Genomic DNA, 227739 nt, shown 5'->3' with positions numbered 1-227739 from the left:
TCCAGCCGTATTTTCGCGCGAGCCTGGAGGTCGAGGACAAAGGCGGGCGCCTGTACGATCCGGTGACCGTGGCTGACAAGGCCGCCGAAGACGCCATGCGTGCGCTGATCCAGGCGCGGTATCCGGCGCATGGCATCCTGGGCGAGGAGCAGGGCGTGGCACAGGGCAGCAGCCCGTTGACCTGGGTGCTGGACCCGATCGATGGCACCCGCGCCTTCATCACCGGCCTGCCGCTGTGGGGCACGCTGATTGCCCTGAACGATGGCGAGCAGCCGGTGGTGGGGGTGATGAACCAGCCCTTTACCGGCGAGCGTTTCGTCGGCACGCCCGAGGGCGCCTGGCGTAGCGGTACACCGCTGAAAACCCGCGCCTGTGGGGCGCTCGAGGCGGCCACGCTGATGTGCACCACGCCGGACATGTTCGACACTCCGGCGCGCAAGGCGGCATTCGAGCATGTGGCGGGGCGGGCGCGACTGATGCGTTATGGGGGCGACTGCTACGCCTATTGCATGCTGGCGTCGGGGTTTGTCGATGTGATCGTCGAGGCGAGCCTGCAACCCTACGACGTGCAGGCACTGATGCCGATCATCCAAGGGGCGGGCGGTGTGATCACGGCGTGGGATGGCAGCTCGGCGCAGAACGGTGGCTGCATCGTGGCCTGCGGCGATCCAGCGCTTCATACACAGGTCGTGGAGATGTTGCGCGCAGCGATGTAACGCTCAGTCGCGGTAGAACACCTGCACCAGGTGATAACCGAACTTGGTCTTGATCGGCCCATGCACCACGCGCAGGGCCTTCTTGAAGATCACCTGGTCGATGGCCCCGACCAGCTGGCCAGGACGCACCTCGCCCAGGTCGCCACCGCGCTTGCCCGATGGACAGGTCGAGAACTTCTTCGCCAGCACGTCGAACGCCTCGCCCTTGGCCAGGCGTAGCTTGAGTTGTTCGGCCTCATCGGCGGTCTTGACCAGGATATGGCGCGCTTGTGCTTTCATGGGACACCTGTGCTTCGGGCAAAAAAGGGCGCCATTATGCCTGATCGCGCAGCTCGGCGCGGTCACGGAAATACGCCAGCGCCTCGGGGTTGGCCAGGGCATCGGTGTTCTTCACCGCCAGCCCGTGCACCACGTTGCGCACCGCCAGCTCCACCAGCTTGCCGCTGACGGTGCGCGGGATGTCTGGCACCTGGGCAATCACCGCCGGCACATGGCGCGGTGTGGTGTATTGGCGGATCACCTGGCGGATGCGCTGACACAGGGCGTCGTCCAGTCGCAGGCCCTCACGCAGACGCACGAACAGCACCACACGCACATCGCCTTGCCAGTCCTGGCCGATGGCGATGCTCTCGAGCACCTCCTCGACTTTCTCCACCTGGCGATAGATCTCCGCCGTACCGATGCGCACGCCGCCGGGGTTGAGCACCGCGTCGGAGCGACCGTGGATCACCAGGCCGCCGCTGCTGGTTTCTTCGGCATAGTCACCCTGTGCCCAGACGCCGGGGAACAGGCTGAAGTAAGCCTCGTGATAACGGCTGCCGTCGGTATCGCCCCAGAAACCCAGCGGCATCGACGGAAAATGGCGGGTACAGACCAGCTCGCCTTTCTCGCCCACCACCGCCTGGCGTTGTTCGTTCCACACCTGCACGGCCATGCCCAGGCCCCGGCATTGTATTTCCCCGCGCCGTATTGGCAGGGTCGGGTTACCCAGCACGAAGCATGAGACGATGTCGGTACCGCCGGACATCGACACCAGGCGCACATCGCGCTTGATCTGACGGTAGACGTAGTCGTAGCTGTGCGGCGACAGCGGCGAACCGGTGGACAGCAACAGGCGCAGGCTGTCGAGGCGGTGGCTGCGTATCGGCACCAGGCCTTGCTGTTCCAGCGTGGCCAGGTACTTGGCGCTGGTGCCGAACACCTGGATGCCTTCGGCGTCGATCAGGTCGAGCAGGCGCTCGGGGCCGGGGTGCAGCGGTGAGCCGTCGTACAGCACCAGGGTGGCACCGACCGCCAGGCCGCTGGCCAACCAGTTCCACATCATCCAGCCACAGGTGGTGTAGTAGAACAGCACGTCGTCGGCCTTCAGGTCGTTGTGCAGGCCGTGTTCCTTCAAATGCTGCAGCAGTACGCCTCCTGCTCCGTGGACGATGCACTTGGGCACGCCGGTGGTGCCGCTGGAATAGAGGACGTACAGCGGGTGGTCGAAGGGCAGGGCAGCAAACTCAGGTTCGCCACCGGCCTGAAAGAAGTCCTGCCAGAGGCTGACCCTGGGTGCGACGAACTCATCGGTGCGCGTCTGCTCGCGGGTGTAGGGCACGACCAACAGGTGCTCCAGCGCTGGTAACCGGGCGCAGACCTGATTGATCTTCTCGACCTGGTCGATCACCTTGCCAGCATAGTGATAGCCGGCGCAGACGATCAGCAGTTTCGGCGCGATCTGGCCAAAGCGGTCGATGATGCCGTGCAGCCCGAACTCGGGGGACGAGGTGGACCAGATCGCCCCCAGGCTGGCGCTGGCGAGCATGGCCACCAGGGTTTGCCAGGTGTTGGGCATGACCGCGGCGATACGATCGCCTGGCTGGATGCCGGCGGCCTTGAACGCGCGTTGCAGGCCGGCGACCTCGGCGGCGAGCTGCCGGTGGGTGAGCACCTGACGTGTACCGTCCTCGCGCACGGCGATCAGCGCCGGGTGCGTGTCGCGTCGACGCAACAGGTGTTCGGCATAGTTGAGCGTGCCATCTGCGAACCAGCGCGCGTCCGGCATCTGCGGGCCTTCGCTGAGCACCTGCGACGGCAGATTGTGCCAGCGCACTTCGAAGCACTTGCAGAGCCTCTGCCAGAACGCTTCGCGCTGCTCGATGCTCCAGCGGTGCAGGTCTGCGTAGTTGGCGAGCTGCAGGCCAAGGTCCTGGTTCACCTGTCGGCGGAAGTGGTCCATTCGGCTGGCCTGGACCTGTGCGGGGCTGGGGCGCCACAGTACTTCGCTCATGCGAGCCTCCTCGGTCGGTGGGCAATCGACACGGCCTGCTAGTTGAACTCTAGCCCTTACTGCGCCAACCAGCCGCCGTCCACGTTCCACGCGGCGCCACGTACCTGGCTGCCGGCCTCGCTGCACAGAAACAGTGCCAGCTCGCCCAGGTGCTCGGGGGTGACGAAGGCCAGCGAGGGCTGCTTCTCGGCCAGCAGGTCATGCTGGGCCTGCCGAGGGTCGCCGCCTGCCGCTGCGCGGTCGTCGATCTGCTTCTGCACCAGTGGGGTCAGCACCCACCCGGGGCAGATGGCATTGCAGGTGACGTTGCTGGTCGCGGTTTCCAGCGCCACCACCTTGGTCAACCCGATCACCCCGTGCTTGGCCGCCACGTAGGCAGCCTTGCCGGTGGAGCCTACCAGGCCGTGCACCGAGGCAATGTTGATGATCCGCCCCCAGCCGCGTTCGCGCATCCCCGGCAGGGCCAGGCGAGTGCCGTGGAACACGGCCGAGAGGTTCAAGGCGATGATGTTGTCCCAGCTCTGTACGGGGAAGGCCTCCACCGGCGCGACGTGCTGGATGCCGGCGTTGTTGACGAGGATGTCGACGCCGCCGAACTCGCGCTCGGCCAGGGCGAACAGGGCCTCGATCTGCGTCACCTCGGACAGGTCTGCCGGATGGTGGGCGACCTTCACGCCGTGGCGGGCGATCTCGGCGAGCGCCGGTTGCGGATCGCCGAAGCCGTTGAGCAGGATGTTGGCACCTGCCTTGGCCAGTACCTGGGCGATGCCCAGACCGATGCCGCTGGTGGATCCGGTGATGAGTGCCGTCTTGCCGTCTAGAGTCATGTGCCGCTCCTTACAGGATGCCGATAGCGTTCAAACGATCAGTGTGTCTTTCAGTCGAGGGCCGAATCAGCGCCGCGGGTCGAACGCCTCCCGCAGCGCATCGCCGATGAATACCAGCAGCGACAGGATCACCGCCAGCGCGAAGAATGCGGTGAAGCCCAGCCAGGGGGCTTGCAGGTGCTGCTTGCCCTGGGTGACCAGCTCACCCAACGACGCGGTGCCGGCCGGCATGCCGAAGCCGAGGAAGTCCAGCGCTGTCAGGGTGGTGATGGCACCGGTCAGCATGAACGGAATGTAGGTCAGTGTGGCGTTCATGGCATTGGGCAGGATATGCCGCAGCATCACCTGGGTGTCCGGCAGGCCCAGTGCACGGGCGGCCTTGACGTACTCCAGGTTGCGCCCACGCAGGAATTCGGCGCGCACCACGTCGACCAGGGTGAGCCAGGAGAACAGCGCCATGATCCCCAGCAACCACCAGAAATTCGGCTCGACGAAGCCGGACAGGATGATCAGCAGATACAGCACCGGCAACCCCGACCATACCTCCAGCAGGCGCTGGCCGAGCAGATCGACCCAGCCACCGTGGTAGCCCTGCAGTGCGCCGGCGGCAACACCGATCAGCACACTGACCAGGGTCAGGGCGAAGGCGAACAGCAAGGAAATGCGTGTGCCATACAGCACCCGTGCGAGCACGTCGCGGCCCTGGTCGTCGGTGCCCAGCCAATTGCTGGCACTGGGCGGGCTTGGGGTGGGCACCTGCAGGTCGTAGTTGGGCGTGTCGGCACTGAAGGGGATGGGGGCGAACAGCATCCAGCCGCCCTGGCCTTCGATCAACTGGCGCACATAGGCGCTGCGGTAGTCGGGCTGGAACGGCAGTTCACCGCCGAACTGCTGCTCGGTGTAGCGCTTGAGCGCCGGGGTGTACAGCTCGCCCTTGTACGACAGCAGCAACGGCTTGTCGTTGGCCACCAGCTCTGCGCCCAGGCTCAGCAGCAGGATGGCAGCGAACAGCCATAGCGACACCCAGCCCAGGCGGTTATGGCGAAAACGCTGCAGGCGGCGCCGGGCGATGGGTGAGAGCATCAGTGCGCCCTCGTGTCGAAGTCGATGCGTGGGTCGAGCAAGGTGTACGACAGGTCGCCGATCAGGCGGATCAGCAAGCCTGCCAGGGTGAAGATGAACAGGGTGCCGAACACGACCGGGTAATCCCGCGAGACGGCCGCTTCATAGCTCATGCGCCCCAGGCCGTCGAGCGAGAAGATCACCTCGATCAGCAATGAACCGGCGAAGAATACCGTGATCAACGCCTGCGGCACCCCGGCCACCACCAGCAGCATGGCATTGCGCAACACATGGCCGTACAGCACCCGGCGCTGGCTCAAGCCCTTGGCCCGGGCGGTGACCACATACTGGCGCGAGATTTCATCGAGGAAGGCGTTCTTGGTCAGCAGGGTGAGGGTGGCAAAGCCGCCGATCACCAAGGCACCGACCGGTAGCACCAGGTGCCAGAAATAATCGGCGACCTTGCCCAGCAGGCTCAGCTGGTCGAAGTCCTCCGAGACCAGCCCGCGCACCGGGAACCAGTTCAAGGACGTGCCGCCGGCGAACAGTACGATCAGCAGCAGGGCGAAGAGGAACGAGGGCAGCGCGTAGCCAACCACGATCAGCGCGCTGCTCCAGGCATCGAAACGGCTACCGTGGCGCACAGCCTTGCGGATGCCCAACGGGATCGAGACCAGGTAGGTGATCAGCGTCGCCCAGAAGCCCAGCGACAGGGTAACGGGCAACTTGTCGAGAATCAGGTCGGTAACCTTGGCGCCACGGAAGAAGCTCTGGCCAAAATCGAGCCGGGCGTACTGGCCGAGCATCAGCCAAAGGCGCTCCGGGGCGCTCTTGTCGAAGCCGTACTGGCGCTTGATCTCCTCGATCAGCTTGGGGTCAAGCCCACGACTGGCGCGGGACTCGCCCTGCATCACTTCGACCCGGGCGCCTGGGGCGCCGCCGCCGATGCCTTGCAGGCGCGCCACCGCCTGCTCCACAGGGCCGCCGGGAGCCGCCTGGACGATGGCGAAGTTCACCAGCAGGATCGCCAGCAGGGTCGGAATGATCAGCAGCAGGCGCCGCAGGATATAGGCGGTCATGGTGCAACCTTGGAGCGTTCAGCCATCTGCTGATTGGTCAGCGCCGTTGGGCTGAGTTCCCACCAGGTATCCAGGCCTTCGTCGTAGGCGGCCTGCACCTTGGGCAGGCCGAAGCGGTTCCACCAGACGGTCGAGCTGCCGGGCGGGTAATAGTTTGGAATCCAGTAGTAGTTCCACTGCAGCACGCGGTCCAGGGCGTGGGCGTGGCGCAGCATGTCGGCCTGGGTCGAGGCGCGTACCAGGCCGTCGAGCAGGTGGTCCACCGCCGGGTCCTTGAGCACCATGAGGTTGTTCGAGCCAGGGTCGTTGGCGGCGGCTGAGCCGAAGTAGTTGTACTGCTCCGAGCCGGGTGACAGCGTGACCGGGTAACCGGTGACGACCATGTCGTAGTCGCGCGCCATCAGCCGGTTGATGTATTGGGCCGAGTCGACATTGCGGATGTTCAGCTCGATGCCGATTTGCGCCAGGTTGCGTTTCCAGGGCAAGAGCAAGCGCTCCAGGCCCGATTGCCCGTTGAGGAAAGTGAAGCTCAGCGGCGTGCCTTCGGCGTTTAGCAGGCGATCACCCTCAGGGCGCCAACCGGCGGCCTGGAGCAACTCCAACGCCTGCAGCTGCTGCTTGCGGATGATGCCCGAACCATCGGTCACTGGTGCCGTGAACACCTGGGTGAAGACTTCGTCGGGGATCTGGCCGCGTAGCGGCTCGAGCAGTTTCAGTTCCTCGGCGTCGGGCAGCTCGCGCGCCGCGAGCGGGGTGTTGGAGTACAGGCTTTGCTGGCGGATGTACAGGTTGCGCATCATCTGCCGGTTGCTCCACTCGAAGTCCCAGAGCATCGCCAGCGCCTGGCGCACACGGCGGTCGCGGAACACCGGCTTGTCGAGGTTGAACACGAAGCCCTGGGCGTTCTGTGGCTTGGCAGGGCCCAGGTGGGCGCGCTGCAGGCGGCCGTCGTCGAGCTGGGCGCCGTTGTAGCCCAGGGTGTAGGCGGTGGCGGAGAACTCGCGGTTGTAATCGTATCCGCCGCCCTTGAGTACCTGGCGGGCAACCTCGGTGTCGCCGAAGTACTCGACGCGCAAGCGCTGGAAGTTGAAGCGCCCGCGGTTGACCGGCAGGTCCTTGGCCCACCAGTCGGGGTCGCGCTCGAAGGTGATGCTGCGGCCGTTGTCGATCCGGCTGATGCGGTAGGGGCCACTGCCTACCGGTTTTTCGAACCCGGCGCCGTTGGCGAAGTCGCGTGTCTGCCAGTCGTGCTCCGGCAGTACCGGCAGGCTTGCCAGGTCCAGCGCGAGGGTGCGTCCGTGGGGTTGCTTGAAATCGAAGCGCACGCTGCGCGGGCCTTCCACGGTGACCCCGGCAACCTCGGCGAACTGCGTGCGGTATTTGAGGCTGCCCTTGCTCATCAGCAGCTCGAAAGTGAAGCGCACATCTTCGGCGCGCACCGGCTTGCCGTCGGCGAAGGTGGCACGCGGGTCGATCTCGAAACGCAGCCAGGCGTCGTCCGGGCCACGCTCCATCCGGTGGGCGATCAAGCCATAGACCGTGTACGGCTCATCGAACGAGCGTACCGCCAGCGGGGCATACAACCAGCCATCGACCTCGCTGACACCGGTGCCCTTGTCGATATACGGCAGGATATGGTCGAACTGGCCGATCTCGATGGCCGAGCGCCGCAAGCTGCCGCCCTTGGGGGCGTGCGGGTTGACGTAGTCGAAGTGCGTGAAGTTCGCGGGGTAGCGCGGGGCTTCGCCGTAGACGGTGAGGGCGTGGGAGGGGGCGGCCTGGAGGGTCAATGCCAGGCATGACAGCAAGCATCCCACCAACAGACGGCCCAGCCCCCTGCAAGAGCGAGCTTGCCCCGCGATGAGGCGCGGCGAGACATGGGGGGATACTGAACGGGCCCTGTCGCGGGACAAGCCCGCTCCTACAAGGGCACTGCAGGGGCGGGCGAACAAGACCGAATCAGTCCTGGCGGCTGGTCACTTCCAGCAGGTGGTAGCCGAACTGGGTCTTGACCGGGCCTTGCACAGTGTTGACTGGCGCGCTGAACACCACGGTGTCGAATTCCTTGACCATCTGGCCTGGACCGAAGGAACCCAGGTCACCGCCCTGGCGGCTGGACGGGCAGGTGGAGTTGGACTTGGCGATTTCGCCGAAGTCGGCACCGGCTTCAATCTGAGCCTTGAGTTCGTTGCACTTCTCTTCGCTGCTGACGAGGATGTGGCGGGCGGTGGCACGTGCCATGGGAACTGCTCCTTGATGTGAAACGGCAAGCCTAGCGCAATTGGCTGCGAAATGTCTCGCAAGGCTTGCCGTGAGCCTCCTACAACTTATCTGCCGCCCGGCGCAGCAAGGTGTCGGTCGAATCCCAGCCCAGGCAGCCATCGGTGATCGACACGCCGTATTTCAATGTGCCCTTGCCCAGCGCCTGGCAGCCGTCGAACAGGTGCCCCTCGAGCATTACGCCGACGATCGAGGTGTCACCGGCCAGGCGTTGGCTCAGCACATCCTCGAATACCGCGGGTTGGCGCGCCGGGTCCTTGCCGCTGTTGGCGTGGCTGCAATCGACCATGATCCGCGCCGCAAGCCCGGCCTTGGCCAGCCCCTGGCGGGCCAGGGCGATGCTGTCGGCATCGTAGTTCGGGCCCTTGTGGCCGCCGCGCAGCACCAGGTGGGTATCCGGGTTGCCGAAGGTCTCGATGATCGCCGGGTAGCCTTGCGCATCCATGCCGAAGTGGCGGTGCGGTGCTGCGGCGCTGCGCATGGCATCGGTGGCGATGGCGACGCCGCCGTCGGTGCCGTTCTTGAAGCCGACGGGCAGCTCCAGGCCGCTGACCATCTCGCGGTGAATCTGCGATTCGGTGGTGCGTGCACCGATGGCCGCCCAGCTCAGCAGGTCATCGAAGTAGCCCGCAGCCATCGGCTGGAGCAGTTCGGTGGCGATCGGCAGGCCGCGCTCGAGCATGCCCAGCATCAAGCCCCGGGACAGGGCGATACCGGCGTGCATGTCGTCGCTGCCGTCCAGGTGCGGGTCGTACGCCAGGCCTTTCCAGCCTACGGTGGTGCGCGGCTTTTCCACGTAGGCACGCATCACCAGCAGCAGCTTGTCATCGACTTCACGGCTCAGGGCCGCCAGGCGGTCGGCGTATTCAAGGGCCGAGCGTGGGTCGTGGATCGAGCATGGGCCGACGATCACCAGCAGGCGTGGGTCGCGGCCTTCGAGAATGGCGCGCACGGCCTGGCGATGGGCGTGGACTTGCTGGGCGAGTTCACTGGAAAGCGGCATCTGCTGCTTGAGCAGGTGAGGGCTGGGCAGGCGCTGGCTGACGGAGGTGTTGGCAGCGGCAGGTTGGGTCAGGGGCAGAGCGAGATTCGAAGCTTGCATGGCGTTGTTTCCCTGGGCGGACGGCGGGTGCTTCCCGCGCTGTCGGCCCTATCGAGGTGTTCGACAGGTATTCGGATGATTGCTGTGTGCAGCGTCGCCACCAGTGATGGACCGTACGGAGGCGGCAGGCTGGCCCGAACGGGATTGGCTAAATCGCCAGGCGTAGGTGTCTGCGTAGGGGTAGCTGGTGTAGTTCATGAATCTGTCCTCGGAACGAATGGATGTTTTTCAGGGCCTGGAAACGCAAAACCCCCGGTCGGGGAGCCGACCGGGGGTTTGAGTATTCTCATGTTCGGCGGCCCCTCGAAGGTGGGCGCCGTGTGGGTATCGGCGCCTAGTGGCTAAACCAATACCCAAAATAGGAGCAGGCGACGTTACGACCGGCAACGGCCAGCACAGGGCGCGCGGTGCGACCGGTGGTGTTGGCGTGATTGCAGGTGTGTTTCGACATGTTGCTCTCCACTGAATGGGGTCGAGCTTACTGCACCAGGTACAGGTATTCAATAAAGAAATTCAATCAGCTCGATATCCGCCGGTGTGCAGAGAGAGGCAAGCGTGCTCTGCAGACGACTGGGTAGATAGCCAGAAACGCCTGCGCCACCTGATAAATATGCCAGTTGTGGCGCTTAGGACCTTCAAACTAGTCTTGAAATGCCATTCCGGCCGATCGCTAGAAAGGGAATTTACAATGAACTCATTTTCGCAAGGCACAGGGCTTGATCTGAAAAATGCAGTGATTGACGACTCTGACGGAACAGAACTCACCAAGGCGAATATGGCCGCTTTCGAAAAGCACATGGCCAGCACGTCCGCAAAGCCACCAACCGGGTTATCGTGGCCGTATGTCAACGGCGCCGTCGAGCATTTACCCAATGCGAACTTCGGTATCAGTGATGAACTGATCGATGAGGATCCCAAAGGCGTTATCGTGACAATCAAAGCCTGGGCAGGTATCCAAGAGCGGGATACGCTGCTGCTCTACTGGGACGACTTTTTGGTCGCGAGCCTGCGCATCGATCATGAAAGGCTCAAGAAAACCGAGTTTTCCTTGATTGTTGCTGATGATTACATACCGAGAGGTTTAAAGGTCCTGCGCTATGAGGTGCTATCGAAGGACTGCCGGACACGATCGTTGACGGTGACCACCCTGGTCCGTTTCGGACAGCCGGGCGTCGAAGGTGAAAAAGGCAAGGGGCAGGAACTGGCGGCACCTATCGTCAGCCTGCCTGCATCTGGCGAGATCGGCATGGCGGATGCCGAAGGCAAGATCAAAGTCACTATTCCGCGATACCTGAGTGCCCATGCAGGCGACCGAATCCATCTCTTCTGGGGGCATGATCATTCTGTCGAGCATTTCGTTTCTGCGGACGAAGCCCGTGGCAAGGCCATCGTCATCGAAGTGGATGCAAGTGTCATCAAGCAGGCAGGCGATAGCGACGCCTTGCCGGTTTATTACTATGTATGCGATGAGGTTGGCAATGAGTCGGAATGGTCTGTCAACGCGTGGGCCAAGGTCAATCTGACAGGCTTGGAACTGGCCGCTCCGGTTGTGCTTGATAGCGATGGCGCCGTGATTGAAACGGGGGTGATTGATCCTTTCATATTCGGGAAGGATGCAACGCACCTGGAAGTCAGAGTGTCGGGGGCGTTCCAGAGTGGTGACAGTATCACCCTGCACTGGAATGGCACCACCGAAGCCGGGCAGGCTATTCCGGCGACCTATGGGCCAGAAGTCATCACCCGCGCAACGAAAGAGCACATGTTCAAGGTGCCTTTCGAGGTCTTGGTTGCACTGGCTGGAGGTGGCGCTGACTTGAGCTATACCCTGACCCGGAACGGCTTACGGGCAGTTTCCAAGGTGGCCTTCTTCGATATAGCAGGTGAGGGCGCCGGGCTAGTGGCTCCACTGTTGGATCCGGCGGACGGCTTCTGGGTCGATGCAAACCACCGAGAGGTTCACGTATTGATCCCGGTACAGGCAATGCTTGAAGAAAGAGACCAGGTCACCGTGAATTGGATGGGCACCCCGTGTTCCGGCGATGAGCATCTCAACTTGAACAGCAGGATGTTCCGCGTTTCCTCGCAACGGGTAGGCAAACAAATCCCGATTCGGCTCTCCGGCCCGGATTTTCTCAAGCCACTCGATGGTGGGTGGGTTGATATCTCATACACGGTAGTACGAGGGGGGAAAACGTTCCATTCGGAGGTTGTCAGATACTACATCGGTGACCCTGCCGTGACGCTGCCGGCCCCCTTCCCCGGGCGTGAACTACCCGATGGTATCCTCGATCCGAAATTGCCCGAGTACGCATTCGGTATGCAGATTGATATTCCGCAAGAAGGGGTGGACCCAACGCCATGCACAGTGGCGGTTGTTTGGGAAACCAGCGAGGGCGGATACTACGAGGATGAAGAAGACGTGGAGTCTGGTGGTGAAGTCTCGCCCTTCCTGATTCCCGAACACCTACTGGCGATAGAGAGCGACGAACCCGTTACGGTATGGGTTACTTATTATGTTGATCGGGCGTCAAAGCCGACCCACGCCTCCGAAACGCTCACCTTTAGGATCGCCACAGAGCAGATGTTGGCTAAGACGTTTGCCCTGCTTAACGTGCCTGCCGCCCAGAATGGCAAGCTTGACCTTGGGCAGATTGGACTAAGTGGATTAGTAGTCGAAGTTCCCCAGTATGCAGGTATGGCTGTGGGCGACCGAATTCGTATCAAATTTAGCGGGGCAAGCGTCACAGTGCATACGGTGGAGGTAATTGGCAAACAAAGTGTCAATATTCCGATGAGCGCTTGGCGGGGAGTGAGTAATTCGAAAAGCGTGGTGATGACGTATGAAGTCGAGCGAAATCCATCTGGAAGCAGATTGGAATCACGTTCGGTGACAGTGGATTTGCTTGGGGTATTGGTATCTGCAACCTTCGAGGATTTTGAATCCTGCAAGCCTCAGAACATTCTGGAAGATTTTGTATTGCCTGCCTTGACCGTCCAGCGATTTCATGGGGTTGTGTCTCTGATGAGTGGCGTGACTAGTGCCAGTTACTTGCCGATTAAAAATAATTGCTTGGTTTTGAGCGCGGGTACGGTAAAGATTTTACTTCGTAGTGGGGCGTCAGCAGTAAGTTTTGATACTAGCGGGAGTCATGGTATGGTTCATGAGGTTTGTTTTTATAGTGCCGAAAATAAGTTGATCAAAAATGTGAAGGTGACTGTGGGATCTACTTCCTACGCTACTAAGGTCACCTTCGCTTCGCTGGATGTGCCTATTAAATATTTCACCATGAAGAGGCCAGACACGTGTGGTACGGTCTTAATTGATAACGTTGACTATGAATTAGCGTGATCATGCTGTTGGTCGATTCAGTATAACCAAGCCGAATGCTGCCATAGGTTGCCTGCGGCAGCATTCGTAACCCTCAAAGCATATAATGCCTCAACTCGCGCGCAATCAGCATCCGCTGAATCTCGCTTGAGCCCTCGTAGATCTGGGTAATGCGCGCATCGCGGTAGTACTTCTCCACCGGATAGTCCTCAAGATAGCCATAGCCGCCATGCACCTGGATGGCCATGGAGCACACCCGCTCGGCCATTTCCGAGGCGAACAGCTTGGCCTGCGAGGCTTCCGACAGGCACGGCTTGCCGGCCGTGCGCAGGCGTGCGGCGTGGAGGATCAGCAGGCGTGCGGCATTGACCTGCACCTGCATGTCGGCCAGCAGGTTGGCGATGCTCTGGTGCTCGTTGATCGGTTTGCCGAACTGGATGCGCTCGCGCGAATAGGTCAGCGCTGCTTCGAAGGCTGCGCGGGCGATGCCCAGTGCCTGGGCGGCGATGCCGATGCGCCCGCCTTCGAGGTTGGACAGGGCGATGGCCAGGCCCTTGCCGCGCTCGCCCAGCAGATTGGCGGCGGGGATGCGGCAGTCGTCGAGGGTGACCGCACAGGTGTCCGAGGCGCGGATGCCCATCTTGTGTTCGCTGCGATCGACCTTGAACCCTGGGTTGTCGGTCTCTACCAGAAACGCCGACAGGCCCTTCTTGCCCAGCTCCGGGTCGGTGACGGCAAAGACGATGGCCAGCCCTGCGCGGCGGGCGTTGCTGACGAACTGCTTGGCGCCATTGATCACCCAGTGGCCATCGACCAGCTCGGCGCGGGTACGCAGGTTGTGGGCTTCGGAGCCAGCCTGGGGCTCGGTCAGGCAGAAGCAGCCAATCACTTCGCCACTGGCCAGGCGCGGCAGCCATTGCTGCTGTTGCTCAGCGCTGCCATAGGCCAGCAGCGGGCCGCAGCCGACCGAGTTGTGGATGCTCATCATCGCACCGGTCGCGCCGTCGCCAGCCGAGATCTCTTCTACCGCCAGGGCATAGGCGACGTAGTCGGTGTAGCTGCCACCGAAGGTGTCGGGGACGACCATGCCCAGCAGGCCCAGCTCACCCATGGCGCGGACGACGTCATCGTCGATCCAGCCAGCCCTCTCCCAGGCCTGGGCATGCGGCGCGATCTCGCCACGGGCAAAGTCCCGGGCCATGTCGCGGATCATGATCTGTTCTTCGCTCAGTTCCAGGTCTTGCATGCTGTGTACTCCCGGGCTCACAGGCCTTCGAAGAATTGATCGACCCGCTTGCGCGACAGCGCGGCGAGTGTCGGCGGGTTCCAGCGTGGCTGCTTGTCCTTGTCGACGATCAGCGCACGCACGCCCTCAATGATGTCGCCATGGGCGAACCACTGGCGGTCCAGGTGCAGCTCCATGTCGAAGCAGTCTTTCAGGCCCAGCTGGCGGCCGCGGCGCAACATTTCCAGGGTAACCGCCATCGCCAGCGGCGAGCGGGTTTCCAGCTGATCGGCGGTGGCCAGTGCCCAGGGGCGGCTGTCGCCGATGCTCACGGCGCGCAGTTGCTCGATGATGCTGGTCATGTCGGGCAGGGCGAAGAAGTGATCGATGGCCGGGCGCAGCTTGGCCAGCGGCGCGTCGTCCAGCGTCTGGGAGCCAAGTTTGGCGAGCAGACCTTGCAGATCCTTGAGTGGCTGGTCGCCGAAGTTCAGATGATCCAGGCCTTCGTCCAACGCGGTCAGTTTTGCGCTGTCCACGTACCAGTCCGCCAGCCCACAGTACAGGGCATCGGCGGCCTGGATCTGCGCGCCGCTGACACCCAGGTAGATGCCCAGCTCGCCGGGGATGCGCGACAGGAAGTAGCTACCACCCACATCGGGGAAGTAGCCGATACCGACCTCGGGCATCCCCAGGCGGCTGCGTTCGGTGACGATGCGCAGGTCCGCGCCCTGGGCCAGGCCCATGCCGCCGCCGAGGGTGAAGCCGTCCATCAGCACGAGGATCGGTTTGCGGTAATGATGGATGCACAGGTCGAGGGCGTATTCCTCGACGAAAAAGCGCTCATGCAGGTCGCTGCCGGCCTTGAAGCTGTCATGCAGCGAACGGATGTCGCCCCCTGCGCAGAAGCCCTTGGGGCCTTCGCCGCGCAGGACCACGGCCTTGACTTGTGGGTCTTGCGCCCAGGCGTCGAGGTGGCGCTGCAGGCTGCGCACCATGTCGAGGGTCAAGGCGTTGAGGCCGGCGGGACGGTTGAGGGTCAGGTGGCCGATGTGGTTGCGGGTGTCGGCCAGAACATGATCCGTGGCCGTTGGTTGAGCGTGCGCGGTCATCGCGGTCTCCCTGCTTTGTTATTGATTTTCCACGTTAAGTCTGGAAATACGCTGGAGGATCAACGGATCCTGCCATGCGTATTTGCCTGACACAATTGGTAAATCTGCAGGGGTGGGGTGCATTTTTGTTGCAGATGATCAGGCATCTGCGGTGTGGGTGCTGGCCTTTTCGCGGGCAAGCCCGCTCCTACAGGGAGCGGGCTTGCCCGCGAAAAGAGCGACGCGCACTCGTCTCAGTTACGATCCAGCCACACCGTCTGCACGTTGCAGAATTCGCGCACACCAAAGTGCGACAGCTCACGCCCGAAACCGCTCTTCTTCACGCCACCGAACGCTACGCGGGGGTCGGAGGCGCAGTAGCCGTTGATGAACACTCCGCCGGTGTCCAGTGCCGAGGTCATGCGCTCGGCCCGTGCCAGGTCAGCGGTGTAGATCGTCGCCGCCAGGCCGAATTCGCTGTCGTTGGCCAGTTCTACCGCGTGCTCGGCGTCACGGGCGCTGATGATCGCCGCCACCGGACCGAACAGCTCCTGCTTGAAGGCGGTCATGTCGGGGGTGACGTTGGCGAACACGGTCGGCTCGTAGAAGTTGGCGCTGCCTTCGACCTTCTTGCCGCCCAGCAGCAGCGTGGCGCCTTCGGCGAGAGTCGCCTGGACCTGGCCATCGAGTTCGTCGCGCAGGTCGAAGCGGGCCATCGGGCCGAGGTAGGTGTCATCCTGCAGTGGGTTGCCGATTTTCAGGGCGCGGGTCGCTTCCACGAACTTCTGCGTGAAGGCCTCGACGATGCTGTCTTCCACGATGAAACGCTTGGCCGCGGCGCAGACCTGGCCGGTGTTCTGGTAGCGGCCGATCACTGCAGCTTTGACGGCGGCATCGAGGTCGGCATCAGCCAGCACGATGAACGGATCGGAACCGCCCAGTTCGAGCACGCACTTCTTCAGCGCAGCGCCCGCTTGAGCGCCGATGGCCATGCCTGCACGTACGCTGCCGGTGAGGGTAATGGCGGCGATGCGCGGGTCATTGATCGCGCGGGTGACGCCATCCGGGGTGACATTGACCACCTCGAACACGCCTTGCGGCAAGCCAGCCTGCTTGAACAGCTCGGCCAGCAGGTAGGCGCTGCCCATCACGTTCGGTGCGTGCTTGAGTACGTAGGTGTTGCCAGCCAGCAGGGCGGGGACGGCACCACGCAGCACTTGCCAGATCGGGAAGTTCCACGGCATCACCGCGAGGATCGGGCCGAGCGGGCGGTATTCGATGCGCGCTTTCTCGATCTGGGTGGCCTCGGGGGCGAGCATGGCCGGGCCGTGTTCGGCGTACCACTGGCACAGGCCGATGCACTTGGTCACTTCGCCGCGAGCCTGGGTGATCGGCTTGCCGATCTCGCGGGTGATCATCACCGCGAAGGCTTCATGGTTGGCCTGCAGGGTATTGGCCAGGGCGATCAGGTATTCGCTGCGCTGACCCAGCGACACCTGGCGCCACTGGGCGTAGCCGACCTTGGCGCGTTGCAGGGCAGCGTCCAGTGCGGCATCGGTGTCGTAGGGGTAGGCGCCAATCTGTTCGCCGCTGTACGGGTCGACGGAAATGGCATGGGTCAGGCTGCTGATCTCGCTCATGGCGGGTCCTCTTGTTGTCTTGGCGGTGTCGTATTCGACTGAAGGCCAGACTAGAGGCGTGCAGCTTTAATGAAAACTGAATAATAATGAGCGAAACATTCACGAATGGAGAATGGCTGTGGACCTGGTGCAACTGGAAATGTTCAAGGCGGTGGCCGAGCACGGCAGCATCAGCGCTGCCGCCCAACACATCCATCGGGTGCCGTCGAACCTGACCACCCGTATCAAGCAGCTCGAAGAAGACCTGGGGGTGGAGCTGTTCATCCGCGAAAAGAGCCGCCTGCGCCTGTCTCCTGCGGGCTGGAACTTCCTTGAATACACCCGGCGCATCCTTGAGCTGGTGCAGGAGGCACGCTCGACCGTGGCCGGCGAAGACCCGCAAGGCACCTTTGCCCTCGGCTCGCTGGAGAGTACTGCGGCGGTACGCATTCCGGCAGTGCTGGCAGCCTATAACCAGCGTTATCCGAAGGTCGACCTGGATCTTTCCACCGGCCCTTCGGGGACCATGCTCGAAGGGGTGCTGTCGGGGCGGCTGGTGGCAGCCTTCGTCGATGGCCCGGTGCTGCACCCGACACTGGAAGGCATGCCGGTGTTCGAGGAGGAGATGATGGTCATCGCCCCCTTGAACCACGCTCCGGTCAGCCGCGCCCAGGACGTCAACGGCGAAAGCATCTATGCCTTTCGCGCCAACTGCTCGTACCGGCATCACTTCGAGAGCTGGTTCGTCAAGGACAAGGCCGTCCCGGGCAAGATCCACGAGATGGAGTCGTACCACGGCATGCTCGCCTGTGTCAGCGCCGGTGCAGGCCTGGCCCTGATGCCGCGCAGCATGCTCGACAGCATGCCCGGCGCCAGTACCGTCAGCGCCTGGCCGTTGTCCGAGGATTTTCGTTACCTCAAGACCTGGCTGGTGTGGCGTCGCGGTACGGTGTCACGCAGCCTGAGCATGTTCATCCGCCTGCTGGAGGAGCAGGCCGGCTGAAGGGTTCAAGGCGAAAAAACCGATACCTTGCTAACTTTTTTCCTATTCGATAGTGGCAAATGACTTTCATCTTTTATCGCGGCTGACGATAATCAGAAAAGTATTACTACTTGTGACCCCAGGTGGGATGGCCTGGGGCGCAAGCGAAGAACGAGAGGCCAAGCCTCCACTTGCTGCAGGCACGCCCCACCAGGGCACCTGCCCGTGAAGACCTTCTGGAGTAGTCATTGATGAAAACCCGTCTTGCCACCTCGCTGGCCGCCGCCGTGCTGGCCCTTGCCGGCGCCAACCTGGCCCAGGCCGCGCAAATCTCTGGCGCCGTGGGCGCCACCAGTCAGGGCGACATGACCTATCGCATCGGCCTGTCGTTCGACTGGGACAAGAAGTGGCTGCAGAGCAGCACCGGTCACCTGACCGGTTACTGGGATGGCGCCTACACCTACTGGGAGGGCGGTGACTACAGCGGCGCCCACTCCCTGTCGTTCAGCCCGGTGTTTGTCTATGAGTTCGGCGATTCGGGCTACGTCCCGTTCATCGAGGCCGGTATCGGCCTGGCCGCCTTCTCCAAGACCGACGTCGGTGATCAGAAGCTGGGCTCGTCGGTCAACTTCGAAGACCGCATCGGTTTCGGCCTGAAGCTGCCGGGTCAACAGAAGATCGGCATCCGCGCCACGCATTATTCCAACGCCGGCATCAAGCAGCCGAACGACGGCATCGAGTCGTACGCGCTGTTCTACAGCGCCGGCTTCTAGGCGCTGCCTGTGCACCGTCGGTATCGGGCCGACGGTGCATCACTGGCGGGCGATCAGTACCTGCCTTGCCACCCGATGTTCGAGCAGTTGCTCATCCACCCGTCGATCCACGTCCGTGCATGTCAGGCCTTGCGCCTCAGCAAGAGGATGAAGAACAGGCCGCCGATGGCCGCCGTAGCGATGCCGATTGGCAGATCCTGCGGGGTGATCAGGGTGCGTGCGCCGACATCGACCCAGATCATGAACAGCGCCCCGAGCAAGGCGCAGGCCGGTAGCAGGCGGCGATGCTCGGCGCCCACCAGGCGACGAGCCACGTGGGGCAGCATCAGACCGACGAAACCGATGGCGCCCGACAGCGACACCAGCACACCGGTCAGCAACGCCGTACCGACGAACACCTTGGCCCGCACGCGCCGGGTGTCGAAGCCCAGGCTCACAGCGGTCTGCTCGCCACTCATCAGCGCGTTCAGCGCCCGCGCCAGGCTCATCAACAGTACGAAGCCCGCCAGCACGCAAACGGCCGGCAGCCACAACAGCGACCACTGCGCCAGGCCCAGCCCGCCGAGCATCCAGAACATCACCGAGGCGGCGGCATGCGGGTCGCCGGTGTAGAGCAGCAGGTTGGCGGCGGCCATTACCACGAACGACACCGCCACCCCGGCCAGCAGCAGGCGATCGCTCTCCAGGCGCCCACCGCGGCTGGCCACGCCGAGCACCAGCAACATACTGCCCAACGCGCCGATGAACGCGGCCAGGGGCAGGCTGAAGGCCCCGGCGAACGGGCCGAGAAACAGCACCACCAGCACTGCGCCGAACACCGCCCCGGAGCTGACCCCCAGCAGGTGCGGATCGGCCAGGGGATTGCGGGTCACCGCCTGCAGGGCGCCGCCGACCATTGCCAACCCTGCGCCGACCAGCGCCCCCAGCAACACGCGCGGTGCGCGGATCTGCCAGACGATCTGCGCCTGGCCGCGGCTCCAGTCGCCGCTTGCCCCCAGCCCCACCTGCTGCAGGACAATGCCGACCACTTTGCCCAATGCGACCTGCGCCGAGCCGAACCCCAGCGACAGCAGGCACGACAGCAGCAAGGCCAGCAGCAGCGAAACGATCAGCAGGCGATAGCCCGCAGGGCTGCGAATCGGCATCAGCGGCGGGCCTCGGCGAAGCGCTGCGGATGCAGGGCCGTGGCCAGGGTCTCGATGGCCTGGGCGTTCTCCACCGACGGTGTCACCTCCAGGTACGACAGCACCACGAAGCGCTGCTTGCGGATCGCCTCGACACTGCCCAGCGCCGGGTGGTGCAGGAGGAAGTCGCGTTTGTGCTGCCAACTGGTGGGCCCGTAGTCGACGATCACGATCACCTGCGGATCGCGTTCCACCACGCTCTCCCAGTTCACCTGGGTCCAGCTGGCGGCCACATCGCTCATGACGTTATCACCTCCTGCCGTGCTGATCAGCGCCTGCGGCATCCCCAGGCGCCCGGAAGTGGTGGGGCGGTCTTCACCGCTGTCATAGAGGAATACGCGCGGCCGTTGCTTGATCTCGGCCATCTGCGCCGCAACGCGCTCGACGCGTTGGCGGAACTGGCCAACCAGCGCAGTGGCGCGCTCGCGCACATCGAAGATCCGGCCAAGGTTGTCCAGGTCGCGGTAGAGGTCTTCGAGGCTGGCCTGGCGCTGGGGCATGATCCAGGAGCACGACTCGCTCAGTTCATACACCGGGATGTCGAAGGGCGCGAGGGTCTGTGGGGTGACCGGCCCGCCGATGCGCATGCCGTAGCTCCAGCCGGCGAGGAAGAAGTCGGCGTTGGCATCGAGCAGGTTTTCCACCGACACGTAGCGCGGCGCCAGCTCTGGCAGCCCGTCAAGTGCTTCGCGCAGGCTTGGGTCGAGGGTTTTCCAGCCGCTGATGCCGCTGTAGCCGGCCATGTGGTCGCGCAGCCCGAGGGCCAGGAGCATGCCGGTGAGATTGATGTCATGGCTGACGGCATGCTGCGGCGCATGGGTGAAGGTGACGTCGCGCTCGCAACTGCGCACGGTCAGTGGATAGTTGTCGGCCTCGGCGGCCAGGGGCAGGGCGGCCAGCAGGGCCAGGCTGGTGAGCAGCGATTTCATGCAGGGCTGATCCAGGTAATGCGTGGATGGGAGGCCAGCGGGTGGCGGTCGACCAGGGCCTGTACGCCGAACACCTCGGCCAGGCATTGCTCGGTGAGCACGTGTTCTGGCGTGCCGTGGGCGACGATGCGCCCGGCATCGATCACGTACAGCCGATCGCAGAAGGCGGCGGCCAGGTTCAGATCGTGGAAGCTGGCCAGCAGGCTCAGGCCGGTGCTGCGCAGTTGCTGCAACAGGGCCAGCTGGAAGCGTGGGTCGAGGTGGTTGGTCGGCTCGTCGAGGATCAGCAGCCGAGGTTGCTGGACCAGTGCCCGCGCCAGCAGCACGCGCTGCTTTTCGCCGCCCGACAGGCAGACGAAGGCGTCGAGGGCGCGCGGCAGCAGGTCGAGCCTGGCGAGGGTGTCGTCGATCAGGCTCGGCTCGCCGTCGCCCTCGAACCAGCCCAGATGCGGGGTGCGGCCCATGGCAACGACGTCACGCACGTTCAGGCCGAAGTCTTCGGGGAACTCCTGCAGCATCACCGCGATGCGCTGGGCGACCCAGCGTGGGTTGCGCTGCCAGATATCCTCGCCATCGAGGTGCACCTGACCGGCGCTGGGGCGATTGAAGCGGTAGGCGCAGCGCAGCAGGCTGGTCTTGCCACTGCCGTTGGGGCCGATCAGACCGACGAATTCACCGGCGCCGATCTGCAGGTCGATACCCTCCAGCAGCGGCTGCCCACCGCTGTGCGGCGACCAGTGCAGGCCTTGGATGTGCAGGGTAGGGCATGACATGGATGAACCAACCGTCGCAGGGTGAGTGATACCCGAACGGTGGAGGTGCGCGCAGCTGTCGCGGGCGCGCGGCCGCCGCGAGAACCGGCCTGCGCCCGCCCACCGCGGGAGTTGCCAACTGCTGTGACAGGCCGGTCTCCGGGCTTGCGAGGGGCATGAGGCATTCACCTTCCCATGCCGTTGGCACAGTGGTGTATCGAATGCATCGCTCGCTTACCGTTGCGGGGGCAGCGCCGGACTGCTCGCAGGAGCGAGGCACCGGCTTCCCGTTTAATCCCCGGCTCGGCGGCAGGGGACACCTGAAACAAGGGGCGCATCTGAGCATTTATGGGGTGGGGAGTCAACCGTCCCTGTCGCGGGGCACACCCGCGCCAGGGCCGACACGTCAGGCCGGCAATGATCAGCCGCGCTTGAGCACCAGCGTCAGGATGTCGTAACTGGCCACCAGTTCACCGAGCTGGTTGGTCACCTCCACATCCCAGGCCACCACCCCTTGCGGCTGCCCCAACGGGCTGGTCTTGCCCTGGTCGATCTTGCGCTTGCAGGTCAGGCGCGCCTGGATCGTGTCACCGATGCCCACCGGGTTGATGAAGCGCAGGGTGTCCAGCCCGTAGTTGGCCAGCACCGGCCCTTCACCCGGCGACACGAATAGTCCGGCCGCCGCTGACAGCACGAAGTAGCCATGGGCGATGCGCTTGCCGAACTGCGACTGCTTGGCGGCGATCTCGTCGAAATGCATGTAGAAGTGGTCGCCCGACAGGCAGCCGAAGTTCACCAGGTCCGCCTCGGTGACGGTACGTCGGTGGGTCAGCAGCGACTCGCCGATGCGCAGTTCATCGAAGTAGCGACGGAACGGGTGCACCTCGGTCTCGATCACTTCAGCGCCACGCACGTGCTCGCCAGTGATTGCCGCCAGCATGCTCGGCGAACCCTGGATCGCGGCACGCTGCAGGTAGTGCTTGACCGCCCGCAGGCCGCCGAGCTCTTCGCCGCCCCCCGCACGCCCGGGGCCGCCGTGCTTGAGCTGTGGCAGCGGCGAGCCGTGCCCGGTGGACTCCGGCGCAGCCTCGCGGTCGAGCACCAGCAGACGGCCGTGCCAGGCGGCGGCCGCGGGAATGGCCTTGGCGGCGATGGCGCGGTCGCGGGTCACCAGGGTCGCCACCAGGCTGCCCTTGCCTCGTGCGGCCAGGGCCAGGGCTTCGTCCAGGTCGTCGTAGGCCATCAGGGTGCTGACCGGGCCGAACGCCTCGATATCGTGGGCGCCGCCCTCGGCATGCGGGTCGCGTGCGTGCAGCAGGGTCGGGGCGAAGAACGCACCTTCGGCCACGCCTTCGCCCACCGGCGAAAAACCGTCGCTGGCGCCGAACAGTTGGTCGCAGCTTTGCAGCAGGCTGCGCACGCGCTCGCCGACATCACGCTGCTGGTCGTGGGAGGCCAGCGCGCCCATGCGTACGCCTTCGACCGCCGGATCGCCCACCACCACCTTGGCCAGGCGTTCGCGCAGGCGGGTGGCGACGGCATCCAGGTGCCTGGCCGGCACGATGGCGCGGCGAATGGCCGTGCACTTCTGGCCGGCCTTGGTGGTCATCTCGCGCACCACCTCCTTGATGTACAGGTCGAACTCCTCGTCGTCCGGGGTTACATCCGGCCCGAGGATGGCGCAGTTCAGCGAGTCGGCTTCAGCCGTGAAGGGCACCGAGTTGCGCACCAGGTTCGGCGTCATGCGCAGCTTGGCGGCGGTGTCGGCGGAGCCGGTGAAGGTCACCAGGTCCTGGCCCTGCAGGCGCTCGAGCAAGTCGCCGGTGCTGCCGATCACCAGTTGCAGGCTGCCGGGCGGCAGCAGGCCGGATTCGTCGATCAGGCGCACCACGGCTTCGGTCAGGTAGCTGGTGGACGTCGCGGGCTTGACGATGCACGGCATGCCGGCGAGGAAGGTCGGCGCGAACTTCTCCAGCATGCCCCAGATCGGGAAGTTGAAGGCGTTGATGTGCACCGCCACGCCTGCCCGTGGCACCAGGATATGGCTGCCGGCGAAACGCCCTTGCTTGCCCAGCGGGATGGCCGGGCCTTCGTGCAGCAGGTTGCCCGAGGGCAACTCGCGGGTGCCGATGCCGGAGTAGGAAAACAGCGTGGCATTGCCGCCTTCGATGTCGATCCAGCTGTCGGCCCGGGTCGCGCCGCTGTGGTGGGAGAGGGCGTAGAGCTGTTCCTTGCGCTCGGCCAGGTACAACGCCAGGGCCTTCAGGCGTGCGGCGCGCTGTTGAAAATCCAGGGCCATGAGCCCGGCGAGGCCCTGGCGGCGGCCGAAATCCAGCGCTTCGGCGAAGTCCGGGCGTTCTTCGTGGCTGTAGGCAAGTACTTGCCCGTCGAGGGCGCTGCGCAGGGCCTGGGCGCCGTGCTGGCCGATCCAGCGGCCGGCGATGAAACTCTGAAGGGTGTGGGCGTCAGACATGCTGTTCTCCTTTGAAGGGCGCGGTTACCACAGCGCCAGGGTGTAGCCGATGATCAGGCGGTTCTCGTCCACGGCGTTGGTCAGGCCATTGCCGGAACGGAAGGTGACGTTGCGCCAGCGCAGGCTGACGTCCTTGAACGGGCCGCTCTGGATGACGTAGGTGACGTCGGTGTCGCGCTCGCGCTCGCTGCCATTGCTGAGGGTCGCGGTTTCGGCGTGGCGACCGTCGGTATAGCGGGTCATGAAGCTCAGGCCCGGAATGCCCATCGCGACGAAGTCGTAGTCGTAGCGCACCTGCCAGGAGTCGAGACCTGCGCGGGTGAAGGTGTTGTAGGTGACCAGGTTGACGGTGTAGGGGTCGCCGCCGTTGAGAAACGGAAACGCGCTGTCGCCGGACATCTGCTGCCAGGTGGCGGTGAACTTGTGGGCCTTCACGCCCAGGGTGAACATGGCGTTGAAGTTGCGGTTGTCGATGCGCCCGGCGCGTTCGGCGCCGTCGCCGCGGCTGTCGAAGTAGCGCAGGTCGCTGCGCAGGCTCAAACCCTCGCCCAGTGGCTGGGTGTGCAGCAGGCCCAGGTACTGCTGGCGGTAGATCTCGTCGAGCTTGGCGTAGTAGTAGCTGACGCTGGTCTGCGGGGTGATCGCGTAGCTGCCGCCACCGAAGTCGAAGTGGTCGCTGCTGGCCGCGCCGTAGCCAATGTCGTCGCGCCCGGAGGAGTCGCGCAGGTTGGCCTTGGTCAGGCGTCCGGCGTTGACGGTCAGCCCTTCGAGCTCCTGGCTGGTCAGCAGGCCGCCCTGGAAGGTCGATGACAGCAGGCGGGTGTCGTTGTACACCACCACGGGCAGAATCGGCTGCAGGGTGCCCAGGCGCAAGGTGCTCTTCGATACCCGCAGCTTGCCGGTCAGCCCCAGCTCGCTGTAATCGTCCACCGGCTCCAGGCTGTGCGGGCCGAAGGGCAGCAGGCCAGTGTTGCGCCGGTCGCGGCTGGAGTCGAGCTTGATCCCCAGTTGCCCCATGGCATCCACGCCCAGCCCTACCGGGCCCTCGCTGAAGCCCGATTCGAAGCGTGCGGTGAAACCCTGCGCCCACTCCTCGGCCTTGGCTTGCGGCGCATTGGACTGGCGGAAGTCGCGGTTGATGTAGTGGTTGCGCAGCTCGACGCGGGCGTGGCTGTCAGCGATGAAATCCGCCATGGCGGGCAAGGGCAGGGCGAGGGTGGCCAGCCAGGCGGCCGACTTGAGACGAGTGTGGTTCATTGTTGTTATATCCGACATTCGAGGTTCAAGGGTTCAGTGCTTGCTGGCGCCCGCGGCGCCGATCCCGGTCATGGAGCGAATGAACTGGCCCAGGTAGCGGCCACGTTCTTCGCTGGCCCGTTGCGAGCTGTCGGTGACCGAGAAGGCCCAGGCACCGAGGAAGGCCAGGCTCATGGAGAACAGCGCCGGGTTGCTGTAGGGGAACAGCGCGCGCTCGTTGTGCAGCACGTTGACCCACACCGCCGGGCCCAGCACCACCAGCACGATGGCCGAGACCAGCCCGGCCATGCTGCCGGCTACTGCGCCACGGGTGGTCAGGCCCTTCCAGAACATCGAGAGCAGCAGCACCGGGAAGTTGACCGAGGCGGCGATCGCCAGCACCAGGCCAGAGAGGAAGGCGATGTTTTGCGATTCGAACAGCAACCCCAGCAGCACCGCGAGCAGGCCGATCAGCAGAGTAGCGATGCGCGACATGCGCATTTCTTCCTGCTCGCTGGCCTGGCCCTTGCGCACGACGCAGGCATAGAGGTCGTGGGAGATCGCCGAGGCACCGGACAGCGCCAGGCCTGCGACCACGGCAAGAATCGTGGCGAAGGCCACCGCCGAGATGAAGCCCAGGAACAGGTTGCCACCCACGGCCTGGGCCAGGTGCACGGCGACCATGTTGCCGCCGCCGATGATCGCGCCGCTGGCGTCTCGGTAGGCCGGCTCGGTCCCCACCATGACGATGGCGCCGAAACCGATGACGATCAGCAGCAGGTAGAAGTAGCCGATGAAACCTGTGGCGTAGAACACGCTCTTGCGTGCTTCCTTGGCGTCGCTGACGGTGAAGAAGCGCATGAGGATGTGTGGCAGCCCGGCGGTGCCGAACATCATGCCCAGGCCCAGCGAGATGGCGTCGATGGGGTTGGACAGCAGTGCCCCGGGGGCCATGATCGCCTGGCCCTTGGCATGCACCGCCACGGCGCTGGAGAACATTGCCTCGGTGCTGAAACCGAAATGCTTGAGCACCATGAACGCCATGAAGGTGGTGCCCGACAGCAGCATCACCGCCTTGATGATCTGCACCCAGGTGGTGGCGAGCATGCCGCCGAAGGTCACGTACAGCACCATCAGTACGCCTACCAGGGTGACGGCGTAGAGGTAGCTGATACCGAACAGCAACTCGATCAGCTTGCCGGCACCGACCATCTGCGCCACCAGGTACAACAGCGCGACGGTCAGTGTGCCGAACGCTGCGCTCAGGCGCACCGGGGCCTGGGCCAGACGATAGGAGACCACGTCAGCGAAGGTGTACTTGCCCAGGTTGCGCAGGCGCTCGGCGATCAGGAACAGGATGATCGGCCAGCCGGCGAGTACGCCCAGGGCGTAGAGCAGGCCGTCGTAGCCGTTCATGAACATCATCGCCGAGATGCCGAGGAAGGACGCGGCGCTGATCATGTCGCCCGCGATCGCCAGGCCGTTCTGCATCCCGGTCAGACCGCCGCCTGCCGTGTAGAAATCACTGGTCGAGCGCGTGCGCGCCGCGGCCCAGCGGGTCACCAGCAGGGTGAAGCAGACGAACACCATGAACATCGAGATGGCAGTCCAGTTCATTGCGCGCACTCCTGGCGAACCTTGTCGTTGAGCGGGTCGATGACGCGGTTGGCACGGTGCATGTAGATGCCGGTCAGGGCGAACGACAACAGCACCATCAGCACCCCCACCAGCATGCCGACGCTGGTGACGCCGCCACTGAGCGACTGGCCGAGCAGGCCGGGGGCGAAGGCCACCAGCAGCACGAAGCCGTAGTAGGCGGCGAGCATGGTGAGGGTGAGGCTGCCATTGAGGCGGCGCTTGCGGCGGATCAGTTGCTGGAAGTCGGGGTGCTTGCTGATGGAATCGATGTGCTCGGGTGTCATGGGAAGCGGTCCTCTGTCTTGTAATTGTTTTTTCAGGTCACGCAGGGTGTTGCAGGGTTGCTGGCGGCCTCATCGCGGGACGAGCCCGCTCCCACAGATACAGCAGTGACCATGGATCTTGTGGGAGCAACGGTCTTGCTCAAAATTTGAAGTCCAGCCCAATCCCTGCGGGAGCGGGCTCGTCCCTTTAAAGTCCAGCCCAATCCCTGCGGGAGCAGGCTTGTCCCTTTAAAGTCCAACCCAATCCCTGTGGGGGCGGGCTCGTCCCGCGATGAAGGCGACGCGGTCTCAAAGCTGATCGAAATCCAGCACCACGCGATCGCTCAGCGGATACGTCTGGCACGACAGCACATACCCCGCCGCCACCTCGTAGTCCTCCAGCGCATGGTTGCTGTCCATTTCCACCTCGCCCTCGATGACCCGGCACTTGCAGGTCGAGCACACCCCGGCCTTGCACGAATAGGGCAGTTCGGCACCGATGGCATTGCCGGCATCGAGGATGTTCTGGCTGTTGCGCGGCAGGTCGAAGGCCAGTGCGCGGCCATCGCTGATCACGGTGATATGGCTTAGCGCCGAGTCCAGCTGGCGCGCCGCCTCGCGGGCTTCGCGCCGGGTTTCGCTGCCGGCGGCGGCGAACAGCTCGAAATGGATGCGTTCGCGTGGCATGCCGTTGTCTTCGAGGCTGGCACGCACGGTTTCGGTCATCGCCTGCGGCCCGCAGATAAAGGCGGCATCGAGGGCCTGCACGTCGAGCCAGCGAGAGAACAGCTGGCCGCACTTGTCGGCGTCGATACGGCCGTTGTACAGGTCGACATCCTGCTGTTCGCGGCTGAACACGAAAATCAGGTTCAGGCGGTCCAGATAGCGGTTCTTCAGGTCTTCCAGACGATCGCGAAACAGTGCGCTGTTGCTGGCGCGGTTGCCGTACAGCAGGGTGAAGCGGCTGTTGGGCTCGCAGGCCAGGGTGGTGGCGATGATCGACAGGATCGGGGTGATACCGCTGCCGGCGGCCACTCCCAGGTAATGGCCGTAGCGCTCGGCCTGCAGCGGCACGAAGAAGCTGCCGCTGGGCGGCATCACCTCCAGTTGCTGGCCGGCCGCGAGCACGTCGTTGGCGAATGCCGAGAAGCGCCCGCCCGGCACGCGCTTGACCGCCACGCGCAGCTCGCCGTCCTGCACGGCACTGCAGATCGAGTAGGAACGGCGCACCTCCTCATCGTCGAGAAAGGTACGCATCACCAGGTACTGGCCTTGGGTGAAGCGGAACGCGTCCTGCAGATGGGCGGGGACGTCGAAGGCGATCGACACGGCGTCGCGTGTCTCGTGGCGCACTTGCTTGATGGTCAGGCTGTGAAACTGGCTCATGGTCGTCTCCACGGCTCAAATGCATTTGAAATAGTCGAACGGCTCCATGCACTCGCGGCAGCGATAAAGCGCCTTGCAGGCCGTGGAGCCGAACTGGCTGAGCAGTTCGGTATGGGTGCTGCCGCATTGCGGACAGCACACCTGGGGGGCTTCGCCGAGCAGGCTGCGCTTGCTGGCGCTGCCCTGGGGCGGCGCGATGCCATAGACCCGCAGGCGCTCGCGGCCCTGGTCGCTGATCCAGTCGGTGCTCCAGGCTGGGGTCAGACGGCGTTCCAGCGCAGGCTGGGCAAAACCGGCCTGTTCCAGGGCCTGGCGGATATCGCCCTCGATCACCTCGGTGGCCGGGCAGCCGGAGTAGGTGGGGGTCACCACCAGGTGCAGGTGGCCGGCGCGCCAGTCGAGGTCGCGCACGATCCCCAGATCGACCACGCTGACCACCGGCACCTCCGGGTCCATGACCTGCTCCAGCACCGCCCAGGCCCGCGCCAGGTCGCCCTCGCGCAGGCTGCGGGCGCCACGGTCGCCGGCGATCAGCTCACCAGGTCGCATCGGGGTAGGCTCGTGGCAGGAACTGCATCTCGGCCAGCAGCAGGCCCAGATGTTCGGTGTGCAGTCCCTTGCGACCGCTCAGGTAGAAATGGCTGGCAGGCGTGGGCTGCGGCAGCTCGACCGAGGCGAACACGGCGCTGACCTGGGCAAGCCAGGCTTGACCCACCTGCGCCGGGTCGGCGGCAATACCCGCGGCGGCCAGGCGCGTCTCGCTTTCACTGCCCTGGCTCAGCTCCACGGTGAAGCGCCACAGTGCCGGGATCGCCGCGAGCATGCGGCGACGGCTTTCGTCAGTGCCCCCCCCCAGACGCTGCACCCACTCAGCGGAGCGGCGCAGGTGATAGGTGACCTCCTTGAGCGCTTTGGCCGCGATCCCGGCGATGCGCGGATCGCTGGAGGCGCACAGGCCCTCGAGCATCGCCAGGTGCCAGGCGTCGTAGAGGAACTGCTTGGTCATGGTCACGGCAAAATCGCCGTTCGGTTGCTCGACCAGCAGCAGGTTGTGGAAGGCGCGCTCGTCACGGCGAAACGCCAGGGCGTCGGCATCGCGGCCGTCGTCGAGCAGTTCGGCGGCGTACTCCAGCCAGTTGCGCGCCTGGCCGACCAGGTCGAGGCCGACATTCATCAGCGCCAGCTCTTCTTCCAGTGCCGGGGCGTGGCCACACCATTCGCACAGGCGCTGGCCCTGGATCAGGGCGCTGTCACCGAGCAGCAGCAGGTAGGGGATCAGATCGTCGTTGTGCATGGCGGGCCTCACATGTGTCCGACTTCGTCAGGCAGCTCGTAGAAGCTGGCATGGCGATAGACCTTGTCGTCCGAAGGGGCGAACAGCGGGTCTTTTTCGTCAGGCGAAGAGGCGGTGATCAGCGCCGAAGGCACCACCCACAGGCTCACGCCTTCGCTGCGCCGGGTGTACAACTCACGGGCATTCTCGATGGCCATGGCCGCGTCGGCGGCATGCACACTGCCCACGTGCTTGTGGTTCAGGCCGTGCTTGCTGCGCACGAATACTTCGTAGAGGGTCCAGACAGACATGTTCGATCTCCGCATCGGTCGCCGCTTCAGGCGGCGTTCTTGTTCTGTTGCTTGCGCGCATAGGCCACGGCAGCCTCGCGTACCCAGGCACCGTCTTCGATGGCCTGGCGACGGGTGGCGACCCGCTCCTGGTTGCAGGGGCCGTTGCCCTTGATCACTTCGTAGAATTCGTCCCACTGGATTTCACCGAAGTCGTAGTGGCCGCGTTCGGCGTTCCACTTCAGTTCCGGGTCAGGGGCGGTGCAGCCGAGCAGTTCGAGCTGCGGTACGGTCTGGTCGATGAAGCGCTGGCGCAGGTCGTCGTTGGTCTGGCGCTTGATCTTCCAGGCCATCGACTGGGCGCTGTTGGGGGAGTGTTCGTCGCTGGGGCCGAACATCATCAGCGAGGGCCACCACAGGCGATTGATCGCGTCCTGGACCATGTCCTTCTGCGCCTGGGTGCCGTGGCGCATCATGGTCAGCAGCAGTTCGTAGCCTTGGCGCTGATGGAAGCTCTCTTCCTTGCAGATACGGATCATCGCGCGCGAGTAGGGACCGTAGGAGGTACGTTGCAGTACCACCTGGTTGACGATCGCCGCTCCGTCGACCAGCCAGCCCACCGCGCCCATGTCGGCCCAGCTCAGGGTCGGGTAGTTGAAGATGCTCGAGTACTTGGCCTTGCCGCTGTGCAGCTTGGCGATCTCTTCGTCGCGGTCGGCGCCCAGGGTCTCCATGGCGCTGTACAGGTACAGGCCGTGGCCGGCCTCGTCCTGGATCTTGGCCATCAACTGCAGCTTGCGCTTGAGGCTCGGGGCGCGGGTGACCCAATTGCCCTCGGGGAGCATGCCGACGATTTCCGAATGGGCGTGCTGGGAGATCTGGCGAATCAGGGTCTGGCGATAGGCCTCGGGCATCCAGTTTTTCGGTTCGATCTTGATCTCGGCGTCGATCTTCTCCTGGAAGTGGCGCTCTTCGGGCGACATCTCTTCCAGTGACTTGACACGTTTGACGCCGGTTTCGACTAGCTGTGCGTACATGTTCGGGCTCCCGCCTCAGGGGTGGTTGGGGCATGGAGTTCTTTATAAGCGATACGAGATCTAACATCAAACATAAAATAATGTATCGTATGAAATTGTGTATCACGTTGCGGCCCTATCGCGGGACGAGCCCGCTCCCACAGGCGGCTCGCTGATCCTGGAGTCAGTGGGAGCGGGCTCGTCCCGCGATAGGGCCGGCAAATACGGCGCAAAAAAAAGCCCCGGACGAGGCCGGGGCAGAAAAAGGCAGCCGAATCGAAAGTCAGCTGGCCAACCGTTTGTCGTAGACGTGGCAAGCCTTGCCCTCGGAGCGCTTCAACGTCCCGCAGGGCTGCAGGCGAATCTGCGTGCTGATGCCGATGTAGGTCTTGATCTGCTTGCTCAGCTCACCCACAAGCGCCTTGCGCGTAGCGTCGTCCAGGTACTGGCTGTCGGCACGTAACTCCACGTGCACTTCCACACTATCGAGATTGCCATTGCGATACAGATGAATCTCGTAAAGCTCGGAAAGCTGTTTTATTTTCAGCACCTGCTCTTCGATCTGCGTAGGGAACACATTGACCCCGCGGATGATCAGCATGTCGTCGCTGCGCCCGGTGATCTTGCCGATCCGCCGCATCGGCCGTGCCGTGCCGGGCAGCAGGCGGGTCAGGTCGCGGGTGCGGTAGCGCACCATCGGTAGCGCCTCCTTGCTCAGTGACGTGAACACCAGCTCGCCCAGTTGCCCGTCCGGCAGGACCTCGCCAGACACCGGGTCGATGATCTCGGGATAGAAATGGTCTTCCCAGATGGTCGGGCCGTCCTTGGTCTCGATGCACTCCATGGCCACGCCCGGCCCCATGATTTCCGACAGGCCATAGATGTCCAGGGCATTGATGCCCAGGCGTTGTTCGATGGAGCGGCGCAGCTCGTCGGTCCAGGGTTCGGCACCGAAGATGCCCAGGCGCAGCTTGAGGTCGTTGGGGTCGATGCCCTGGCGTTCGATCTCGTCGGCCAGGTTGAGCATGTAGGACGGCGTGACCATGATGATGTCGGGCTGGAAGTCGCGGATCAGCTGCACCTGCTTCTCGGTCTGGCCGCCGGACATGGGGATCACCGTGCAGCCCAGGCGCTCGGCGCCGTAGTGAGCGCCCAGGCCACCGGTGAACAGGCCGTAGCCATAGGAGACATGCACCTTGTCGCCCTTGCGTCCGCCTGCGGCGCGGATCGAACGGGCGACCACGTTGGCCCAGGTGTCGATGTCGTTCTGGGTGTACCCGACTACCGTGGGTTTGCCCGTGGTGCCGCTGGAGGCGTGCAGGCGTACCACTTCCTCCTGGGGGACGGCGAACATGCCGTAAGGGTAGTTGTCACGCAGGTCGCTCTTGCCGGTGAAGGGGAAGCGCGACAGGTCTTCGAGCGACTTCAGGTCGTCCGGATGGGCGCCGCAGGCGTCGAAACGCTGGCGGTACAGCGGCACCTTGTCGTAGGCGTGGCGCAGGCTCCAGCGCAGGCGTTCGAGCTGGTGCTGGCGCAGGGCGTCGACACTGGCGGTTTCCATGGGGTCAAGCAGGGCGCGTTCGGCATCGTGGTACATGTTCATGGCTTCACTCGAGTTGTTCTTGTACGCCGGCCCGTCGAGGAGCCGTGAGTGTCATGGTGGGCAGCATACTGCCCGTTGCAGCGTGGGTCGCGGTCCGTTGGTCGAGGTGCCTCAAAGGCGCTCGATCACCATGGCGATGCCCTGGCCGACGCCGATGCACATGGTGCACAGGGCGTAGCGCCCGCCGGTCAGCTCCAGTTCGTGCAGGGCAGTGGTGACCAGCCGTGCGCCACTCATGCCCAGCGGATGACCCAGGGCGATGGCGCCACCGTTGGGGTTGACCCGTGGATCGTCGTCGGCAACGCCCAGCTCGCGCAGCACTGCCAGCCCTTGGGCGGCGAAGGCTTCGTTGAGCTCGATCACGTCCATGTCGGCCAGGGCAAGGCCGGTCAGTTCCAGCACTTTGCGCGTCGCTGGCACCGGGCCGATGCCCATGATGCGCGGCTCGACTCCGGCTGCGGCCATGCCGACGATCCGCCCGCGCGCCTTCAGGCCGTGGCGGCTGGCTGCGCTGCTGCTGGCCAGCAGCAGTGCGCAAGCACCGTCGTTGACCCCCGACGCGTTGCCGGCGGTGACGCTGCCACCTTCGCGAAACGGCGTACCAAGGCGCGCCAACTGCTCCAGGGTGGTGTCGCCGCGCGGGTGCTCATCCTGTTCGACCACCTTGGCCGGGCCCTTGCGCTGGGCGATCTCGACCGGGACGATTTCGCGCGCCAGGCGGCCATTGGCCTGGGCGGCGGCAGCCTTGTGCTGGCTGCGCAGGGCAAAGGCGTCCTGGTCGGCGCGCGAGATGCCGAACTGCTCGGCAACGTTCTCGGCGGTCTCGGGCATCGAATCGATGCCGTATTGCGCTTTCATCAGGGTGTTGACGAAGCGCCAGCCGATGGTGGTGTCGAACAGTTCCGCACTGCGGCCGAAGGCCTGTTCGGCCTTGCCCATGACGAAGGGAGCGCGGGACATGGATTCGACGCCGCCGGCCAGCATCAGCCCAGCCTCGCCACAGCGCAGGGCGCGGGCGGCGTTGCCGATGGCGTCCAGGCCCGAGCCGCACAGGCGGTTGAGGGTGGTGCCCGGCACCTCGACAGGCAGCCCGGCCAGCAGCGTCGCCATGTGCGCAACGTTGCGGTTGTCTTCGCCGGCCTGGTTGGCGCAGCCGAGGATCACATCGTCGATGGCGTGCCAGTCCAGCTCTGGATGGCGGGCGATCAATGCCTTGATCGGGATCGCCGCCAGGTCGTCGGCACGCACGCTGCTCAGGGCGCCGCCGTAGCGGCCGATGGGCGTGCGTACGGCGTCGATGATCAGGGCGTCGTTGAGGGTCGGTTCAGTCATCTTGCGTCTCCTGCGTCAGCACGCTGCCGCGCAACTTGTAGGACTTGCCATGGAACAGCGCCACCAGCTCGCCACGCTGGTTTTCCAGGCGCACGTCGTAGAGGCCGGTGCGGCTCTTGCGCACCACTTCGTGGGCGGTGGCGGTCAACTGGTCGCCGAGCAGCGCCGGGGCCACATAATCGATGCTGCAGCACAGGGCCACGGTGGCCTCGTCGTGGCTGTTGCAGGCAAAGGCGAACGCCGAATCGGCCAGGGCGAAGAGAAAACCGCCCTGGCAGGTGCCGTGGCCCTGGATCATGTCGGCGCGCACGGTCATGCGCACCGTGGCGTTGCCGGGGCCGGCCTCGAGCAGTTCGATGCCCATGCCTTGGGTCGCAGGGTCACGGGCGTACATGGCGTTGGCGCAAGCGCGGGCCAGCGCTTCGGGGGTGCGAGGTGTGTCAGTCATGCAGGCGGCCTCCTTCGGCATGGGTGCGGCGCAACAGCAGGGAAGGGCGATAGCGTTCTTCGCCGTAGGCCTGTTGCAGGTGTTCGAGGGTGCGCAACGTGTGGGTAAGGCCCATGCGGTCGGCCCAGGCCAGCGGCCCCAGTGGATAATTGACCCCGGCGCACATGGCCAGGTCGATGTCGGCCGCCGAGGCGACGCCTTGCAGCACGGCATCGGCGGCTTCGTTGGCGAGCATGGCCACCGTGCGCAGCACGGCGAGCCCCGGCAGATCAGCCAGGGCGCTGACGGTGAACCCGGCGCGCTGGAGCAGTGCGACAACCTGATCGCGGGCTTCGATCGTGGTGCTCCTGGCCCAGGTGATGGCGATGCGGGTAGCGCTGCTGTAGTCCAGGGCGAGGTCGATCAGCACCAGATTCTGCAGGCCGTCGTCGCGGGCGCGCTGGCTGGCCAGGCGACCGTCGGACAGGGCCAGGGTGGCGTCGCCAATGCGCAGCAAGCCCTGGCCGGCGCGCTGGGTTAGCTCGATGCCGCTGGCGCTCAGGCGTTGCACCAGCGGCTGCATGACGCCGAGGTCGCCCTCGACCACGCAGCGCGTGACCTCGGCAGCGCTGCGCAATTCTGCAGGCTGCGGGCGTTCGGCGCCCTCGCGGTAGTCATGGAAACCCTGGCCGCTCTTGCGTCCCAGGCGCCCGGCCGCCACCAGTTCCTTCTGTACCTGCGAGGGTTGGAAGCGCAAATCCCCGTAGTAGGCGTCGAACACCGAGCAGGTGACGGCGTAGTTGACGTCGTGGCCGATCAGGTCGGTGAGTTCGAACGCGCCCATGCGGAACCCGCCGGCCTCGCGCAACAGTGCATCGAGGGTCGCGCAGTCGGCTGCGCCTTCCTGCAGCAGGCGCAGGCTCTCGGCGTAGAATGGACGGGCTACGCGATTGACGATGAAACCAGGGGTGGAGCGCGCATGCACCGGCTGCTTGCCCCAGGCCTTGGCGGTGTCGTACAGCGTATCGGCCACGGCCGGTTCGGTCGCAAGCCCCGACACGACCTCGACCAACGCCATCAAGGGTGCGGGATTGAAAAAATGCATGCCGACCACTTGCCCGGGACGAGCAAGCCCCGCTGCCAGGCGGGTAATCGACAACGACGAGGTGTTGCTGGCGAGGATGCAGGTTTCTGCGCAGAGGGCTTCGAGCTGGTGCAGCAGTTGCTGCTTGATCTCGAGGTTTTCCACGATCGCCTCGATCACCAGCGCTGCATCGGCCAAGGCCTCGAGGGACTCGGCAGGTTGCAGGCGGGCAGTGATCAGCTCGCGCTCACAGGGGCTCAGCTTGCCTTTTTCCACCTGGCGCGCCAATTGCCGGGCGATGCCGTCGATGGCCTGCGCTGCAGCGCCCGGGCGATTGTCATAAAGCCGGACTGGATGCCCGGCCTGGGCTGCAACCTGGGCAATGCCGGCACCCATGGCGCCAGCACCGATCACCGCAACCTGAGCTTCAATGTGCAAGGCGCTCATCTCAGCACCCCTTGAACGTCGGCGTACGCTTTTCCATGAAGGCGCTGACGCCTTCGCGGTAGTCGTCGCTGCGCCCCGCCAGGCGTTGCAGGTCGCGCTCGAGCGTCAGTTGCTGGTCGAAACTGTTGTCGAAGCTTGCGTTGAGGCTGCGCTTGATCAGTGCCAGGCCATAGGTGGGCTGAGCGGCCAGGTGCCGCGCCAGGCGCAGTGCTTCGTCGCGCAGCTCGGCATCGTCCACCACGCGGTGAATCAGCCCCCATTGCTCGGCCTGTTCGGCGCTCAGACGCTCACCCAGCATGGCCAGGGCTTTCGCGCGGGCCATGCCGACCAGTCGCGGCAGCAGCCAGGTGCCGCCGGAATCCGGAATCAGGCCGATGCGGCAGAACGCCTGGATGAAGCTGGCCGAGCGGGCGGCCAGCACCAGGTCGCAGGCCAGTGGAATATTGGCGCCGGCGCCGGCGGCCACGCCGTTGACCGCGCAGATCACTGGCATCGGCAAGTCGCGCAGGCTGCGGATCAGCGGGTTGTAGAACTGCTCGATCGAATGACCCAGGTCGGGGCGCTCGGCGCCGGGGGCGACATTGCGATCGGACAGGTCCTGGCCGGCGCAGAAACCCCGGCCCTCGCCGGTCAGCAGCAGCACCCGCGCCTGCGCGCTCTGGCGCACCTGCTTGAGGGCCTCGCGCACCTCGAGGTGCATGTCGGCGTTGAAACTGTTGAGTTGCTCGGGGCGGTTGAGCGAGAGGAGGGCGACGCCGTCCTCGATGGAAAACAGGATGTGCTGGAAGCTCATGGCAAGCGCGCTCCGTCAGTCGGTGGAATCGAGTGGTTCAGCGGCCGATGAAGTTGGCCGGGCGTTTTTCCTGGAAGGCGCGGATGCCTTCGTCGCGGTCGGCAGTGCCGGCCAGCAGGGTGAAGGCATGTCGTTCGAAGCGCAGGCCGCTGGCGAGGTCCGTATCCTGGGCCTTGAGCAGGGCCTCTTTGGCCAGGCGCACGGCCAGGGGCGCCTTTTGCGCGATGCTGCGGGCCACCTGCAGGGCGCGTTCGACGGTCAGTTCGGGCTGGGTCATTTCGCTGATCAACCCGGCCTGCAAGGCATGGCGGGCATCGAGGGTTTCGCCGGTGAGCACCAGTTGCATGGCCAGGGGCTTGCCGACCGCGCGAAGCAGGCGCTGGGTGCCACCCGCGCCGGGGATGATGCCGAGGTTGATCTCTGGTTGGCCGAAGCGAGCGTCGGCCCCGGCGATCACGATATCGGCGCACATCACCAGCTCGCAGCCACCGCCCAGGGCGAAGCCGTTGACGGCGGCGATCAGGGGCTTGGGGAAGGCGGCGATGCGTTGCCAGTGGGCGACGCGGGGATCGTTGAGGATGCCGACCAGATCGCGCTCGGCCATCTCGTTGATATCGGCGCCGGCGGCAAAGGCCTTGCGATTGCCAGTGATGACCACCGCGCGGGTGTGTTCGTCGTGGGCAGCGGCGTCGAGTTCGTTGGCGAGTTCTGCCAGCAGCTCGGTATTCAGGGCGTTGAGGGCTTGCGGGCGGTGCAGGGTGATCAGGCGGACACCGTCCGCCGGGGCCTGCACAACGAGGTTGCTTGGCATGGTGGTACCTCAGGCTGCACGTTTGGCGCCGGTCAGGGCTGGCCAGTTCTTGGAATCGGTTGCAGTGGTGGCGCAAGTATAGGCTCAAAGCGATACGAAATATCAATATTAAAATTAAATTGGTGTATCTGAATATTCGGGGGTGATCGATGGGACTGCTGGATTCCCTTTGCATGCAGGGATTTAGCCTTCGTTTGCGGTGGCTGCGTAGAGCGAATCACAAAGCGATACAGCCATTTCGAAATTGACTGATTCACTTGAAATGATACATGATCATCTAACGTCATGAATCACATTGAGTCACTCTCATGCCCTGCTATCGCCTCGACGGCTTGACCCCCGTGGTCCATTCCACCGCCTATGTCCACCCCAGTGCCGTACTGATCGGCGATGTGATCGTCGGCCCCGGCTGTTATGTCGGGCCTCTCGCTGCGTTGCGGGGCGACTTCGGGCGCATCGTCCTTGAGGAGGGCGCCAATCTGCAGGACACCTGCGTGATGCATGGCTTTCCGGGTGGTGACACGGTCATCGAGCGCAATGGTCATGTTGGCCATGGCGCAGTGCTGCATGGGTGCCGAGTGGGGGCGGATGCGCTGATAGGCATGAATGCGGTGGTGATGGATGGTGCGCATATCGCGCCACGCTGCATCGTTGCGGCCACGGCATTCGTCAAGGCGGGCTTCACCTGCGAGGCGCAGAGCCTGGTGGTGGGCTCGCCGGCCCAGGTCAGGCGTGCACTGAGCGACGAGGAGGTCGCCTGGAAGCAGCGCGGCACTCAGGAGTACCAGGCACTTGCCAGGCGTTGCATGGCATCGATGGTGGAGTGTCCGCCGCTGAGTGCGGCCGAACCCGGGCGCCCGCGCATGGGCGATACGGGGCTGCGGCCGAAGGCGGGGCATGGCGCATGAGCATTGCCGTGTCGCGCCATGGTCAGGCGGGGCGGGGTAAAGGTATAGTCGGGGCTTTCCCCGCGCCCAGTTCCCCCATGAGCAGCCTCGTACCCCTGAATCACCTGATCACCCGCTTCCGGGAGCAGACGCCGATCCGCGCCAGCTCGCTGATCATCACGCTGTATGGCGATGCCGTCGAACCCCATGGTGGCACGGTGTGGCTGGGTAGCCTGATCGGCTTGCTGGAGCCCTTCGGTATCAACGAGCGGTTGATTCGCACCTCGATCTTCCGCCTCACCAAAGAAGGCTGGCTGACCGCTGAAAAGGTCGGTCGCCGCAGCTACTACAGCCTCACCGGCACCGGCCGACGACGCTTCGAGAAGGCATTCAAGCGGGTCTACAGTGCCAGCTTGCCAGCCTGGGACGGCGCCTGGACGCTGGTGCTGCTCTCGCAGTTGGACGTTGCCAGGCGCAAGGCAGTACGTGAAGAGCTGGAGTGGCAAGGCTTCGGAGCCATCGCCCCTAACGTGATGGGATGCCCGCGCGCCGATCGCGCGGACCTCGCGGCGACCCTGCGCGAGCTGGAGGCCGAGGAAGACAGTATCGTCTTCGAGACCCATGCCCAGGAAATTCTCGCCTCCAAGGCCATGCGTGCGCAGGTCAAGGAGAGCTGGGGAATCGACGAACTGGGCCAGCACTACAGTGAGTTCATTCGGCTGTTCCGCCCGCTGTGGCAGGCACTGCGCGAGCAGGAAGCGCTGGAGGCGCAGGATTGCTTCCTGGCGCGCACCTTGTTGATCCACGAATACCGGCGTTTGCTGCTGCGGGATCCGCAGTTGCCTGACGAACTGTTGCCCGGCGATTGGGAAGGTCGCGCAGCGCGCCAGTTGTGCCGCAACCTCTATCGCCTGGTGTCGCCCAAGGCCGAAGCCTGGCTCAATGACACGCTGGAGACGGCGGACGGACCGCTACCGGATGCCAGTGAAAGTTTCTATCGTCGTTTTGGTGGTTTGAGCTGAAACGGTACGTGGTACGTATCACGGTACATCTTAAGATTCGAGGCCGACGTACTGTTTTGGCCAACACCTGAAAGCTGGCGCGCCCTGCGAGGGCGCGGACCAGCCAGAGCGTATTGCTCAACCGCGTTCGACCAACCCCGCCAACACCGTCTGCAGATCGGTACGCGCCTGGCGCGGCGTGCCTTCAAAATCGATCCAGCCTGCATTGAAGCCATCCAGCATTTGCATGCGCGGTAGCGGGTTCTGCATTCCCTGCGCAAGGAACAGTGCCTCCCAGCTATTGTTCCATTTCACCCAGCTGCGATAGCAGGTTGGGGTGGCTGGCCTGCGCGCCAATGGTGGACAGGCACACCACGCGTGACGGTTTGCTGGCCAGCAGTGCTGCGTGCAGATTGGCGAGTATCGCGCGGGTTTCCGGGAAATCAGGGCGAGGGTCGAAGTTCGGCGGCAGCAGCACGAACACGGCAGTGGCGTCTTGATTGGAGGATTGATTGGGGGAGGGGGTTAGCGTAGCGCTGCCCCCTTCACCAATTAATCCATTTTTCCCGGACTCTTTCTCATGACTACATCTAATATTTTTTGCCGCTTCATCATTGCATTATCCTTCTCAGCCTTTCTCTCGCAGGCTAATGCTTCTGAAACTACCCAACCATTGACGTTTGATTTCCAAACTATCCAGGTATCTGCTGCACTTCAGCTTCTTGCAGACTATCGCGGGCTTAATCTAGTCCTGGGAGAAGGCGTTACCGGCTCCATGTCGATGCGTATGAAGGACGTTAGTTGGGACGATGCTATTGAATTCGTCACGGGTCCTCGCGGTCTTCTGTACACGGTCGACGGTAAGTTTCTTCGCGTCAGCGCATATCCGCATACGGATGACGATTCCGGTGGTACCTTAGGGACTTTTACAGGGTCGTCTGGCTCGCTTTCAGATCCAGCTACACCGTCTTATAAGGTCACCGTATTAAAGGTTCGAAACATTCCATCGGCAGATGCCATTAAGGCGTTTCCGCTCGACCAGGGCGAAAGTTTGAACGCTGAAGAAGGCTCGTCAGTTGTTGTTGCACGCATGAGTGACGAACGCTTGGTCGAACTGCGCACATATCTGACAGCCGTTGATTACTCGCGTAAACAGGTGATGATCGAGGCCCGCATAGTCGAGGTTGATCGGTCATACTCGAAGAATCTCGGTGTTCAATGGTCCGGTTCTGTTGGTAGCGGTGCCGGTACTTTGATTGGCAGCGTTCCATTGGGCCTGACACCAGCTGCTATCGCTGGGCTTGGGATTACATCCAGGTCGTTCAATTTGGATGCTGAGCTGAACGCAATGGAGCAAGCGGGCAGGGGGCGTGTAATCTCCAGCCCGCGCGTGTTCACCACTGATCGGCATCAGGCGAAAATCATCAAAGGCTCTCAGGTTCCATACCAACAGTCGGCCGGTGACGGGGCGACATCCGTCTCTTTTAAAGAGGCTGCGCTTTCGCTCGATGTCACTCCGCTTGTGAACGATACCGGCGTGCTCCTGGACGTGATCCTTTCAAAGGATGAACCTGATTATTCGAAGGCAATGAACGGGGTGCCACCGATCAACACCACGTCGCTGACGTCCCGGGTGTTTTCGGGCTTTGGGAAAACTGTGGCGTTGGGAGGCGTGTACTCGGATACGGATAGCACCGTTGTGCGTAGCGTGCCGTTTTTTGGGCAGATCCCAGGGCTCAAATGGCTGTTCAACAGCAGTTCGACCGTGAAGACTGAAACCGAGCTAGTTTTGTTTCTGACGCCGCGCTTGGTAGATGCGCCTATATAACTCAACTAAATGAATATTTAGTCGAGTTATTCCGCGAAAGCATAACGCGAAGGGTAGGGTTATTCCTTTTTTGGGCCCGGTCGATTCCAACTCTTGAAGAGCGTTAAGCGCGTTCTGGGAAGCATCCTCGGACTGCTGGATTTTTTGTATCACCGATCCGACATGCTTTGAAATGTCTTCATCTTTGGCTGAGTTGGGTAGGTCGGCGGTCATCATGACTATTTGCTTCAGGTTGTTCACATGAAAAAACGCGCTAGCCAATTCGTTGTTAATTTTTTCACTGAATATGTCTGCTTTATCTAGAAACTGAGACGGCAGATCAATCGTAATTGACGACACTTTTTCACCTAGCGTCTTTCGAGCATTCTCATCGATCAGTAATCGCTTGATTTGGACGGCTGAAAAATTGTCGCATCGGAACCTTGCAACTTCGACGCGCGTAGCTCCGATTGGTGTTTTCATGATTTGAGCCAAGAGCTTCGCGCTCGCTGAGCGTTCACGTTTTCTTTGCTGGTTATCACGATACCAAACACACACTGCGAAGATTGCTGCGACGGCCGTCGCCACGGCGCTGATTGCATTCCAGTCAATTTTCCAATCTGTACAAAGCCACATTCCGTTTCTCCGGCGCCGAGTGGAAGCAACATCGTTGCTAAAGGCGGGCATTCAAGCATGCGGGGAACGCATCGCCAAGCGGTGCCTGTAGGAGCTGGAGCACAGCGATCAAGGCCAAGAGCTGGCTTCAAATCTGTCCACCCAGAGCCCCGGCAGCTCCATACGAAGGTGCGCATAATGTATATTATGTTAAATCATGTGCTATGTAATAAATGTTCATGAGCCTTGTAAGGCCTTGGCGTTCATGGTGAACCATAGAATTAGGTGGCTGCCGATGAGTCTGATTCAGTGCCGTCTTTCTTCAGGTCAGCGTGTACCGCTGCTCTTGCAGGCTGGTAACGCCGCGCCTAAGGTTCTAAGCACGCCTATGTCACCACCAATGACCGCGAACATGACCCCGCCAACCCGCGTACTGAAGAGCCTGCGCTGAAAACCCACGGACGAACCGTAGGTGTTTCTGCGCAGCTGCATGAGGTCTACGAGCACTACATCCAGAGCGAACGTTCGCCGACCGTTTCTTGGCTTACCTGGTCGAGCAGCATGGAGCGCGCCACGGGCGAACTCCGGCGAGTCTGCGGTTGGACTGAGACCTCGGCGAGGCCACGTCGTTATCTGGCCGAGTCTACGAACCGCCATAACGCACAGCGTGCCTCGGCAGCTTGGGGCCGGCTTGACAGTCAAGAAGGTTCGTCGTGACTCAATCAGCCGATCACGAACAGGCATCACCCTCCTCCCCTCCAGCCTACGTGTTCAAAGGACCGGCTCATGTTGCGATTCGAACCCGCACCAACGACCAACCAAGGTACGCAGATTCTTCTCGCGACGCATCTCAGCCATACGGACTTGGCCGTAGAGCTCCAGATAGCGGTTAAGGAAACTCTGAACAAGTTGCCCATCAGCCGGAAATGGGCGGCTTGGGGACGCCGAAAAGACCGATTTTCAGCCGCAGATTATTGGAAAACCAAGACAACGCACCAGCCCTACCGATGACGTGCATTGTCGAACCAAGCATCTTGAAACGCACGCATTCACCCTGCAAACAATCTTCGCTCCCGAGCCCAGACGATCGCCTCACTACGGCTGTGTACGTCGAGTTTGGAATACACTGTGGCTACATGGTTGCGCACGGTGTTGAGTGCCAGGTTCAACCGCGCTGCGATTTCCTTGTCGGCAAGACCTTCGCAAATGAGTGCCAACACATCACGCTCTCTTCGCGTAAGGTTGGTAAACGACGCATCAGGCAAACGGCCTGTGTTAATGCGCTTGGCATTGGCCAACTTTTCTATCAGGGTTTGGCTAAACCACGATGCATCCTGCATGACTGTCTCGATCGCCTCGACCAGCTCGAGTTCCGAACGTTTGCGCTCGGTGATATCCATCATGACTAGCAGGTAGCATGGAGTGTCCTGCAGGCTTACGGTGTCAGCTTGCAGGACGCAGTGGAGTCGGTCGTCATTTTTTTTACGCAGTTTCAGGTCCAGCCCCTCAATGCGCCCTGTTTTTTCCAATACGTCGAACACCTGAGCTGTAATGCGGCTATCGTCCATGAAATTGATTTCAGCCACCGTTTTGCCTAGCAGTTCCTGCGCGGTGTACCCCAGAGTGTCGAGAAAGGCTTCGTTGGCATCGATCAGTTGCTGCCTGTCAGCGCTGCACAACAAGGTAGGCACGGGGCTCAGGCGAAACGCCTTGGCGAAGCGCTCCTCGCTCTGACGCAGTGCATTTTCCGCCTTGCGCCTGGGCTCAAGGTCGGTGAATGAGAACAACATGCAATCTTCCTCATGCATGTCCAATGGTTGTCCCGCCACGATGACCAGCTTCGTGCCTCCATCCGGCAAGCGCAATTCAGCCTGCATCTGCGGGATAGTTGCCCCCTCTATGAGGCGCTCGATCGCCAACTCCTTGCGCTCGGCGTTTTCCAGCACATCTACCTCATAGACAGACCTGCCGATGACGTTATCCCGCACATGGCCGGTCATTTCCAGAAAGCCTTGATTGACTTTGATAAAACGTAGATCGCTGAGCCGGCAGATAACCGCAGGCGCCGGGTTGGCATTGAAGGTTTTTTCGAAGCGCTGCTCGGCGCTGGCCCATTCAGTGGCATCGGCGATGATCAGCACCAGCGATTCAGCGTCGCCCTTGCTGTCCGCCAGCACCATGCTGCGCACCCTGTGTACCCGGCTGCGCGCCTCCTCCTCGCCAACGGCTGTAACCTCTACCATCACATCGCTGAAGACCTCTCCAGCGGCCACCCGGGCAATAGGGTACTGCTCGGGTTCAAGCGGGTGATTGTTGCGGTAACGCAACGTGAATCGCTCGCGGTAAGCCTCAGCGTTGCTGCCCAGCTGTTCCAGGCTGTCGACGTCATGCATGCGCAGGGCCGCTTCGTTTGCCCAGATTATCGATTGGTCGACTTCCAGCAGGATCACACCATCGGACAAGCCGGCGATGATTTGCTGAAGCTGGCGGCGGTTGGTCTCGCGTGCGAGCACGGCGTCACTCATGGCAGTTCTCCATTGCGCATGTCGGTGTTACCTGGAGCTTAATCGCTGCAACCAGGCCAAGGGTGGTGCCAATGCACTAGTCGATCAGGTGCAGATGCGCCATTACAGCCTTGCATGAGACCTGCAAACTGGCCCTGACGTTGCACCAGAGGTATCAGTTGCTGGTGCTGCCAGTCCAAACTCTCGAGGATGCATAGATGACGGAATCGTATGTGACCACCCCAGCCAACGCTGTCAGCACGCTGAGGGTATCCTGGAGCGCCGTGTTCGCAGGCGGCGCCATCGCCTTGGCCAGCTACCTGATACTCAGTGTGCTGGGAACGGCCATCGGCGCCGGGGCCGTTGACCCTATGGCTGAAGGCAATCCCTTACGCGGCTTTGGTACGGGCGCGGGGGTTTGGTTGTTCATCAGCACGGTGATCTCCGTGGCAGCCGGCGCCTGGGTGGCCGGCCGTACCGCCCCTACCCGAGGAGGCCTGCATGGCCTGTTGAGTTGGACGCTGACCACGCTGATGGCTACCTGGCTGCTGGCTTCTTTGGCGGGTAGCGTGGTCGGCACCGCAGGCAACATTGCCGGCAAAGGCCTGTCGCTTGCAGCCGATGGCGTCGCTGCTGCTGCGCCTGGTGTTGGCCAAGGCATCAAGGAGCAACTGAACAGACAGGGTATCTCGCTTGACTGGGACAGCCTGGAAGCTGAGCTGAACAAAACGCTTGAGCAGTCCGGCAAGGCTGAACTTAACCCCTCGACCTTGGAGCAAAAGACCGATCAGCTTCAAGCCCAAGGTGAGTCTGCGGGTCAAGTCGCAGCCGAAAACCCGACCCTGACGATCGACCAGCTCAAGCAGTGGTTCGAGCGAGTACGCAAAGCCAGTGAGCCTGCTCTGAGTGCGGCAGACAAGGAAGCCTTGGTCAATATCGTCGCTGCGCGCACCGGAAAGAGTCAGCAAGAGGCCGAGCAAGTGGTTGATAACTACGCCCGCGCTTATCAACAGGCGGCTGAACAGGTGAAGGCTCTGAAAGAACAGGCAGAGCAGCAGGCACGCGAAGCTGCTCAAGTCGCTGCTAGCAACGTATCGAAAGCCGCCTGGGGCACCCTGGTAACGCTTCTGATCGGTGCTGCCTTGAGCTTTGCAGTCGGCCGCTTCGCGTTGTTGTCACGCAAGACACGTGTCATCGCTGAATGACATGCAACTCAACCGATGCACGCACGGTTCTTCCAACCCACGGTTCACTGATGATTGTCGCAGGAGAAAAATGATGAGCAGCGCTTCGGACAAAGTTAAAGGCATGGCTAACGAGGCTGTCGGCAAGGTCAAACAAGCCGTAGGCAAGGCCACCGGTAACACGGAACTGGAGTTGAAAGGCAAACTGCAGGAGAAAAAAGGGGAAGCACAGCAAGTAGTCGGTGATGTCAAGGACGCGCTCACCAAGGATTAACCTCCTCAACTGTTGTGAATGAGCGGTCGTCAGCGGACGACCGCTCATTCATTGCGTGCTTTGCTGGCTTGCGCAAGCATGAATGCCAATCAGCGCGTAACCACCGTTACCTAAGCTCCAGGGCATCTGGGGTTCATCGTTTGGAGGAAATGGGGACCCTCGTGTTTTGGTATCACGATGACGCCTATCTTGCTGGTTGCCGGAAAGAAGCACCGTATGCAGTCGCTGGCATGCGCCAAGGTGCCCGGTAGGTTCCGGGCAGCGAGCCAAGCGAACAAGCCGAACAGCGCAACAACCAGCGGCGGCGGGATGCGGTTTTCCATGAGGAATTCCTGAAAGGAACGAACCTGCCAGCATGGGGGTTAAAGGCACTTCAGGGTCAAGTGCTACCAGTGCGGCAGCATGCGCCTGAGGGTGTTGTCCTTGATCAAGTAGTGGTGTGCCAGGCCTGCACACGCATGAAGCCCAATCAGCGCGTAGCCAGCGTTACCGACCAGCTCATGCCAGTCCTTCAGCGTTCTGGCCAAAGCAGGGTCGACAGGAACGGGCGAAGGCAGAACGATGCCCCAGTACGGCAACGGCTTACCAGCAGCGCCCAGCATCAGCCAGGCCAACAATGGCGTAACGATCATCAAACCGTACAAGGCCAGGTGCATGACGCTGGCCGTCGCCGTCTGCCAGGTAGGTGGCGTGGGCAGGATGGCGGGACGTGGGCTAAGCCGCCCAATCAGGCGTACCCATACCAACGCGAATACGGCGATACCCATCAGCGCATGCAGTCCCAGCAATGGGCTCTTTAGTACGCTGCCTCGTGGCAATGCCCCGCGCAGCTCGATGCAGGCATAAATGCCGATGAACAAGATGACCATGCTCCAGTGCATGATGATGGACAAGCGACCGTAGCGGTCGCGAGTTGAATCGCGCTTCATATCCATGGCCTCGAAGAATTAGAGGGAGGTCCGTTACTACTGGGCGCGATGTAGAAGCCTTTCCCAGCAACCGGACAGCGTCAGGTTGCTAACTCAAGCTTAAGGAAGTCTGAAGTGATCGGCGTTGTGTGCCGGCGGCATCGCCGGCAGCGCGTATGTGGGTGGATTCACTCAACGGGGAGCAGCCGCGATGCCCAGGGTGAGTAACGGGTTGACAACCCAGGCTGTGGGTACGATGCCCAATCAACACAGCTCTGATGCATCCATTTGAGTGCTCGGTGACGCACCATCCTACTTTTCAGATACCGCAAAACCTGTAGAATTCGTCGCCGATCAGCCCTCTCCACCATCCGAGCTTTGCCCATGATGCTGGCCCGCCATCAAAAAGCGCACGTTGCCTGGCTCCTGTACTTCAGCATCCTGTTCGGTTCGTTGCTGTGCGCCATGGGCCATGGGCAGATGGCCGGCTTGCGCCTGGCCGGCCTGGATGACGCTGCCTGGTGCTCGGCCGACAGCAGCGGCGTGTTCAAGGGCGACCAAGACACCACCGACCCGGTGCTGTCCGCCGGCGGCGACTGCGTGATCGCCAGCCTGTTCAGCGCCACCCTGCTGGCGGTGTTCTTCGGCCTGCTGGCCCTGCTCGCCCGCGAGTCGAGTAAACCCTTACCCAAACAACCCACGCCACGCCTGCCCAAGCAGCGCTGGCCACTGGTCAATCCCCGCGCGTCCCCCGCTTTGCTTCTCGCGTTCTGACATCGCCACGCCCGAGTGCCGCCCGATCGGCAGCAAGCGTGCGCTCACCGATTTCAGCCAGGAAGCCTTGCATGTTCCGCATGACCACTTTGGCGCTGCTCATTGGCAGCGCAACCTGCGCCTGGGCGCAGGATGACACCCTGACCCTGCCCGCCAGCAACGTCACGGCCACCGCCGACCAACCCAAAGAAGCCACCACTCTGGACCTCGACCGCCCTATCGAAAGCGGCTCGCGGCTCAACCTCAGCGCCCGCGAAAACCCCGCCTCGGTCAGCGTCGCCGACCGCAAGACCATGGAGCGCATCGGCGCGCGCAATTTCCAGGACGCCGCCAACGCCCTGCCCGGGGTCAACGCCTCTGCACCGCCCGGCTGGGGCGGCTACGTGTCGTACCGCGGCTTCAATGGCGCCCAGGTCAGCCAGTTGTTCAACGGCATCAACCTGCAATACGGCGCCACGGCGCGCCCGGTTGGCGCGTGGATCTACGACCGCGTCGAACTGCTCGGCGGCCCCTCGTCGTTCCTCAACGGCAGCGGCGCCGTCGGCGGCAGCCTTAACATGATCACCAAGCTGGCCAACCGCGACGAGGACACCTTCGAAGGCCGCGTCAGCTACGGGCGCTACGACACGATGGAAACCTCGGTCGGCTTCAACAAGGCACTCAACAGCGGCGACGGCCCACGCCACTACGCGCGGCTCGACTACAGCCGCACCAGCAGCAACGGCTACATCGACCGTCAGGAGAACGGTGCCGGCAACCTGGCCTTCTCGCTGCTCAGCGATATCAACGACCAGCTCTCGCACACCCTCGCCATCGAATACCTGGAAGAAAAAGAAGACAGCCCGTACTGGGGCACGCCGGTGTTGCAGCCACTGGTGGGCACCCTGCACATTGACAAGCACAACCGTTTCAACAACTACAACGTCGAGGACGGTCGCTACGAGCAGCGCACCCGCTGGCTGCGCTCGATCACCGACTACCGCTTCGACGACAACACCCAACTGCGCAATACCTTCTACCACTACAACGGCCAGCGCGATTACCGCAACCTCGAGGTGTACCGCTACAACGCCGGCAACACCAGCATCGCCCGCTCCGGCGGCTACCGCCAGCGCCACGACCAGGAGGTCAACGGCGACAAGGTCGAGCTGACCCACCAGGGCCAGCTGTTCGGCCTGGCCAGTGACTGGGCATTCGGCATGGACTACAACACCAACCAGCAGACCAACTACCCGCTGTCCAAGGGCGCGTTCGACACGGTTGACCCGAACGGCTTCGAGCCCGGGCACTTTCTCGATATCCCCGGCATGGACGCACCCATGACCAAGGGCCGCACCACTACCACCGACACCACTTCGGCCTTCATCGAGAACCGCACCCGCCTGACCGACCAGCTGTCATTGATCACTGCGCTGCGCTATGACCATATCGATTTCGACGTGGTCGACCATGTGGCGCGCGCCAAGCTCGACCGGCGCTGGGACGCCATCACCGGGCGCCTGGGCCTGGTCTACGACTTGACCTCCAGCATCAGCCTGTACACCCAGTACAGCACCTCGGCCGAGCCGCCGGGAGGTACCTTGACCAGTGCCTCGATCAGCCAGGTAGGCGACTTCGACCTGAGCACCGGCAGGCAGGTTGAAGTGGGCAGCAAGTTCGACTTCCTCGACGGACGCGGCACGGCTACCGCAGCGGCTTACCGGATCGTGCGCAAGAACATCTCGGTGCCCTCCTCGACCGTGCCAAACACCACCGAGCAGGCTGGCCAGCAGACCTCCACCGGCATCGAGCTGGCGGCCTCGCTCAAGGTCACGCCCAAGCTGCTGGCAGCAGGTAACTTCAGCTGGGTGAATGCCGAGTACGACGAGTTCAATGAGACCATCAGCGGTGTGGTGTATTCGCGCAAAGGCAAGAACCCGGTCAACATCCCGGACCGCGTGGCCAACTTGTGGTTGACCTACGACCTGGCGCCGGGCTGGCAGGTCGGCGCCGACGCCCGCTACGTGTCGTCGGTGTACGCCAACACCGCCAATACCGCGTGGGTACCGTCCTACACCGTCTACGGGCTGTCCATGACCCACGACCTGGACAAGCACGTGCAGGTCAGCGCCCGCCTGCGCAACCTCACCGACGAGGTCTACGCCCGCTTCATCCACCAGACCAACACCCAGTATTACCTGGGTGAACCGCGCAGCCTGGAAGTCGCTGTGCAGTGGCGCTACTGATGGGCCTGAAGCGCCAGTTGTATCTCTGGCACCGCTGGCTGGGCATCGTCGCCTGCCTGTTCATGGCGCTGTGGTTCGTCTCCGGGGTGGTCATGCTGTATGTCGGCTACCCCAAGCTGACCCCGGCTGAGCGCCTGGGCCATCTGCCGGCGTTGCCGGCAGGGTGCTGCGCCGAGTTGCCGGCCAGCTGGGCGCAGCAGCCAATGAAAGCCCTGCGCCTGACCAGCCTGGGCGGGCGACCCTATTACCTGCTTGAACTGGCCGACGGCCGCCGTGTAACCCTCGATGCTGCAAGCGGTGATCAGTTGGCCAGCAGCGACTCTGCCTGGGCGCTGGCCACTGCTCGACAGTATGCCGGTGACGCGGCATTGACTTACCTGGGGACCGTGGATGAGGACATGTGGACACACTCACGCGCCCTGGACAGCGATCGGCCCTTGCACAAGGTGCAGGTAGCAGATGCTGCCGGTACCTGGCTGTACCTGTCCGGACGCACCGGCGAGGTGGTGCGCGACGCCACCGCCCAGGAGCGCGCCTGGAACTGGGTCGGTGCCTGGCTTCACTGGCTGTATCCCTTGCGCGGGGGATTCGGCTTCGACAATGGCTGGCGCACGCTGGTGATTGGTCTCTCCCTGCTCGGTACGCTCATGGCGGTCCTGGGCATGACGGTGGGGGTCCTGCGTCTGCGGTTGCGCAAACGCTATCGCAGCGGGTCATGCAGCCCCTACCCCGGTGGCTGGTTGCGCTGGCATCACATCGGCGGGCTGTTGTTCGGCGTGGTGCTGGTGTTATGGGTGTTCAGTGGGCTGATGTCCATGCGCCCCTGGGGCCTGACCGACAGCCATTCGCGCCTCGACCTGTCGGCCCTGCGCCAAGGGCCATTGCGCCCCGACGATTTCGCCATGCCGCTGCGCCAGGTCATGGCGCGCCTGGCCGAGGAGGATGGATTCGTCCCGGTCGAGCTGCAATGGCAGCGGCTCGCTGGCGTCACGTTCGTGGTCGCACGCGGCGCCAGCGGCGACAGCCGCCTGGTCGAAGCCGGCATGGCACCGAAGCGAGCCTTGTCCAGGCAGCGGCTGCTGGCCGCCGCCCAGGCCATCGCGCCGGGAGGCGCGGTCGAGGATCACTGGCAGACCGCCTACGACTTCCACTACTTTGCCCGTGATCCGCAAAGCATGTACGGCTTGCAGATGCGCCCACTGCCCGTGTTGGGCCTGCACTTCGCTGACCCTGCGCGCACGTGGGTATACCTGGACCCGGCCAGCGGCGAGGTGGTGGTCAGCTTCGACCGCACGCAACGGGTCGGCCGCTGGTTGTTCAACCTGCTGCACAGCTGGGATTGGCAACCTCTGCTGGCCAGGCCGCTGCTGCGAGAGAGCCTGCTCATTACCATGAGCATCGGTGGCCTGGTAATCGCGCTCAGTGGTGTCGTGCTGGGCTGGCGACGTCTGCGCAGGGTGTTCAAGCTGCCGTTACGTTGATTGCACGCTTGGTGAACAGCGCTGTGGTGTTCACACGACAGCGGCTTTATGCCGGAGGCGGGCTCGACTGGCTCACGCCGTTCAGCCTGTTCTGCGGGCTAGGCCTGGTGGTTGCCTACACCCTGCTCGGTTGCACCTGGCTGGTGATGAAGACCGAAGGGCCGCTGCAGCAACGCATGCACGATGTTGCCAGGCCTCTGGCGCTGGTGCTGCTGGTGGTGATCGCCGTGGTCAGCCTGTGGACACCGCTGGCCTACCCGCAAATCGCCGCCCGCAGGTTCAGCATACCCAACCTGCTCTGGTTCATGCCGGTGCCGATCCTGGTACTGGTGACCTTCTACGGGCTGCTGCGTGCCGTGGCACGCAACGCGCACTACACGCCGTTCTTGCTGACCCTGGCGCTGATCTTCCTGGGCTACAGCGGGCTGGGCATCAGCTTGTGGCCAAACATCATCCCGCCGTCGATCAGCATCTGGGAGGTCGCAGCGCCGCCGCAGAGCCAAGGCTTCATGTTGGTGGGCACACTGTTCATTCTGCCTATCATCCTCGGCTACACGTTCTGGAGCTATTACGTGTTCCGCGGCAAGGTGAGCCATGAAGACGGCTATCACCAGGGGCCCAACGTGATGACACCCAGTGTGAAGCAACCGATGTGGCGCCGCGGTGCGCCTGCGACAAAAAAGCGCACCACGGAACTTGTACAGCCCGCAACGGATGCGGCTTAATGCGCGCCACATTCGTTCGGGTGACTCATGCTTTCACGTGCACGTGCACGTGCACATCTTTGTCTGTTCGCCTGCTTCGCCGTGCTGTTCAACCTGCTGGCGATGCCGCTCGACCGTGCCTTGCAAACACCCCGTATCGACAGCCAATCGCTGATCCTCGGCAGCTTTTGCAGCCTGCACGGTGCACAGAGCCTGCCCAAGTCACTGCTGGCCCAGCTCAAGGCCGAGCTGCCGCAACTCGACGATCAGCCGGAAATGAAACACCAGGCTGGCGACTGCTGCTGTGGCCATGCCGGGCATGCCTTGCTGGCCAGCGACTACTATCGTCACCTGCTCCCCCGCTTCTGGCCCGATGCACTCCTGCTCGGTGACAGCCACAGGTTGCCACTGCCACGCGATCAGTGGCCAAAGCTCAACCCCCGAGCCTCTCCCCTGGCCTGACCCGTCGTTACTTGCCCATAGCTGCCCCGTGACCTGCGGTGCGCAGCCCTGCCCGACCGTCTCCAGGAAACACTCATGTCCGCATTCCGCTGCACCGCTCGCGCCGTCCTGCCCGTGCTCGCTTTCTATAGCCTCAGCCCATTGTCATTGGCAGTTGCCGAAACACTGCCCGCTGAAAACTCCACCCTCACCCTTGGCGCGGTCAACGTGACCAGTACCGAAAGCGGCCCGCTGGCCACCAGCAGCGTGCTCAGTTCGGTAGACATCCTGGGCGGCGATATCCTCGAAAAAATGCCGGTGACCTACAGTTGGGAACTGTTCAGCCGTGCACCCGGAGTGATGCTGACCGAGTTCAACCAGGGCACCACCTCGGGCAAACTGTCGTTTCGCGGCTTCAATGGCGAAGGCGAAGTGAACGCGGTCAAGTTGCTGATCGATGGTATCCCCAGCAACACCAACGACGGCAACATGCCCTTCATCGACTCGGTGTTCCCGATGGACATCGACAGCATTGAGGTAGTGCGCGGCACCAGCGACCCCCGCTACGGCCTGAACAACATCGCCGGCAACGTCAATATCAACACCCGTACCGGCGGTAACTACAACAAGGCGCGCGTGCGCTACGGCAGTTTCAACACCCGCGAGGTGCAACTGGCCAAGGGCATCGAGACCAGCAACTGGACGCAGAACTATTTCTTCGGCCGCCAGCAGGTCGACAGCTATCGTGACCATGCCGACACCGAGCGCTACAGCTTCGGCGGCAAGTGGTTCTACACCCCTGACGATGGCAGCTACCGCCTTGGCCTGATCGCCCGCCACTACGAGTCCGAAGCCCAGGAGGCCGGCTACCTGACCGAAGACGATGCCCGCCATCATCCGCGCATGAGCAACGCCTACAACGCCACGGACAAAGGCACGCGGCGCATGAACCAGGTCAGCGTGCACTTCGACACGGACCTGGCCGACAACTTGTCCTGGTCGGCCAAGACCTACCTCAACACCTACGACGACCGTCGCTGGACCCAGTACTGGCGCACCAGCTCACAGCAGGAGCGCGACACCTACGAAGACCAGTACGGCGCCATCACCTCGCTGACCTGGCGACCCCAGGTGGACTGGCTGCACGCTTTTGCGCTGGAAGGTGGCAGCGATGTGCAAAAGCAACAGAACCGCAGCGAGCGCTATCGCGCCGTGGAGCGTGTACGCCAGGCACAGACACGCGATCAGGACTTCGACTTCAACACGGTCGGTGCCTACGTGCAGGCGGAGATCGAGCCATTCGAATCGTTGAAGATCGTACCGGCGTACCGGGTGGACAAGATCAGTGGTGACTTCACCAACAAGATGACCGGGCAAGACTATGACATCAACGACTACGGGCTGATCAAGCAGCCCAAGCTCAGCGTGGTCTACTCGCCGTGGCGCTTCGCCAGTGTCTACGCCAACTGGGGCCGCACCTTCCAGGTCGGTACCGGTGCAGCGGCCTACAAGGTGCCACCGCGTAATGAAGACCTGGCCCCGTCGATCAACGAAGGCTGGGAGACCGGCATCAAATTCACCCCGGCCAGTTGGGTCGATGGCCGCGTAGCCTACTGGCGCCAGGATGCCAGCGGTGAAGTCAGCCGTCGCCTCAACGACCCTAGCGGCGAGTCGGACAACGTCGGCGAAACACGGCGCTGGGGCTACGACCTGCAGGTCAACCTGCACCCAAGCGAACGCACCGAGATGTGGATGTCGTACTCCTGGCAATACTCGAAGATTCTTCAGCCCAGCAGCACGCTGCCTGACAGCAAAGGCAAGGAGATCGACCACGTGCCGCACCACCTGTGGAACACCGGCATCAGCTATCAGGCCACCCCTGCCCTGCAACTGAGCGCCTGGGCGAACGGCCAGACCAACTACTACCTGGAGCGTGAGAACACCCAGAGCACCTACGGCGGCTACGTGCTGATGAACCTGGGCGCGACCTACAAGCTCAGCGAAACCATGAGCGTAGACCTGCAACTGAAGAACCTGACCAACCGCTACTACGAGTACGTCTGGTACGACCCCGATGGCGCCGATGCCTCGCTGCATTCACCGGGTGACGGTCGGGCCCTGTATGCCGGGATGACCTTCGATTTCTAAAGGGGATCTGCGTTCTGCCTGGTGAGTGGCCTGTTACGCCAAAACGCTAGCGTTCTGGCGATCACTTGCATCAGTTGAGCGGGGTGGGAGGGCGTGTACCCAGCAGTGAGACCGCTGCGACTGCCGCCACCCCACAAAACCATTCAACCAGAATGCTGGTGCGCAGTACGTGGATAAAGCTCCATGCACGGCCGGCACCACTTACCTAACGTCCACTTGCAGCCCGGATTTCAAGCGGACACTGGCGCGCACGGGCCCCTTGCTCAGTGCTTCTGCGATGTCTGGGAAGCGCAAGAACTGCGCGATGATATCCGCGCCGGCCTCGGCTTCGATGAGTATGTCGATATCGCCTACCGTATCGCGCAGGCGACGTATGCTTCCTGCGGTTGTCGCCTGCGCACCCCCTGGAATTTGCCGCACATAGCCAAGCACAAGGTTGGCGACGGGTTCAATAATCCCCAGTGGAAAGCGTTCAGGGAGGGTCATGGTGCGACCTCGCTCGCGCGGTGAGCCTGCAGATACAAGGTCCACGGCGCGTCAACCGATCCAGTGAATCTCCGGCGCCTTGCGCTGCACATCAGCTGCCACTGAGCAGGGATAACCTACAATCACCGGCGCGACAGGGGCGCATTCATCGGGCAAGTGCAAAGCCTGCCTGCCAGCCGGCGTGGCGAGATAACGCTGCGCCAGCCCTATCCAGCAACTGCCCAGGACCTCGGCATGCGCCGCGAGCATCAGGTTCTGCGCGGCCAGCGCGCACTCTTCAACGGCCCAGTCACTGGCCGTCTTCGCAGCGATCACGATGAGCGCAGGAGCGTGGTAGAAGATCTGAAAGCGCTCATCATTCAACATCGCTTGCAAAGATTCAGGCAACTGATCGCCACAGTGCTTTGCCAGGTACGCTTTCGCATCGGACGATACCCCTGCTCCAGAAGTGCCTGGTCGCGTACCACGGTGAACACCCAAGGTTGCTGGTTCATCGCGCTCGGTGCCTGTGCCGCGGCTTCGATCAGGCGGACGATCAGATGCTGCTCGACAGGCTCGGCGGTGAACGCACGGGTCGAGCGACGCTCGTGAATCGCCTCATAGATATTCATGGCTCAGCCTCGAAAGTATTCATCCGGACCGTAGCCCGCCTTTGAGCTCCGGAATATCCGGGATCAGCCGGTCACGCTTGAGCTTGTAGAGGTAATACATCAGCAGTTGGGCGCGCCCCACTGCGAATGAGGGAACCAGAATGATGCCATGACGCAGGAGAGTCTGGTTGATGGCTTGGGCCAGAGACTGCTCGGTCAGATCAATGCGCCCTGCCCTTCAACGTGCCGCCCCTGCCACCTCACATCAAGCTTTCGGCGAGCCGACTGAACGTTTATTCAGCCGCCCCGGTCGCACAACAAAGACGCAGCACACTGCGCGTACCCTGACCGTGAGGACCTCACCATGAGCGCGATCTCTTCCAATGGGGCTGAAACGCACCCCATCTGTCTGACCCTCAATGGTCAGCCCCGAACACTGCAGGTGCATCCTTGGGTCACCTTGCTCGACCTGCTTCGTGAGCAGTTGGACCTGGTGGGCACCAAGAAGGGTTGCGACCATGGCCAGTGCGGCGCCTGCACGGTGCTGCGCGATGGCAAGCGCGTCAATGCCTGCCTGACCTTGGCCATCATGTGCGACGGGGCCGACCTGGTGACCATCGAAGGGCTGGCCAGCGGCGACGTTTTGCACCCCATGCAGCGCGCCTTCATCACCCACGATGCATTCCAGTGCGGTTACTGCACCCCGGGGCAGATCTGCTCGGCAGTCGGGTTGGCTCACGAGGGCCGTGCCGACAACCGAGAGGCCATTCGCGAGCAGATGAGCGGCAATCTTTGCCGCTGTGGTGCCTATGGCAACATCGTCGCGGCGGTGGAAGAAGCCCTGCCGTTGATGAGGGATGGGATCGAGCCACAACGAGGGCAGAATCCATGACACCCTTCAGCTACCACAAGCCCAACTCGGTCAGCGAAGCGGTAAACCTGGCTGACGCCTGCTCGCACTTCATCGCTGGTGGTACCAACCTCGTCGACCTGATGAAGGAAAACGTGGTTCGCCCCAAGCGCCTGATCGACATCTCCGGACTCGGGCTGAACGATATCCACCCTACTCCCCGCGGCGGCGTGCTGATCGGTGCGCGGGTGAGCAATGCCGACCTGGCCTGGCACCCGATGATCGAGCAGCATTATCCACTGCTGTCCGACGCGATCCTGGCTGGGGCATCGCCGCAGTTGAGAAATATGGCCAGTACCGGTGGCAACTTGCTGCAACGTACCCGCTGCTACTACTTCTACGACACCGGCACCGCCTGCAACAAGCGCGAACCGGGCAGTGGATGCCCTGCGCGCACAGGCATGAACCGCATCCATGCCATTCTCGGCGCCAGCGATGCCTGTGTCGCGACCCATCCCTCGGACATGTGCGTCGCATTGGCCGCGCTCGAAGCCGTGGTGCACGTACAGGGGCCGTCCGGTGAGCGGCAGATACCCTTCGCGGATTTCCATCGCCTGCCCCAGGACACCCCCGAGCGCGACAATCAACTGGCATTCGATGAACTGGTGACAGGCATCGAGCTGCCGCCCCCAATGTTCGAACACCATTACCGTTACCTGAAAATACGCGACCGCGCCTCCTACGCGTTCGCGCTGGTATCAGTCGCTGCAGCCTTGAGCTTCGATGGCGAAGTGATCCGCCAGGGGCGCCTGGCGTTGGGCGGCGTTGCCCACAAGCCCTGGCGGGACCTGGCTGTCGAGCGCATGTTGGTCGGCCAGGTGCCTTCTGAAGCACTCTTTACCCGCGCTGCGCAAACGTTGCTGCAAGGTGCACAACCTCTGCGCCACAACGGTTTCAAGGTGACGCTCGCTCAGCGAGCAATCGTGCGCGCATTGGATGACGCGGCGCGCGGTGCCGCTGACGGAGGAGCACGACCATGATCAAAAGCACACCAGTAGTCGGCACGCCCCTGGACCGGGTGGAGGGTGTGGCGAAGGTCACCGGGCAGGCCCGCTATGCGGGCGAATATCCCGAGGCGGGCCTGCTACACGGCAGCGTCGTGTCCAGTACCATCGCCCGCGGTCGGGTAGTCGATATCGACAGCACACTGGCTTTGCGCGTACCCGGGGTAATCGCCGTGCTCGACCATGGCCATCGTCCGCATATATCGAGTTATGACGACGACTATAGCGATGCCAACTCTGCCGAGGGCTCGCCGTTTCGGCCCTTGTTCAATGATCGAGTGCTCTATAGCGGGCAACCGGTAGCGCTGGTGGTCGCTCAAACCCTCGAACTGGCCCGGTATGCCGGCTCGCTGCTCAAGATCGAGTATGCCGAGGAGGCTCACCAGACAGACCTGGGCGCATGCCAGCAGTCGCATCCAGCGCCCGCCAAAACACCGGCGCCACGTGGCGACTTCGCCGGGCAGTTTGCCGGTGCGCCGGTGCAGGTGGATGCGACCTACCTGACGGCCAACGAGCACCACAACCCGATGGAGCCCCATGCGTCGACCGTGCACTACAAGGCCGACGGCACGCTGGAAATCCACGACAAGACCCAAGGCACGCAGAACTGCCAGGACTACCTGCACAAGGTGTTCGGCCTGCCCAAGGCCGATATTCGTGTACGCGCGGCGTTCGTCGGCGGAGCCTTTGGCTCGGGCTTGCGCCCGCAGTACCAGTTGCCGCTGGCAGTGATGGCGGCGTTGCACCTGAAGCGCTCGGTGCGCGTGACCCTGACCCGTCAGCAGATGTTCACCTTTGGCTACCGGCCCCGCACCGAGCAACGCTTGCGCCTGGGGGCAGACGCAAACGGGCGCTTGCTGGCAATCGCTCACGATGCGCTTGGCCAGACCTCCCGCTTCGAGGACTTCACCGAGCACTTGGTGGAATGGAGCGGCATGCTCTACCAATGCGACAACGTCGCGCTCAGCTATCGCTTGGCCTCGCTCGATGTGTACACCCCGCTGGACATGCGGGCACCTGGGGCCGGGTCCGGGATGATTGCGCTGGAATGCGCCATGGATGAGCTCGCTTGTACTGCGAAGATCGACCCGGTAGAGCTGCGCCGGCGTAATTTCGCCGCTAACAATGGCAACGAGGGCAAGCCCTACTCCAGCAAGGAATTGCTGGCCTGCTACCAGCAAGGCGCCGAGCGTTTTGGCTGGCATGAGCGCACCCCCCAACCGCGCAGCATGCGCAATGGCAACCAATTGATCGGCTGGGGCATGGCCGGTGGCGTCTGGGAAGCCATGCAGATGAAGGCCAGCGCCAAGGCGCGCATCGATGCCAAGGGCCACCTCACCGTCAGCAGTGCCACCACCGATATCGGGACCGGCACCTATACTGTCATGACACAGATCGCAGCCGACGCTGCCGGCACCAGGGTGGAGGATGTCACCTTCGTGCTGGGTGACTCTTCACTGCCCACCGCACCGCTTCAGGGCGGATCGTTCACGGTGTCGTCGGTGGGCTCGGCCGTGCGCCAGGCCTGTCAGGTACTGCGTGCCAAGGTGCTGGAGCATGCACGCAAAATGCACCCGCAAGTGGCCAACACACCCCGGGAGCAGTTCGTTTTCGCCGATGGCTACCTGCACGCGGACAGCCATCGCATGGCCATGGCGGACATCGTCGCCAGCGCCCCCGACGGTGAGTTTGAAGTGCAGATCGAGGCAGAGCCCGGCGCCAGGCGCCAACCGTTCTCCACCGCCACCCATTCGGCAGTATTCGTGGAAGTCCACGTCGACGAGGACCTTGGCACAATCAAGGTGGTACGTGTGGTCAGCGCCGTGGCGGCTGGGCGTGTGGTCAACCCGAAAACCGCGCGCAGTCAGATCCTCGGAGGCGTGGTGTGGGGGGTGGGCATGGCTCTGCATGAAGCAGCGCTGACCGACCATCGGTTAGGCCGCATCGTCAATCACAACCTGGCGGAGTACCACATTCCGGTGAACGCAGACATCGAGGATATCGATGTGATCTTCGTTGAAGAGCACGACGAGATTGTCAATGAGCTCGGGTCCAAGGGCGTGGGCGAAATTGGCGTCGTCGGGGTGGCCGCTGCGGTGGCCAACGCGGTCTACCATGCCACGGGCAAGCGTGTGAGGGAGTTTCCAATCACGCTCGATAAAGTGCTCTGATCGGGTGGGGCCAGGTCCCCATCCGCCTTGCGCTGTCGGCAGCGTGCCCGGACCTTGTCGGCGAACACCCGCAAGCTTCAGGTGTTATAGGACCACCTCAGCGGCCACATGAGGGGGTGGTTCTACGGATAGCCGAATCAAGGTAATAGGCAAACACCACAATTGCATTCAAGACCCTCCTCCTCATCACTCAAGATTTTTCTTGTTCCCGTCTCCAACCCTTATTCCTAGAATTTGGTGTCGTGTGCTGGTCTTCGGCATCAAAAAAGAAGGCTGGCTGAAAGTGAAGTGGGCTGCCGGTATCTGCTTGCGTCTTATCGACTCCCCCCAGATGAACATGGCCTGCGGTCTGCAGGCTGATCAAGGAGTGAACAGTTGAAGTTTGCGCCACATATCATTTTGACGCTTTTATCCATTGTAGCCAGCGGTACCGCTAACGCAGATAACACGGCCGGTTGCTGGTGGTCGCCACAACCGACAGACCAAAAAAAGGTGTACTTTAGTTTAGCCATGACGCCTAAAACGCTGAATCTGGCCCCCATCGGCCAACGCATGAATTATCAGGCATTCTCCTTGGCATCCGTGAACAGGTTCATTGACTTCAAATGTCCGACAAAAATAAACCCCATTCACTACAGTTATAAAGTGGATGCTCCTTTGGAGGACGGATACGACGATGTCTATCGAACCAATTTATCCGGCGTTGGAATTCGGCTTGTAGATTTTCGATTGAACAGAGCTCTACCTTTTGAAAATAGTTATCAGAATGCTCCAAGAATGATCGGGCGGCTACCAGAGCCTCTGCATGTAGAACTCATACGTACAGCCCGTGGCATCGAGAAAGGCAATCTCAACGTAAACTTCAAGGTACACGCGCAGGTTGAAGACTGGGATGCCGCAGAAATAGAAATTATTGGGCAGGTGGAGCTGACCTCCAGTAACTATTTCTCAGGATGCACGGGTGAAAAACGTCAAGACATCCCACTTGGCAGAGTAGCTATTGCACTTCTCGAAGAACAGACACCACGCACTGTTGGCTTGAGCGTACTGTGCACGGGCCTTCTTCCGGGATCGAATTTACCCGTTAAAGTATATTTTGAAGGTAGTAACGAAGGCTCCGGCATGCTCAACTTGACCCCCGGAGGAGCAGAGGGCATTGGTGTCGCCCTCACGACCCCCACGGGCGTAAAGCTTCCGTTTAGTAAATGGGCCGGGTTAGCGATGCAATGGGTAAAAAGTGAAGAAGATGGCGAGCGCTATACGTTCGAGTTCCAGGCGAAATATACGCGTAAAGGCAGCGCCAAGATTAAACCCGGCAGAGCCGATGCGGTACTGAATTACGTCCTCGATTATAACTGACCGGGTAATGATGCCAGGTCGGTCAGCGATTGTTCGACCTGCCCCTGTGCGATGCTGAGTGCCATCTGCGAAAGGCACAAACGCCACGGCGTCTCAATGCCTTCGACAACCAGATTAGCCAGTACCTGACGGGTTACTACAACTGGATCCGACCTCATCAACTCAGCGATGGACTGGCTGAGGCGAAAGCTGAAAAAATGCGTTCGATATGAGTTGACCACCGCCCTTCAATAACGAGCCGATAGGACCATCCTCCCCGACCTGTTTAGACGTGCGCGGCTGCTCTCGCTTACCAGAGTGTTGGACGCTCTGAGAGCATGGCAAGGCCTGCTTGCCTAGGGATAAATAATATTGACGATTGCGGATGCCTTGAGCGGACCAATCGACACTTTGTTCGGTGCGAAAGGGAAGTAGAACGCCCCCATTGAGGCGGTAAAGCGATCAGGCGTATAGCTACCGGGGGATAAGCTATGTATCGAAGTACCCCTTCCACGTATAATTGACGACCTTGAGAATATCACCGGTGTGGAGGGGTTGTCAGCAGTAACAAGCATGATTCCGACGCCTTGCGCTGCGCCGGGCCGTTGATCGATGAGATAAGTGTCTTGGGTGCCCAGATCATTGCTGGAAAGGAAGATGTCGACAGCGCGGTCCGCAACCCCATTGCCATGAAGGTTTGCGCAGCTAAAATTCAAGTTGAATGGCGTATAGCCAGCCCGCGGAACAGCAGTCACACTTGAAATGCTCACATCTGGAAGAGTGACGGTGAGCCCTGGGTTGTCCAGTTTGCAAGTAGTAGAGGTGGGCGTGTAGATCAACTCCAAGTTTTGAGTGAACATATTTCTTTTCCAATCGGGGGCCCCGGCCACCAGATAGTATGCCGAGCTGAAAATTGAACCAAGCCATTCAAGCCAACTCATGCCGGAGTCATCGAAGACATTTACGAAATTTTTGAGTAGCGCCACGCTACTTTGAAATTTTGTCTCGTCAGGTCCAGACCCATTTTCTAGGGTAAAGCGCATTGTAATGGGTGTGTTCACCTCGGCGCCTTGATGTGAGCCCGATTTCATGGGTATGGATTCCGGCATCGAGATGATTTCCACACGGATCCAATAGGTGCCATTCTGAAACCCGATCAATACCCCGCCAGATTTTTTAAGAGCAGATTGGTACTTCAGATTTTCACCCCCAGAACATTTAAACGATCGACTCGGAAAATTGGTATAGACCGTCGTTATCCACGTGGGAGAAATATCCTTTTTCACGCGCTCCGAAAGATCCAGCACAATATTGGGCCCTCGGGATGTGATGTCGTCATAGCACGTTGCATTGGCGGCACAGTTGAAAATAAGGCTCAATAGCAAAATAGCAAAACACAACTTATTTTTTGACCAAGCAGACATTAGCACATCTCCACTCATCGACACGAAACGGACGCGCGAGTTGCGAGTGCATCCGGCAGGTTCATCGCGCAGGCACTGTCATGCATGCGTACTGTTAATCGCGAAGGGCGTTCTTCGTAATTTATAAATACCGTGCTGGCCTGGCCTACATAACCGATCGAGTTCCCAGCCTGGTCCAGCACCTCGGCGCCGAAGGGCAATGGGGAGCCATTATCATGTACAGCACGGAAGTTAAGCGCCTGGCGCACGTCAGTTTTGAACGTGACCTTCGCCACTGCGTCAGCGAAGGGCACGCTGTGCGCAACGTTGCCGATGACCCGCCCGCCCGAGGTATTCTCGCCTTCGGACAGCACGATCGAATTTGAGCGGTACGGGCTTGCGTAAGGTACAAGCGCGAAACCATCTTCATCGGTGACGACACTGGTATCACCATTGACAACCAAACCCTTTGCCTTCGGCGCCTCGACAACAATCATCGTGTTGCCTATTTCATTGGAGGCCAGAATCTTTCCTGGAATCATGACCACGGTACCGCGTGCGTCCAGACCAAACTGACGGTAATCGGATGCTTCACCGAGTGTCGCTCCGATCGTGGCGTTCTTGGCACGGTAGGAACTACCCACACTGACCGCACGGTTCTCAGGGTCATGGCTCGCAGCTACGCTGTAACTCAGTCGTTGAGATTGCAAAGCACTCCCGCTGACGCTTGTATTACTTTGTGAATAACGTGAGTCGGTAAATGAAACATTGCTGGCGATCGTGGCACGATTGGAAAACATTTCGAATGGAATGGTAAAGCCAATAGACGATCGTGTCTGGTCACGCCCATGTGAATCACGCACCTTGTTGACAGACACGTTGACGGATACTTGGCTGAATGATTTTGAAAACCCAAACTGATACTCCCGGCTCTTTCTATCGGAGCCCCAGTAGTCCCGTTGCACTCCCGAAAAATATACAGATCCCCATTCGCCGGGAAGCCGTTGGCTGACGTTGAGGCTGAGGTTATTACGAGGTCGTGCGCCTGTCAGCGAATCCCAGGTCTTCATGTCGATGACAGCAGCTTCCTCGCTCTGATGTATGTCAAAGCGTTCCTGGTGTTTTTTCCGAGCCTTGCTGAAATTGTTTTCTGTTGCATAAATCGCATCATCAAACGTATAGAAATCCGCGCTTGAGTAACGGAAAGCGCCCAGCGTGAAATTGGTATCCGTGGCATCGAGCAGTTTGCTGTAGGTGATTCGAATACTCTGGCCGGTGAAATCTTGCTGTTTGAGCTTCGTCCGCGCATGCGTCACATCCAGCGAGAGTGCTCCCACCGGTAAATTAAAAGCGCCGCCGACCAAGTAGGCTTGATATTCGCTGCTGACAGTGCTGCCGAGATAGCCCGTTGCGAGGTTGTCAAGACCGCGTTGCCAGGTGGCCTGAAAAAAATCAGGGGTATAGTTCGTATTGGCTTGTACCGCAGAGCCCAACGTCAACGCGTATTTACTGACACCGGCTTTCAGCATGCTAGGCACAGACGAAAAGGGTATTGTGAATGAGGTGATCTCTCCAGTGGCCTCTTGAACAATGGCGGTCAGATCCCCCGCCGAACCGGTATGTGGCAAGGCATCGATCACGAAGGGACCAGGCGGCACGTTTTCCTGATAGATAATGCTGCCGTTCTGCTTCACGATCACCAGTGCATTGGTTCTGGCAGTGCCTCGGACAACGGGAGAAAATGCCTGCATCGATTGGGGGAGCATGTTGATGTCCGAAGACAAGGTGACCCCTTTGGTTTTGACAGAGTCAAATAAGTCTCCGCCAGAATAAAATTCGCCCATTTTTACCACCGACTTCAGCGGCGCAATATTTTTCTGCGCGTAGCGAAGGTTGGACTGATACTGCACCTGCTCGGCGGACCGTTTACGCACCGAGCCAAATTCTCTAATCTGCCAACCACCGATATTCACGCCAACATTCAGGCCCGAATAGATGTTATTGGTCACGGCCTTGGTACGTTGTGTTTGCAACCGGTTATAGACCGCATTGTAGCTGACCAGCAATGCTGGCAGACCTGGGTCCCAGAATTTCGGGTCAATGTAGCTTTCATCAGCACGTCGCACATAGGCTTGAGGGACACTCACGCGCAGACTTTGTGCACTGACATCCAATACAAAGGTTGCACCCTCTGAAATTTGGTTGATCGGAATCCAATCACTAACGCCAACGACGGGTGATGCCAGAGACGTATCCAATCCCAAATCCGAGATTGCCGTAGAGGTGATTTTCACATCCTCACGGGCAGTGCCCAGCAGGACCTTGAAGCGCCCCTTCCATAGTTCATTTACATAAACATCCAATGTATGCTGGCCAGCAGGCAATTCCACATCGTTCAAGAATCGAGAAAGATCTGATTCTTTCGACCTGCCCGCCAGAAGCGAGGTGTCAAAAAACTCCGCGCGCACCTCATGCATCATGATTGAAGAACCCAGCAACACACTGAAAAAAACAGCGGCCTTTGTTTTTTTTGTGTGGGCCATCAAGTTACCGCAACGTGACCACTTCATCTCGGTACGCACCCAGGTCGTCAACATAAGTCAATACATATTGAGCGCCCGGCACAGGTTTATGCTCACCCGGTATATCCAACGAAGCATGAGGTGCAATCATACTTGCACCCGCAAGTTCGACACTCGAGTCTTTGACCGCAATGCGTACAATTGTCAGGTGATAAGCGCTGTCATTGAAAATAGACACACCCGCACCGTGCGCCACTGCCCTGATATTTTTAGTGCTGAAGTCAGGGCTGGATTTCAAGGCATCCGGACGATAGAAGAGCTTGACACGCGTTCTCAGCGCAAGTTGCAATGTATTTTGCTCCTTCAGGTGATCCGGAAGTGCAGGTATCTCCAACACATTCAGATAGAAAATACTTTCGCGATCGCTGGGCAACGCTGCGTCCGTTTTTTCAATCCTGAGTTGTTGCCCGCCATGACCAAGCACTTTGACGATCGGCGGGGATAATAGAAAAGGCACGTGCGCTGTTTCAGGCGTAGAGTTGACATCTCCGTCGTCAATCCAGGCCTGAACCAAGGAGGCGTCTGGCCCTGTGCTGGTCAACTGTACGGATACGAAACCCTTGCGTTCGTGGTAAATAATTCGCGTACCATTCAAGATTATGTTTGCCTGGGCATAGGCCGAGCCCAGGACTAAACACACGCCTATGAGCAACTTATACATTATGTGCCTCAAACCAGGCCTGCGGTCGCGGCCTGGATCTTCGAAGGGCGTATCAGAGATACGAGATGGTGTAAATCAAGCTGGAGCTTACGACCCCTACCCTCGCCGCTGCAGTATTTGTTTTGTAGTAGTAAGCGTCGAACACCAAGGTGTCTGATTCGGGAGACTTCTTTGCGCCAGTAATCCCGGTGTTGAACGGCGTGTTCAATTGCAGCGGCGTCTGCGCTCCAGGCAAACTCAGGGAGAAACCAACGTTTTTCGCTACCGCCGCGTCGCTTTCGTTCACCGAGGTATTCACCAGGTACTTACCATCGGTTGAGATATTGTCCGCTGACGAAAAATACATGATCAGCGGCGTAGTCGGCGCCGCGGGGGTCGTTGCACTACTGCTGGCCGCATTACACCCTGAGAACGTCATAGAGAACGACTTTTTGTTCTTCGCGATCGGACCCACCGTCGTCCCCGCGTCTGCGACTGTGATCGGCGCAAGTGCGACAGTAAAGTCGGCGCTCTTGCCACCATTGATCGTGCAGGTTGTGTCGGTGATCATACCGCTAAAAGAGATTACACCACCTGACACATTGGTGGCTGCTACGGACTGGGCACATACAATAGCGGCGGACACGGCCGCGAGTGTTTTGAGGTAAAATTTCATAAGTTTTCCAATGTTATTTAAAAGCTTCAATGATTCATGTTCGCGGCACGATGATCCCGACGTTTCACATTGACTAACGGGGCGCCACAGAAGCCTGTCTGCTCCCCTAATTCAGAACACGCGAGACCCTACATTAGGGACGGCTCTACCGAACCTACCGCAGTACTCAACGAACATCTCAGAAGGCATTGGGCGGGCAAAGAAGTACCCTTGTGCATAATGCACTCCGATCTGCATCAAATGCTGGCATTGTGCAGCTGTTTCGACGCCCTCGACGACCATTGACATACCCAGCTTTTCCGTAAGTTCAAGTACACAGGAAATAATCGCCTCAGCCTGAAAATCGTCCTGAATCCTTTGGATAAATGCCCGATCGAGTTTCACCTCGGTAAACGGCAATACGATCAGCCTTTCCAGCGTTGAGTACCCTGAGCCAAAATCGTCCAATGACAATCCACATCCTGCGCGCCTCAAATGCCGTGCATTTTCGTAGGCAGCGGAACTGCTGGGGAGCGTCGCAGACTCCAAGATTTCAAACACGATGCTGTTATGAACGACACGACACCTGTCTATTTCTGCAATCAACCTCCCTACCAAGTCATTATTTGCCAGTTGCACCGGATGTAAATTGAAGGAAAGGGGCACCAAAGCCTCTGTGTGCTCCAACCGCTTCTGGAGTGACAGCCCCTGCTCGAACAACGTCCAGAACAGAGAATCGACCAGCCCATGCCGCACCATCACGGGGATGAATTCCCCGGCTGCAAGAACACCCCTGACAGGATGGTTCCAGCGGGCCAGCAGCTCACCGCCCACGACCTGACGATCAAGCAGATGGATCTTGGGCTGTATGAATGCCTTAAATTCCTGCGACTCCAAGCCTCGCTTGATATCAGCGACGAGAGGTAGCTCCAACTCCGTAGAGTCTGATGCAGCCCTGACTCCCAGATCGCTTCTGCCGAATGTTGGGAATTGATGTTCCACAGTATTTCAAATCCCTATAGGAGAGGAGTGAGAGGGGCGCTCAAATCGTTATGGCGGCACTGTAAGCAGGAAAGGCCGGTGCATCTGTAGGAAATTTCCCAAGCGGCGCGAGATGAAAAACGAGTCGGCTTCTTCCGTTTCATGCCGCTCGCGCTGCTGATAAGCCTGCTGGAGCGTAGGCACGCCCTGCGAACGAGCTTGACCGCGCAGCACGAGAATGAACCGGCATACCGTAAGAAATTTCCTACATTTATGTAGCTCAGATCTGACCTATGCTTGGCGTGCTCGTGGCGAGAGCCTGACGCTCTCCGTGGCTTGGTGGCTTGGCAGTGCAGAGGAATAGATGTGAAAGCGATGATTGTGGACGATCACCCTGTTATTCGTGTGGGCGTACGTATGCTCTTGCAGGAAGAGAAATTCGATATAGTCGCTGAAACCGGGGATGGGGCTGAGGCGGTGCAGATGGTGCGCGAGCATGCCCCTCAGCTATTGGTGCTGGACATCGCAATGCCAATGTTAGATGGCTTGGAGGTCCTGACGCGTATAGGCACCTATGGACTGACCACCAAGGTATTGATCTTCACGTCGCAGGAGCCAAGCTTTTTTGCTCGTCGGTGCATGCAGGCCGGCGCCGCCGGTTATGTGTGTAAAACTGGCGATTTTGCGGAACTGCGTAGAGCGGTCAGGGCCATCATGAGTGGCTATCCGTTCTTCCCCGAGCTGCCGACAAGTTCTGTGTGTCGGACGGACACCGAGAAATCCGAACGGTTGATGATCGAGAATCTTTCAAACCGGGAGCTCGCTATTTTACAGCAGCTGGCGCGTGGCTTCAGCAATAAGGAAATCGGTGACGCCATGCTGTTGAGCAACAAGACGGTCAGCACCTATAAAACTCGGCTTGCCGAAAAGCTCGAAGTACGGTCAGTCGTTTACCTTGCTGATTTCGCCAAACGAAATAACTTAATTTAAATGAAGTATCGAACCGCCCTACTGTGCGTCTTGGCGCTGTGGAACTTGGCATGGCATTCATTTGCCGCAAACGACGCCGTCGAGTCGTTACCGCTGAATGGTCAATCGCACATGGTACCCCTTAGACACTTGGACACCGTTGTCAACAAGGCGTGGTTACAGAAAAATAAAACCCTCCGGTTTGGTACCTCCCTGGCGGGAGCTCCGCCTCTAGAGATAAGAACATTAAAGGGTGAGTACGGTGGTATCACGGCCGATTATCTTGAGCTGATCGCCGACGCACTAGGTGTGGAAGTTCGCGTGCAACGATATGTTGATGAAGCGGCGGCTCAGACGGCACTACTTAACGGTGAAGTCGACATGTTGGGGCCTGCGGGACGGCAACGAGAGCCTACAGCGTCCTTTATTGAATCGTCTTCTTACTGGGTGGATCCCAATGTGATCGTGACACGACAGAAAACCATCCCGCCCCTCAGCGCTTCACAACGGACGCTTCATTTGTCTTCCGTCGCGTCATCGACTATGCAGGCCGCCCAGCAAAAGGCATACCCCAACGCGAAAATTATAAGTTATCCCAGCCCACTGGAAGCGATTGCGGCTGTCAAATTCGAGTTGGTGGATGGCTTTGTGGGTAGCGCACTGGATGCCGCGCACGTGATCAACACCAATTTTTTTTCTGGTCTGTATTTGAGCCCGATCGAAGGCGTCTCGAGTACAACACACTTCAGGTTTCGTCGAACCGATCCACATCTGCAGCGCGCTGTTAACCTGGTGTTATCGGCTGTCAACCAAGAGAAACAAGCAGGCATCATACAGCGCTGGACCGGTGCTTCGATCACCTATTCCCCGCCCTCTGAGCTGAATTTGACTCCCGCACAGCGGCGCTGGATTACTGAAAGTTCCCCCGTGAAAATTGGTCTAGTCACCGACTACCCGCCCATCTCCTTTCACGATCGAAACTATGCCTATCGAGGTATCGCTGCCGATGTGTTCGAATACATAAGCGAGGTCACCGGGTTACATTTTACCATCGTAGAGTGCGCATCGGGAAAAGAGGTCAGAACTAAGCTCGCCAAGGGCGAGGTCGATATCGTACTCAATTTATCCGGTATTCGATCCGATATTGGAATCCTGTACACCCGCGCGTTTCTTTCAACCCCGAGAGTTCTGATTTCACGAGCATCGGATACATCGATCACCCAGATTTCTGATCTGGCTGGGCGTCGCGTTGCTTTTAACACTAATAATCTTGAATTCCTGGATTATCTGAGAAAAAAATACCCGGACGTCATACCGGTAGCCTCCGACGATATCTATACCTCTCTTCAGTTACTCAGAGCACAGCAGGTGGATGCCAGTATCGGAAATTTTGCAACGGCCAAGTATGCGCTTGCCAAAGAGCAGAGGAACGATTTTCGCATCGTCAATGTTGTGGATGGCAAATATTCTCACTTCGCGCTGGGGACACGCCCTGAAAGCAAGGTTCTCTATTCCATTCTTGATGCTGCGATTGCATCACTTACTCCGGAACGACTGAGGGCATTGACCAGTCGATGGGGCGGTGATGTGGCTATCGATAGAACCGAGCTGGTCGCTGCGCGCAGTATCTACGTCCGCTGGATAGTGTCGGCTGTTCTTCTTCTCGCGGTCGCCATTGCCTGGATCCTGTACCTTCGGCGACTGATCAACCAGCGCGCCATCGCTGAAAAAGCGCTGCGGTCTCAAATGAAGTTCATGGAGACGCTGATCAATAGTCTCCCGCACTCTATCTATGTCAGGGATCGATCTGCACGTCTGCTTACCTGCAATCAACGTTACCTGGCTGAAACAGGGCAATCATCGAGCGATGTCACGGGTACGCTCCTGACCGACTATTCGTTCATACCGCCGGAGTACGCCAGCGCCTTTCAGAATCGATACCTGCATGTGATGGCGGAAGGCGAACACTATTCGGAGGACATGAAAATGTACCTCCCGGGGGGGCGCTCGATTACCGCGTTCCATTGGATTGTGCCCTACCAGGATGATGATGGCGTGATCAAGGGGGTTATTGGTGGATGGATCGATGTCACAGAGCGTGAAGCGTTACTTTTGAAACTCATCGAAGCCAAGCACGAGGCCGATAGTGCCAGCCAAGCTAAAACGAAATTTGTGGCGACTGTGAGCCATGAGATCAGGACACCGATGAATGCGGTCGTCGGCATGTTGGAACTTGCCATGATCAAAGCCCGGCAAGGAGTGCTTGATCGACTGGCGATCGAGGTCGCCTACGATTCCTCGAAGAGCCTGGTAGGTATCATCGGGAATACATTGGACATCATACGCGTCGAGTCGGGCCATCTGACGCTCGCACCTGAGCGCGTGGTGCTGAAGGATCTGATCATTTCGACCACGCGCGTTTTTGACGGCCTCGCTCGGCAGAAAGGTCTCAGTGTGGAGGTCAAGGTGGATACGTTGGCCGAATGCGAGGTGTTTATAGATCCCTTGCGATTCAAACAGATCCTTTCCAATTTGTTGAGCAATGCGATCAAGTTCACTGCACAGGGCGGTGTCACCGTCGAGGCCAATGCGCATCGGTGGAGCACCAGTCAATTGTCATTGAGCGTCTATGTTCGTGATACCGGCGTAGGTATCGCGGCCGAAGATATACCAAAGCTGTTTACACCTTTTAGCCAGGTCGGTGCTGATAGCGCGTCACTTTCAGCGGGCTCAGGATTGGGGTTGAATATCAGCAAGGCACTGTGTTCGATGATGGGGGGCAGCTTGAATCTTCGAAGTGTTTTTGGACAAGGTACGGAGGTTGAACTTACGCTGAATGTGGAAGCTGCACCTTCCGAAGTACGTAATGCGATCAGCATCCTAGAGATGCCTATGAGTCGCGAACTGAAGATCCTTGTCGTGGATGATCATCCGGCCAATCGCTTGTTGCTCACCCAACAACTCATCTACCTAGGCCATCAGGTAGCCGATGAAGTTGATGGTGTCAGTGGTTTTCGTGCCTGGAGCACGGGCGGTTACGACGTCGTGTTCACAGACTGCAATATGCCCATCCTGAACGGCTACGACCTGGCCAAAAAAATCCGTCACGTGGAGAAAGCATCAAACAGCCCCCCTTGCCTGATCCTAGGGTTTACCGCAAATGCGCAGGCGCGCGAAGTGGAGATGTGCAAGGCAGCAGGAATGGATGACTGTCTGTTCAAACCAGTCAGCCTGGATGACTTGGCAAAACGCCTACAACACCTGGCAACGCCGTTCGATGCACGCGACTCAGAGCACGATTTTCCGCAAGATCAGACAAGCTTTGACATTACCAACCTGACGCAACTCGCCAGTCACGATGCCGGTCTCATGAATAAGTTACTGCATGACATCATCAGCGAGAGCGAGGAAGACTTACGACATATTCTCAGGTTGTTCGCCTTGGACGACCATATCGGCTTATATGACTTGGCCCATCGCGTGAAGGGTGTAGCACGAATCATAATGGCCAAGCGCGTGATCACCGCCTGTGATCAATTGCAAGTTGCTTGTTCAGGACCTGACAATACAGCGTTTGCGAAAGTCGTCGATGAACTGTATCAGTCCGTCGAGGCGCTTCTCAGTGATCTGAATGACTTCCTCCAGGCCTCGACGAATTCGTGAATTCCAGACTACCGACTGCTTGACCCCGTCAGCACCTGTCCACCCTATTTATTTCATTCGGAGAATGGCATGCCCGTTGCGCGGATCATCGTGTTCAATCCTTATCATATCCATCGTTTGTTGTTGGAACGCCTGCTTAACGGACTTGGGCAGTTTCAGGTGTTGCCGGTGGGCTCGTTTGACGAGCTTTATTCGGTGGCAGGTAACGATAAAATGCATTTTGACTTACTGATCATGAGCGAGATGGATTTTCAGCAGTCCGACATTCCCACGTGCGGTTTCGGTAACTTATTGCCGGGTGTACGCCATGCCATGATTTACGGCGTTGCAGACTCGATGGTGCAGATAGAGCAGTCGTGTGGCACTGTAGAAAGCGCCTACCTCGCCCGCGTCCCGCAGATCAGTATGGTCGAGCAGTTTCTGAAGGAGCGCTTCTCGGCCTTGGCTACAGTTGATCTGCTCAAGGATGCCGAAGCCCCAACGCTTCATAGCACCGCCGAAGATAAAGATCAGCCACCGCCCAAATTAACGGGGTAGAAGGTCATGCATGTTCTGGCGACACGAGAGCTCTACAGACGCACATCGGCAAATAGTGACTACGCCTCGCACGCAGGCATCTGTGCCAGGCACAAGAAACGTCTTGTCTGGCGCGTGAAAAACTCTCGAAAATCCGTTGCCGCGATAAATGAGTCATGAGTCGGGGGCATCGTGAGATAAGATTGTGTCGAAGCACCGCCCTGCTGTAATCGGACCGTCAACGCGCATAACCCGGTGATGATATGAGTAAAAAAGTCCTGATCGTCGATGATCACCCATTGATTTGCCAAGCCATCCGCCAAGCGCTCGAGCCCATTGGCTTCGAGGCAGTGGGCGAGACCGCCGACGGTGTCGACGCCTTGCGAATGATTGAGTCGCTCAAACCCGACATTGTCATATTGGATATCGGGTTGGAGAAGGTCGATGGCCTGAGCGTGCTCAAACGCATCAGGAGAGAAAAGCTCGATGTCCGGGTACTTGTGTACACCTCCCAGGCCAAAGAAAGCTACGCTGCCCGCTGCCTGCATGCAGGAGCAAGTGGATTCGTGAGCAAGAACGAGGCGACTGGCAAGCTGGTTCAAGCGGTGGAAACAATCGCCGACGGCTACATATTTTTCCCCAAAGCCGCCATGCCATTGCTTGGCAGCACTCCCGCGACAACCCTCGACGATCTCACTGACAGAGAGATGCAGGTGCTCAGGATGCTGGCTGAGGGAATGTCCAATGGCGAGATCGCAGTCCGTCTTAGCGTGAGCAACAAAACGGTCAGTGGCCACAAGGTCAGTATTCAAAGCAAGCTCGGCGTGGCTTCCGTGGTTGAGCTGGCCGAAATCGCCCGCCAACACGCCATTATCTGACTACCTTTCTGTGAAACGACATCTGCGCCGTCTAGACTCTGTTCTGCTGGTACTGCTCTTGGTCCATGCTTCTGGCAACCTGGCGCAGGCTCAGGACCTGCAGCCCGTTGGCCGTCAATCGCTCAATGAACTGAAGGTGCAGCTATCCGCACCTGAGCGACGGTGGCTTGCACAGAAGCGGGTACTGGTCGTGGGGGTTACCGAAGAACCGCTGCCGCCGTATCGCATCTTTACAGAAAATCACCAGTTCGAAGGGCTGATGGCCGACTATCTCGCGACCCTGCAGCGGCGATTGGGCGTTACCATTCGGCTGCGCACCTTTGCCACCCGGGACGCTATGTATGACGCGTTGCGCGACGGGCGCATCGATATGGTCAACAACGTTAGTCGCCTGATGGCCAAAAGTCAGCAGTTCAACCTCAGTGCCCCTTACATACTGACTGAACTGGCGCTGTTTTCCGAAGCGGGTGACTTGCGTGAATACAGCAGCCGTGATGGGAAGACACGCATTGCATTCTCCAACCCCATGGTTCTTGCGCTATTCAAAAGTACCGGAGGTACCGGCCGTTTCCAGCACTACGCCTCCGAGTTCCAGGCAATGGCATCCGTCATGACCGGGGAAAACGATGTGTTTCTCGGCGACACCCTCGCCACGCATTACCTGTCCAGCCAACTGTTCAGCAGCCAGTTGGTGATCAACCAGAGCGCAACGCTGCCCGATATCGAAGTAGGTTTCGGCATCCGACCGGGCGATGATGTATTGAAGGGGATACTGGATCGTGCGCTGGGCGGCTTGACCCGCTGCCAGATCATCAATGCCCAGCACTTCTGGGGTGACATCGAAGACTGCAACCCCACCGATTTCCGTAATCGCCTCACCAGCGCCGAGCGTGCCTGGCTGGAGCGAGCTTCCACGGTAAAACTGGCAGTCAGTGAAGACCTGGCGCCCTACGCTTTCTTCAACAGCCGTGGCCGTTTCAATGGCGTAGCGTCCGATGTGCTCGACATCATTCGGCGCAAGGCCGGGATCCACTTCGAGATCCAACGTGTCAGCTCCATCCGCGAGGCCAATGAATTACTCAGCCAAGGGCGGATGACCCTGAGCATTCTTCCCGAGACACCGCCATCCTCCCTCCCCTACCTGCATACCCGGCCACTGACGTCTGCGCCCTACCTGTTCGTCCAGCGTCAGGATGAAACCCGCGATGCATCCGATCAAAACACCCATGCAGTGGTGGCGGTTGCAGACGGTTACATCGACCGAAGAATGCTCGGAAACCAGTATCCGAACCTGGTGTTCAAACAGACCGAGACCATGGGCGAAGCCTTCAAACTGGTCCGCGAAGGCGATGCCGACATGGTGTTGGCGCCCGCCAATGTGGCGCGGTACTACCTGTCCTACAAATACGAAAACAGCTTGAAGATCGGTGGCGTCTTCGCCGGACCCGGCGTACGCATCGTATTCGCAGCACCGCAGGATCAGGCGGTGTTCATATCAATCCTCGACAAAGCGATGCTGGGCATTTCACCACGCGAGAATCTGCAGATCATTGGTCGTTGGCGAGCCAACTCGGCAACCGACGACAGGTACTGGGAAGGTATCGCCTCATATATCCGGCACTCCTTCGAGGCGCTGGGGTTGATGCTGATTATCGCGGGCGCGCTGATATTCGCGCAACGCCGGCGTATTCGTCGCAAACGCCTGGACCTGCAGCAGCGCCAGCGCTTGCTGGATGAGTTGCAGGACGCCAAGGAGTCTGCAGACCGCGCCAGCCGCGCAAAGACGGTGTTCCTGGCGACCATGAGCCACGAGATCCGTACGCCGCTCAACGCCATCCTCGGCATGCTGGAACTGGTGCTGACCCGCAAGGGCGATGCCGAACTCAACGATCAATCGCTACACATTGCCTACGAATCGGCAACCGGCCTGCTGGCGTTGATCGGCGACATTCTCGACATCTCGCGCATCGAGTCGGGCAAGCTGGTTTTAACCCCCGAGCCCATGTGCATGAAGACATTGCTGGAGTCAGTGGGCAATGTATTTTCCGGGCTCGCTCGGCAGAAGCATCTGCGCCTTTGCATGCACATCGATCCGTTAGCGGCGCAGCAGGTATGGGGCGATGCGCTGAAGATCAAGCAGATCGTGTCCAACCTGTTAAGCAATGCCATCAAGTTTACCGATCGCGGCAGTGTCGAACTTACCTGTTCGGTACAAGCCGTCGATCATTTCAAATTGCGCTTCGAGGTCAGTGTTACCGACAGCGGAGTGGGTATTCCTGCCGCGCAGCTGGACTTGGTGTTCAAGCCGTTCTACCTGGTAGAGGGTGTGATCGGTGATGCCAACTCCGGTGCTGGCCTGGGCTTGGCGATCAGCCATTCACTGTGCGAGCTCATGCAGGGCAAGCTGCAAGCGCGAAGCGAAATGGGCAAAGGTACCACGATGCGGTTTTCCCTCGAGCTCGACCGGGTGATCGTCGATACCGCGACGTTGCCGGGTACGAGCGAGATTTCCGTTCGCCAGGCAGATGAGCTGTTCACCGTACTGATTGTCGAGGATCACCTGCCTAGCCAGTACCTGCTGGTTCAGCAGATCAGCTACCTGGGCCATCGCCCGCTCACCGCGAGTAACGGCCTCGAAGGGCTGGCAGTGTGGAGCGAACAGGATATCGACATCGTCATCACCGACTGCAACATGCCGGAAATGGACGGTATCGAATTGACCCGCGCGATTCGTCGGCTGGAGCAAGGTCGGGGGCTGAAGCCCTGCCGCATCATAGGGCTCACCGCGGATGCACAACCGGCTGTGCAGCGGGCCTGTGGCGATGCCGGCATGGACCGGGTACTGGCCAAACCCACCAACCTGGCTGCGCTCAACCAGTTGATTCCCATGTTTGGTGATAGTCAATCACAGGCGAGCGAGCGCCCCTCGTGGAAGAGCGACATCCGCGCCCGGTTGGCCGAACAGGTCACCTTGAGTAACCAGCATGAGGCCGATGCGTTGCGCCAGGCACTGGCAGCGCAAGACTTGCCAGCCACACGGCGCATCGCCCACAAGCTCAAGGGTACTGCCTATCTACTTAATCATCAGGCGCTGCTGGAACATTGCGTAGAGCTGGAGGAACAGGCTGCGCAGGGGCTGGCCGACAATGTTGCGCAAACCGGGCTAGCCTTGCTCGCATGCCTGGATGGCATCAATAGCACCCTCGCGCAACCATGACTGTGAACGCCCCCATGCGCTGATGGCATCCTGAGCGCATTCAAGAACTTTCCCGCCCTCATTGCAGAGCCGTCTCGAAGGGTTGGTTCGCTCATTCGCATACCCTTTTTGCGGATGATATGAACCAGGTTCCAACCCATGTACACCCCACCCAACCTGACAAAACCTGCTCCCGACACGCAGCAACATACCGCGTCGTCACAGGCAGATCTGTGCGATGCACTCGAGATCCGCAAAGCCCTGCTTCATGGCCAATTCCGCGCTTACGTCCAGCCCCAGTTCGACCTGAGCTGCGGTGCCGTCGGTGCTCTGGAGGTCCTCGCGCGTTGGCAGCACCCTGAGCTAGGGCTGTTGACGCCGGCCACATTCATCCCGGCGATGGCGCACAAGCATCTGCTCGATGACTTGCTGCATGCGTTGCTCGATCAAGGCTTGGCGTGTCAGATCGAACTGTATCGCGATGGCCGTAAATCCCCCGTCGCTTTCAACCTGAGCTTGCCTCAATTGGCCAACGCTTCGTCAGTCGAGCGCTTGATTGCCCGACTGCGCGAACACCCCCTGCCCTTGTCATGGATAACGCTGGAAATCACCGAGGATGGCCCAGCGGTCCTCAGCGACTTTTGCGTGCAGAACGCCATACGTCTTCGCCAACTCGGCGTACGCTTGTCACTCGATGACTACGGAACGGGTCAGTCTTCGTTGTTGCGCCTATGCCAACTGCCGTTCGATGAAATCAAGCTGGCTGGCGAACTCATTCGAGAGCTGCTCAAGTCGCCGCGGCAGCGCAGTATCGTGCGCACTACCGTGAGTCTGGCCAAGGAACTGGGCTTGCGTCTGGTAGTGGAAGGGATAGAAACCGAGGATCAGCGTCGCTGCCTTGCGCAGCTGGGGGTGGGGGTTGGTCAGGGCTATCTGCGTGCGCGGCCCATGTCGGTTGACGCCCTGCGGCGTTGGCTTGCGCTGCACGGCAACGACTTTGCAGCGTGAAGCGTGTTCCGAGCAGGGCGCCAGGCGCCCTGCCTGGCGTCAGTTATGGTTGAGTATGTCGTTCAGCACCGCGTCCGCTCTGCCGGACGTCATCTTTTCGTTGCCTTTGCGGGCATAGTTAGCGTTGAAACCGGCGGCTTGCTTAAATACACCAGTAGCACTTGGCGGAATTATCAGCAACCGCCGGACTGTTCGTTGTCATGGCAAGCATGGCCACGATTATCTGAAATGCATGTTTCAACTCTTTACTCCCTGATCAACCTGCACATTGCAATTGATACTTATCTGGTCGTAGGTCAGCGCTTTGTCCTGAGGGGGCAAGCGGTAAGGCGCCAGGCAAACACCGTCCGCCCACTTCACTTTCAAGTCGCCTTCATTCTTGATGCCAAAGACAAGTGCTCGGGACAGGTTGTCGACGACGGCCAGCAACTTCCCGCCCTCGTCCTCGACCCGGGCACCGAATGGTAGCTTCCTGCCGTTGCTCAGCTTCAGGTCAATCTGTACTCGTCGCCCCGATGAAGCCTCGAAGCGTGCCTTGACCACAGCCCCACGGCGCGGCACGACCCGGGTAGAGGTATCAAGCACATCCACGTCGGTGCCCAAGGTCTGGGTGTTGAGCCCGATGTCGTTGAAACGGTAGGGTTGCACGTAGCTTTCGATGGCGTAGCCGGCACTGTCCGTACGTGCGGAAGAATTGTTGACACTGGCGCCCTTGACTCCTGGCACCTCCACCAGGGCGAAGGTTTCCCCCACAGGCTGTCCGAAGGTCACGCCGCCACTATGGGCCACCACCGAGCCTGTCGCCGACACGTCCAGGTGGCGAGTCGTACCCGACATGGCGTAGTTGCCCGAAACTTTGGCCTTCGGCCCATCCCAGCCCAGCCCGACACTGCCGGAATGCTCGCTGCCGGCGGTACCGGCCTGGGCGGCGTAAGAGAGCTTTCCGGCATCGTCGAGATATCCCGAAACCCCGGTTTGCAGGCTGTCGCCCTCATTGTTCGAACGGCTGAAGTTGCTGTACACGCGCTGCGACCGTGTACTTGAGCCAAACGGAATACTGATGGCGAATGCCAACTGATTGTCGGACTCGCGTGAACTGCCAGCCTCTTGAATATGTGACGCGGTAATGCTGTAGCTGACATCACCGACGTTGCCGCTGTACCCCAATTGCAGGCGCCGCGTGCTACCGGCGCGGTTCCAGTAATTAGTCTCGCCAGCACTGACGAATACCGAGCCACGGCCGATATTCTGGTTGATGTTCAGGTCCAGTCGACTTTTGGGGCGACTGCTGACAAAGCGCTCCTGGTTGACGTCGCTCGACTCCTGGATGTGCTCGCTCAGGGTGCGATAGCCCGAGGTCGAGTAGCGGTAGCCCACCATGGTGAACGTGGTATTGGTACTGCTGAGCGTCTTGGAATACAGAAAGCGTGCACTCTGACCGGTTTTCGCATCACCGTGATCGGGGTGCGATTGACTGTTGGTGATGTCCAGTGACATGCCACCGAGACCGGTATTGAGGCCCAGGCCAACGTTGAAGGCGTTGTAGCCATCAGAGTTGAGTATGCCCCCATAGGTGGTCAGGTTGTCGGTGGCGCCATAGACCGCCGTACCCTGCATCAGCTTGGGCGATTTCATGCCTTCACTGTCGTATTTGCCCAGCGACAAGCTGTACTGGAACGTCCCTTCGCGCACCATCACCGGCAGGTAGGAATACGCCTGGGTGTATTTGCGCTCACGGCCATCGGACTCGATGATGGTGACCTCCAGGTCGCCATTGGAGCCGCCGGGGTAGATATCGTGAATCTCGAAGGCGCCCGGCGAGACGGTCGTGGAGTAGATCACGTAACCGTTCTGGCGCACCTCGACGGTAGCATGGGTTTCGGCAATACCACGCACCACCGGCGCATAGCCTGTCTCGTTGTCGGGCAACATGCCAATGTCCGAGCCAAGCTGAAAACCGCGGAAGCGACTGCTGTCGAAGATATCGCCATTGCTGTAGAGCTGGCCGATGGCGAAACGCCCTTTGATCGAAGTGACGTCATGCTCCAGGTAAGTGCGGTTGCTGGAGAATTTGCGTGATGTGCCTGTACTCTGGCTGATCGACGATTGATTGCGCAGGCGCCATTGGCCCAGGTTGAAGCCGCTGCGCAAGCCGAGATAGCCGTAGTCGCTTTGGATACCGCCACCACTGTTGCGGTTGAGGTTCAATTGATAGTTGCTGAATGCAGCGGTGATACCGTCATCCCACAGCGAAGGATCGACGTACCCGCGCGAACGGCGCTTGATATACGCCTGCGGCACACTGATGGACAGCGACAAGTTGGCGACATCCATTTCTACCGCAGCATCTTCCAGGCGCAGCAGATTGACCGGATCGTCCTCGGTAGCCTCTTGCGAGACGATGCCTTCTCGTTGCAGGCGTTCGATATCAATGCCCATCTCACGCAGCAGGCCCACTTTCAGGATCGGGTGTGCATCGGCCTTGGGGGCGTCTTCGTCTGCGGCAAACGAAATATCCTCGCGTCGGTTAAGGCGTTGGTTCAGATAGATATCGACGCTGTAGTCGCCAGGCACCACGCCATTGGACTGCTCAAAGAAACGCAGGTCGACTTTGGCGCCTTTGTCTTTGAGAAACATGGGGTTGAATTGCGCAGCGCTGACGCTGGAAGCCCCCAGCATGCCCGCAGCCGCCAGGCACGAAAGGTAGTGGCCTGATATTTTTCTTGCGTGCGCCTTCCGAGACTTCCTGTTGTGTTTTTTGATGTTCATGGAATGAGGTTGAATTCCGTCAAAACGCTACTTCCTGTGCACGAAGCGTCCCGGGGAAATCCCCATGTGAAGTACGCGATGAAATAAAGGCAGGTACGCAGCGGCGGCGTCAGAACTTGATGGAGGCTTTGTGCTCGATCAGTGCGCCGTAGTCATTGATGGACTCCCAGGCGATCGTCGCCTCACCACCGGCTGTTGCAGGCATGTCCTTGATGGCCATTCTCTGGGCATCGTGTGGGCCAACCATGGTTGGCTCGACGGCGTACTCCTTGTTGCCCGCAACAATCGCGATTTTGGCGAAGGACACGTGAAAGGCAGAATCGTTGGTTGCCAGCAAAATAGTTTTGCCGGCTGTCTTCAGAATGTTCCATTTCAGGGTGCTGGCCGCTTCGTCAGCGGTGCCTGGCAAGCCATTGGGGCGATAGAACAACTTCAAGCGCTGGCGAAAGGCAACTTGCAGCGTATTATCCAGTTCGCTGACTTGAGGAATTTCCTGCACGCTCACCCAGAGCACCGACTCACGGTCTTCGGGCAACCCTTTGCCTTGATAGAAGATACGCAACATCTGTTGTTTGCGGTGACTCAGTCGGGCCAGGGAAGGTGTGATCGCAAACGGGATATCGCGATCGGCCTGTTCCGGGCCAGCTTCGATCCACGACTGGATCATGATGTCGTCGGTGCCCTCATTACGAACTTGAAGCGAGGCTTCATGATCCGACGCAGGGAAGATCACACGGGTACCACCGACCTGTATGCCGGCGAGAGAAACGCCAGAGGTCATCATCAGCATTAAAAAGAGATAGATTCGAACAAAGTGACCGGTATTCATCAGTGACTCGCAGAAAAGCGAGGGGGCATGCGTCCCCCTCTCTTGGGAACGATTACTCGTAGGTCAGCGTGAACGGCAGGGTGCCGTTCGCTGTGCCGGGCTTGAGCTTGGCGCCGTTACCCACGTACGAAGCACGCAGGCGCATGTTGGCGGAGTACTTGGCCTCTGAGCCTTCACCCTCTACGATCAACGGAGCGGAATACTGCTCGTTGCCGGACATGTTGAGCAGCTTGTTGCTGTCGTCGAACATGCCGATGCCCACACCTTCAGCCGTGCCGGTGATCTTCAGCAGGCTATTGTTGTTCGGATCTACGCCCGAGCCGGACATCGGATCGAAACCGAATTTGATGGTGGTCAGGCCTGCGGCGGTGTTGCCACAGTCCAGGTTGAGGTTGATGGCGGTGCCGGCAGCGATGTTGCCTTCGCCTGCCCCGTTGATGGCGTCCATGCTCACCTTGCCGAGGTTCACGTCGACGATCTGCTTGCCAGGACCGCCACCTACGGTGGAGCCCGCACCGGCCGAAGCGACGCAAGAAGCCGCGACGATTTCCCCGGTAAAGTTGATGGTGCCGTCCGCTGCCATGGCGGTGCTGGAGATAGCGCACGCGGCCGAAGCGAGCATCAGAAACGTAATTGCTTTCATTGGGATAAAACTTCCTTGCAGTGTTGGATCAGGCAGATAGCGCCTTGATTTAGCGCAAGGAAATTGTATGAATCGTGGGGGCGAGAGCTGAACAAGAGGCATCTTGGGCGGGCGGAAGAAGCATCTTGTTTTTGATTTTCGGTTCTCCAGGTGTTCGGCAAACGCTGAATTTGCCGATCATCCTTCAGTCAATCGGGCCCCTGCGCAATGCGTCGCAAGTGCTGGACCACGTCCAGGTATCTCTCCGCGCAGGCCATTGGTGGTGGGCAGGGCCAGCGCTATCAGCGCCGCCCAGCCCAAGCCCTGAGCACCGTCATCCAATCCGCACAGGAACGACGCTGCACCGAGCTAAAGGTCCTTATTTGATCTGTACCAGTTGGGCTCGCTGCTCGGGGCTCAAATCATCGACTGTCGATATCTGCAGTGGGTTAGGGGCGGTGCTTACTTTTGCTCCCATGTCTGTAGAGACGCGATCTGGCAGCTTGTACATGGCTCCGGTAATAGGGTCGACAATCAGCATACCGATGACGCCCCCTAACAGAAGGTTCCCCCAGTACCAGCCACTGACACTCGAGTCGAGCTCAACCTGCCTGTCAGGGTATCCCTCTTTCTTGAACCGCAGCGTGTAGGTTTCACCGCGGAAGTAGCGTTCACCCGACTGCAGGGTGACAACCGTAGGCGTAACGCCGTTGTAGATGACCTGCCCCGACCTGTTCACAATATCGAAAGATGCCTCCGGCGGAGTACTGGCAATAGTAACCGGATACTTTGAGTCACCAATGATAGAGGCGCAGCCGTTGAGCAAGGCGACAGCAAGCATCGCCGATGTAAATTGAATATTACGTGCCCACATAAAACACTCCCGATTAGGCCACTATGGCCGAGGGGAATCTTCTCTACAGCTGAGCGCTATTTATATAGGAAATTTCCTACGGCAATTGGCGCGGGGCGCTCATCATGAACGTGTGGGCCGCAAACGGCTAAACGCTGAGCTGTTGAACCCACTTCAACATGCTCTGGGCATCGCTGACCTCGAACTTGCCGGGCGCTTCGACCGCGAGGTGCCTGACCACGCCATCTTCGACCAGCATCGCGTAACGCTGGGAACGGTGGCCCATGCCGCGGGCCGACAGGTCCTGGCTCAAGCCCAGGGCTTTGGCGAATTCGCCATTGCCGTCGCCGATCATCTTCACCGCATCGCCCACCTGCAGGCTGTTTCCCCAGGCATTCATGACGAAGGCATCGTTGACGGAAACGCAGAGGATTTCGTCGATACCCGCAGTAAAGAGCGCATCGGCCGCAGCGACATAGCCGGGGACGTGACGCTCGGAGCAAGTGGGTGTGAAGGCCCCGGGCAAGGCGAAAATCACCAGTTTGCGTTGCTTGCAGCGCTCGAGGATGGAAAAGGCATTCGGGCCGATCGCACAGGCGCCCTCCCCGTTGCTGTAGCCGTACAGCGTGATGTCAGGCAGTGAATCGCCGGTCTTGATCATGGGTCTCTCCTCGGTGGTGGGGCTGCTGCGCAGAGCACGGCGGCCTGTTTTAGCAGGTTTGCGGCAAGGATGCAGGGTTACGCGGTTTCTGAAAAAACTTTCATGTGTTCCAGCCCTGAAAAACTGGATCAGCTAGTCGTCTATATGAATCCATCGGGTATATTCCTTCCAAACACGTAACAAGACATTACAAGAAGGGGTTTCCGTTGGATCTTTCTCATGCCACGTGGCTTGCCCACGACACCCGCCTGGTGCTCTGTTGCCTGGCGGCCATTGCCAGCATCATCGTGCTCATCAGCGTCACCAAGCTACCACCCTTCCTATCGATCCTGATCGGCACCTTCGTGGCGGGCCTGGGCGCGGCCCTGCCACCAGAAGAAGTGGCCAAGGCCTTCGGCAAGGGCGCCGGCAGCCTGCTGGGCGAGGCCGGGATCATCATTGCCCTGGGCGCGATGCTGGGCGCGCTGATGGCTGAGTCCGGGGCCGCCGACCGTATTGCCTCTACCCTGTTGCGCCATGCCCGCGGCAAGGCGCTGCCCTGGGTGATGGCGCTGGTGGCGATGGTCATCGGCTTGCCGCTGTTCTTCGAGGTCGGCCTGGTGCTGATGGTGCCGGTGATCTTCGTCATCGCCCGCCAGTCTGGGCAGCCGCTGCTCAAGGTGGCGATCCCGGCGCTGGCCGGGATGACCACCCTGCACGCCTTGATGCCTCCCCACCCGGGGCCGCTGATCGCGGTCAGTGCCCTGCATGCAGACCTGGGAATGACCATGTTGCTGGGCCTGTGCATCGCCGTGCCGGCAGTGATCCTCGCCGGCCCGCTGTATGGTATCTGGCTGTCGAAACGCATGGATGTGCAGGAACCCGCGGAACTGGGTGCGCTGTTCACCGCCAAGGTCGAGACCCGGCGCAAGCCGAGCTTTGCCATATCGCTGCTGATTATCCTGCTGCCAGTGCTGCTGATGCTTGGCAGCACGCTGGCCAAGATCGCCCTGACACCGCAAAGTACCCTGGCGCTGACCCTCAAGTTTCTTGGCGAGCCGCTGATTGCCCTGGGCCTGGCGGTGATCGCTGCGGTGATCTGCCTGGGCTGGTCGATCGGTATGGCCCGTGACCAGGTCGGCAGCGTGCTGCGCAAGAGCCTGGCGCCGATCGCCGTGCTGTTGTTGACCATCGGCGCCGGTGGTGGGCTGAAACAGACCCTGCTCGAAGCCGGAATCAGCGACACCATCAGCAAGGTGGCCAACGGCGCGCACCTGTCGTACGTGCTGTTGGCCTGGCTGATCGCGGTAGCGCTACGCCAGGCGACGGGCTCGGCCACCGTTGCGACCACCACCACTGCCGGTATTCTCGCGCCATTGATGGCGGGCCTGGCGACCACCCAGAGTTCGCTGGTGGCACTGGCCATCGGTGCCGGCTCGGTGTTCTTCTGCCATGTCAACGATGCCGGATTCTGGATGGTGCGCGAGTACTTCGGGCTGCAGCTCAAGCAGACGATCTGGGTGTGGTCGGTGCTGCAGACCATCGTCTCGGTGGTCGGGCTGGTCGGCACCCTGCTGCTGTGGCAATGGTTCCAGTAAGCGGCTACTGACAGCGCAGCCACAGTGGCTGCGCAGCCTCCGCTTCCAGCTGCGCCTGCAACTGGCTGGACGAGCCTCCATGAATGGGGAAGTCGCCGACGTCGATCTCCACGATGTCGTGCAGGAGCAACATGCGAATGACCCGGTTGCTGTCCACTGCCCCGCTGGCATGCTCGTTGAGGATCAACGCGTACATGCCCAGGTGCCAGGAGTGTTCGGCGGAATTTTCTTGCGGCTCTGGTCAAGCAGCGATGATTGGCGATGCACGCTTTTCAACTGGTCGATTCTGGTAGGGAAGTGGTCAATCGCCCTCAGCGTTCTTTCATTGAGCATGGCAATCGCGGTGGAGCACATTTGTACTCCAGCCTTGCAACCCCCATTTCCCCGAGCCTGGCCAGGGAGGACATGGCAAAAGTTAAAATATTATTCACATGCGCTAATGATTCTCATTGAAGTAGATTTCCCGGCGACCTCGCCATGAGGTCGATGCCTTCAGACATCCCGGGAGAATCATGCTAGTCCCCTTCCTAATCATGCTCCGCGAGGGCATCGAAGCCGCGCTGATTGTCGGCATCATTGCCAGCTATCTGCGCCAGACCGGCCGTGGCCAGTGGATGCCGGCCGTGTGGATCGGCGTATTCCTCGCCGCAGCCCTCTCCCTTTTTGTCGGCGCTGGCCTTGAGCTGATGAGCAGCGAGTTCCCGCAGAAACAGCAGGAACTCTTCGAAGCGCTGGTCGGCTTGGTCGCGGTGGTGATCCTCAGCTCCATGGTGCTGTGGATGCGCAAAGTGGCGCGCTCGATCAAGCATGATTTGCATGTCTCGCTCGATGCCGCGCTCGGCGGTTCGAAGCACCAGGCCTGGGCGCTGATCGCCATGGTGTTCTTCGCCGTCGCCCGCGAGGGCCTGGAGACGGTGTTCTTCCTGTTGGCGGTGTTCCAGCAGAGCGAAGGGCCTGCGGCGCCCCTGGGCGCATTGCTTGGGCTGGTGGTGGCGATCCTGGTTGGTGTGGCGCTGTACTCCGGCAGCCTGCGCCTGAACCTGGCGCAGTTCTTCCGCTGGACAGGCCTGTTCATCCTCGTGGTGGCCGCGGGCATCCTCGCCAACTCGGTGCAGGCGCTGCACGAGGCCGGGATCTGGAATGCGCTGCAGGGGGTTGTCTTCGATATCAGCCACAGCCTGCCGATGGATGGCCCGACCGGATCGGTGCTGGCGGGGATGTTCGGTTACCAGGACACCCCGACAGTGAGCACCCTGGGGGCCTACCTGCTCTATCTGGTCGGTGCGCTGGTGCTGTTCTTCTGGCCGGCGCCGGCCAAGCCTTCTTCCCACGCTGCACAGAAACAAGGGTAAGCATGACCAGTCACGAGACCGGCGCCGCCGGCAAGCCCCCCTCCCCCCGTGTACTGCGCCTGGCGGTTGCCGGCAGTGCCCTGTTGATGGTCGGTGCGGGCCTGGTGTTCTTCTACGCCTCGCACCAGGCCCAGGCCAGACGTGCGGCCAACGCCGGGCACGAAACGCTGATCACCATTCGCGATCACGCGTGCGAACCGAACGACCTGAGCGTCCCGGCCGGGCCCAACAGTTTCCGCATCGTCAACCAGTCCCAGCGCGCCGTGGAGTGGGAGATCCTCGATGGCGTGCTGGTGATCGAAGAACGCGAGAACATCGCGCCGGGCTTGTCACAGGTGATCAATGCCACGTTGCAGCCGGGTCGCTACGCGATCACCTGCGGCCTGCTCAGCAACCCGCGTGGCAGTTTGACCGTCACCCCGACCGCCGCCTCCGAAGCGGCCGCCAAGGCGCGCCCCGCACTGACCGCCTTTATCGGGCCGCTGTCCGAATACCGTGTCTACCTGGCCAGCCAGAGCAGCGCCCTGGTGCGGGCAGGCCAGGCGCTCAAGGACGCGATTCAGGCCGGCGACCTGCAGCAGGCGCAAGCCGCCTATGGCGCCGCGCGGGTGATCTACCAGCGCATCGCCCCCGCCAGCCAGCGGCTGGCTGAGCTGGACAACCGGATCAATGCCCGCGCCGATTACTTCGAGCAGCGTGAGCAGGATCCGGCGTTTGCGGGCCTGCATCGCATCGAGTACAGCCTGTTCCAACAGCGCACCACCGAAGGGCTGACACCGGTGGCCGACGCGCTGCTGGCCGACCTGGGCGAGCTCAAGACGCAACTGCTGGCCCAGTCCATTGCGCCGCAGCAATTCACCGAGGCGGTCGTGCGCAGCCTGCGCAACCTTGCACAGATCCGCAGCAGCGGCGAAGAGGAACGCTACAGCCACCTCGACCTGCAGGGCTTTGCCGCCAACCTTGAAGGTGTGCGCAAAGTGATCGATCTGCTGCGCCCCTTGTTGGCCAGGACCGGCTCCCAGCCATTGGCGGCAGTCGATAGCGCCATGACTCAGTTCGAGCAGCACCTGCAGGCCCTGCGCGGCGCCGAAGGCTACATACCCTACGACCAGGTGCCGCAGGCGCAGAAACAGCAGATCGCAGCCGATGCCGATGCACTGGCCAATGCGATTGCGGCCATCGATCAGGCCCTTGGCCTGGCCGACCAGTAAAGACAAGCGAGCCCCAGATGACAGACCGCGATACCCGTAACGCCCCGCAATCCCAAGAGCGCCGCCGCCTGCTGGCTGGCCTTGGTGTCGCGGGCGTCGCCATGGCCACCGGCAACGCGCTGGCCGCCCCCTCACCGGCCAAGGTCACCGAAGCCCCGCACAGCGACCGCACGCAAGAGCGCAACGCCTGGATCGGCGAACATCAACCGGGGGTGGTGACGCCGCGTCCTACCGCCGGGATGTTCGTCTCCTTCGATGTGCTGGCGCAGGACCAGCAGGATCTCGAGCGCCTGTTCCGCACGCTGGACCAGCGCATTCGCTTCCTGATGACCGGCGGCCCAGTCCCCCAGGTCGACCCGAAGCTGCCACCTGTGGACTCGGGCATCCTCGGCCCGGTAGTCACGCCAGACAACCTGACCATCACGGTGTCGGTCGGCGAGTCACTGTTCGACGAGCGATTTGGCCTCAGCAGTGCCAAGCCCAAGCGCCTGAGCCGCATGCTCGGCTTCCCCAACGATGCGCTGGAAGCCGAGCGCTGCCATGGCGACCTGGGGTTGCAGTTCTGCTCCAACGCGCCGGACACCAACATCCACGCCCTGCGCGACATCATCAAGAACCTGCCTGACCTGCTCTACGTACGCTGGAAACAGGAAGGCTCGGTGCCGCCGCAGGCACCGCGCAAGGCTGCAGAGCCCGAGCAAAGTGCGCGTAACTTCCTGGGCTTTCGTGACGGCTCGGCCAACCCCGACTCCAGCGACGCGGCGCTGATGAACCAGCTGGTCTGGGTACAGCGTGGCGATGAGCCCGCCTGGGCGATCGATGGCACCTACCAGGTGGTGCGGATCATCCGCAATCTGGTCGAGCGCTGGGACCGCACGCCGTTGCAGGAGCAGGAGTCGATCTTCGGCCGCAAGAAGGCCAGCGGCGCGCCCATGGACGGCCAGCGCGAAACCGATGTACCCAACTACGCCAAGGACCCGGAAGGCAAGCTGACCCGCCTGGACGCCCATATCCGCCTGGCCAATCCGCGCACCGCGGCCAGCCAGCCCAACCTGATCCTGCGCCGGCCCTTCAACTACTCCAGTGGTGTGAACAAGAACGGGCAACTGGATATGGGGCTGCTGTTCATCTGCTACCAGGCCGACCTGGAGAAGGGCTTCATCACCGTCCAAAACCGCCTCAACGGCGAGCCGCTGGAGGAATACATCAAGCCGGTCGGAGGGGGGTATTTCTTCGCCCTCCCCGGTGTGAAGAACGATCACGATTTCATCGGTCGTTCGCTGCTCGACGCTGCCAAACCCATAAAAACCGCATGACACGACACAGAAACGGATCAGGACATCGCCATGAACAAGACCCGCCTCGCCCTGTTGCTCACGCTTGCCCCGCTGTTGGCCAATGCTGCGGTTGACCCGCTGACCCTGGTGCAGCCGGTGTCGGACTACAAGATCTATGTCACCGAGAAGGTCGATCAGCTGGTGAGCGACACCGAGCAGTTCACCAATGCGGTGAAGAAGGGAGACCTGGCCAGGGCCAAGGCGCTGTATGCCACGACCCGGGTCAACTATGAAGCCGTCGAGCCGATTGCCGAGCTGTTCAGCGACCTGGACGCGGCCATCGACTCGCGGATGGACGATCACGAAAAAGGTGTCGAGGCCGATGACTTCACCGGCTTCCATCGCCTGGAGTACGCGCTGTTCGACAAGAACACCACCGACGGCCAAGGCCCGATTGCCGACAAGCTGATCGCCGACGTGAAAGACCTGCAGGGCCGTATTGCCACCCTGACCTTCCCGCCAGAAAAAGTCGTCGGCGGTGCGGCAGCATTGCTCGAAGAAGTGGCCGCGACCAAGGTTTCGGGTGAGGAGGATCGCTACAGCCACACCGACCTGTACGACTTCCAGGGCAACATCGACGGCGCACAGAAGATCTTCGAGCTGTTCCGCACCCACCTGGAGTCCCAGGACAAGGCGTTCGTCGCCAAGGTCGACAAGAACTTCGCCACCGTCAACACGCTGCTGGCCAAGTACAAGACCAAGGATGGCGGGTTCCAGTCCTACGACAAGGTGGCCGAGCGTGATCGCAAGGCCATGGTCGGGCCGGTCAATACCTTGGCCGAAGACTTGTCGACCTTGCGCGGGAAGTTGGGTTTGAACTGATCTTCAATAACGCTGTTGTTCTTTTCGCGGGCACGCCCGCGAACGGAACAACCCCTCGCGTCGACCATAACTACCGCGCGAATGAAATATATTTAAAACTCCCCACTGCCTGCCCCTTTTCTAAACTTTGTTTCATCGAAAACCCTGCCAATCTCCCCTTCTATTCATCGTCCCCCAGGCATAAAGCGTGGAGAATGGCGCGCCGCTCGCCATGCCCGCTACCGGACCTGCGCTGCAACGAGTGGCAACTGGCCCTGCGCTGCATGGCTGCGCCACTTTCAGCGTTGAACGGATAGGCACTGCGCTAAACAGAGATTGTCTATCTGGGCAAGTTCTCAAGGCGAATCAGTCAGTCCCAACGAATGCCTCGAACCAACTGATGACTTTAAGTTCATTTCAACGTTTCGATGTCGCCACTTAACATTGAACTGCGGATGACTTACCCGTCTTGAGGAAATGTATGAACACGCACGCACCGATCACCTTTACCGCTACCCCCGAACGCATCCTGATTACCGGCGCCACGGGTTTCCTCGGCGGGTCGGTCGTCGCCCAGCTGATTGCCAATGGCCAAGGCCCGCAACTGGTATTCCTGGTCCGCGCCGAAAACGCCGGGCAAGGGCTTGAGCGCCTGCGCGACAACCTGCAGCAGCATGGCGTCAGCCAGGCCGAATGCCAGGCGCTGAACGCCGGGCAGATCATTTGCGGCGACTTCCTCGACACCTCCTGGCTGGAGCGCGAAACGCCGCGCCTGCTGGAGGTCGATCGGGTCATCAACTGTGCTGCCGTGGCGTCGTTCTCGAAGAACCCGGCCATCTGGCCGGTCAACGTCGAGGGCACCTTCGCCTTTGCCGAGGTGATGAGCCGCTCCAAGCGCCTCAAGCGCTTCCTCCACGTGGGCACCGCCATGTGCTGCGGCCCTGAGCGTGAATCGCCGATCAGTGAATCCTGGGAGTTTCCGGACGCTGAACAGCAACTGGTGGACTACACCGCCTCCAAGGCTGAAATCGAGCGACGCATGCGCGAGGAACTGCCGGCCCTGCCGCTGGTGGTGGCGCGCCCCTCGATCGTGGTCGGTCACCGCAGCCTGGGTTGCCAGGCCTCTGGCAGCATCTTCTGGGTGTTCCGCATGGGCTTCGCCCTGGAAAGCTTCACCTGTGGCCTCGACGAACAGATCGACGTGATTCCGGTGGACTACTGCGCCGAGGCGCTGATCGGCCTGACCCTCAAGCCGCGCCTGAGCCACGACCTCTACCACATCTCCGCCGGGCATGATTCGGCCTGTACTTTCGGCGAGATCGACCAGGCATTCGCCCTGGCCAACGGCGCCGCGCCGGTGGGCGAGCGCTACCGCAAGATCGATGTCGACAACCTCAAGGAACTGGCCGCCAGCTTCGAGTCGCGCATCGGCCCGGCCAACCCACGCCTGGTCCTGCGGGCCCTGCGCCTGTACAGCGGTTTTGCCGACCTGAACTACCTGTTCGACAACCGCCGCCTGCTCGATGAGGGCATTGCCGTGCCGCCGCGCTTCACCGACTACCTGGATGTGTGCGTGCGCTCCTCCAGCGGTGTGAGCATTGCCACCCAGATGCAGTGGGATTTCAAGTAAGCAGGCGCTTCGCGGGTGAGCCCTTCGCGGGCAAGCCCGCTCCCACGATTGAGCGGGAAAGCCAGTCGCTGCCCGCAAAACCTGAGCGGTGCAGTTCTGTAGGAGCGGGCTTGCCCGCGAAAAGCACACTGCGGTGGAGCATCGGCTTTGCCGCAGAGCCATAGTCCATGGCGCAGCGCTGCCTCAGAGCGTCACCAGCCCATGCTCCAGCGCGTACTTCACCAGTGCTGCTGGGGTATCGATATTCAGCTTGCGCCGGATGCTCAGCCTGAAGGTCTCCACCGTGCGCACGCTGATGCCCAGCTCCCGGGCCATCTCCTTGTTGTTGCTACCCCTGGCGATCATCGCCAGCACCTGCAGCTCGCGCGGGGTCAGGTCGTTCTCGTCGCGGCCGCTGCTGACCAGCTTGCGGGCGATTTCCGGGCTGTAGAAACTGCCACCGGCAGCAATCGCCTCGATTGCGGCTATCAGCTCGGTGGAGGGTGCGTTCTTCAGCACATAGCCCCTCGCCCCCGCCGTGATCGAGGTGCGCACGTACTCCTGGTTGTCGTACATGCTCAGCATCAGCACCCTGATGCCGGGGTACAAGCCACACAGGCGGCGGGTCAGCTCCAGGCCGTTCATGTCCTGCAGGCCAACATCCACCAGCAGGATATCCAGCTCCAGCGAGGCCACCAACTCAAGCGCCTGGGCGCCGGATTCAGCCTGGCCGACCACCTGGAAATGGGCAATTGCGCCCAGCAGTGCCTTGACGCCGTCGCGTACCAGCACATGGTCGTCGACCAAAGCAATGCGGATCGGTGTGGTGTCGCTCATGCAAGCCTCGGGTTGTTCATGGGTATCTGGACCTGCAGCTCGGTGCGTCCGGCAGACGACGCAATGCTGAAACTGCCCCGGTGATGCTCGACCCGCTCGCGCAGGTTGCGCAGGCCAATGCCGTGGCTTTCGTACGCGGCACTTGGGTCGAAGCCCATGCCGTTGTCCTCCACGCGCAGTACCAGCAACCCGTCGTGGGCAGAGATGGAAATGATCGCGACACTGGCCTTGGCGTGGCGGTCAACATTGGCCAGCGCCTCCTGGATGATACGGAACAGCGTCAGCGAAAGCTCGGCATCCACCTCGATGTCCGTCAGCCCGCACTCGTACTGGGTACGGATGCCGGTGCGCTGCTCGAAATCGCGCACATGCTGGTCGATGGCGGGCGAAAGACCCAGGGTGTCGAGCAGCGAGGGGCGCAGGTCGTGGGAAATCCGCCGCACCTCGCCGATCGCCGAAGCCAGGCGAGTGGTGCCGTTGCGCAGGTTGTCCAGCCCGCCGGCACGACCGTTGTCGAGCTCCATGGCCGCGAGCTCGAACTGGAACTTGATCGACACCAGTTCCTGGCTGATGCCGTCGTGCAGTTCGCGCGCTACCCGCGAGCGCTCCTCTTCCTGAAGGTTGACGATACGCTGGTTGAGCGCCGACAGCTTGCGGTCGGCCAGACGGTGTTCGCTGACGTTGAGCATCAGCCCACCGGCAAAGATCACCAGCACCGCCAGCAGCGAGAACGAGGCGATGGCCAGCACCGTGGTCAGCACGCCGGAGGCCACCTCCTGGCGCGACTTGAGCGTGGCCACCTCGACGTCGTCGATGTAGATGCCGGTGCCGAGCATCCAGCCCCAACGCTCGAGCATCACCACATAGGCCAGCTTGCCGGTGGACTGCCCGGTGGAGGGCTTCTGCCAGTCGTACAACTGGTAGCCGTCACCGCGTTCGGCGCTCTCGAGCAGTGCCTGGATGACCAGCAGGCCCTTATTGTCGGTCATGCCGATCAGGTCTTTGCCCACCAGTTCGGCCTGGCGCGGGTGCATCAGGTTCTTGCCGTGGCGGTCGTAGACGAAGAAGTAGCCGTCCAGGCCGAAGTTGGCCCGCGACAGGATCTGCAGGGCGCGCTGGCGAGTGTCGTCATCGTCGGCGCCGCTGTCGTACAACGGCGCGATCAGGCTCATGGCCAGGCCCAGGTAGTTCTTCAACTCGGCCTTCTTCGCCGCCATGATGCTGCTTTCCACCAGGCGCGCCTGGTCCTCCTCGAGCTTGCGGCTCTGGGCGAACACCAGGATGCAGATGAACAGCACCGAGACGATCAGCGGCAGGACACTGAGCGTGACGATCTTGTGCTTGAGTTGCATGGTCACTCCGGTTGCGGGGGCGGCGCGGCGCCAGCTTCGCCTGTGGCCCCGGCAAATGACAAGGGCGCCACGACAAGCGTGGCGCCCCTTTTACACGGCAAACACCTCAGCAGCAACGCGTCGGACGTCCGCTGGCACCGTTGTAGCGTGCATCCTGCCGCTCGCGGAAGAACGCCTTGCGGCTCATCACCGGCTCGCCCGGGTGCTGGGCCTGCATATGCGCGACGTAGGTGTCGTAGTCGGGCATGCCGACCAGCATGCGCGCAGCCTGCCCCATGCATTTGCCCATCTTGCTCAGTTTGCTCAACATCGCAGCGTTCCTCAGGCGTCGGGGATCGGCTGGAACGGCGACTCCTTGTCGCTGCGCTCAGGCTTGACCCAGGCGCCTCTGCCGACCTTCACGGCAAAGCACAGGATGCTCAGCACCACGAACAGGAACAACCCGGTCAGCACGGCGTTGGTGTAGGCGTTGAAGATCACGTGCTGCATCTGTGCCAGATCCTTGGCCGGTGCCAGCACCTGCCCGGCTGCTGCGGCATCGCTGTACTTGCGCGCCAGCGCCAGGAAGCCCATGCCCGGGTTGGGGTCGAACAGCTTGATCAGGCCCGCGGTGGTGGTGCAGATCAGCAGCCATACGGCAGGCAGCAAGGTGACCCAGACATACTGCTGGCGCTTCATGCGGATCAGCACCACCGACGCGAGCATCAGGGCGATGCCGGCCAGCATCTGGTTGGAGATGCCAAACAGCGGCCACAAGGTGTTGATGCCGCCCAGTGGATCGATCACCCCCTGGTACAGCAACCAGCCCCACATCGCCACGCAGCCAGCGGTGGCCACCAGGTTGGCGGTCCAGGAGTCGGTCTTTTTCAGTGCCGGCACGAAGTTGCCCAGCAGGTCCTGGAGCATGAAACGCCCGGCTCGGGTGCCGGCATCCACGGCGGTCAGGATGAACAACGCCTCGAACAGGATCGCGAAGTGGTACCAGAACGCCATGGTGTTCTCACCCGGCAGCGCCTGGTGCAGGATCTGCGCGATCCCCACCGCCAGCGTCGGCGCACCACCGGCACGGGCCAGGATCGAGTGCTCGCCGATGTCGGTGGCGGTCTGCTGGAGGATTTCCGGGGTGATGGTGAAGCCCCAGTTGCTGACCGTCTGCGCCACCGTGACCACATCACCGCCGACCACCGCGGCCGGGCTGTTCATGGCGAAGTACACGCCCGGCTCGATGACCGAGGCGGCAACCATGGCCATGATCGCCACGAACGACTCCATCAGCATGGCGCCGTAGCCGATGTAGCGGGCATGGCTTTCGTTGGCCAGCAGCTTGGGCGTGGTGCCGGAGCTGATCAGCGCATGGAAGCCGGACACTGCACCACAGGCGATGGTGATGAACAGGAACGGGAACAGCGCCCCCTTCCACACGGGGCCTGTGCCGTCGACGAATTGGGTGATGGCCGGCATCTTGAGCTCAGGCGCGATCACCAGGATACCGATGGCCAGCGCCACGATGGTGCCGATCTTGAGAAAGGTCGAGAGGTAGTCGCGTGGCGCCAGAATCAGCCAGATCGGCAGCACAGCGGCGACGAAACCATAGCCGATCAACATCCAGGTGATCTGCACGCCGGTGAAGGTGAACGCTGGGCCCCACACTGGATCCGCGGCAACCATGCCGCCGCCCCAGATAGAGGCAAGCATCAGTGCCACGCCGATCACCGAGATCTCGCCGATACGACCCGGGCGCAGGTAGCGCAGGTACACGCCCATGAACATGGCGATCGGGATGGTCGCCATCACCGTGAACATGCCCCACGGGCTCTCGGCCAGGGCCTTGACCACGATCAGCGACAGCACCGCAAGGATGATGATCATGATCAGGAACGTGCCGAACAGCGCGATGGTTCCGGGGATCGAGCCCATTTCCTCGCGTACCAGGTCGCCCAGGGAGCGGCCATTGCGGCGGGTGGAGATGAACAGGACCATGAAGTCCTGCACGGCCCCGGCCAGCACTACCCCGGCAATCAGCCAGAGCGTACCGGGCAGGTAACCCATCTGCGCGGCGAGCACCGGGCCGACCAGTGGGCCGGCGCCAGCGATGGCGGCAAAGTGATGGCCGAAAAGGATGTGCTTGTTGGTCGGTACGTAGTCCAGCCCGTCGTTGTGCAGCACGGCCGGGGTGGCGCGGGTGGAGTCCAGTTGCATCACCTTGTTGGCGATGAACAGGCTGTAGTAGCGGTAGGCAACGAGGTAGATGGCGACGGCTGCGGTGACGATCCACAGGGCGCTGATGGCTTCGCCCCTGCGCAACGCCACGGTGCCCAGCGCGAATGCGCCCAGCAAGGCAATGGCGAACCAGGCAATTCGGGTAGCCAGTTTGGTCATCGGGATTTCTCCTGTCGCGACGGGTGTGCCGGCGACGGTTTTTGTTTTTGTGGGTGCCCGGGTAGGGACGACGACACTCTCGGCGTACTGGGTCCACAAGAACATTCGCAGTACTACGCGTAAGTACTACGTAGAACTACGTAGAGGGGGGGTGTCAGTGAGGGTTGCGGTGCTCCTTTCGCGGGCACTGCCCCAATCCTCTGACTTGATGCCAGGCAGATATTGGCACGACTATTGATTAATGACTCCACAACGATTGTTGAACAATCATAAGTGGAGCGTCCTTCATGTCCCGAGCAACAGCCCTCACCCTCGCCCTGACCCTCAGTGCCGCCGCACAGGCCGCCGACGGCACCTTGCAGTCCGATCGCCTGTCCATCGGCTCGGATCTCACCTACCCTCCCTACACATACCTCGACCAGGGCAAGCCTGCTGGCTTCGATCCCGAGTTCATGACCCTGCTCGGCCAGCATCTCAAGCTCGCCCCCCAGTTCCAGGACACCCGCTTCGCCAACCTGGTGATGGGGGTCAACGCTCGACGCTTCGATGTGGTCGCCTCGGCCCTTTACGTCACCCCTGAGCGCGCGGCGCAGGTCGATTTCCTGCCCTACCTCAAGAGCGGTGCCTCGCTGATGGTGCGTGCCGATGACAGTTTCCGCCCGCAAGCGCCCCAGGACCTGTGCGGCAAGCGCATTGGTTCGATCAAGGGTGGGTCGTGGATTCCCAAGCTGATGGCGCTGTCAAAAAGCCACTGCGAGGCCAACGGCCAGGCGCCGATCGACTCGCGCGAATTCCCCACCTCACCGGAGGCGGCCCAGGCCCTGCTGGCCAAGGCGGTCGATGTGCAGTTCGAAGACGCCGCAGTGGCGGCCATCACCGCCGACAAGCTCAAGGGCCGAGTGGTGATCAGTTCCCACGAGCTGATCTACCCGGTGGTCATTGGCCTTGCCGTGCGCAAGGGCAACGATGCACTGCTCGGTGAACTGCGCCAGGGCTTCGAGGCCATGAAGCACAGTGGCGAGTACCAGACGCTGTTGACTCGCTACAACCTCGGCGAGCCCAGCCCTGCCGAAGTGGCCCAGGCCCTGGGCCAGAATCCTCAAGCGAAAGCGCAGTAAGCAGGAGCGTCGAGCATGCAATTCGATTGGGATTATGCCGCCGGCCTGCTGGTCAACGGCGACTTCTGGAAGGCAGTCGGCACCGTGGTGGAGTTGAGCGTCGAGACCTGGCTGCTGGGCATCGTCTTCGGCTTTGTCCTGGCGCTGGCGCGGCAGTCGAGCAACCGCACCCTGAACCGCGGCGCGGCACTGTACATCTGGTTCTTCCGCAGCCTGCCGCTGCTGGTGCTGCTGATCTTCGTCTACAACCTGCCCCAGGTCTTCCCGAGTACCAGCGTGCTGCTGTCCAACCCCTACGCCGCCGGCCTGATCGCCTTGGTGCTGAGCGAATCGGCCTATATCGCCGAGATTCATCGCGGCGGCCTGCTGGCAGTGGCCAAGGGGCAACTCGAGGCCGGCAAGGCGCTGGGTATCCGCTACACCGGTGTGCAGCGCCTGATCGTGATTCCACAGGCGTTGCGGGTGGCATTGCCGACCCTGGCCAACGAGTACATCACCATCGTCAAGCTGACCTCGCTGGTGTCGGTGATTTCGCTGTCGGAGATCCTGCTGGTCGGCCAGCAGCTGTACACGCAGAACTTCCTGGTAATGGAGACCATGCTCGCGGTCGCCTTCTACTATGTGCTGATCGTCACGGTGTTCAGTTACCTGCTACGTCGCCTGGAGCAGCACCTTGACGTCACCCGGCGCCAGCCCAAGGCCATCGCCGATGGCCCGGCGCAACCGGCGCCTGCCCGGCGCGAGACCACACCCAGGCAGGGCGACTTCGCCCTACGGGTATTCGGCGCGCGCAAGCACTATGGTCAGCTGGAAGTACTCAAGGGCATCGACCTGGACATCCGCTTCGGCGAAGTAGTGTCGATCATCGGGCCTTCGGGGTCGGGCAAGACTACGCTGATCCGTACCCTGAACGGCCTGGAGGGCCTGGATCGTGGCCAGGTCGAGCTGTGCGGCGCGCCGTTCCTGCGCGGGCGTGAAGAAGACGGCGGCAGCCTCGGCAATCGCTTGCACATGGAGGGCATCGTCCAGGTCGGCATGGTGTTCCAGGGTTTCAACCTGTTCCCGCACAAGACGGTGCTGGAGAACGTGATACTCGCCCCACGTCACCATGGCCATGCCAGCGACACCGACCTGCACGCCTTGGGCTTGGCGCTGCTGAGCAAGGTGGGCCTGCGCGAGCATGCCGGCAAGTACCCGCACCAGCTCTCCGGCGGCCAGCAGCAAAGGGTGGCGATCGCCCGGGCACTGGCCATGCGCCCGCAGGTGATGCTGTTCGACGAGCCGACCTCGGCGCTCGATCCGGAACTGGTCGGCGATGTGCTCAAGGTGATCGAGGACCTCGCCCGCGAGGGCATGACCATGGTCATCGTCACCCATGAAATGAAATTCGCCTTCCAGGTCTCCGACCGCGTGGTGTTCATGGAGCGCGGAGAGATCATCCAGGCCGGTGCGCCGCGCGAGTTGCTCGACAACCGCAGCGAGCGTATGGGCCGCTTCCTCAAGGACGTGCAACTGGCATGAGCAGCAAAGTCCCGGAAAAGACCGGCGAAAGCCTGCCCCTGGCCGACCAGGTGGCCCTCGAACTGCGCGAGGACATCATCGGCGGCCGCCTGGTCTCAGGCATGCCGCTGGTCGAGGCGGAGCTCACCGGCCGCTATAACGCTTCGCGCAACACCGTACGCGAGGCCCTGCACCAGTTGGGTCACGAAGGCCTGACCACCTACGTGCGCAACAAGGGTGTGATGGTGCGCAGGCTGGGTGTCGCCGAGGTGCGCGATATCTTTCTGGTGCGCCGCACACTTGAGGTGCAGGCGATCCACGGCAGCAAGCCGCTGCGCGAATACCAGTCCGACCGCATGCTCGACGCCATCGAGGCGGCCGAACTTGCCCGTGATCGTGAAGACTGGCAGGCCTTCGGCACCCACAGCCTGCGCTTTCACCAGCACATCGTCGGCCTGCTGCGCAGTCCGCTGCTGGATGCCTTCTTCACCAATATCGCTGCGCAGATGCGTCTGGTGTTCGCCGTTGCGCCCGATGAAAAGAACTTCCAGAGCCCTTGGCTGGAGCGCGACCGAGAGATCCACGACCTGCTCGCCGACGGCTTGCGTCACGATGCCGCCGAAGCCATGACCCGTTACCTGGACGACTCCGAGCACGCCCTGCTCGACCTGTTCAGCCATCCACCCCGTTCCTGAAACCGGAGACCTACCCATGTACAAGGATTATCCCGCCGCCTACCAGGTCAGCAAAGGCGCTGCCCTGCAGGTCGACAAGCCTTTCTATGACCGCGTGCGCGAGCGCCAGGATGCACGCACGCTGATCGAGCAGTTCGAAGTGCCGATCCGCACCGGCCGCGCCTGGAAGGTGCCGGCGGGCCATGTGTTCCGCGTCACCACCCCGGTCGGCCCGCAGGTCGGCGACTTCAACATCTGGAACGCCAACGACCCGCGTGAGCGCCTGTGGGCGGCCCGTACCCGCCAGTTGCAGGGTGCCCACGTCACCACCTACGACCGACTGTGGTCGAACCTGCCATTCCTGCGCCCGCTGGTAACCATCACCGACGACAGCCTGGCCGACTACGGCATCGACGAACACGGCGGACGCCTGCACGACCTGCTCGGCACCCGTTGCGACCCCTACGTGAACAAGATGCTCACCGGCGAGGACTTCCATCACCACTGCCACTCCAACCTCACCCGCGCTGTGCTGCCCCATGGGCTGACCGAGTTCGACGTGCACGATGTGCTGAACATCTTCCAGTGCACCGGCCTGAACCATGACGACATGTACTTCATGAAGGCCTGCCCGGCCAAGCAGGGTGATTACCTGGAGTTCTTCGCCGAAATCGATGTGCTGTGTGCGCTGTCGACCTGCCCGGGCGGCGACCTCTCATTGCCGATGTGGGGGCCTGAGGCACAGGACCCGCTGTCGGTCTGCCGGCCACTGGGAGTGGAGATCTACAAGCTCGACGACAGCCTGCTGGAGGGCTGGACGCAGCCCAAGCGCGCCAGCTACAACGGCATGCACGGGCTGGCGATCGGCAAGGCAGAGTGGGAGTGATCGGCTGAGCTGGAGGGCGGCGGTTCGCCGCCCCGACGTGCCCGCGTAAAGAACACCGCGGTGGAAGGCACCGGCTTCGCCGGTGATCGCGGGACTAGCCCGCTCCCACAGGTAACACCGCAGTATTCAGAAGTTGCGGAGCTCTTGTAGGGGTAACTTTCTTGTTCAAAATCTAAAGGTCAGCCCAATCCCTGTGGGGGCGGCGGTTCGGCGCCCCGACTGGTCCCGCGAACACGGGCGTAGCCCGTGCCAGGCAGCGCGGTGTCTTTTTCAACGATCAGAAACCTGCTCCAGAAAGATCAAGCGCAGCGGCTCGCCCAACAGCATTTCGCTCTGCGCCGCAAACCGCTGGAAATACGGTGCGGCGAAATGCGCATCGAGCGCGGCCTGGTCGACGAACGCCTCGCGCATGTAGAACGTCCCTGGCTCATCCTTGCCCTCGAACAGCACATAGTCCAGATTGCCCGGCTCCGCGCGGGTCGGTTCAATCAGTTCCAGCAACGCCTGCTTCAGTGCCAGCGCCCTGCCCTCGCGGGCCTTGAGCACTGCAATCGATACCAGCGGATTGTTCGTTACCTGCGCACCCATCGTCACATCTCCAACACGTTTGAGTTGCGCACAGTATTGCCGGGGCGATGGCCGGCAAACAGCCGCGCCGCCCGATAACACTTTCAACGCGATGCGGAAAATCGCTCAGGCCAGCGTTTGCTGCACCTGGTCAACGGTTCTCGCCAGGCTCTCCAGGTGCAGCCCCAGCACCCGCTCTACCGGTGCCTGGTCCAGTGGCCAGTGCAAGGCGATGCTCCCCGCCAGCCGTCCTTGCGTGTGGACCGGCAAGGCGATGGCGCGGATCAGGAACGGTAGCCGCACCGGATACTCCCAGTAACCTTCCGTGCGCCGGGCAAAACCTTGCTGTGTCTCGTCCTCGATGCCGCGCAGCAGTGTGTCGTCCCCCAGGTGCGCATGCTCGGCCAGGCGCTCGACCTCATGCTGCTCCAGCTCGCCCAGGCAGGCGCGCCCCATCGCCGAGTGGAACAGGCTGGCGTGGTGGCCGACGATCTGGCAGTTGTTCGGGTAGCGCTTGCGCAACACCTGGGGAATCGCGCTCTCCATCACTTCCAGGCGCTGGCCGTCGAAGCATGACAAGTCGGCCACCAACCCGGTGCGCTCGCTGAGCTCCAGCAACAGGGGCGCGGCGCTTTCGACCATCTGCCGCTTGAACCGCAACTGGCCGTCGCCGAACAGGCGCCGCGCGCGCAGACGGTAGCGGCGGTCGCTCAGGCCCCGGTAGGTCCAGCCCTGCTCCTGCAAGGTGGCGAGCATGCGCGATACTGTGGCCTTGGGTAACGCCGTCAGGTAGTGCAGCTCCTCCAGCCCAAGGGCCTGGTGCTCACCCAGCAATTCGATGATCGTCAACGCCCGCTCAACCGATCGCACGCCACCGCCGTCTCCATTGCCGCTCATGTTCGCCTCCGTGTCTGCACCAGGATCGTCACATTGCCCAGCAAGATATGCGCCTGCAAGGGCTTCAGCGCGCCAGCAGGCTCGGCGGCGGGTAGCGCTCGACCCAGCGGGTCAGCTGCTCGTGGGCATAGGCCAGGCGCAGCACCGCCTGATCGGCCTGGGCCGGGCCGATGATCTGCATCCCCATCGGCAGGCCCTGTGCATTGAAACCGACCGGAACGCTGATACTCGGCAACCCGGCCAGGGTCGGGCCGATCACCACCTCCATCCAGCGGTGATAGGTGTCCATCGCCCGCCCACCAACGACCTGCGGCCAAGGTTGCTGCGCGTCGAAAGGAAACACCTGGGCCGAGGGCAGCAGCAGGAAGTCGTAACGCTCGAACAGCCCTGCCATCGCCCGGTACCAGTCGCTGCGCGCCAGCGACGCCTGGTAGAGTGCAGCGGCGCTCAGTTGCAGGCCGCCCTCGACCTCCCACTGCGCCTCCGGCTTGAGCAATGCGCGCCGACTCGGGTCGGCGTAGGCCGCTGCGAGGTTGCCGTGCACCAGAAAGTGGCGATGGGTCAGCCAGCATTGCCAGAGGCGCTCCAGCGGGTAGTCCGGCTGACAGGCCTCGACCTTGCACCCCAGGTTCTCGAAGTCGCTCAATGCGGTTTCGCACAGGCTCAGCACGGCATCGTCCATGGGCAGGTAACCGTTGTAGTCGCCCAACCAGCCGACCCGCACATCGGTGAAGTCCTGTCGCAGGTCCGCAGCGAAATCCTGCATGCCATCGTTGATGGACAGCGGCACCCGCGCATCGAAGCCCGCTTGTACCGACAGCAGCCGGGCCAGGTCGGTGACGCTGCGCCCCATCGGGCCCTCGGTGGCGAGTTGCTGGACGAACATCTCCGGCGCCGGACCGTGCGGCACGCGGCCCTGGGACGGGCGCAGGCCAAACACATTGTTGAACGCCGCCGGGTTGCGCAACGAGCCCATCATGTCGCTGCCATCGGCCACGGGCAGCAGGCGCATGGCCAGTGCCGCAGCGGCCCCGCCGCTGCTGCCGCCGGCCACCCGGCTGGGGTCGTAGGCGTTGGTGGTGGTGCCGAACAGCGTGTTGTAGGTCTGCGAGCCGAGGCCGAATTCCGGCACGTTGCTCTTGCCGAGGATGATCGCGCCGTTGTGCCGAACCCGCGCCACGCTGATGGCGTCCTGCTGCGGCACCTGCTCGGCGAACAGCGGCGAGCCCAAGGTGGTGCGCAGGTCAGCCGTGGCGGCCAGGTCCTTGATGGCCTGGGGCATGCCGTGCATCCAGCCGCGAGACTGGCCGCGGTCGAGCTCGCGGTCGCGTGCGTCGGCCTCCCTGAGCAGTTGCTGTGCCGGACGCAGCGACACCAGAGCGTTGACCTGCGGATTGACCCGCTCGATGTGCGCAAGGTAGGCCTGCATCACCTCGCGGCAGGACACCTGGCGAGCATGGATCGCCCGGGACAGGTCGCTGGCATCCAGCGCGACGACAGGGTCGAGATCTAGCGGTTTCACGGTTTTACTCCAAGTTCGAGGACGGCAGGCGCGCGTGGCCGCACGGCTTCTTTCAGACAATAGGTGCCCAGCAGTGTCACCACGCAGGCGAACAGCACGTAGAACGACGGCGCAACGGGCGTGTTCAAGACCTTGGTCAGCCAGGTGACGATCAGCGGCGCGAAGCCGCCGAACAGCATTACTGCCACGTTATACGCCACCGACACCCCCGTTGAGCGGACTGCGATGGGGAACTGCTCGGCCAGCGCCGTGGGTGCCGGCCCATAGAAACCACCGATCATGCTGCACAGCGCCAGTTGCATCACCAGCAGACGCTCGACCGACGGTGCTGCGGCGACCCACAGGTGCAGCGGGTAGACCATCAGGAAAAAGCCCAGGGTGAAGGCCATCAGCACCGGCCTGCGGCCGATACGGTCGGACAGCGCGCCGGAGAACGGAATCACCACCGTCATCAGGCCCACCGCGAGCATCTGCACCAGCAGCACCTGGTCCAGTGGCAGCCCCAGGCTCTTGTGGGCGAAAGTCGGCATGTTCACCAGCACCACATAGAAGGAAACGGTCGCGCCGCTGGCCAGGCCCATGGACACCAACAGCGCCCGGCGATGCGTACGCAGCACCTGCCACAGGCTTGGGGCCTGGTCCTTGGCTTGTTTGCGCGCCTCGAGAAACTCCTCGGGCTCCTGCATGTGCTTGCGAATCCACAGCCCCACCGGGCCGATCAGCAAGCCGAACACGAAAGGAATCCGCCAGCCCCAGGCGTCCAGCGCCTCGGCTGAACACAGGTGGGTGACCAGCGCGACCATCGACGCCCCGGTGAAAACCGCCAGGCATTGCCCGACCAGTTGCCAGGAGCCGTACAGCCCCTTGCGGTGCGCCGGCGCGCTCTCCACCAGAAATGCCGTGGCACTGGCATACTCACCGCCCGTGGCGAAGCCCTGCAGCATGCGCGCGACCACGATCAGCAAGGGCGCGCCCATGCCGATGGCCAGGTAGTTGGGGGCGAAGGCGATCATCGCGATGGACAGGGTCATCAGGCGAATGATCAGTTGCATGGCCGCCTTGCGCCCCTTGCGGTCGGCGTAGATACCCAGCAATACGCCGCCCACCGGGCGCATGAAGAATCCGACGCCGAAGGTCGCCAGGGCCATCAGCAGCGAGGCGTAGTCATCGTCGGAGGGAAAGAACTGACGAGCGACGATGCTGGCCAGAAAGCCGTACACGATGAAGTCATACCATTCCAGCGCATTGCCGATGACGGCGGCGACCACTTGCCGGGTGCGCGATGCGCCTGCATTCGTAGCGTGCATGGGAAATTCTCCAGAAACCAGATGTGAGGAACGCCCGCAGGGATGTGGGCTCCAGCGGCAGTCAATGAAGAAGCGTTCAGGCCGGGGCGAGCCAGCGTTCGGTGAGCGCGCTCCAGTAGGCGGCCCCGGTCAGCAGGATGTCGTCGTTGAAGTCGTAGGCGGGGTTGTGCACCATCGGCCGATCCACGCCGTTGCCGATGAACAGGTAGGCGCCGGGGCAGCGTTGCAGCATCCAGGCGAAGTCCTCGCTGCCCATCAGCTTGCGGGTATTGCCATCGACGGCGGCCTCCCCGAGCAGCTCGATGCCGACCTGGCGGGCGAAGGCGTTTTCGGCGGCATGGTTGATCAGCACCGGATAAGCCGGGCGGTGTTCGATGCTCACGCTGCAGCCAAAGCTCTTGGCCTGGGCGCGGATGATCGCCTGTACGCGCTCCAGGGTCAGGCGCCTGACCTCGGCGTCGAGCGCACGCAGGCTCAAGCGCAACAGGGCCTGCTGTGGAATGACATTGGCCGCCTCGCCAGCCTGCAGCGCACCGACGGTAACCACTGCCGCCTCCTGGGCATCGATGTTGCGCGCCACCACGGTCTGCAGCGCCATCACCACACTGGCGGCAGCAACCAACGGGTCGACTGTCAGGTGCGGCATCGAACCATGACCACCGACGCCCTCCAGGATGACGGTCAGCAGGTCCTGGGAAGCCATCATCGGTCCTTCGCGAAAGCCCAGGTGCCCGGCGGCCAGCCCCGGCATGTTGTGCATGCCGAACAGCGCATCGCAGGGGAAACGCTCCAGCAGGCCATCGGCGAGCATCGCCTCGGCCCCGCCCTGCCCCTCCTCGGCGGGCTGAAAGATCAGCGTCAGGGTGCCGTCGAAGCGTCGGGTCGCCGCCAGGTAGCGAGCAGCGCCGAGCAGCATCACGGTATGACCGTCGTGTCCGCAGGCATGCATACAGCCTGGGTGTCGGCTGCTGTAGGCCGCGCCCGTGGCCTCGACGATCGGCAGCGCATCCATGTCGGCGCGCAGCCCCAGGCGGCGCGTGCTGCTGCCGTTGCGCAGCACAGCGACCACGCCGGTGCGGCCGATCCCGGTGTGGACCTCGTAACCCCACTCGCGCAGGGCCTGGGCGACCAGTGCCGAGGTGCGGTTTTCCTCGAAGCCCAGTTCCGGGTGGGCGTGGATATCCTGGCGCAGTGCATGAAGTTCGCCGGCAACGTCGGCGAGCCAGGCCAGGATGTGCGGGTGCTTGGATGGGTTCATCGGCATCTCCTCGCGCGGGTTGCAGTCCCGCTTTTGTTATTCGCTCGGGGATTGCGGCACGAGAGGCAGGCCGCACTTGCTGTCAGATAAACCCGACGGCGCGACGCCGACAATCGAATGTGGTTCCGCCCTGTGGAACCCAACCTGCAGCCTGGCTGAAAGCGGCCATGAGGTGCCTGCAGGGCTGGATGGATCAAGGGCTGATCGAACGCACTGCACCGGAGCATCTGCTGCTGTTCATCTGGTCGACGATCCTGGCCCACGTGCGCTTTGCCACCGTGCCGCAGCTGGGCAAGTGAACTGGCCGGTGGAAGATGCCAAGGGGCAGGCACTGGTGCAGATGCTCACGCGCATGGTGCTCGGAAGCGTATGCCAGCCTGTCGGAATAGAAGCGCCTTTGAACCCGAAGACGCCACTGTGGCAACCCGCAGTCGGCGAATCGTTATAACCAATAATCTATAGCGAACCACCCTGCAGTACGTTCATTTCACGCTGCCCGACCCAGTCGTAGTGACCGCCTCGCTCTCCCACAGGCTGAGCTGAAACGCAGGGTCGATGAACGCCTCGCGGCTCATGTTCGCGATGTCGTTCATCCCGCTTAGCACGTTGTCGACCCATTGCTGATTGCCTTGTGTCGAGGCGACGTTTGCCAGCAGATCCTCGCAGATCCGTTTCAGTTGCTCGTTGTCTGTCAGGTCCCGTGACATGGCTACTCTCCTGGGCGGGGCATGGGGCAAAAAGGCGATGGGGGCGGATAGTAGCTCATAGCCACTCTCGCGGCATCAGGGGCGGTCTACACTTCCCAGGCTTCGTAACACTCGCCAAGTCTCTGGAGGTGTCCCATGAGCAATCCCACCCAAACCACGTCATTCAGCGGCTGGGCCGCCACCGCGCCGGGAGCGCCGCTGCAGCGGCACAGCTATGATCCCGGCCCGCTGGCCGCTGACGAGGTACAAGTCGCTGTCGAGTACTGCGGCGTCTGCCATTCCGACCAGTCGATGATCGACAACGAGTGGGGGCTGACCCAGTACCCGTTCATTCCGGGCCACGAGGTGGTCGGGCGCATCGAGCAGGTCGGCGATCGGGTGACCGGGCTGCAGGTTGGCCAGCGGGTCGGGATCGGTTGGTACAAAGGCAGTTGCATGCACTGCGCGCCGTGCATGGAGGGCTCGCACAACCTGTGTGGTTCGGCCCGACCGACGATCATAGGCAGCAACGGCGGTTTCGCCGACCGCCTGCGCGCGCACTGGGCGTGGGCCATCCCGCTGCCGGACGGCCTCGACCCTGCCCTTGTCGGTCCCCTGTTCTGTGCCGGTTCGACGGTGTTCAACCCACTGCTGTCATTCGGCGTCAAACCCACCGATCGCGTCGGGGTGGTCGGCATCGGCGGGCTGGGGCACCTGGCGCTGAAGTTTCTCAATGCCTGGGGCTGCGAGGTGACCGCGTTCACCTCATCCTTGAGCAAGCAGGATGAAGCCCGGCGCCTGGGTGCGCACAAGGTGGTGGCCTCCACCGACAGCCAGGCGCTCAAAGCCATTGCTGGCACCCTCGATTTCCTTCTGGTGACTGCCAATGCCGACCTGGACTGGACCGCCATGATCGGCACCCTCGGTACCCGAGGTCGGGTGAACTTCGTCGGTGTGGTACCCGGGGCTATCCCGGTGCACGTGTTCAACCTCATGCTCCAGCAGAAGAGCCTTTCTGCCTCGCCGGTCGGCTCCCCGGCGGCGATGGCGAAAATGCTCGAGTTCTGTGCACGCCACCAGATCGTGCCCCAGGTCGAACAGTTCGCGATGAGCCAGGTCAACGCGGCGATCGACCATCTGCGCAGCGGCAAGGCGCGCTACCGGGTAGTGCTCGACGCCAGTCGCTGAAACAAAGCGGTGTCATTGACGCAGAGGATGATCGACAATGTCGCGGCCGCAGGCTCAGCCCTGCGGCCAGACAAGAACAAACGGACCGCTTGCCGTCATGACGCTCTTCTACCTCAAGCTCGTTGTCACTCCCCTTCTGATGTGGGCTGTCTCCCTGGCCTCGCGGCGCTGGGGAGGGCTGCTCGGCGGCTTGCTCTCCGGCATGCCGATCACCTCGGCGCTGGTCATGATCTTCCTGTGCTTGGAACAAGGCACCGCCTTCTCCCTGAACGCCATACCGGGCGCACTCGGCGGGCTGGCAGCGGTCCAGGCCAGCTATGCCTGCTACCTGTTCGCCAGCCGCAGGCTTGGCGTGGCGCTCACGGCATTGGTGTCGCTCGCGCTGTACGGCGTGGCAGCCTATGTACTGACCCATTGGGGCAATCTGCCGGTTTCGATCGTTGTCGCCCTGTGCCTGGTGGTGCTGCTGGTCTGGGCCACGGCCCGCGAGCCACGCCCGGCGCAGCTTGCGCAGATCAGGCCGCGCTGGTGGGAAATCCCCATGCGCATGGTCGCTGCAACTAGTCTGCTGATGCTCACCACAGGCGCGGCGAGCTGGCTGGGGCCTGCCGTCAGCGGCATGCTCGCGCCGATTCCGGTGATCGCCTGGCCACTGGTGGTGTTCTCCCATGTCCAGGGTGGGCGTTTCTCCATGGCCGGGATGATCCGCGGCAACGCCATCGGTGCCGTCGGGGTGATTGCCTTCTACCTGAGCCTCGGCGCGCTGCTGCCGCACCTGGGTATCGCTCTGACCTTCCTGCTCGCCGTGGGGCTGGCGGTGGTGCTGACCGTGGGGTTGGCGACTGCGCTGCGCTCGCGCACCGCATCAACGGGCAAGTAAGGGCGTCTGGCCATGCAATTGAACAACCTCATCCGTCGTCTTGACCTGGTGACCTTGCAGTTGTTCGTCGCCATCCATGAGGAAGGCAGCCTGACCCGTGCGGCAGCGCGCGAGTCGATCGCATTGTCGGCGGCAAGCAAGCGCCTCAACGAGCTGGAAGCAGCGCTCGGCTCGCCGCTGTTCGCCCGCCTGGCCCGAGGCATGAGCCTGACCCCGGCCGGGGAAACCCTGCTGCACCACGCCCGACGCATGCTGTTCAACCTGGAGAAGATCGGCCTGGAACTGGGCGAGCACTTGCAGGGAGTGCGCGGCTACGTGCGCATGCTCGCCAACCTGTCGGCGATCATCCAGTTTCTGCCTGAAGACCTGGCGCTGTTCGCCGCGCAACACGAACGGATCAAGGTGGACCTGGAGGAGCGCCCCAGCAATGGCGTGATCCAGGGGTTGCTCGATGGCGTGGCGGACCTGGGTATCTGCTCCAGCGACAGCGACACCCGCGACCTGCTCAAGGTGCGCTACAGACGCGACCAGTTGGTGCTGGTGGTGCGTGAAGGGCATCCGTTGGCGCACCAGGCGCAGGTGGACTTCGCCGAAACCCTGGACAACGACTTTGTCGGCCTGCACTCGGCGAGCTCCATCAACATGCGTACCCACGAGGCCGCTCGCCGCGCCGGGCGGATTTTGCGCCTGCGTATTCATGTCCCCAGCTTCGATGCGGTGTGCCGCATGGTGCAGGCTGACATGGGTGTGGGGATCCTGCCGCGCAAGGCCTTCGAGTTGTTTGGCGGTGCGCTGGGGTTGCGTGCGGTGGCGCTGAGCGACGAGTGGGCCGAGCGTGAGTTGCTGCTGGTGGCGCGGGACCTTGAGTCGCTGTCGCCGGTGAGCCGCTTGCTGTTCGAGCATTTGCGCGCGGCTGAGCCTGGCGGCTGAGGGGTGTCGCCCCTACCCTTCGCATTTGGCGAACGGTTGTTGCCGACACAGGATTGGTGCGTTCCCGGCGCCAGTCGTAGCCTCTACCTCAAAGTCCAAGAACAAAGAGGTACGCACCATGCCTGCCCCGCTACAAGGCATCAGGGTCCTGGAAATAGGCACGCTGATCGCCGCCCCCTTCGCCGCTCGCCTGCTCGGTGAGTTCGGTGCCGAAGTCATCAAGATCGAAGCCCTGGGCCAGGGCGACCCGCTTCGCAAGTGGCGAAAGCTGCACGACGGCACCTCGCTATGGTGGTACTTGCAGTCGCGTAACAAGAAGTCGCTGGCCCTCGACCTGAAGGCCGCTGAAGGCCTTTCCATCGTCAAGCGCCTGCTGGCCGACACCGACGTGCTGATCGAGAACCTGCGCCCCGGCGCGCTGGAAAAGCTCGGCCTGGGCTGGGACGTTCTGCACGCGCTCAATCCACGCCTGACCCTGGTGCGTATCTCCGGCTATGGCCAGAGCGGCCCATATCGCGACCGGCCTGGCTTCGGTGCAATCGGCGAGGCCATGGGCGGTATTCGCTACACCACGGGTGAACAGGGCTCGGCACCGGCGCGGGCAGGCGTCAGCCTGGGCGACTCGCTGGCCTCGCTGCACGCGGTGATGGGCGCCTTGCTCTCGCTGTTCAATGTACGTGCCAATGGCGGTGTCGGCCAGGTGGTCGATGTATCGCTGGTGGAAAGCGTGTTCAACCTGATGGAAAGCCTGGTGCCGGAGTACGACCTGCTGGGGCATGTGCGTGAACGCAGCGGTGGTGCCCTGCCCGGCATCGCGCCGTCGAACACCTACCGCACCGCCGACGGCGCGTTCGTAGTGATCGCCGGCAACAGCGACCCGATCTTCCGCCGCCTGATGCAGGCCATCGGCCGACCAGACCTGGGCGAGGCCGAGGCCTTTGCCCATAACGATGGTCGCGCCGCGCAATCGGCTCAGCTCGACGATGCCATCGAGGACTGGACCCGCCGCCACCCGATCGACCAGGTACTGGCCACGCTGGAAGCCGCCGAGGTCCCGGCCGGGCGCATCTATTCGGTTGCCGACATCGTCAACGACCCGCACTACCAGGCCCGCGACATGCTGCTGGACAGCCAGTTGCCCGACGGCACCCCGGTGCGCATGCCGGGTATCGTGCCGAAGCTGTCGGCCACGCCTGGCCGTGTCGACTGGCAAGGCCCGGCGCTGGGCGAGCACACCGATGCACTGCTGGCCGGGCTGGGCTTGAGCCCCGATGAAGTCATCGGCCTGCGGGCCAAGGGGGTGGTGCAATGACCGATAACCACACAGACAGGCTGGTGGTGCAGGAAGTTGCCCCGCGTGACGGCCTTCAGATCGAACCGACCTGGGTGCCGACCGAAGACAAGATCCGCCTGATCGATGGCTTGTCCAAGCTCGGATTCAGCCGCATCGAAGCAGGCTCGTTCGTTTCGCCCAAGGCCATCCCAGCGTTGCGCGATGGTGACGAGGTCTTCCGTGGCATCCAGCGTCAGCCAGGTGTGGTCTATGTCGCCTTGATCCCCAATCTCAAAGGCGCCGAGCGGGCACTGGCTGCTGGGGCCGACGAGCTGAACCTGGTGCTGTCGGCCAGTCAGTCGCACAACCTGGCCAACATGCGCATGCGCCGCGAACAGTCGCTGGCGGGCTTTGGCGATATCGTCCAGGCCGTGCAAGGTCAGGCAGTCAGCCTCAACGCCAGTGTCGCCACCGCGTTCGGCTGCCCGTTCGAAGGTCGCGTCGAGGAAGACCTGGTGCTGCGCCTGCTCGACGCCTACCTGGAGCTGGGGGTACAAGGCGTGACCCTGGCCGATACCACCGGCATGGCCAATCCGCGTCAGGTCGCGCGCCTGGTGCGGCGCAGCCTTGAGCGCCTGCCGGCGTCGATGCTCACGTTGCACTTTCACAACACCCGTGGCTTGGGCCTGTGCAATGTGCTGGCGGGCTACGAGGCCGGTGCGCGGCGCTTCGATGCCGCGCTCGGCGGGCTGGGCGGCTGCCCGTTCGCGCCGGGGGCATCGGGCAACATCTGCAGCGAGGACCTGGTCAACCTGTGCATCGAGGTGGGCATCCCTACCAGCATCGACCTCGACGGCCTGCTGAAGATGTCGCGCACCCTGCCTGCGTTGCTCGGCCACGAGGTGCCGGGGCAACTGGTCAAGGCAGGACGCAATTGCGACCTGCACCCGCTGCCGGCCGGTCTGCCCGGCTGACTCTTCGTCACAACCAAGGGGCCGCGGCCCCGCCAGACAACAAGAACAACAAGGCCGCCCACAGGGCGGCCCGACTGGAGAACATCAATGAGTCTTTCCGCCCTGCCGCTGGGTGCCACCGATGGCGCCGACAGCGAAAAAGCCCTGGTCCGCAAGGTTGCCTGGCGCCTCATGCCGTTGATCATGGTGTGTTACCTGTTCGCCTTCTTCGACCGCATCAACATCAGTTTCGCCAAGTTCCAGCTGCAGACCGACCTTGGTTTCAGCGACACCGCCTACGGCCTGGGGGCGAGCCTGTTCGTGGTCGGCTACGTGCTGTTCGAGGTGCCGAGCAACCTGATGCTGTACAAGGTCGGCGCCCGTCGCTGGATCGCACGGATCATGATTTCGTGGGGCCTGGCCACCGCTGCCATGGTGTTCGTCACCAGCGAATGGCAGTTCTACGCCCTGCGCTTCATCATCGGCGCCATGGAAGCCGGTTTCGCCCCCGGCGTGCTGTACTACCTGACGCTGTGGTTCCCGCAGCATTTCCGTGGCCGCATCACTTCGCTGCTGTTCCTGGCATCGGCCTTCGCCGGGCTGTTCGGCGCGCCGTTCTCGGGCCTGGTGCTCGGTCATCTTGACGGCGTCATGCAGATGCGCGGCTGGCACTGGCTGTTCCTGCTTGGCGGCCTGCCCTGTGTGCTGCTTGGGTTGCTGGTGCTGACCCAGCTCAAAGACCGCATAGAAGACGCCGGCTGGCTCAGCGACGGGGAAAAACAGTTGCTGCGCTCACGCATCGAGCCGGCGCAGGCCGCCCATGGGCAGGGTTCGTTGCTGCAAGCGATCCGCATTCCTGGTTTTCTGATGCTCGGATTGATCTACTTCCTGATTCAGATCGCCTCCTACGGCCTGAATTTCTGGGCACCTCAGCTGATCCGCAGTGCAGGCACGGAAAACCCATCGATGATTGGCCTGCTGACGGCAGTGCCCTATATCTGCGGGGCAATCACCATGGTGGTGTGCGGCCGGTGGTCGGATGCGACCGGCGAGCGGCGTTGGTTTACCGCCGGGTTGATCAGTCTTGGCGCCATAGGGTTCCTGTGCGCTGGGCTGTTCGATGACCACACGCCCTTGTTGATCGTCTCCCTTGGTCTGCTGGGCGCGGGTGTAGTGGCGGCCATCCCGAGCTTCTGGGCGCTGCCGCCGAAGTTGCTGGCCGGCGCAGGCGCCGGGGCTGCCGGTGGCATCGCGCTGATCAACACACTGGGGCAATTGGGTGGGATCGTCAGCCCGGTACTGGTCGGGCGTATCCGCGATCTGTCGGGCAGCACCACGCCAGCGCTTTACCTGATCGCAGCCACGAGCCTGGTGACTGCTGTGCTGTTGCTGTTTGCCCTGCCGGAAAAACTGCGTACGCGGGACTTGCCGAAAAACTGAGGGCATTCGATTGCCAGGCCCGCGGCCATCGCGTGCCCGGCAACCGAAGAAGCAGCAAAAGCAAGGCGACCAACGGTCAAACATCTGATTGTTGTTAATCCTGAGAAAATCCTGGCCCTCCATCCTCTTTCCATCGGCCTCTCTTGCAAGGCCCGGAAAGAATCAAACTACGATGGAGAGTCAAACCATGAAATCCCTGCGCTATGCCATGGCCCTGCTGGCCGCCACCGCCGTAACCTCCGCCTTCGCCGAAGGCGGCGCCGATCGCCTGCAGGAACACCATGCCCGCTGGGCCCTGCAACAGCAGCAGAGCAAAGCTATGGTGGCCAAGCGCGAAGCCGCCAAGGCCGCCCAGCAAGACGCCCAGGTCAACAGCAACAGCGGCCAGGACGCAGCAGCCAAACCTTCGTCCTGATCAGCAGAGGGTGCGGCCTCCTGTCGCACCACCAGGGCTTTGGCAAGTGATGGGGCGCGGGCGTAGAATGCCGCGCCCTTTTCGCCCAGTCGCCTCGTACGGTGGCTACCGGCAGCAATGACAACGTCCGTGCCTCAGCCACATCGCGCATGTGCAACAGGCTCAACCGACCCCGCCCGATCTCGCGCTCCGAGTCTGCGGTTGAGTCTTGCCCTGGTTGCATCCCCGCCCTGGCACTTACGTGCAGCCCCGGTCCTTCGAGGTCTGGTCAGACGCGCGTGGTCGAAGAGGCTCATTCGCTGATCGATCACTTGAGGTACGTATGTCTCCGCGTTTGCTGGCGATGGCGCTGGCACCCCTGCTCGGGCTTTTCATCATTGCCCTGGGCAATGGCCTGCTGTATTCCCTGACCACCCTGCGCCTTGGCGAAGCCGGCGAATCGGCAACGATGATCGGTATCGTCTCGTCAGGCTTCTTCATCGGCCTCACACTCGGTGCCATCTTCAACGACCGGTTGATCCTGCGCATCGGCCACATCCGTGCCTACAGCAGTTTCGCCTCGCTGATTGCCGCGACCATTCTGTTGCAAGGCCTGTTCGTCGACACCTGGGGCTGGTTCGCCCTGCGCCTGCTCAACGGCTGGGCAACGGTCGGCGTATTCCTGGTGATCGAAAGCTGGCTGCTGCTGGCCGGCGACGCGAAGATTCGTGGGCGCCTGCTGGCCCTGTACATGATCGCGCTATACGGCGCGGGCGTGCTGGGTCAGGCAATGCTCGGCGAGCTGGTGAGCCTGGGGACCAGTGCACCGTTCACCGTTGCGGGCATGCTGGCGGCACTGTCGGTACTGCCGATCGTGATCCTGCCGCGGGTGTCGCCGCTGCTGGAGCAGGTCGAGCCGCTCAAGCCACGGCAATTGCTGGGCGTGACGCCAAGCGGCCTGGTGGGCTGTTTCGGTTCGGGTGTGGCGATTGCTGCGGTGTATGCCCTGCTGCCGTTGTACCTGCAGCGTATTGGCCTGGATGTGGGTGAAGTCGGGCGCATGATGGCCTGGGTGATCCTGGGCGCGATGCTGCTGCAGTACCCGGTCGGGCGCTGGTCCGACCGCAAGGATCGCCAGGATGTGTTGATCGCCCTGGGCACGCTGTGCGTTGTGCTGTCGCTGGTCATCCTGCTGTTGCCCCCGACCTCGGCCTGGCTGCCAGCCGCATTGTTCCTGCTGGGTGGTGGTGTGTTCGCGGTGTATCCGGTGGCGGTCAGCCACGCCGCCGACCGCGCGCCGATGGATGCGCTGGTGCCGATGATCCAGGGCCTGCTGCTGATCAACTCGCTGGGCTCGGCGATGAGCCCGCTGGCGATCTCGCCGGTGATGACCTCCTATGGCGAGGCCGGACTGTTCTGGGCCTTCGCCGTGATCAACCTGGCCATGGTCAGCTTCTTCGTCTGGCGACGTGGCAAGCGCCCCGCCCCACAACATCCGGCCCCCTTCGCGCCCACCGCGACCTTCTCGCCGACCGGCGCCGAGCTGCGCATGACCGAAGAACTGATCCATGCCGCGCAGGATCATCCGCCGATCGTCGATGCCGTCACGGGTGAAAGCGCTCCGCTCACACGCTCTGAACCTGCCTGATCGGGCTTGCATGATCGAAGTGCCCGCGTGGGGCTGCGCCGCATCCCCACGACCGCCCGTCGCACACCGGGCACTCAGCTTCCCTGCGCGCAGCCGAACGAAGGACGATCATCCTCGTAGGAGATTTACCATGGTTCCCATGCGCCCGCTGTTTTTCTTCCTCGCCCTGGGGCTGGCTTCCAGTGCCAGCTTCGCCGCGTCCGACACCAACCATACCGATCACAAGGCACCCGCCACGCAGGGCCAGACCGCCGGAGACGGCAGCAGCGTCAACAGCCCTGGCGGCAGCAAGGGTAACGACAGCAGTGACACCGGCAGCAACGCCGACGCAGCCGACGGCAGCACTGGTGGCTCGAGCAGCACTGGCGAAGCTACCGGCAGTGGCGCCGGGGCGTCCGGTGGCACTGCCGAGGATCAGGATAGCCAGTAAGGTCTAGCGCCAGCAGCGTGGGTCATCCACCAGCCGTTCGTGCGCCTGGAACAGCACCGGCAACTGCTCCTTGAGAAAGTCCAGCCAGGTACGCACCTTGGCATCGAGATAGTGCCGCGACGGGTAGATCGCGTAGATCTCCCGTTGCCGCAACCGATACGGGGCCAGCAGCCGGCAAAGGCGGCCGTCCTCCAAGGCCTGGCTGGCCGAGTAATACGGCAACAGGCCAATCCCCATGCCAAGCTCGGTCGCCTTGACCATCGCATCGGCCACATTGGTGAGAAAGGTGTCCTGGGGCGAGATCACGCAGCTGTCGGGCGCGTCACCGAAGGGCCAGTCCTCCTCGAACAGGGGATCGACCGTGCGCAGGCAGACATGCTCGTGCAGGTCTTCAGGGCGCTTGGGGACGCCGTGGCGGGCCAGGTAGTCGGGGGATGCACACAGCACGCTGTAGATGCTGCCCAGCGGGATGGCGATCAGTTGCGAGTCTGGCAGGCCCTGGCCGATGGCAATGACCACGTCATGCCCTTCGGCGAGCAGGTCGGGGTTGCGCTGGGACAGGGTAAGCTCCATCACCACTTCACGGCATGAGGCGTTGTAGCGGGCTACCAACGGCATCATCAGCAGGCCCAGGCCATGGCTGCAATGCACGCGCAGCCGTCCACGGGGTGTGAGGTGGGCGCCGCGTGCTTCGTCAAAAGCCTCTTCGGTCAGCAGCATGATCTGGCGTGAGCGCTCGAGAAACCGCTCCCCCGCCTCGCTCATGCGCAGCCGCCGGGTGGTGCGATGCAGCAGTCGAGTCTGCAACTGGTTTTCCAGTTCGGCGACGATCCGCGACACCTGCGCCGCCGAAATGTCCAGCGCATTAGCGGCTGCGGCGAAGCTGCCGCATTCCACTACCCGGGCGAAAGTGCGCATTGCGTGCAGCATGTCCATGACGTGACGCTCCAGCGTGATTCATACCTTGAAGGCATGAATCTATCACGGTCTAGCCCATTTATTGTGAAACACCAATGAATGGATCATGAGGGAAACCTCATCTGGAGTTCATCATGAAACGCTCGATCGCCGTACTTGCGCTGTGTAGCGCCCTGCTCCCCATGGCTGCCTTCGCCGAGCAGCCTCGCTCGCCGTCTGCCGAGGGCCAGGTTTACGACTACGGTATGCCGCTGGATATCGCCAAGGTGGTGTCGATCACCCCGGCCAGTAACGCTGCCGACTGCCAGGTCGGCACTGCGCACATGGTCTATGTCGACCACCAGGGCCAGACACACAAGGTCGCTTACCGTGAAATGGGCGACTGCTCGCAGCAATGAGCCTCAGGCCAGCAATTGGTCGATCCAGTCGATGTGCATCGCAAAGGCCCGGGCCTTGTCCTGAGGGACTTCCCTGGCCCGTTCGAAGTTGGCCAATGCCTGCTGGCGCTGGCGTCGCATGCGCTGCCACTTGTTGATGAACGCCGAGCTTTTCTCGCGCATCAGCAAGGGGCCGAACAACAGCTCCTGCGGGCTGTAGCGCACCGAGCCGGCCTGTTCGGCGACGATGATCTCGTAGTCGAAGCGGTTTTCCCGCAACACTTCTTCGCTGACAATCCGATAGCCGTTGTCCATCAACCACTGGCGCAGCGGTTGTTCGCCGCCGTTGGGTTGCAGCACCAGGCGTTGCCCATCCTGCAATCGCGCCTTGCCTGCCTCGAGGATCTCGACGATGGTTTCCCCGCCCATGCCCGAAAGGCTGATGGTGTCGATGCGATCGTCGCTTTCGATGGCAGCCAGACCGTTGGCCAGGCGCACGCTGATGCGCGCGTCCAGCCCATTGCGGTGTACGTTGCGCCGAGCTGACTCGCAAGGCCCTGCCGCTGCCTCGCCGGCCACTGCGGCCTCGATGGCGCCGCGCAATACCAGGACCACCGGCAGGAAGCCGTGGTCGGAACCGATATCGGCCAGGCGCGCCCCCGGCGGGATATGAGCCGCCACGCGTTCCAGCCGCTGCGACAATGTCTGTTCGTTCAACGCCAACCCCTTGCATGAGAATCGGCGCGATTCTGAAGGCCGGGGCGCGCCATTTCAATGCATTTGCGACGGGGGCCGCGGCTCGCGTAGGCTTGCGCTTTTCCTTCCGAAGCAAGGCAGAGTCGTTCATGGCCCAGACAGGTATCACTTTCACCCCCGATGCGGACGCCGCGTCCATCTCCTCCGATGTCGCCGAGTACAACGGTATCCTGGTCACCACACAGGTCCCGATTCGCGCCGATGGCGAACTTGAGCTGGGCGATATCGTCACCCAGAGCGAGTGCACCCTGCAGGCGCTCAAGGATGCGCTGGAGCGTGCCGGCAGCTCGATGGACCGCGTGCTGCACCTGACCATTTACCTGACCGACATGGCTGATCGTGCGGCATTCAACGAGGTGTACCAACGCTTCTTCGCCAAGCCTTGGCCAGTGCGTGCGGCGGTGGGCGTGGCCTCGCTGGCGTTCGAAGGGATGAAGGTCGAAGTGACGGCGATGGCGGCCAAGGGCTGATAGCAGAGCTAGACCTCCATCGCCAACAACGCCGCCCCCAGGCACTTACCATGGGCATCCAGCGCCAACGAGCGGGTCACGCCACCACGCAATAAACCCGGCAGCACGAAGTTCAGGGCCTTGAGTTGCGGCAAGTCATAGCGACGTACAGGCCCCGCGCTTTCATCGCGAAGATGGGCGAACCACGCTGCCACCCGTTCCGCTGTCAGCTCCCGTTCAAGCAGCGGGTAGTCCTCGTCCCGATACGCGATCAGCGAGATGTTCGAGGTGTCGCCCTTGTCCCCGGTACGGGTGTGAGCAAGTTCGTGCAGTTGGCGGGTCATGGGCATTGCTCCAGGTGGACTTGGGGTTGCGCGAGCTCACGCGGCAGGTAAAGGCTGGCGACGGCCAACACCTCGCGGACCTGGCGAGTGGCCCCGCCACCGCCAGCCGGGCCATTGGTGTAGAGCGTCTCGACCTCGTTGGCGACCGCTTGCGCCGCCTCGCGGTTCAGGCAACGTGCCGCAACCCGCAGGCGTACCTCCCAGGGTTCGCCGCCCATGCCGAAATGGCTGGCGTGCAGCGAATCGACCCCCATCAGCTCGCAGCGCAGCTCTTCGACGGCGACGCCGGTCAACGCCAGGCGCTCTTCGACGATCCGTCCGGCCAGACGTGCCCGCGCCACGGCATTCGGGCCGCCGTAGGAAATCTGTCCTTCGCCAATCCAGCCATCCCGATAGCCCACGGTCACCTTGAGTTGTTGCGGGCGGGCCATGCCTTCGCCACCACTGACGCGTACCTGATCCTTGCCGCAGGCTTGCAGATGCACGCCCGAGAAGTCGGCCGTGACATCCGGCGTCAGGTAGCGACGCGGATCGTGTACCTCGTAGAGCAGTTGTTCGGTGCAGGTCGCGACATCGATGCGTCCCCCACTGCCGTCGACCTTGCCGAGCGTGGCCAGGCCTTCGATGTCGATATCGGCGAAGGGGAAGCCAAGCCGCGCCAGGTCGGCAACATCCTTCAGGCCGGGATCGGCAAAGTAGCCACCACTGACCTGCCCCGCACATTCAAGCAGATGTCCGGTCAGTGTCCCTCGGCCACGGCGACACCAATCGTCGTCAGGCCAGCCAAAGTGATGCACTTGCGGTGCAAGGAACAGCGACGGGTCGGCGACACGGCCGGTAATCACCACATCGGCGTCCAGGGCCAGTGCCTGGACGATCCCTTCGACCCCCAGATAGGCGTTGGCCGACACCAGTCGCCCACCCAGCCCGGCTACCGTCAGGCCGTTATCCAGCGCCCAGTCCGGGTGCTGGCGCAGCACGTCGAGCACATCGTCACCGTCCACTGCCGCGACCTTCAGCCCCTGCAGCCCGAGTTCAGCCGCGATGGCCGACACTTGTCGCGCCGCGCCACGCGGGTTGGCTGCGCCCATGTTGGTGATGATACGCAGACGCCGCGCGCCGCCGCGTACATAGGGCAGCACCGCCCGCATGCGCTCGGTCAGCAACGGATCGAAGCCGGCCTGTGGGTCGGCCAGTCTGGCTTGCTGGGCCAGAGCGATGGTGCGTTCGGCCAGGCATTCGAACACCAGGTAATCCAGTTGCCCATCCCGGGCCAGTTCCACCGCAGGCTCCAGGCGATCGCCGGAATAGCCGGCGCCGGCGCCGATTCGCAAAGTGTTCATGTTCAGAAGACTCCAAGTGCCAGCGCGGTCAGGGTCATCAGCACCGACGCGGCGAACAGAAATGGCAGGGTGAAACGCTGGTGATCGGCAAGGTCGAGCTTGCACAGCCCCACCAGCAGGAAGGTCGCTGGGGTCAGCGGGCTGACCGGGAAGCCGGTGGTGTGTACGCCAAGCAGCGACGCCTGGGCCACCTGCACCGGGTCCACGCCCAGCGAGCGGCCGACCTCGGCAATCACCGGCATGACCCCGAAGTAGAACGAGTCCGGGTCGAACAGCAAGCTGAGCGGCATCGACACGAAGCCCACCAGTGCGGGAATCAGTCGCCCGTGGCCCGGCGGAATCTGTTGCACCGCCACCTCGGCCATGGCCTTGAGCATGCCGGTGCCTTGCATGATGCCGGTGAACACACCGGCGGCAAGCAGGATGCTGGCCATGGTCAGGGCGGTCTTGGCGTGTGCATCGATGCGTTCGCGTTGCTGATCGACACGGGGATAATTCAGGCAAAGCGCGGCGACCGTGCCGAGCATGAACATCACTACCGGGTCGACCCAGCCTGCGATCATCACCGCCATCACCAGTACGGTGAGCAGCAGGTTCGGCCAGAACATGTGCGTACGGCGCAGGGCTTGTTCATCGGCGCTCAAGATACGCTGCGGTGCCGCGCCGGCATCGGCGCCGGCCATGAGCCCCAGGCGTTTCTCTTCGCGTCGGCCCAGCCAGTAGGCGCAGCCGAAGACGAACAACAGCCCCACCACCTGTACCGGAATCAGCGGTTGGAACAGGTCAGCCACCGGCACGTGCAGCGCCGCGGACGAGCGCAGCACAGGTCCCGTCCAGGGCAGGAAATTCACCCCCGCCGCCATCGCCGCAACGCAGGCCAGCACCCGTCGGTCGATGCCCAGGCGCGTATACAGCGGCAGCATCGCGGGCACCGTGACAAGGAACGTCACCGCACCCGACCCGTCCAGGTGTACCAGCAACGCCAGCAACGCGGTGCCGCAGACGATACGGGTCGGACGGGTGCCGACGGCGCGCAGGATGCGGTCGATGATCGGGTCGAGCATGCCGGCATCGGTCATCACGCCGAAGAACAGGATGGCGAAGATGAACATGCCGACCACCGGGGCGACATTCTTGATGCCAGTGAGAATGAAACCGCTGGTCTGCAGGCCGAAACCCGCGAGCAAGGCAGCCACGATGGGAAAGGCAATCAGCGCGACCAGGGGCGAGATGCGCTTGCTCATCACCGCGATCAGCAAGGACAGAATGGTAATGACGCCGTAGAGGGCGAGCATGGGGTTACTCCGGCTTGTTTTTTTTGTTGTCCCGAGTATCAGGAGAGGTTCGGTAGCGTGTAAATTGCAATTTAAAGCCACCCACATTCGAAAAAACAAAATGAAGAATGCCCTGCAGCATATTCGCGCCTTCATCACCGTTGCCCAGCGCGGCAACTTCGCCCGCGCCGCCAACGACCTGCACTTGTCGCCCTCGGCCCTGACCGTCCAGATCCGCCAACTCGAAAGCTGGCTGGGCGTTGCCCTGCTCGAACGCAGCCCTCGGCACGTCACCCTCACTGCTGCAGGGCGCGAGGCGTTGCCGGCGATGGAGAAGCTGCTGCTCGATCTGTCCAACATCGTCAGCGCCAGCCAAGGCTTGGCGGCGGTGCGCCGCGGGGTGGTCACAGTGGCTGCCCTGCCCTCGTTGTGTGCCGGGGCGCTGGCGCAGCGGCTGGCGGTGTTCCGGCAGTCGCATCCAGGTGTCGAAGTGCGCCTGCGCGATCTGGTTGCCGAGCGCATTGTCGAACGCGTGCGCGAAGGCGATGTGGATTTCGGCGTGGGTGTGCGCAGCCAGTTCGGGCACGGGCTGGACTTCACACCGTTACTGAGTGATCGGTTATGCCTGTTTGTGCCTGTCGGACACCCGCTGGCCACGGGCCCCGTCGATCTGCAAGCCCTGGACGGCCTGCCGATGATCCTCACCGGGCGCGACAGCAGTGTGCGGGCGCAGATCGAGGAGGTGTTCCGCGCACACGGGCTGGTGTTGCAAGCCGCCATGGAAGCCAACTACATGTCGACGGTATTGGCGCTGGTGCGCAATGGGTTGGGGGTTACGCTGCTGCCGGAATCGGCGGACGACGGTACACACAGGTTGCTGCGCAGGCCCTTGGAAGCGCGAGGTCTGGAGCGTGAAATCGGCATCATCACCCGCACAGAATGCAGCCTGTCACCAGCCACTTCGGCCTTGATCGATTGCCTGGGTGATCTGTCAGGCACAGACAAATGACCTATCATTTTTGCCAGTTGTCGGCGAGCGCGTAATCCCAGTAGGTTGGATCTTAACAATGTTGTCCGAGAGGGCGATGTCGTGTGTTGCCATTCAAGGGATCGAACCCACCAGGGAGCAAAGACGATGACAAGTCGAGAGTCGACCTCAATTAATCTATTGGCTGCATTGTTTTTATTCTTTTATGCGCTTCCTTCTGCCTGGGCCGCCGAGGCCACTGATGAAGTAAACGCAATAAACGCCCAGGAAAAAGTAGAAACATTGGGGCAGGAATTGACTAAAGATCTTACCCCTGGCGTCCTGTATCAGCTGGACTGGGGCAACCCCCAGCATTATCAACTTTATAAGGCACAACAACGCCTGACAGGGCATACAAAAGCACAGGCGCCCGAAATGTTCAGGCGCCTGGAAGCTGCGCACAAACAGCGGGTGAAAGCGCTCGCTGTTTCCGGCGCAAAGCCTGACGCAGTAAAACCAGTTGTCTTCCCTGAGACGTCCAGTGATGCCGACGCTCCTTTGCAAGACCTTCAATTCATCTCGGAGCTTTCGCGCTCCAATGCTACTGCAACTAGTTCAGCGGTCACGTACAGCTCTGAAGCCATTTCGACCGTTGCGAACGGCAGCGAGAGAAACTCTGTCACGCTCATTATGTATAACGACCTCACGGGTGATTTCATTGCCTCGAAAAACGCCACTGATCTGACGAACCTTCCTGAACTACGCGTTAACGTGAGTGCCTCGGTGGATCCAACGATTCCCGTTCGCGCTGTCGCTTTCTTCAACATGATCCCCAAGGACAGTGACGACGAGTTCCCGCCGACGCTCGTCATGAAGGCAGTCAGTTCAACGGGTATCGTTGACGCTTGTATGACAGAGCCCAGACCTTGTACAAGAGACGCCAATGGCAAATGCGTCATTTCTGCTCCTGCCGCTACGGAAGTCTGCAGCAATAAACTCCCTGACAACGATACACCCATCAAGATGTGCTGGAACCGCCACAGCCGTGAAGAGTGCGATTATTGGGCAAGCCAGAACAAGCCTGCTAACTATCTGATTCCCGTTTCTGGCTACGCTCTCGCCGAAGGAAAAACCGAATCTACGGTAACTGGCGAAACGGCGATCTATCTAGTAAACCCGAGCGGTGGGGGCTGTCGGGTACACTCCAGAGCTGAAAGTATTGCTGACGAATGGACATCTGACGGTAATGGAAAGCTGAGCTTCAATTACGAGGCCGAAAAGTTCAAGCGCAACCCGTCATGCCTGACCAACAATAAAGACTCGCTCGTCAACTTCTACATGACCAACATGCTCTACCTTCCAGGAACGCCAGAAGATCCCATGCCACGAAACGTAACGCTTGTATTTACCAGCGATAAGCGATCCGCAGGAAACCCCGGCAGGGAGATCATCCCTCAACTCCGCATCATGGAAGGTTGTGTAGCAGGGGGCACATTGATCACCCTGGCGTCGGGCGAGACAAAAAAAATCGAAGAGATCGTCTCGGGAGACAAGGTCAAGACACCGCATGGCGTGCGCACGGTCAGTGAAAGAACCACGGGTACAGAAAATGGCTCCATGCTTGAGATACGCACTACCGGCCAGACCCTGCATGTCACACCGACCCACCCCATCATGCGAGCGATTCAAATCGGGAGTGCCGTGAGAAACATGGAGGTGCAGGCACGGGAAATCCAGGTAGGCGACAAGTTGGCCGGTGACGGACCTCCGATCACGGTGACATTCGTCGGTTATGTCGAGGCTCAGGCCACCCCGGTATACAACTTGCAATTCAAAGGTGGCGTCGAAGGCAGTTATTACGCCAACGGCATTTTGTCGGGTAACCTCGCTACGCAAAATATGCTGGCAGATCTCAAAAGCAGAGCGCCACTTCGCAGCCCTGCGCAACTGCGAGCAACCGTCCATCCTGCGTTCTTGGCTGATTACGACAACCAGCAAAAACAAAAGGCGCAGCAGTCCTCTGACGTGAGCGGCACTTCACAGGAGGTCGGCAATGCAACGCGATAACGATGCACTCAGGCTCTCCATCGTTCAGGCCGTTTACGAGACAGACTGCCTGCGTGTGGCATGGAGCCCTCTCGAATTGGACACGCCTGCAGGTTGGGTGATCACATTGGGTCATCAGGACACAGGCGGCTGGACGCCGTTGAAACACCAATTCATTCCAGACGGTGCAGCTACCGTTGGCGTATTACCTCTGTCCGAACCCCTGAGCGCGATACGTGAATATCGCGTCACCGTGATGGCCTTGCGGGAGAGTGGGGAAACAGAGAGCAGCGCTCCACTGCCCCTGCCAACCCTCCAGCCGATCCTGCACTCGGCGATATACGATGGCGAGACCCTGCGCGTTGGTTGGCAGCCTTCCAGCCAGGCTCTTCTGGGCTATGAGATCGTCGTGTCATCGACGATCAGCGGCACGACATTCGTCATTCCAATCAGTGGAGCGGGTAGCGCCAGTGCTGTCGTGGGCAATTCGCAACTGGGCGGGGGGCTGGGCAATGACCAAGGCTGGACAGTCGGCGTGGAGGCTGTGGTTCGCGAGAATACCCGCGCCCGATCGGAGCTGATTCATTTCCCGTCATGCATGACCCCGCCGAATCTGGAGCAGAGCCCGCTCTATCGTGGTGGAAACCGCATCGCAGTCGCATGGTTTTCCCTGGACCCCAGAGAGATCGTGCAATACCAGCTGAGCCTGCGCAGTGCGCTTACCGGCACGCATTACGACATGGCCCTGCCCGCGGGATACGAGCTCGCCGACTTGCCACTGTCCTCGCCACTGCCGGAGTTTGATGCGTTCAGCTTTACCCTCACGGCCCTGACTGCAAAAGGCGCAGGCATCAGCACCAAGCCTTTGCGCGTCGTAGCAGACAGGCCCGACATCACCTCAGTGGTGTTGGACAACGAGGGCGTCGATGTGGCCTGGAACATGTCGAACAGTCTGGAGATCACTCACTACATCGTGCAGGTGTTTTCGCCAGAGACCGCCATGGTCGCCGCCTCTGCGCGCGTCGATGCCCCCCGGACCCACGAGCGCTTGTCGCTGAAAGCGCCGCTTAGGACCGACAAGAAGTGGGTGTGTCAGGTCATTGCCTATCCTGGGTCTGGGGTAGGAACGGAAGGCGATTGGGTGCCGATGGTTACTGGGACTCCATTGGTTACCTTGCTCCGACCGAGAGTAGGGGTCGTGGATGTCACCTGGTCGCCTCCGGAATCGGTAGTAGCGCCTGAAGGCACATGGGTGTCGATTACTCGCGCAGGTAATGTCATCAGTCAGGATCGGGTCGCTGGCTGCAGTGCCCAGATGATGATTCCAGTGTTTGATGCGAACCTGGATCAATCGCTGAGCGTACAGCTGACGCCTATCTGTGGCAAAGCGTCCAGCAGGACGCAATGGCAAGCGGAGCAAACTGCTCCGGCTCTCTGACACGTGGGCGGATGACGGGGCTGCGTCAAGGAGAGCAGGCTCGTCGCTGCCGAGTATGCCCGCCTGGAACGTCACGGGTGCCTGCGCGGCAATTCATCGCTACAATGCCGCCCTAAACCGTGACAGCACGAACCTATAACGACATGTCCCTTCCAAAGAATCACCTGGAACTGCTCAGCCCTGCCCGCGATGTGGCCATCGCCCGCGAGGCCATTCTGCATGGCGCCGACGCCATCTATATCGGCGGACCGAGCTTCGGCGCGCGGCACAACGCGTGCAACGAGGTCAGCGATATCGCCGAGTTGGTGGAGTTCGCCCGGCGCTACCACGCGCGGGTCTTCACCACGATCAATACCATCCTCCACGACAACGAGCTGGAGCCTGCACGCAAGCTGATCCACCAGCTGTACGACGCCGGTGTCGATGCATTGATCGTCCAGGACCTGGGGGTGATGGAGCTGGACATCCCACCGATCGAGTTGCACGCCAGTACACAGACCGACATTCGCACACTAGAGCGCGCCAGATTCCTCGACCAGGCCGGCTTCTCCCAGTTGGTGCTGGCCCGTGAACTGAACCTGCAGCAGATACGCGCCATCGCCGCCGAGACCGATGCTGCCATCGAGTTCTTCATCCACGGCGCGTTGTGCGTGGCCTTCTCCGGCCAATGCAACATTTCCCACGCCCAGACCGGCCGCAGCGCCAACCGAGGTGATTGCTCCCAGGCCTGTCGCCTGCCCTACACCCTCAAGGACGATCAGGGCCGGGTGGTTGCCTTCGAGAAGCACCTGCTGTCGATGAAGGACAACAACCAGACCGCCAACCTGCGTGACCTGGTCGACGCCGGCGTGCGCTCATTCAAGATCGAAGGCCGCTACAAGGACATGGGCTATGTGAAGAACATCACCGCCCACTACCGCAAGGAGCTGGATGCGATTCTCGAGGATCGCCCGGACCTGGCCCGCGCATCGAGCGGTCGAACCCAGCACTTCTTCGTACCGGACCCGGACAAGACCTTCCACCGCGGCAGCACCGACTACTTCGTCAGCGACCGCAAGATCGACATCGGTGCCTTCGATTCGCCCACCTTCACCGGCTTGCCAGTGGGTGTGGTGGAAAAGGTCGGCAAGCGTGACCTGATGGTGGTCACCGAGGTACCGCTGACCAACGGTGACGGCTTGAACGTGCTGGTCAAGCGTGAAGTGGTGGGCTTCCGGGCCAACATCGCCGAGCCACGTGGCGAGTTCGAGGACGATGGCCAGACACGCTACCGTTATCGCGTCGAGCCCAACGAGATGCCCGAAGGCTTGCACAAGCTGCGGCCGAATCACCCACTGTCGCGCAACCTTGACCATAACTGGCAGCAGGCGCTGCAACGCACCTCGTCCGAGCGCCGCGTCGCGGTTCAGTGGCATGTCGTGCTGACCGAGCAACGCCTGGCGCTGAGTGTCACCAGCGAGGAAGGCGTCACCGTGCAGGTTGCCCTGGACGGCCCGTTCGGCGCGGCCAACAAACCGCAGCAGGCGCTGGATCAGTTGCACGACCTGCTGGGCCAACTGGGCACCACCCAGTACCACGCCGAGGCTATCGAGCTCGATGCCCCGCAGGCGTACTTTATCCCCAACTCGCAACTCAAGGCCCTGCGCCGTGAGGCTATCGAAATGCTCACCGAGGCACGGGTCAAAGCGCACCCGCGCGGTAGCCGCAAGGCCGAGACCACGCCTCCCCCGGTCTATCCCGAAGCGCACCTGTCGTTCCTGGCCAACGTCTATAACCAGAAAGCCCGTGACTTCTATCATCGCCATGGGGTGAAGTTGATCGATGCAGCGTTCGAGGCCCACGAGGAGCACGGCGAGGTGCCGGTGATGATCACCAAGCACTGCCTGCGCTTCTCCTTCAACCTGTGTCCCAAGCAGGCCAAGGGCGTTACCGGTGTACGCACCAAGGTCGCGCCAATGCAGCTGATTCATGGCGACGAAGTGCTGACCCTGAAATTCGACTGCAAGCCGTGCGAAATGCACGTGGTCGGCCGGATGAAAGACCACATCATCGACCTGCCAACCCCAGGCAGCGCGGTGAGCCAGGTGGTTGGGCACATCAGCCCGGAAGACTTGCTCAAGACCATCGTGCGCGCGCCGCACTGAGGCCGAGCACGACTTCTGCCTCCGCCTCCCGGTGAAGTTTCGAGGCAGGCAAGGATTGCCTGCCTGCCGCGCACGAGCGCAGATTGATCCGGAAAATAACTACGGGTACAAACCCGAAACTCTTGCCTCAGCCTACTGTTGCGGTGCCGAGCTACCCCGGCACCGCGCAGCATCACTTACGAGCGGCCGCCCTTGCGGCCCATGTCGTCGTTCTGCTTGTTGCCACCGGACTGCTGGCCGCCTTTGCGACCGGCTTCGGACGCTTTTTCCCGGTCGTTGGCGAAGTTGCCAGGATTTTTGGTACCACCCTGACTGCCAGTCTTGTTCTGGTTATTGGCCATGGTCTTGCACCTCTTGTGGCTGTGGGATATGCACGGGCGTTTGCCGTACATAAGTTCGGAGCATCGCAGCAGCAGGGGATTCGGTTTATTACCGATCTGGCAGACCGGTGGCGCTAAAGGTGCAACGGCGCTGTATTTGGCGCGAGGTGCTTTGAGTTACGGGGCGTTTTCGAGGCTACGCTGGCGACGGCCCAGCCAGGCGCCGGTAACGCCCCAGCCAAGCGCGAGGATGGCGCCGATCGACATGGCCAACTGCGGATGCTCGCCCAGCAGGTCCAGGCCGCGCTTGACCCAACCGCTCAAGGCATCGCCGCCGCGGTAGACCACGGTGTCGATAAAGTTCTTGGCTTTGTACTTCTCATCAGCGGGCAAGACGGTGAAGAGCATCTCCCGTCCCGGGCGCACCAGGGCGTACTCGCCTGCACGACGCACGACCATCACGAAAACGAACACCGCAAAGACCGGCGCCAGCGCCAGCCAGATGAAGGCGACCGCCATCACCAGTGGCACGCCCACCAGTAACACAGCGACACCCAGGCGCCGGGCCAGGCGTCCGGTGAGAAAGACCTGGGTGAGTATCGCCAGCGTTTGCACGACTGTGTCGATCAGGCCAAAGACTTGTGTCTGCCGTGTACGGTCGCTGAACGTCTCGCTGACGATACGGGCCTGCTCGAAATACAGGAAGGTGCTGACGCTGGCCAGCAGTATGACGAACAACGCGATACTCAGCAGGTAGGGCGACTGCAGCACGGCGGTGGCGCCGGAAAACGGATTCCCGCCCAGCGGCCGAGAGCTCGGATGCGCGGTGCTGGTCGGCAGCGGATTCAGCTCACGCCAGTGTTGCAGGTACAGAGCAGCGCCTATGCTGCCAAGCAGACAGACGCCCGCCAGCACCAACAAACCCGCGTGCCCGAGGGGAGAAACCAGCAGAGTGCCAAGAATCGGCCCGCTCAGGCCGCCAAGGCTTGCACCCGCCGCCAGCAGGCCGAACAGGCGCTTGCCCTGCTCGCTGGAAAACAGGTCTGCCAGTACGCTCCAGGCCAGGGAGATGGCCAGCAGGTTGAACACCGACAGCCAGATATAAAAAGCCCGTGCATTCCAGAGGTCATCTGGATCACGGGCAAAGAGCACAGCAAACAACAGCAGGTTGCTGGTAAAGAAGGCGTAGGTCCACGACAGGATGCGCCGCCGCTTCACCCGTGAAGCAAGCCAGCCGAATAGCGGCAGGCAGGCCAGGGTCGCAATGAAGGTGCCGGTGAACAGCCATTGCAGATTGTCCACACCTCCTGCCACGCCCATGGTTTCGCGGACGGGGCGCAGCATGAAATACCCCGTGAACAGCAGGTAGAACAGCGCAAGGCCTGCGACCACTGCCGGGCCTTCGCCGGGCTGGATGTTGAGGCTCTGGTCCAGGCGCCGCCGCCAGCCGTTCATGGCGTCAGGCAAATTGCTTGATCAGCGCCTGGCGCTGGGCTTCGCTCAGCAGCGGCTCGCTGCCAGCCTTGAGCTGGTCAAGCTGACGGTCCGGGCGGCCGGTCGCAGGAATTACCGTGGTCACCGCCGGGTGACTGATGGCGAACTTCAGGAACAGCTGCGCCCAACTGCCGATACCCGCCTCGCCCGCCCAAGATGGCAATGCCTGATCCTTGACCCGGGCGAACAGCCGGCCATCGTCGAAAGCACGGTTGACCAGCACCGCGACGCCTTTGTCCTGGCACAGCGGCAGCAGCTCGTGCGCGGCATCCGGAGCGTTCACCGAGTAGTTGATCTGGATGAAGTCCAGCGGCTCGCTGCGCACGATGCGCGCCACCTCATCCTGCCCACTGTTGAGATAGTGAGTGATGCCCACATAGCGCGTCTTGCCTTGCTGCTTCAACTCCCGGGCATAGGGTAGCTGGGTCTGCCAGTCGCGCAGGTTGTGGATCTGCAGCAAGTCGACCTTGTCGGTGCGCAGGCTGGAAAGGCTTTGCACCCATTGCCGTTCGGCCCCTTCCCGGCTGTCGGCAGCGATCTTGGTGGCGATGAAACACTGACGGTGCCAGCCGCCCTCCTCCAGCAACTGGCCGAGAATGGCGTCGGCACCGCCGTAGTTGGGCGAGGTGTCGATGACCTTGCCGCCGCCTTTGAAGAACGCCTCGAGCACAAGCTTGAGCTGTTGGTACTGGGCAGAGCCGGCCTGGACCTCGAAACTACCGGAAGTGCCGGCACCGATGACCGGCAAGGCCTCACCGGTGGCGGGGATCTTGCGGGTCAGCAGGCCGCTGCCGGACTCGGCGCGCAGCCAAGGGCTCAGGGCCAGTGCGCCAAGCGCGGCGCTGGCACGCAGGACATCGCGACGTGCGTACATGAAGGAGGCTCCCGTTTACAGGGGGAAACCTTCAAGGCTAGTCGCTCTACCCTGCGATGCGCAGCGATTCTGTATCGGGATATTTAACCGAGCAACAGGCGCAGGTCCAGGCCTTCAGCCCCCATTGGCGGGCACCAGTAGTAGCCGCCGGTCAGTGGTCGGCTGAAGCGGTACAAGGCATCGACCACGCCATCTTCCAGGCCACTCATGCGCCGCAGCTGGACTTCGAAGGCATCGAACGAGCGGCCCAGGGCAACGAAGGCCAGCCCTGCGCCACGGTTGTCGGCCCAGGCCACCGAACGGCGCACCATGAAGGCCCCGGGGTCATAGCTCTCCTGCGCGGTACGCTTGACGTGGGCCGACTCCGGCGCGTCTTCCAGCTCCTCGTTGTCGCTCAGGCGACGGCCAATGATGTCATCCTGCTCTGGCTGAGGCAGCGACTTGAAGTAGTTGAGATCGTGTTTCCACAGCTGGAACGCAGCGAAACTGGAACCTGCCAGGCCCGCTTGCTCGCCCGCCACGATGGCTGCGTCGACAGCATCGTTGTCCCGCGGGTTTTCGGTGCCGTCTTCATAGCCGGTCAGGTCGTGTCCGCCGTGGTGCAGAAAACCATCGACACTGTCGACCAGTGTGAAAGCCGGCGCCAGGGCCTGCTCCAGGGCTTGGGCACGCAGGAACAGATCACCACGCGCGTCATCACGCAGCCAGAGCCACAGGGCATGCTGGGTGGCCGGATTTTCGACCGCTGCGTCCAACTGCGGGAAACTGCGCAAGCCCGGGACATCGCGCCCCAGTGCCTTGGCCAGCGGCGCGCCGACGGCCAGGATCAGGCTGTGGCCGTCGACTTGCTGCAACAAGGCATCCAGAACGGCAGGCAACGCCTCCCCCGTATGCAGGGCAAAGAACAGGTGACGGGCGTGGGCCGGCACCGGAGTGGCGAGCAGACCTTGCTGGAACGACATGACGAGCTAATCCTTCGGCAAAAGCGCGAATCCTACTGTGCTCGGCAGCCCATCGCAACGCGTCAGGTCGCGGCGAGGTGTGGCTCATCCAGAAATAATCAGTTACCAAAGGCCGGCACTTTGCGATTAGCTGATCGATGGAGCCTGCCTACACTGTTCGGAATCCTTCACCCACGAGCATGCCGATGACCGCCTCCCCCTTGCTGACAGCCTTCCTGCCCATCGCCCTGGGCATCATCATGCTAGGCCTGGGGTTGTCGCTGACCCTCGCCGACTTCGCCCGAGTGGTGAAATATCCTAAGCCCGTGCTGGTCGGCCTGGCCTGTCAGATTCTGTTGCTGCCGTTCATCTGCTTCCTGATCGCCAACGGGTTTGGCCTGGAGGCCGCGCTGGCAGTGGGCCTGATGCTCTTGGCCGCATCGCCGGGCGGGACTACCGCGAACCTGTTCAGCCACCTGGCACATGGCGACGTGGCACTGAACATCACGCTGACGGCGGTCAACTCGCTGATCGCCATCCTCACCATGCCACTGCTGGTCAACCTGTCGCTGATCTACTTCATGGAGTCGGACCAGGCCATCCCGCTGCAATTTGCCAAGGTCATGCAGGTGTTTGCCATCGTCCTGCTGCCCGTGGGCCTGGGCATGCTGATCCGCCGCTACGCACCGGGCTTTGCCGCGCGGATGGAGAAACCGATGAAGCTGGTAGCGGCGTTGTTCCTGGCCTTCACCATCGTTTTGGCACTGGCCAAGGACTGGCAGACAGTGGTGGAGTACGCGCCGGTGGTGGGTGTCGCCGCGCTGTTGTTCAACGTGATCAGCCTGGGGCTGGGGTATTGGGTGCCACGCCTGTTGCGCATCCCGAAACGCCAGGCGATCGCCATCGGCATGGAGATCGGCATTCACAACGGCACCTTGGCCATCGCGCTGGCGTTGAGTCCCAGCTTGCTGAACAACCCCACCATGGCCGTGCCGGCAGCGATCTACAGCCTGATCATGTTCTTCACAGCTGCAGCCTTTGGCTGGTGGGTGAGTCGAGGGCACAAAGAGGCCATTGCCGTGCAGGAAACCACGAATTGAAACCTGCGCGACTCAGTCGCCCCGCCGCGCGCGCAACTGGCGCTTGAGCTCGCGCAGCGGCGGCGCGTAGAAGAAGCCGAACGACACGCTACCTTCGCGTCCTTTCACCGCGTGATGAAGCCGATGCGCCCGGTACAGGCGTTTGAGGTAGCGCTGCATGGGTTTGGGTTTACGCGGCCAGTGCCGATGGAAGAAACCGTCGTGGGCCACCACGTACAGCACGCCATAGCCCGCGACACCTCCACCGACCCACTGCAGGGGCGCGTAGCCGGCCTTGCCCAGGGCCATCAGGCCAGCGGCGATCAGGGCCAGTGCCACCAGGTAGAGGTCATTGGTCTCGAGCACACCCAGGTGCGGCTCATGGTGCGAGCGGTGCAGCCACCAGCCCCAGCCGTGCATGACGTACTTGTGGGCCAGTGTGCCGACACCCTCCATGGCCACCAGGGTGGCGAGCAGCACGGCGATGTTGAACAGCATGGGACAGTCCGGCGTGGATGGTGAAAGGCGCCAAGGTTACCACCGCTGATGAACGCACCGGAAACGGTAGGAGGTTTCGGCAATGAAGCAATTGTCATGAATTCGCCCTTGATTCTGCGCAACTGCAGGCGTAAGGTCCGCGACGCACTTATGCATCCCCTACAGGAGTCCTGCATTGGACAGTAGCCCCAGTCGATTGCGACAGGTCCACACGGCAAGCTAGTCCGGCAGCATTCCTGCCGCTGTCTTGCCGAACACGGTAGACGGCGGTCCATCTCGCCTGCGAAGGCAGATTTCCCCTCTTCTTTCCCCGCTCAGCCAGCGCTTGCCGGCGAGTGTCGTGGTCCTGCGCGCTCATTCATTTTATTGGCGTCACATTTGCCAGTGGCGCATGTGCGGGCCGTTGCCCGTGGAAAGAGGTTTGCTATGGATTGGAAAGTATTTCTGCTGCGCGTCAGCGTGGCCCTCGTACTCGGCGCCCTGATCGGTGCCGAACGTCAACTGCGCCAGCGCCTGACCGGCCTTCGCACCAATGCGCTGGTCAGCACCGGTGCCTGCCTGTTCGTGCTGATGACCCAGGCGGTACCCGGCATGGAACCCAGCGACGCCTCGCGCATCGCCGCGTATGTCGTGTCCGGCATCGGCTTTCTCGGTGGTGGCGTGATCATGCGCGATGGTTTCAACGTGCGCGGCCTGAACACCGCTGCCACGCTCTGGTGCACCGCGGCCATCGGTGTGCTGTGCAGCCTGGGACTGTTGCTGGAGGCAACCCTGGGCAGCCTGGTGGTGCTGTGTGCCAACATCCTGCTGCGCGACATCGCCCAGCGCCTGGACCGCCAGGACGTCGTGCCCGCCAGTGAAGTCGAGCAACGCTTCGAGGTGCGCATCGTCTGCCGGGCAGAAGACGAGATCCAGGTGCGCAGCCTGATGCTGCACAGCCTCAGTGACCCGGGCCTGCGCCTGCAGTCGCTGCACAGCGAAGACCTGCACGACCCGCTGCGCCTGGAGGTGCGCGCCGAACTGCTGGGCACGCCACAGGCGCCTGCACAACTGGAGCGCCTGGTGAGCCGGGTGAGCCTGGAGAAAGGCGTCAGTTCAGTGCGCTGGCAGCTTTACGCCCAGCCCGTGGTGGTCGACTAGGCATCATCGCGCAAATGCCGTTCCCTGAGTTCCTGCCGCTCCTTGGCTTCTATGCACAGGGTCGCGGTCGGACGCAGCAGCAGGCGGCGCAGGCCGATCGGCTCGCCGGTTTCCTCACACCAGCCGTAATCCCCCTTGGCCAGGCGCTCCAACGCCTGGTCGATCTTGTCCAGCAGGCGCTTCTCTCGCTCAAGGGTGCGCAACTGCCAGTGCCGCTCCTCCTCGGCACTGCCAAGATCGGCCGGGTCGCTGTGCACTTCCTGCTCGCGCAACGCCTGGAAGTCCTGCTCTATGCGCTCCTGCAACTCCACCCGCTGCCCCAGCAACAGGTTACGAAAGTACTGGCGCTGGGGCTCGTTCATGTAGGCCTCGGCCGGCTGGCGGAGCAAGTCTTCTTCAGTCATGGGGGCACACTCGTGCAATAAAGGAGTCATCGATCGAACATCAGCGGCAGGCCCTGGCAGCGTGGCTGCACCTGGCCTTGGTGCCAGGCCAGCTGGCCGGATACCACGGTGGTACGCACCACATGCTGCAGGTGTCGATGCTGAAAAGGTGTCCAGCCGCAGTGGGCCAGGATCGGATCATCGGCGACCGGGCGCGGTTGCGCCAGGCGCTCGACCAGCGCCAGGTCCGCCCAGTAACCTTCGCGCAGAAAACCGCGCTCGCGTATGGCGAACAGGCGGGCCACTGCGTGGCTGGTCTTGTCGACCAACTGGGTCAGGCTCAGCACACCCTCGCTGACCAGCTCCAGCGCTGCCGGCAAGGCATGCTGCACCAACGGCAGTCCCGAGGGCGCGCGGCCATAGACTCGCCGCTTTTCCTCGAGCGTATGCGGGGCATGATCGGTTCCGATCACGTCGATCACATCGCCGGCCAGCGCCTGGCGCAGTGCGTCACGGTCGGCACGGGTCTTGATGGCCGGATTGCATTTGATCAGATGGCCGAGCTGCGCGTAGTCACTGTCGTCGAACAGCAGGTGGTGCAGGCAGACCTCGGCGGTGATGTGCTTGTCGCGTACCGGGCCAGCGGCGAACAGCGCCAGTTCGCGCGCGGTGGTCAGGTGCAGTACGTGCAGGCGTGTACCGAAACGCCTGGCCATGTCCACGGCCATCGACGAGGAGCGATAGCAGGCTTCGGCATCGCGAATCAGCGGGTGAGCGGCCGCAGGAATGAATTCGCCATGGCGCTCACGCCACAGCGCCTCGTTGGCCAGGATGCTCGGGGTGTGCTCACAGTGGGCCAGCAGGATGGTCGGGCAGTAGATGAACAGCCGCTCGAGCACCTGCGGGTCGTCCACCAGCATGTTGCCGGTGGACGCGCCCATGAACACCTTGACCCCGGCGACTTCACGCGGGTCGAGCGCGGCGATGGTGTCCAGGTTGTCGCGACTGACGCCGAAGTGAAAACCGTAGTTGGCCTGCGAGCTGGCCGCGGCGCGGCGTTTCTTGTCGGCCAGCGCCGCAGTGGTGAGGGTTGGCGGGTCGGTGTTGGGCATGTCCATGAAGCTGGTGATGCCACCCGCCACCGCAGCCCGCGACTCACTGGCAATGCTCCCTTTGTGCCCTGCCCCGGGTTCGCGAAAGTGCACCTGGTCATCGATCATGCCCGGCAGCAACCATTGCCCTTGCGCATCGATCTCGACCTTAGCGCGCACGCCTTCGATGCTCGCGGCGATCTTGTCGATGCGCCCACGGGCGACCAGCAGGTCAGCCTCGAACTCGCGCCCTTCGTTGACCAGCCGTGCGTTGCGTATCAGCAGGTCGGCCATGATCAGAACTCGTTCTGCAGGGCCTTGTAGCCCTGGACCAGGTCGATGTTGGTGCGGGCGACATCCTCGGAGAACTCCGAGGCCGACACGCTGACGGGTGGGTAGCGATCGAGATCGGTGTGCGGGCCGATATGTTCGGTGGGCGGTACGTAGAAGCGCTCTGGCAGGTCGCGACCGTCGACCACCGAGTTGTGACGCACGACGCTGCCATCACCCACGCGGCAATTGAACAGCACGCTGTTGAAGCCGATGAACACCCGATCGCCGACCACGCAGGGGCCATGCACGATGGAGCGGTGGGCGATGGAGGTGTACTCGCCGATGCTCACCGCCGCTCCGGACTTGGAGTGAATGACCACACCATCCTGAATGTTGGAGTTGGCGCCGATGACGATCGGCTCCATGTCCCCGGTGGCGTCCACCTCGTCGGCGCGGATGACCGCGTAGGGGCCGACGAACACATGGTCCTTGATGATGACCTTGCCGCAGATGATCGCGGTCTTGTCGATGTAGGCTGATTCGGCGATCTGTGGGAGGTGGCCGGAGGGGTTTCTGCGGATCACGGTAGGTTTCCTGAGACAAGCTGATTTCAGCAAATGTTACGTTATAACAGTTTACTTGCAACCCCCTCTCCTCATTCCTCTCCCGCAGAGCATGACGCCGGTGAGAAATTTCAAACTTTCGCCGCCGACCGGCGCTCAACCGTTTGCGACACCGATGTCGCGACCACGGACAAGGAGAGACACATGAATACTCTGTTCCTCAAGCGAGCCGGTCTGTGCATGGCCATGGGCCTTGTCTCGGTGCAGGTGATGGCCGCTTCCTCCGACGACTTCGTCGATGCGGCGACCGAGGCAGGTATCGCTGAAGTCGTAACCGGCAACCTGGCGCTGGAAAAGAGCAAGGACGCGGAGATCAAGACCTTTGCCCAGCAGATGGTCACCGGTCACACCCAGGCCAACCAGAAACTCGGTGATATCGCCCGCAAGCTGGATATCAGCGTGCCTGACGAGGCTGCGCTCACCGACAAGGTCAAGAAGATGATCCTGGAATGGCGCGACGAGTCGTTCGACAAGTCCTATGTCAACAATCAGGTCGATGCCCACGAGAAAGCCGTGGAGCTGTTCAAGAAGGAAGCCGCATCGTCCGACAAGCCGGAGCTCAAGGCTTTCGCCAGCGAGACCCTGCCCACCCTCGAGAAGCACCTGGAGCACGCCAAACAGCTTCAGGCCAAGCACGGCAAGTGATCCACAGGTAACCAGAGAGGCTTGATATGAGTAATGATGCTCTGCGCGCCGAAGTACTGACTCGGCTACTGCACGCCCACCCTGAAGGCCTGGGCAAGGAAGTGCTGGACAACTACCGCGGCGAAAAGGCGGTGGCCGGAATGCTCAAGACGCTTCAGGAGGCCGGCTTGATCCATGATGGCAGCGTCAATGTCGATGCCGATCACCAGATCAGCGTGCGTTATCCAATCAAGTTGTCCAGTGCCGGCGTAGACGCAGCGCGCCAGCTCGACAACTGAACCATCGGGCCTGCGGGCGCGGTACGTGCTGCCGCGTGCGCACGCCCAGAAGGTCATGACTCGATCACTTACCTTTCTTCTCGTGATCACGGGGTGGCTTTGCCGGACCTTGCGGGTCGACTTGCGGATCCTCCAGCTCGGGGGAGTCCGGATCAAAACCCAGATCCTGCTTGCTGGACGCCTTGTCGGATGAGTGAGGCCCTTGCGCAGGGTGTGGACGTTTCTGTTCGCTCATAGTGCGTTCTCCGTAACGGTGTCTACAGAAGAAAGCGCGGGCCTGGCGAAGTTTGATTTATCTACGCGCCCTTTGCCTGGAAGGTCTCCAGCTGCGCACAGCGCGCCTCGCTCTGTATCAGACGATCCTGCAGACGCTCGATCAGGCGCATCTGTTCGGCGCAGATGTCACGCTGACCCACCAGCGCCTGACGCTCGCCGTCCAACTGCCGACGCACCTCCTCGCTCGCCCCCTGCGCCTGGGCCAGGATCGAGCGCAGCCCTTGAACCTGGGCATCGCGCTGCTCCAATTGTTCGTCGAGTTGTTTGTGCTGGGCGCTGGCCTGTCGGCATTCGGTCAGCAGGCGCTCATTCTCACGGTGCAGGTGTGTCAGTTGTTCCTGGCGGGCGATCGCGTCCTGCTGCAACTGACGCAAATCCCCTTGCGACTGCTGCAACTGCTCGTCCTTGTCGGCCAGCCTGAGCTGCAGTTCGCCCAGGGATTGGTTGAGGCTGGCGCTGCGCAATTGCTCGGCCTGCAGGGTGGTCAGCGCCGTTTCGAGCCTTTCCGACTCGGCCGCAAGGGCGCTGGCCTGAATCTGTTGTTGCTGGTGAGCAGCAGCGAGCGCCTGTTGGGCGAGTTGCAACTGCGCCTGCAACTGTTCGCGCTGTTTATCGAATTCGGCCTGCGCGTCGCGAATACGCGCCTCCCCTTCCTCGCGCAACTGCTCGGCCAGTTGGCCGACGAAACGCCCCAACGTGTCGCTGAGGGCCGGTGAGTGTTTATCTGCCAGCGGTTGCAGCGCCTCGAGCTCCTTCATGTAGCGATGAATGGTGGTTTTCGAGCCGGTGTTGCCCAGCTCGATGCGTACCGCATCGATACTCGGATGCTCGCCCCGGGCGATCAGCGCCTGCCGTGCCTGCTGTACTGCCGCCTTGTCGATGCCGCCCCGGGCCATGCTTGCTCCTACGATTTCGTACCGTGGTATGTAGGCTGTAATTACATACTAGAACCTTAGATTTTCCCAGCAGATTCTTAGGCTCTGTACGAAATGTGCCGGAGAGCCGATTGAGCTCGCGTGAACCAGGAACCCGGGTTGGCCCTAGCCCTGACGCAGCCAATCGATAAAACGAGCGAACAACTCTGACTGAGAGTTGATGCCCAGCTTCAGATAGAGGTTCTTGCGATGCATGCGTACGGTTTCAGGCGAAATGCCGAGGTCCTGCGCCGTGGACTTTACCGAATGCCCGCGCAGGATCATGTGCGCGACTTCCCGTTCGCGGTCCGTCAGCACCTGGCAGCCGAAGCTGTCGAACGCAGCCTGCAGACTTGCATGCTCCAGCGTCGCGACACCGGGTTCGAGGTTATGCCGTGCATAACGGCCCAGCAGGTCGCGCACCATCGGTTCGACCGCACGCAACAGGTCGATCTGTTGCGCGCTCAGCCGTGTGCCGCTGCAGCCCTGGAACAGGCTGAGGGAGAGTTTGCGGCCATCGCTGAGGTCGGCGATGTAGTAGCTGTCTTCGCTGCAGCCAGTGCCCAGGTAATAGGCCTTGTAGTAGTCACTGTCGAAGAAGTTGTCCGGCGCGATGTCCTGGAGGTGATAGAAACCTTCAGCCAGCCCGCTCTGCACCGCGAGGCAGAAAGGATCGAGCAGGTAACCGGCGGCGAAATAGCGGTTGAGCACGGCATCGCGATGGGCATCGGGAATGCCTTGCTGGTACAACAGGCGCGGCGCCTGTCCCTGGCTTTCGACGCTGATCATCATCGACTCGACCGCCACCAACTGGCCCAGCGCCCTGGCCAGATACTGCAGGGCCTGCGGTGATTCGCTATGGGCCAACGCACTTTGCAGCGCCGCATGCCACTGCTGCAGCGCGCCGAGGGTAAGGGCAATCGGTGTGTCGGGAGAGGCCTGGGTCATGCCCGGCAGTCTAGCCTGCCGGACACGCCCACGCACAGCCCGCTGCAGGCTGCTCATCGCCCCTGGTACAACCCTTGCGCCGTGAGCTCGCGCGCGGTTTCGAGAATGCACTGGCGCAGGGTTTCGACGATCTCGTCAACCTGGGCGCGGGTGACGATCAGCGGCGGCGACATCACGTTCAAGTGCATGATCGGCCGTACCAGCAGGCCTTTGGCCTGGGCTTTGCTATGGATGCGCTCACCGATGTTGATCGCATCGTCGAACAGTGCCTTGCTCGCCTTGTCGGCGACGAATTCGACACAAGCCATCAGCTTGAGGCAGCGCACATCGCCCACCAGCGGCAGGTCACGCAAGGTTTGCAGGCGCTGCTCCAGGTAGCTGCCGACCTCGTTGACGTGGGCCAGCAGGTTTTCGCGCTCGATGATCTCGATGTTCTTCAGTGCTGCCGTGCAACACACCGGATGGCCGCTGTAGGTGAAACCGTGGGTAAAGCAGCGCCCCTTGCCCGGCTCGGCGATCACCTGCCAGATGCGCTCGGAGAAGATGCACGCACCCAACGGCAGGTAGGCAGAGGTCAGACCCTTGGCTGTGGTGATGATGTCTGGGGTTACGCCGAACAGTTCTTCGCTGGCAAAGAAGGTGCCCAGGCGCCCGAACGAAGTCACTACTTCGTCGGCGACGAACAGGATGTCGTAGGTCTGGCACAGCTGCCACATGCGCGCGAAGTATCCCTTGGGTGGGATGATCACTCCGCCCGAACCCATGATCGGTTCGGCGAAGAAGGCGGCAACGTTGTCGGCGCCCAGGGAGAGAATCTTGTCTTCGAACTCGGCGACCAGAAAATCGAGGAATTCGGCCTCGTCCATGTTGTCCGGGGCGCGGTACGGGTTGGGGTTGGAGATGTGGTGGATCAGGTCGTGGGCGTAGTCGAACTCAGGCACCCGGTCGGCGGCCTTGTTGCCGATCTGCATGGTCAGGGTGGTCGAGCCATGGTAGGCGTTGTAGCGGGCGATGATGTGTTTCTTGCCCGGCTTGCCGCGGCAGTTCTGGTAGTACTGGATCAGCCGGTAGGCGGTGTCCACGGCAGTAGACCCACCTGTGGTGAGGAAGACATGGTCCAGGTCGCCCGGTGCCAGTTGCGCAAGCTTGCGGCACAGCTCGATGGCCACGTCGTTGGCCATGTCCGAGAACGGGTTCGAATAGGCAAGCTTGCGCACCTGGTCGGCAATGGCCAAGGCCATTTCCTCGCGCCCCAGGCCAATGTTGGTGCACCACATGCCGCCAACGGCATCGAGGAAGCGGTTGCCTTGGGTATCGCGGATGTAGGCGCCTTCGCCTTCGATAATGTTCAGCGCGCCCTGTTGGCGATGCTCGTCGAACATATGATAACCGTGCATGTAATGGGCCTTGTCGGCTTCCACCAATGGATCGTGGGCGATAGCGAATGCGTTGCTTGAAGTGGCCATGGGCAGCTCCTTGGCGAGGATCGTTCGAAAATGTTCAGAAACCGGTCTTGACCGTGCTCCAGACCCGCGTGATCGCACGCATGTCCTTGGGTGTCTGGGTCTTTTGCGCGAACAGCCGTTCGCGGGTCTGGGCGTCCGGGTAGATCGCCGGGTCCTGGCGGATATCGGCCTGTACCAGAGCGGTGGCCGCGGCATTGCTGTTGGCGTAGTGGATGAAGTTGGTCACCTTGGCCATGGTCTGTGGCTGCAGCAGGAACTCGATGAAGCGATGGGCGTTGCTGACGTGCGGCGCATCCTTGGGGATGTAGAGGTTGTCGAACCAGATCAGCGAGCCTTCCTTGGGAATGAAGAACGCCAGCTTGATAGCCTTCTTCGCCTCCACCGCACGCGCCTGGGCGGTGGCGTAGTCACCCGACCAGGTCAGAGCCAGGCACACGTCGCCGTTGGGCAGGCTGGTCAGGTAGTTGACCGAGTCGAACTTGCGGATATAGGGGCGGATGCCCAGCAGCAGCTGTTCGGCAGCCTTGAGGTCCGCAGGTGCGGCGCTGCGCGGATCCTTGCCCAGGTACTGCAGGGCCAGTGGAATCACTTCGGTGGGGGCGTCCATCAAAGTCACCCCGCAATCGGCGAAGCGCGAAACAATGGCCGGGTCGAACAACATGGCCAGCGAGCCGATCGGTGCGTCGGGCATGCGCGCCTTGATCTTGTCGACGTTGTAGGTAACGCCGGAGCTGCCCCAGGTGTAGGGCGCCGAGTACTTCAGGCCAGGGTCGTAACCTTGCAGGTTGCTGACCACCTGCTCGTCGAGGTTGTGCCAACTGGGCAGTTGCTGTTTGTCCAGGGCCTGGAATACGCCGGCCTGGATCAGCGGCGGTACCAGCGACGCATTGAGCATGACCAGGTCGTAGCCGGAGCGCCCGGTGAGCAGTTTGGTCTGGACCGTTTCATAGCCATCGAAGGTGTCGTACACCACTTTGATACCGGTGGCCTTTTCGAAGTCGGCCAAGGTGGTTTCACCGATGTAGTCAGTCCAGTTGTACAGCCTGAGCGTGTTGCTGCTGTCCCCCTCTGCCGCTGCCTGCACCAGTGCCGTCGAGGACACCAGCAACAGACCGCCAATCACCTTCAGTGCCTTGCGCATAGCAACTCCATCGTGTGACTGCTCCGGATTGAGCCGATGGGGTCACTATGGGAGGTCTGGCTGGCTGCAGACATAACCCGAATGTGTGGGTGGTCGTTTTTGGGAAGGTCGCAGATGTGTCACTCGTTGATCAGCGTCAGCGTGCCGATATCCAGCAGGCTGAAAAAACCGCTGCTCCAGCCACCGGTATCCAGGTGCCACACGTTGCCCAATACCTTGTGCGTGAGCACCGGGGTGTGCCCGACCAGCAGCGCACGCAGCCCTTGGATGGGTTCGCTATCGGCGCTCTTCAGGCGCCGGCGCGACCATTGGCAGACCTCGCGCACGGCAGGGTCGTCCCGAGTCTGCAGGCAGGCGCGCAGCTCAGCCCAGTCGGCGAACGGACTGTCTGCATGCAGCATGCCGACCAACCCGCAGGCAGTCTGTACTTCGAGCGCGACCGGCAGGCGTTCGAACTGCTCGACGAAGCGCGCCTGCTCAGCCTTGGGCAAGTCGAGAAACCAGCCCCCGCCCGCCGCACGGTACATGTCCAGATCAACACGGCCACCGCGATAGTGGCTGATGGCCAATGCTTCGTGATTGCCCTGCACCGCATGAAACCAGGGATGCGCCAGCCAGTTCAGGGCCTCTTCGCTGGTCGGGCCCCGGTCGACCAGGTCACCGACACTGAACAGCCGATCGACCTCGGGATCGAATGCCGCCTGCTCGAGCGCGGCCTGCAGGCGTTGGAAGTGCCCGTGGATATCGCCGACCGCCAAGTCCCGCCCTTTGTCGTTGGCAGCTAGCTGCCGAAAACGCGCCATTACATCATTCCTCTGCTGTGTCGCCGGCACCAGGCGTAGAATGGCGAGACAACGAGCCCGTCGCGGAGGTGCATCATGCGCTCTACCCTAGCCTGCGCTGCACTGCTGGTGCTGGCATACGACAGCATGGCACAAGGCATCCCGCCCGCGCAGGTCCAGGTCAGCTTCGATCACCCGGAAAAATTCCGCGATGCCAGCCTGAACAGCCCCGGCTATGAGCGCGGCGCCGACCCAGAAGTGATGACGGCACTCACCCGGCACCTGGAAAAACTTGGCCAGCGCTACCTTCAGCCCGGTCAGCGAGTACACATCGACATCCGCGACATTGATCTGGCCGGCCGCTACGAACCCTGGAACAGTCAGGCCTATAACGTACGCTTCATGCGCGAAATCACCTGGCCGACCATCGAACTCAGCTACACCCTCGTTCAACCCGGCCAGACCGAGCACAAGGCCGAGGAACGCGTCAGCGACAAGATGTACCTGAGCCGCCCAGGCCGCGTGGGCAGCAGCGATCGCCTGTATGCCGAGAAGGCCATGCTCGATGACTGGTTCCGCCAGCGCTTCGCTGCAAGGCCGGCGTCCTGAGTTTTGCTGGTTAGTTGCGAGCGGCTGAGGGTATCCTCTCCCTTTGTATCACCCAAGGAAGGATCCCCGTGAAGTACCTGCTGCTGGCATTCGCCAGCTATGCCTCCTGCTACTACCTGGTTGGTTTGCTGATTCGCGGCAGGCTGGCAGACATCGCCGAAGGGTTGCGCCATCGCCCGGATGCGCCGACACCCGGCCAGTACCTGCGTGAAGTCGAACGCCATGCCCGACGGGCGCAGCGGCACTACAGCCTGTTCGTAGGCTCGGTGCTCGCGCTGGTGCTGTGCGCGTTGGCGTGGTGGTTGAGCTGAGCGCTCAGAACAGCGACAGGCTCTGCCTGCCCTCAAGCGCCAGCAGGTACTGCTTGGCAGGCAACCCGCCGGCAAAGCCTGTAAGGCCGCCCGAGGCACCGATCACCCGATGGCAGGGTGCGATGATCGAGATCGGGTTGCGGCCATTGGCTGCCCCTACCGCGCGTACCGCCGCGGGGTTGCCGATCTGTCGGGCGATATCGCTGTAGCTGCGGGTCTGGCCGAAAGGAATGGTCAGCAGCGCCGCCCAGACCTGGCGCTGGAATTCAGTGCCATCGAAGTCCAGGGGCAACTCGAAGCGCTGGCGTTGACCGGCAAAATACTCACCCAACTGATGGGCAGTTTCCCGCAGCACTGGCGCCTGGTCATCACGGTGCAGTTCGCCAAGGCGCACCCGGTTGGCACGCTCCTCTTCCCACAGCACGGCGGCCAGGCATTCGCCACGGGCGACCAGTGTCAGGGTGCCAACTGGCGATGGCATGAGAGTGAAGGCGCTGGACATGGCAACTCCTGATACAGGCTGACGACCCCGGCACTCTACCTATCGCCCGATGGCGCTGCATCCGCTTTCTTGACGTGTAATGCTCACGCCACGGCCGTCGCTCGGGCCGCGAGGGCACGGGCCTGCTGCAGGTCGATCCTGGGGATCAACGCCGGGGGGATGCGTGAGCGGGCCGAGAGGTTATGAACGCGGAAACGCTCGCCCATCACCTGGTGCGCCATCAGGCTCAGTGACGGCAGGATACGACTGTCCCAGTGCTGGTCGAGGCCACAGGGCGAGCGCTTGCCACCGGACGTCTCGTAAAAGCGCCCTGCCGACTGGTCCAGATCCACGCCGACCAGTAGCACATCGTCGAAACCCAGGTGGTAAGCCAGTTGCAGGGCTACAAAAGCCACGGTCCGGGCATCGAAGAAACCGTATGAGAGGTTCCTGCTGAAACCGATCGAACGCGCCCGCTTGCTCCACAGCGTGCGGTTGCGGGCATAGCGGCCATCCCCGAGCCCCAGCCATTCACTAAACGTTGGGTCCAGGGCCTTGAGCAGCGGGTAGCGCTCGGTGTCCTCAGGCAGGTCGAACAGGTCGAACTGCTCCGGCCACAGTGCCAATCGGGGGCTGCAGTGCAACGCCATGGCAAAAAGCTCGGGTTGCTGGTTGCAGAAGTCCTTGTCGGTGCAAATGTAGAAGAATGGGCGCATATCCGTGCCCACCAGCATCGAAATCGAGCCATTCATGGCGATGATCGGGACGCTGGCAAAATCTTCGAGCGGGAAATCTTTCGCTGACGCGCCTGACGCCAGGATCACCACAGGGCCTTTCTGGGTATTGCGACACGCCTCAAAGCTGGAGAACGCCCCGCGTGCAGCCTCAGGCTGCGACGGAAGTTGGTTCATGGGTCTAGCCAATGGTGTAGGTCAATTCAGGATACAGTTGTTCACAATTCTTAAATGGTTTTTTACAAAACCCTTACATAGAAACGTCGGGATAGCATTTTGCCTTCGAGCGATGCTGCGTCGCGGGGCGGCAGGTACAGCGATATGTCTCTCTGGCAACTGTCTGCTCAGCAACAGCTGGCCAACATCTGATTGCCCAAGGGGCGACACCTCGTTCGATAAAATCCACCAAGCTACTGATTTTATTGAGATAAATTCGCTGGCACGGTTTCTGCTCCAGTGATCTGTGTACACGCACAGTATCCCGAGGAACCCATGTCCACGCCTGCCGTTTCTGCCTCCTACGACATCCGCCAGCCGGATGCCCATGTCATCCGCGACGATGCAGAAGCCATCGCCGTTGCCCATCAGGTCGCCGCGCTGCTGCGTGAAGGCGCCGCCGAGCGTGACCGGCGCCGAGAAGTCCCGGCTGATGTGGTCGATGCCTATTCCAACAGCGGTCTGTGGGGCATCACTGTGCCTCGTGCCTATGGTGGTGCCGAAGTATCCTTCGCCACCCTGGCGCGGGTGATCGCCATCGTCTCGGCTGCCGACCCGTCGCTTGGACAGATTCCGCAAAACCACTACTGCCTGCTCGAAGACATCCGCCTGCAAGGCACCGAAGAGCAGCACCGCTTCTTCTTCGACCTGGTACTCAAAGGCCATCGCTTTGCCAACGCACTGTCTGAAACCGGTGGCAAGACCGTCCAGGACATCCGTACCCGCCTGGTCGCCGAAGCTGACGGCTACCGTATCGACGGCCGCAAGGGCTACTGCACCGGCTCGCTCTATGCCCATTGGATCGGCGTACTGGCCCTGGACGAACAGGACCGGGCACAACTGGCCTTTGTGCCACGTGGCACTCCTGGGTTGGTGGTCGTCGACGACTGGAACAGCATGGGCCAGCGCACCACCTCCAGCGGCACCGTGCTGCTAGACGGATTGCGCGTGCCTGCATTCAACCTGTTCCCCAGCTACCGCTCCTACGAGCACCCTACCCTCGCCGGCCCCTTCGCCCAGCTGACCACTGCGGCAATTGACGCCGGCATCGGCCGCGCGGCGCTGGACGACACCATCGCCTTTGTTCGCGAACATGCCCGTCCGTGGATCGATGCCGGTGTCGAAAAAGCCAGTGAGGATCCGCTCACCATCATCCAGATCGGCTCCCTGGAGATCCGCCAGGAAGCCGCCGAGGCCCTGCTCGAGCGTGCCGGCAAGGTGCTGGATACCGCCAAGCCCGCGCCGAACGACGACAACGTCGCCGCCGCTTCGGTGGCGGTGGCCAAGGCCAAGGTGCTGACTACCGAGGTGTCGATTGAGGCCAGCAACCGCCTGTTCGAACTGGGCGGGACCCGCTCCTCGCTGCTGCAGCACAACTTCGACCGGCACTGGCGCAATGCCCGCGTGCATACCCTGCACGACCCCGTGCGCTGGAAATATCACCTGGTCGGTAACTGGGCCCTGAACGGTGTCCGCCCCACCCGCCACGACTGGAACTGAGGCTGCGCCATGACCAAGCAGATCCGTCTCAATGCCTTTGCCATGAACACGGTCGGGCACCTGTCGCCTGGGCTGTGGCGCCATCCGCGCGACCAGGCGACGCGCTACACCGATATCCATTACTGGATCGAACTGGCCCAGACCCTCGAGCGGGGCTGCATCGACGGCCTGTTCCTCGCCGATGTGCTGGGTGTCTATGACGTCTACGCCGGCAATGCCGATGAAGCGCTGCGCAGCGGTGCCCAGGTGCCGCTGAACGACCCGCTGCAATTGGTACCGGCAATGGCCGCAGCCACCCGGCATCTGGGGTTTGGCGTGACCGCCTCGGTGTCGTTCGAACACCCCTTTCCTTTCGCCCGGCGCATGAGCACCCTCGATCACCTGACCCAGGGCCGTGCCGGCTGGAACATCGTGACTTCCTACCTGTCCAGCGGGGCACGCAACCTCGGCCAGCCCGAGCAGATGAGCCACGACCAGCGCTACGCCCTGGCCGAGGAATACCTGCAGGTCTGCTACAAGCTGTGGGAAACCAGTTGGGAGGAGGATGCCGTGCGCGCCGACCGTGCCAGCGGCGTCTACACCGACCCGGCCAAGGTCCACGGCATCGACCATGACGGCACCTACTTCAAGGTTCCAGGCTTTCACCTCAGCGCCCCGTCACCACAGCGCACACCGGTGCTCTACCAGGCCGGTGCATCCAGCCGGGGGCGGGCCTTTGCCGCAGCCAACGCCGAATGCGTGTTTGTTGCAGCACCGAGCAAGACCGTGCTGAAGAAGCAGGTTGCCGATCTGCGTGCCGCAGCGGTCGCTGCCGGGCGCAAGGGCTCCGATATCCTGATCCTTGAACAGCTCACGGTGATCGTCGCCGAAACCGACGAGGCCGCGCAGGCCCGTCTGCGCGAGTACCGTGAGTACGCCAGTGCCAGTGGTTCGCTCTCGCTGATGTCGGGTTGGACAGGCATCGACTTTGCCGCCTACAGCCCCGACCAGATCCTGCGCGAGGTGCCCAGCGAAGCCATCCAGTCGGTAGTCGAGGGCTTCACCCGCGCCGACCCGACACGGACCTGGACCGTTGCCGAGATCGCCGAATATTGCTGCCTGGGCGGCGACGGCCCGCTGTTGGTCGGGTCGCCCACGACCGTCGCCGACCAGTTGCAGGCCTGGGTCGAAGACACTGACGTGGATGGCTTCAACCTGTCCAGCGTGGTCGTACCGGAAACCTTCGTTGCCGTGGTCGATCTGTTGGTCCCCGAACTGCAGGCGCGCGGCCTGTTCAAGCGCGAGTATGCCGAAGGCAGCCTGCGCAACAAGCTGTTCGGCCAGGGTGATCGCCTGCGTGCGCCCCATCCGGTGGCTGCGCTGCGCCAGGAGCGTGGGCGATGAATGCGCTGTTGGCCAATCTGGACTGGGGTGAAATCGGCCTCGCTTGCCTCGAGACCCTGAGCATGCTCGGCACGGCGCTGGGCTTTACCGTAGCGTTGGGGCTGCCGTTGGGTGTGCTGCTGTTTCTCACCGGGCAACGCCAGAAGCTGGCCAAGGCGCTGAACTCCCCTGAAGTGCGTCAATTCATCCTGACCCGCTACAAAGGGCAGATCGCACCTGGCTTCTGACAGCGCAATGTGGGTGCAGGGCATGCCGCCTTCTCTGCACCCCGTCCAACCGCCCCTTATTGAAGGGAAACAAGCTGGGCGCGCTGCGCGGGATCAAGGTCATTGATCGAGACGATCCGAAGTGCGCCCTGCGCCGCCTCCGCCACCGGCTGCCCCAGATCAGCCGAGACCCCGTCCGGCAACTTGTACATCGCACCGGTCAGCGGATCGACGATCAGCATGCCGATAGCACCGCCAAACAAGATGTTCGCCCAGTACCAACCGTCCACACTCGAGTCGAGTTCGACCTGTCGATCTGGGTATCCCTCTCTCATGAAACGCAACGTGTAGGTTTGGCCACGAAAATAACCCTCCCCCGACATCAGCGTCACCACCGCAGGCGTGCTGCCGCGATGAACGACCATCCCTGATTTGTTGATGACCTCGAAATTCGCACCCGCCGGGCTGCTCGTGACACTCACCGGATACTTGGAGTCACTGATGATACTGGCGCAACCCTGCAGCGCCAGGAGCGCCAGAAGCACCCCCATGGTTCTGGTTTTTTGAAAGCACACGGAATCGTTCCTCTAGACGCTGATCGACATTGACCAAGAAGGGATTCTCTAGGTGCGCTTTAGCGATGCATGTCATCTAAATAGCCATTGGCAGTAGGTGCTTTCCCAAAACTGGTTTCCTGCCCGTTGTAGGTATTTTTTTGACACCCCCTTCACGACATTTTCACGTCGCGGCTGGCACAGTTGCTCCACATCCGTGAAATACTTCGCCCGCCCTCCCCAGCGGGCTTTTCTTTGCCTGCAGCATCCCTGGCGGTTATCACCACGCTCGCTTTTGATAGAAACGGGCAAGGTTTCAAGAGCCCCCGGCATAGGGACGATCAGCCAATCCACCTAGCATGCTCGCGTACTCCCTACCCAGGATCGCGATCATGAGCGACAGCAAGACTCTCTTCATTACCGGCGTCAGCAGTGGTTTCGGCAGTGCCCTGGCCGAGGCGGCGCTCGCTGCCCGACATCGCGTCATCGGCACCGTACGCAACGACAGCGCGTTGACAGCGTTTCAGGCCCTGAACAGCGAACGCGCCCACGGGGTGATCCTCGATGTCACCGACTTCGCCCGCATAGACGCTGTGGTTGCACAGGTGCAGGCGCTTCACGGCCCCGTCGATGTGCTGGTGAACAACGCCGGCTACGGCCATGAAGGGATTTTAGAGGAATCCCCGCTGGAAGAGATGCGCCGGCAGTTCGAGGTCAATGTGTTCGGCGCCGTTGCCGTCACCAAGGCATTCGTCCCCTACTTTCGCCAGCGCCGGGCCGGCCACATCATCAACATCACCTCCATGGGCGGCACCCTCACGATGCCGGGCATTGCCTACTACTGCTCGAGCAAGTTCGCACTGGAGGGCATTTCCGATACCCTGAGCCAGGAACTGCGCCCGTTCGGCATCGCCGTTACTGCGGTGGCGCCGGGTTCGTTCCGTACCGACTGGGCCGGTCGTTCCATGCAGCGTTCGCCACGCAGCATCGCCGACTACGACCAGCGCTTCGACCCCATCCGCAAGGCACGCCAGGACAAGAGCGGCAAGCAGCTGGGCGACCCGCGCAAGGCAGCCCAGGCGATCCTGCAGGTCATCGCCAGCCCCAGTCCGCCCGACCACCTGCTACTGGGCAGTGACGCACTGGGCCTGGTGCGCGACAAGCTGCAGCGCATGAGCCAGGAGATCGATCAATGGCAAGACCTGACCTGCTCGACCGATGGTTGAGCGCCAGGCAGAGGACCGGGCAGTGACACAGACCGATACCCGCTGTGCGCGCATGGTGCAGTTGCTCACGCAGCTCGCGCCGATGGAAGGCTATAACCTCAGCGCGCTGCAAGACGTGCGCTTCCTGCGCTCGAACCGGCCGCTGAGCCATGTGCCGGTGCTTTACGAGCCCGGCATCGTTATCCTCTGCCAAGGCTGCAAGCGCGGCTACCTGGCTGACGAGGTGTATGTGTACGACGCTCGGCACTACCTGGTGGTGTCGGTTCCTGTGCCCTTCACCATGGAAACCGATGCCAGCGAAGACGAGCCGATGCTGGCCATCTATATACGCCTGGACCTGCAACTGGCCAGCGAGCTGACCTTGCAGGTGGACGAACTGCTGGGCAGCAGCAGCGAACCGCCGCGGGGCATGTACGCCTCGCCCATGGACGATGCGCTGCAGACCACGACACTGCGCTTTCTTGAAGCCATGACCATCGCGAGCGACGCGCAGATCCTCGGCCCGGCGCTGGTGCGTGAAATCTACTACCGCATCCTCTCTGGCGCCCAGGGCGGCTCGCTGCGTGCAGCCTTGAGTCGGCACGGCCATTTCGCCAAGCTGACCCGCGCACTGCGCACCATTCACAGCCGCTACCGGGAGCATCTGGACGTCGAGTCGCTGGCCCGCGAGGCCAGCATGAGCGTGCCCAGTTTCCATCGACACTTTCGCAGCGTGACCAACACCTCGCCCATGCAGTACCTGAAGTCGGCCCGTCTGCACCAGGCCCGGCTGCTGATGCTGCACGACGCCTTGAGCGCATCGGCAGCCGCCTTCAGCGTCGGCTATGAGAGCCCCTCGCAGTTCAGCCGCGAGTTCAAGCGTTTCTTCGGGCGTACGCCACAAGCCGAAATCGACTGGATGAAGGCGACCTACGCACTGCCCGCCCCCTCTGGCTCACCCCCCTACGTTTCCTCCCATTGAGCAAGGCGCTATCATCGGCCAATCCCTGCCGCGCCATTCGGAGAACACCATGCCGCTGAGCCCCCTGTTGCGTTGCCATGACCTGCAGAAAACGCGGGAGCATTACCGCGATACCTTGGGTTTCGAAGTTGCTGATTCGCAGCAAACGACGCTGACCGTGCACCTCGACGACAACCGGATCGTGTTCACCGAGCAAGACCTGTGGGGCCATTCACCGCAATGCACGGGCACGTTCTATTTCGTGATCGCCGATGTCGATGGGTATTTCGAACGCGTGCGCGATAAAGCCGAGATCGCATGGCCACTTCAGAACATGCCCTACGGCTCGCGAGAGTTCGGCGTGCGTGACTGCAATGGCTACTTCCTGGCGTTCACCCAGGCGCGCTGAGGTCTGGACGGCCTCTTGCCTCTTCTGATCGGGAGGCCTGCCGACCGTTGTCAATCAACTACACATGAAACAACGCACCTCCAATAATGCGACGCACTTCACAATAGTAAAACCGATAGTTCCGCGACATTAAGCTGCGCCAATTCCAAATAACAAACTCATGATGTAGCGCCATTAACGCTGCTCAAGCCTTCGCAGCTTGGTCAGTTCGCGTTCGACTCACTGGATGACGCTTGATGGGCCTGTGCCCCATCGATGCAACCAATAATGATGGCCAGACCGCACTTCCGTTCGCAGCCCTGTTCGGCCGCCTCGACATCCAGGCCGAACGGGTACAACGCGGCGCCGACCCGCTGCACAGGGACGTCAGGGGCAATACGGCGATGATGATCAGCCAATCCCAGGGTAACGATGCGACGGTTGCAGCTTTGAGGGCAATCGCAGGTCATTGGAGGCTAAAGATTTCTTACCAGGCGGCGATATAGCTGGCGATGTACCACCATAAAGGATGATGCCGTGAAGGTTCGCAACGCCGCTGCCGGAGCATGCGCTCTACTGGCGCTGGCCGGATGCTCGGAAAGCCAGCTCGACTACCGAAACGCCGAGGTCAACAACGGCCTGATCTACGCAGGCTCGGAAAACAAGCCCTTCACCGGGCTGGTCACCAACGTTCCGGAAAACTTCATGCGGGCCAACAATGGCTACATGGACACGCTGTTCAACCTCAACCAGACCCTCAAGAGCCTGAGGTCCGACCGCAACATGTACATGGGCCGTAACTTCGTGTGCGACGCCCAGGTCGAAAAAGGCTTCATCTCCGGTGATGTCTCCTGCTACCAGGCCAAGTCGCGGACACTGCGCTACACCGCGCAGTACAAGGACGGCAACATGGACGGCGCCCTGCAGATCTACGCCATCGATGGCCAGACCCGCCTGGCGAAGGCGGCGTTCAGCCAGGACCTGATCGATGGCAAGGTCGAGTTCTGGAGCCCGAATACCGGCAAGCTGGTCTACCTGCGCACGGCCCGCAACGGCAAATCCGACGGGGTGCAGGAGAACTACGATGAGAACAGCGGCCAGACGACCTACAAGGCCAAGGCCAGCAACGGCCAGCTGATCGGGACTGTCGAGCGATTTTCCGCGCAGGGCAAGCGCGTTTCAGAGGTTCCCTACGACAACGGCACACCCCATGGCGTTGCCCATGAATGGGACGCCAACACTGGCAACATGACCAAGCTGATCACCTTCGATCACGGGGTCTGGACCGGTGAATACCAGGAGTGGGCGGCGGACGGATCGCTGACTGCCCATCGGGTCTACGCCCGCAACGTGATGATGGAAGACAAGCTGGCGCCCGCCCAGGACGCAATCGCCGATACCGACGTCGACAAATGCGTTGCCGGACTGGTCGAAGCGTTTCGTGCTGAAAACGGCGAGGAAGCATTGATCCGGCATGACCAGATCGCCGAATGGGAGTCGGACTGCGGCAAGGCGCCCTGGATGGAGTGATCGTCACTGCAGGCGCCCTCTCGCAGGTTCCGGGATGGCGCCCCGCCCTCCTCGCACGGGCAGGCTATTTGTCCGGCGTGCCGCAAAGTGGCTGTGGATCAATCAACCAGGTGATACAATCCGCGCCCTCGAATCAGCGCATGAAGCGCTGAGCCTCCGTGAACGTCGCAGTACGCCCCGCGCAAGCCTGATACCGGGATCGCTCCCACTGGCCCCGGCACCTGGATGTCGCCCGCTACACCACGCGAATGGACTGCCGCTCCTCCTTGGCCTTGGGTGAGCGGGAAAAGCTGCCGCCTCGCGTCAAGCCACTCCGCAAGGGTTCAGGCGTGACGAAAGGCCATTCATACACCTCTGGAACTCCCGCAGGACAAGTACTTGATTTCTACAGCCAATATCACGATGCAGTTCGGCTCCAAGCCGCTCTTCGAGAACGTCTCGGTCAAATTCAACAACGGCAACCGCTATGGCCTGATCGGGGCCAACGGCTGCGGCAAGTCGACCTTCATGAAAATCCTCGGCGGCGACCTGGAGCCGTCCGCCGGCCAGGTGATGCTCGAGCCCAACACCCGCCTGGGCAAGCTGCGTCAGGACCAGTTCGCCTACGAGCAGTTCAGCGTCATCGACACGGTGATCATGGGCCACGGCCAACTGTGGAAGGTCAAGGCCGAGCGCGACCGCATCTACTCGCTGCCGGAAATGACCGAGGAAGACGGCATGGCCGTCGCCGAGCTTGAAACCGAATTCGCCGAGATGGACGGCTACACCGCCGAATCGCGCGCCGGCGAGCTGCTGCTGGGCCTGGGCATTCCGCTGGAGCAGCACTTCGGGCCGATGAGCGAAGTAGCGCCGGGTTGGAAGCTGCGTGTGCTGCTGGCGCAGGCACTGTTCTCCGATCCGGACGTGCTGCTGCTGGACGAACCAACCAACCACCTGGACATCAACACCATTCGCTGGCTGGAGAACATTCTCACGGCGCGTAACAGCACCATGGTGATCATTTCCCACGACCGTCACTTCCTCAACAGCGTCTGCACCCACATGGCCGACCTGGACTATGGTGAGCTGCGCCTGTTCCCGGGCAACTATGACGAGTACATGACCGCCGCCACCCAGGCGCGCGAGCAGCTGCTGTCGGACAACGCCAAGAAGAAAGCCCAGATCGCCGAACTGCAGACCTTCGTCAGCCGCTTCTCGGCCAACGCCTCCAAGGCCAAGCAAGCCACCTCGCGTGCCAAGCAGATCGACAAGATCCAGCTGGCCGAGGTCAAGCCCTCGAGCCGGGTCAGCCCGTTCATCCGCTTCGAACAGACCAAGAAGCTGCACCGCCAGGCCGTGGTCGTGGAAAAGATGGCCAAGGCCTTCGACGACAAGGTGCTGTTCAAGAACTTCGACATCACCATCGAAGCTGGCGAGCGCGTAGCGATCATCGGCCCCAACGGCATCGGCAAGACCACCTTGCTGCGCACGCTGGTAGGCGAAATGCAGCCCGATGCTGGCTCGGTCAAGTGGACCGACAGCGCCGAGGTGGGCTACTACGCCCAGGACCACGCCCATGATTTCGAAGACGATGTCACGCTGTTCGACTGGATGGGCCAGTGGACCAGCGGCGAACAGGTGATTCGTGGCACCCTGGGGCGCATGCTGTTCTCCAACGACGAGATCCTCAAGTCGGTGAAGGTCATCTCCGGCGGTGAACAGGGCCGCATGCTGTTCGGCAAGCTGACCCTGCAAAAGCCCAACGTGCTGGTGATGGACGAACCGACCAACCACCTGGACATGGAGTCGATCGAAGCACTGAACCTGGCGCTGGAGAATTACCCGGGCACGCTGCTGTTCGTCAGCCACGACCGTGAGTTCGTCTCGTCGCTGGCCACGCGGATCATCGAGCTGTCGGCCGATGGCGTGGTCGACTTCAGCGGCACCTATGACGACTACCTGCGTAGCCAGGGTGTCGTGGTCTAAGCCAGACCGACTTCATCGACACTGCGCCGCCTTTTTCGCGGGCAAGCCTGCTATCACCCCGGTGGTAGCGGGCTTGCCCGCGAATGCGTTGGGCGTGCCGCAAAGCGCTTGAACCCCCGCAATACATGGCCTTCGCGATAGCCACCGGCCACTACCCGGCGAATTGGACAACCTCGCCATCCCCTGCTTGTATCTACCCTCTACGTTCTACACGCAGACGTGAATCGCACAACTTCGTACAGGGAATAGGACGAGGACGCGACGATGGCTCACACCGTCATGATGGTATTCGGCACCCGCCCCGAAGCAATCAAGATGGCACCCCTGGCACGGGTGCTGCGCGAATGGCCGGAGATCGACCTGCACATCTGCTCCACCGGTCAACATCGGGAAATGCTCGAGCAAGTGCTGACCGCCTTCGGTCTGTCGGTCGATCAGGACCTGAAGGTAATGCCCCAGAACCAGACCCTCAATGGTCTGTCACGTGACCTGCTGGGCAGCCTCGACAACGCCTACGAACAGGTCCAGCCTGAGATCGTGCTGGTGCATGGCGATACCACCACCAGTTTCATCGCCGGCCTGGCCGCGTTCCATCGCCATATCCCCATCGGTCATGTCGAAGCCGGCCTGCGCACCGGCAACCTTCAGCAACCCTGGCCAGAAGAAGCCAACCGGCGCCTGACCGGCGTGCGCGCCGACCTGCATAGCGCATGATCCTCATCACCGGCCATCGCCGGGAAAACTTCGGCGCCGGCTTCGAGCGTATCTGCCTGGCACTCGCCGAACTGGCCCTGCGCTATCCGGACGTACAGTTCGTCTACCCGGTACACCTCAACCCGCAGGTGCAGAAATCGGTATACGGCGTGTTGTCCGGGCGGGACAACATTCACCTGGTCGCACCGCAGGACTACCAGCACTTCGTCTGATTGATGGCCCGCGCACACCTGATCCTCACCGACTCAGGAGGGGGGCAGGAAGAAGCCCCGGCGCTCGGCAAGCCCGTGCTGGTACTGCGCAAGGTGACCGCGCGACCGTCGGTGCTCGAAGGCGGTACGGTCAAGCTGGTCGGCACCCAGACCGAACGTATCCTAGCCTGCCGGCAGGCGGATCCTGAACTGCGCGCCCCCCAGCGAAGACTGCGCAACCGTCAAGGTTCCACCCTGCCCCTCGATGGCCCTGCGGCTGATCGCCAACCCCAGCCCAAAGCCCCCGGTGCTGCGGTCCCGACTGCGATCCAGGCGATAGAATGGCTGGAAGATTCGCTCACGCTCCTCAGGCGGTATGCCAATCCCGTCATCCTCGACCGTCAGCAGGCAAGCCCCGTCCGCTTCCAGCTTCAATCGCAGCAGCAAGCTCTCGTCGCAGTAGCGCATGGCATTGCGCACCAGGTTCTGTACCGCTCGCGCGGTCAGTCGAGGATCGAGCACGAAACGTGGCAGCTTGTCGTCGGCACGCACCTCCCATCTGATCCCGCGACCATCGAGTTCTTCGGCAAAGCTGCCCAGTACACTGTCGACCAGTTCCAGCAACGACACCTCGACGCGCTCGCGCACCTGGTCGGCGTTCTCCAGACGGCTGTACGACAGCAGCTCAAGCACCAGCTCGTCCAGCTCCCGCACATGCCCCACCAGTTCCAACAAACGCTTGCGGCTGGCCGGCGGCACTTCGTCGAACAGCAGCACCAGGCCGAAATCCAGGCGGGTCAACGGTGTGCGCAGCTCATGCGAGACCGCGTTGAGCAGCTCGCGCTGCTGGTTGACCTGGCGCTCCAGGTCTCCGGCCATGGTGTCGAACACCCCGGCCAGCTCGCCGATGTTCGAGCGCGGCGAGATCTGCGTACGCTCCGCCATCTCCCCGCGTCCCAGGCGCCGCGCGGTTTCCTTGAGCCGTTCCAGGTCGCGCCAGTGCGGCCAGACCCACAGCAGCAAGCAACCCAGCATGGCAGCGCCGATCAGCACGGTCACGCCCCACGACAACACATTGATGTCCAGCGGATCCGGCGGCGAGTGCAGGCGCACCAGCCAGTCCTTGTCCAGCGGCGCCAGCACGGTTTCGTAATAACCCCAGTCGGCGATGCGCACCGCATACAGCCCGTGCTCCAGCCGCGCACGCTCCTGCGGCGCAAGGTCGGCGGCGTCCATGCGCAGCAGTTGCACCTGCAAGGGCGCGAAGGCCGCGGCCAGGTCCTGCTCCACCGATGGCCATTGCTCACGCGGCGCCTGGTGGAACTGACGGACGATCAAAGATTGCACGCCCTTGGCCTGATCAAGGTTGTAGGCCATGAAGCGTTCGTGAAACGCACCGACGATAGCGTCGGGAATCAGCAGCAAGGCTCCGGCATAGGCGACGATGATCACCAGGTACAGGCGCACCAGGATCTTGAGCATGGCGCGTCAGTACTCCCACTCGACCCGGCTGAACAGATACCCCTTGCCCCACACGGTCTTGATCTTGCGGGCTTCGCCGGCGTTGTCGTCAAACTTGCGCCGCAGCTTGGAGATGGCTACGTCCACTGAACGGTCGGTACCGTTGAACTCGATGCCGCGCAATTGCTGGAGGATGCGGTCGCGGCTGAGCACCTCGCCGGCATTGCGGGCCAGCACGACCAGCAGGTTGTATTCGCCACTGGACAGCTCGACCTCGCTGCCGCGCCAATTCACGCTGCGTTCGGCCAGGTTGATGCACAGGCCGCCGACCTGGATCAGCTCGCTGTCCAGGCGCGGTTCATTGACACTGCTGCGGCGCAGCAAGGTGCGTACCCGGGCCAGCAGTACGCGGGGCTCGCAGGGCTTGGTCACGTAGTCATCGGCCCCCATTTCCAGGCCCAACACTTGATCGTGACTGTCGTCACGGGCCGTCAGCATCAGGATCGGCAGGCTTTGCGACTCCTGGCGCAGCAAGCGACACACCTGCAGGCCATCCAGGCCGGGCAGCATCAGGTCGAGCACCACCAGGTCGGGGCGCTGGCGACGAAACTCGTCGAGCACATGATCGCCACGGGCGATGACCCGGACATGGAAATCGTTGCGTTGCAGGTAGCTGGCAATCAGTTCGGACAGCGCGCTGTCGTCTTCGACCAGAAGGATGTTTGGCATGTGGGTCGTCATGAACAGATAGGCTTGAGACCTTACCGCCGTCATTGCCGGACAAGCCCGCGCCTACAGAGGCTGCGACTACCTGTGGAAGCGGGCTTGTCCGGCGATGGGGCCAGTGCAGTCAGTTGCTCGCAGGATATAGAATCCTACGCTCCACACGGCACGAGCCTTACACTTTTTCACACACGGCGTACACAGCTTAACAGCCCATGCGCGAGCGCCTGCCTTAGCATAGCGGCGATCCTATCCGGAAGATCCGTATGTCCATTCCCTTCTCCAAGTGCCCTTGGGCGATTCTCGCCTTGCTCACACTGGCCCTGACCGGCTGCAACGACGCCCCCGAACAGGACGCGCAAGCACCCTCCCCCCAGGTGCGGGTCGAAACCGTGCAGTTGCAGGCCCTGGCCATCAGTACCGAACTCAGCGGGCGTATTCTCGCGCCACGCACCGCCGAAGTCCGCGCCCGGGTTGCCGGCGTGGTGCTCAAGCGGGTGTACCGCGAAGGCAGCGACGTCAAACAGGGCGATGTGCTGTTTCTCATCGACCCGGCGCCGTTCAAGGCCGACCATGACAGCGCCCGCGCCGCGCTGGCCAAGGCCGAAGCTACCTTGTACCAGGCGCGCCTGCAGGAGCAGCGCTATCGCGAACTGGTCGACGACAAGGCCGTGAGCCGTCAGGAATATGACAATGCCCGCGCCGCCTTCCTCCAGGCGGACGCTCAGGTGGCCGAGGCCAGGGCCGCGCTCGAACGCGCGCGGCTCAACCTGGGCTATGCCACGGTCACTGCACCGATCTCCGGACGGATTGGCCGTGCGCTGGTCACCGAAGGGGCGCTGGTCGGACAGAACGAAACCACCGCGTTGGCCGTCATCCAGCAACTGGACCCGATCCACGCCGACGTTACCCAGTCGACCCGCGACCTCAACGCCCTGCGCCGCGCCATGCGCGCAGGCGAGCTGCAGCAGGTCGGCCGGGACCAGGCCCGCGCCACCCTGATCCAGGACGACGGCAGTGCCTATCCGCTGCCGGGCAAGTTGCTGTTCTCCGATATCAGCGTCGATCCAAGCACCAACCAGATCACCCTGCGCAGCGAATTCCCCAACCCCGATCTCGATCTGTTGCCCGGCAGCTACGTGCGTGTGCGCCTCGAGCAGGCCCTGCAGCCCAAGGGCATCAGCGTGCCGCAGCGGGCGATCCTGCGTGACAGCGCCGGCGTGCCCAAGGTGCTGGTGGTCGATGCCCAACAGCGCATCGAAGAACGCCAGGTGGTGCTGGGCAATGCCCAGGGCGACCGCTGGATCGTCAGCGAAGGCCTGGCCCCTGGGGAACAGGTGGTGGTCGAAGGGCTTCAGCACGTCAAGGCCGGCGACCAGGTCCGGGTCAATACCGGCAAGGCTGCCAACCCCATCGTCCAGCGCAACGGCCAGTGAGGGCCTGATCCATGCCGCAATTCTTCATCGATCGCCCGATCTTCGCCTGGGTGGTCGCGTTGTTCATCCTGCTCGCCGGCGCCCTGGCCATCCCGCAATTGCCCGTGGCCCAGTACCCCAATGTCGCGCCACCGCAGGTCGAGGTGTACGCCGTCTACCCAGGTGCCTCGGCGCAGACCATGGACGAAAGCGTGGTCAGCGTGATCGAGCAGGAGCTCAATGGTGCAGACAACCTGCTGTACTTCGAATCCCAGAGCAGTCTGGGCAGCGCGACCATCACCGCCACCTTCGAGCCGGGCACCGTCCCTGACCTGGCCCAGGTCGATGTGCAGAACCGCCTCAAGGTAGTCGAGTCGCGCCTGCCGCGGCCCGTCACCCAGCAGGGCCTGCAGGTGGAGAAGGTCTCCACCGGCTTCCTGCTGCTGGGCACCCTCACCTCCGAGGACGGCAGCTATGACGAGATCGCCCTGAGCGACCTGCTGGCGCGCAACGTGATGAACGAGATCCGTCGCCTCAAAGGCGTCGGCAAGGCACAGCTGTATGGTTCGGAGCGGGCCATGCGCATCTGGATCGACCCGGCGAAGCTGGTCGGCTTCAAGCTCACGCCCCAGGACGTCGCCGACGCCATCGCCGCGCAGAACGCCCAGGTTGCGCCAGGCAGCATCGGTGACCTGCCCGCCCGTGCGACGCAGGAAATCACCGCCAACGTGGTGGTCAAGGGCCAACTGAGCACCCCAGAGGAGTTCGCGGCCATCGTGCTGCGGGCCAACCCGGATGGCTCGGTGGTCACCGTGGGCGATGTGGCGCGGGTCGAGATCGGTGCCCAGGAATACCAGTACGGCACGCGCCTGAACGGCAAGCCCACCAGTGCCTTCAGCGTCAAGCTGTCGCCGGGGGCCAACGCCATGGAGACCGCGACCCTGGTTCGCCAGAAGATGGATGAGCTGGCGCGCTACTTCCCGGCCGGGGTGAAGTACGACATCCCCTACGACACCTCGCCATTCGTCAAGGTCTCGATCCAACAGGTCATCAGCACGCTGTTCGAAGCCATGCTGCTGGTGTTTGCAGTGATGTTCGTGTTCCTGCAGAACATCCGCTACACACTGATCCCCACGCTGGTGGTTCCGGTGGCGCTGATGGGCACCTTCGCGGTGATGCTGGCGTTGGGTTTCTCGGTCAACGTGCTGACCCTGTTCGGTATGGTGCTGGCCATCGGCATCCTGGTGGACGACGCCATCGTGGTGGTGGAGAACGTCGAGCGGATCATGGCCGAGGAAGGCCTCTCGCCGAAGGCGGCTACGCGCAAGGCCATGGGCCAGATCAGCGGTGCGATTGTCGGCATCACGCTGGTGCTGGTGGCGGTATTCCTGCCAATGGCCTTCATGAAAGGCTCGGTGGGCGTGATCTATCAGCAGTTCTCCTTGTCGATGGCAGTGTCGATCCTGTTCTCGGCGTTCCTCGCCCTGAGCCTCACCCCGGCACTGTGCGCCACCCTGCTCAAGCCAGTGGCCAAGGGCGAGCATCACGCACGCAAGGGCTTCTTCGGCTGGTTCAACCGCCGCTTCGAGGGCATGAGCAATGGCTACCAGCGCTGGGTCGCCCACGCCCTGGCACGCAGTGGGCGCTACCTGGTGCTCTACGGGCTGCTGGTGGCGGTGCTGGCCTATGGCTTCAGCCAGTTGCCGAGTGCCTTCCTGCCAACCGAGGACCAGGGCTACACCATCACCGACATCCAGCTCCCGCCGGGCGCCAGCCGCATGCGCACCGAGCAGGTGGCGGCGCAGATCGAGGCGCACAACGCCGCAGAGCCCGGCGTGGGCAACACCACGCTGATTCTCGGCTTCAGCTTCTCAGGCAGTGGGCAGAACGCCGCGCTGGCGTTCACCACGCTGAAGGACTGGTCCGAGCGCGGCGCCGACGACAGTGCGCAATCGATCGCCGACCGCGCCACGATGGCCTTCTCCGAGCTCAAGGATGCCGTGGCCTATGCCGTGCTGCCGCCACCAGTCGACGGATTGGGCGAGTCCACAGGTTTCGAGTTCCGTCTGCAGGATCGCGGCGGCCTGGGTCATGCCGGATTGATGGCAGCCCGTGACGAACTGCTGGCCAACGCACGCACGAGCAAGGTGCTGGCCAACGTGCGCGAGGCATCGTTGGCCGAAAGCCCGCAGGTACAACTGGAAATCGACCGACGCCAGGCCAACGCCCTGGGGGTCTCCTTTGCCGACATCGGCGCCGTGCTCAACACCGCGGTAGGCTCGAACTACGTCAACGACTTCCCCAACCTGGGCCGCATGCAGCGCGTCGTGGTGCAGGCCGAGGGCGACCAGCGCAGCCAGGTCGAGGACCTGTTGAAGATCCACGTGCGCAACAGCAGCGGCAAGATGGTGCCACTGGGGGCGTTCGTCCAGGCCCGCTGGCTCAGCGGCCCGGTGCAACTGACCCGCTACAACGGTTACCCGGCAGTGTCGATTTCCGGGGAACCGGCAAGCGGCTACAGCTCCGGCGAGGCGATGGCGGAAATCCAGCGCCTGGTCGACCGACTGCCAGCCGGCAGCGCACTGGAGTGGACCGGCCTGTCGTTGCAGGAACGTCTCTCGGGTAGCCAGGCGCCCTTGCTGCTGGCCCTGTCGCTGCTGGTGGTGTTCCTGTGCCTGGCAGCGCTCTACGAGAGTTGGTCGATCCCTACTGCGGTGTTGCTGGTGGTGCCGCTGGGTGTGCTTGGTGCCGTGTTCGCGGTAACCCTGCGCGGCATGCCCAACGACGTGTTCTTCAAGGTCGGCCTGATCACCTTGATTGGCTTGTCGGCAAAGAACGCGATCCTGATCATCGAATTCGCCAAGAGCCTGGTGGATCAGGGCGTCGATGCGGCGGATGCGGCGATGCAGGCCGCACGCCTGCGCCTGCGCCCGATCGTCATGACATCGTTGGCGTTCATCCTCGGCGTCGTGCCGCTGGCCATTGCCCGCGGCGCAAGCTCAGCCAGCCAGCAGGCCATCGGCACCGGGGTGATCGGCGGGATGCTCAGCGCGACGCTGGCGGTGGTGTTCGTACCGGTGTTCTTCGTGGTGGTGATGCGGTTGGCCGGCAAGCGCCGCGCCGAAACCGACCTTGCCGCAACCCACGACACCTGACTGGACAAGCCAGGCGTTGAATGAGAGGGTTCCGGGCATCGACTGCCCGGGACCCTTTTTCATGCCTGCCGCCCTGCCCCCCTGCTCAATCCTCATCCTCGCCGGTGGCCGTGGCCAGCGCATGGGCGGTCGCGACAAGGGCCTGGTGCCATGGCGCGGCGAACCGCTGATCGCGCACATCCATCGGGTGGTGCGGGGGCTGAGCGACGACCTGGTGATTTCCTGCAACCGCAATCAAGCGGCGTATGCGGCATACGCCGACCAGTGTGTGGGCGATGCCGAGGTGGATTATCCCGGGCCACTGGCCGGCGTCATTGCCGGGCTGAAGGTGGCCAGCCATGAGTGGGTGGTGGTGTTGGCCTGCGACGCACCGTTGATCGACCGGGCCTTGATCGATGCATTGCGCGGGTTGGCTGCCCGCCATGACAGCGCTGCAATGGTGCGCCAGGGGGGGTATTGGCAACCGATGTTCTGTGTACTGCCCCGGCAAGTGTTGCCCGTGCTGGAGTGGGCGTGGCAGCAAGGTGAGCGGAGTTTGCAGAAAGCGCTGTTGCTGAAGCCGATTCAGGGGTTGGAGTGTGCCATCGACGATGGGCGATTGAGCAATTTCAACAGCCCGGAATGGTTGCAGTGACGGCACAGGCCACATCGCGGGGCAAGCCCGCTGCCACAGGCACAGCGTGAGCACTTGTCCCGCGATAGGACCATCGGCCGCCCCCAGTCAACCGGCTGATACCCCACCCAGTTCCTCGACACTGATCTCGCGCATCCGAAACTTCTGCACCTTGCCCGTCACCGTCATCGGAAACTCATCGACGAAGCGAAAATGCCGAGGCACCTTGAAGTGCGCGATGCGCGACTTCGCCCATTCGCGCAACTCCTCGGCACTGGCGCTGTGCCCTGGATGCAGTCGCACCCAGGCGACGAGCTCCTCGCCGTACTTGCTGCACGGAATGCCGATCACCTGCACATCGGCCACCGCCGGGTGGGTGAAGAAGAACTCCTCCAGCTCACGCGGATAGATGTTCTCGCCACCGCGAATGATCATGTCCTTGCTGCGCCCGACGATACGCACGTAACCCTGCTCATCCATGACCGCCAGGTCGCCGGTATGCATCCAGCCTTCGGCGTCGATGCTCTCGGCCGTGGCCGTCGGGTTGTTCCAGTAGCCGAGCATGACGCTGTAGCCCCGGGTGCACAGCTCACCGATCTCGCCGCGCGGCAGGGTATTGCCATCGGCGTCGATGACCTTGCTCTCCAGGCGGGGTTGGGTGCGGCCCACGCTGGTCACACGGACCTCAAGGTCGTCCTGCGGGCCGGTCTGCAACGACACCGGGCTGGTCTCGGTCATGCCATAGGCGATCTGTATCTCGGCCATGTGCATTTCGTCGATCACCCTTCGCATCACCTCGATCGGGCAGGTGGCACCGGCCATGATCCCGGTGCGCAGGCTGGAAAGGTCGAATTCGTTGCGGCGCGGGTGGTCCAGCTCGGCAATGAACATGGTCGGCACGCCATACAGCGCGGTGGCGCGCTCCTCGGCCACGGCTTGCAGGGTGAGCAAGGGATCGAAGGCATCGTTGGGGTAGATCAGCGTGCTGCCGTGGGTCATGCAGCCGAGGTTGGCCATGACCATGCCGAAGCAATGGTAGAGCGGCACCGGCACCACCAGGCGGTCATGCTCGGTCAGGCGCAGGCTCTCGCCGACCATGTAACCGTTGTTGAGGATATTGTGGTGGCTGAGCGTCGCGCCCTTGGGGAAGCCGGTGGTGCCGGAGGTGTACTGGATATTGATCGCCTCGCTCGGGCGCAGGCTCGCCTGGCGGCGGCCAAGGGCCTCGGCACTGACTTCAGCGGCGCAAGCCTGCAGGTCACACCAGGCAAGAAAGCCTGGCGGAGGCTTCACCGCCAGGCTGATCACCCCGCGCAGCTCAGGCAGGCGCTCGCAGTGCACTGCCCCGGGCTTGCTGGCAGGCAAGCCGGGCACCAGGTCACGGAGCATGGCGTGATAGTCGCTGGTCTTGAACGCATCGGCGCAGATCACCCAGCGGCAGCCGGACTGGCTCAGGGCATAGTCGAGCTCACTGCTGCGATAGGCCGGGTTGATATTGACCAGGATCGCACCGATCTTGGCACTGGCGAACTGGGTGATGCACCACTCGGCGCAGTTGGGGGCCCAGATGCCCAGGCGATCGCCCGCTTGCACGCCGAGCGCCATCAGCGCGCGGGCGTGCTGGTCGACGGCATCGGCCAACTGGCGCCAGGTGTAGCGCCGTTGCTGGTGACGCACCACAAGAGCCTCGCGGTCGGGGAAGCGGGCGACGGTGGCATCGAAGGCGTCGCCGATGCAGTGGTCGAGCAAGGGCTTGCTGCAGTCGCCCTGGGAGTAGCTTGGCTGGGGCATGGCGTTCTCTTGTTGTTCTTGTGTTGTCTGGACTGGCCTCTTCGCGGGCAAGCCCGCTCCTACTGAGGTCGCATGGGGCCTTGTGGGAGCGGGCCTGCCCGCGAAAAAGCCACCACCGAACTATCGGACAAACACCTGCGGCGTGGTGGTGGACATGTCACCCCCTGGCAGCTTGATGTTCTTCACCTTCTCCAGCGTATTCGGATCGAACACCGCCAGGTCGTTGAAGGTCCCGCCCAGGTAGAGCTTGTCGCCAGCCTTGTCGAAGGTCACGCAGTAGTAGGTATGGTCCAGGTTCGCCGCCTTGACCAGCTTGCGCTGCTTGATGTCGTAGCGGGCCAGGCGGTTGAGCACACCGTAGATCTGGTTCGGATCCTTGGGCGAGCGCAGCCCGGTGAAGTACAGCTCGGTCAGGTCGGCAAACTCCTGGGTGTGGGTCTTGCCGGTCTTGAGGTCCACGCTCAGGTAGCCGTACAGCAGCTCGGCGGTTGCCGGGTCCTGTTTCTCATCCTTGAACTTGGCGATGGTGTACAGCATCGAGAACTCGTGGCGCGGGCTCTGGTGCGGCCAGAAGTACAGCACGTCCGGCGCGCTGTAGCCCTTGCGATTCCAGTTGCGCAGGGGCAGCGCCACTTCGTACTTGCCGGTCTTGACGTCCATCTTGTAGATATCCGGCCCGGCGACGAACAGGCTGCCATCGTCGGCGGCACGCATCAGGTAGACCTGGCGCGGCATGGGGAAGGTGCGCACCGGCTTGGCCCCTACCCCGTCAGCCGTGCTGAACACCTCAAGGCGTGGTGTTTTGACCACGTAGTGGTCGTTCAATCGCTGGGTTGGATTGACCGTGGCATAGACCTCCTTGCCGTCGGGGCTGATAGCGAAGGAATACATCGACTTGCCCACCTCGCCCGGCACGCTCGACAGGTTGGCGTGGAAGGTGGTCGTGCAGGTGTCCAGATCGATGCCATAGATATCGGCATAGTGATTGTTGAGGATGTAGGCCGTGCGGTTGTCCGGCGCCATCATCGCCGTGCCCGGGCCGAAGGCGTCCGGCAGGCGACAGCTCTTGAACAACGTGTCGCTGGCCACATCCACCACGTGCAGGTTGTTCGGGTAGTTGGTGGCGATCAGGTACTCATGGCCAGGCTTGAGTGCCGGCCCGGCGGCGCCGTCGGTGGCGTGCACGGCCAGTGTCGCGGCGCAGGTGGCGACGCTCAGCGCCAGTTGCGCGCAGAATCCAGGTTTCATGCGGTTTCCCCTTGTCGTTCTTGTCGGGCCGGTCACTTGTCTTTCGGGAATACGGTGCCGAGGTTGCGCCAATCGTCCTGCGAGTTGCTCGCCTGGGCGTTCCAGTCCTGGTAGGTGCTCATCATGTCGGGGACTTGGGCCGGCCACCAGCAAGGGTCGGAGCAGCCGTACAGGTCAGCCTCCATGGGCTGGCACAGCGAGCTGACGCCACCAAAGGCGTCCACTTCCCAGCCTGGGTCGGTGGTGGCGGTACAACCGGCCACCGCGCTCATGGCCATGACTTCTTCGACGCGGTCTTCGGCGGCAGCCTGTTCAAGAATGCGCGCCTTGTTGTTCAGGGGCTTCAAGTGCTTCATGTCAGTGCGCCTTGCGAGGAGTGATGTAGCGATCGATGAAGGCCGGGTTGGCGGCCATGATGCGGCTGTAGACCTCGATGCCGAAGTCAACCCAGTCGCGCATCAGTTCGCAGTAGTGGTAGGTCGGGTGCTGCGGGTCGCCGTAGCGCGCGTAGCTCTCGTGATAGCAGCCACCGGAGCACAGGTTGCGGATGCGACAACTGTCGCAACCGGTGCCGCTGCGGTCCAGGCGCTGGGACAGGAAATCGTTGAGTTCGACCTGCTTGACCGCCGTGTGCACGTTGCCGAAGGTCGGCAGGCTGGAGCCGGTGAAACGGTGGCACAGGTTCAGCTCGCCCTCGTGATCGACCGCCAGCATCTTCAGGCCCGCACCGCATGGCAGCGCCTTCTTGTGCCCCTCGTGGATGTCGGTGATCAGTTGGTGCAGGTTGGAGAAACCGATGTTGCGGTGCTGCAACGCCGCCTCCAGGTACTGGCGACCCAGCGCCTTCATGTTGGCGAACACCTGCACCAGTTCTTCGCCGGTCAGGTTGAAGTCGGCCATGTCGCCCGATGTCACCGGGGCGAAGCCCACTTCGGCAAAGCCCAGCTCGTTGAACAAGTGGTTCCAGATGGTCTGGACATCGGTGATGCCGCGGGTAAGGGTCACCCTGGCGCCGACCGGGCGGCTGTCATAGCGCGACAGCAGCATGTCGGCCTTGCGCCGCACCACATCGTAGGTGCCCTGCCCGCCCACGGTGATGCGGTTGCGGTCGTGCACGGTCTTGGGCCCGTCGATGCTCACCGACAGCCCGAAGCGATGGGCATTGAGCCAGTCGACGATCTCTTCGGTGAGCAGCGTGGCATTGGTGGTCATGATGAACTCCACCTGCTTGCCGGCTTCGGCGAAACGCCGCTCGCAGTAGGCGACCATGTGCTCGATCAAGGGCCGGTTGGACAGCGGCTCGCCGCCGAAGAACACCACGCTGTAGCGAGTTTCGTCGGGGGACTCCTTGAGCAGCATCTCCACCGAAGCCTCAGCGGTGGCGGCGCTCATCTTGCGCCCTGCCGAAGGCTTGTCGAGGTCTTCCTTGTAGCAATAGGTGCAACTCAGGTTGCAGCCGGTATTGACGTTGAGCACCACCGTATTGAGCGCGGTGCGCTCGACCTGCTTGAGGGCGATTTCAGGGGTCAGCGGCGAACCGTCGCTGACCAGCTCCAGTGCGATCAACTCGCGCAGGGTGTCCTGGATATCGTCGCCCGCAAACTGCTGGCCAAGGCGCTGCATCAGCTCTTCGGCCGAGCAGCCTTGCTGGCGCAGGGTGTCGATGATGCCGCCGGTCACCGCGTCAGCGGTGAACAGCGAACTGCTGGGGATATGGAACAGCATGCGGTCGGCATCGACCTGCACTTCATGCAGGTTGCGTTCGACCAGATTCAGTAGTGCGCCCATGGTGATCTCCCGATAATCGATCCGTTGGAAAAACCGTGCCTGCTGCCCTTATGGCAGCGGCGGGTTGTTCCAGCGCTGGACGGTGACGATCATGTGGCCTTCACCCGTCTGCCCGCCGTCAGCCAGCGTGGCAATGACTTTCAGGTTGCCGGCGTTGTTGGTCATCATCTTGCGCGCCGGGTTCGGGCCGGCACCGCCGGGGACGAATATGCCATCGGCCTGCATCTGCCCGGCGAACTTGACGTCTTCGTCCTCGACGGCACGTTCGTTGAACGGCTCGACCTTCCAGGTGGCCGGCAGATAACCGATGCGCAACGGTTGGCCATTGGCGTCCTTGCCCCAGGCCTCGGCCTCGAAGCGCCCCTGGACCTTGGGTACCGAAGCGCCGTTCTCGCCGATACGGGCAATGGAGAACGCCGGCACCACCTTGACCTCATCGACCTTGTCGTAGACCGCAAGACTCAAGCCCTTGAGCGTGCCCACCGTCACCTGGCGCTCGCCAGGTGCTGCATCGGCTGCGGCGTGGGCCTTGACCCGAACCAGGGTGGGGGTCTGCTCCAGAATCTCGGTCACCTGCACACCGGCACCCAGCTCAGGCTTGCCGGACAGGCCGCTGCCCACCAAGGTGATCTCGCGCTCGTCCCCGGCCTTGATGAAGGCCGGTTGCACCGCCAGCAGGCGCGCCTTGCCCTCCTTCGCTGCGGTGAAATCGAGGCCGCGCTCGTCGTGCTCGGCTTCGAACATGCGCCCTTTCATCTCGCCATCGAGGGCCGAGAAGACCTGGCGCATCGTGCTGTCGCCGACCTTCACGTTACCGCGCCACTCATAGCCGTTGTAGAGGATCGCCGAGCCGCTGCCGTTGAACGGCGTGCCGTCAGCGTACTGCCCCTTGACCTCGACCTTGAAGCTGTCGCCCTGGTCGGCACTGACCGTCATCACGCCCCGGACATCGCCTTTGGCGAGCATATGACCACTGAACGCCCACTGCCCCGGCAATGCGTCGGCCTTGGGCTTGGCCTTTTGCCACGCGCTCCAGGCGGGGCTTTCCAGCGGGAAGCGCTTGGCCAGGTCCGGCACCACTTGCTTGAGGGCGATTTCCAGCCAGTCGCGGTCGCGTGCCTGGGCCTGGTATTCGAGAGACGGCCACTGGCCGAGGTGGAAGTTGACCAGGTGTTCCCATTCCTGCGCTGGGCGCCGCTGCAATGCGACGCGAGCACCGGAGTGGCAGCGGCCGCAGGTTTCGGCCAATTGCGTATCGAAGTGTTCGACGGTATTGAGCCGGCGTTCCATGGCGTAGCGCACGCCATCAGTCTCGCTCGGCGCCAGGCCCTGCTTGTCGGCCAGGTACTTGACCAGGGTGCGGCGCTCGTCGTCGCTGATCTGCAGGCCATGCATCACCTGCATGCGGGCGATGCTCATCAGCCAGCCTTCAGGGGTCTTACGCTGGTGGCTGATGCGGCTGTAGGCATCGTTGCCCTCTGGGATGTGGCACCCCATGCACTTGTTCTGCAAAATCGCCGGGCCCGGTTCGGCCGCCATGGCCTGGGCGCTCAGCAGGGCGGCGGCGACCAGCGCCAATGTGCCCGCCTGCTGCCGGAGTCGAGTCGTCTTCAAGATCAGACCTCCACGGTGTTGTTCTTATCGTTATCGCACGCTTGGATACCGCCGGTGCATGTGACAGTGGCAATACAGGAAGTGTGCCAGGTGTTTGAAAGTGGCGATTTTTCAGTGACTTGAGCTGCTTTGAGCGCTTTATCCCAGTGAGTTGCGGCGGGTCGGAACGTCCCAATTCGCGACAGGTTGTTTCAGGTTGAGACAGCGGTATCGGTGGTGACCTTTTCGCGGGCAAGCCCGCTCCTACGGGTTGGTGCAGGATTCAATATCTGTGGGAGCGGGCTTGCCCGCGAAAAGGCCAGCGCGGTCTACCTGTTTCACCACCGTCTCACACCGTCTCAATGTGCAACAGCACAGCCCCGCAATCCACCCTGTACACCAACACAAAAATCAAACTGATCAATGACTTAAATCCGCCAGGCCACCTTGGCACGGCCATTGCGCCGCCCTTGCCACACTCCAATGACAAGAGGCACCGCCCCATGCTTTCCGACCTGCCCATCCTGCCCGCCACCCAGGCGTTCCTCGCGCGCAAGCTGAAGATGCGCATCGGCGCCGACTGGCAGGACGCCGCCAGTGGCCGCACCTTGAGTTTCCGCAATCCGGCCACCGGCGAGATTCTCGGCGAGGTCCCTTCGGCCGACACCGAGGACGTCGACCGTGCCGTGCGCGCAGCCCGCCAGGCCTTCGACGACTCACCCTGGAGCCGGATGCGCCCACGCGAGCGGCAGAACCTGCTGTGGCGCCTGGCCGACCTGATGGCGCGCGATGCCCGCGAACTGGCCGAGCTCGAATGCCTGAACAATGGCAAGAGCGCCAACGTCGCCCAGGTCATGGACGTGCAACTGGCCATCGACTTCCTGCGCTACATGGCCGGCTGGGCCACCAAGATCGAGGGCAGCACCGTCGAGGCTTCGATGCCGCTGATGCCCGACGAACAGTTCCACGGTTTCATTCGCCGCGAAGCGGTCGGCGTGGTCGGAGCCATCGTCGCCTGGAACTTCCCCCTGCTGCTGGCCTGCTGGAAACTCGGCCCGGCGCTGGCCACCGGCTGCACCATGGTGCTCAAGCCTGCCGACGAAACCCCACTGACGGCGCTCAAGCTCGCCGAGCTGGTCGATGAAGCCGGTTACCCGGCTGGCGTGTTCAATGTGGTCACAGGCACCGGGCTCAACGCTGGCGCCGCCCTCAGCCGCCATCCGGGCGTGGACAAGCTCACCTTCACCGGCTCGACCGAAGTCGGCAAGCTGATCGGCAAGGCCGCGATGGACAACATGACCCGCGTCACCCTCGAGCTGGGCGGCAAGTCGCCGACCATCGTCATGCCCGACGCCAACCTGCAGGAAGCCGCCGCCGGTGCGGCCACGGCGATCTTCTTCAACCAGGGCCAGGTGTGCTGTGCAGGATCGCGCTTGTATGTGCACCGCAAGCATTTCGACAATGTGGTGGCCGACATCGCCGGCATCGCCAACGGCATGAAACTCGGCAGCGGCCTGGACCCGGCGGTGCAGATGGGGCCGCTGATCTCCGCCAAGCAGCAGGACCGGGTCAGCAGCTACATCGCCTTGGGCCGCGAGCTCGGCGCGACCATCGCCTGCGGCGGTGAGAGCTACGGGCCGGGCTACTTCGTCAAACCGACGGTGCTCGTCGATGTCGACCAGCGCCATCGCCTGGTCCAGGAAGAGATCTTCGGCCCGGTGTTGGTGGCGATGCCCTTCGACGATATCGACGAGGTCGTGCGCATGGCCAATGACAACCCTTACGGGCTGGGCGCGAGCATCTGGTCGAACGACCTGAGCGCCGTGCATCGAATGATTCCGCGCATCAAGTCCGGTTCGGTCTGGGTCAACTGCCACAGTGCGCTGGATCCTGCGCTGCCTTTCGGTGGCTACAAGCAATCGGGCGTCGGCCGGGAGATGGGCGCTGCGGCGATCGACTATTACACCGAGCTCAAGTCGGTACTGATCAAGCTCTGAACCTGAGCTGCGCCGGCCTCTTCGCAGCGTTGCCGGCAAAGAGGCCGACTTCCTGAAAATAACAAGAAAACATGGAGCACACCATGAGGCATCCGCTCGTCTGCACGCTGGCCCTTCTGCTGGCCGCCCCCCTTACCCAGGCCCACGAGCTCTACAACCAGGATGGCACTGTCCTCAACGCCAACCTCGAGGCCTTGTTCGGCATCTTTCACAGTGACGAAAGCTTCAACCAGGCCGGCAACCGCAAGCCTGGCAGCAGCAACTGGCGCGAGGGCTACGTCAAATATGGCCTGAGCGCGAGCCAGACGTTGGCCGACAGCGGCTCACTGTACGGCGCCTTCAGCCTGCTCAGCTCCGCCACCTGGGGTGACGGCGATGCCGCGGGCCTGACCCTGGGGGACGAACGCCGCACGGCCACTGAGGATGCTTATCTTGGCTGGCGCTCGGGGACGCTGTTCCCGCTGCTGGGTGAAGACGGCATCGATATTTCCGGCGGCCGCCAGGTGGTCACCTTGGGGGATGGCTTCCTGATCCAGGGCGACCCCGTCAACCTCGGCAAGGTCGACCTGGGTGCCAATTTCAACCGCGGCGGCGCCTACTACCTGGCGGCGCGCAAGGCCTTCGACCGCACCGCCGTGCTGCGCCTGGGCGGCAGCCAGGGTTGGCGTGGCGACCTGATGTGGCTCAAGTCCGACAACCACTACCAGGCCGACAGCGCCATGGCTGTCGCCAATCTGGAGCACGTCGGCGACGCAGGCACCCTTGGCCTGAGCTGGATTCATGGCCTGGATGTGGACCGTCGCTATGCCCAGATCATGGGCCTGGAACACCGCGATGGCATGGACACCGTCAGTCTGCGCGGACGCGGCAACCTCGGTGTCCAGGACCTGGAGGTGGCCGGCGAGTACGTCACCCAGGACCAACGAGGCACACGTGAGAACGCCTGGTATCTGGAAGGCAGCTGGACCTTTTCGCAACTGCCATGGACACCCACCGCCACCTACCGCTACAGCCGCTTCTCCAAGGATTTCGACCCCTTGTTCTACGGGCTCAGCCGGGGTTACGGCACCTGGTTCCAGGGTGAGGTCGCCGCCAATTATGCCGGCCCCTTCAACACCAACACCCAGGTCCACCATGTGGGCTTGAAGGCCAAGCCTCGCGACAACCTGACCCTTGGCGCGCTGTACTTCGACTTCGACACGCTGGACACCGACCAGGGAAATGTCGGCGGACGAGAGCTGGACCTGTATGTGGAGTGGATGGTCAACGATCACCTGCTGATCAGCCCGGTGCTGGGCTTCTACAAACCCGAGCGCAGTGCCGACAGTGGCGGCATGCAGCTGGGTAGCCGGGATACCGGGACCTACCTGCAACTGGTGATCGGGACTTTCTTCTGAGCCTTCGCCAAGCGTCGTGCAGGCGCTTGGCTACTCGCAAAAGCAATACGCGGCCCTCAGCGATAACCCTGCTCCAGTAACCAGCGTCGCACCATCGCTTGAGCTTGCTCAGGCTGGTCCGCCAGCACCTCGACCAGGCCAGAACCCGCCTGCAGGGCCCGTACCACCGGTGCCAGTTCAATGCCCTGCAGGTGCCATACACCCAGCGGCTGGTCAGCCGTTACCACTACCTCGGCCTCGTCCACCCAGCCTTCGCGCAACACCGGCCTGCGTTCGACTCGAACCGTCTGCCAATGCGCGGCCTGGTGCATGGCCTGGTCATCAGGCCACCGCTGCCGTGGCACCCAGAACCCCGCGCCGGCATGCTGCTGTTCCAGCCGGTAGAAATCCCGTCCCGTACGGGCAAAACGCAGGAACAACTGCTCCACCCGTTGCTGGTGGAAGCGCTGCGCCAAGGCCGCCCGCTCCGGCCGCCTCAGCAAGGTGTTGATCACCACCGGCGCCTGCAAGGCCGACGACAGTGACTGGAAGATCCCGTTGCCCGACAACGGATCGACGGCCATCGCCGCATCCCCCACCCGCAGCCAGTCCGCGCCGGCACACTCGCCGGCAAGAATCGCAGTGCTGCTGCGGGCATGCACCTGAGCGGGCTCTAGCGCGCGTGCATCGAACAACTGCGCGACCCCTGGCGACTGCCGCCGCCGGGTCGCGCAATACTCACCCAGTGCCGCCTTGCCCGGCAGCGAGGCCACGCTGGCATCAAGGGTGATTTGCCAGTAGCAGCGCCCGTCTGCCAGACGCGCCATCCATGCCCAGCCATCGTCAAGGCTTTCCACTGCAGAGGCCGGCGTGCCGCCTGCCGTCGATTGCCAGAGGTTGAGCAGGCTGACGGTTTCCGGGCCGCGCAGGCGGCTGGCAGGCAGCGGGGCCTGGCGACCACGGGCTTCGACCAGGAAATCGCCTTGCAGCACCTGGCCGTCGTCGAGCCGCGCCCGGTATCGTCCCTCCTGCGTCAGCTCGCGGACACGCCCCTGAACGAGATTCACCCCGGCGCGCAGCAGATCCTCGCGCAGCGCCCGATCGAAACATGCCCGATCAAGCAGGAACTCCTGATTCATCTGCAGCCGCTCGCCGTTCCATTGCACCTGACGCGCGGCAGCGATCGTCGCCACTGCGAGTGCCAAGCCAAGCCCTGCATGGTGCAGGCCGTCCAACACGCGCTGCGACACTCCTTCGACGGCATCGAAACGACGCCAGTCCGACACCAGCGTGACCGTATAGCCCATGCGCCGCAGGCCTATGGCGGTTGCCGCCCCGGCAGGGCCTGCACCGAGCACGAGGATGTGCGGATCACGGCTCATCGACACCTCGACGCTCAGGCCCGACGAAGGCCGCATGCGCCTGCAGCCAGGCATGTAGCCGTGCAGGTTGCAGCTCGGGATGCTCGCGCAGCACTGCGCACATTCGCCCGGTCAAGGCGGCACATGCCAGGCTGGCCCCCGCCTGGGCATTTCCTCCCACCGGCGCGCCGAAGTCGGCCTGCACCGTGCCCAACCATGACCACTGGCCTGCGCTGCACCGGGCGTCGCCGGTGATGCGCAGCACGTTCGGATAGCTGGCCGGATACACCGGCGCCCCCCGGGCCGCGCTGGACGCACACAACACGACGCCGGCAGCCTGGGCGGCGGCGCAGGCCTGGCGCAGCACTGGGCGGTCCTGCTGCAGCCCCAGGCTCATATTGACCAGGGTCGCCCCCTGCTCCACCAGCCACAGCAAGGCGGCAGCCACCTGCAGGGCGCTGGTGCGCGGTTGGTCGCTGAACACTTGGGCCAGCAGCACCGGTGTATCACCGGCCCCCTCGCGCAGGCACTCCAGGACCGCACGACCATGGCCCAGGGCGTCAGGTTGCGCCTCGCCCTCCTGGAGCAGTCCGTCTTGCAGCCAGAAACGCCGCGCGGCCAGCACCGTCGGCATTTGCGCCGACGTGCAGCCGCTGTCGATCACCCCCAAGCGCAGCTCAGCGACCATGGTCGGCGTGCACCCGTTCCAGAACCCGCAACTGGCCGCCCTGCAGTTGCAGATGCAGGTCTGCATCGGCCAGGGTCGACGGCCTGTGGCTGATGAGAATGCGCGTGCGCCCGGCAAACAACTGATCGATGGCGGCAATCACTTCGCGCTCGGTCGCCTCGTCCACTGCCGAAGTGGCTTCGTCCAGTACCAGGATCGCTGGATCCTGCAGCAAGGCACGGGCGATGGCGATACGTTGTTTCTGCCCGCCGGACAACTGCTGGCCGCGCTCGCCGAGCGCGCCATCGAGCCCCATCGGCAGGCTTTGCACCAAGCCCTCCAGACGGGTCAGGCGCACCACCTGTTCCAGCGCGGAGCGGCTGGCATCAGGTGTGCTGTAGGCGAGATTCTGGGCCAGGGTGCCGCGAAACAGCACGATGTCCTGGCTGACCACGGCGATGCGGCGGCGCAGGGCGGCCAGCTCGAGCTCGCGCAGGTCGACACCGTCGAGCAGGATGCGCCCATGATCCGGGTCGTAAAAACGCTGCAGCAGGTCGATCAGGGTCGACTTGCCCACTCCGGAGGCGCCGCTGATGGCCACCTTCAGCCCACCGCCGACGGTGATATCGACCTGATCGAGCACCGCCCCTTGGCGGCCCTCGTGGGCAAAGCCTACGCCTTCCAGGCGCAGCTCACCTGGCCCCTCGGGCATCGGCCTGGGCACCTGCGGTTCGCTGACCGCCACCGGTTCGCGCTTGAGCTCCATGACCCGGCCCAGGCTCACCGCCATCCGCTGCACCGCGACATACAGGCCAAGCAAGCTCTGCACCGGCCCAACGGCCATGCCCAGGTAGGTGGAGAAGGCGATCAGCGCACCCAACTGCCACGTGCCCTGGATCACCCACCAGCCACCCACCAGAAAGGTACAGGCGCGGCACCACGAAGTCAGGGTGCCGGGCACGGCCTGGGTGAAGAATTCGGTGATCTGCACCTTGAGCAGTTGCTTCATGTAGCCCTGCCCCAACTGATCCAGGCGCCCCGCTTCACGGCCCTGCTGGCCGGCGGCCTGGATGAACTTCATCGCAGGCAGCGTCTCGACCAGGAACGACGACACGTCCGCCGAGCGCTCACGCAGGCTGCGCACTTCGCGCTCGACCTTGCGCCGCATCCAACGCAGCCACAGCACTTCGATCGGTACGAGCAAGGCCAGCAACAATGACAGTTGCCACGACAACATCAGCATCAGGGCCACCGCGCCCAGCAGGCCGATCACGCTGGAGACGGCCGCGAACAGCGAATCCACGGCAAAGCGCTGGATTTCGGCGACATCGCCGTCCAGGCGCGAAAGGATATCGCCCGTGCGGCGGCGCCCGTAGAACGTCGGCGACAATTGCTGCAAGTGTCGGTAGAGGTCATCGCGCAAGGCGAACAGGATGCGCCCTGACAAACGCGTATGCAGGTAGCGGTTGACCCCCGACAGCACGGTCCCCAGCACCCCGGCACCGATCATGAACGCTGCCATGTGCCAGAGCGTCTGGTAATCGCGAGCGAGCAAGCCATCGTCGATCAAGGTCTTGATCAGCCAGGGCTGGGCCAGGGCCAGCAGCGAAGCGAGCAACGATAACCCCAGCAGCACGGCGATGGCCCGGCGCTGGGGCCGCACGAAACCATACAGCCAGGCCAGGGCCTGGCGCATGAGCACGGGGTCGCCAGACTCGATCAGGCGCGAGAACACTCCGCCCATGGTCTAACCGCGCAACTGCTTGAGTTTGCGGTACAGCGTCGCGCGGCTGATGCCCAGCGCTTCGGCGGCGGCCGATACATTGCCCTGGTGACGCGCCAGGGCGCCACGGATCAACTCCAGTTCATTCTCGCGCAGGCTACCGGCCACAGGGGCGCCACTGGACAACTCGTCGAGCAGGCAATCGGTCAGGTGATCGAGCCCGAGTATCTGCTCACCCTCCTCGCGCATGGCCAGCGCGGTGCGCAATACCATTTCCAGTTGGCGGATATTGCCCGGCCAGTCGAAGCCTTCGAGCAGGCAGGCCAGTGCCGGATCGAGGGTGACGCCTCGGGCACCGAGCTTGTCCAGCACCCCTTCGATCAGGGCCCCGAGGTCATCGCGCTCGCGCAAGGCCGGCAGGCGCAGGGATACGCCGTTGACCCGGTAGTACAGGTCTTCGCGAAAGTGCTGCTCGGCCACCAGCCGCTTGAGATCGCGGTGCGTGGCACAGATGATCGCCACGTCGATGTCCTGTTCCTCGCCAGCCCCAAGGGGCGCCACGCGACGCTCCTGCAGCACGCGCAGCAGCCGCGCCTGCAGGGCCAGTGGCATGTCACCGATTTCGTCGAGGAACAAGGTACCGCCATGGGCCTGCATCAGCCGACCGACCATGCCGCCGCGGCGCGAGCCGGTAAACGCGCCGTCGCGGTAGCCGAACAGCTCGGACTCGATCAGCCCTTCGGGAATCGCCGCGCAATTGACGGCCACGAACGCTTTGTCCGCACGCGGGCTGGCCTGGTGCAGGGCGCGCGCCACCACTTCCTTGCCCGTCCCGGTTTCCCCCAACAGCAGCACCGGCAGGCCGTTGACCAGGCCCTGGCGAGCCATGCGCAACCCCCGCGCCAGACGGCTATCGCCCGCGCCCAGCGCATCGAGCGCCGGCGACTTGAGCGCAGCAACAGGCTTTGTCGCGACGGTCGCCCCCAGGTTGCCATGCCGAGGCAGTTGCAGCACCCGAACGAAGAACTCCCCTTTGGCAGTCTGCACACTGCTCATCCCGCCTTGCCACAGGCGGTTGAGAAAGGCCGGCGAACGCTCGCCGAGCAAGTCGCTGCAACGGCGGCCGATCAAGCCAGGGCGTGGCAGTCCGAGCAATTGGCAGGCATTTTCGTTCGCCGCCATCACCTCACCATCAAGGCTCAGGGCCAGTAACCCATGCCAGGCACTGCCCAGGTACTGGGGGCGGCAGTGGAACGCCAGCACCCACTGCTCGGGGTGGTACAGGCCGAACAGCCGACTCTCGATGTTGCCGGCGGCAAGCATCAGGGTCGAGAGGCTGTCCTGGGGCTGGCTCATCACCCCTTCGCGGGTAATGTCGAGTACACCGATCACCTCGCCACGAGGGTCGCGCAGAGGGACCGAAGTGCAGGAGAACGGGCTGAGGCGATCGAGGTAGTGTTCGCCACAGTTGATCAGGGTGGGCCGCCCTTCGACCACGGCGGTGCCGATGGCATTGGTGCCGCGCAGCGCCTCGCTCCAGCAACTGCCGGGGTGCAGGTCACGCAGGCCATTGCGGTTGAGCACATGGGTCTGCCCTTCGATGGCCAGCACATTGGCCTGGGCGTCGCCGAGGATGATGATTGCGCCCTTGCCCTGACGCTCGACCAGGTAGTCGAGCTCGGGCGTGACGGCATCAATCAGTGTGCGGTTGAGTTCGAGCAGCGTCTGCAGGTTCTGACCGTGCTCGATGCCAAGGCCGACCTGCTCGCCTTGCAGGCAGTCCAGGCCATGGCCGTGGCTGCGCCGCCATGAGGCATCGATCTCTTCGCGCAGCATGCCCGAAGGCAACTTGCCCTCGTTGGCCAGGTGCAGGCGGACCTGGCGGGATTGCTGCATCGGGTCGTGGGCGTCTGTTATGGGTGATTGTCGCGCCATCGTTTACTCCAGCTGTACCCCGGAACTCTGCGCAGTGTGCGTCAGCGTGCCGTATACGTAAAGCGGGGTTCGGCTGTGGATGGCAGCGACCCAGGCCACAGGGGTTGCCCAGGCCTCCCCAATTCCCCAAAGCTGGGGTTATCCGCCCATCGAATACTCCGGCATTCACTTTTGCGCTCACCCGCCAAAGCCACGCCCCACAAGCCCTGCAGCACACTTCAAGCAAGCTGGCACAACTGTTGCCGATCCCTGTGCAGACGCCCCAAACCATGGGCCCGTTTGCAGGAGGATCTGCTCATGCACCGACCGACGCCCCACCCACTGGCCATGGCGATCTTCGCCGGCCTGATCCAGCTACCGGCCCAGGCTGCGCTGTACGCGGTCGATACCGGCCCCTACAACCTCGCCAACGGCAACTTCGCCGCCTGGTATCAGGACAGCCATGGTCGAGTCCTCGACCTGTGCCTGTCCAAAGCCGTCAGCTCACGGGTTGCCGGCGCGCCAGGCGCACCCTCGTACATGTGCACGTTGCTGCCGACCCCGGGCGTCTTCGATGACACCCAGCCCATCCAGTTCCCCAGCAACTTCCCTGACGAAGCCTTCTGGTTCACCGCCGATGCGGCCATCGTCGACGCTGCGCGCGGCATCGACCTGAGCTACGGTACGGCCATCGAGGCAGCCTTCAGCGCCGAGGAGCCGGTCGAAGGCGATCAGGTCAGCTTCGCCCGGGTACGCATTCGCGTCGATGTGCCGGTTGCAGGCACTTACGTGGTCACCCACCCCTACGGCGTCGAAGTCTTCGACGTACCGGCCGCTGGCCGCCGCGCGATCAACATGACCCGCGACATCGGCATCGGTTCTCCAGCCGACTTCAGCGGCGCGCTCAAAGGCGATGTCGGGCCGTTCCTGCGCAGCGTCAACGGGCCCTACACCGAGACCAATCCCGGTAGCGGAGCCAGCGAACGCTACATCGGCGACCCGAACCTGGAAGAGCCGGTCACCGGCAGCCCGTTCAACACCAACTTCGTGCGTATCGAAGGCCCGAACGGCATCGACCTGCGCACCGAGTTGTTCGCCGTGTCCGGCAAGCTGTCGACGATCAACCGCCCGACTCCACTGATCCCGCTGCGCAGCACCTATTCACGGCACACCGAGAACGGCGACCTGCGCGCCCAGCAGGATGTCTTCGTCATGGCCCCGCCAGCACCGGCCACCGTCACCCTGAGCAGCCAGACGCCCACACTGGCACTGGGCGAAGCCAACGGCACCGGCGCCTGGTACGCCCAGTCGGCGCTCAACCCGAGCCTGCCGCTGACCCTGCAGGTGACCGCCGACAACAGCCTGGCAATCGCCACCAGCACACCGACCACGGCGCCCATGAGCCTGACCGACCTGGTCACCATCAGCCGCGCCGAGTACAGCCTCGCCAGCGGTCAACTGACGCTGGTCGCCAGCAGCAGCGACGAAACCACCCCGCCGGCCCTTACCGCGCACACCGGCAACGGCGCGCTGATCGGTAGCCTGTCGGGCAACGGTGCGGTGAAGACGCTGACCACCGGGCTCTCGCCAATCCCGCCGGCCAAGGTGCAAGTCACCAGTGCCCAGGGCGGCAGCGACAGCGAAGACGTGGAGCTGGTGCCATGAACAGACAGAAGCCCCGCCTTCAAGGAGGCAGCATGAACACTTGGCCACGCCGGGCGCTGTGCGCCGCCGGGTTCACCCTCACGCTCAGCAGTGCGGCCTGGGCCGCGCTCTCCGAGGTCGACCCCGGGCCCTACACCTTTGCCACCGGGGGTTACCCCATGTGGTACAAGGACTCGGACAACCTTTCGCTGGAACTGTGCCAGTCGCGCGCCACCAGCAGCCGCGCACCGGGCGCGCCGGGCGCACCTGCCTACATGTGCACCCTGCTGCCCGAACCCGGCGTCTACGACGACGCCCTGCCCCTGGTGTTCCCGGACAACTGGCCACCGGAGATGTTCTGGTTCCTCGCCGAAACCGACATTCCGCAGGTGGGCAACAGCGGCTACGAGCTGGAAGTCTATGTCGCCGGCCTTGAAGCCGCCTTCGCGGCCGAGAACCCGGTGAACGGCGACCAGCAGAGCTTCGCCCGCATCCGCATCCGCGCCTCGGTGCCGCGCACCGGCACCTACACCATCACCCACCCCTATGGGGTCGAGACGGTCAACGTGACCACCGCAGGCCGGCGCGCGATCAACATCACCCGCGACATCGGCATCGGCGCACCGGGCAATTTCAGCGGCGCACTCACTGGCAACCTCGGCCCATTCCTGCGTGGCGTCGGTGGCCCCTACAGCGAGGTCAATCCGGACACCGGTGCCACCGAGACCTTCATCGGCGACCCCAATCGCGTCGAAGCGGTCACCGGCAGCCCATTCAACACCAACTTCGTGCGTATCCAGGGCCCGGCCGGCACGATCCAGACCAACACCTTCACCGTCTCCGGCAAGGTGCTCGATCAACGCCAGCAGACCCCGGTGGAACTGCAGCGCGCCACCTACCAGCGCAATGGCGCCGGGACCCGCGTCGAAGTGTTCGCCAAGGCGCCAAACAGCGCCAGCCTTTGCCTGCGCAATGGCCTGGCACTGGTCGGCACGCCGCCCTCGCCCTGCCAGTTCAGCCTGACGCCGGACAACAACGGGTTGTTCTTCAGCCAGCAACTGAGCCAGGCCGCACCACCGCCTGTGGTGGTGGTCACCGCCAGCAGCACCGCTGGCACCACCCGGCCGACCGCGCTGTCGAGCAAGCTCACCGATGTGGTCAAGGTGCGCACGGCACGCTACGACTGGGCCAACAAGCGCCTGCTGATCGAAGCCAGCTCCAGTGACGAGGTGCAGGTTCCCGACCTGGTCGCCCAAGGCTTCGGCCGCCTGTCCAAGAGCGGCACCTTGCAGAGCCTTACGGTCAGCGACCTGACCCAGCCCCCTGCCAGCATCACCGTCAAGTCCGCCCATGGCGGCAGTGACGTCGAGCCGGTGACCGTGGTCGGGGCAGCGCCGGTCGCCGCCGAGAACCAGCCTCCCGTGGCCCAGGCCGACAACGGCAGCACCAGCGTCGGCGTACCGCTCACCCTGAACCTGCTGGCCAACGACAGCGACCCGGACGGCAACCTGCCATTGACCATCACCGACCTGACCCAGCCAGGCACCGGCCTTGGCTCGGTGGTGCTCAACGGCACCACCGCCGTGACCTACACCCCACCACCAGGCGCCAGCAACGCCTTCGTCGCTACCTTCAGCTACCGCGCCCAGGACGCCAAGGGGCTGAAATCGACAGCAGCCACGGTCACGGTCAACGTCGCCCCGAACCAGCCACCGACCGCCGTCGCCGACAGCGCCGCCACCTTGGGTGTGCCGCTGACCCTCGACGTGCTAGCCAACGACACCGATCCGGAAGGCAACCTGCCGCTGGCCATCGCCAGTGTCACCCAGCCCATTCCGGCCGGACGCGGCACCGTCAGCAGCAACGGCAGCGTCATTACCTACACGCCGCCAACCACCGTCAGCGCACCGTTCACCACGACCTTCACCTACGTCGCGCGTGACGCCATCGGCGCACTGTCGAGCCCTGCCACGGTCACGCTGCAGGTTTCGCCGCGCCCCGCCCAGGAGACCTTCGCCGTCACCGCGGCGACCGTCACGGCGCGTTCCAACAATCGCTTCAACTGGGACATCAGCGGCACCTCTTCGGTGACCACCGGCAACACCATCACGGTACAGGTGACCACCCCGGACGGCCTGGTGACACTGGGCAGCACCACGGTGCCGGTGACCGGACGCTGGCGCCTGGCCGTGAGCAACAGCACCACGGTGATCCCGACGGCCAACCCGACGGCGACCATCCGCAGCAGCCAAGGCACCGTGCGCACCGTGCCAGTCACCGTGCAGTAGCGCGAAGGAGAACGCCATGCACCTGCACCCCCTGCTGCTCGGCCTGACCCTGGTCACCCCGCTCACCTGGGCCGACGACCTGATGGACAACGCCGACCTGGTCGCTGGCAACGACCTCGGCGAGCCCGTGATCGTTCGCGTACTGCCGGCAGGCGCCGGCCAGGTGGCCTCGATCGAGCAGCAGGGTACGGGCAACCGCGCCCTGCTCGGCCAGGACGGCCAGGCCCTGCTGGGTCGTATCGTCCAGGCCGGCGGCGCACAGGAGGCGTTCATCCTGCAGGAAGGCAGTGACCTGATGGCCACGATCAGCCAGCAGGGCCAAGGCAACAGCGCCTCGATCCGCCAGAGCGGTAGCCACAACAGTGCGCAGATCGAGCAGATCGGCAACGACAACAGTGCCCTGATCCAGCAGAACGGCTCGGGGCTCAACAGTGCCGTGACCCAGGCCGGCAACGGCCAGCACGTACAGATCACCCAATACCGATAGACCTGGAGGCACCACCATGTACAAGCTCGCACCCTTGAGCGCTGCCATTACCCTGGCCCTGGTCGGCCAGGTCATGGCCGACGACAGCACCTCGACCCAGACCCAGCAAGGCGCGCAGAACATCGCCGAAGTCCTGCAGACCTTCGCGCCCTTCGCCTCGGTGACGCAGAACCAGGCCGGGCACGACCACAACCACCTGGCGATCCAGGACACCAGCACCAGCCATGTCCAGCAAAGCGCCACCGGCTCGTTCAACGCAGGCTACGCCGAGCAGTTGTTCGAGAACGGCAGCCAGATCACCCAGCAGTCCGGCGGCAGCCTCAACGACAGTTTCGCCAGCCAGTCGGTCGGCGAGAACAACCAGGCGCTACAGACCCAACAGGGGACGGGCAACCGCTCGATCATCTGGCAGGACACCCAGCTCGGCAGTCAGGCCACCACGATGCAGTGGGGCGAACGCAACGAAGCCACCGTCGAGCAACTGTTCGGCGGCACCAACAACCAGAGCCTGATCATGCAGGGCGGCAGCGACAACCAGGCCGCCGCCGAACACATGACCCATGAGAACGGCAACATTGCCATCTACCAGGAGGGCAAGCAGAACTGGGCGTACGGCGACCAACGCGACGGCCAGGGCGGCACCATCGGCATCAGCCAGACCGGCACCGGCCACTCGGTGGAAGTCTGGCAAGACAACCAGGCCCACAGCCAGGCCAGCGTGCTGCAGAACGGCCAGCTCAACGAAGGCTACATCGACCAGAGCTTCGGCCAGGATAACCTCGCCATGTTGAGCCAGAGCGGTCGGGGCAACGCCAGCTGGTCCGATCAGTTCGAAACCACCCAGTCGGTGACCAGTATCAGCCAGACCGGCAATGCCAACCTGCACTTCACCTACCAGACCGGCGACAACCACAACCTGAGCATCCAGACCAATGGCGTCGGCAACAAGGTCATGGCCAGCAACTGGAAGGGCGAGAAGTCCGGCGGGCAGTTCGGTAGCAGCCAGCGCGCCGAAATCAACCAGCAAGGGGTGATGAACACCGTCAACTTCACGCAGGAAGGTGCCAACCAGCTGGCGCGCCTGAACCAGAACGGCAACCGCAACCAGATGCAGACCCACCAGGCCGACAGCAACAACGAGCTGTATTTCGAACAGAACGGCAGCGACAACCTGCTGATCGCCGACCAACGCGGCACCGCCAACTATGCCGAGGGCCTGGCCGCGGGCAATGGCGGCAGCATCACCCTCGAGCAATCGGGCAGCGGCAACCAGAGCTACACCTACCAGCTGTATGGCAGCGGCAACCAGGCGAGCATCAAGCAGACCGACGGCGTCAACGTCGCGTATGTGACCCAGGGTGGCAACGGCAACCAGGCGTTCGTCGACCAGAGCGGGGCCAACATGAACGCCACCATCAACCAGATCGGCAACGCCAACAGTGCGACCGTGACCCAGCAATAACCGCTCCCCCCTTGGACCGTGGCGCCCCGCTCCCGGGCGCCGCGGTTCCTTTTTCGATCCCGGGATGTCGTAGCCCACCGGTCATTCGGCATGGGCTGGCCGAGCCAACAGCGATACAATCCAGGCTTACCCACGCCAGTGCTCCCCATGATCCAGTCCGACCTCGACCTTTTCGGTTCTCAACCGCAATCTCTGGCCAGCCAGGTCATGCTGTTGCCAGGCTTTGCCCTGCCCGAGGTCGAAGCCCTGCTCGATGCCCTGCGCCCGGTGTTGCGCGCGGCGCCGTTCCGACACATGCAAACCCCCGGAGGGCTGCACATGGCCGTCGCGCTGAGCAATTGCGGCAGCCTGGGCTGGGTCAGCGACGCGCGTGGCTACCGCTACAGCCCGCTGGATCCGCTGAGCGGCAAGCCCTGGCCGGCGCTGCCCGAGGTGCTGTTGACGCTGGCTGCGCGAGCCGCTTCCCAAGCTGGCTTCGAAGGGTTCGTGCCGGATGCCTGCCTGGTCAACCACTACCTGCCCGGTACACGCCTGAGCTTGCACCAGGATCGCAACGAGCAGGATTTCAGCCAGCCGATCGTGTCGATTTCGCTGGGGCTGCCCGCGGTCTTTCTGCTCGGCGGCATGCAGCGCAGCGACCGACCGCGGCATGTGCCGCTCAGTCATGGCGATGTCATGGTATGGGGTGGCGAGGATCGCTTGCGCTTTCATGGCGTGCTGCCGATCAAACCGGGCAAGCATGAGCGAATGGGGGAACGGCGGATCAACCTGACCCTGCGCAAGGCGGGTTGAGCGAGCGTACCGAATGCAGGTTCGGCACACTCACTCCAGCAGCATCAGCGACTGGCCTCCAGCACCTGATTCAATGCCGCCCCGTCGATACTCAAGGTCGCCGAATCGAACATGCCGTTGACGTAATTGCGCACCAGTTGCTCCTGACGTTGTGCCCTGAGCAGTTGGGTCAGTTGCGGTGTCACCTCCTCCAGGGTTGCCGCCCGCGCCGGTTGCTGTTCGACCAACTTGATGATGTGCAGGCCTGCGGCACTGCGCACCGGTTCACTCACACCGTCGACCTTGAGCCGCGTCACCACCTCGCGCACTTCAGGTAGCAACTGGTCGAGCGCTTGAAGCCCAGTGTCGCCGCCCTGGGCGGCAGTGCCGGTGTCCTGAGAGTGCTCGCGGGCGAGCGTGGCGAAATCGCCATCGCGTGCCTGCTTGGCCAGGGCCTGGGCCTGCTTGACCACTGCCTCATCGTCCTTGGGCTTTTCGACCCGCAGGAAGATCTGGCTCAAGCGATAGCGTACCGGCAGGCGCAGTTCGTCCTTGTTGGCTTGGTAAGCCTGCTCGAGCTCGGCCTGGCTCGGGTAGTCGTCAGGCACTCGCGTGACCGACGCGAGGTAGTCGCGCAAGACGATCTGCTCGCTCAGGGCGCGAGTCTGCGCCTCGACATCCGGACGCTGTGGCCAGCCCTTGGCTTCGGCTTGGCGATACAACGCCTTTTCTGCCAGACGTGCGCGGATCCACGCCTCCAGTGCCGGTCTATCGCCACGCAGGTGCTCGCGAGTCGGCTCCGGCAACTGCGCAAGCAAGGTCTTCAGTTCGTCGCTGCCGACCTTCTGCTCGCCCAGGCTGGCCAACACAGGCCCTTTGACCTGGGTCGCAGCCGGGTGCGCTGCGGCCACCGGCTCCTCCCCCGGACGCAGTACCAGGGCGACAGCCACCGCAATGACGGCCAGCGCACCCGCGCCGGCCCAGAAGGTGCGGGAGGTCACGAAGCAGTCGCCGCGCTGGTCGCCTGTTCGGTCTGGTCGGCGACATTGCGGCTATAGTCGCGCAGGTAGACGATGAACTCCTGCAGCAGGCGATCCCACAGCACCAGGCTGCCCAGCAGATGCTTCTCGCTGACGCCATCGGCAACCACCACGTCTTTTTCCATCACCAGGAACTCGCCCTGCACCGACAGCCGGGCGAAACGACGGCTGGCGTTCCAGCGCTCGGCCAGCCCGGCCGGCAGCTCGCCCTGGATGCGCAGCGCGCAACTGAAGGTAAAGTCGAGGAACTCGCCCTCCTGGCCATTGGCTCGATTACCGAACCGTACTGCGTAACCCACGCCCTGGCTGGCGCTGAGCAGCTGCACAACGGCATTCTGCTCGCTACGATTGACCCGGCAGCCGGCGTCCTGCAGCAGCTTGGTCAGGGAATCGGCGCTCACGGTTTCGATCAGGGTGACTTCGGTCATGTGTAGCCTTCCTTGTGGTGATGAAACAGCTCGGATTCATTCACGTGCAGCAGGAAGACGGCTGTAGCGGGGGCTGGCAAGACATCAGCGCTGGCGAAACTCCCTGCCTCTGCGACCGTCCATCTGCAATCGCGCGTGTCGATATCAAGTAGTAGCACAAGGATTGCGCTCGGCCAGAAATTCCCTTCGCCTGGCAACGGTAAATAGCGGCGAACGCCACCCTGCGCCCTTTCAAAGCCCGGTGCTTGTGTGTAAAACGGTCCAACCATCTTCTTCGACGCAAGGACCTCCAGCATGCGCTACCGCCCTCTCGGCCGCTCCGGCCTGCAAGTCTCAGCCCTGACCCTGGGCAGCATGATGTTCGGCGAGCAGACCGATACCGAGGCTTCGCTGCGCATCATCGACCGCGCCTGGGACCAGGGCATCAACTTCATCGACACCGCCGATGTCTACAACGCCGGGCGCTCCGAAGAGATCGTCGGCGAAGCGGTGGCACGCCATCGCCAGGACTGGATCGTCGCCTCCAAGGCCGGCTACGGTCCGGCAGACGGCCTGCCCAACCGCAGCGGGCTGTCACGCAAGCACCTGTTCAATGCGCTGGAGGCAACACTGACGCGCATGGACACCGACTACCTGGACATCTACTACCTGCACCGCGAAGACCACAAGGTGCCGCTGGAGGAGACCGTGCGTGCCATCGGTGATCTGCTGCAGCAAGGCAAGATCCGCTATTGGGGCGTGTCCAACTTCCGCGGCTGGCGCATCGCCGAGATCTGCAACCTGGCCGAGCGCCTCGGGGTGCCCAAGCCTGTGGTGAGCCAGCCGCTGTACAACATCGTCAACCGCCAGGCCGAGCCCGAGCAACTGACCGCCGCGGCCTACCACGGGCTGGGCGTGGTGCCGTTCAGCCCTCTGGCCCGTGGCGTGCTCAGCGGCAAGTACGCGCCAGGCTCGACCCCTGACGCCGGCAGCCGCGCCGGGCGCCAGGACAAGCGGATCATGGAAGTGGAGTGGCGTCAGGAGTCGCTGGCCATCGCCCAGAAGATCCACGCCTACACCGACGCCAAGGGAGTGGGTATCGTCGAGTTCGCCATCGCCTGGGTGCTCAACAACCAGCTGGTCAGTTCGGCCATCGTCGGCCCGCGCACCGAGGCGCAGTGGGAAACCTACGCCGGAGCGCTGGAGGTGAACATCACCGCCGAGGACGAAGCCTTCATCGACTCGCTGGTAACCCCGGGGCATGCCTCGACACCGGGGTTCAACGACGTGGCGCATTTCGTCCCGGGGCGCTTGGCGCGCTGAACGTCAGGCAATGGCACTCCGTGAAGAATGTGGCAGGCGGCTGCCGTTGGGGTGCCCTTTATGCGCTGACTTCAAAGTCATCCAAGTTCAATCCGGCGGTATCTTGGATCTGGATCACTTTGATATCTCGAGCCGAGGAAGTGAAGCTGTATTCATCCTGTCCGTTTGCACCCAGGGTCACCGTCCGGGTTTCGATCGTCGCCCCCTGCGCGTTCAGGTAGGTGATGTACGCAGTGGTGCTGTTCTGGACACCGAGCGTAAAATTACAGCGGAAAGTCCTGAAAGTGCCATTAAGTTCGAACCGGACCGTCGCCTGGTTCATACGCAGATAGTTCCCTTTGAGAAGCGGCCAGCCTGACTGAGCTGTCAGAATTATAATATTTTGGCCACTGATCACTCGGCACATGTTCCCTCCCAACATGGGTAGTACCCCACCCGGCCGAACTTCATGGTTATAGGCGTAACTACTGAAGTCGTCCCGGATCACACTGGGGCCCTGAATGATTTCATAAGCGTTTTCACGAAACACTACGCGACTGCGCCCCTGGTCGAAGGAGACTTCGAATCGCAGCGTAATGCGGCTGCCGCCAAGCAATTCCCCAAGCGTCGATAAGGCGATCGTGCTTCTGACAGCTCCCAGCTGGTCAAGTGGTTTGCCGTTCCACACTTGCTGAGTCCATTGGCTGCCATTTGCGTAAGTTCCGCTGTACCTGAGATAGATCAATTGCCCCAGCGTCTGCAGCGGCCAAGCGGCGACAGACACGTTTGCATCGGCTCTGAGATTGATAACATCCAACCTCCCGCCAACGGCTTCTGCGATAGCCGGAACAGGGAGCCTGTCAGCAGTCGGATTCAGCACCTGCAACTGCAGCTCGGCAGACCCTAGGGTCTTGCCCCGCCGCGTCACTTGGTAACTGACGCTAACGGTACTGTTGATACTGGATATGATGTGGTCACTGAGAATGCGGAAAACGACTCTGTTCGAGGTATTGCCGTTTTGCGCCGGATATGACCTGCCGTTGTACAACAGCACAATGCTGTCCTCGGGTTGCATGTCGTACTCGACCAAAGCGTCGGCACCATTCGCCGCATTCAAAGGGTCAAGCACATTGTTGGGGGCCGCGGGAATTTTCACGGCATTTAACTCAAGATCATCACTTACCGTAACCGTAAACTTGAGTGCGGCGGATCGACGCGCTGCTTGATCAGATGTCATCTTGGTGAGCCTCTGAGTTTCCCACTGGGTGTCATTTCGCTGACTGGAGAACATCCTAGGGACCTCACAACGGGTGCGAAACTGGCAATTCTGCTAGCTCAAAGGCATCGAGAAGGGGCAGAGAGCCGCTCTGGTGGGCGCCAATGTTTACGCTCTGCCACGCGACATTGGGGAGCGACAAGCGGGGATACCGGTCCCCCCTTTCCCCAATGGGATCGGTATGGTGCTGCTCATCGTCTTTACCGCACCCAGAGGCTTCAATGACACTCGAGCACCTGTTCCGCCCCGTTCATGTCGGCGCCCTTACCCTGCCAAACCGCGTCTTCATGGCGCCCCTGACACGCCTGCGCAGCCTGGAGCCGGGCGATGTGCCCACGCCGCTGATGGCCGAGTATTACAGCCAGCGTGCCAGTGCCGGGCTGATCATCAGCGAAGCGACGCAGATTTCCTTCCAGGCCAAAGGCTATTCGGGATCGCCAGGTATCCACACCGACGCGCAGATCGCCGGATGGCGCCTGGTCAACGAAGGCATCCACGCAGCAGGTGGCCACAGCGCGGTGCAGGTCTGGCACACCGGACGCATTTCCCACACCTCGCTACAGCCCGGCCAGGCCGCGCCAGTCGCGCCCTCGGCATTGCCTGCCGATGCTCGCACCTCGCTGCGCGACGCACAGGGCAATGTGATTCGCGTCGAGACCTCTGCACCACGGGCCTTGAGCGAAGCCGAAATCGCCGACATCGTCGCTGACTTCGGCCAGGCCGCGCGCAATGCGCAGCGCGCAGGCTTCGACCTGATCGAACTGCACGCCGCCCACGGTTACCTGCTGCACCAGTTCCTCTCGCCCAGCGCTAACGTACGTGAGGACCGCTATGGCGGCAGCGTCGAGAATCGCGCGCGGATCGTGCTGGAAGCGGTAGACGCCGCCATCGCCGCCTGGAGCGCCGATCGCGTGGCGATCCGCATCTTCCCGCTGGGGCCGTTCAATGGGGTCGACAACGGTGAAGACCAGGAAGCCGCGGCGTTGTACCTGATCGGCGAACTGGCCAAGCGCAACCTGGCTTATCTGCACCTGTCAGAGCCGGATTGGGCAGGCGGCAAACCGCTGCGTGACGAATTCCGCGAAGCCATCCGTGCGGTGTATCCAGGGGTGATCGTCGCGGCTGGCGGCTACACCCCGGAAAAAGCCGAGGCGCTGATTGCACGGGGGCTGATCGATGCCGTCGCGTTCGGGCGTAGCTATATCGCCAACCCGGACCTTGTGGAGCGCCTTCAGCAACAAGCGCCTTTGAACGAGCACCGCGCGCAGTTCGATTACGCCAACGGTGCCGAAGGCTATACGGACTACCCTGCGCTACGCCGGGCGTAACATCAGAGCCTCTGCAGGCGCGGGCATGCCCGCGTCTGCAGGTGGGGGCTTTTTCGCAGCGGGTTCAACCAGTCACCACGGTGCCTGGCGCGCCTTGAGGAAGTGGAGCCTTGCCACCGGACAAGCGCCAACTCACCCCGGTAACGCCATAACGCTCGGCCATCGGGCGGCTTACCTTTCTGATCTTCTCCCGTCCGAACTTCGGAATGATCCCGACCCCTGCATCACAACTGGCCCAATGCCATGCCTCGGCATTGTCCATTCGCTCCGATCGAATGATGAAACTGCGCGCCTCGGCGTGCAGCGTGTATTCGATGATGTACAACTGTGGAGCTGGCATCACGGGCCTCCTCTTCTCCATGGATGACTTTTGATTGATCAGAGTTTTCCGTGAAGATTCAAAAGATTGTCGAGCTCACTCGAAAACAGCGCCAAGGCTGCTTCGTCAGCGGCTGAGTAGCAGCGCAATCATGGGTTGCGGCCACTGCCGTGGCTGTTCTGGCCACCCCGGCGCCCGGCTTCGGAAGCCCGTGCTCGATCATTGGCGAAGTTGCCCCCGGAATTCTGGCCACCCTTCTGACCAGCGCGGGAGGCCCGCTCGCGGTCGTTGGCGAAATTGCCAGGATTGGTTTCCTTGGTGCCACCGCGCTGGCTTGGGCGGTCCTGATCGTGTGCCATGTCGTTTCTCCTTTGGCGATCTGTGGCGCAAGGCGCGAATGCGCGCCTTACAAGAGTTCCGAACGGGCGTGTGACGATCTGCTCCATCGCGTTGCAGGGGAACTGACCGGCGGCGCTAAAAGGCAGGGCCATCGAACGCTTGTGCGCGAACCTGTGGGCCGCCGTACAACACGGGGCTTCAGGCGTGCACACTCCACTGCACCATATCCGCAGCGAGCGGCAGGTCATCGATGGCATGGATCATTCCGCTGGCCAGGGCCTCCCGTGGCCCTAGGATGCGTGGATAAGCCATCAGGTAACGCATCACATCCAGGTCCTCGGCCGAGCCTTGCGTACGTTCGGCGACGATCTCGGCATACAGGCGCAAGTCGTAGTCCAGGCTCATGGCGTACTCGGCCATGCGCGAGTGGTCCACCGAGCCGTGCAAGGTCCAATGGAACGGGTGGAAGAGGAACTTGCTGTACTGGCAGGCCGTACGATGGCTGCCTGCAAGAAACAGGATATTGCCCATCGACTCGACCGTGCCGAGGTTGTGGGTATGCACGGGCACCGGCTGGCCAAGCAGGAAGTTGTACAGCGTGAAGCCATAGCTGCATTCGCCGCCCATGGTGGCGATGTTGATCTGCAACACCTCGGCGCCCTGCTGCACGGCACGTGAGCAGGTGTTGATCAGGTTGCCACAGGTCGAGGAATTGATCGGGCCAGTGAAATGAATGATGTGTCGGGCCATGCGTACCTCCAGGGGTCGTCCATCCAGGACGATGATTCAGTCGGGCGGCCGCTGCAGTGGGCCCGACATGCGGTGGAATCGTCCGGCCAGGCAAAGTTCCCCTGAAACACCCCGGCCGGCAGAAACCGTCAGCGTTGCGCCCCTGCGCAGGGCTGACGGGGTCGCGCCGTGCTGTGGCATTATCGACACTCCGACCGCCCGCGAGCGCCTGTGCATGCTGATCGACGAAGAACTGACCTTGAAGAAGCTCGAGACCTTTCTCGCCTTCATGCGCAGTGGCAACCTGGGCCGCGCCGCCAGCGAGCTGTCGACCAGCGCGGTCAGCGTGCACCGGGCGATCCACTCGCTGGAAAACGCCCTGCGCTGCCCGCTGTTCAAGCACGAAGGCCGCCAGCTGATCCCACTGGAAAGCGCCTATGTGCTGGAGAAAAAGGCCCGGCAACTGCTGCAGGACGCCGAGCAGATGGTGCGCCAGACCCGCGAGGCCGCAGGTTTCTATGCCGAACGCTTTCGCCTGGGGGCGTTGTACTCGCTCACGGTCAAGACCGTGCCCAAGCTGGTCATGGGCCTGAAGCTGCGCCGCAGCGAGCTGAACATCGACCTCACCCTTGGCTCGAACGTCGACTTGCTGCACCGTCTCAAGAACCATGAACTGGACGCCATCCTGGTCTCGCTCGACGACAGCATCAACGATCCGGCCTGTGAACACCTGGCGCTGTTTTCCGACGATATCTTCCTGGCCGTGCCGACCGACTCGCCGTTCGCCGTGCAGGCCGAAGTCGACTTGGCGGACCTGGCCGACTCCACCTTCATCACCCTTACACAGGGTTTCGCCACCCACCGCGATGGCGCACGAGTCTTCGAACAGGCCGGCTTCGAACCGAAGGTGGCGATGCAAGTGAACGATATCTTCACCCTGCTGAGCATGGTCAGCTCGGGGGTCGGTTATGCCCTGCTGCCGGGCCGTATCGCCGCGGTGTACGAGAACCGCGTGCGCTTGATCGCGCTGCAACCGCGCTACCGGTTACAGCAGCATATCGGTGCAGTGTTTCTCAAGGCGCGCGAGCGCGAGCCGAACCTGCTGGCGCTATTGGCCGAGTGCCGGATGTACAGTCGCGAAGGTTGAGAGCCCAGGCCGACTGTCCTCCTTATCCCACCAGGCCGCGTACACAGAAGTACAGGATCGACGGCCCCATCAGGCACCCCAGCCCGGTATGGAAAGTGGCGGTCAGCGCACCGTAGGGCACCAATCGCCGGTCCGTTGCCGCCAATCCGGCCGTCACCCCGGAAACGGTCCCGGCCAGGCCGCCGAACACCATCGCCGAGCGCGGGTTGTCCAAGGCCAGCAGGCGTGCCGACACCGGCGTGAACACCATCACCAGGATCGCCTTGATCAGGCCGGTCGCAATCGACAAGGCCATCACGTCGGAGCTTGCCCCCAGCGCCGCCCCGGTCACCGGCCCGACGATGTAGGTCACCGCGCCCGCGCCAATGGTGGTGATGCTGACCGCATCGCGATACCCAAACGCCCAGGCCACCGCCGCACCGACGATGAAGGGCAGCACAGTGCCCAGCAACAGTGCCACCGCACCAATCATCCCGGCCTTGCGCGCTTCGGTGGCCTGCACTTCGAAGGCGGTGGCGACAATGGCGAAATCGCGCAGCATCGCCCCGCCCATCAACCCGATCCCGGAAAACAGCGTGACGTCCGCCAGGCCTTTCTGGCCGCCGGTCAGGTTGCCGCCGATCCAGGCCAGCACCAGGCCGATGACGATGGCGATGGCAGAGCCGTGCACACGGCCGAAGGTCAGGTATTTGGAGAGCATCACCGATACCCACATCACCGCGCCGACGACGGCGAACGCGGTGATCAGGTCGTTGTGTTCCAGGGCTTTCTCAATGAGCGGCCACATATCAGCGACCTCCCGCAGGTGCAGGCTGCACCGAGGCTGGCGGCGCCGCGTCGAGCGCCGGCAACGGCTCGCCGCGATGGCTGCGACTGATCAAGGCAATGGTCGCGCCGCACACCAGCACCGCGCCGACAGCGGCCACCACGGCCACGGGCCCGCCATGCAGGGCAGTGACCACATTCTGCTGGGCCGCCATGGCCACCACCACCGGGATGTACATCGCGCCCCAGAAACCGACCCCGAATTCGCATTCCTTGCTCATGCCACCCTTGCGGTGCATGTACAGCCGCGCACAGATCAGCAGGATCATGGCGATGCCGACCCCGCCCACATTGGATTTGACGCCCAACAGCACGCCCAGGAAGTCGCCGACGATGACGCCGGCCAGCGTGCACACCGCCAGCAGAGCCACACCATAGATGATCATTGTTGTTTTCCTCAGGTTGTATCGAAGTTGTTTGTTGTTGTCCTTCGAGCTACAGCGCGGTCATCGGTTGTCGGCCACCTCCTGACGCAACAGTGCATCGATGCTGTCCGCACGCGTGGATTCCACGCTCAGCACTTTTCCAGGTTCAAAGACTCGCCTCGCCAGGCCAGTGAGTACACTGCCCGGCGGCAGCTCAAGGTGCAGGCGCACACCGCGCTCCCAGGCGCTGCGCAGGGTCGCGCGCCAGTCGACGATCCGGGCCATGTTGCCGGCAAGGTCGTCGCGCAGGCGTGCCGGATCGAAAATCGGTCGTGCCGTGCTGGCGCTGAGGTAGGCGATGCGTGGGTGGCGCAACTCGACCTCGGCGAACGCTGCGGCCAGGGTGGCCGCCGGGGCCGCCAGCAAAGGGCAATGGGACGGCACGCTGACCGCCAGGCGCCGAGCCACGCCCTGCCCCAGGCTGCGCGCACGCGTGGCGACTGCCGCCATCGCGGCGTCGCTGCCGGCGATGACGATCTGGTTGTCGCTGTTGAGGTTGGCGAGGTAGGCCTCACCTCCAACCGCATCCAGCAAACCCTCGACACTGGGCAGGTCGAGGCCGCTCAAGGCGGTCATGCCATAGCCTGTCGGATAGGCCTCCTGCATCAGCTCGCCACGCAGCGATACCAGGCGCACGGCGTCCTCCAACGCCAACGCCTCGGCGCTGACTGCCGCGGCGTAGGCACCGATCGACAGCCCGGCCACATACCCCGGCGCCGGGCTGCGTTGCATCAGCCAGCGCGCCCAGGCCACGCCGGTCAACAGCAGGCACAACTGCACGGCACGGGTATGGCGCAAGGCCTCGGCGCTGTCGAGCATCAGCACCTGCTCGCCCAGTGCCTCGCTGGCCGCTTCGAGCAGGCCCGAACTACCCTCTGGCAGGCGATGAAGCATCCCCACCTGCTGGGCGCCCTGCCCCGGGAACGCGAACAGGCTGCTCATGCCGCATCCTCCTGCAGTTGCCACGGATCGCTCACCAGGCGTGCACCAGTCGCCGACTTGAGCAACACCCGCCGCGCGCCGCTGGCCCATTCGCGCAGGGCAACCGCACCCAGGGGTGTTTCCAGTTGCGCATCGACGCGACAGGCCGCGCCGTCCATCTGTTCCAGCAGCCGAGCGGCCTGATCACGAGATATCGACACAGGGGCACGCAATAGCAGATCAAGGTCACTGCCAGCGTGCAGCACCTCTATCCCCGTCGCGAGCTGGAAACCCGTGCTGCCGGTAGGTCCCCACAGCCACTCGCGATCGTTCAACCAAGCGCTGACCTGCGATAGCGCACGCAAGGCTGGCGACGACAACTCGACCTCTCCGCGCAGTGCTTCGGGGCTGACCCGGTGCTCGATGTCCGCCACGCGCATCTGCCAGGCAAAACGCTGCTCGCGCCCTCGCCCGCGCAGCCCGACCGCCACCCCGCCCGGCGCCAAGAGGGCCCGGCGCACAACCACCGGCTCGCCGGCCGCCAATACCGAACGCGCCCAGGCAGGCGCATCGGCAGGCAGCATGGCCGGGGTCATGCCCCAGAGCAGGTCGTGTGGGCGCGGGGCGTACATCTCAGGCCTCCTGCCATTGGCTGCGCAGGCGCTGACGCACCTCGCGCGAGGCGCTGCGATGCTCGCCGTCCAGGCGGCTACGCAGGTCAGTGGTGTCGCCAATGTCGCGCACGGCATCGATCAGGCTGGCGCGCACCTGTGCCAGGTCCTGGGCGGTCGGCGCCTGCGCGTTATCCACGGCAAGACGCTTGTGCAGCAACCCCAATGAGGCGTAGCTTTTCAGGTCGTAGGCCATCGGCGGCACTTCGGCGGCCAAGGCTTCCAGGTCCTCGACGCTGCGCAGGGTGATGCGCGCCGCCGCCGCCTTGCCCATGGCATGCACCATGACGCCACTGTCATCCAGCGCGATCAGGCGTTGCGCCTGGTAGCCGTGGGCAAGAAACGCCCCGGACATCGCCTTGCCCACCAGCAGCCCGATCACCGGATGCCCGGCCAGACGCGCCTGGGCGTAGGCCTCCACCGCACCGGCCAGGGCCTGGTGAATGCCCAGCGCTTCCTCACGCCGCCCGTAGGCCTGGCTGGGCACATCGATCAGCGCAACCAGCACGCGTTTCTCACCGTCGCGGTCGGCGTCCACCGCCTCGGCGACCGCCTTGGCAAGGCCCCAGCCTTCCAGCAGGCCGACTTCGCCGGTACGGGCTCGGGCAAAGGGATTGTGCACATCGGGCACCACGGCGATAAAGCGCGCCAGGCGATTGTCCAGTTCGCCATCGACCACCTGCACCGAGGCGGGAAAACCTGGCAGCGGCTCGCCGCTGGCAAGGCCCTGCAACCAGTTCTGGGCACGGTTCATCAGGCATCTCCTTGATACAGGGCACGCACGGCGGCGGCATCGAATTGCGGGCAGTCGTCGCCCAGTTGCGCCAGGCGCTCGAGAAACCATTGATGGCGGCTGGCACGCTGCGCAGAGGGTGCGGCCAGCAACGCCAGCAACTGGCTGCGGATCGCCTCGACGTCATCGGCGACGTAGGCGTCCACCAAGCCGCTGGCGTGACGCTGCTCGCCACCGGTGAGGCTCCAGATGAAAGGCCGGTCACGCGAATCGTATTCACCAATCCCCGCTTCCTGCTCGATCACCTGTGGGCCATTGAGGCCCAGACGTGCTTCGCGGGTTACCAGCAGGTGACTGCACAGCCCGGCAGCAATGGACATGCCGCCGAAGCAGCCGACTGAACCCGCGATCACGCCAACGACCGGTTGGTGGGCGCGCAGTTCGACGATCGCGGCCTGGATCTCGGCAATCGCCGCCAGGCCCAGGTTGGCCTCCTGCAGACGCACGCCACCGGTCTCGAGCAGCAGCACGGCGCAGGTGGGGATGCCGTTACGGTTGTCTTCGGCGGCCAGTTCCAAGGCGCCGGCGATCTTCGCGCCCCCCACCTCGCCCATGCTGCCGCCCTGGAACCCGCCTTCGATGGCCGCCACCACGGCGGGACGCCCGGCGAGCTTGCCCTTGGCGATGACCACGCCGTCATCGGCCTGCGGCACAATGCCCTGGCGTGGCAGCCAGGGCGACATCAGGCGATCGAAGGGGCCGAGCAGCTCGCGGAAACTGCCCGTGTCGAGCAGGGCCCGGGCACGCTGTCGAGCGCCCAGCTCGACGAAACTGCGGCTGTGCAGCAGGCGTTCGCTATCAGTCATGGCCGATCTCCTCGAAGCCTTGTTCCAGGCGCAGGCGCACCACGCCGGGGGTGGCACCGAAATCATGGATGTCGATCTTCAGCGCAGGCAAACTGCGGCCGTCGAACAGGCGCTGGAACAACTGGCTCCAGCGGGCCTGGCTGCCGTTGACCGAGGTCACCACCTGGATGTCGAGGCTGCCGGCCTGGCCGGGCTCGATCAGCACCTCCAGGTCGCCGGAGCTGACGCAGCCGACCAGGGCGCGGCCACGGCCCGGTTGTGCGGCGGGGAATTGAAAGTTCAGGGTTTCCATGTCACAGGCTCCCGGCTTTGTCGAGGAACAGGCAGGCGGCCAGCAGATCAGCGGCACCGCCTGGAGAGGCATTGAGTTGCAGCAGGCGAGCCTCCAGGGCGCGCAGTTGACGGCGACCCGCCAAGCTGGCGCTGCCGCCTGCGTCGAGCACCGCGCGGGCTCCTTGCTGCAGGGCATCCAGACCTTGCTCGCCGGCGCGCCAGAGCACGCAGGTGTCGCTCAGCGAAGCCATGATCGCCAGCAGTGCATCCAGGCGCGCATGGGTCTCGCTGGCGCCCGCGGCGCGGCTACGCCGAAGTTGCGGCAGGCCGTGACCGGTGATCGCCGGAAAGCCTTGCTGGGCCTGCTCGCGGGCGCCACTCGCACCATAGCGGCGGCGCACCTGAATGCCGTGGCTGTCCTGTACAGAAGCGGCCGGATCGGCGATCAGCGCAAGGCGCCCGGCACGTGCGGCAAGGGTATGTGGATCGCTGCTCACCGGGCTCAGCGCTCGCGCCGCAACCAGCAGCCCCAGCGCCCAGATCGCCCCCCGGTGGGTATTGACCCCGGCCGTGGTGGCAAGCATCGCTGCCTCACCTTCACGCCCAAGGCGTCCAAGCTCTGCGCGCAGCGGCGCCGCGATCTCGCCATGGCGTTGCGCGGCCTCGGCCATCTGTCGCAAGCACGGCCACAGCGACAGCGCCGAGGCGTGCATCAAGGCCAGGTTCATGTCGCCATGGGCGCCACTGCCACGGCGATCCACCAGCCCGGGCTTGGGCGAGAGGTCGGCCTCGTCGATCAGGGCTTCGACGGCCAGGTCCGCCAACTGATCCGGCAGGGCCAGGGGCTGTATGCAAAGTGCTTTCATCACCAGCTCCTGAAACGTGCGGGCGGGTTGTACAGCCCACCGGACCACTCCACGAGGTCGGCGATGCTGCGTGCGGCGAGCAACTCACGGCTGGCGTCGGTACGGCGGATGCCCAGGTCTTCGGGCAAGGCCACCAGCCCTTCGCGGCGCAGGCGCTCGGTATCCTTGGGGTCATGGCGCAGGCCAATGGCGGTAACCCCGGCCACCGCCGCGATCATCTGCTGGCGCTCCTGCAGACTGCGCGCCTTGTACAGGTAGGCGATGCCCTCTTCGGTGAGCAGGTGGGTCACGTCATCGCCATAGATCATCACCGGCGCCAACGGCATGCCGGCCTTCTTCGCCACCTCGACCGCATCCAGGGTTTCGACGAAGGTGGGTTTGCCGCCCTCCTGGTAGGTCTCGACCATCTGCACCACCAGCTTGCGCCCACGTTCGAGCAGGGTTTCGGGCACGGTCATGTCCAGCCAGGCCGGGGTCGCGTGGCGCCGCCCGCGCGGGTCGTGGCCCATGTTGGGTGCGCCGCCGAAGCCAGCCAGGCGGCCACGGGTGACCGTCGAGGAATGGCCGTCGCCATCGACCTGCAAGGTGGCGCCGATGAACAGGTCCACCGCGTACTGCCCCGCCAGCTGGCACATCAGCCGGTTGGAGCGCATCGAACCGTCGCGCCCGGTGAAGAACACATCCGGACGCTGGGCGATGTAGTCTTCCATGCCCAGCTCAGTGCCGAAGCAGTGCACGCTCTGGACCCAGCCGGTCTCGATGGCCGGGATCAGCGTTGGATGAGGGTTGAGGGTCCAGTTGCGGCAGATCTTGCCCTTCAGCCCCAGCGACTCGCCGTAGGTCGGCAGGATCAGCTCGATGGCAGCGGTATTGAAGCCGATGCCGTGGTTGAGCGACTGCACCTGGTGTTTTTCATAGATGCCGCGGATCGCCATCATCGCCATCAGCACATGCACCGGCTTGATATGACGCGGGTCGCGGGTGAACAGCGGCTCGATGTAGAACGGCTGGTCGGCGACCACCACGAAGTCGATCCAAGAGGCTGGGATGTCCACCCTGGGCAGGTCGTCGACATGCTCCACCAACTGGTTGACCTGGGCGATGACGATGCCGTCGCTGAACGCCGTGGGCTCGACCAGCGCCGGGGTGTCCTCGGTGCTGGGGCCGGTGTAGAGGTTGCCATCGCGGTCGGCAGTGAAGCCTGCGACCAGCGTGACATTGGGGATCAGGTCCACCAGCAGGCGCGAATAGAGTTCGATGTAGGTGTGGATGGCGCCGACTTCGAGCAGACCGTCTTCGAGCAACTGGCCGATGCGCTGGCTCTGGGGGCCGGCGAAGGAGAAATCGAGCTTGCGGGCGATGCCGCGTTCGAACAGGTCCAGGTGCTCGGCGCGGCTGACGCTGGGCATGATCAGGTGCAGGTCGTGGAGGCGGCCAGGGTCGGCCTTGGCCAGCGAGCGCGAAAGAAAGTCCGCCTGCTTCTGGTTGTTGCCTTCGAGCACCACTCGATCACCCGGGGCGATCAGCAGTTCGAGGGCCTCGACGATCCGCTCGGTGGGCAGCACCACGCCATCGGCGAGGTGACGCACCCGCTCGAGACGGCGCTGCTTTTCAGCGCGCCTTCTCGACCATTGCGGCGGTGGATTCTTCGTTGTGGTCATTGGTGACTCCACGGGTTCGCTGTCGTGGGGTGACCTTAGGCCTGGGGAGTGGGGGCATCAATCAAGCACGGCGGTTGATCGTTACGGTGAGCGTAATGGTTTGGCCACTCCTGATCGAGGAAGGTCAGAGCCTATCTAAATAGTCCGAGACAATGGGCCAATGCCGTTGGTAGTCGATAATCAGATGTCCCTTTCTCATGGGTGCCCCGTCATAGTCGGCCACCTGTTTCAGGAGGCTGGCTTTATGGATGCTCCAATAATCGCGGAGCATCGGCTCAGAAATCATGTCTAACAAAGGGCGCCAGGAAAGTTCCAACTTAACATCATCATCCTCGTAACCGTGGCTTTCCTGCAACATCCTCATCAAAAACCTGACAAACCTCATGGCGTTGCGAGCGTCAAGCTTCGGATTAAAGCAGACGTTCAGCATATAAGAACTCATTGCATCGGAAATACCGTATACGTCAGACGCACCTTCGCGATCGTAAAAACCACAGCCAACCCCCCAATCACCAGGGCCTGCTCGATTGGATAATTGGTACAAGATATAAAGCGCGATGGATGACTTACTCTCGTCGAGAGTGTTCTGATCGATGAGATCCTCATCCGACCTTGGCCATCCATTTCCCGCAATCTGTTCACGGGTCAAAGATTCGACGTCATCAAAAATATTCTTACCCGGCTTAATGTATGAATCATCAAAAATACTGAATATAGCCTGAGAGAAAAACCTCATACTTTTTATCGTAAGCCGATGCATATCCCCTGACGTTTCGGCGGCCCTGTCGCTGTGTTTGATCAAGGCGCGATTTATGTTATGCAACTGCCCGCCGCGATCGAGTGAGCATTGTTGCCGAAAAACCAACACGTCTTTCCAACCCAATACGCCCCGTGACAAATTGATCAGTCTTTCGAATAACGAGTTTCCTGAAAACTTTTCCTCTCCAAAAAACCAGTGCGCAATACTGATTACATGCTCATTCGTGTTCGCCCTGCCTACGCCAGGCTGAGCCCGCCAGAAGCAGCTATCTACCAGCTTGGCAATTGAGCGTATTACGTTCTCTCGGTCTGCGCGTCGAATACCCCGCGACAAATAACTGTAGCCGGGCAGCGTTTCTATTGCCTTGTTTATGACTTCATAAACATCAGGACCTTTGAGGCGCCAACTATATTCAGCCAGCATTTCCCAAAACTTTACATGCGCGACACCGTCTACAGAAAGCCTGAACTCTTCTTTGTCGAGTATCTCGGCGACAGGCTTCCCGGCGATGACACTTTGAACGGAGGCCTTATAAAATATATGAGTATCCGTGAGTGGAGGCACTTTAAGCTCAAGAATCAAATCAATGTATCGCTCCAGATTTCTCGCCCCAGTAAAATTGACACACGCACGCGTTTTAATGTTATCGATTTCACTGAGATCCACTGCCTGGCCCGCGACGCCGAATATCTGAGCCAAAAGAAAACTGCACCCTGCCGGGGCCTTCTTGACGAGTTTGACATAGTCTGAATGATGGGTGCACTTTGACAGGTCATCTTCGAGCCTTACACCAAAAATCCCCGTCCGCCCTCCGCTTTCCTCAAGATGGATACGCCTGAACATGCCTGGGTAGCTGAGCTGCAACAGCACGAGGTTCACGAGATCTTCACGGTTGAAATCTGTATTGTCGAATGACACTTTCTCCAGCTGCATTACCAAGAGGGCATTGATGATTCTTTTTAATTTACGAAAATTACCCATCAGCTCAAGGTATCGCGGCGCGTGCTTACCCTGCAGCATCTCCGCCATTTTGGAAAGCAAAGGCGTCAGTTCGCTCATCCGCCCCACAGGCGCCAAATCCAATCCTGGGACATCCTTTTTCCAGTCTTGACTCAAGTAACGCGCCAGCGCGGCCGCGTCCACGAACACATTGAATTTTAATGCAATGAATTTCTCAAGAAACTCTCGTGCCTGTTCGCCATCACTTGCCAACGCCACCAACATTTCAGTGTCGTAGCACAAAACGTATGTCGCTTGGCGAAGCCTGAAGGCCTTCTTCATACCGAACAGCACGTTATTTATAGCTGGCGGCTCCAGTCGGTCAAGATCGTCGATGACGACAATCAGTTTCTTGCCTAACCGCTCAAGCGTCGCATCCAGACTCTGCAGCAATTCGTCCAGTGTATCGCTGCCCGGCTCCAGCTCCACTTTCAGACCAAACAACGAGAACTCGGCCTTGCCTTTCAACAACCGGGAATACCGTGAGGCGAAGGGCTGGAGCTCCGGCACATAGGATTTCCGCTGGATACGCGCAATCAACTCTCTCACAAAGCGCTGAGCGAGGTCGGCATCGCCTGCATACTTCAATGGTTCAAAGCGGAACACAAGGATTTGCGGCAGCTGCCAATGCTTGGTAGCAAGGTTGATGAAGCTTGTCTTGCCAACCCCCCAAGGGCCATCCACACCCAGCACTATCGACTCATGCTGGGTACACGCCAAAACAGCATCTGCAAAATCCTTTGCCCTGGGTGCCATGCCGAGCTGGTCGTGTTCGTGCAGCGAAACTTCGTTGTCCTGGAGAAAATGAATCTCCTTGGCCGTGCCAGCATGCCTGTTCAGGCGCAGATGTGCGGTCAAGACAGACGAGAATATGACAAGCCCACCGATCAGAATCAGAAGCCCCGCCGATGCGGGCAGTGTATCGACCTCTTTGTGAAGCACGTCCATCAGCGGCGAAGCGAGTTCGTTCGATACCGCGCCCAGGACAATGAACGCGAGGAGGTCAAAGCGCCTGCTTTGCGTGTAACGGCGGGCCAGTCCGAAGCCGCCCCGCACATACAGGTAAGCCAGCATTAACGCTGTCATCAATAGTGTGCCCAGCATCCCCCACTTCCAAATAGCAGGATGATGAGCAAGCAGCCCCTTATAGAGGCCGAGGCCTAGCCACGTACCAAGTTGATAAATACCGAATATGACAAAGCCCAAGAGATAGGCTTTCAAATACACAAAGAACTCAGGTTCCTGGGCATTGCGTTGCATGTCTACTGCGTCCTTACGTGCACTCCTGGTGCGCAAGTATCCCGCACGGCAGAGAAAGCAAGCAAGGTGCCATCATCTGCAGTCCTGAAGTCCGGCGGTGCCCGCTCCCAGGTCAAACCCGCCTAACATTCAGATCGTGTGGCACCAGCTTTTTTGAACTCTCCCCTCACCCTCTCCCTCAATCCTTCAGAGACCCGGGAATCGTCCCGAAACCCGCCATGACCAAGCCGCCGCAGAATACCCGCGCCTGGATTGGTTTGAGTTCGACTGACAGCAGGAGCTTGGCAACGATGAACGAGCACATGATCCAGGCTGACGCGGGAACCCCTTGGAGCGAATGGCAGAAATCCGCGCACCTGGCCCGGGCCGCCTGGATCACCCCCGAACAACTGTGCCCGCCGGGCCGGCGCCTGGTGTTGGTAGCGCCGCATCCGGATGACGAGGTGCTCATGGCGGGCGGATTATTGAGTCACTTCCATGGCCGCGAGCAGGACCTCGTGCTCATCTCTGCCACCGACGGCGAAGGCAGCCACCCAGGCTCGGCTCAATGGAGCGAACGACGCCTGCGTCACCAGCGCCCGCTGGAAAGCCGCCATGCCTTGCAGCAGCTCGATCTGCGGGTCGCGGACCTGGATTGGCGACGGCTGAACCTCAAGGACGGTGCCCTGCCCCGCGATGAGGCCTTCCTGGTCAATCACTTGAGCCAGTTGCTGCAACCCGGCGACCTGCTGATGTGCCCCTGGCGCCACGACGGTCATTGCGACCATGACGCGGTGGGCCGTGCCTGCGCACAGGCCGCCCAGGCGCGTGGTGCAACGCTGGCCGAAGCGCCGATATGGGCGTGGCGCTGGTCGACGCCGGACGATCCTCGGCTACCTTGGCAACGCGCGCGTCGTATCCAGCTCGACGAAGCCAGCCTCGCGCGCAAGCGCCAGGCCATTGCTGCCCATGTCAGTCAGATGGAGGCGGATGCGGACACGCCGCCCGTGGTGCCGCAACAGCTGCTGGAATGCCTGCTGCAGCCTTTTGAGCTGGTCTTTATCTGACAGCCAACCTCTCGCAGATGCCCCTTCAGCGCCCGCGCTTGAGCGTCTCGCTCGGCAACTCGCGGAACAACTGGCGATAGCTCTCGGAAAACCGCCCCAGGTGCCAGAATGACCAACGCATCGCCACTTCCGCTACCGTCACGTCGCTGGCGCCGCGCAGCAGGTCGCGGCGCGCACCGTTGAGTCGGCGCAGACGCAGCCAATGCGCCGGGGGCATGCCGGTAAAGGCCTTGAAGGCCTCCTGCAATTGACGCAACGACACCCCGGCCACCTGCGCCAGCTCCATGAGATTGAGCGTTTCTTCCGGGCAGTCCGCTGCCCATTCGCTGACCCGCTGCATGATCGCCCGCTCTTCACCGCGCTTGCCCAGTGCCTGGCCCTGCAGGCGCTGGCAGGCGTTGTCGAGGATGAACAGGCAGTCATCGAGCAGTTGCTCGGCCAAGGCCTGCCCTTCAAGGGGGCAGTCAGCCTGCGCAAGGCGTGTCAGGGTCGCGCTCAGCCAACTGCCGAACAGGGCATTCTGGCCGCTGCCCAGCGGAACCATGAACAGCCCCTGCAGACGCTCCAGATCCAGGCCGTGGCGCTGCAGGAACGGTTGGTCGAACACCACCGCCACTTCCTGGTAGTTCTCCGGGGTGATCCAGATGTTGCGGCTTTGCTCGTTGAGCAGGTACAGGCTGTTCTCGACCTGGTCGAAACAGAAGGTCAACGAACCGCTCGGCGCGCGGAAGAACTGTTCGACGCGAGTGTTCAGGCGCTCTTCGTACACCTCGACGCCATCGAGCCCCAGGCAGCGCAACTGACCGCTGAAATGCCCGGGCGACATCTGCCGGTATTGCTGCTGCCAACCGGGCGTGGCGCGAACCTGCTCGGTGACATCGGTGGTGTTGAAGGCCTGGACCTGCAAGGCGTTTTGCGTATTCACGCGGCGTCCTATATGCACTCTTTTGGTGCATTGATTGACGGAGAAAACGGATAGATAGCCCCGGGGGGCTGCGCCCAAGATAGTCCTCAGCGTGACCTGTGGGAAGTGGCTTCGTGCAACGGCGTGCAATACCAGCACACGGCGCACGGCCTGCGTACCCACCACCAAAACCCAACCAAGAGGTCTGTATGAACGCCCCCTTCGATCAGCTGTCCGCCTGGCTGAAAGAACACCGGATCACCGAAGTCGAATGCGTGGTCAGTGACCTGACCGGCATTGCCCGCGGCAAGATCGCCCCGACCAACAAGTTCCTCAACGAGCGTGGCATGCGCCTGCCCGAGAGTGTGCTGCTGCAGACCGTCACCGGCGACTTCGTCGATGACGACATCTACTACGGCCTGCTCGATCCGGCCGACATCGACATGATCTGCCGCCCCGATCCTGCGGCGGTGTACCAGATCCCTTGGGCGATCGAACCGACCGCCATCGTCATCCACGACACCTTCGACAAGCACGGCAACCCCATCGAACTGTCGCCACGCAACGTCCTGAAGAAAGTCCTCAAACTCTACGCCGACAAGGGCTGGCAGCCGATCGTTGCGCCCGAGATGGAGTTCTACCTCACCCAGCGCTGCGAAGACCCGGACCTGCCACTGCAGGCGCCACTGGGCCGTTCGGGCCGCGCCGAAAGTGGCCGACAGTCGTTCTCCATCGATGCTGCGAACGAATTCGACCCGCTGTTCGAGGACGTCTACGACTGGTGCGAAATCCAGTGCCTGGACCTGGACACGCTGATCCACGAAGACGGCCCGGCACAGATGGAGATCAACTTCCGTCACGGCGACGCCCTGGACCTGGCCGACCAGATCACCGTGTTCAAGCGCACCATGCGCGAGGCGGCGCTCAAGCACAATGTCACCGCCACCTTCATGGCCAAGCCGATCACCGACGAGCCGGGCAGTGCCATGCACCTGCACCAGAGCGTGGTCGACATCGCCACCGGCAAGCCGGTGTTCGCCAATGAAGACGGCAGCATGAGCGAGCTGTTCCTGCACCACATCGGCGGCCTGCAGAAGTACATCCCCAAGGTGCTGCCGATGTTCGCGCCGAACGTCAACTCGTTCCGCCGCTTCCTGCCAGATACCTCGGCACCGGTGAACGTGGAATGGGGCGAGGAAAACCGCACCGCCGGCCTGCGCGTCCCGACCTCCAGCCCCGAGGCGATGCGGGTCGAGAACCGCCTGCCGGGCGCCGATGCCAACCCTTACCTGGCGATCGCCGCGAGCCTGCTGTGCGGCTACCTGGGCATGATCGAGAAGATCGAGCCGAGTGCGCCGGTACAGGGCCGCGCCTACGAGCGTCGCAACCTGCGCCTGCCGATCACCATCGAGGATGCGCTGCAGCACATGGAAGACTGCAAGGTCCTGGAAGACTACCTGGGGCGCCAGTTCGTCCAGGGCTACGTCGCGGTCAAGCGCGCCGAGCATGAGAACTTCAAGCGGGTGATCAGCTCCTGGGAGCGCGAGTTCCTGCTGCTGAGCGTCTGACCCCACGGAGGGTGCCTGCGGGAGCGGCTGCTCCCGCAGGCAACGCGCTGCCCTGCTTCTGCTTCATCGAACCCGAAGAACAAGACCAACGAGGTGCCGACATGCGTCACTTGCAAACCCTGATTCCCGCAGCCTTCGCCCTGCTGTTCGGCGCGGCCGCCCATGCCGAGCCCACGGTCAGCGTGTACAACTGGACCGACTACATTGGCGACACCACCCTGGCCGACTTCCAGGCCAGTACCGGGATCAAGGTGGTGTATGACGTCTTCGACTCCAACGAAACCCTCGAGGGCAAGCTGCTCGCCGGGCGCACCGGCTACGATGTGGTGGTGCCCTCGAACCACTTCCTCGCCCGCCAGGCCAAGGCCGGCGCGTTCCTGCCGCTCGACCGCAGCAAGCTGCCGAACTGGCAGCACCTGGACCCGAAACTGCTCAAGCAACTGGAGCAGAACGACCCGGGCAACCAGTACGCCGTACCGTACCTGTGGGGCACCAATGGCATCGGCTACAACGTCGAGAAGGTCAAGGCCGCGCTGGGCATCGACAAGGTCGACTCCTGGGCCGTGCTGTTCGAGCCAGAAAACCTGAAGAAACTCAAGCAATGCGGCGTGGCCTTCATGGACTCGCCCGACGAGCTGTTCCCGGCCATGCTCAACTACCTGGGCATGAACCCACGCAGCGAAGACCCGAAAGACTACGCCAAGGCCGAAGCACGGCTGATGGCGCTGCGTCCGTACATCACCTACTTCCACTCCTCCAAGTACGTCTCGGACCTGGCCAACGGTGATGTGTGCGTGGCCTTCGGCTACTCCGGCGACGTGTTCCAAGCGGCCAACCGCGCCGTGGAAGCCAAGAACGGCGTGAAGATCGCCTACAGCATTCCCAAGGAGGGCAGCAACCTGTGGTTCGACCTGCTGGCCATCCCCAAAGACGCCAGCAATCCTGACCAGGCCCTGGCCTTCATCAACTACCTGCTCGACCCGAAAGTGATCGCCAAGGTCAGTGCGACGGTCGGCTATGCCAACGCCAACCCTGACGCCAAGGCGTTCATGGACAAGTCGCTGGTGGAAAATCCCGAGATCTATCCGTCCCAGGAAGTGCTGGACAAGCTCTACGTTTCCAGCACCCCCAGCCCGCAGATCATGCGGGTCATGACCCGCTCCTGGAGCAAGATCAAGTCCAACCGCTGATTCGAGTGTTTCCGATGCCTCATCAAACCGAACACACCGCCTCCTACTACGCCGCCACGGCCCGCGCCACGGCCCCCTACCCTGAGCTCGAAGGGGAGTTGAGCGCCGACGTGTGCGTGGTCGGCGGCGGCCTGACCGGCGTCAACACCGCGCTGGAGCTGGCCGAGCGGGGCCTGTCGGTGATCCTGCTGGAAGCCCGGCGTATCGGCTGGGGCGCAAGCGGGCGCAATGGCGGGCAACTGATCCGTGGTATCGGCCATGACGTGTCGGGCTTTGCCCGCTACGTCGGCCAGGACGGCGTGCGTTACCTCAAGCAGGCAGGCCTGGACTCGGTCGAACTGGTGGCCAGGCGCATCGAGCAGTACAACATCGAGTGCGACCTGCGCTGGGGTTTCTGTGAGCTGGCCAATACAACGGCGCAGTTCGATGCGTTCAACGACGAACTGCAGGACCTGGCCGAACTGGGCTACCGGCACGAAACCCGACTGATCGCCCCAGAGCGCATCCGCGAGGTCGTTGCCAGTGACCAGTACGCCGGCGGCTTGGTGGACATGGGCTCCGGCCACCTGCATCCACTGGACCTGGTGCAGGGCGAAGCCCGCGCCGCCAGCAGCCTTGGCGTGCGCATTTTCGAGCAGACCGCTGTGCAGCGCATCGAACACGGTCCTACCGTCACCCTGCATTGCGCTCGCGGCAAGGTGCGGGCCAAGAGCCTGGTGCTGGGGTGCAATGCGCACCTGGACGAGCTGGAGCCACGCTTGACCGGCAAGGTACTGCCCGCCGGCAGCTACGTGGTGGCCACCGAACCGCTGCCCGAAGCCCTCGCGCGCAGCCTGATCCCGCAGAACATGGCCCTGTGCGACCAGAAGGTCGGCCTTGACTACTATCGCCTGACCGCCGACCGCCGCCTGCTGTTTGGTGGCGCCTGCCACTACTCCGGCCGCGACCCGAAGGACATCGCCGCCTACATGCGCCCGAAAGTGCTGAAGGTGTTCCCGCAACTGGCCGATGTGCGCATCGACTTCCAGTGGGGCGGCATGATCGGCATCACCGCCAACCGCTTCCCCCAGGTGGGCCGCCTGAGCCAGCATCCGAACGTGTATTACGCCCAGGGTTACTCCGGGCATGGCCTGAACGTGACCCACTGGACCGCCAAGCTGTTGGCCGAGGCCATCGCCGTCGGCCACAGCCAGGGCCTGGATATCTTCAGTGCCGTACCGCACCTGACCTTCCCCGGCGGCAAGGCCCTGCGCTCGCCGCTGCTGGCTCTGGGGATGTTGTGGTATCGCGTGCGGGAGGTGCTGGGCTGATCAGAGAATGGCCTGGAGGCCCTTGTCGGCAATGATATTGAGCAGTTTCAGCGCGGGCCCGGCTGGCCGGGTCTCCCCCTGCTCCCATTTGCGTACGGTAGACGCACTGGTATGCAAATGCAGTGCGAAAACCGGCTGGCTGAAATTGAGCGCCTCGCGCAGGCGCTTGATGTCCAGCGCAGTGAAATCCCTGACGGGCGCAGGACAGATGGCCTCGAATTCGCGCATCGTTACCTTGCCAACCACGCCAGCCTGGTAAAGCACAGACAGGTCGTCACGCAACGACTCAATCAATTTGCTGGTCACAATACAGCGCCTCAAAACATACCCGTAACGGGCATATATTTGCAGTCTTGCTGGTAATGTAACAGTCCGACAGTTGAAGATTCCTTGTGGGAATTCACATCACCGAACCAAGGACGCATACCAACCCACCGGCAAACTGGCCAATCGCCAAGCACCTGCTAGCGTTGATCTGGCCCCCCTCAACGGACGCCACACATCATGAAACCGCTGCCTCGCGCCACCCTGCTGTGCGCCGCCTTGCTCGCCCTGGCCGCCTGCTCCAGCAACCGCGTCGATCCGAGCCAGTATTCCGGGTTTCTCAAGGACTACAGCCGGCTCAAGCCGGCGGAAAGTGTTTCCGGGGCGCCGGTGATGCGCTGGATCGACCCGGGGCTCAAGGCCAGCCAGTATCGACAGGTCTACATCGAGCCCAGCCAGTTCTATCCCAAGCCACAACCCACCGCGGTGATCTCGGCGCAGACCCTGCAGGCGATCACCCGCTACTTCGACGACGCCATGCGCCGGGAACTGGGCAGCGTGCTGACGGTGGTCAGCGCTCCAGGCCCGGGAACGATCGTGGTACGCCCCGCAATCACCGCAGTGTCGACCAAGACCGAGGGCCTGAAGCCCTATGAAGTGGTGCCCATCGCCCTGGTGGCGGCAGCGGTGAACACCGCCGCCGGCGGTCGTGACCAGGAAGTGGACATCGCCGTGGAGGCGGCCTTCCTCGACGGTGCCAACCAGAAAGTGCTGGCCCAGGTGGTGCGCAAGGGCGCCGGCGAGGCGCTGGAGAACGACACCGCGCAGCTCAAGCTGGAGAACGTCAAGCCGGTGCTCGATGGCTGGGCCAGCGACATGCGCCGCAGTGTCGTGGAGCTGCGCAGGAAGGGCCAGTAAACGGTGCCGGGTCAGTCTTTCGCGACCGTTGGAAACAGCACAGCGAGGCTCCTGTAGATGTTGATGTCGTCCAGGACAGGTCAGGTCGTATCAGGCGTGCTGCAGGAACGGCAGGGCGTGCTCGAGCAGGGCTTGCGGGGCTTCTTCGGGAATGTAGTGACCACAGGGCAGCTCGTTGCCGCGCACGTCCTCGGCACAGGCGCGCCACTCCTTGAGCGGGTCGAAGCACTTGCCGATCACGCCGTCACGGCCCCACATCACCAGCAGCGGGGTCTTCACAGCGTTCCCGGCATCGATATCGGCCTGGTCATGTTCCAGGTCGATGCCGGCAGCGGCCCGATAGTCTTCGCACACGCCACGCGCCGCGCCCGGTAGCGACAGGCAACGACGGTACTCGGCGAACGCCTCGTCGGTGAACGGCGCAAGGCCGGCACTGCGCCCGCCCATGACACTGCGCAGGTAACCTTCCGGGTTGGCTTCGATCAAGGTTTCAGGCAGCGGCGCCGGGCGGATGAGGAAGAACCAGTGCCAGTAGGCACGGGCGAAAGCTTCGTTGGTCTGGCGGTACATCGCCAGGGTCGGGGCGATGTCCAGCAGCACCAGGCGGGTGAGGCGCTGGGAGTGGTCGAGCGCCAGGCGGTGCGCGACCCGCGCACCGCGGTCGTGGGCCATCAGGGCGAATTGCTCGAAGCCCAGGGCCTGCATGAGCCCGACCATATCGGCCGCCATGCGGCGCTTGGAATACGCCTCATGCCGGTCGTCGGCCTCAGGCTTGGCCGAATCGCCGTAACCGCGCAGGTCGGCGGCGACCACGGTGAAATGCTCGGCCAGCTTCTCGGCCACCTTGTGCCAGATCACATGGGTCTGCGGGTGGCCGTGCAACAGCAGCAATGCCGGCCCCTTGCCGCCGATACGGTAGGCGATCTCGATACCTTCGACGTGCTGGAAGGCTTTCTTGAAACCCTGGAACATGCCAATCACTCCGTTTCGTGTGCACTCAGGCCGCAAGGCGACCCTCCAGGTGCCGAGCATAGCTGCGGCACCAAAGGCATCAAGAACGCAAATGCAGAGCGAAGCAACACGAATCGTGGAGCATGGCCTCAAGCAACGAAGCCGTAGAAGATCGCCGACAAGGTGATCAACCCCACCAGCACGACGAAGACGTTCGACAGCGCGCCCGAGTACTTGCGCAGCGAAGGCACCTTGCGCACTGCATACATCGGCATCAGGAACAGCAGGCAGGCCAGCACCGGGCCACCAAGGCTTTCGATCAGGCCGAGGATGCTCGGGTTGAGGGTCGCCACGATCCAGCAACCCAGCACCATGAACAGCGCCGTGACACGCTCCAGGCGCTTGGCCGACCAGCTTTTACCGCGGCTGCGCAGGCTCTTGACGATCATGCCCTGGAAGCCTTCGCTGGCACCGATGTAGTGGCCCAGGAACGATTTGGTGATCGCCACCAGAGCAATCAGGGGCGCGACAAAAGCGATGACCGGGGTCTGGAAGTGGTTGGCCAGGTACGACAGGATCGAGATGTTCTGCACCTTGGCCGCAGCCAGGTCGGCTGGGCTCAGGGCCAGCACGCAACTGAAGCAGAAGAACATCACCGTCAGCACCATCATCACGTGGGCGGTGGCCAGGGTGCGGCCGCTCTTGCGGTCGGCGTCGGTGCCGTAGCGGTGCTTCTGGTCGACGGCGAAGGCCGAGATGATCGGCGAGTGGTTGAACGAGAACACCATCACCGGAATCGCCAGCCACAGGGTCAGCAGCAGCCTGGAGGCGCTCAGGCCTTCGCCGGCCTGGGCAAAGAAGGCGCCGTTCCAGTTGGGGATCAGGCTCAGGGCCAGCAGCAGGAGCGAGGCGACGAAGGGATAGACCAGCACGCTCATGACCTTGACGATGATCTGCTGGCCGCAGCGCACCACCACCATCAGGCCGGCGATCAACAGCAGCGACAACAGCGCACGCGGCGGCGCGGTCACGTGCAGCTGGTGTTCGAGGAAACTGGTGAGAGTGTTGGTCAAGGCCACGCTGTAGACCAGCAGGATGGGGAAGATCGCCAGGAAGTAGAGCAAGGTGATGAGCTTGCCGGCGCCCACACCGAAATGCTCCTCGACCACCTCGGTGATGTCTTCGTTGCCGCCACGGCGCCCGGACAGCACGAAGCGGGTCAGCGCACGGTGCGCATAGAAGGTCATCGGGAAAGCCAGCAGCGCGAGGATCAACAGCGGCCAGAAGCCCCCTACCCCGGCATTGATCGGCAGGAACAGGGTGCCGGCGCCGATGGCGGTGCCGTACAGACCCAGGGCCCAGGTGGTGTCGTGGCGGTTCCAGCTGCGCGTGGCTGTGGTCGAAGCCGGCGCAGCCGAATCCGCACGAACGGTCGTGGTGTTGTGTACATCAGTCATGGGTTTCGCCTTTGTAGTTGTTTTTGTTGCTCGGTGAAGCGGGTGTTGCAGGTGGATTCAGGCGTGTTGAGTCGGGCTCCTTGAGCGCCTGTTCTCGGTCCTCTGCACCGACGCGATACCTGTAGGAGCGGACTTGCCCGCGAAAAAGACACCGCTGCCTGGCACGGGCTACGCCCGTGTTCGCAGTTGCGCCTTCAGGGCTGGGTTGCGAACAGGGCGACTCAACACTCGACAAAGGCGACGGCCAGGCCGCCGCGCGAAGTTTCCTTGTAGTTGGCGTGCATGTCCGCGCCGGTGTCGCGCATGGTGCGGATCACCCGATCGAGGGAGATGAAATGCTCGCCATCACCCCGCAAGGCCATCTGCACGGCATTGATCGCCTTCACGGCGGCGATGGCATTGCGCTCGATGCACGGCACCTGGACCAGACCGCCGACCGGATCGCAGGTCAGGCCGAGGTTGTGCTCCAGGGCAATTTCAGCGGCGTTTTCCAGCTGCGGCGGCGTGGCGCCGAGCACTTCGGCAAGGCCTGCAGCGGCCATGGAGCAGGCCGAACCGACCTCCCCCTGGCAACCCACTTCGGCGCCGGAGATCGATGCGTTTTTCTTGCACAGGATGCCGACCGCCGCCGCTGCCAGCAGAAAGGCCACCACGTCGTCATCGCAGGCGCCCGGGTTGAACTTCATGTAGTAGTGCAACACCGCCGGGATGATGCCGGCCGCACCATTGGTCGGTGCCGTGACCATGCGCCCGCCCGCGGCGTTCTCTTCGTTGACCGCCAGGGCGAACAGGTTGACCCACTCCATCGCGCTCAGGGTCGAGCCGATCACGTTGGGCTTGCCCAACTCCTGCAGGCTGCGATGCAGACGCGCAGCCCGGCGCTTGACCTTGAGCCCTCCAGGCAAGATGCCTTCATTGCGCAGGCCGTTGTCGACGCACTCGCGCATGGCCGCCCAGATATTCAGCAAGCCGCTGCGGATCTCATCTTCGCTGCGCCAGGCCAGTTCGTTGGCCATCATCAACTGGCCCACGGTCAAGCCATGGGTCTTGCACAACGCCAGCAGCTCGGCGCCTGACGAAAACTCGTAGGGCAACTCGACCTGCGCGACGCGACTGACCGGGGCATCGATTTCAGCTTGCTCGATGATGAAGCCGCCACCCACGGAGTAGTAGGTCTGGGTCAGCAGGCTGCCCTGCCCGTCCAGCGCTTCCAGGCTCATGGCATTGGGGTGATAGTCCAGGTTTTCGTCGAGCAGGCGCATGTCGCGGCTGTACTGGAACGCCACCGGGTGCGAGCCATCGAGCATCAGGCACTGCTCCTGCATCAACTGGTCGATGCGCGGCTCGATACTGTGCGGGTCGATGCGGTCCGGCCACTGCCCCATCAGGCCCAGCAGGCAGGCGCGATCGGTGGCATGACCGACGCCGGTGGCCGACAGCGAGCCATACAGGCGCACCTCGACCCGCTGCACCTGGGCCAGCAGGCCGCGCTCGCGCAGCAACCGGGCGAAGGTGGCGGCGGCACGCATGGGCCCCACGGTGTGGGAGCTGGACGGCCCGATGCCGATCTTGAAGAGGTCGAAAACACTGATAGCCATGCTAATGCCTGACCGCCGCGACGTTATTCGCCGCTGCGCGGCCCTCCGGAAAAATTGATGGGTACTGCGAATTTGCGCGATACTGCCGCGCTCGCCTGGCGATGACCAACGAAAATTCCTAAGCAAGCCTTTAGCAGGACTAAACAATGAAAGGGCAGCTCAACGGCCAGGTGTTCGTCTGGTTGCATGTGTTCTCCTGTGCCGCGCGGCACCTGTCGTTCACCCGCTGTGCCGAAGAGCTGCACATCACCCCCGGGGCGGTCAGCCAGCAGATGCGCCAGCTTGAAGAGCGCCTGGGCTTCGCCCTGTTCCTGCGCCGTGCCCGTGGCGTGGAGCTGACAGCCGAAGGGCAGCGCCTGGCGCAGACCGTGGCCGAGGCCTATGGCAGCATCGAAGCTGAACTGCTGCGTCTGGACGCCGGCGAAATTCGCGGTACCTTGCGCCTGCGCTCGATCCCTTCGTTCCTCGCCAAATGGCTGACCCCGCGCCTGCCGCGCTTCCAGCAGCGCTACCCGGACATCGAGCTGCGCCTGGTGGCCGAGGACAGCAAACAGGCCCTGCACGACGGCGATTTCGACCTGGCGATCGACCTCAACGACGGCAGCTATCCTGGAATGCTCTCGACCCCACTGCTGGACGAACAGATCTTCCCGGTCTGCTCCCCGGCCCTGCTGCGCGGTCGCCCGCCCCTGCACGGCCCGGCCGATCTGGTGCACTACCCGCTGCTGCACGACATCACGGCCTGGCGCGGCAGTTCGGAGTACGCGGAGTGGGAGTTCTACCTTGACGGTATCGGTGCGGGTGGCCTGAACGTACGACGCGGCCACACCTTCAACCGCAATCACCTGACCATCGAGGCGGCGATTGCCGGTATCGGCGTTGCGATTGCGCGGCGGACCTTGCTCAACGACGAACTCGAGCGCGGCACGCTGATCGTTCCGTTCGGTGTACCGATCCCCAATCACAAGCGTTATGTACTGCTCTACCCGCCTGGTGGCCTGACCCAACCCGGCGCCCGCGCAGTGCATGACTGGCTGGTGGAAGAAGCACAGACCTTTCGCGCCCTGCATCCGCTGATGTGAAACGGCCCCGCTGCCGGTTGCCTGGCAGCGGGGCCGCACACCCTGGTTACTGTGCTGGTGCAGTGGTCGGTGGCGCTTCGTTGGTCACCCGCAGGATCCCCCATAACCCGGCGGTATTGCCGTAGGCGGCGTAGTCGCGGAACAGGTAGTCCCCCGGCACCGCGTTGGCACCACCCGCGCTGGGCAGCATGAAGCTGAAGTGCGCCGCCGGCAGCACGCTCTCCTGCGCGCCGATGTACATCGCCATCGGGTTGTAGCCGAAGCGCACCGAACCGATGCCCGGCAGGCCCATGGGGTAGCCGTCCAGGTCGTTCTTCTCGGCCTGGTAGGCATGCAGCGGCCACAGGTGCCCGTCGAGCTGGTAGGTGATACCGCGGCTACCACCACTGGGCATCAGCACATGGCTGCGCAGCGGTTGACCGGGCTTGGCCCAAAGCACCGGTGTCTGCGGATCGCCGTTGACCAGGGCGTTGCTGTAGGCCATATGGGCGTTGGGGACATCGGCGAAGCCATGACCATCGGCGTGGCCGAAGGGGGTATCCGGTGCCAGGCCGAAGCGCAACCACAAGGGCTCGGTCTTGTAGTTGATGGCCATGTTGCCATTGTCTTTCGGATCACCCGGCACGCCATTGCCCTCGGTGGCGATCCCCTCCACAGGACGCCCATCGGCCCAGCGCATGTTCAGCGAGCGTTGCCATACCGTCACCAGGTCACGGTAGTCCGCCTGGCCGCTGACCTTGACCGTGGCCTGGGCGCGGCTGGCGCTGTCTTCGGTCCAGGTGGCGGTCTGTGGAAGGACGCTCATGGCGCCAACAAGACCTTTCTGAGGCTGCTTGATGAAGTCCGCCGGGGTCAGGTTGAGCCCGCCGAACTCGATGGCGGTGGTGTTGATGTTGTCCACCGTACGCCCCAGTTGCAGCACCGGCTTGCCCTCGCGCTCCAGATGCCCGGCGTAGTACTGATACACCTTGCTCGGGTACGTCCCACTGTTGCCCGCCCGTGGCGGGACAGTCTGCACGGGGTTGAGGCCGACGTTGGCGCCATCGGACTTGGTGATGTCGTACGCCAGCAACTGCGCATGCAAGCCAACATGGCTGGACGGGCGCATCAGGTTGTTGTTGAAGGCCGTGGAGCCCTCGCTGGCATTGCGATCACGCTTGACCACGTTCTGCATCACCGCCGTACTGGGCAGGTCCGGCATCATCAGCGGCAGGCGGTTCTCCAGGGTGATGCTGATGCAATCCCCCGCATTGGCACGCAGTACCAAGGGTTCTACTGGAATACCTGGCTTGAGTTTGCCGGTCACGGCATCGAGGTCGGCCTTGCGCACATACAGCACCGCCGTCGGGTCATGCAGCGGCGCACTGTGGCCGCCCAGGGTGAAGGTCGTGCCGTCCTCCTCGTCGGTCACGGTTGCCAATGGAATGCTGGTGCGCCGACTGTTGAACACCAAGGTCCCGCCGTTGCTCTTCAACGGCCCGCCGACGTGCTGGTTGACCCCCGCCGGATCGCTGATGCTGACACCCTGGCGGTTCTCCAGAATGTCATTGGCCAGCGCGGCAACCACTTCATAGCTGCGCTTGACCGTCGGCCGGGTGCCGATGCCATTGGCATTGGTCGTGGTTTTCGGGCAGATGCCGTCGAAGTTCACGGTGTTGCGCATGGCCACCGGTTGCGGGTTGTTTGGCAGAGCAATCAAGTCTGGCCGCTGCGCCGTGTAGTTGCGCATTACCCCCCAGATGCCGTTCCAGTAACCCTCCAGCGCCGCATCCAGCGAATACAGGTAGTCGCCGTTGCTGGCGGCGGAGCTTGAGATCATCGACACCGGTGCCATGAAACCCATCTGCTCGGAGATACCCACCATCTGCGAGGCTTTCCACCCCGAGTTGGAGCTGCTGCCGAAACCTGAACCGTTCTGCAGCCACTTCACGCCATGCAGGGTCACGTTGTGCTCCTCTTCATGCCCACCAGCGTGCATGCGCAAGCGCACGTTGTCGCCGGAATAGGTGCGCAGCATCGGGGTGAACGGATCGCCTGGCTCGGTGCCCTTGTTGATGTGCGGCGGGAACAGCGTGGTGCCGCCAGTAGGGCCGATCGCCGAGGTGATTGCCGAGGGCGCCAGGTTCAACGCTGGAATCGCCCGGTCGGTGCGGGTCTGCAGGGCATAGGCCAGGTCGCCACCCAGGCCGTCGGCCTGCATGCCGCGCTTGCCGTCCGGGCCGACCTTGTTGGGGTCGAACACACGCAGGGCCAGCGGTTCGTTGCGGTAGTTGACGACGAACATCCCCGGATCATCCACCGAAATCGCCTGTGGGCACGGCCGGGTCGGACAGCCTGGGCTCAGCCCGCCGCGCGACTCGACCACCGCCTCCAACAGGTTCGACGCCTTCTGCCGCACCGGCGGGTTGATGGCGTAGCGGAAGCTGTCGGCGGTGGCCGGATACGCCTGGCCGTTAGGCACGCCATCGGGGCCGGCCCCCACGTACACACCCGCTTCATAGGCATGCTGGAAGTCGCTGTACTCGAGGAAGAACTCGCGGTAGCTGTCGTTGCGCCCGTCGCCATCGTGGTCGCCGGTCTGGATCACGGCCTGCCACGAAGTCGGCCCGCCATCCTGGCGCAGGGCCGGGTTGTACAACTGCTCGCCGGTTTCGGCGTGGTACCAGGTGGAGCCTGCGGGTTCTGCCAGCACAGTGGCATACAGGCCCAACTGCTGATGGGTCGATGGGCCGAGGTGGTCGTGGGTGAAGATGGTGCCCAGGCCACGGTCGACGTTGTACACGTTGATCAGAGGATCGGCGAACCAGCGTTGCATGGCCGTGCGCGCGCCGAGCCAGTCTGCCCGGCCGAAGCGGCCGAAGTACGGATGCTGGCGTGCTTTCGGGCAGGCCGCCGAGCCATCGCGGGCATCGCCCTCGCTGCAGCCGTTGTAGGCGCGGATGGCATCCACGCGCTCGACCACGCTGCCGGGCGAGAGAATGCCATCTTCGTAGTTCCAGCCATTGGCAGAGCCGTCGGCGGCGGTCAGGTCCCATTTGGGCAAGTGGATGTGCTGGCCGATCACGTCGGTCGGGGTGCGCACCTGGTAGTCGTCCATCTCGTAGAACGAGGGGATCAGGTTGGTGTGCACGTACTGGGTGCAATCGAAGGTGTTCATGCGCATCACCAGCGGCTCCGGCGGGCGCTGCTTGGTGATCACCGGCCAGGCGTCTTCCCACAGGGCCAGGATGCGCGCCTGCGGGAAGTGGTAGCCGACCTTGTTGTACACCGCATCGAACTGGATATTGGCGGCCTTGTAGATGCGCGGACGGTCGGCGGTGAAGGTCGAGGCGCCGCGAAAACTCATGCCGGTGAGGCTTTCGCCGCTGGCGAATTCACCCACCCCGGAGGATTGGGTCAGGCGCTTGCCGCGATCATCCATGCAGGGTTCGTAGAATGGCGCGCCTGCGGTGGGCAAGGCGCCGTTGGTACGGAAGGCCTTGGCCACCGGTGCACTGCCGGGTATCAGGGCGAAGCTTGGGTGCTCGGCCTTGGCGTGGAACTGCATGGCGGCCTGTTCGACCTCGGTGCCCTCCTCGGGCAGGTAGATCGGCTTGGCCTTGTGCACCACCTTGGAGAAATCCAGTTTGGTGGTGGTGGTCACCGCCTCGCCGCCCGCCGATACGCCGTCCAGCGCATGGCGACCGAGGCCGCCGTCCCAGCCATCGACCTGGTTGGGGTCCAGGTTGGCCCACAGTGCCTTGCCGCTGTCCTTGAGCTGGCGAGCCAGGGCCGGGTCGAGCATGTCCAGCGGTGGGGTTGGCGGACGCTGACCGACACTGCTTTCCATGCCACCGACCCAGAACGGATAGCCGGGGTTCTTCAGGGTTCCGTCGGCATTGCGATTGGTTTCGCTGCGATCGACCAGGGCCAGCGACCCCACGGCCCGTGGCGCGCTGGCGCCCTGCCCATGGTCATCGCCACCCTCCTCTTGAGCTTCGTCGTCACCCTGTTCGGCGACGAGGGTCTCGGCCAGTTTCGGCACCACGGTCACCTTGCCCGGCATTGGCGCCATGGCCTTGCCTGGCAGCGGCACGACCGCCGGAATCGGCGTACCGGCGACGATCTCGCCGTCGGGCAGCGCCCGCGCGCCGCTGGCTGGCTTGCCATTGCGCAAGGCGAACGGCGTAGCGTGGAAGCCATTCTCGCTGTCACCACTCACGGCCAGGCGCGTGCCGGGCTCGAACACATCGTGCACCCGCCACATGGCCCACATGCCCTGGGCAAAGTGCGGATAGAAGTGACAGTGATAGATCGCATCGCCCGCCACGCGGTTGCGGTTGCCCGAACCGCCATTGGCGATTTCATAGGTGTAGCCGACCCCCGGGCCGATGCCCTGGGCGTCGATATAGTCCGAATTGTCGTCGTTGGGGTTGAACAGCCACTGGTGGCCGTGCAGGTGGAAGATGTGCTGCTCGTGGCCGTTGTGGGTGTTGCGGAACTTGGTGAAGTCACCGATATAGCTGTGGTGCACGTTGGACGGCTCGGCCGGGTACAGGGCCATGCTCGCCTTCACCCCTGTGGCGCTGGCCGGCGGCACTTCGCCAGGGCGGATGTGCTCGAGGCCGACGTTGGCCGGAACATCCACCAGGGTGCCGATATCGCCGACGGTATGGGCGCTGAGGAAGAACTCCTCGTAGGCACACGACAGGCAGTCGTGCATCGGCCCGACGCCCAGACGGTTGGCCACCACCTCGGCGCCCATGCCGCCAGAGCCGTAGTTGATCATGAACGAGTCACGTGCCGGCTCCAGCACATGCCCCATCACCGGGTCCGCCCAGTAACCGGGGAAGGCCTGGGTGCCGGCCACCTCGTCGGCGAACTGCGAAGCGAAGTCACGGAAGGCTTCGAGGCGGTTGGGCAATGCCGGGTTGCGCTTGCCGACGCTTTCCAGCGGGTAGGTCGCGCGCGGGAAGCTGCCATCGGGGTTGGGGCCCATGACGATGGCATCGGTTTCGCTGCTGAGGATCTCGTTGCCATCGACCATGGCAATGATCGGTTTGCCGGCCTTGCCTTCGGCGATCCACGGTTGGACCTGCGGATAACGTGCCTCGTAGTCGATCACTGGCTGGCCGGTGGCGGTACGGCCTGAGGTGGCCAGGCGCATTTCCTCTTCGGTCAGGGTGTTGCGATAGGTCCGTCCGGCCTTGGGCACCACCACCACCTGGCCAAACAAGCCATTGGCGACATTCCCGGCATTGCCTTCACCGCCAAAGGGCGCGCCACGGCTGGAGGCGGCAAAGGCGCCCTCGCGCTCGGCGTAGAGCGTGTAGCTGCGGGTGCCGCCCGGGGCGATCAGGAAGTTGGCGTTGCGCCCGGTATTGGCGGCGATGTCGGCGATGCTGTTGACCGCCTGCATGCCGTTGACCTGGAAGCCGACATGGCGATCGCTGACCTGTTCGTCGGCGACGAAGTGTTCGTCGTCCTCGACTTCAGGTAGCTCGACCTCTTCGCCCTCCTCGCCCTCGGCTTCCTCGGGGTGAATGCCGTGCTTGTTGGGATTGGCCTGGTAAGCGAGCAAGTTGGTGAGGTTGACCGTCAGGCAGTCGCCTGCGGCAACCCGCAGCACGATCGGGCGCGGGCGTTTGTCCGGGCGCAGGGTGACCTTGCCCGGCACCGCAGCGCCGCCCTGGCTCAGCGGAACGTGATGCTCATCGACCACATCGTGGCGCAGGGCGAACATCATGCCATTGGCGTTCTGCGCGCCCAGGCGGTTGAACATCAACGGCTGGTCCAACGCCACCACATTGGCCACCAGGGTGCGCTGGCACTGCACGGCCGCTTCGCCAGTGGCCTGCCAGGCCAGCACGGCCAGGGCGAGTGACGTCAGGATGGAGCCTTTGGGCGGGGTCTTCATGCTGCACCTCCGGGGACACAGGGACTCTGCGAGGTGCCGGAGCAAGGGTCATGCCATGGGAAAAAATCTTGTGCTTTCAGTAGCTTGTATGTCCAAAGGGATCGCAGTGGGGGCGATTCCCCACTGCAATTCCCCTTTATCGGGGGTCATGTCCGCAACGAGAACTGGTTCACTGCCTTGGGCAGGCCAAGGTGCTCGCGCAGCGTGCTGCCCTGGTATTCGCGTCGAAACAATCCGCGCCGCTGCAGCAACGGCACCACTTCCTCGACGAACACCCGCGCGCCTGAAGGAAACATGTCGGGCATGATGTTGAAACCATCTCCCGCCCCGGCCAGGAACCACTCGGCCAGAGTGTCGGCGACCTGCTCAGGGGTGCCGACCGCCAGCCGATGGCCCACCAGGATGCGTCGTGACAACTGGCGGATGGTCAGGTTTTCGCGCCGGGCCAGGTTCAGCTGCGCCTCGAGAAAGCCATGGGAGCCCTGCTCGAACGCTGCCACCGGGCCGATCCTGGCCCAGGGCAAGGGTGCATCCGGGTCCAGCTCGCGGGCATCGATACCGATGCGTCCGGCCACTTGCTGCAACAGGCCATGCTCGCCATGCCAGGCGTTGAGCTCGTCGAAACGCGCATGGGCCTCGGCCTCGGTGCTGCCGATCACCGTCGACAGCCCCGGCATGATCTTCAGGTGCCTCGGGTCTCGCCCCCAGGCCTTGGCGCGGGCTTTCATCTCCCGGTAGAAGGCCTGCCCGTCAGGCAAGGTGGTCTGGGTGGTGAAGATCGCATCGGCATAGCGCGACCCCAGCGCCTTGCCGCCTTCGGAAGAACCCGCCTGGACCAGCACCGGACGCCCCTGGGGCGAGCGCGGCAGGTTCAGCGGACCTTTGACCTGAAAGTGCCGCCCCTTGAAATCGAGGGTGTGGACCTTGTCCGGATCGGCGAAACGCCCTCCCGCCCGGTCACCGACCACGGCATCTTCTTCCCAGCTGTCCCACAGCTTGAGCGTCACCTCGAGAAATTCCTCGGCGCGGCCATAGCGATCGACATGCAGCGGCGCACCCGCCAGGCCGAAATTCTGCGCGGCCGCGTCGCCGGCGTTGGTGACCACGTTCCATGCGGCGCGCCCACCGCTGATGTGATCCAGCGAGGCGATGCGCCGGGCCAGGTTGAACGGTTCGTTGTAGGTACTCGAACAGGTGGCGATCACCCCGATGCGCTCGGTGGCGGCGGCCAAGGCGGTCAGCAGCAGGGTCGGTTCCAGCCGTCCACCCGGCTGGCTGGCGACATCGCCGGGCAACGCCGGGCCGTCCGCGAGAAAGACCGCATCCAGGCAACCCTTTTCCGAAATCCGGGCAATATCCCGGTAGTACGCGACATCGACATAGGCGTCGATGGCCGCCTCGCCCTGGCGCCACGCTCCGGCGTGGGCGCCGAACCCCAGGATGTTCATGCCCAGGCTCATCTGCGCTACATCTGTGCTCATGAGGCTCTCCGTGCACTCAGAATCGGAAGGCAACGCCAGTGGTCACGTTGAACGCGTCCCCTGGGTAGAAATTCGCAGAATCGCGCCCGCCTGCGTCATAGGCTGTGTTGGTGGCACTGGCATAGCGCTGATTGGTGAGGTTGCGCAGGTCGGCGAACACCTCCCACTTGCGGCTTGGCGCCTGGTAGCCGAACTTGGCGCCCCACAACAGGTACGACGGGGTCTGCCAGGTGTTGCCGTAGTCGATGTAGTAGCTCGACGCCGCACGCAGGTTGAGCGAGGCGTAGAAACCACTGGCCTGGCGATAGGCGAGCTCGGCCTGGTAGACCTGGCGCGGCAGGCCGGGCAGCTCGTTATCGCCGAAACGTTCGTCGTGGCGATACTTGAAGTCGTTGAGGGTGTAGGCCTGGCGCAGGTCGAGCGTGTCGCCGTTGGCACCGGTCCACAGCAACGCATTGAGCCCCGCCTCGATGCCTTGATGCAGGGTCGGGCTGGCGTTGGAGGTGGCCGTGAGCTGGTCCTGGGTGGCGGTTGCCTGTTGCACGACCACGGTCAACAGCTCTTTCTGCACCCAGGAGCGGTACAGGGTCAGGCTGCCATCGAAGATCCCGTGGTTGCCGCGCACCCCCACCTCGAAGGTGGTGGCCTTCTGCGGCCGGACATCGTAGAGGAAAGGATTGCTGGTACTGCCCAGTTGCCAGGTCACCGGCGGGTCGATACTGCGGCTGACGTTGCTGAACAACTGGAATTCGGGATTGATCTGGTAGCGCAGGCCCAGGCGCGGCGCCAGGTCGTTCTCGACGTATTCGACGCTAGTGGGGAAGTTGCTGGGGTTGGCCGCGGTCAGGGTGCTCGCCTCGATCTCGCCCTTGCGGCGGATGTTGACGAACGAGAGCCCCGACGACAACCACAGGTCATCGGCCAGTTGCAGCTCGTTGGCCAGGGTCAGCACGGTATCGCGCGAACCGGTGTAGTTGGTTTCCTGGGTCTTGAGCCCGGTGGCGCGGCTGTGCGCCTTGACATCGGCCAGGTAGGCGCGGGTGTTGCTGAAGATCACGCTGCTGTCACTGGGCAGGCCGAGGAAGGTGTCGCCGGTACGCAGGTAGCGCAGGGTCAGGTTGATATCCTTCGAGCGCCAATCCTGCGGCGCCACGGCATAACGCCAGCCATTGAGCAGCGGGTAGTTGTTGTACGACGCGCCGACTTCGAGCCTGGCGCCATCGTCGAAGGTGTAGGTGGTCTTGTTGCCGATGAAGGTGGTGCCGTCCTTGCGCCGCCCGGTGGGCACCAGATTGCTGCGCGGATCATGCTTGAGCTGTGCGCGGGTCAGGGTGTTGCCGTTGATCAATTGCTCTTCGCGGTACTTGAAGAACACACGGGTCTGCAGCTTGGGGCTGAACACGTGGCCGAAGTTGGCGGCGATGCCACGGCCTTCGTTGCTGGCGTGGTCCTGGTAGCCGTCGCGCTCGTTGTGCAGCACGTTGATGTAGTAATCGCTGTCGCCCACCACTCCACCGGTGCTCAGCTGCTGCTTGCGGTAGCCATAGCTGCCGACTTCGAAGCGCGCGTAGTTGCCGGGGTCGGTGCGGCCGGTCTTGCTCACCATGTTGATCGCCCCGCCCAGCGCCAACGCGCCGTACTCGTAAGCGTTGGCGCCGTAGAGCACCTCGGTGTGATCCACCGCCTGCATGTCGAGAAAGTCTTCCTGGGTGCCGCCGGGGCCGGTGATCGGCAGACCGTCGAAGAGGAACTTGGTGCCCAGCACGTAGCCTTGGTAGAAGGTGTTGAGCCCCGAGCCGCGGATCGAGATCTTGTTCGCAGCAGTACCGCTGGTGCCCTGGGCGAACACACCGGGCTGCAGCGCCAGTACGTCCTCGGCGTTGGCCGCACGGCCCTGCTCGACTTTGCGGTTGTCGACCACCGCCGTGTTGCCAGCAACCTTCTGCAGGCGCTTCTGGTCCTGCTGGGCGCCGGTTGCCGCAGCGCCGGTGACCGTCACCGTGCCCAAGGTGGATTCCTCGGCGGCCAGCGTTGCCGGGCTGAAGGCGGCCAGTAACAACGGCAGGCTGGCGGCGGTCACCAGGCTGAAACGCGGCTGAGCGGAAAATCGGACTTTCGCGCGCACTACTGATACTCCCCATTTATAGATAGGACCGTGTTTCGCTGTTGTTCACGAAGTACGGTCGGGTATTCAAATGGGGTTATTGCAGTTGTTGTGCCAAGGCACTGAATACACTATTTCAGCGATTCACGTGTTGGATGACGGGCTATTTGTACAACCCGCTGTTCAATAAACAACAGTTCAAGGCCACACCAGAAAATTCAGCTTTGATTCGGGCATTTCGATATAACGACCGCTGTTCGAAACTCAACAACCGGCCAACAGAAGTTCTCTGGGAACACACAACTTTCAATCCTTCGCGCGCTGTATCGGGCGTTCCGGCGCCTTCGCGGGCAGTCGAGGCGCCGAACCGCCGCGCCTGCAGCAGGTGGTGACCTGTCTGCAGGTGCGGATTCATCAATCAACGCTGCTCGAACACCGGATACGACGCCTGCTCGATCGCTGCCATGGCCTGCGCCTCGGTCATCACACCGGACTCGGCCAGGATCGCCAGCAGCGAGCGCCCTTCACGCACCGACTGACGCGCCAGTTTGCTGACCTGGGCATAACCCAGGCGCGGCACCAGGGCCGTCGCCACCGCCATCGAATCGGTCAAATGCGCCAGGTTGCGGGCTTGGTCAGCCTGGATGCCGGCCACGCACTTTTCACGAAAACGCTGGATGCCCTGAGTGAGCAAGGTGATGCTGTCGAACACTCGCGAGGCCACCACCGGCTCGAAATGGTTGATCTCGAGCTCGCCGTACTGCACTGCCTGAGCCACTGCCACATCGTTGCCGATGATCGCGAAGCTCAGCTGGATCATCGCCATCGGCAGCACCGGATTGACCTTCCCGGGCATGATCGAGGAGCCGGCCTGGGCTTCGGGCAGCTTGAGTTCGCCCATGCCGCCCACCGGCCCCGACGATAGCTTGGTCAGGTCGGCGGCGATTTTCGCCAGCGAGGTGGCGCAGGTACGCAGCTCACCAGATACGCGGCCGAACACATCCATGTTCTGCATCGCATCGAAGGGGTTGGCTGGCGCCTGGTAGGCGACACCGGTGATCTTCACCAGATGCCGGTAGACCGCCGCGCGGTAAGCCTTCGGCGCGCCGAAACCGGTGCCGATGGCGGTGCCGCCCAAAGGCAGTGTGTGCAGCTTTTCACGCACGGCAACCAGTTCGTCGGCCAGGCGGTGAGTCAGCGCGGCGTACCCCCCGAACAACTGCCCCAGACGCATGGGCTGGGCGTCCTGCAGGCAGGTGCGGCCCAAGTGCAGGATATCGGCGAACTGCAGCGCCTTGGCATCGAACACCTGGGCCAGCAGGCGCACCTGCTCGATCAGCCCGGCAAGCATGGCGTGGGTGGCGATCTTCAATGCCGCCGGGTACACGTCGTTGGTGGACTGGGAGATGTTGACGTGGTCGTTGGGGTGAACCACCTCATAGCTGCCCGGCGCATGGCCGAGGAACTGCTGGGCACGGTTGGCGATGACTTCGTTGAAGTTCATGTTGGTCGAGGTGCCGCCTGAGCCCTCCAGCAGATCGACGATCAGCGAGTCGTCGCATGCACCGGCCATCACCGCCTGGCAAGCTTGGGCAATGGCGTCGGCCTGGGCCTGGGCAATCACGCCGCATTCATGGTTGGCCAGCGCAGCGGCCCACTTGCACTGGGCAAAGGCATCACGAAAGGCCGGGTAATGGGCGATGCTCAGCGGCGACACGCTCAGGTTGTCGAAGCCGCGCAGCGAGTTCACGCCATAGAGTTTGTCGGCGCCAATTCGCACTTCGCCCACATAGTCCTGCTCGACGCGTGTATCGAGGCGATCAAAAGTACTCACGGGTATTTCCCTCTTCGAATTTGACTAATGCCTCGACGCCCTTGCCCAGCGCCACAAGCCGCGGCAGGAAGGCATCGAGGATGACAGCACGCGCCGACTCGCAGGCATCTGCGAAGAAGGCGCCGTATTCGTTGCGCCGCGCCACCAGATAGAGCGAGCGCTCCAGGCTCAGCTCAGGCGTCAGGTGCGCGGCGACGTTGTCGACCCAGGGCATGGCCTGCAGAAAGCACATCGGGCTGGTCACCGCCCAGCCGATGCCTTCGGCGACCATTGCGGTCAGGGCGTCGGCGTTGTCCAGCTCCAGGCGGTTGGGCACCCGCACATTGAGGCCGCGCAGGTGCCGCTCGATCTGCAGGCCGACCTGCGACAGGCGATTGAAACGCACCACCGGCAACACATTGGCCAGCGCCCGCACATCGTCGAGGCTGTGCAGCTCTCGCCCCAGCGCCTTGGGCGTAATCACGAAATAGCGCTCGGTGAACAAGCGATAGCGGATCACGTCGTTGGCATCCATCAGCGGATCGCTGGTGACGATCAGGTCCAGGTCGCGGCGCAGCAACGACTCGCCCTGCTGCGGGCTGAGGCCGGTGCGCACCGACAACTGCGTGACCTGGCCAAGCATCTGGCGGGTGAACATCGAGCCACAGGTAGCGGCGAAGGAATCGACCAGGCCAATGCGCAGGTCGGGTTTGACCCCGCGCCCGGCATCGAGCACCTGCGCCTTGAGATTGGACAACTCCTCGCTGAGCAGCGCGCCCCGGTTGCGCAGGGCCAGGCCGAACGTAGTCAGGGTCAGCGGCCGCGTGGTGCGGTCCACCAGCACCACGCCAAGATCGTCCTCCAGCTGGCGTACCAACTGCGACACCCCGGATTGGGAGATGCCCATGCGACTGGCCGCACCGGACATGCTGCCCTCCTCGGCCACAGCGATGAACACCTGGACCGCGTACATGTCGATGAGTCTGTTGCCAGGCATGCTCAAGCTCCCGTGTTGATGATCAATGGGCGTTCAACGGCCGTTCTTCCGGCTTGCCGGCACCATCGTCCGGCGTCACCGCTGCCAGGCGCTCCTGGCTGGTTTCCGGGGCGAACAGGTGGCAGAACACACCACCAAACAGCAGCACCCCGACGCACACGCCCAGCGCCGTGTGCCCCCCCAGATGCTGCACGGCGATCGGCAACAGGAAGGTGGCGAACGCCGAGCCGAAGCGGCTGGCGGCCACGGCCAGGCCGATGCCCGAAGCACGCAGGTGGGTGGGGAACAGCTCCGGCGGGTAGACGAACTCCAGGTTGACCGCTGCCGCAAGCACGCAAGCAAAGAAGCCAAACGCGATGATGGTGCCCAGCGCCCCGAAGCTGGCCCAGGCCA

General features: G+C 62.7%; 199 protein-coding genes, 9 pseudogenes and 1 riboswitch (2 of these 209 cut by a window edge). Of the genes and pseudogenes, 87 read left to right on the top strand and 121 right to left on the bottom strand.

What is annotated here, in order from left to right; genetic code table 11:
- On the top strand, positions 1 to 716 hold the 3' portion of the coding sequence (gene hisN / locus AC2CGW_RS08485; protein ID WP_186719302.1) for a histidinol-phosphatase. 76 nt of this gene lie to the left of the window's left edge; 716 of the gene's 792 nt are visible here — the last part of the coding sequence; its start codon lies beyond the left edge, outside the window; it ends in the stop codon at positions 714 to 716.
- A 3-nt stretch (positions 717 to 719) separates the two neighbouring features.
- On the opposite strand, the gene AC2CGW_RS08480 is transcribed toward hisN, so the two are convergent.
- The 8 genes from AC2CGW_RS08480 to AC2CGW_RS08445 all read right to left on the bottom strand — a co-directional run bounded on the left by AC2CGW_RS08480 (position 720) and on the right by AC2CGW_RS08445 (position 9338).
- Complete coding sequence (locus tag AC2CGW_RS08480) at positions 720 to 995, bottom strand: peptidylprolyl isomerase (protein WP_484573859.1); 276 nt, start codon at positions 993 to 995, stop codon at positions 720 to 722.
- Positions 996 to 1029: 34 nt separating this feature from the next.
- Complete coding sequence (locus AC2CGW_RS08475) at positions 1030 to 2988, bottom strand: acetoacetate--CoA ligase (protein WP_484573858.1); 1959 nt, start codon at positions 2986 to 2988, stop codon at positions 1030 to 1032.
- A gap of 56 nt (positions 2989 to 3044) precedes the next feature.
- On the bottom strand, positions 3045 to 3815 hold the full coding sequence (gene hbdH, locus AC2CGW_RS08470) for a 3-hydroxybutyrate dehydrogenase (RefSeq protein WP_484573857.1): 771 nt from the start codon (positions 3813 to 3815) through the stop codon (positions 3045 to 3047).
- Positions 3816 to 3881: 66 nt separating this feature from the next.
- Positions 3882 to 4898 (bottom strand): ABC transporter permease, encoded by a 1017-nt coding sequence (locus AC2CGW_RS08465; protein WP_186664874.1) that lies wholly within the window; start codon positions 4896 to 4898, stop codon positions 3882 to 3884.
- Positions 4898 to 5956 (bottom strand): microcin C ABC transporter permease YejB, encoded by a 1059-nt coding sequence (locus AC2CGW_RS08460; RefSeq protein ID WP_186664871.1) that lies wholly within the window; start codon positions 5954 to 5956, stop codon positions 4898 to 4900. The genes AC2CGW_RS08465 and AC2CGW_RS08460 overlap by 1 nt, the downstream gene beginning before the upstream one ends.
- Entirely contained in the window at positions 5953 to 7752 is a 1800-nt protein-coding gene (locus AC2CGW_RS08455; protein WP_484574011.1) for an extracellular solute-binding protein, read from the bottom strand. Before AC2CGW_RS08455 ends, AC2CGW_RS08460 begins: the two co-directional genes overlap by 4 nt.
- 163 nt (positions 7753 to 7915) lie before the next feature.
- Positions 7916 to 8197, bottom strand: coding sequence for a peptidylprolyl isomerase (locus tag AC2CGW_RS08450; RefSeq protein ID WP_484573856.1), 282 nt, complete (start codon positions 8195 to 8197; stop codon positions 7916 to 7918).
- A gap of 79 nt (positions 8198 to 8276) precedes the next feature.
- Positions 8277 to 9338: a 3-deoxy-7-phosphoheptulonate synthase gene (locus tag AC2CGW_RS08445; protein WP_484573855.1), complete on the bottom strand. Its 1062-nt coding sequence runs from the start codon at positions 9336 to 9338 to the stop codon at positions 8277 to 8279.
- Between the two features lie 688 nt (positions 9339 to 10026).
- Here AC2CGW_RS08445 and AC2CGW_RS08440 point away from each other — a divergent pair.
- Positions 10027 to 12687: a hypothetical protein gene (locus AC2CGW_RS08440; protein ID WP_484573854.1), complete on the top strand. Its 2661-nt coding sequence runs from the start codon at positions 10027 to 10029 to the stop codon at positions 12685 to 12687.
- Between the two features lie 73 nt (positions 12688 to 12760).
- On the opposite strand, the gene AC2CGW_RS08435 is transcribed toward AC2CGW_RS08440, so the two are convergent.
- The 3 genes from AC2CGW_RS08435 to AC2CGW_RS08425 form a co-directional block, all read right to left on the bottom strand.
- Positions 12761 to 13912, bottom strand: coding sequence for an acyl-CoA dehydrogenase family protein (locus AC2CGW_RS08435; RefSeq protein WP_186719310.1), 1152 nt, complete (start codon positions 13910 to 13912; stop codon positions 12761 to 12763).
- 17 nt (positions 13913 to 13929) lie between these two features.
- Positions 13930 to 15000, bottom strand: a complete 1071-nt coding sequence (locus tag AC2CGW_RS08430; RefSeq protein ID WP_186711907.1) for an enoyl-CoA hydratase/isomerase family protein — start codon at positions 14998 to 15000, stop codon at positions 13930 to 13932.
- A gap of 233 nt (positions 15001 to 15233) precedes the next feature.
- Entirely contained in the window at positions 15234 to 16619 is a 1386-nt protein-coding gene (locus AC2CGW_RS08425) for an aldehyde dehydrogenase family protein (protein ID WP_186664860.1), read from the bottom strand.
- Between the two features lie 118 nt (positions 16620 to 16737).
- On the opposite strand from AC2CGW_RS08425, the gene ptrR reads away from it, so the two are divergent.
- Together ptrR and AC2CGW_RS08415 are read left to right on the top strand one after the other, a co-directional pair.
- Positions 16738 to 17601 (top strand): putrescine utilization regulator PtrR, encoded by an 864-nt coding sequence (ptrR, locus tag AC2CGW_RS08420; protein ID WP_153773677.1) that lies wholly within the window; start codon positions 16738 to 16740, stop codon positions 17599 to 17601.
- 230 nt (positions 17602 to 17831) lie between these two features.
- Complete coding sequence (locus AC2CGW_RS08415; RefSeq protein WP_054890639.1) at positions 17832 to 18353, top strand: acyloxyacyl hydrolase; 522 nt, start codon at positions 17832 to 17834, stop codon at positions 18351 to 18353.
- Positions 18354 to 18475: 122 nt separating this feature from the next.
- Here AC2CGW_RS08415 and AC2CGW_RS08410 read toward each other — a convergent pair whose 3' ends face one another.
- The 18 genes and pseudogenes from AC2CGW_RS08410 to paaF form a co-directional block, all read right to left on the bottom strand.
- Positions 18476 to 19498, bottom strand: coding sequence for a FecCD family ABC transporter permease (locus AC2CGW_RS08410; protein WP_484573853.1), 1023 nt, complete (start codon positions 19496 to 19498; stop codon positions 18476 to 18478).
- Positions 19498 to 20466, bottom strand: coding sequence for an ABC transporter substrate-binding protein (locus AC2CGW_RS08405; RefSeq protein ID WP_484573852.1), 969 nt, complete (start codon positions 20464 to 20466; stop codon positions 19498 to 19500). The genes AC2CGW_RS08410 and AC2CGW_RS08405 overlap by 1 nt, the downstream gene beginning before the upstream one ends.
- Positions 20463 to 21239 (bottom strand): ABC transporter ATP-binding protein, encoded by a 777-nt coding sequence (locus AC2CGW_RS08400; protein WP_484573851.1) that lies wholly within the window; start codon positions 21237 to 21239, stop codon positions 20463 to 20465. Before AC2CGW_RS08400 ends, AC2CGW_RS08405 begins: the two co-directional genes overlap by 4 nt.
- Positions 21240 to 21351: 112 nt before the next feature.
- A riboswitch (cobalamin riboswitch) is annotated at positions 21352 to 21557 on the bottom strand.
- Between the two features lie 82 nt (positions 21558 to 21639).
- A complete protein-coding gene (gene paaZ, locus AC2CGW_RS08395) occupies positions 21640 to 23691 on the bottom strand; it encodes a phenylacetic acid degradation bifunctional protein PaaZ (RefSeq protein ID WP_484573850.1) in 2052 nt (683 codons plus the stop codon).
- A gap of 24 nt (positions 23692 to 23715) precedes the next feature.
- Positions 23716 to 24948 (bottom strand): OprD family porin, encoded by a 1233-nt coding sequence (locus AC2CGW_RS08390; protein WP_484573849.1) that lies wholly within the window; start codon positions 24946 to 24948, stop codon positions 23716 to 23718.
- 33 nt (positions 24949 to 24981) lie between these two features.
- Positions 24982 to 26550 (bottom strand): annotated as a pseudogene (locus AC2CGW_RS08385) (cation acetate symporter); the annotation flags it as partial.
- The gene (locus AC2CGW_RS08380) at positions 26541 to 26849 is read right to left on the bottom strand and encodes a DUF485 domain-containing protein (RefSeq protein WP_054890632.1); all 309 of its coding nucleotides are present in this window, start codon (positions 26847 to 26849) and stop codon (positions 26541 to 26543) included. The pseudogene AC2CGW_RS08385 and the gene AC2CGW_RS08380, both read right to left, overlap by 10 nt.
- Before the next feature lie 288 nt (positions 26850 to 27137).
- Complete coding sequence (gene paaE, locus AC2CGW_RS08375) at positions 27138 to 28214, bottom strand: 1,2-phenylacetyl-CoA epoxidase subunit PaaE (protein WP_186664837.1); 1077 nt, start codon at positions 28212 to 28214, stop codon at positions 27138 to 27140.
- Between the two features lie 15 nt (positions 28215 to 28229).
- Positions 28230 to 28763, bottom strand: coding sequence for a 1,2-phenylacetyl-CoA epoxidase subunit PaaD (paaD, locus tag AC2CGW_RS08370; protein ID WP_484573848.1), 534 nt, complete (start codon positions 28761 to 28763; stop codon positions 28230 to 28232).
- Positions 28750 to 29508 carry a 1,2-phenylacetyl-CoA epoxidase subunit PaaC gene (gene paaC / locus AC2CGW_RS08365; RefSeq protein ID WP_186664832.1) on the bottom strand — a complete coding sequence of 253 codons (759 nt, stop codon included), beginning with the start codon at positions 29506 to 29508 and terminating at the stop codon, positions 28750 to 28752. Before paaC ends, paaD begins: the two co-directional genes overlap by 14 nt.
- Before the next feature lie 8 nt (positions 29509 to 29516).
- The gene (gene paaB / locus AC2CGW_RS08360; RefSeq protein WP_004374528.1) at positions 29517 to 29798 is read right to left on the bottom strand and encodes a 1,2-phenylacetyl-CoA epoxidase subunit PaaB; all 282 of its coding nucleotides are present in this window, start codon (positions 29796 to 29798) and stop codon (positions 29517 to 29519) included.
- A 26-nt stretch (positions 29799 to 29824) separates the two neighbouring features.
- Complete coding sequence (paaA, locus tag AC2CGW_RS08355) at positions 29825 to 30814, bottom strand: 1,2-phenylacetyl-CoA epoxidase subunit PaaA (RefSeq protein ID WP_484573847.1); 990 nt, start codon at positions 30812 to 30814, stop codon at positions 29825 to 29827.
- A gap of 262 nt (positions 30815 to 31076) precedes the next feature.
- A complete protein-coding gene (gene paaK / locus AC2CGW_RS08350) occupies positions 31077 to 32396 on the bottom strand; it encodes a phenylacetate--CoA ligase PaaK (RefSeq protein WP_186664829.1) in 1320 nt (439 codons plus the stop codon).
- A 111-nt stretch (positions 32397 to 32507) separates the two neighbouring features.
- Positions 32508 to 33728: a 3-oxoadipyl-CoA thiolase gene (pcaF, locus tag AC2CGW_RS08345; protein ID WP_186719328.1), complete on the bottom strand. Its 1221-nt coding sequence runs from the start codon at positions 33726 to 33728 to the stop codon at positions 32508 to 32510.
- Positions 33721 to 34176 carry a hydroxyphenylacetyl-CoA thioesterase PaaI gene (paaI, locus tag AC2CGW_RS08340; RefSeq protein ID WP_484573846.1) on the bottom strand — a complete coding sequence of 152 codons (456 nt, stop codon included), beginning with the start codon at positions 34174 to 34176 and terminating at the stop codon, positions 33721 to 33723. The genes pcaF and paaI overlap by 8 nt, the downstream gene beginning before the upstream one ends.
- A complete protein-coding gene (gene paaH, locus AC2CGW_RS08335; RefSeq protein WP_484573845.1) occupies positions 34169 to 35686 on the bottom strand; it encodes a 3-hydroxyacyl-CoA dehydrogenase PaaH in 1518 nt (505 codons plus the stop codon). Before paaH ends, paaI begins: the two co-directional genes overlap by 8 nt.
- A gap of 1 nt (position 35687) precedes the next feature.
- Positions 35688 to 36479, bottom strand: a complete 792-nt coding sequence (paaG, locus tag AC2CGW_RS08330; protein ID WP_186664819.1) for a 2-(1,2-epoxy-1,2-dihydrophenyl)acetyl-CoA isomerase PaaG — start codon at positions 36477 to 36479, stop codon at positions 35688 to 35690.
- 37 nt (positions 36480 to 36516) lie between these two features.
- Positions 36517 to 37290, bottom strand: coding sequence for a 2,3-dehydroadipyl-CoA hydratase PaaF (gene paaF, locus AC2CGW_RS08325; RefSeq protein WP_186664816.1), 774 nt, complete (start codon positions 37288 to 37290; stop codon positions 36517 to 36519).
- 308 nt (positions 37291 to 37598) lie between these two features.
- On the opposite strand from paaF, the gene paaY reads away from it, so the two are divergent.
- The gene (gene paaY / locus AC2CGW_RS08320; RefSeq protein WP_411384399.1) at positions 37599 to 38198 is read left to right on the top strand and encodes a phenylacetic acid degradation protein PaaY; all 600 of its coding nucleotides are present in this window, start codon (positions 37599 to 37601) and stop codon (positions 38196 to 38198) included.
- A 77-nt stretch (positions 38199 to 38275) separates the two neighbouring features.
- Positions 38276 to 39199, top strand: a complete 924-nt coding sequence (paaX, locus tag AC2CGW_RS08315; protein WP_484573844.1) for a phenylacetic acid degradation operon negative regulatory protein PaaX — start codon at positions 38276 to 38278, stop codon at positions 39197 to 39199.
- Positions 39200 to 39316: 117 nt separating this feature from the next.
- On the opposite strand, the gene AC2CGW_RS08310 is transcribed toward paaX, so the two are convergent.
- Together AC2CGW_RS08310 and AC2CGW_RS08305 are read right to left on the bottom strand one after the other, a co-directional pair.
- Entirely contained in the window at positions 39317 to 39448 is a 132-nt protein-coding gene (locus AC2CGW_RS08310) for a hypothetical protein (protein WP_426352098.1), read from the bottom strand.
- A 28-nt stretch (positions 39449 to 39476) separates the two neighbouring features.
- A complete protein-coding gene (locus tag AC2CGW_RS08305; protein WP_202885222.1) occupies positions 39477 to 39662 on the bottom strand; it encodes a Rossmann-fold NAD(P)-binding domain-containing protein in 186 nt (61 codons plus the stop codon).
- Between the two features lie 96 nt (positions 39663 to 39758).
- On the opposite strand from AC2CGW_RS08305, the gene AC2CGW_RS08300 reads away from it, so the two are divergent.
- Positions 39759 to 41006, top strand: coding sequence for a type IV pilus secretin PilQ (locus AC2CGW_RS08300; protein WP_484573843.1), 1248 nt, complete (start codon positions 39759 to 39761; stop codon positions 41004 to 41006).
- On the opposite strand, the gene AC2CGW_RS08295 is transcribed toward AC2CGW_RS08300, so the two are convergent.
- Together AC2CGW_RS08295 and AC2CGW_RS08290 are read right to left on the bottom strand one after the other, a co-directional pair.
- Positions 40962 to 41672: a hypothetical protein gene (locus AC2CGW_RS08295; RefSeq protein WP_484573842.1), complete on the bottom strand. Its 711-nt coding sequence runs from the start codon at positions 41670 to 41672 to the stop codon at positions 40962 to 40964. The genes AC2CGW_RS08300 and AC2CGW_RS08295 overlap by 45 nt on opposite strands.
- 977 nt (positions 41673 to 42649) lie before the next feature.
- A complete protein-coding gene (locus AC2CGW_RS08290) occupies positions 42650 to 44125 on the bottom strand; it encodes a PAS domain S-box protein (protein ID WP_411384401.1) in 1476 nt (491 codons plus the stop codon).
- A 197-nt stretch (positions 44126 to 44322) separates the two neighbouring features.
- On the opposite strand from AC2CGW_RS08290, the gene AC2CGW_RS08285 reads away from it, so the two are divergent.
- Positions 44323 to 45309, top strand: coding sequence for a hypothetical protein (locus tag AC2CGW_RS08285; RefSeq protein WP_186664786.1), 987 nt, complete (start codon positions 44323 to 44325; stop codon positions 45307 to 45309).
- Positions 45310 to 45382: 73 nt separating this feature from the next.
- On the top strand, positions 45383 to 45562 hold the full coding sequence (locus AC2CGW_RS08280; RefSeq protein ID WP_484573841.1) for a CsbD family protein: 180 nt from the start codon (positions 45383 to 45385) through the stop codon (positions 45560 to 45562).
- 386 nt (positions 45563 to 45948) lie between these two features.
- Here the strand turns inward: AC2CGW_RS08280 and AC2CGW_RS08275 are convergent, their stop codons facing one another.
- The gene (locus AC2CGW_RS08275; RefSeq protein ID WP_484573840.1) at positions 45949 to 46491 is read right to left on the bottom strand and encodes a cytochrome b; all 543 of its coding nucleotides are present in this window, start codon (positions 46489 to 46491) and stop codon (positions 45949 to 45951) included.
- A 363-nt stretch (positions 46492 to 46854) separates the two neighbouring features.
- On the opposite strand from AC2CGW_RS08275, the gene AC2CGW_RS08270 reads away from it, so the two are divergent.
- The 6 genes and pseudogenes from AC2CGW_RS08270 to AC2CGW_RS08245 all read left to right on the top strand — a co-directional run bounded on the left by AC2CGW_RS08270 (position 46855) and on the right by AC2CGW_RS08245 (position 54243).
- The gene (locus AC2CGW_RS08270; protein ID WP_186709024.1) at positions 46855 to 47244 is read left to right on the top strand and encodes a DUF2946 family protein; all 390 of its coding nucleotides are present in this window, start codon (positions 46855 to 46857) and stop codon (positions 47242 to 47244) included.
- A gap of 71 nt (positions 47245 to 47315) precedes the next feature.
- Positions 47316 to 49469: a TonB-dependent receptor gene (locus AC2CGW_RS08265; RefSeq protein ID WP_484573839.1), complete on the top strand. Its 2154-nt coding sequence runs from the start codon at positions 47316 to 47318 to the stop codon at positions 49467 to 49469.
- Between the two features lie 5 nt (positions 49470 to 49474).
- Positions 49475 to 50950: a PepSY domain-containing protein gene (locus tag AC2CGW_RS08260; RefSeq protein ID WP_484574010.1), complete on the top strand. Its 1476-nt coding sequence runs from the start codon at positions 49475 to 49477 to the stop codon at positions 50948 to 50950.
- Positions 50911 to 51561 (top strand): annotated as a pseudogene (locus tag AC2CGW_RS08255) (cytochrome d ubiquinol oxidase subunit II); the annotation flags it as partial. The gene AC2CGW_RS08260 and the pseudogene AC2CGW_RS08255, both read left to right, overlap by 40 nt.
- A gap of 141 nt (positions 51562 to 51702) precedes the next feature.
- Positions 51703 to 52116 (top strand): DUF2946 family protein, encoded by a 414-nt coding sequence (locus tag AC2CGW_RS08250; RefSeq protein ID WP_484573838.1) that lies wholly within the window; start codon positions 51703 to 51705, stop codon positions 52114 to 52116.
- A 75-nt stretch (positions 52117 to 52191) separates the two neighbouring features.
- Entirely contained in the window at positions 52192 to 54243 is a 2052-nt protein-coding gene (locus tag AC2CGW_RS08245; RefSeq protein ID WP_484573837.1) for a TonB-dependent receptor, read from the top strand.
- 70 nt (positions 54244 to 54313) lie between these two features.
- Here AC2CGW_RS08245 and AC2CGW_RS08240 read toward each other — a convergent pair.
- The 5 genes and pseudogenes from AC2CGW_RS08240 to AC2CGW_RS08220 form a co-directional block, all read right to left on the bottom strand.
- Positions 54314 to 54409 (bottom strand): annotated as a pseudogene (locus AC2CGW_RS08240) (copper homeostasis membrane protein CopD); the annotation flags it as partial.
- A 35-nt stretch (positions 54410 to 54444) separates the two neighbouring features.
- Positions 54445 to 54729, bottom strand: a complete 285-nt coding sequence (locus AC2CGW_RS08235) for a hypothetical protein (RefSeq protein ID WP_484573836.1) — start codon at positions 54727 to 54729, stop codon at positions 54445 to 54447.
- 51 nt (positions 54730 to 54780) lie between these two features.
- Entirely contained in the window at positions 54781 to 55116 is a 336-nt protein-coding gene (locus AC2CGW_RS08230) for a nitroreductase family protein (RefSeq protein WP_346655454.1), read from the bottom strand.
- Positions 55089 to 55340, bottom strand: coding sequence for a nitroreductase family protein (locus tag AC2CGW_RS08225; RefSeq protein ID WP_484573835.1), 252 nt, complete (start codon positions 55338 to 55340; stop codon positions 55089 to 55091). Before AC2CGW_RS08225 ends, AC2CGW_RS08230 begins: the two co-directional genes overlap by 28 nt.
- Positions 55341 to 55389: 49 nt before the next feature.
- A pseudogene (locus AC2CGW_RS08220) lies at positions 55390 to 55536 on the bottom strand (MBL fold metallo-hydrolase); the annotation flags it as partial.
- A gap of 147 nt (positions 55537 to 55683) precedes the next feature.
- Between AC2CGW_RS08220 and AC2CGW_RS08215 the strand changes: the two are divergent.
- The 4 genes from AC2CGW_RS08215 (at position 55684) to AC2CGW_RS08200 (ending at position 60763) form a co-directional block, all read left to right on the top strand.
- Complete coding sequence (locus AC2CGW_RS08215; RefSeq protein WP_484573834.1) at positions 55684 to 56211, top strand: (2Fe-2S)-binding protein; 528 nt, start codon at positions 55684 to 55686, stop codon at positions 56209 to 56211.
- Complete coding sequence (locus AC2CGW_RS08210) at positions 56208 to 57209, top strand: FAD binding domain-containing protein (protein WP_484573833.1); 1002 nt, start codon at positions 56208 to 56210, stop codon at positions 57207 to 57209. Before AC2CGW_RS08215 ends, AC2CGW_RS08210 begins: the two co-directional genes overlap by 4 nt.
- Positions 57206 to 59404 carry a xanthine dehydrogenase family protein molybdopterin-binding subunit gene (locus AC2CGW_RS08205; RefSeq protein ID WP_484573832.1) on the top strand — a complete coding sequence of 733 codons (2199 nt, stop codon included), beginning with the start codon at positions 57206 to 57208 and terminating at the stop codon, positions 59402 to 59404. Before AC2CGW_RS08210 ends, AC2CGW_RS08205 begins: the two co-directional genes overlap by 4 nt.
- 375 nt (positions 59405 to 59779) lie before the next feature.
- Positions 59780 to 60763, top strand: a complete 984-nt coding sequence (locus AC2CGW_RS08200; RefSeq protein ID WP_484573831.1) for a fimbrial protein — start codon at positions 59780 to 59782, stop codon at positions 60761 to 60763.
- A gap of 335 nt (positions 60764 to 61098) precedes the next feature.
- On the opposite strand, the gene AC2CGW_RS08195 is transcribed toward AC2CGW_RS08200, so the two are convergent.
- The 5 genes from AC2CGW_RS08195 to AC2CGW_RS08175 all read right to left on the bottom strand — a co-directional run bounded on the left by AC2CGW_RS08195 (position 61099) and on the right by AC2CGW_RS08175 (position 67024).
- Positions 61099 to 62166 (bottom strand): fimbrial protein, encoded by a 1068-nt coding sequence (locus tag AC2CGW_RS08195; RefSeq protein ID WP_484573830.1) that lies wholly within the window; start codon positions 62164 to 62166, stop codon positions 61099 to 61101.
- 14 nt (positions 62167 to 62180) lie between these two features.
- Positions 62181 to 64688 (bottom strand): fimbria/pilus outer membrane usher protein, encoded by a 2508-nt coding sequence (locus AC2CGW_RS08190; RefSeq protein ID WP_484573829.1) that lies wholly within the window; start codon positions 64686 to 64688, stop codon positions 62181 to 62183.
- Positions 64689 to 64692: 4 nt separating this feature from the next.
- A complete protein-coding gene (locus tag AC2CGW_RS08185; protein ID WP_426352086.1) occupies positions 64693 to 65388 on the bottom strand; it encodes a fimbrial biogenesis chaperone in 696 nt (231 codons plus the stop codon).
- Positions 65389 to 65440: 52 nt separating this feature from the next.
- A complete protein-coding gene (locus AC2CGW_RS08180) occupies positions 65441 to 66043 on the bottom strand; it encodes a fimbrial protein (RefSeq protein WP_186664698.1) in 603 nt (200 codons plus the stop codon).
- 111 nt (positions 66044 to 66154) lie between these two features.
- Positions 66155 to 67024: an EAL domain-containing protein gene (locus tag AC2CGW_RS08175; protein ID WP_484573828.1), complete on the bottom strand. Its 870-nt coding sequence runs from the start codon at positions 67022 to 67024 to the stop codon at positions 66155 to 66157.
- 354 nt (positions 67025 to 67378) lie between these two features.
- Between AC2CGW_RS08175 and AC2CGW_RS08170 the strand changes: the two genes are divergently transcribed.
- From AC2CGW_RS08170 to AC2CGW_RS08145, 6 genes are all read left to right on the top strand, one after another.
- Positions 67379 to 67993 (top strand): response regulator transcription factor, encoded by a 615-nt coding sequence (locus AC2CGW_RS08170; protein WP_189657556.1) that lies wholly within the window; start codon positions 67379 to 67381, stop codon positions 67991 to 67993.
- 129 nt (positions 67994 to 68122) lie between these two features.
- Positions 68123 to 71635 carry a transporter substrate-binding domain-containing protein gene (locus AC2CGW_RS08165; protein ID WP_484573827.1) on the top strand — a complete coding sequence of 1171 codons (3513 nt, stop codon included), beginning with the start codon at positions 68123 to 68125 and terminating at the stop codon, positions 71633 to 71635.
- Between the two features lie 69 nt (positions 71636 to 71704).
- Positions 71705 to 72172 (top strand): hypothetical protein, encoded by a 468-nt coding sequence (locus AC2CGW_RS08160; protein ID WP_186664693.1) that lies wholly within the window; start codon positions 71705 to 71707, stop codon positions 72170 to 72172.
- Positions 72173 to 72414: 242 nt separating this feature from the next.
- Complete coding sequence (locus tag AC2CGW_RS08155) at positions 72415 to 73029, top strand: response regulator transcription factor (protein WP_186664691.1); 615 nt, start codon at positions 72415 to 72417, stop codon at positions 73027 to 73029.
- 10 nt (positions 73030 to 73039) lie between these two features.
- Positions 73040 to 76246, top strand: coding sequence for an ATP-binding protein (locus tag AC2CGW_RS08150; protein WP_484573826.1), 3207 nt, complete (start codon positions 73040 to 73042; stop codon positions 76244 to 76246).
- 138 nt (positions 76247 to 76384) lie between these two features.
- On the top strand, positions 76385 to 77233 hold the full coding sequence (locus tag AC2CGW_RS08145) for an EAL domain-containing protein (protein ID WP_186719358.1): 849 nt from the start codon (positions 76385 to 76387) through the stop codon (positions 77231 to 77233).
- Positions 77234 to 77470: 237 nt separating this feature from the next.
- On the opposite strand, the gene AC2CGW_RS08140 is transcribed toward AC2CGW_RS08145, so the two are convergent.
- The 5 genes from AC2CGW_RS08140 to AC2CGW_RS08120 all read right to left on the bottom strand — a co-directional run bounded on the left by AC2CGW_RS08140 (position 77471) and on the right by AC2CGW_RS08120 (position 82967).
- Complete coding sequence (locus AC2CGW_RS08140) at positions 77471 to 79912, bottom strand: fimbria/pilus outer membrane usher protein (protein WP_484573825.1); 2442 nt, start codon at positions 79910 to 79912, stop codon at positions 77471 to 77473.
- A 199-nt stretch (positions 79913 to 80111) separates the two neighbouring features.
- Positions 80112 to 80831 carry a fimbrial biogenesis chaperone gene (locus tag AC2CGW_RS08135; protein WP_411384408.1) on the bottom strand — a complete coding sequence of 240 codons (720 nt, stop codon included), beginning with the start codon at positions 80829 to 80831 and terminating at the stop codon, positions 80112 to 80114.
- A 52-nt stretch (positions 80832 to 80883) separates the two neighbouring features.
- Positions 80884 to 81474 carry a fimbrial protein gene (locus AC2CGW_RS08130; protein WP_411384409.1) on the bottom strand — a complete coding sequence of 197 codons (591 nt, stop codon included), beginning with the start codon at positions 81472 to 81474 and terminating at the stop codon, positions 80884 to 80886.
- A 358-nt stretch (positions 81475 to 81832) separates the two neighbouring features.
- Positions 81833 to 82327, bottom strand: a complete 495-nt coding sequence (locus AC2CGW_RS08125) for a hypothetical protein (protein ID WP_484573824.1) — start codon at positions 82325 to 82327, stop codon at positions 81833 to 81835.
- Between the two features lie 127 nt (positions 82328 to 82454).
- Positions 82455 to 82967, bottom strand: coding sequence for a peroxiredoxin (locus tag AC2CGW_RS08120; RefSeq protein WP_411384412.1), 513 nt, complete (start codon positions 82965 to 82967; stop codon positions 82455 to 82457).
- Positions 82968 to 83173: 206 nt separating this feature from the next.
- Here AC2CGW_RS08120 and AC2CGW_RS08115 point away from each other — a divergent pair, with 206 nt between their 5' ends.
- The gene (locus AC2CGW_RS08115; protein ID WP_484573823.1) at positions 83174 to 84544 is read left to right on the top strand and encodes a GntT/GntP/DsdX family permease; all 1371 of its coding nucleotides are present in this window, start codon (positions 83174 to 83176) and stop codon (positions 84542 to 84544) included.
- 4 nt (positions 84545 to 84548) lie between these two features.
- Here AC2CGW_RS08115 and AC2CGW_RS08110 read toward each other — a convergent pair.
- A pseudogene (locus AC2CGW_RS08110) lies at positions 84549 to 84767 on the bottom strand (HD domain-containing protein); the annotation flags it as partial.
- 289 nt (positions 84768 to 85056) lie between these two features.
- Here AC2CGW_RS08110 and efeU point away from each other — a divergent pair.
- The 5 genes from efeU (at position 85057) to cprA (ending at position 90875) form a co-directional block, all read left to right on the top strand.
- On the top strand, positions 85057 to 85896 hold the full coding sequence (efeU, locus tag AC2CGW_RS08105; protein WP_484573822.1) for an iron uptake transporter permease EfeU: 840 nt from the start codon (positions 85057 to 85059) through the stop codon (positions 85894 to 85896).
- Positions 85897 to 85898: 2 nt separating this feature from the next.
- The gene (gene efeO / locus AC2CGW_RS08100) at positions 85899 to 87107 is read left to right on the top strand and encodes an iron uptake system protein EfeO (RefSeq protein WP_484573821.1); all 1209 of its coding nucleotides are present in this window, start codon (positions 85899 to 85901) and stop codon (positions 87105 to 87107) included.
- 17 nt (positions 87108 to 87124) lie between these two features.
- Positions 87125 to 88423, top strand: a complete 1299-nt coding sequence (efeB, locus tag AC2CGW_RS08095; protein ID WP_186664669.1) for an iron uptake transporter deferrochelatase/peroxidase subunit — start codon at positions 87125 to 87127, stop codon at positions 88421 to 88423.
- Positions 88424 to 88453: 30 nt separating this feature from the next.
- Positions 88454 to 89266 (top strand): iron uptake system protein EfeO, encoded by an 813-nt coding sequence (efeO, locus tag AC2CGW_RS08090; protein WP_484573820.1) that lies wholly within the window; start codon positions 88454 to 88456, stop codon positions 89264 to 89266.
- Between the two features lie 460 nt (positions 89267 to 89726).
- Positions 89727 to 90875 (top strand): cationic peptide resistance protein CprA, encoded by a 1149-nt coding sequence (gene cprA / locus AC2CGW_RS08085; protein WP_484573819.1) that lies wholly within the window; start codon positions 89727 to 89729, stop codon positions 90873 to 90875.
- Between the two features lie 183 nt (positions 90876 to 91058).
- Here cprA and AC2CGW_RS08080 read toward each other — a convergent pair whose 3' ends face one another.
- The 4 genes from AC2CGW_RS08080 to AC2CGW_RS08065 form a co-directional block, all read right to left on the bottom strand.
- Positions 91059 to 91691, bottom strand: coding sequence for a response regulator (locus AC2CGW_RS08080; protein ID WP_186664663.1), 633 nt, complete (start codon positions 91689 to 91691; stop codon positions 91059 to 91061).
- Positions 91688 to 93043, bottom strand: a complete 1356-nt coding sequence (locus AC2CGW_RS08075; protein ID WP_484573818.1) for a cache domain-containing protein — start codon at positions 93041 to 93043, stop codon at positions 91688 to 91690. Before AC2CGW_RS08075 ends, AC2CGW_RS08080 begins: the two co-directional genes overlap by 4 nt.
- A 106-nt stretch (positions 93044 to 93149) precedes the next feature.
- Positions 93150 to 93353, bottom strand: coding sequence for a YbdD/YjiX family protein (locus tag AC2CGW_RS08070; RefSeq protein WP_186709207.1), 204 nt, complete (start codon positions 93351 to 93353; stop codon positions 93150 to 93152).
- Between the two features lie 11 nt (positions 93354 to 93364).
- Entirely contained in the window at positions 93365 to 95422 is a 2058-nt protein-coding gene (locus AC2CGW_RS08065) for a carbon starvation CstA family protein (protein WP_484573817.1), read from the bottom strand.
- Positions 95423 to 95709: 287 nt separating this feature from the next.
- Between AC2CGW_RS08065 and AC2CGW_RS08060 the strand changes: the two genes are divergently transcribed.
- The 5 genes and pseudogenes from AC2CGW_RS08060 (at position 95710) to AC2CGW_RS08040 (ending at position 99600) form a co-directional block, all read left to right on the top strand.
- Positions 95710 to 96540: a transporter substrate-binding domain-containing protein gene (locus AC2CGW_RS08060; RefSeq protein WP_186719376.1), complete on the top strand. Its 831-nt coding sequence runs from the start codon at positions 95710 to 95712 to the stop codon at positions 96538 to 96540.
- 15 nt (positions 96541 to 96555) lie between these two features.
- Positions 96556 to 97203 (top strand): annotated as a pseudogene (locus tag AC2CGW_RS08055) (amino acid ABC transporter permease); the annotation flags it as partial.
- A 144-nt stretch (positions 97204 to 97347) separates the two neighbouring features.
- Positions 97348 to 98061, top strand: coding sequence for an amino acid ABC transporter ATP-binding protein (locus AC2CGW_RS08050; protein ID WP_484574009.1), 714 nt, complete (start codon positions 97348 to 97350; stop codon positions 98059 to 98061).
- Positions 98058 to 98735, top strand: a complete 678-nt coding sequence (locus AC2CGW_RS08045; RefSeq protein ID WP_186709200.1) for a GntR family transcriptional regulator — start codon at positions 98058 to 98060, stop codon at positions 98733 to 98735. Before AC2CGW_RS08050 ends, AC2CGW_RS08045 begins: the two co-directional genes overlap by 4 nt.
- 16 nt (positions 98736 to 98751) lie before the next feature.
- Positions 98752 to 99600 carry an urea carboxylase-associated family protein gene (locus tag AC2CGW_RS08040; protein WP_186709193.1) on the top strand — a complete coding sequence of 283 codons (849 nt, stop codon included), beginning with the start codon at positions 98752 to 98754 and terminating at the stop codon, positions 99598 to 99600.
- A 270-nt stretch (positions 99601 to 99870) separates the two neighbouring features.
- Here AC2CGW_RS08040 and AC2CGW_RS08035 read toward each other — a convergent pair whose 3' ends face one another.
- The 5 genes from AC2CGW_RS08035 to AC2CGW_RS08015 all read right to left on the bottom strand — a co-directional run bounded on the left by AC2CGW_RS08035 (position 99871) and on the right by AC2CGW_RS08015 (position 105151).
- The gene (locus AC2CGW_RS08035; RefSeq protein ID WP_054891418.1) at positions 99871 to 100188 is read right to left on the bottom strand and encodes a putative quinol monooxygenase; all 318 of its coding nucleotides are present in this window, start codon (positions 100186 to 100188) and stop codon (positions 99871 to 99873) included.
- Between the two features lie 105 nt (positions 100189 to 100293).
- Positions 100294 to 101064, bottom strand: coding sequence for a helix-turn-helix domain-containing protein (locus tag AC2CGW_RS08030; RefSeq protein ID WP_186709191.1), 771 nt, complete (start codon positions 101062 to 101064; stop codon positions 100294 to 100296).
- Between the two features lie 64 nt (positions 101065 to 101128).
- Positions 101129 to 102586 (bottom strand): amidase, encoded by a 1458-nt coding sequence (locus AC2CGW_RS08025; RefSeq protein WP_484573816.1) that lies wholly within the window; start codon positions 102584 to 102586, stop codon positions 101129 to 101131.
- Positions 102583 to 103893, bottom strand: a complete 1311-nt coding sequence (locus AC2CGW_RS08020; protein WP_484573815.1) for a citrate-proton symporter — start codon at positions 103891 to 103893, stop codon at positions 102583 to 102585. Before AC2CGW_RS08020 ends, AC2CGW_RS08025 begins: the two co-directional genes overlap by 4 nt.
- A gap of 76 nt (positions 103894 to 103969) precedes the next feature.
- Complete coding sequence (locus tag AC2CGW_RS08015) at positions 103970 to 105151, bottom strand: M20 aminoacylase family protein (protein ID WP_238348320.1); 1182 nt, start codon at positions 105149 to 105151, stop codon at positions 103970 to 103972.
- Positions 105152 to 105318: 167 nt separating this feature from the next.
- Between AC2CGW_RS08015 and AC2CGW_RS08010 the strand changes: the two genes are divergently transcribed.
- A complete protein-coding gene (locus tag AC2CGW_RS08010) occupies positions 105319 to 105450 on the top strand; it encodes a TetR family transcriptional regulator C-terminal domain-containing protein (RefSeq protein WP_186664640.1) in 132 nt (43 codons plus the stop codon).
- Positions 105451 to 105633: 183 nt separating this feature from the next.
- On the opposite strand, the gene AC2CGW_RS08005 is transcribed toward AC2CGW_RS08010, so the two are convergent.
- Entirely contained in the window at positions 105634 to 105858 is a 225-nt protein-coding gene (locus AC2CGW_RS08005) for a hypothetical protein (RefSeq protein ID WP_186709187.1), read from the bottom strand.
- 135 nt (positions 105859 to 105993) lie between these two features.
- Here AC2CGW_RS08005 and ahr point away from each other — a divergent pair, with 135 nt between their 5' ends.
- The 9 genes from ahr to AC2CGW_RS07960 all read left to right on the top strand — a co-directional run bounded on the left by ahr (position 105994) and on the right by AC2CGW_RS07960 (position 114973).
- On the top strand, positions 105994 to 107025 hold the full coding sequence (gene ahr / locus AC2CGW_RS08000) for an NADPH-dependent aldehyde reductase Ahr (RefSeq protein WP_186709186.1): 1032 nt from the start codon (positions 105994 to 105996) through the stop codon (positions 107023 to 107025).
- Between the two features lie 97 nt (positions 107026 to 107122).
- The gene (locus tag AC2CGW_RS07995) at positions 107123 to 107905 is read left to right on the top strand and encodes a hypothetical protein (protein WP_186664632.1); all 783 of its coding nucleotides are present in this window, start codon (positions 107123 to 107125) and stop codon (positions 107903 to 107905) included.
- Positions 107906 to 107917: 12 nt separating this feature from the next.
- Positions 107918 to 108835: a LysR family transcriptional regulator gene (locus AC2CGW_RS07990; protein WP_484573814.1), complete on the top strand. Its 918-nt coding sequence runs from the start codon at positions 107918 to 107920 to the stop codon at positions 108833 to 108835.
- Positions 108836 to 108953: 118 nt separating this feature from the next.
- On the top strand, positions 108954 to 110147 hold the full coding sequence (locus AC2CGW_RS07985; protein WP_426353028.1) for a CaiB/BaiF CoA transferase family protein: 1194 nt from the start codon (positions 108954 to 108956) through the stop codon (positions 110145 to 110147).
- The gene (locus AC2CGW_RS07980; RefSeq protein ID WP_186719397.1) at positions 110144 to 111082 is read left to right on the top strand and encodes a hydroxymethylglutaryl-CoA lyase; all 939 of its coding nucleotides are present in this window, start codon (positions 110144 to 110146) and stop codon (positions 111080 to 111082) included. Before AC2CGW_RS07985 ends, AC2CGW_RS07980 begins: the two co-directional genes overlap by 4 nt.
- A gap of 87 nt (positions 111083 to 111169) precedes the next feature.
- Positions 111170 to 112501: an MFS transporter gene (locus tag AC2CGW_RS07975; protein WP_484573813.1), complete on the top strand. Its 1332-nt coding sequence runs from the start codon at positions 111170 to 111172 to the stop codon at positions 112499 to 112501.
- Between the two features lie 187 nt (positions 112502 to 112688).
- Entirely contained in the window at positions 112689 to 112916 is a 228-nt protein-coding gene (locus tag AC2CGW_RS07970; protein WP_484573812.1) for a hypothetical protein, read from the top strand.
- A gap of 322 nt (positions 112917 to 113238) precedes the next feature.
- Entirely contained in the window at positions 113239 to 114543 is a 1305-nt protein-coding gene (locus AC2CGW_RS07965; protein ID WP_186664626.1) for an MFS transporter, read from the top strand.
- A gap of 130 nt (positions 114544 to 114673) precedes the next feature.
- Positions 114674 to 114973, top strand: coding sequence for a hypothetical protein (locus AC2CGW_RS07960; protein WP_186709176.1), 300 nt, complete (start codon positions 114674 to 114676; stop codon positions 114971 to 114973).
- 3 nt (positions 114974 to 114976) lie between these two features.
- Here the strand turns inward: AC2CGW_RS07960 and AC2CGW_RS07955 are convergent, their stop codons facing one another.
- Positions 114977 to 115909: a LysR family transcriptional regulator gene (locus AC2CGW_RS07955; protein WP_186664623.1), complete on the bottom strand. Its 933-nt coding sequence runs from the start codon at positions 115907 to 115909 to the stop codon at positions 114977 to 114979.
- A gap of 164 nt (positions 115910 to 116073) precedes the next feature.
- Between AC2CGW_RS07955 and AC2CGW_RS07950 the strand changes: the two genes are divergently transcribed.
- The gene (locus tag AC2CGW_RS07950; RefSeq protein WP_484574008.1) at positions 116074 to 116289 is read left to right on the top strand and encodes a DUF2790 domain-containing protein; all 216 of its coding nucleotides are present in this window, start codon (positions 116074 to 116076) and stop codon (positions 116287 to 116289) included.
- 3 nt (positions 116290 to 116292) lie between these two features.
- Here the strand turns inward: AC2CGW_RS07950 and AC2CGW_RS07945 are convergent, their stop codons facing one another.
- Complete coding sequence (locus AC2CGW_RS07945; protein WP_186664620.1) at positions 116293 to 116985, bottom strand: tRNA (adenine(22)-N(1))-methyltransferase; 693 nt, start codon at positions 116983 to 116985, stop codon at positions 116293 to 116295.
- Positions 116986 to 117113: 128 nt separating this feature from the next.
- Here AC2CGW_RS07945 and AC2CGW_RS07940 point away from each other — a divergent pair, with 128 nt between their 5' ends.
- Positions 117114 to 117494 carry a RidA family protein gene (locus AC2CGW_RS07940; protein WP_186664618.1) on the top strand — a complete coding sequence of 127 codons (381 nt, stop codon included), beginning with the start codon at positions 117114 to 117116 and terminating at the stop codon, positions 117492 to 117494.
- Positions 117495 to 117502: 8 nt separating this feature from the next.
- Here AC2CGW_RS07940 and AC2CGW_RS07935 read toward each other — a convergent pair whose 3' ends face one another.
- Genes AC2CGW_RS07935 through AC2CGW_RS07925 form a run of 3 tightly spaced genes read right to left on the bottom strand, consistent with a single transcriptional unit; the run spans position 117503 to position 120455 of the window.
- The gene (locus AC2CGW_RS07935) at positions 117503 to 117817 is read right to left on the bottom strand and encodes an AtuA-related protein (protein ID WP_288377454.1); all 315 of its coding nucleotides are present in this window, start codon (positions 117815 to 117817) and stop codon (positions 117503 to 117505) included.
- Entirely contained in the window at positions 117814 to 119160 is a 1347-nt protein-coding gene (locus AC2CGW_RS07930; protein ID WP_288377452.1) for an acyclic terpene utilization AtuA family protein, read from the bottom strand. The genes AC2CGW_RS07935 and AC2CGW_RS07930 overlap by 4 nt, the downstream gene beginning before the upstream one ends.
- 2 nt (positions 119161 to 119162) lie before the next feature.
- Positions 119163 to 120455: a CitMHS family transporter gene (locus tag AC2CGW_RS07925; protein ID WP_186664614.1), complete on the bottom strand. Its 1293-nt coding sequence runs from the start codon at positions 120453 to 120455 to the stop codon at positions 119163 to 119165.
- Positions 120456 to 120555: 100 nt separating this feature from the next.
- Here AC2CGW_RS07925 and AC2CGW_RS07920 point away from each other — a divergent pair, with 100 nt between their 5' ends.
- From AC2CGW_RS07920 to AC2CGW_RS07905, 4 genes are all read left to right on the top strand, one after another.
- A complete protein-coding gene (locus AC2CGW_RS07920; protein WP_186664613.1) occupies positions 120556 to 121443 on the top strand; it encodes a LysR family transcriptional regulator in 888 nt (295 codons plus the stop codon).
- Between the two features lie 126 nt (positions 121444 to 121569).
- Positions 121570 to 123468, top strand: coding sequence for a Hint domain-containing protein (locus tag AC2CGW_RS07915; RefSeq protein ID WP_484573811.1), 1899 nt, complete (start codon positions 121570 to 121572; stop codon positions 123466 to 123468).
- The gene (locus tag AC2CGW_RS07910) at positions 123455 to 124885 is read left to right on the top strand and encodes a hypothetical protein (RefSeq protein WP_484573810.1); all 1431 of its coding nucleotides are present in this window, start codon (positions 123455 to 123457) and stop codon (positions 124883 to 124885) included. Before AC2CGW_RS07915 ends, AC2CGW_RS07910 begins: the two co-directional genes overlap by 14 nt.
- A gap of 143 nt (positions 124886 to 125028) precedes the next feature.
- A complete protein-coding gene (locus AC2CGW_RS07905) occupies positions 125029 to 127029 on the top strand; it encodes a peptidase U32 family protein (protein WP_484573809.1) in 2001 nt (666 codons plus the stop codon).
- A gap of 176 nt (positions 127030 to 127205) precedes the next feature.
- Here AC2CGW_RS07905 and AC2CGW_RS07900 read toward each other — a convergent pair whose 3' ends face one another.
- From AC2CGW_RS07900 to AC2CGW_RS07885, 4 genes are all read right to left on the bottom strand, one after another.
- A complete protein-coding gene (locus tag AC2CGW_RS07900) occupies positions 127206 to 127370 on the bottom strand; it encodes a con-10 family general stress protein (protein WP_186664609.1) in 165 nt (54 codons plus the stop codon).
- 156 nt (positions 127371 to 127526) lie between these two features.
- Positions 127527 to 128804, bottom strand: a complete 1278-nt coding sequence (locus AC2CGW_RS07895) for an NTP/NDP exchange transporter (RefSeq protein ID WP_484574007.1) — start codon at positions 128802 to 128804, stop codon at positions 127527 to 127529.
- 4 nt (positions 128805 to 128808) lie between these two features.
- Positions 128809 to 129717 (bottom strand): aldo/keto reductase, encoded by a 909-nt coding sequence (locus tag AC2CGW_RS07890; RefSeq protein ID WP_484573808.1) that lies wholly within the window; start codon positions 129715 to 129717, stop codon positions 128809 to 128811.
- 83 nt (positions 129718 to 129800) lie between these two features.
- Entirely contained in the window at positions 129801 to 130679 is an 879-nt protein-coding gene (locus tag AC2CGW_RS07885; RefSeq protein WP_186664605.1) for a Dyp-type peroxidase, read from the bottom strand.
- Between the two features lie 185 nt (positions 130680 to 130864).
- On the opposite strand from AC2CGW_RS07885, the gene AC2CGW_RS07880 reads away from it, so the two are divergent.
- Positions 130865 to 131758, top strand: coding sequence for a bile acid:sodium symporter family protein (locus AC2CGW_RS07880; RefSeq protein ID WP_186664604.1), 894 nt, complete (start codon positions 130865 to 130867; stop codon positions 131756 to 131758).
- Positions 131759 to 131770: 12 nt separating this feature from the next.
- Here the strand turns inward: AC2CGW_RS07880 and AC2CGW_RS07875 are convergent, their stop codons facing one another.
- Positions 131771 to 132235 carry a sterol desaturase family protein gene (locus AC2CGW_RS07875; RefSeq protein WP_186664603.1) on the bottom strand — a complete coding sequence of 155 codons (465 nt, stop codon included), beginning with the start codon at positions 132233 to 132235 and terminating at the stop codon, positions 131771 to 131773.
- Between the two features lie 426 nt (positions 132236 to 132661).
- Between AC2CGW_RS07875 and AC2CGW_RS07870 the strand changes: the two genes are divergently transcribed.
- Positions 132662 to 133375, top strand: a complete 714-nt coding sequence (locus AC2CGW_RS07870) for an MgtC/SapB family protein (protein ID WP_186664602.1) — start codon at positions 132662 to 132664, stop codon at positions 133373 to 133375.
- Here AC2CGW_RS07870 and dksA read toward each other — a convergent pair.
- Genes dksA through AC2CGW_RS07855 form a run of 3 tightly spaced genes read right to left on the bottom strand, consistent with a single transcriptional unit; the run spans position 133372 to position 135706 of the window.
- The gene (dksA, locus tag AC2CGW_RS07865) at positions 133372 to 133779 is read right to left on the bottom strand and encodes an RNA polymerase-binding protein DksA (protein WP_186709155.1); all 408 of its coding nucleotides are present in this window, start codon (positions 133777 to 133779) and stop codon (positions 133372 to 133374) included. The genes AC2CGW_RS07870 and dksA overlap by 4 nt on opposite strands.
- Positions 133780 to 133805: 26 nt before the next feature.
- Complete coding sequence (locus AC2CGW_RS07860) at positions 133806 to 135143, bottom strand: dihydroorotase (RefSeq protein WP_186709151.1); 1338 nt, start codon at positions 135141 to 135143, stop codon at positions 133806 to 133808.
- A 2-nt stretch (positions 135144 to 135145) separates the two neighbouring features.
- A complete protein-coding gene (locus AC2CGW_RS07855) occupies positions 135146 to 135706 on the bottom strand; it encodes a gamma carbonic anhydrase family protein (RefSeq protein WP_186664598.1) in 561 nt (186 codons plus the stop codon).
- Positions 135707 to 135889: 183 nt separating this feature from the next.
- Here AC2CGW_RS07855 and AC2CGW_RS07850 point away from each other — a divergent pair, with 183 nt between their 5' ends.
- Positions 135890 to 136390 (top strand): DUF4142 domain-containing protein, encoded by a 501-nt coding sequence (locus AC2CGW_RS07850; RefSeq protein ID WP_186719413.1) that lies wholly within the window; start codon positions 135890 to 135892, stop codon positions 136388 to 136390.
- A 26-nt stretch (positions 136391 to 136416) separates the two neighbouring features.
- Positions 136417 to 136668 (top strand): hypothetical protein, encoded by a 252-nt coding sequence (locus AC2CGW_RS07845; RefSeq protein WP_186664596.1) that lies wholly within the window; start codon positions 136417 to 136419, stop codon positions 136666 to 136668.
- Between the two features lie 64 nt (positions 136669 to 136732).
- Here the strand turns inward: AC2CGW_RS07845 and AC2CGW_RS07840 are convergent, their stop codons facing one another.
- The 6 genes from AC2CGW_RS07840 to AC2CGW_RS07815 all read right to left on the bottom strand — a co-directional run bounded on the left by AC2CGW_RS07840 (position 136733) and on the right by AC2CGW_RS07815 (position 142216).
- Positions 136733 to 136903: a DUF6021 family protein gene (locus AC2CGW_RS07840; protein WP_288377438.1), complete on the bottom strand. Its 171-nt coding sequence runs from the start codon at positions 136901 to 136903 to the stop codon at positions 136733 to 136735.
- 61 nt (positions 136904 to 136964) lie between these two features.
- Positions 136965 to 137840, bottom strand: a complete 876-nt coding sequence (locus AC2CGW_RS07835; protein ID WP_288377437.1) for a DNA-binding protein — start codon at positions 137838 to 137840, stop codon at positions 136965 to 136967.
- 144 nt (positions 137841 to 137984) lie between these two features.
- A complete protein-coding gene (locus tag AC2CGW_RS07830; protein ID WP_186709147.1) occupies positions 137985 to 138863 on the bottom strand; it encodes a helix-turn-helix transcriptional regulator in 879 nt (292 codons plus the stop codon).
- Entirely contained in the window at positions 138860 to 140272 is a 1413-nt protein-coding gene (locus AC2CGW_RS07825) for an aminotransferase (protein WP_288377435.1), read from the bottom strand. Before AC2CGW_RS07825 ends, AC2CGW_RS07830 begins: the two co-directional genes overlap by 4 nt.
- A 34-nt stretch (positions 140273 to 140306) precedes the next feature.
- Entirely contained in the window at positions 140307 to 141413 is a 1107-nt protein-coding gene (locus AC2CGW_RS07820; RefSeq protein WP_125929863.1) for a polyamine ABC transporter substrate-binding protein, read from the bottom strand.
- 119 nt (positions 141414 to 141532) lie between these two features.
- The gene (locus AC2CGW_RS07815) at positions 141533 to 142216 is read right to left on the bottom strand and encodes a metallophosphoesterase (RefSeq protein ID WP_186664590.1); all 684 of its coding nucleotides are present in this window, start codon (positions 142214 to 142216) and stop codon (positions 141533 to 141535) included.
- A gap of 75 nt (positions 142217 to 142291) precedes the next feature.
- Between AC2CGW_RS07815 and AC2CGW_RS07810 the strand changes: the two genes are divergently transcribed.
- Together AC2CGW_RS07810 and AC2CGW_RS07805 are read left to right on the top strand one after the other, a co-directional pair.
- Positions 142292 to 142804 (top strand): DUF3016 domain-containing protein, encoded by a 513-nt coding sequence (locus AC2CGW_RS07810; RefSeq protein ID WP_288377431.1) that lies wholly within the window; start codon positions 142292 to 142294, stop codon positions 142802 to 142804.
- A gap of 68 nt (positions 142805 to 142872) precedes the next feature.
- On the top strand, positions 142873 to 143115 hold the full coding sequence (locus AC2CGW_RS07805; RefSeq protein ID WP_288377430.1) for a hypothetical protein: 243 nt from the start codon (positions 142873 to 142875) through the stop codon (positions 143113 to 143115).
- Positions 143116 to 143119: 4 nt separating this feature from the next.
- Here AC2CGW_RS07805 and AC2CGW_RS07800 read toward each other — a convergent pair whose 3' ends face one another.
- A complete protein-coding gene (locus AC2CGW_RS07800) occupies positions 143120 to 143617 on the bottom strand; it encodes a methylated-DNA--[protein]-cysteine S-methyltransferase (RefSeq protein ID WP_186719420.1) in 498 nt (165 codons plus the stop codon).
- An 83-nt stretch (positions 143618 to 143700) separates the two neighbouring features.
- On the bottom strand, positions 143701 to 144507 hold the full coding sequence (locus tag AC2CGW_RS07795) for a lipopolysaccharide biosynthesis protein (RefSeq protein ID WP_288377429.1): 807 nt from the start codon (positions 144505 to 144507) through the stop codon (positions 143701 to 143703).
- A gap of 315 nt (positions 144508 to 144822) precedes the next feature.
- On the opposite strand from AC2CGW_RS07795, the gene AC2CGW_RS07790 reads away from it, so the two are divergent.
- The 3 genes and pseudogenes from AC2CGW_RS07790 to AC2CGW_RS07780 form a co-directional block, all read left to right on the top strand.
- Complete coding sequence (locus AC2CGW_RS07790) at positions 144823 to 146046, top strand: SfnB family sulfur acquisition oxidoreductase (protein WP_186664582.1); 1224 nt, start codon at positions 144823 to 144825, stop codon at positions 146044 to 146046.
- A gap of 9 nt (positions 146047 to 146055) precedes the next feature.
- The gene (locus tag AC2CGW_RS07785; protein ID WP_186709125.1) at positions 146056 to 147429 is read left to right on the top strand and encodes an LLM class flavin-dependent oxidoreductase; all 1374 of its coding nucleotides are present in this window, start codon (positions 146056 to 146058) and stop codon (positions 147427 to 147429) included.
- Positions 147426 to 147572, top strand: a pseudogene (locus AC2CGW_RS07780) (metal ABC transporter permease); the annotation flags it as partial. The gene AC2CGW_RS07785 and the pseudogene AC2CGW_RS07780, both read left to right, overlap by 4 nt.
- Before the next feature lie 140 nt (positions 147573 to 147712).
- Here the strand turns inward: AC2CGW_RS07780 and AC2CGW_RS07775 are convergent.
- Positions 147713 to 148210 carry a hypothetical protein gene (locus AC2CGW_RS07775; RefSeq protein ID WP_484573807.1) on the bottom strand — a complete coding sequence of 166 codons (498 nt, stop codon included), beginning with the start codon at positions 148208 to 148210 and terminating at the stop codon, positions 147713 to 147715.
- Between the two features lie 371 nt (positions 148211 to 148581).
- Here AC2CGW_RS07775 and AC2CGW_RS07770 point away from each other — a divergent pair, with 371 nt between their 5' ends.
- The 7 genes and pseudogenes from AC2CGW_RS07770 to AC2CGW_RS07740 form a co-directional block, all read left to right on the top strand.
- Entirely contained in the window at positions 148582 to 149415 is an 834-nt protein-coding gene (locus AC2CGW_RS07770; protein ID WP_484573806.1) for an oxidoreductase, read from the top strand.
- A gap of 22 nt (positions 149416 to 149437) precedes the next feature.
- Positions 149438 to 150376: an AraC family transcriptional regulator gene (locus AC2CGW_RS07765; RefSeq protein ID WP_484573805.1), complete on the top strand. Its 939-nt coding sequence runs from the start codon at positions 149438 to 149440 to the stop codon at positions 150374 to 150376.
- Positions 150377 to 150425: 49 nt separating this feature from the next.
- A complete protein-coding gene (locus tag AC2CGW_RS07760) occupies positions 150426 to 150764 on the top strand; it encodes a VOC family protein (protein WP_186664576.1) in 339 nt (112 codons plus the stop codon).
- A gap of 236 nt (positions 150765 to 151000) precedes the next feature.
- Positions 151001 to 151249, top strand: a complete 249-nt coding sequence (locus AC2CGW_RS07755; protein ID WP_186719428.1) for an ankyrin repeat domain-containing protein — start codon at positions 151001 to 151003, stop codon at positions 151247 to 151249.
- A gap of 31 nt (positions 151250 to 151280) precedes the next feature.
- Entirely contained in the window at positions 151281 to 152273 is a 993-nt protein-coding gene (locus tag AC2CGW_RS07750) for a toxin-antitoxin system YwqK family antitoxin (protein ID WP_186711333.1), read from the top strand.
- Between the two features lie 378 nt (positions 152274 to 152651).
- Positions 152652 to 154238, top strand: a complete 1587-nt coding sequence (locus AC2CGW_RS07745; RefSeq protein ID WP_186664569.1) for an ABC-F family ATPase — start codon at positions 152652 to 152654, stop codon at positions 154236 to 154238.
- Positions 154239 to 154502: 264 nt separating this feature from the next.
- Positions 154503 to 155329: pseudogene (locus tag AC2CGW_RS07740) on the top strand (UDP-N-acetyl glucosamine 2-epimerase); the annotation flags it as partial.
- On the opposite strand, the gene AC2CGW_RS07735 reads toward AC2CGW_RS07740, so the two are convergent.
- Together AC2CGW_RS07735 and AC2CGW_RS07730 are read right to left on the bottom strand one after the other, a co-directional pair.
- Positions 155327 to 156625: an ATP-binding protein gene (locus tag AC2CGW_RS07735; RefSeq protein ID WP_186664567.1), complete on the bottom strand. Its 1299-nt coding sequence runs from the start codon at positions 156623 to 156625 to the stop codon at positions 155327 to 155329. The pseudogene AC2CGW_RS07740 and the gene AC2CGW_RS07735 overlap by 3 nt on opposite strands.
- A 6-nt stretch (positions 156626 to 156631) precedes the next feature.
- Positions 156632 to 157333 (bottom strand): response regulator, encoded by a 702-nt coding sequence (locus AC2CGW_RS07730; RefSeq protein ID WP_186664565.1) that lies wholly within the window; start codon positions 157331 to 157333, stop codon positions 156632 to 156634.
- Between the two features lie 260 nt (positions 157334 to 157593).
- On the opposite strand from AC2CGW_RS07730, the gene AC2CGW_RS07725 reads away from it, so the two are divergent.
- From AC2CGW_RS07725 to mobA, 3 genes are all read left to right on the top strand, one after another.
- The gene (locus AC2CGW_RS07725; RefSeq protein WP_484573804.1) at positions 157594 to 158763 is read left to right on the top strand and encodes an efflux RND transporter periplasmic adaptor subunit; all 1170 of its coding nucleotides are present in this window, start codon (positions 157594 to 157596) and stop codon (positions 158761 to 158763) included.
- 11 nt (positions 158764 to 158774) lie between these two features.
- Positions 158775 to 161897 (top strand): multidrug efflux RND transporter permease subunit, encoded by a 3123-nt coding sequence (locus AC2CGW_RS07720; RefSeq protein WP_484573803.1) that lies wholly within the window; start codon positions 158775 to 158777, stop codon positions 161895 to 161897.
- 61 nt (positions 161898 to 161958) lie between these two features.
- Positions 161959 to 162531, top strand: a complete 573-nt coding sequence (gene mobA, locus AC2CGW_RS07715) for a molybdenum cofactor guanylyltransferase MobA (RefSeq protein ID WP_484573802.1) — start codon at positions 161959 to 161961, stop codon at positions 162529 to 162531.
- 87 nt (positions 162532 to 162618) lie between these two features.
- Here the strand turns inward: mobA and AC2CGW_RS07710 are convergent, their stop codons facing one another.
- The 5 genes from AC2CGW_RS07710 to peaA all read right to left on the bottom strand — a co-directional run bounded on the left by AC2CGW_RS07710 (position 162619) and on the right by peaA (position 168951).
- Entirely contained in the window at positions 162619 to 164301 is a 1683-nt protein-coding gene (locus tag AC2CGW_RS07710; RefSeq protein ID WP_484573801.1) for an AMP-binding protein, read from the bottom strand.
- Positions 164302 to 164421: 120 nt separating this feature from the next.
- Positions 164422 to 165549: a quinohemoprotein amine dehydrogenase subunit beta gene (peaD, locus tag AC2CGW_RS07705; protein WP_186664556.1), complete on the bottom strand. Its 1128-nt coding sequence runs from the start codon at positions 165547 to 165549 to the stop codon at positions 164422 to 164424.
- A 32-nt stretch (positions 165550 to 165581) separates the two neighbouring features.
- A complete protein-coding gene (qhpC, locus tag AC2CGW_RS07700; protein ID WP_054891339.1) occupies positions 165582 to 165905 on the bottom strand; it encodes a quinohemoprotein amine dehydrogenase subunit gamma in 324 nt (107 codons plus the stop codon).
- 1 nt (position 165906) lies between these two features.
- Entirely contained in the window at positions 165907 to 167337 is a 1431-nt protein-coding gene (gene peaB / locus AC2CGW_RS07695) for a quinohemoprotein amine dehydrogenase maturation protein (RefSeq protein WP_186664554.1), read from the bottom strand.
- A gap of 48 nt (positions 167338 to 167385) precedes the next feature.
- Positions 167386 to 168951: a quinohemoprotein amine dehydrogenase subunit alpha gene (peaA, locus tag AC2CGW_RS07690; RefSeq protein WP_484573800.1), complete on the bottom strand. Its 1566-nt coding sequence runs from the start codon at positions 168949 to 168951 to the stop codon at positions 167386 to 167388.
- Positions 168952 to 169433: 482 nt separating this feature from the next.
- Here peaA and AC2CGW_RS07685 point away from each other — a divergent pair, with 482 nt between their 5' ends.
- Positions 169434 to 170927, top strand: coding sequence for an aldehyde dehydrogenase family protein (locus tag AC2CGW_RS07685; RefSeq protein ID WP_426353040.1), 1494 nt, complete (start codon positions 169434 to 169436; stop codon positions 170925 to 170927).
- Between the two features lie 83 nt (positions 170928 to 171010).
- Positions 171011 to 172324 carry an alginate export family protein gene (locus tag AC2CGW_RS07680; protein ID WP_484573799.1) on the top strand — a complete coding sequence of 438 codons (1314 nt, stop codon included), beginning with the start codon at positions 171011 to 171013 and terminating at the stop codon, positions 172322 to 172324.
- Positions 172325 to 172380: 56 nt separating this feature from the next.
- Here the strand turns inward: AC2CGW_RS07680 and qhpG are convergent, their stop codons facing one another.
- Genes qhpG through AC2CGW_RS07660 form a run of 4 tightly spaced genes read right to left on the bottom strand, consistent with a single transcriptional unit; the run spans position 172381 to position 177989 of the window.
- The gene (gene qhpG / locus AC2CGW_RS07675; RefSeq protein WP_484573798.1) at positions 172381 to 173721 is read right to left on the bottom strand and encodes a flavin-dependent monooxygenase QhpG; all 1341 of its coding nucleotides are present in this window, start codon (positions 173719 to 173721) and stop codon (positions 172381 to 172383) included.
- Positions 173675 to 174352: a subtilisin-like serine protease QhpE gene (gene qhpE, locus AC2CGW_RS07670; RefSeq protein ID WP_484573797.1), complete on the bottom strand. Its 678-nt coding sequence runs from the start codon at positions 174350 to 174352 to the stop codon at positions 173675 to 173677. The genes qhpG and qhpE overlap by 47 nt, the downstream gene beginning before the upstream one ends.
- Complete coding sequence (locus AC2CGW_RS07665; protein WP_484573796.1) at positions 174342 to 176075, bottom strand: ABC transporter ATP-binding protein; 1734 nt, start codon at positions 176073 to 176075, stop codon at positions 174342 to 174344. The genes qhpE and AC2CGW_RS07665 overlap by 11 nt, the downstream gene beginning before the upstream one ends.
- 3 nt (positions 176076 to 176078) lie before the next feature.
- Positions 176079 to 177989, bottom strand: coding sequence for a sigma-54-dependent Fis family transcriptional regulator (locus tag AC2CGW_RS07660; RefSeq protein ID WP_484573795.1), 1911 nt, complete (start codon positions 177987 to 177989; stop codon positions 176079 to 176081).
- Between the two features lie 297 nt (positions 177990 to 178286).
- Here AC2CGW_RS07660 and AC2CGW_RS07655 point away from each other — a divergent pair, with 297 nt between their 5' ends.
- From AC2CGW_RS07655 to alkB, 5 genes are all read left to right on the top strand, one after another.
- Entirely contained in the window at positions 178287 to 179633 is a 1347-nt protein-coding gene (locus tag AC2CGW_RS07655) for a hypothetical protein (protein WP_484573794.1), read from the top strand.
- Between the two features lie 32 nt (positions 179634 to 179665).
- Positions 179666 to 181900 (top strand): Ig-like domain-containing protein, encoded by a 2235-nt coding sequence (locus AC2CGW_RS07650; protein ID WP_186710490.1) that lies wholly within the window; start codon positions 179666 to 179668, stop codon positions 181898 to 181900.
- Between the two features lie 16 nt (positions 181901 to 181916).
- A complete protein-coding gene (locus tag AC2CGW_RS07645; RefSeq protein WP_186710492.1) occupies positions 181917 to 182387 on the top strand; it encodes a curlin in 471 nt (156 codons plus the stop codon).
- A 16-nt stretch (positions 182388 to 182403) separates the two neighbouring features.
- The gene (locus tag AC2CGW_RS07640) at positions 182404 to 183849 is read left to right on the top strand and encodes a curlin (protein ID WP_186664534.1); all 1446 of its coding nucleotides are present in this window, start codon (positions 182404 to 182406) and stop codon (positions 183847 to 183849) included.
- Positions 183850 to 183996: 147 nt separating this feature from the next.
- On the top strand, positions 183997 to 184641 hold the full coding sequence (alkB, locus tag AC2CGW_RS07635) for a DNA oxidative demethylase AlkB (protein WP_186664532.1): 645 nt from the start codon (positions 183997 to 183999) through the stop codon (positions 184639 to 184641).
- 44 nt (positions 184642 to 184685) lie between these two features.
- On the opposite strand, the gene AC2CGW_RS07630 is transcribed toward alkB, so the two are convergent.
- The 3 genes from AC2CGW_RS07630 to AC2CGW_RS07620 are packed head-to-tail and all read right to left on the bottom strand — an operon-like array spanning position 184686 to position 186384.
- A complete protein-coding gene (locus AC2CGW_RS07630) occupies positions 184686 to 185621 on the bottom strand; it encodes a peptidylprolyl isomerase (protein WP_186664530.1) in 936 nt (311 codons plus the stop codon).
- Complete coding sequence (locus AC2CGW_RS07625) at positions 185618 to 186088, bottom strand: YbjN domain-containing protein (RefSeq protein ID WP_186664528.1); 471 nt, start codon at positions 186086 to 186088, stop codon at positions 185618 to 185620. The genes AC2CGW_RS07630 and AC2CGW_RS07625 overlap by 4 nt, the downstream gene beginning before the upstream one ends.
- Entirely contained in the window at positions 186085 to 186384 is a 300-nt protein-coding gene (locus AC2CGW_RS07620; RefSeq protein WP_186664526.1) for a hypothetical protein, read from the bottom strand. Before AC2CGW_RS07620 ends, AC2CGW_RS07625 begins: the two co-directional genes overlap by 4 nt.
- Between AC2CGW_RS07620 and AC2CGW_RS07615 the strand changes: the two genes are divergently transcribed.
- Positions 186383 to 187390, top strand: a complete 1008-nt coding sequence (locus AC2CGW_RS07615) for an aldo/keto reductase (RefSeq protein WP_186664524.1) — start codon at positions 186383 to 186385, stop codon at positions 187388 to 187390. The two genes, AC2CGW_RS07620 and AC2CGW_RS07615, sit on opposite strands and share 2 nt — an antisense overlap.
- A 58-nt stretch (positions 187391 to 187448) precedes the next feature.
- On the opposite strand, the gene AC2CGW_RS07610 is transcribed toward AC2CGW_RS07615, so the two are convergent.
- A complete protein-coding gene (locus tag AC2CGW_RS07610) occupies positions 187449 to 188606 on the bottom strand; it encodes a hypothetical protein (protein ID WP_484573793.1) in 1158 nt (385 codons plus the stop codon).
- Positions 188607 to 188866: 260 nt separating this feature from the next.
- On the opposite strand from AC2CGW_RS07610, the gene nemA reads away from it, so the two are divergent.
- Positions 188867 to 189973 (top strand): alkene reductase, encoded by a 1107-nt coding sequence (gene nemA, locus AC2CGW_RS07605; RefSeq protein ID WP_186719460.1) that lies wholly within the window; start codon positions 188867 to 188869, stop codon positions 189971 to 189973.
- 64 nt (positions 189974 to 190037) lie between these two features.
- On the opposite strand, the gene AC2CGW_RS07600 is transcribed toward nemA, so the two are convergent.
- From AC2CGW_RS07600 to AC2CGW_RS07590, 3 genes and pseudogenes are all read right to left on the bottom strand, one after another.
- The gene (locus tag AC2CGW_RS07600) at positions 190038 to 190313 is read right to left on the bottom strand and encodes a DUF6555 family protein (protein ID WP_186664519.1); all 276 of its coding nucleotides are present in this window, start codon (positions 190311 to 190313) and stop codon (positions 190038 to 190040) included.
- A 128-nt stretch (positions 190314 to 190441) separates the two neighbouring features.
- Positions 190442 to 190597: pseudogene (locus AC2CGW_RS07595) on the bottom strand (con-10 family general stress protein); the annotation flags it as partial.
- A 232-nt stretch (positions 190598 to 190829) separates the two neighbouring features.
- Positions 190830 to 191381, bottom strand: a complete 552-nt coding sequence (locus AC2CGW_RS07590; protein WP_186710502.1) for an ATP-dependent Clp protease proteolytic subunit — start codon at positions 191379 to 191381, stop codon at positions 190830 to 190832.
- Between the two features lie 214 nt (positions 191382 to 191595).
- Here AC2CGW_RS07590 and AC2CGW_RS07585 point away from each other — a divergent pair, with 214 nt between their 5' ends.
- Positions 191596 to 192507: a LysR family transcriptional regulator gene (locus AC2CGW_RS07585; RefSeq protein ID WP_186664513.1), complete on the top strand. Its 912-nt coding sequence runs from the start codon at positions 191596 to 191598 to the stop codon at positions 192505 to 192507.
- A 22-nt stretch (positions 192508 to 192529) separates the two neighbouring features.
- Here the strand turns inward: AC2CGW_RS07585 and madM are convergent, their stop codons facing one another.
- The 10 genes from madM to AC2CGW_RS07535 form a co-directional block, all read right to left on the bottom strand.
- The gene (gene madM, locus AC2CGW_RS07580; RefSeq protein WP_186710510.1) at positions 192530 to 193294 is read right to left on the bottom strand and encodes a malonate transporter subunit MadM; all 765 of its coding nucleotides are present in this window, start codon (positions 193292 to 193294) and stop codon (positions 192530 to 192532) included.
- A 1-nt stretch (position 193295) separates the two neighbouring features.
- Complete coding sequence (gene madL / locus AC2CGW_RS07575; protein ID WP_186664509.1) at positions 193296 to 193718, bottom strand: malonate transporter subunit MadL; 423 nt, start codon at positions 193716 to 193718, stop codon at positions 193296 to 193298.
- Positions 193719 to 193778: 60 nt separating this feature from the next.
- Positions 193779 to 194699 (bottom strand): malonate decarboxylase subunit epsilon, encoded by a 921-nt coding sequence (mdcH, locus tag AC2CGW_RS07570; RefSeq protein ID WP_484573792.1) that lies wholly within the window; start codon positions 194697 to 194699, stop codon positions 193779 to 193781.
- The gene (locus tag AC2CGW_RS07565; protein ID WP_484573791.1) at positions 194696 to 195310 is read right to left on the bottom strand and encodes a malonate decarboxylase holo-ACP synthase; all 615 of its coding nucleotides are present in this window, start codon (positions 195308 to 195310) and stop codon (positions 194696 to 194698) included. Before AC2CGW_RS07565 ends, mdcH begins: the two co-directional genes overlap by 4 nt.
- 1 nt (position 195311) lies before the next feature.
- Positions 195312 to 196103 carry a biotin-independent malonate decarboxylase subunit gamma gene (gene mdcE, locus AC2CGW_RS07560; protein ID WP_484573790.1) on the bottom strand — a complete coding sequence of 264 codons (792 nt, stop codon included), beginning with the start codon at positions 196101 to 196103 and terminating at the stop codon, positions 195312 to 195314.
- Positions 196103 to 196948: a biotin-independent malonate decarboxylase subunit beta gene (locus AC2CGW_RS07555; RefSeq protein ID WP_484573789.1), complete on the bottom strand. Its 846-nt coding sequence runs from the start codon at positions 196946 to 196948 to the stop codon at positions 196103 to 196105. Before AC2CGW_RS07555 ends, mdcE begins: the two co-directional genes overlap by 1 nt.
- A complete protein-coding gene (locus AC2CGW_RS07550) occupies positions 196941 to 197240 on the bottom strand; it encodes a malonate decarboxylase subunit delta (protein WP_054891317.1) in 300 nt (99 codons plus the stop codon). Before AC2CGW_RS07550 ends, AC2CGW_RS07555 begins: the two co-directional genes overlap by 8 nt.
- 1 nt (position 197241) lies before the next feature.
- Positions 197242 to 198087, bottom strand: coding sequence for a triphosphoribosyl-dephospho-CoA synthase (locus tag AC2CGW_RS07545; RefSeq protein WP_484573788.1), 846 nt, complete (start codon positions 198085 to 198087; stop codon positions 197242 to 197244).
- Positions 198087 to 199748 (bottom strand): malonate decarboxylase subunit alpha, encoded by a 1662-nt coding sequence (gene mdcA / locus AC2CGW_RS07540; protein WP_186719465.1) that lies wholly within the window; start codon positions 199746 to 199748, stop codon positions 198087 to 198089. Before mdcA ends, AC2CGW_RS07545 begins: the two co-directional genes overlap by 1 nt.
- A gap of 124 nt (positions 199749 to 199872) precedes the next feature.
- Positions 199873 to 202767, bottom strand: coding sequence for a P-loop NTPase fold protein (locus AC2CGW_RS07535; protein ID WP_484573787.1), 2895 nt, complete (start codon positions 202765 to 202767; stop codon positions 199873 to 199875).
- 290 nt (positions 202768 to 203057) lie between these two features.
- Between AC2CGW_RS07535 and AC2CGW_RS07530 the strand changes: the two genes are divergently transcribed.
- On the top strand, positions 203058 to 203813 hold the full coding sequence (locus AC2CGW_RS07530; protein ID WP_411382555.1) for a PIG-L deacetylase family protein: 756 nt from the start codon (positions 203058 to 203060) through the stop codon (positions 203811 to 203813).
- Positions 203814 to 203838: 25 nt separating this feature from the next.
- On the opposite strand, the gene AC2CGW_RS07525 is transcribed toward AC2CGW_RS07530, so the two are convergent.
- Entirely contained in the window at positions 203839 to 204738 is a 900-nt protein-coding gene (locus AC2CGW_RS07525; protein ID WP_186664492.1) for a helix-turn-helix domain-containing protein, read from the bottom strand.
- Positions 204739 to 204926: 188 nt separating this feature from the next.
- On the opposite strand from AC2CGW_RS07525, the gene AC2CGW_RS07520 reads away from it, so the two are divergent.
- The 3 genes from AC2CGW_RS07520 to AC2CGW_RS07510 all read left to right on the top strand — a co-directional run bounded on the left by AC2CGW_RS07520 (position 204927) and on the right by AC2CGW_RS07510 (position 208785).
- A complete protein-coding gene (locus AC2CGW_RS07520; RefSeq protein WP_054891312.1) occupies positions 204927 to 206285 on the top strand; it encodes a glutamine synthetase family protein in 1359 nt (452 codons plus the stop codon).
- A 101-nt stretch (positions 206286 to 206386) separates the two neighbouring features.
- Complete coding sequence (locus tag AC2CGW_RS07515) at positions 206387 to 207475, top strand: polyamine ABC transporter substrate-binding protein (protein WP_484573786.1); 1089 nt, start codon at positions 206387 to 206389, stop codon at positions 207473 to 207475.
- Positions 207476 to 207489: 14 nt separating this feature from the next.
- Positions 207490 to 208785, top strand: a complete 1296-nt coding sequence (locus tag AC2CGW_RS07510; RefSeq protein ID WP_484573785.1) for an NAD(P)/FAD-dependent oxidoreductase — start codon at positions 207490 to 207492, stop codon at positions 208783 to 208785.
- Here AC2CGW_RS07510 and AC2CGW_RS07505 read toward each other — a convergent pair whose 3' ends face one another.
- Positions 208786 to 209091 (bottom strand): helix-turn-helix domain-containing protein, encoded by a 306-nt coding sequence (locus AC2CGW_RS07505; protein ID WP_186664486.1) that lies wholly within the window; start codon positions 209089 to 209091, stop codon positions 208786 to 208788. It abuts the gene before it with no gap.
- Between the two features lie 198 nt (positions 209092 to 209289).
- Here AC2CGW_RS07505 and AC2CGW_RS07500 point away from each other — a divergent pair, with 198 nt between their 5' ends.
- Positions 209290 to 209967, top strand: coding sequence for a DUF3313 domain-containing protein (locus AC2CGW_RS07500; RefSeq protein WP_186664482.1), 678 nt, complete (start codon positions 209290 to 209292; stop codon positions 209965 to 209967).
- 90 nt (positions 209968 to 210057) lie between these two features.
- On the opposite strand, the gene AC2CGW_RS07495 is transcribed toward AC2CGW_RS07500, so the two are convergent.
- The 3 genes from AC2CGW_RS07495 to AC2CGW_RS07485 form a co-directional block, all read right to left on the bottom strand.
- Entirely contained in the window at positions 210058 to 210939 is an 882-nt protein-coding gene (locus AC2CGW_RS07495) for an alpha/beta fold hydrolase (RefSeq protein ID WP_186719469.1), read from the bottom strand.
- A gap of 128 nt (positions 210940 to 211067) precedes the next feature.
- Positions 211068 to 212375 carry a serine/threonine transporter gene (locus tag AC2CGW_RS07490; RefSeq protein WP_484573784.1) on the bottom strand — a complete coding sequence of 436 codons (1308 nt, stop codon included), beginning with the start codon at positions 212373 to 212375 and terminating at the stop codon, positions 211068 to 211070.
- Positions 212376 to 212596: 221 nt separating this feature from the next.
- Positions 212597 to 213973, bottom strand: a complete 1377-nt coding sequence (locus AC2CGW_RS07485) for an L-serine ammonia-lyase (RefSeq protein ID WP_186664476.1) — start codon at positions 213971 to 213973, stop codon at positions 212597 to 212599.
- 146 nt (positions 213974 to 214119) lie between these two features.
- On the opposite strand from AC2CGW_RS07485, the gene AC2CGW_RS07480 reads away from it, so the two are divergent.
- Positions 214120 to 215055, top strand: a complete 936-nt coding sequence (locus tag AC2CGW_RS07480) for a LysR substrate-binding domain-containing protein (RefSeq protein WP_186664474.1) — start codon at positions 214120 to 214122, stop codon at positions 215053 to 215055.
- A gap of 46 nt (positions 215056 to 215101) precedes the next feature.
- On the opposite strand, the gene mnxG is transcribed toward AC2CGW_RS07480, so the two are convergent.
- From mnxG to AC2CGW_RS07450, 6 genes are all read right to left on the bottom strand, one after another.
- Entirely contained in the window at positions 215102 to 220951 is a 5850-nt protein-coding gene (mnxG, locus tag AC2CGW_RS07475; protein WP_484573783.1) for a manganese-oxidizing multicopper oxidase MnxG, read from the bottom strand.
- A 146-nt stretch (positions 220952 to 221097) separates the two neighbouring features.
- Entirely contained in the window at positions 221098 to 222432 is a 1335-nt protein-coding gene (locus AC2CGW_RS07470) for an LLM class flavin-dependent oxidoreductase (protein WP_484573782.1), read from the bottom strand.
- A 16-nt stretch (positions 222433 to 222448) separates the two neighbouring features.
- Complete coding sequence (locus AC2CGW_RS07465; RefSeq protein ID WP_484573781.1) at positions 222449 to 224557, bottom strand: TonB-dependent receptor family protein; 2109 nt, start codon at positions 224555 to 224557, stop codon at positions 222449 to 222451.
- A 397-nt stretch (positions 224558 to 224954) separates the two neighbouring features.
- Positions 224955 to 226370, bottom strand: a complete 1416-nt coding sequence (locus AC2CGW_RS07460) for an aspartate ammonia-lyase (RefSeq protein WP_186664466.1) — start codon at positions 226368 to 226370, stop codon at positions 224955 to 224957.
- Positions 226357 to 227346, bottom strand: a complete 990-nt coding sequence (locus AC2CGW_RS07455) for a LysR family transcriptional regulator (protein WP_186664464.1) — start codon at positions 227344 to 227346, stop codon at positions 226357 to 226359. The genes AC2CGW_RS07460 and AC2CGW_RS07455 overlap by 14 nt, the downstream gene beginning before the upstream one ends.
- Positions 227347 to 227368: 22 nt before the next feature.
- On the bottom strand, positions 227369 to 227739 hold the 3' end of the coding sequence (locus AC2CGW_RS07450; protein WP_484573780.1) for an MFS transporter. The gene runs 982 nt beyond the window's last position; only the last 371 of its 1353 coding nucleotides appear in the window; its start codon lies beyond the right edge, outside the window; the stop codon is at positions 227369 to 227371.

The organism is Pseudomonas sp. SYWMCR5 (genome assembly GCF_057197165.1).
The sequence above is the reverse complement of the archived record's forward strand: the minus strand, read 5'-3'. Positions and strand labels throughout refer to the sequence as shown.

Excerpts from the sequence above, each read along its gene's own strand:
- AC2CGW_RS08480 (WP_484573859.1), bottom strand. The coding sequence starts at position 995 with ATGAAAGCACAAGCGCGCCATATCCTGGTCAAGACCGCCGATGAGGCC.
- AC2CGW_RS08475 (WP_484573858.1), bottom strand. The coding sequence starts at position 2,988 with ATGAGCGAAGTACTGTGGCGCCCCAGCCCCGCACAGGTCCAGGCCAGC.
- hbdH (WP_484573857.1), bottom strand. The coding sequence starts at position 3,815 with ATGACTCTAGACGGCAAGACGGCACTCATCACCGGATCCACCAGCGGC.
- AC2CGW_RS08465 (WP_186664874.1), bottom strand. The coding sequence starts at position 4,898 with ATGCTCTCACCCATCGCCCGGCGCCGCCTGCAGCGTTTTCGCCATAAC.
- AC2CGW_RS08460 (WP_186664871.1), bottom strand. The coding sequence starts at position 5,956 with ATGACCGCCTATATCCTGCGGCGCCTGCTGCTGATCATTCCGACCCTG.
- AC2CGW_RS08450 (WP_484573856.1), bottom strand. The coding sequence starts at position 8,197 with ATGGCACGTGCCACCGCCCGCCACATCCTCGTCAGCAGCGAAGAGAAG.
- AC2CGW_RS08445 (WP_484573855.1), bottom strand. The coding sequence starts at position 9,338 with ATGCAAGCTTCGAATCTCGCTCTGCCCCTGACCCAACCTGCCGCTGCC.
- AC2CGW_RS08440 (WP_484573854.1), top strand. The coding sequence starts at position 10,027 with ATGAACTCATTTTCGCAAGGCACAGGGCTTGATCTGAAAAATGCAGTG.
- AC2CGW_RS08435 (WP_186719310.1), bottom strand. The coding sequence starts at position 13,912 with ATGCAAGACCTGGAACTGAGCGAAGAACAGATCATGATCCGCGACATG.
- AC2CGW_RS08430 (WP_186711907.1), bottom strand. The coding sequence starts at position 15,000 with ATGACCGCGCACGCTCAACCAACGGCCACGGATCATGTTCTGGCCGAC.
- AC2CGW_RS08425 (WP_186664860.1), bottom strand. The coding sequence starts at position 16,619 with ATGAGCGAGATCAGCAGCCTGACCCATGCCATTTCCGTCGACCCGTAC.
- AC2CGW_RS08415 (WP_054890639.1), top strand. The coding sequence starts at position 17,832 with ATGAAAACCCGTCTTGCCACCTCGCTGGCCGCCGCCGTGCTGGCCCTT.
- AC2CGW_RS08410 (WP_484573853.1), bottom strand. The coding sequence starts at position 19,498 with ATGCCGATTCGCAGCCCTGCGGGCTATCGCCTGCTGATCGTTTCGCTG.
- AC2CGW_RS08405 (WP_484573852.1), bottom strand. The coding sequence starts at position 20,466 with ATGAAATCGCTGCTCACCAGCCTGGCCCTGCTGGCCGCCCTGCCCCTG.
- AC2CGW_RS08400 (WP_484573851.1), bottom strand. The coding sequence starts at position 21,239 with ATGTCATGCCCTACCCTGCACATCCAAGGCCTGCACTGGTCGCCGCAC.
- paaZ (WP_484573850.1), bottom strand. The coding sequence starts at position 23,691 with ATGTCTGACGCCCACACCCTTCAGAGTTTCATCGCCGGCCGCTGGATC.
- AC2CGW_RS08390 (WP_484573849.1), bottom strand. The coding sequence starts at position 24,948 with ATGAACCACACTCGTCTCAAGTCGGCCGCCTGGCTGGCCACCCTCGCC.
- AC2CGW_RS08380 (WP_054890632.1), bottom strand. The coding sequence starts at position 26,849 with ATGACACCCGAGCACATCGATTCCATCAGCAAGCACCCCGACTTCCAG.
- paaE (WP_186664837.1), bottom strand. The coding sequence starts at position 28,214 with ATGAGCCAGTTTCACAGCCTGACCATCAAGCAAGTGCGCCACGAGACA.
- paaD (WP_484573848.1), bottom strand. The coding sequence starts at position 28,763 with ATGCGACCTGGTGAGCTGATCGCCGGCGACCGTGGCGCCCGCAGCCTG.
- paaC (WP_186664832.1), bottom strand. The coding sequence starts at position 29,508 with ATGCACAACGACGATCTGATCCCCTACCTGCTGCTGCTCGGTGACAGC.
- paaB (WP_004374528.1), bottom strand. The coding sequence starts at position 29,798 with ATGTCTGTCTGGACCCTCTACGAAGTATTCGTGCGCAGCAAGCACGGC.
- paaA (WP_484573847.1), bottom strand. The coding sequence starts at position 30,814 with ATGTACGCACAGCTAGTCGAAACCGGCGTCAAACGTGTCAAGTCACTG.
- paaK (WP_186664829.1), bottom strand. The coding sequence starts at position 32,396 with ATGAACATGTACCACGATGCCGAACGCGCCCTGCTTGACCCCATGGAA.
- pcaF (WP_186719328.1), bottom strand. The coding sequence starts at position 33,728 with ATGACTGAACCGACCCTCAACGACGCCCTGATCATCGACGCCGTACGC.
- paaI (WP_484573846.1), bottom strand. The coding sequence starts at position 34,176 with ATGACTGACACACCTCGCACCCCCGAAGCGCTGGCCCGCGCTTGCGCC.
- paaH (WP_484573845.1), bottom strand. The coding sequence starts at position 35,686 with ATGAGCGCCTTGCACATTGAAGCTCAGGTTGCGGTGATCGGTGCTGGC.
- paaG (WP_186664819.1), bottom strand. The coding sequence starts at position 36,479 with ATGAGCTTCCAGCACATCCTGTTTTCCATCGAGGACGGCGTCGCCCTC.
- paaF (WP_186664816.1), bottom strand. The coding sequence starts at position 37,290 with ATGCCAAGCAACCTCGTTGTGCAGGCCCCGGCGGACGGTGTCCGCCTG.
- paaY (WP_411384399.1), top strand. The coding sequence starts at position 37,599 with ATGCCCTGCTATCGCCTCGACGGCTTGACCCCCGTGGTCCATTCCACC.
- paaX (WP_484573844.1), top strand. The coding sequence starts at position 38,276 with ATGAGCAGCCTCGTACCCCTGAATCACCTGATCACCCGCTTCCGGGAG.
- AC2CGW_RS08310 (WP_426352098.1), bottom strand. The coding sequence starts at position 39,448 with ATGCAGAACCCGCTACCGCGCATGCAAATGCTGGATGGCTTCAATGCA.
- AC2CGW_RS08300 (WP_484573843.1), top strand. The coding sequence starts at position 39,759 with ATGACTACATCTAATATTTTTTGCCGCTTCATCATTGCATTATCCTTC.
- AC2CGW_RS08295 (WP_484573842.1), bottom strand. The coding sequence starts at position 41,672 with ATGCCCGCCTTTAGCAACGATGTTGCTTCCACTCGGCGCCGGAGAAAC.
- AC2CGW_RS08290 (WP_411384401.1), bottom strand. The coding sequence starts at position 44,125 with ATGAGTGACGCCGTGCTCGCACGCGAGACCAACCGCCGCCAGCTTCAG.
- AC2CGW_RS08285 (WP_186664786.1), top strand. The coding sequence starts at position 44,323 with ATGACGGAATCGTATGTGACCACCCCAGCCAACGCTGTCAGCACGCTG.
- AC2CGW_RS08280 (WP_484573841.1), top strand. The coding sequence starts at position 45,383 with ATGAGCAGCGCTTCGGACAAAGTTAAAGGCATGGCTAACGAGGCTGTC.
- AC2CGW_RS08275 (WP_484573840.1), bottom strand. The coding sequence starts at position 46,491 with ATGAAGCGCGATTCAACTCGCGACCGCTACGGTCGCTTGTCCATCATC.
- AC2CGW_RS08270 (WP_186709024.1), top strand. The coding sequence starts at position 46,855 with ATGATGCTGGCCCGCCATCAAAAAGCGCACGTTGCCTGGCTCCTGTAC.
- AC2CGW_RS08265 (WP_484573839.1), top strand. The coding sequence starts at position 47,316 with ATGTTCCGCATGACCACTTTGGCGCTGCTCATTGGCAGCGCAACCTGC.
- AC2CGW_RS08250 (WP_484573838.1), top strand. The coding sequence starts at position 51,703 with ATGCTTTCACGTGCACGTGCACGTGCACATCTTTGTCTGTTCGCCTGC.
- AC2CGW_RS08245 (WP_484573837.1), top strand. The coding sequence starts at position 52,192 with ATGTCCGCATTCCGCTGCACCGCTCGCGCCGTCCTGCCCGTGCTCGCT.
- AC2CGW_RS08235 (WP_484573836.1), bottom strand. The coding sequence starts at position 54,729 with ATGACCCTCCCTGAACGCTTTCCACTGGGGATTATTGAACCCGTCGCC.
- AC2CGW_RS08225 (WP_484573835.1), bottom strand. The coding sequence starts at position 55,340 with ATGAATATCTATGAGGCGATTCACGAGCGTCGCTCGACCCGTGCGTTC.
- AC2CGW_RS08215 (WP_484573834.1), top strand. The coding sequence starts at position 55,684 with ATGAGCGCGATCTCTTCCAATGGGGCTGAAACGCACCCCATCTGTCTG.
- AC2CGW_RS08210 (WP_484573833.1), top strand. The coding sequence starts at position 56,208 with ATGACACCCTTCAGCTACCACAAGCCCAACTCGGTCAGCGAAGCGGTA.
- AC2CGW_RS08205 (WP_484573832.1), top strand. The coding sequence starts at position 57,206 with ATGATCAAAAGCACACCAGTAGTCGGCACGCCCCTGGACCGGGTGGAG.
- AC2CGW_RS08195 (WP_484573830.1), bottom strand. The coding sequence starts at position 62,166 with ATGTCTGCTTGGTCAAAAAATAAGTTGTGTTTTGCTATTTTGCTATTG.
- AC2CGW_RS08190 (WP_484573829.1), bottom strand. The coding sequence starts at position 64,688 with ATGGCCCACACAAAAAAAACAAAGGCCGCTGTTTTTTTCAGTGTGTTG.
- AC2CGW_RS08185 (WP_426352086.1), bottom strand. The coding sequence starts at position 65,388 with ATGTATAAGTTGCTCATAGGCGTGTGTTTAGTCCTGGGCTCGGCCTAT.
- AC2CGW_RS08180 (WP_186664698.1), bottom strand. The coding sequence starts at position 66,043 with ATGAAATTTTACCTCAAAACACTCGCGGCCGTGTCCGCCGCTATTGTA.
- AC2CGW_RS08170 (WP_189657556.1), top strand. The coding sequence starts at position 67,379 with ATGATTGTGGACGATCACCCTGTTATTCGTGTGGGCGTACGTATGCTC.
- AC2CGW_RS08160 (WP_186664693.1), top strand. The coding sequence starts at position 71,705 with ATGCCCGTTGCGCGGATCATCGTGTTCAATCCTTATCATATCCATCGT.
- AC2CGW_RS08155 (WP_186664691.1), top strand. The coding sequence starts at position 72,415 with ATGAGTAAAAAAGTCCTGATCGTCGATGATCACCCATTGATTTGCCAA.
- AC2CGW_RS08145 (WP_186719358.1), top strand. The coding sequence starts at position 76,385 with ATGTACACCCCACCCAACCTGACAAAACCTGCTCCCGACACGCAGCAA.
- AC2CGW_RS08140 (WP_484573825.1), bottom strand. The coding sequence starts at position 79,912 with ATGCTGGGGGCTTCCAGCGTCAGCGCTGCGCAATTCAACCCCATGTTT.
- AC2CGW_RS08135 (WP_411384408.1), bottom strand. The coding sequence starts at position 80,831 with ATGAATACCGGTCACTTTGTTCGAATCTATCTCTTTTTAATGCTGATG.
- AC2CGW_RS08130 (WP_411384409.1), bottom strand. The coding sequence starts at position 81,474 with ATGAAAGCAATTACGTTTCTGATGCTCGCTTCGGCCGCGTGCGCTATC.
- AC2CGW_RS08125 (WP_484573824.1), bottom strand. The coding sequence starts at position 82,327 with ATGTGGGCACGTAATATTCAATTTACATCGGCGATGCTTGCTGTCGCC.
- AC2CGW_RS08120 (WP_411384412.1), bottom strand. The coding sequence starts at position 82,967 with ATGATCAAGACCGGCGATTCACTGCCTGACATCACGCTGTACGGCTAC.
- efeU (WP_484573822.1), top strand. The coding sequence starts at position 85,057 with ATGCTAGTCCCCTTCCTAATCATGCTCCGCGAGGGCATCGAAGCCGCG.
- efeO (WP_484573821.1), top strand. The coding sequence starts at position 85,899 with ATGACCAGTCACGAGACCGGCGCCGCCGGCAAGCCCCCCTCCCCCCGT.
- efeB (WP_186664669.1), top strand. The coding sequence starts at position 87,125 with ATGACAGACCGCGATACCCGTAACGCCCCGCAATCCCAAGAGCGCCGC.
- efeO (WP_484573820.1), top strand. The coding sequence starts at position 88,454 with ATGAACAAGACCCGCCTCGCCCTGTTGCTCACGCTTGCCCCGCTGTTG.
- cprA (WP_484573819.1), top strand. The coding sequence starts at position 89,727 with ATGAACACGCACGCACCGATCACCTTTACCGCTACCCCCGAACGCATC.
- AC2CGW_RS08080 (WP_186664663.1), bottom strand. The coding sequence starts at position 91,691 with ATGAGCGACACCACACCGATCCGCATTGCTTTGGTCGACGACCATGTG.
- AC2CGW_RS08075 (WP_484573818.1), bottom strand. The coding sequence starts at position 93,043 with ATGCAACTCAAGCACAAGATCGTCACGCTCAGTGTCCTGCCGCTGATC.
- AC2CGW_RS08070 (WP_186709207.1), bottom strand. The coding sequence starts at position 93,353 with ATGTTGAGCAAACTGAGCAAGATGGGCAAATGCATGGGGCAGGCTGCG.
- AC2CGW_RS08065 (WP_484573817.1), bottom strand. The coding sequence starts at position 95,422 with ATGACCAAACTGGCTACCCGAATTGCCTGGTTCGCCATTGCCTTGCTG.
- AC2CGW_RS08060 (WP_186719376.1), top strand. The coding sequence starts at position 95,710 with ATGTCCCGAGCAACAGCCCTCACCCTCGCCCTGACCCTCAGTGCCGCC.
- AC2CGW_RS08045 (WP_186709200.1), top strand. The coding sequence starts at position 98,058 with ATGAGCAGCAAAGTCCCGGAAAAGACCGGCGAAAGCCTGCCCCTGGCC.
- AC2CGW_RS08040 (WP_186709193.1), top strand. The coding sequence starts at position 98,752 with ATGTACAAGGATTATCCCGCCGCCTACCAGGTCAGCAAAGGCGCTGCC.
- AC2CGW_RS08035 (WP_054891418.1), bottom strand. The coding sequence starts at position 100,188 with ATGGGTGCGCAGGTAACGAACAATCCGCTGGTATCGATTGCAGTGCTC.
- AC2CGW_RS08030 (WP_186709191.1), bottom strand. The coding sequence starts at position 101,064 with ATGAGCGGCAATGGAGACGGCGGTGGCGTGCGATCGGTTGAGCGGGCG.
- AC2CGW_RS08020 (WP_484573815.1), bottom strand. The coding sequence starts at position 103,893 with ATGCACGCTACGAATGCAGGCGCATCGCGCACCCGGCAAGTGGTCGCC.
- AC2CGW_RS08015 (WP_238348320.1), bottom strand. The coding sequence starts at position 105,151 with ATGAACCCATCCAAGCACCCGCACATCCTGGCCTGGCTCGCCGACGTT.
- AC2CGW_RS08010 (WP_186664640.1), top strand. The coding sequence starts at position 105,319 with ATGAGGTGCCTGCAGGGCTGGATGGATCAAGGGCTGATCGAACGCACT.
- AC2CGW_RS08005 (WP_186709187.1), bottom strand. The coding sequence starts at position 105,858 with ATGTCACGGGACCTGACAGACAACGAGCAACTGAAACGGATCTGCGAG.
- ahr (WP_186709186.1), top strand. The coding sequence starts at position 105,994 with ATGAGCAATCCCACCCAAACCACGTCATTCAGCGGCTGGGCCGCCACC.
- AC2CGW_RS07995 (WP_186664632.1), top strand. The coding sequence starts at position 107,123 with ATGACGCTCTTCTACCTCAAGCTCGTTGTCACTCCCCTTCTGATGTGG.
- AC2CGW_RS07990 (WP_484573814.1), top strand. The coding sequence starts at position 107,918 with ATGCAATTGAACAACCTCATCCGTCGTCTTGACCTGGTGACCTTGCAG.
- AC2CGW_RS07985 (WP_426353028.1), top strand. The coding sequence starts at position 108,954 with ATGCCTGCCCCGCTACAAGGCATCAGGGTCCTGGAAATAGGCACGCTG.
- AC2CGW_RS07980 (WP_186719397.1), top strand. The coding sequence starts at position 110,144 with ATGACCGATAACCACACAGACAGGCTGGTGGTGCAGGAAGTTGCCCCG.
- AC2CGW_RS07975 (WP_484573813.1), top strand. The coding sequence starts at position 111,170 with ATGAGTCTTTCCGCCCTGCCGCTGGGTGCCACCGATGGCGCCGACAGC.
- AC2CGW_RS07970 (WP_484573812.1), top strand. The coding sequence starts at position 112,689 with ATGAAATCCCTGCGCTATGCCATGGCCCTGCTGGCCGCCACCGCCGTA.
- AC2CGW_RS07965 (WP_186664626.1), top strand. The coding sequence starts at position 113,239 with ATGTCTCCGCGTTTGCTGGCGATGGCGCTGGCACCCCTGCTCGGGCTT.
- AC2CGW_RS07960 (WP_186709176.1), top strand. The coding sequence starts at position 114,674 with ATGGTTCCCATGCGCCCGCTGTTTTTCTTCCTCGCCCTGGGGCTGGCT.
- AC2CGW_RS07955 (WP_186664623.1), bottom strand. The coding sequence starts at position 115,909 with ATGGACATGCTGCACGCAATGCGCACTTTCGCCCGGGTAGTGGAATGC.
- AC2CGW_RS07950 (WP_484574008.1), top strand. The coding sequence starts at position 116,074 with ATGGCTGCCTTCGCCGAGCAGCCTCGCTCGCCGTCTGCCGAGGGCCAG.
- AC2CGW_RS07940 (WP_186664618.1), top strand. The coding sequence starts at position 117,114 with ATGGCCCAGACAGGTATCACTTTCACCCCCGATGCGGACGCCGCGTCC.
- AC2CGW_RS07935 (WP_288377454.1), bottom strand. The coding sequence starts at position 117,817 with ATGACCCGCCAACTGCACGAACTTGCTCACACCCGTACCGGGGACAAG.
- AC2CGW_RS07930 (WP_288377452.1), bottom strand. The coding sequence starts at position 119,160 with ATGAACACTTTGCGAATCGGCGCCGGCGCCGGCTATTCCGGCGATCGC.
- AC2CGW_RS07925 (WP_186664614.1), bottom strand. The coding sequence starts at position 120,455 with ATGCTCGCCCTCTACGGCGTCATTACCATTCTGTCCTTGCTGATCGCG.
- AC2CGW_RS07920 (WP_186664613.1), top strand. The coding sequence starts at position 120,556 with ATGAAGAATGCCCTGCAGCATATTCGCGCCTTCATCACCGTTGCCCAG.
- AC2CGW_RS07915 (WP_484573811.1), top strand. The coding sequence starts at position 121,570 with ATGACAAGTCGAGAGTCGACCTCAATTAATCTATTGGCTGCATTGTTT.
- AC2CGW_RS07910 (WP_484573810.1), top strand. The coding sequence starts at position 123,455 with ATGCAACGCGATAACGATGCACTCAGGCTCTCCATCGTTCAGGCCGTT.
- AC2CGW_RS07905 (WP_484573809.1), top strand. The coding sequence starts at position 125,029 with ATGTCCCTTCCAAAGAATCACCTGGAACTGCTCAGCCCTGCCCGCGAT.
- AC2CGW_RS07900 (WP_186664609.1), bottom strand. The coding sequence starts at position 127,370 with ATGGCCAATAACCAGAACAAGACTGGCAGTCAGGGTGGTACCAAAAAT.
- AC2CGW_RS07895 (WP_484574007.1), bottom strand. The coding sequence starts at position 128,804 with ATGAACGGCTGGCGGCGGCGCCTGGACCAGAGCCTCAACATCCAGCCC.
- AC2CGW_RS07890 (WP_484573808.1), bottom strand. The coding sequence starts at position 129,717 with ATGTACGCACGTCGCGATGTCCTGCGTGCCAGCGCCGCGCTTGGCGCA.
- AC2CGW_RS07885 (WP_186664605.1), bottom strand. The coding sequence starts at position 130,679 with ATGTCGTTCCAGCAAGGTCTGCTCGCCACTCCGGTGCCGGCCCACGCC.
- AC2CGW_RS07880 (WP_186664604.1), top strand. The coding sequence starts at position 130,865 with ATGACCGCCTCCCCCTTGCTGACAGCCTTCCTGCCCATCGCCCTGGGC.
- AC2CGW_RS07875 (WP_186664603.1), bottom strand. The coding sequence starts at position 132,235 with ATGCTGTTCAACATCGCCGTGCTGCTCGCCACCCTGGTGGCCATGGAG.
- AC2CGW_RS07870 (WP_186664602.1), top strand. The coding sequence starts at position 132,662 with ATGGATTGGAAAGTATTTCTGCTGCGCGTCAGCGTGGCCCTCGTACTC.
- dksA (WP_186709155.1), bottom strand. The coding sequence starts at position 133,779 with ATGACTGAAGAAGACTTGCTCCGCCAGCCGGCCGAGGCCTACATGAAC.
- AC2CGW_RS07860 (WP_186709151.1), bottom strand. The coding sequence starts at position 135,143 with ATGGCCGACCTGCTGATACGCAACGCACGGCTGGTCAACGAAGGGCGC.
- AC2CGW_RS07850 (WP_186719413.1), top strand. The coding sequence starts at position 135,890 with ATGAATACTCTGTTCCTCAAGCGAGCCGGTCTGTGCATGGCCATGGGC.
- AC2CGW_RS07845 (WP_186664596.1), top strand. The coding sequence starts at position 136,417 with ATGAGTAATGATGCTCTGCGCGCCGAAGTACTGACTCGGCTACTGCAC.
- AC2CGW_RS07840 (WP_288377438.1), bottom strand. The coding sequence starts at position 136,903 with ATGAGCGAACAGAAACGTCCACACCCTGCGCAAGGGCCTCACTCATCC.
- AC2CGW_RS07835 (WP_288377437.1), bottom strand. The coding sequence starts at position 137,840 with ATGGCCCGGGGCGGCATCGACAAGGCGGCAGTACAGCAGGCACGGCAG.
- AC2CGW_RS07830 (WP_186709147.1), bottom strand. The coding sequence starts at position 138,863 with ATGAGCAGCCTGCAGCGGGCTGTGCGTGGGCGTGTCCGGCAGGCTAGA.
- AC2CGW_RS07825 (WP_288377435.1), bottom strand. The coding sequence starts at position 140,272 with ATGGCCACTTCAAGCAACGCATTCGCTATCGCCCACGATCCATTGGTG.
- AC2CGW_RS07820 (WP_125929863.1), bottom strand. The coding sequence starts at position 141,413 with ATGCGCAAGGCACTGAAGGTGATTGGCGGTCTGTTGCTGGTGTCCTCG.
- AC2CGW_RS07815 (WP_186664590.1), bottom strand. The coding sequence starts at position 142,216 with ATGGCGCGTTTTCGGCAGCTAGCTGCCAACGACAAAGGGCGGGACTTG.
- AC2CGW_RS07810 (WP_288377431.1), top strand. The coding sequence starts at position 142,292 with ATGCGCTCTACCCTAGCCTGCGCTGCACTGCTGGTGCTGGCATACGAC.
- AC2CGW_RS07800 (WP_186719420.1), bottom strand. The coding sequence starts at position 143,617 with ATGTCCAGCGCCTTCACTCTCATGCCATCGCCAGTTGGCACCCTGACA.
- AC2CGW_RS07795 (WP_288377429.1), bottom strand. The coding sequence starts at position 144,507 with ATGAACCAACTTCCGTCGCAGCCTGAGGCTGCACGCGGGGCGTTCTCC.
- AC2CGW_RS07790 (WP_186664582.1), top strand. The coding sequence starts at position 144,823 with ATGTCCACGCCTGCCGTTTCTGCCTCCTACGACATCCGCCAGCCGGAT.
- AC2CGW_RS07785 (WP_186709125.1), top strand. The coding sequence starts at position 146,056 with ATGACCAAGCAGATCCGTCTCAATGCCTTTGCCATGAACACGGTCGGG.
- AC2CGW_RS07770 (WP_484573806.1), top strand. The coding sequence starts at position 148,582 with ATGAGCGACAGCAAGACTCTCTTCATTACCGGCGTCAGCAGTGGTTTC.
- AC2CGW_RS07760 (WP_186664576.1), top strand. The coding sequence starts at position 150,426 with ATGCCGCTGAGCCCCCTGTTGCGTTGCCATGACCTGCAGAAAACGCGG.
- AC2CGW_RS07755 (WP_186719428.1), top strand. The coding sequence starts at position 151,001 with ATGGGCCTGTGCCCCATCGATGCAACCAATAATGATGGCCAGACCGCA.
- AC2CGW_RS07735 (WP_186664567.1), bottom strand. The coding sequence starts at position 156,625 with ATGCTCAAGATCCTGGTGCGCCTGTACCTGGTGATCATCGTCGCCTAT.
- AC2CGW_RS07730 (WP_186664565.1), bottom strand. The coding sequence starts at position 157,333 with ATGCCAAACATCCTTCTGGTCGAAGACGACAGCGCGCTGTCCGAACTG.
- AC2CGW_RS07725 (WP_484573804.1), top strand. The coding sequence starts at position 157,594 with ATGTCCATTCCCTTCTCCAAGTGCCCTTGGGCGATTCTCGCCTTGCTC.
- AC2CGW_RS07720 (WP_484573803.1), top strand. The coding sequence starts at position 158,775 with ATGCCGCAATTCTTCATCGATCGCCCGATCTTCGCCTGGGTGGTCGCG.
- mobA (WP_484573802.1), top strand. The coding sequence starts at position 161,959 with ATGCCTGCCGCCCTGCCCCCCTGCTCAATCCTCATCCTCGCCGGTGGC.
- AC2CGW_RS07710 (WP_484573801.1), bottom strand. The coding sequence starts at position 164,301 with ATGCCCCAGCCAAGCTACTCCCAGGGCGACTGCAGCAAGCCCTTGCTC.
- peaD (WP_186664556.1), bottom strand. The coding sequence starts at position 165,549 with ATGAAACCTGGATTCTGCGCGCAACTGGCGCTGAGCGTCGCCACCTGC.
- qhpC (WP_054891339.1), bottom strand. The coding sequence starts at position 165,905 with ATGAAGCACTTGAAGCCCCTGAACAACAAGGCGCGCATTCTTGAACAG.
- peaB (WP_186664554.1), bottom strand. The coding sequence starts at position 167,337 with ATGGGCGCACTACTGAATCTGGTCGAACGCAACCTGCATGAAGTGCAG.
- AC2CGW_RS07685 (WP_426353040.1), top strand. The coding sequence starts at position 169,434 with ATGCTTTCCGACCTGCCCATCCTGCCCGCCACCCAGGCGTTCCTCGCG.
- AC2CGW_RS07680 (WP_484573799.1), top strand. The coding sequence starts at position 171,011 with ATGAGGCATCCGCTCGTCTGCACGCTGGCCCTTCTGCTGGCCGCCCCC.
- qhpG (WP_484573798.1), bottom strand. The coding sequence starts at position 173,721 with ATGCGGCCTTCGTCGGGCCTGAGCGTCGAGGTGTCGATGAGCCGTGAT.
- qhpE (WP_484573797.1), bottom strand. The coding sequence starts at position 174,352 with ATGGTCGCTGAGCTGCGCTTGGGGGTGATCGACAGCGGCTGCACGTCG.
- AC2CGW_RS07665 (WP_484573796.1), bottom strand. The coding sequence starts at position 176,075 with ATGGGCGGAGTGTTCTCGCGCCTGATCGAGTCTGGCGACCCCGTGCTC.
- AC2CGW_RS07660 (WP_484573795.1), bottom strand. The coding sequence starts at position 177,989 with ATGGCGCGACAATCACCCATAACAGACGCCCACGACCCGATGCAGCAA.
- AC2CGW_RS07655 (WP_484573794.1), top strand. The coding sequence starts at position 178,287 with ATGCACCGACCGACGCCCCACCCACTGGCCATGGCGATCTTCGCCGGC.
- AC2CGW_RS07650 (WP_186710490.1), top strand. The coding sequence starts at position 179,666 with ATGAACACTTGGCCACGCCGGGCGCTGTGCGCCGCCGGGTTCACCCTC.
- AC2CGW_RS07645 (WP_186710492.1), top strand. The coding sequence starts at position 181,917 with ATGCACCTGCACCCCCTGCTGCTCGGCCTGACCCTGGTCACCCCGCTC.
- AC2CGW_RS07640 (WP_186664534.1), top strand. The coding sequence starts at position 182,404 with ATGTACAAGCTCGCACCCTTGAGCGCTGCCATTACCCTGGCCCTGGTC.
- alkB (WP_186664532.1), top strand. The coding sequence starts at position 183,997 with ATGATCCAGTCCGACCTCGACCTTTTCGGTTCTCAACCGCAATCTCTG.
- AC2CGW_RS07625 (WP_186664528.1), bottom strand. The coding sequence starts at position 186,088 with ATGACCGAAGTCACCCTGATCGAAACCGTGAGCGCCGATTCCCTGACC.
- AC2CGW_RS07615 (WP_186664524.1), top strand. The coding sequence starts at position 186,383 with ATGCGCTACCGCCCTCTCGGCCGCTCCGGCCTGCAAGTCTCAGCCCTG.
- AC2CGW_RS07620 (WP_186664526.1), bottom strand. The coding sequence starts at position 186,384 with ATGCTGGAGGTCCTTGCGTCGAAGAAGATGGTTGGACCGTTTTACACA.
- AC2CGW_RS07610 (WP_484573793.1), bottom strand. The coding sequence starts at position 188,606 with ATGACATCTGATCAAGCAGCGCGTCGATCCGCCGCACTCAAGTTTACG.
- nemA (WP_186719460.1), top strand. The coding sequence starts at position 188,867 with ATGACACTCGAGCACCTGTTCCGCCCCGTTCATGTCGGCGCCCTTACC.
- AC2CGW_RS07600 (WP_186664519.1), bottom strand. The coding sequence starts at position 190,313 with ATGCCAGCTCCACAGTTGTACATCATCGAATACACGCTGCACGCCGAG.
- AC2CGW_RS07590 (WP_186710502.1), bottom strand. The coding sequence starts at position 191,381 with ATGGCCCGACACATCATTCATTTCACTGGCCCGATCAATTCCTCGACC.
- AC2CGW_RS07585 (WP_186664513.1), top strand. The coding sequence starts at position 191,596 with ATGCTGATCGACGAAGAACTGACCTTGAAGAAGCTCGAGACCTTTCTC.
- madM (WP_186710510.1), bottom strand. The coding sequence starts at position 193,294 with ATGTGGCCGCTCATTGAGAAAGCCCTGGAACACAACGACCTGATCACC.
- madL (WP_186664509.1), bottom strand. The coding sequence starts at position 193,718 with ATGATCATCTATGGTGTGGCTCTGCTGGCGGTGTGCACGCTGGCCGGC.
- mdcH (WP_484573792.1), bottom strand. The coding sequence starts at position 194,699 with ATGAGCAGCCTGTTCGCGTTCCCGGGGCAGGGCGCCCAGCAGGTGGGG.
- AC2CGW_RS07565 (WP_484573791.1), bottom strand. The coding sequence starts at position 195,310 with ATGTACGCCCCGCGCCCACACGACCTGCTCTGGGGCATGACCCCGGCC.
- mdcE (WP_484573790.1), bottom strand. The coding sequence starts at position 196,103 with ATGAACCGTGCCCAGAACTGGTTGCAGGGCCTTGCCAGCGGCGAGCCG.
- AC2CGW_RS07555 (WP_484573789.1), bottom strand. The coding sequence starts at position 196,948 with ATGACTGATAGCGAACGCCTGCTGCACAGCCGCAGTTTCGTCGAGCTG.
- AC2CGW_RS07550 (WP_054891317.1), bottom strand. The coding sequence starts at position 197,240 with ATGGAAACCCTGAACTTTCAATTCCCCGCCGCACAACCGGGCCGTGGC.
- AC2CGW_RS07545 (WP_484573788.1), bottom strand. The coding sequence starts at position 198,087 with ATGAAAGCACTTTGCATACAGCCCCTGGCCCTGCCGGATCAGTTGGCG.
- mdcA (WP_186719465.1), bottom strand. The coding sequence starts at position 199,748 with ATGACCACAACGAAGAATCCACCGCCGCAATGGTCGAGAAGGCGCGCT.
- AC2CGW_RS07535 (WP_484573787.1), bottom strand. The coding sequence starts at position 202,767 with ATGCAACGCAATGCCCAGGAACCTGAGTTCTTTGTGTATTTGAAAGCC.
- AC2CGW_RS07530 (WP_411382555.1), top strand. The coding sequence starts at position 203,058 with ATGAACGAGCACATGATCCAGGCTGACGCGGGAACCCCTTGGAGCGAA.
- AC2CGW_RS07520 (WP_054891312.1), top strand. The coding sequence starts at position 204,927 with ATGAACGCCCCCTTCGATCAGCTGTCCGCCTGGCTGAAAGAACACCGG.
- AC2CGW_RS07515 (WP_484573786.1), top strand. The coding sequence starts at position 206,387 with ATGCGTCACTTGCAAACCCTGATTCCCGCAGCCTTCGCCCTGCTGTTC.
- AC2CGW_RS07510 (WP_484573785.1), top strand. The coding sequence starts at position 207,490 with ATGCCTCATCAAACCGAACACACCGCCTCCTACTACGCCGCCACGGCC.
- AC2CGW_RS07500 (WP_186664482.1), top strand. The coding sequence starts at position 209,290 with ATGAAACCGCTGCCTCGCGCCACCCTGCTGTGCGCCGCCTTGCTCGCC.
- AC2CGW_RS07495 (WP_186719469.1), bottom strand. The coding sequence starts at position 210,939 with ATGTTCCAGGGTTTCAAGAAAGCCTTCCAGCACGTCGAAGGTATCGAG.
- AC2CGW_RS07490 (WP_484573784.1), bottom strand. The coding sequence starts at position 212,375 with ATGACTGATGTACACAACACCACGACCGTTCGTGCGGATTCGGCTGCG.
- AC2CGW_RS07485 (WP_186664476.1), bottom strand. The coding sequence starts at position 213,973 with ATGGCTATCAGTGTTTTCGACCTCTTCAAGATCGGCATCGGGCCGTCC.
- AC2CGW_RS07480 (WP_186664474.1), top strand. The coding sequence starts at position 214,120 with ATGAAAGGGCAGCTCAACGGCCAGGTGTTCGTCTGGTTGCATGTGTTC.
- mnxG (WP_484573783.1), bottom strand. The coding sequence starts at position 220,951 with ATGAAGACCCCGCCCAAAGGCTCCATCCTGACGTCACTCGCCCTGGCC.
- AC2CGW_RS07470 (WP_484573782.1), bottom strand. The coding sequence starts at position 222,432 with ATGAGCACAGATGTAGCGCAGATGAGCCTGGGCATGAACATCCTGGGG.
- AC2CGW_RS07455 (WP_186664464.1), bottom strand. The coding sequence starts at position 227,346 with ATGCCTGGCAACAGACTCATCGACATGTACGCGGTCCAGGTGTTCATC.